The organism is Paenibacillus ferrarius (genome assembly GCF_002027705.1).
GTDB classification, from domain to species: Bacteria; Bacillota; Bacilli; order Paenibacillales; family NBRC-103111; genus Paenibacillus_E; species Paenibacillus_E ferrarius.
In genome coordinates this window covers 1-173926 of sequence record NZ_MBTG01000017.1, presented here as the reverse complement: position 1 = coordinate 173926, position 173926 = coordinate 1, and the positions used below count along the sequence as shown (strand labels likewise).

General features: G+C 45.8%; 121 protein-coding genes, 7 tRNA genes, 4 pseudogenes and 1 riboswitch. Of the genes and pseudogenes, 28 read left to right on the top strand and 104 right to left on the bottom strand.

Going from position 1 to position 173926, the window contains the following annotated elements; all coding sequences use genetic code 11:
- Positions 1-27 precede the first annotated feature (27 nt).
- From BC351_RS42310 to BC351_RS19810, 7 genes are all read left to right on the top strand, one after another.
- Complete coding sequence (locus tag BC351_RS42310) at positions 28-165, top strand: hypothetical protein (RefSeq protein WP_158081994.1); 138 nt, start codon at positions 28-30, stop codon at positions 163-165.
- A gap of 206 nt (positions 166-371) precedes the next feature.
- A complete protein-coding gene (locus tag BC351_RS19840) occupies positions 372-662 on the top strand; it encodes a SymE family type I addiction module toxin (RefSeq protein WP_079409929.1) in 291 nt (96 codons plus the stop codon).
- Complete coding sequence (locus tag BC351_RS19835) at positions 559-882, top strand: hypothetical protein (protein ID WP_079409928.1); 324 nt, start codon at positions 559-561, stop codon at positions 880-882. The genes BC351_RS19840 and BC351_RS19835 overlap by 104 nt, the downstream gene beginning before the upstream one ends.
- A gap of 469 nt (positions 883-1351) precedes the next feature.
- A complete protein-coding gene (locus tag BC351_RS19825) occupies positions 1352-2593 on the top strand; it encodes an IS110 family RNA-guided transposase (protein WP_425270904.1) in 1242 nt (413 codons plus the stop codon).
- Positions 2594-2874: 281 nt separating this feature from the next.
- Positions 2875-3552, top strand: a complete 678-nt coding sequence (locus BC351_RS43495; RefSeq protein ID WP_244209100.1) for an RHS repeat-associated core domain-containing protein — start codon at positions 2875-2877, stop codon at positions 3550-3552.
- 10 nt (positions 3553-3562) lie between these two features.
- The gene (locus BC351_RS19815; protein WP_079414465.1) at positions 3563-3925 is read left to right on the top strand and encodes a hypothetical protein; all 363 of its coding nucleotides are present in this window, start codon (positions 3563-3565) and stop codon (positions 3923-3925) included.
- Between the two features lie 287 nt (positions 3926-4212).
- Entirely contained in the window at positions 4213-4584 is a 372-nt protein-coding gene (locus tag BC351_RS19810) for a hypothetical protein (RefSeq protein WP_079414464.1), read from the top strand.
- Between the two features lie 371 nt (positions 4585-4955).
- Here the strand turns inward: BC351_RS19810 and BC351_RS19805 are convergent, their stop codons facing one another.
- From BC351_RS19805 to BC351_RS19790, 4 genes and pseudogenes are all read right to left on the bottom strand, one after another.
- Positions 4956-6806 (bottom strand): ATP-dependent nuclease, encoded by a 1851-nt coding sequence (locus tag BC351_RS19805; RefSeq protein ID WP_208629789.1) that lies wholly within the window; start codon positions 6804-6806, stop codon positions 4956-4958.
- Between the two features lie 150 nt (positions 6807-6956).
- A complete protein-coding gene (locus tag BC351_RS19800; protein ID WP_425270934.1) occupies positions 6957-8540 on the bottom strand; it encodes an ATP-binding protein in 1584 nt (527 codons plus the stop codon).
- A 159-nt stretch (positions 8541-8699) separates the two neighbouring features.
- Positions 8700-9512, bottom strand: a pseudogene (locus BC351_RS44370) (HD domain-containing protein); the annotation flags it as partial.
- Positions 9513-9540: 28 nt separating this feature from the next.
- Positions 9541-10329 (bottom strand): hypothetical protein, encoded by a 789-nt coding sequence (locus tag BC351_RS19790; protein WP_079414461.1) that lies wholly within the window; start codon positions 10327-10329, stop codon positions 9541-9543.
- A 581-nt stretch (positions 10330-10910) separates the two neighbouring features.
- Between BC351_RS19790 and BC351_RS19780 the strand changes: the two genes are divergently transcribed.
- Positions 10911-11174 (top strand): hypothetical protein, encoded by a 264-nt coding sequence (locus tag BC351_RS19780; protein ID WP_144028463.1) that lies wholly within the window; start codon positions 10911-10913, stop codon positions 11172-11174.
- Positions 11175-11484: 310 nt separating this feature from the next.
- On the opposite strand, the gene BC351_RS19775 is transcribed toward BC351_RS19780, so the two are convergent.
- The 3 genes from BC351_RS19775 to BC351_RS19765 are packed head-to-tail and all read right to left on the bottom strand — an operon-like array spanning position 11485 to position 19602.
- On the bottom strand, positions 11485-11796 hold the full coding sequence (locus BC351_RS19775) for a hypothetical protein (protein WP_079414458.1): 312 nt from the start codon (positions 11794-11796) through the stop codon (positions 11485-11487).
- 11 nt (positions 11797-11807) lie between these two features.
- On the bottom strand, positions 11808-16382 hold the full coding sequence (locus BC351_RS19770; RefSeq protein WP_079414457.1) for an RHS repeat domain-containing protein: 4575 nt from the start codon (positions 16380-16382) through the stop codon (positions 11808-11810).
- Positions 16383-16395: 13 nt separating this feature from the next.
- Positions 16396-19602: a S8 family peptidase gene (locus BC351_RS19765; RefSeq protein WP_158082156.1), complete on the bottom strand. Its 3207-nt coding sequence runs from the start codon at positions 19600-19602 to the stop codon at positions 16396-16398.
- Between the two features lie 505 nt (positions 19603-20107).
- On the opposite strand from BC351_RS19765, the gene BC351_RS19760 reads away from it, so the two are divergent.
- From BC351_RS19760 to BC351_RS19750, 3 genes are all read left to right on the top strand, one after another.
- Positions 20108-21442 carry an ABC transporter substrate-binding protein gene (locus tag BC351_RS19760; RefSeq protein WP_079414455.1) on the top strand — a complete coding sequence of 445 codons (1335 nt, stop codon included), beginning with the start codon at positions 20108-20110 and terminating at the stop codon, positions 21440-21442.
- Positions 21443-21535: 93 nt separating this feature from the next.
- On the top strand, positions 21536-22480 hold the full coding sequence (locus tag BC351_RS19755) for a carbohydrate ABC transporter permease (RefSeq protein ID WP_244209099.1): 945 nt from the start codon (positions 21536-21538) through the stop codon (positions 22478-22480).
- Positions 22481-22491: 11 nt separating this feature from the next.
- Positions 22492-23325 carry a carbohydrate ABC transporter permease gene (locus tag BC351_RS19750; protein ID WP_079414454.1) on the top strand — a complete coding sequence of 278 codons (834 nt, stop codon included), beginning with the start codon at positions 22492-22494 and terminating at the stop codon, positions 23323-23325.
- Between the two features lie 91 nt (positions 23326-23416).
- Here BC351_RS19750 and BC351_RS19745 read toward each other — a convergent pair whose 3' ends face one another.
- On the bottom strand, positions 23417-24493 hold the full coding sequence (locus tag BC351_RS19745; protein WP_279628349.1) for a LacI family DNA-binding transcriptional regulator: 1077 nt from the start codon (positions 24491-24493) through the stop codon (positions 23417-23419).
- A gap of 117 nt (positions 24494-24610) precedes the next feature.
- Entirely contained in the window at positions 24611-26581 is a 1971-nt protein-coding gene (locus BC351_RS19740) for a DUF4832 domain-containing protein (protein ID WP_079414452.1), read from the bottom strand.
- A gap of 265 nt (positions 26582-26846) precedes the next feature.
- Here BC351_RS19740 and BC351_RS19735 point away from each other — a divergent pair, with 265 nt between their 5' ends.
- Positions 26847-28385, top strand: a complete 1539-nt coding sequence (locus BC351_RS19735) for a glycoside hydrolase family 31 protein (protein ID WP_079414451.1) — start codon at positions 26847-26849, stop codon at positions 28383-28385.
- 153 nt (positions 28386-28538) lie between these two features.
- Here the strand turns inward: BC351_RS19735 and BC351_RS41660 are convergent, their stop codons facing one another.
- The 3 genes from BC351_RS41660 to BC351_RS19720 all read right to left on the bottom strand — a co-directional run bounded on the left by BC351_RS41660 (position 28539) and on the right by BC351_RS19720 (position 30154).
- Positions 28539-28991, bottom strand: a complete 453-nt coding sequence (locus tag BC351_RS41660) for a hypothetical protein (protein WP_208629787.1) — start codon at positions 28989-28991, stop codon at positions 28539-28541.
- 502 nt (positions 28992-29493) lie between these two features.
- Entirely contained in the window at positions 29494-29805 is a 312-nt protein-coding gene (locus BC351_RS19725) for a YbjQ family protein (RefSeq protein WP_079414450.1), read from the bottom strand.
- A gap of 91 nt (positions 29806-29896) precedes the next feature.
- On the bottom strand, positions 29897-30154 hold the full coding sequence (locus BC351_RS19720; RefSeq protein WP_079414449.1) for a hypothetical protein: 258 nt from the start codon (positions 30152-30154) through the stop codon (positions 29897-29899).
- Between the two features lie 310 nt (positions 30155-30464).
- On the opposite strand from BC351_RS19720, the gene BC351_RS19710 reads away from it, so the two are divergent.
- Positions 30465-31199 (top strand): response regulator transcription factor, encoded by a 735-nt coding sequence (locus BC351_RS19710; protein WP_079414447.1) that lies wholly within the window; start codon positions 30465-30467, stop codon positions 31197-31199.
- Positions 31196-32935, top strand: a complete 1740-nt coding sequence (locus tag BC351_RS19705; RefSeq protein WP_079414446.1) for a HAMP domain-containing sensor histidine kinase — start codon at positions 31196-31198, stop codon at positions 32933-32935. The genes BC351_RS19710 and BC351_RS19705 overlap by 4 nt, the downstream gene beginning before the upstream one ends.
- A gap of 90 nt (positions 32936-33025) precedes the next feature.
- On the opposite strand, the gene BC351_RS19700 is transcribed toward BC351_RS19705, so the two are convergent.
- From BC351_RS19700 to BC351_RS19670, 6 genes are all read right to left on the bottom strand, one after another.
- Positions 33026-34285 carry an alpha-L-fucosidase gene (locus BC351_RS19700; protein ID WP_158082155.1) on the bottom strand — a complete coding sequence of 420 codons (1260 nt, stop codon included), beginning with the start codon at positions 34283-34285 and terminating at the stop codon, positions 33026-33028.
- 35 nt (positions 34286-34320) lie between these two features.
- Positions 34321-36015 carry an ABC transporter substrate-binding protein gene (locus tag BC351_RS19695; protein ID WP_244209098.1) on the bottom strand — a complete coding sequence of 565 codons (1695 nt, stop codon included), beginning with the start codon at positions 36013-36015 and terminating at the stop codon, positions 34321-34323.
- 126 nt (positions 36016-36141) lie between these two features.
- Positions 36142-37041, bottom strand: a complete 900-nt coding sequence (locus BC351_RS19690) for a carbohydrate ABC transporter permease (RefSeq protein ID WP_079414443.1) — start codon at positions 37039-37041, stop codon at positions 36142-36144.
- A 12-nt stretch (positions 37042-37053) separates the two neighbouring features.
- Positions 37054-38049, bottom strand: a complete 996-nt coding sequence (locus BC351_RS19685) for an ABC transporter permease (protein WP_079414442.1) — start codon at positions 38047-38049, stop codon at positions 37054-37056.
- A gap of 305 nt (positions 38050-38354) precedes the next feature.
- Complete coding sequence (locus BC351_RS19675) at positions 38355-39317, bottom strand: metallophosphoesterase family protein (protein ID WP_079414440.1); 963 nt, start codon at positions 39315-39317, stop codon at positions 38355-38357.
- Between the two features lie 88 nt (positions 39318-39405).
- Entirely contained in the window at positions 39406-41628 is a 2223-nt protein-coding gene (locus BC351_RS19670; protein ID WP_079414439.1) for a helix-turn-helix domain-containing protein, read from the bottom strand.
- 422 nt (positions 41629-42050) lie between these two features.
- Between BC351_RS19670 and BC351_RS19665 the strand changes: the two genes are divergently transcribed.
- Positions 42051-42578 (top strand): hypothetical protein, encoded by a 528-nt coding sequence (locus BC351_RS19665; RefSeq protein WP_079414438.1) that lies wholly within the window; start codon positions 42051-42053, stop codon positions 42576-42578.
- Positions 42579-43137: 559 nt separating this feature from the next.
- On the opposite strand, the gene BC351_RS43490 is transcribed toward BC351_RS19665, so the two are convergent.
- Positions 43138-48759, bottom strand: coding sequence for an S-layer homology domain-containing protein (locus BC351_RS43490; protein WP_244209097.1), 5622 nt, complete (start codon positions 48757-48759; stop codon positions 43138-43140).
- Between the two features lie 856 nt (positions 48760-49615).
- Complete coding sequence (locus BC351_RS19650) at positions 49616-50446, bottom strand: SDR family oxidoreductase (RefSeq protein WP_079414437.1); 831 nt, start codon at positions 50444-50446, stop codon at positions 49616-49618.
- Positions 50447-50544: 98 nt separating this feature from the next.
- On the opposite strand from BC351_RS19650, the gene BC351_RS19645 reads away from it, so the two are divergent.
- Both BC351_RS19645 and BC351_RS19640 read left to right on the top strand, forming a co-directional pair.
- Positions 50545-50958, top strand: coding sequence for a MerR family transcriptional regulator (locus BC351_RS19645; RefSeq protein WP_079414436.1), 414 nt, complete (start codon positions 50545-50547; stop codon positions 50956-50958).
- Between the two features lie 171 nt (positions 50959-51129).
- On the top strand, positions 51130-51735 hold the full coding sequence (locus BC351_RS19640; protein ID WP_079414435.1) for an HhH-GDP family DNA glycosylase: 606 nt from the start codon (positions 51130-51132) through the stop codon (positions 51733-51735).
- An 84-nt stretch (positions 51736-51819) separates the two neighbouring features.
- On the opposite strand, the gene BC351_RS19635 is transcribed toward BC351_RS19640, so the two are convergent.
- Complete coding sequence (locus tag BC351_RS19635; RefSeq protein WP_079414434.1) at positions 51820-52410, bottom strand: TetR/AcrR family transcriptional regulator; 591 nt, start codon at positions 52408-52410, stop codon at positions 51820-51822.
- A 149-nt stretch (positions 52411-52559) separates the two neighbouring features.
- Between BC351_RS19635 and BC351_RS19630 the strand changes: the two genes are divergently transcribed.
- Positions 52560-53504, top strand: a complete 945-nt coding sequence (locus BC351_RS19630) for a ketopantoate reductase family protein (RefSeq protein WP_079414433.1) — start codon at positions 52560-52562, stop codon at positions 53502-53504.
- Between the two features lie 409 nt (positions 53505-53913).
- Here the strand turns inward: BC351_RS19630 and BC351_RS19625 are convergent, their stop codons facing one another.
- From BC351_RS19625 to BC351_RS19580, 10 genes are all read right to left on the bottom strand, one after another.
- Positions 53914-54402 carry a DUF2199 domain-containing protein gene (locus BC351_RS19625; protein WP_079414469.1) on the bottom strand — a complete coding sequence of 163 codons (489 nt, stop codon included), beginning with the start codon at positions 54400-54402 and terminating at the stop codon, positions 53914-53916.
- Positions 54403-55038: 636 nt separating this feature from the next.
- Positions 55039-56667: a nuclease domain-containing protein gene (locus BC351_RS19620; protein WP_158082154.1), complete on the bottom strand. Its 1629-nt coding sequence runs from the start codon at positions 56665-56667 to the stop codon at positions 55039-55041.
- A complete protein-coding gene (locus BC351_RS19615) occupies positions 56645-58042 on the bottom strand; it encodes an McrB family protein (RefSeq protein WP_079414431.1) in 1398 nt (465 codons plus the stop codon). The genes BC351_RS19620 and BC351_RS19615 overlap by 23 nt, the downstream gene beginning before the upstream one ends.
- A gap of 365 nt (positions 58043-58407) precedes the next feature.
- Entirely contained in the window at positions 58408-60273 is a 1866-nt protein-coding gene (locus BC351_RS19610) for a UvrD-helicase domain-containing protein (protein WP_079414430.1), read from the bottom strand.
- Complete coding sequence (locus tag BC351_RS19605; RefSeq protein WP_158082153.1) at positions 60273-62195, bottom strand: ATP-dependent nuclease; 1923 nt, start codon at positions 62193-62195, stop codon at positions 60273-60275. Before BC351_RS19605 ends, BC351_RS19610 begins: the two co-directional genes overlap by 1 nt.
- Positions 62196-62469: 274 nt before the next feature.
- Positions 62470-64509: a TniQ family protein gene (locus tag BC351_RS19600; RefSeq protein ID WP_079414428.1), complete on the bottom strand. Its 2040-nt coding sequence runs from the start codon at positions 64507-64509 to the stop codon at positions 62470-62472.
- A 24-nt stretch (positions 64510-64533) separates the two neighbouring features.
- A complete protein-coding gene (locus tag BC351_RS19595; protein WP_158082152.1) occupies positions 64534-66330 on the bottom strand; it encodes a TniQ family protein in 1797 nt (598 codons plus the stop codon).
- Positions 66331-66405: 75 nt separating this feature from the next.
- Positions 66406-67338: a TniB family NTP-binding protein gene (locus BC351_RS19590; RefSeq protein ID WP_079414426.1), complete on the bottom strand. Its 933-nt coding sequence runs from the start codon at positions 67336-67338 to the stop codon at positions 66406-66408.
- A gap of 5 nt (positions 67339-67343) precedes the next feature.
- On the bottom strand, positions 67344-69416 hold the full coding sequence (locus BC351_RS19585) for a Mu transposase C-terminal domain-containing protein (RefSeq protein ID WP_079414425.1): 2073 nt from the start codon (positions 69414-69416) through the stop codon (positions 67344-67346).
- Positions 69413-70180, bottom strand: a complete 768-nt coding sequence (locus tag BC351_RS19580; protein WP_079414424.1) for a hypothetical protein — start codon at positions 70178-70180, stop codon at positions 69413-69415. The genes BC351_RS19585 and BC351_RS19580 overlap by 4 nt, the downstream gene beginning before the upstream one ends.
- A 324-nt stretch (positions 70181-70504) precedes the next feature.
- On the opposite strand from BC351_RS19580, the gene BC351_RS19575 reads away from it, so the two are divergent.
- Positions 70505-70918, top strand: a complete 414-nt coding sequence (locus tag BC351_RS19575; RefSeq protein WP_079414423.1) for a helix-turn-helix domain-containing protein — start codon at positions 70505-70507, stop codon at positions 70916-70918.
- A gap of 6 nt (positions 70919-70924) precedes the next feature.
- On the opposite strand, the gene BC351_RS19570 is transcribed toward BC351_RS19575, so the two are convergent.
- From BC351_RS19570 to BC351_RS19535, 8 genes are all read right to left on the bottom strand, one after another.
- Entirely contained in the window at positions 70925-71236 is a 312-nt protein-coding gene (locus BC351_RS19570; protein ID WP_079414422.1) for a Mu transposase C-terminal domain-containing protein, read from the bottom strand.
- Between the two features lie 195 nt (positions 71237-71431).
- Positions 71432-71803 (bottom strand): RDD family protein, encoded by a 372-nt coding sequence (locus tag BC351_RS19565; RefSeq protein WP_279628350.1) that lies wholly within the window; start codon positions 71801-71803, stop codon positions 71432-71434.
- Positions 71804-72034: 231 nt separating this feature from the next.
- Entirely contained in the window at positions 72035-72349 is a 315-nt protein-coding gene (locus BC351_RS19560; RefSeq protein ID WP_079414420.1) for a hypothetical protein, read from the bottom strand.
- Between the two features lie 303 nt (positions 72350-72652).
- A complete protein-coding gene (locus BC351_RS19555) occupies positions 72653-72892 on the bottom strand; it encodes a histidine phosphatase family protein (RefSeq protein ID WP_079414419.1) in 240 nt (79 codons plus the stop codon).
- Positions 72893-73203: 311 nt separating this feature from the next.
- Positions 73204-73905: a thioesterase II family protein gene (locus BC351_RS19550; protein WP_079414418.1), complete on the bottom strand. Its 702-nt coding sequence runs from the start codon at positions 73903-73905 to the stop codon at positions 73204-73206.
- Positions 73906-73951: 46 nt separating this feature from the next.
- Positions 73952-74242, bottom strand: coding sequence for a hypothetical protein (locus BC351_RS19545; RefSeq protein WP_144028462.1), 291 nt, complete (start codon positions 74240-74242; stop codon positions 73952-73954).
- A 254-nt stretch (positions 74243-74496) separates the two neighbouring features.
- Positions 74497-75159, bottom strand: coding sequence for a transposase (locus BC351_RS19540; RefSeq protein ID WP_079414416.1), 663 nt, complete (start codon positions 75157-75159; stop codon positions 74497-74499).
- Between the two features lie 104 nt (positions 75160-75263).
- Positions 75264-75707, bottom strand: coding sequence for a hypothetical protein (locus BC351_RS19535; protein ID WP_144028461.1), 444 nt, complete (start codon positions 75705-75707; stop codon positions 75264-75266).
- A gap of 286 nt (positions 75708-75993) precedes the next feature.
- Between BC351_RS19535 and BC351_RS44365 the strand changes: the two are divergent.
- Positions 75994-76160, top strand: a pseudogene (locus BC351_RS44365) (IS256 family transposase); the annotation flags it as partial.
- 210 nt (positions 76161-76370) lie between these two features.
- On the opposite strand, the gene BC351_RS19530 reads toward BC351_RS44365, so the two are convergent.
- The 23 genes and pseudogenes from BC351_RS19530 to BC351_RS19420 form a co-directional block, all read right to left on the bottom strand.
- Entirely contained in the window at positions 76371-77372 is a 1002-nt protein-coding gene (locus BC351_RS19530) for a hypothetical protein (RefSeq protein ID WP_079414414.1), read from the bottom strand.
- A gap of 59 nt (positions 77373-77431) precedes the next feature.
- Positions 77432-77759 (bottom strand): annotated as a pseudogene (locus BC351_RS43485) (transposase); the annotation flags it as partial.
- Positions 77760-78044: 285 nt separating this feature from the next.
- The gene (locus BC351_RS19520; protein ID WP_079414412.1) at positions 78045-78767 is read right to left on the bottom strand and encodes a 4'-phosphopantetheinyl transferase family protein; all 723 of its coding nucleotides are present in this window, start codon (positions 78765-78767) and stop codon (positions 78045-78047) included.
- Between the two features lie 37 nt (positions 78768-78804).
- Positions 78805-79824 (bottom strand): serine hydrolase domain-containing protein, encoded by a 1020-nt coding sequence (locus BC351_RS19515; RefSeq protein WP_079414411.1) that lies wholly within the window; start codon positions 79822-79824, stop codon positions 78805-78807.
- The gene (gene abc-f, locus BC351_RS19510; RefSeq protein WP_244209094.1) at positions 79821-81593 is read right to left on the bottom strand and encodes a ribosomal protection-like ABC-F family protein; all 1773 of its coding nucleotides are present in this window, start codon (positions 81591-81593) and stop codon (positions 79821-79823) included. Before abc-f ends, BC351_RS19515 begins: the two co-directional genes overlap by 4 nt.
- A gap of 59 nt (positions 81594-81652) precedes the next feature.
- Complete coding sequence (locus tag BC351_RS19505) at positions 81653-82465, bottom strand: class I SAM-dependent methyltransferase (RefSeq protein WP_158082151.1); 813 nt, start codon at positions 82463-82465, stop codon at positions 81653-81655.
- 180 nt (positions 82466-82645) lie between these two features.
- Positions 82646-82900: a phosphopantetheine-binding protein gene (locus BC351_RS19500; protein WP_079414408.1), complete on the bottom strand. Its 255-nt coding sequence runs from the start codon at positions 82898-82900 to the stop codon at positions 82646-82648.
- A gap of 132 nt (positions 82901-83032) precedes the next feature.
- Entirely contained in the window at positions 83033-87508 is a 4476-nt protein-coding gene (locus BC351_RS19495; protein WP_079414407.1) for a non-ribosomal peptide synthetase, read from the bottom strand.
- Between the two features lie 27 nt (positions 87509-87535).
- A complete protein-coding gene (locus tag BC351_RS19490; protein WP_158082150.1) occupies positions 87536-89281 on the bottom strand; it encodes an ABC transporter ATP-binding protein in 1746 nt (581 codons plus the stop codon).
- The gene (locus BC351_RS19485; RefSeq protein WP_079414405.1) at positions 89274-91049 is read right to left on the bottom strand and encodes an ABC transporter ATP-binding protein; all 1776 of its coding nucleotides are present in this window, start codon (positions 91047-91049) and stop codon (positions 89274-89276) included. The genes BC351_RS19490 and BC351_RS19485 overlap by 8 nt, the downstream gene beginning before the upstream one ends.
- Entirely contained in the window at positions 91033-96999 is a 5967-nt protein-coding gene (locus BC351_RS19480) for a type I polyketide synthase (RefSeq protein WP_079414404.1), read from the bottom strand. Before BC351_RS19480 ends, BC351_RS19485 begins: the two co-directional genes overlap by 17 nt.
- Complete coding sequence (locus tag BC351_RS19475) at positions 96992-100651, bottom strand: non-ribosomal peptide synthetase (protein ID WP_079414403.1); 3660 nt, start codon at positions 100649-100651, stop codon at positions 96992-96994. The genes BC351_RS19480 and BC351_RS19475 overlap by 8 nt, the downstream gene beginning before the upstream one ends.
- A 13-nt stretch (positions 100652-100664) precedes the next feature.
- Positions 100665-106565 carry a type I polyketide synthase gene (locus BC351_RS19470; protein ID WP_158082149.1) on the bottom strand — a complete coding sequence of 1967 codons (5901 nt, stop codon included), beginning with the start codon at positions 106563-106565 and terminating at the stop codon, positions 100665-100667.
- Positions 106558-111042, bottom strand: a complete 4485-nt coding sequence (locus BC351_RS19465; protein WP_079414401.1) for a type I polyketide synthase — start codon at positions 111040-111042, stop codon at positions 106558-106560. The genes BC351_RS19470 and BC351_RS19465 overlap by 8 nt, the downstream gene beginning before the upstream one ends.
- Entirely contained in the window at positions 111039-123200 is a 12162-nt protein-coding gene (locus tag BC351_RS19460) for a non-ribosomal peptide synthetase (RefSeq protein ID WP_079414400.1), read from the bottom strand. Before BC351_RS19460 ends, BC351_RS19465 begins: the two co-directional genes overlap by 4 nt.
- A complete protein-coding gene (locus BC351_RS19455) occupies positions 123175-124374 on the bottom strand; it encodes an acyl-CoA dehydrogenase family protein (RefSeq protein ID WP_079414399.1) in 1200 nt (399 codons plus the stop codon). Before BC351_RS19455 ends, BC351_RS19460 begins: the two co-directional genes overlap by 26 nt.
- Positions 124375-124378: 4 nt before the next feature.
- Positions 124379-124624, bottom strand: a complete 246-nt coding sequence (locus BC351_RS19450; RefSeq protein WP_079414398.1) for an acyl carrier protein — start codon at positions 124622-124624, stop codon at positions 124379-124381.
- A 14-nt stretch (positions 124625-124638) separates the two neighbouring features.
- On the bottom strand, positions 124639-125694 hold the full coding sequence (locus tag BC351_RS19445; RefSeq protein ID WP_144028459.1) for an HAD-IIIC family phosphatase: 1056 nt from the start codon (positions 125692-125694) through the stop codon (positions 124639-124641).
- A gap of 5 nt (positions 125695-125699) precedes the next feature.
- Positions 125700-126560: a 3-hydroxyacyl-CoA dehydrogenase family protein gene (locus BC351_RS19440; protein WP_079414396.1), complete on the bottom strand. Its 861-nt coding sequence runs from the start codon at positions 126558-126560 to the stop codon at positions 125700-125702.
- Between the two features lie 830 nt (positions 126561-127390).
- Positions 127391-127606, bottom strand: a pseudogene (locus BC351_RS44360) (transposase domain-containing protein); the annotation flags it as partial.
- Between the two features lie 518 nt (positions 127607-128124).
- Positions 128125-128481: a helix-turn-helix domain-containing protein gene (locus BC351_RS19430; protein WP_158082148.1), complete on the bottom strand. Its 357-nt coding sequence runs from the start codon at positions 128479-128481 to the stop codon at positions 128125-128127.
- A 484-nt stretch (positions 128482-128965) separates the two neighbouring features.
- Positions 128966-129769: a TrmH family RNA methyltransferase gene (locus BC351_RS19425; RefSeq protein WP_079414394.1), complete on the bottom strand. Its 804-nt coding sequence runs from the start codon at positions 129767-129769 to the stop codon at positions 128966-128968.
- A 10-nt stretch (positions 129770-129779) separates the two neighbouring features.
- Positions 129780-130439, bottom strand: a complete 660-nt coding sequence (locus BC351_RS19420; RefSeq protein ID WP_079414393.1) for a potassium channel family protein — start codon at positions 130437-130439, stop codon at positions 129780-129782.
- 161 nt (positions 130440-130600) lie between these two features.
- Here BC351_RS19420 and sspI point away from each other — a divergent pair, with 161 nt between their 5' ends.
- Positions 130601-130804, top strand: a complete 204-nt coding sequence (gene sspI / locus BC351_RS19415) for a small acid-soluble spore protein SspI (RefSeq protein WP_079414468.1) — start codon at positions 130601-130603, stop codon at positions 130802-130804.
- A 73-nt stretch (positions 130805-130877) separates the two neighbouring features.
- Here the strand turns inward: sspI and BC351_RS19410 are convergent, their stop codons facing one another.
- The 5 genes from BC351_RS19410 to BC351_RS19390 all read right to left on the bottom strand — a co-directional run bounded on the left by BC351_RS19410 (position 130878) and on the right by BC351_RS19390 (position 135770).
- Positions 130878-131618 (bottom strand): MtnX-like HAD-IB family phosphatase, encoded by a 741-nt coding sequence (locus BC351_RS19410; protein WP_079414392.1) that lies wholly within the window; start codon positions 131616-131618, stop codon positions 130878-130880.
- A gap of 113 nt (positions 131619-131731) precedes the next feature.
- Positions 131732-132826, bottom strand: a complete 1095-nt coding sequence (locus BC351_RS19405; RefSeq protein ID WP_079414391.1) for a Gfo/Idh/MocA family protein — start codon at positions 132824-132826, stop codon at positions 131732-131734.
- Positions 132827-132847: 21 nt separating this feature from the next.
- A complete protein-coding gene (locus tag BC351_RS19400) occupies positions 132848-133477 on the bottom strand; it encodes a ThuA domain-containing protein (protein ID WP_079414390.1) in 630 nt (209 codons plus the stop codon).
- Between the two features lie 33 nt (positions 133478-133510).
- Entirely contained in the window at positions 133511-134671 is a 1161-nt protein-coding gene (locus tag BC351_RS19395; protein ID WP_079414389.1) for a Gfo/Idh/MocA family protein, read from the bottom strand.
- Between the two features lie 67 nt (positions 134672-134738).
- Positions 134739-135770, bottom strand: a complete 1032-nt coding sequence (locus BC351_RS19390) for a LacI family DNA-binding transcriptional regulator (RefSeq protein WP_079414388.1) — start codon at positions 135768-135770, stop codon at positions 134739-134741.
- A 249-nt stretch (positions 135771-136019) separates the two neighbouring features.
- On the opposite strand from BC351_RS19390, the gene BC351_RS19385 reads away from it, so the two are divergent.
- Positions 136020-137381 (top strand): putative bifunctional diguanylate cyclase/phosphodiesterase, encoded by a 1362-nt coding sequence (locus BC351_RS19385; RefSeq protein ID WP_079414387.1) that lies wholly within the window; start codon positions 136020-136022, stop codon positions 137379-137381.
- Here BC351_RS19385 and BC351_RS19380 read toward each other — a convergent pair.
- From BC351_RS19380 to zwf, 5 genes are all read right to left on the bottom strand, one after another.
- A complete protein-coding gene (locus BC351_RS19380; RefSeq protein ID WP_167388031.1) occupies positions 137368-138132 on the bottom strand; it encodes a YheC/YheD family protein in 765 nt (254 codons plus the stop codon). The genes BC351_RS19385 and BC351_RS19380 overlap by 14 nt on opposite strands.
- Positions 138056-139318 carry a glycosyltransferase family 4 protein gene (locus BC351_RS19375; protein WP_079414385.1) on the bottom strand — a complete coding sequence of 421 codons (1263 nt, stop codon included), beginning with the start codon at positions 139316-139318 and terminating at the stop codon, positions 138056-138058. The genes BC351_RS19380 and BC351_RS19375 overlap by 77 nt, the downstream gene beginning before the upstream one ends.
- A 151-nt stretch (positions 139319-139469) precedes the next feature.
- Positions 139470-141053, bottom strand: coding sequence for a peptide chain release factor 3 (locus tag BC351_RS19370; protein WP_079414384.1), 1584 nt, complete (start codon positions 141051-141053; stop codon positions 139470-139472).
- Positions 141054-141095: 42 nt separating this feature from the next.
- A complete protein-coding gene (locus tag BC351_RS19365) occupies positions 141096-142166 on the bottom strand; it encodes a metallophosphoesterase family protein (RefSeq protein WP_079414383.1) in 1071 nt (356 codons plus the stop codon).
- Between the two features lie 102 nt (positions 142167-142268).
- Positions 142269-143804: a glucose-6-phosphate dehydrogenase gene (gene zwf, locus BC351_RS19360; protein ID WP_079414382.1), complete on the bottom strand. Its 1536-nt coding sequence runs from the start codon at positions 143802-143804 to the stop codon at positions 142269-142271.
- A 182-nt stretch (positions 143805-143986) separates the two neighbouring features.
- Between zwf and BC351_RS19355 the strand changes: the two genes are divergently transcribed.
- Positions 143987-144352 (top strand): LSm family protein, encoded by a 366-nt coding sequence (locus tag BC351_RS19355; RefSeq protein ID WP_079414381.1) that lies wholly within the window; start codon positions 143987-143989, stop codon positions 144350-144352.
- 69 nt (positions 144353-144421) lie between these two features.
- Here BC351_RS19355 and BC351_RS19350 read toward each other — a convergent pair whose 3' ends face one another.
- Positions 144422-144868: a GNAT family N-acetyltransferase gene (locus tag BC351_RS19350; RefSeq protein WP_079414380.1), complete on the bottom strand. Its 447-nt coding sequence runs from the start codon at positions 144866-144868 to the stop codon at positions 144422-144424.
- Between the two features lie 166 nt (positions 144869-145034).
- Between BC351_RS19350 and BC351_RS19345 the strand changes: the two genes are divergently transcribed.
- Entirely contained in the window at positions 145035-145754 is a 720-nt protein-coding gene (locus tag BC351_RS19345) for a flagellar filament capping protein FliD (protein ID WP_079414379.1), read from the top strand.
- Positions 145755-145833: 79 nt separating this feature from the next.
- Here BC351_RS19345 and lepB read toward each other — a convergent pair whose 3' ends face one another.
- From lepB to BC351_RS19315, 6 genes are all read right to left on the bottom strand, one after another.
- Positions 145834-146382 carry a signal peptidase I gene (lepB, locus tag BC351_RS19340; protein WP_079414378.1) on the bottom strand — a complete coding sequence of 183 codons (549 nt, stop codon included), beginning with the start codon at positions 146380-146382 and terminating at the stop codon, positions 145834-145836.
- A gap of 28 nt (positions 146383-146410) precedes the next feature.
- Positions 146411-147058, bottom strand: coding sequence for a response regulator (locus BC351_RS19335; protein ID WP_079414377.1), 648 nt, complete (start codon positions 147056-147058; stop codon positions 146411-146413).
- Between the two features lie 42 nt (positions 147059-147100).
- Complete coding sequence (locus BC351_RS19330) at positions 147101-148162, bottom strand: sensor histidine kinase (protein ID WP_079414376.1); 1062 nt, start codon at positions 148160-148162, stop codon at positions 147101-147103.
- A gap of 25 nt (positions 148163-148187) precedes the next feature.
- A complete protein-coding gene (gene liaF, locus BC351_RS19325; protein ID WP_079414375.1) occupies positions 148188-148850 on the bottom strand; it encodes a cell wall-active antibiotics response protein LiaF in 663 nt (220 codons plus the stop codon).
- A gap of 186 nt (positions 148851-149036) precedes the next feature.
- Positions 149037-149678 carry a PspA/IM30 family protein gene (locus tag BC351_RS19320; RefSeq protein WP_079414374.1) on the bottom strand — a complete coding sequence of 214 codons (642 nt, stop codon included), beginning with the start codon at positions 149676-149678 and terminating at the stop codon, positions 149037-149039.
- A gap of 28 nt (positions 149679-149706) precedes the next feature.
- Positions 149707-150003, bottom strand: a complete 297-nt coding sequence (locus BC351_RS19315) for a hypothetical protein (protein WP_079414373.1) — start codon at positions 150001-150003, stop codon at positions 149707-149709.
- Between the two features lie 160 nt (positions 150004-150163).
- Positions 150164-150316: riboswitch (cyclic di-AMP (ydaO/yuaA leader) on the top strand.
- Between the two features lie 12 nt (positions 150317-150328).
- On the opposite strand from BC351_RS19315, the gene BC351_RS43480 reads away from it, so the two are divergent.
- From BC351_RS43480 to BC351_RS43940, 3 genes are all read left to right on the top strand, one after another.
- Complete coding sequence (locus tag BC351_RS43480; RefSeq protein ID WP_079414467.1) at positions 150329-151114, top strand: stalk domain-containing protein; 786 nt, start codon at positions 150329-150331, stop codon at positions 151112-151114.
- A gap of 132 nt (positions 151115-151246) precedes the next feature.
- Positions 151247-151573 carry a hypothetical protein gene (locus tag BC351_RS19305; protein WP_079414372.1) on the top strand — a complete coding sequence of 109 codons (327 nt, stop codon included), beginning with the start codon at positions 151247-151249 and terminating at the stop codon, positions 151571-151573.
- A 70-nt stretch (positions 151574-151643) separates the two neighbouring features.
- Positions 151644-151775 (top strand): hypothetical protein, encoded by a 132-nt coding sequence (locus BC351_RS43940; RefSeq protein WP_279628348.1) that lies wholly within the window; start codon positions 151644-151646, stop codon positions 151773-151775.
- Here the strand turns inward: BC351_RS43940 and BC351_RS19300 are convergent.
- The 11 genes from BC351_RS19300 to BC351_RS19245 all read right to left on the bottom strand — a co-directional run bounded on the left by BC351_RS19300 (position 151768) and on the right by BC351_RS19245 (position 162739).
- A complete protein-coding gene (locus BC351_RS19300) occupies positions 151768-151983 on the bottom strand; it encodes a hypothetical protein (protein WP_079414371.1) in 216 nt (71 codons plus the stop codon). The two genes, BC351_RS43940 and BC351_RS19300, sit on opposite strands and share 8 nt — an antisense overlap.
- 402 nt (positions 151984-152385) lie before the next feature.
- Positions 152386-153648 carry a molybdopterin molybdotransferase MoeA gene (locus BC351_RS19295; RefSeq protein ID WP_079414370.1) on the bottom strand — a complete coding sequence of 421 codons (1263 nt, stop codon included), beginning with the start codon at positions 153646-153648 and terminating at the stop codon, positions 152386-152388.
- Between the two features lie 26 nt (positions 153649-153674).
- Entirely contained in the window at positions 153675-154679 is a 1005-nt protein-coding gene (gene moaA, locus BC351_RS19290) for a GTP 3',8-cyclase MoaA (RefSeq protein ID WP_079414369.1), read from the bottom strand.
- A gap of 88 nt (positions 154680-154767) precedes the next feature.
- Positions 154768-155379 (bottom strand): molybdenum cofactor guanylyltransferase, encoded by a 612-nt coding sequence (mobA, locus tag BC351_RS19285; RefSeq protein ID WP_079414368.1) that lies wholly within the window; start codon positions 155377-155379, stop codon positions 154768-154770.
- A complete protein-coding gene (locus BC351_RS19280; RefSeq protein WP_079414367.1) occupies positions 155376-156020 on the bottom strand; it encodes an MOSC domain-containing protein in 645 nt (214 codons plus the stop codon). The genes mobA and BC351_RS19280 overlap by 4 nt, the downstream gene beginning before the upstream one ends.
- A 94-nt stretch (positions 156021-156114) precedes the next feature.
- Entirely contained in the window at positions 156115-157470 is a 1356-nt protein-coding gene (locus BC351_RS19275) for a molybdopterin-dependent oxidoreductase (RefSeq protein WP_079414366.1), read from the bottom strand.
- Positions 157471-158551: 1081 nt separating this feature from the next.
- Complete coding sequence (locus tag BC351_RS19265) at positions 158552-158968, bottom strand: copper amine oxidase N-terminal domain-containing protein (protein WP_079414364.1); 417 nt, start codon at positions 158966-158968, stop codon at positions 158552-158554.
- 146 nt (positions 158969-159114) lie between these two features.
- Positions 159115-160125, bottom strand: coding sequence for a sensor histidine kinase (locus BC351_RS19260; RefSeq protein WP_144028458.1), 1011 nt, complete (start codon positions 160123-160125; stop codon positions 159115-159117).
- Positions 160126-160157: 32 nt separating this feature from the next.
- Positions 160158-160880: a response regulator transcription factor gene (locus BC351_RS19255; protein WP_079414362.1), complete on the bottom strand. Its 723-nt coding sequence runs from the start codon at positions 160878-160880 to the stop codon at positions 160158-160160.
- 129 nt (positions 160881-161009) lie between these two features.
- Entirely contained in the window at positions 161010-162245 is a 1236-nt protein-coding gene (locus tag BC351_RS19250; RefSeq protein WP_079414361.1) for an MDR family MFS transporter, read from the bottom strand.
- A 110-nt stretch (positions 162246-162355) separates the two neighbouring features.
- Positions 162356-162739 carry a hypothetical protein gene (locus BC351_RS19245; protein ID WP_079414360.1) on the bottom strand — a complete coding sequence of 128 codons (384 nt, stop codon included), beginning with the start codon at positions 162737-162739 and terminating at the stop codon, positions 162356-162358.
- A gap of 234 nt (positions 162740-162973) precedes the next feature.
- Here BC351_RS19245 and BC351_RS19240 point away from each other — a divergent pair, with 234 nt between their 5' ends.
- Positions 162974-163768, top strand: coding sequence for an alpha/beta fold hydrolase (locus BC351_RS19240; protein ID WP_079414359.1), 795 nt, complete (start codon positions 162974-162976; stop codon positions 163766-163768).
- Here the strand turns inward: BC351_RS19240 and BC351_RS19235 are convergent.
- The 14 genes from BC351_RS19235 to BC351_RS19170 form a co-directional block, all read right to left on the bottom strand.
- The gene (locus BC351_RS19235) at positions 163758-164966 is read right to left on the bottom strand and encodes an ROK family protein (RefSeq protein WP_079414466.1); all 1209 of its coding nucleotides are present in this window, start codon (positions 164964-164966) and stop codon (positions 163758-163760) included. The genes BC351_RS19240 and BC351_RS19235 overlap by 11 nt on opposite strands.
- A 78-nt stretch (positions 164967-165044) precedes the next feature.
- A complete protein-coding gene (locus BC351_RS19230) occupies positions 165045-165815 on the bottom strand; it encodes a class I SAM-dependent methyltransferase (RefSeq protein WP_079414358.1) in 771 nt (256 codons plus the stop codon).
- 136 nt (positions 165816-165951) lie between these two features.
- A complete protein-coding gene (locus BC351_RS19225) occupies positions 165952-167520 on the bottom strand; it encodes an ABC transporter substrate-binding protein (RefSeq protein WP_079414357.1) in 1569 nt (522 codons plus the stop codon).
- Positions 167521-167591: 71 nt separating this feature from the next.
- On the bottom strand, positions 167592-168503 hold the full coding sequence (locus BC351_RS19220) for a carbohydrate ABC transporter permease (protein ID WP_079414356.1): 912 nt from the start codon (positions 168501-168503) through the stop codon (positions 167592-167594).
- 35 nt (positions 168504-168538) lie between these two features.
- On the bottom strand, positions 168539-169513 hold the full coding sequence (locus tag BC351_RS19215; protein WP_079414355.1) for an ABC transporter permease: 975 nt from the start codon (positions 169511-169513) through the stop codon (positions 168539-168541).
- 191 nt (positions 169514-169704) lie between these two features.
- Positions 169705-171321, bottom strand: coding sequence for a response regulator transcription factor (locus tag BC351_RS19210; protein ID WP_158082146.1), 1617 nt, complete (start codon positions 171319-171321; stop codon positions 169705-169707).
- Positions 171296-173089 carry a sensor histidine kinase gene (locus BC351_RS19205; RefSeq protein ID WP_079414353.1) on the bottom strand — a complete coding sequence of 598 codons (1794 nt, stop codon included), beginning with the start codon at positions 173087-173089 and terminating at the stop codon, positions 171296-171298. Before BC351_RS19205 ends, BC351_RS19210 begins: the two co-directional genes overlap by 26 nt.
- A 127-nt stretch (positions 173090-173216) precedes the next feature.
- Positions 173217-173295 (bottom strand) — tRNA-Leu (locus BC351_RS19200).
- An 18-nt stretch (positions 173296-173313) separates the two neighbouring features.
- A tRNA-Leu gene (locus tag BC351_RS19195) sits at positions 173314-173402 on the bottom strand.
- A gap of 13 nt (positions 173403-173415) precedes the next feature.
- Positions 173416-173489, bottom strand: a tRNA-Cys gene (locus tag BC351_RS19190).
- 10 nt (positions 173490-173499) lie between these two features.
- Positions 173500-173574, bottom strand: a tRNA-Gly gene (locus tag BC351_RS19185).
- 8 nt (positions 173575-173582) lie between these two features.
- Positions 173583-173654: transfer RNA gene (locus tag BC351_RS19180), tRNA-Gln, on the bottom strand.
- Between the two features lie 29 nt (positions 173655-173683).
- Positions 173684-173756: transfer RNA gene (locus tag BC351_RS19175), tRNA-His, on the bottom strand.
- A gap of 24 nt (positions 173757-173780) precedes the next feature.
- Positions 173781-173854: transfer RNA gene (locus BC351_RS19170), tRNA-Trp, on the bottom strand.
- Between the last annotated feature and the right edge of the window lie 72 nt (positions 173855-173926).

Below are 173926 nucleotides of genomic sequence, written 5' to 3'. Positions count from 1 at the left end.
AACATGTGAGCAGGAGGTGGAGGTTCGGTGTACAGACTGGAACAGATGGAAGGCAACCGCTGGATGCGGTGGCAGATTCGGCTTATCGCGATGGGCGTTGCCGTAAGTGTGGTTTACCACGGCTCGAAGTGGCTCTATCAAGCCATTTGCGGGTTGCTAGGCTGAGGAGAATGAGAAGGGTCGCCGTGACTTACAAGTGTTGACGCACTTGCAAGCTCATGCAGGTACTTAGACTACCTACACACAGCCTTCCGGCTGTCACTGCGACCTTGGAACATTATACCATATCTACCAAGGTTCATGTGTAGGCTTTACCCTGCCGTGCCTTTCGCATCTTTCCTCTCTATTTCATAGGGAGAGAGGTTTTGGTTATGCGTAAGCTTACCGTTTCGAAGGCGTTCCTTTATCGCAATGCCAACTATCAGATTGTAGAGGCTCCGTTCATGCGGTTGCAAGGCAAGTGGCTGGAAGCGCTCGGCTTCACGTCCGGCTGCAAGGTGGAAGTACTGGAGAAGCAAGGGGAAATTACCATTCGACTACTCGAAGGAGGATGCACGTATGACACGGGTCAAGTACACGACGAATCTGGACGCCGAATTGCTGAGATTGGCGAAGGAGAAAGCCGAGCAATGCGACATGGATGGCGCGAACGCGGTCATTGAAGCCGCTCTGCGCGTCTACTTCGCCAATTGTTCCACGCAAGTCTGGGAAAAGACGATGCAGGGCGGCTGGATTAAGAAGATGATCGTCCGTCCTGGGCAGGTCATCTTCGAGAGCATCCGCGTCCGCAAGGTCAAGGCGCGATACAATCCCAAGTATTTCACCGATGAAGTCCTTGCCCCTAAGGGCTGGACGAAGGTCTGGAAGATGAAGCAAGGATGACAAGAGCCTTTACTGGTTCCACTTGCACGCAGGTGGAACGGGTAAGGACTTTTGCCCAAATAGGAACAAGGAGCCGGACAGGCTGCGCTATCATTGTGGGCTTTCCCCCGAAAGCCAACGCTCGAAACGAGGATGCCGCCTGCTCGTTGTTCCTGCAAAAGTTTTTAATAGAAGCAACGAGCAGGAACAGGCTGCGCTATGTTTGTGGGCTTTCCCTGAAAGCCAACGCTCGAAATGAGGATGCCGTCCTGTTCGTTGCTTCTCCCAAAAAGCATTTACCTGTTCTACTTTCATGCGTTGGTGGAACAGGTAAGGGCTTTTGCCCTTAAATCTGTCGCACCTGACAGGCTGCGAATATGGACTGGCTTAGCTATCTTTGCGGGCTTCTTCGGAAGCTAACGCTTGAGCCGAGGATGCCGACATGTCCCTTCCTGCTGAGGTTCGACCATCCCCAAAGGAGCGTGAGTCTTTGCAAAAGCAGCAACTCCACTATGCCTATGTCGGAGTCGATTTGCACAAAAGCCAGCATACCGCCGTGATACTCAATTACTGGAACGAAAAGTTAGGCGAAATCCAGTTCGACAACACGCCAGCGGCTTTCCCGAAAGTGCTCGCCAAGGTGCAAAGTTGTTTGGAACCCGATATGAAAGCCGTATACGGATTGGAAGACACCGGAGGGTACGGCTGGGCGTTCGGACTGTACCTGATTCAGAGCAACCAATGGGTGAAATCCGTCAATCCCGCGTTCGCTAGCGAAAAGCGAAAAGGGTTCCCTACCGTTCACAAAAGCGATAGCTGGGACGCTGAATGCGTGGCGCGCGTGATGCGCGACGACCTCAATCGTCTGCCCGACTTCAAGCCGGACGAGCATTACTGGGTCATGCGTCAATTGTCTACAAGGCGCAGTGGCATCGTGAAAAGCTTGTCCGCTGTCATCCGGCAACTACACGTACAGTTAAGCTACACGTACCCGAGCTATCGCCGTTATTTCAGCGAAATTGACGGCAAAACAGCACTGGCGTTCTGGCGCACCTTCCCTTCTCCGCGTCATCTGGAGAAGGTTACAGCAGAGCGGCTTGCCGAGTTCCTTCGCAAGCATAGCAACAACGCTTGCTCCACGAAGAAAGCGGAACAGATCCTGCGCTGCATCGAAGCAGACGGGCAAGCGAGCGTTCATTACGTGGAAGAGAAAGAACTCGTTATCCGCAGCTTGGTGAAGCAAATCCGTTATTATCTGAAAGAAATCACGGAATTTGACGCGAAGCTGCGCGACATGCTGGAGCAGATCGGCTGCCAATTGCACACGATCACGGGCGTGGATGTGGTCACATCTGCCGAGCTTGTGGCTGAGATCGGCGATGTCTCGCGGTTTGCGAATGCTGATAAACTGGCGAGATATGCGGGTATTGCCCCAATCTTCGCCGGATCTGGAGGTAAAGGAAAGTACTACAAAAGTAAGCAAGGCGACCGCAGTTTGCACAGTATCTTCATGTCGCTGGCGATAAGGCAGCTTGCTGTGCATCGAGGCACGAAAACACCGAGGAATCCGTTGTTTCATGAGTACTTTCACCGCAAGCTGTCGGAGGGCAAAACGAAGAGACAAGCGTTCATCTGCGTGATGCGGCGATTGGTGAACATCGTGTATGGGATACTCAAAAGTAAAACCGCGTATCGCCTGCCGGAACCGTTGCGACGAGCAGAAAATGAGTAGAGGAATGACTGAAAATGATAGGGTTGAGCCGTCTTTAAAAAAAGGTGTGGACGAAGCTCAAGCGAAGGCGCGGGAGAAATCTTGGTTTTAATGGGTTGGGGCTTTCCTGTAACTGGCGGGTTAGATGGAAAGTTCCGCTTAAAACCAAGAATGTGCCGCTAAACAACCGAAAATGGTTCCAAAAACCGTAAATAAATGCTATTTTATGGATAGGACTTCTCTGTCTTTAGGGGCTGAGCTTTATAGCGTAAGATAGTAATGAAGGACAGATAAATAATCCTTTGTCCTTGAACCTTTATACCTACGTTGAGAACAATCCTTTAACAAGAGTTGATCCAACAGGAAATTCCTATGAAAGAATTGAAGTCCAGACGCTTATTAATATCGCTCGATACGAGAATACATCACAAAGCTACTGGGATATTCGTTCTACAATGGGAGTAGAGGCCAAGCATGACATATTAAATAGCATTACTGATAACAACCAGTTTAAATACTTGTTCGGCATTGCTACCCTTACACATTATGACCCAAGTGAAAACACTCTCGAAAATGCAAATTGGGCAGAAGAAGAACTTATTAAAATGTATAGCAACATAACCCAAAGCGAAGACGTATCAAATAGCGCAATTGGCTTCGGCGGGACTATAAAGTTAGTTGGAAGAGCAGCCAGTTTAATTAAAAACGAAATAGGCTTAGTTAAAGCGGCTGAAAAAATGGGTAAAAATCAAATGGTACAAAAGGAAGCCGATGAGTTAGTCGCAAAGTTTCTTTCTGGAAACACAAATCCAGGACTAGGAACGAAAAATCTGTTTAAGGATATATATTACTTAAGAGGAGATGAAGGGGCTAGAGTTTTTTATAAAATGGCGAACGGAGAAATGCAGATTCTTGCCAAAGCTAGTAAGGCAAATGAAGATAAAGTTATAAAAATACTAACAGATATTTATGGGAAGTAGAGGTCTTAATATGAAGATACAAAGTATTTCTTATCCTACACCATTGTCACAAATAGTAGATATAGAAAACGATAATATCGACATCTTTGTAGAACTCCAAGATGGAATGACTTATACATTAGTAGTTAGCACACCTAAAAATCAATTATGGTACATGGATAAAGAAGGGCTTGATTATATTCCCCCACATCCACCGGATATTATTGTAAGAAGTCTTACAGAAGAAAATATCTGGAAAGCCGTAGAATCCTTCGCAACAGGAAATGCTTACTGGTTAAAGCTGTACTATCTCTCTGGCTCAAGAGAAGCAGCTTTCGATATAACACGTTTGGATCAAATGATTGAAATGATAAAGATAGATAATGAAGATTAAATACACTTACAATACCTTGCGACTAACCCTCGCAAGGCTTTTTTCTTTTGCCACTATCGCAAAAGACGAACTATTTTTGCGGCGCTGCTGAACATTAAAGCGCAGCAGAATAAACAAAGGATCAAAGCCTATGCCTCCGGCAACCCTCACAGCCTCACTGCCTTATGCAGGGATAAACGGCTTGCCCCCAAGTTGATTCCTTGCAGGGATGGCTTACAGTCTTTCAAACCCTAGTCGGACAGGCTGCGCTGTCAGGTTCGGTTTGAAAGGCGCAAGCTCCCTGCTCGGTGAATCAACAGCGGCAAGCCGTTTATGCGCATAAGGCCCAGCGTGAGGCGTTTCTGTTGCCGTCGGCAGCGGCTTTGATCCTTCGGATCTTAAACCCTCGTTCGCGCCGCGGCCAAGGACAGACGGCTTTTTACAAACGCGCTTCCCGCAGCGCTTCGCTCCTTCCCCCTTTTGGGGCTGGATACGCTCATGCTCCTGCTGGCTTGCTCCTCACCTTGGCCCTTATTCACGGCTGCACAGGCTTCCCCGGTCGATTCTCCTGCTTCATGATGCAGATGTCTGTCCAAACAACGCTTGGACAGACAGGCATCATGAAAGGAAGAGGAATCGATCGGCGAGGAAGCCGTTTGCCACGAATAAGGGATCGGTGAGGACAGGCAAGCCAGCAGGGCATGAACATGTATCCAGCCCCAAAGCGGAAGAAGCGAAGTCTGGGAAGTTGGGGTTTGTAAAAATCCGTCAATTGTCCTTGGGGATACCCGAACGGGAAGGTTGATCTTGGTTGTTAGGTCACAACCAAGGATTCAGTTAACTTTTCTTCGAAGCCTAGGCAGAGAAGTTTTTCTTCAAAGCATAACCCGCAAGGTCTCCCCCCCCCCCCATTTTTGAATGTTTTTCTTCGAAGAACCGCTCAATAACGAAGCTGGCTTTTCTCTAAATTTTTCCCCCTCTTCTTTTTTGTTGCATCATTTCCAATTAAATATACATTAAAAACCACTAGCTTATCACTAGTGGCAAATTATTAAACAGACCTTTTCTCTAAACTTTCAGTAAACTTTTCTACTTTTGTATGTAATTGTTTAATATCATTCCACTGAATACACTCAGTGGGTACTGTAATTGTATGGTCTGCTAGGGAAGACAGTAGTTTCTCAACTTTAATGAATATATTTGGATAAGACTTTACATTTGTTAGTGCATTATAAGGTTTTTCATCTCTTGCATCTTTCCCAAAGAAAGCAGCTTCGAAATTGGGTACTGATGCAATAAGCCTGATTTTATTTGAATCTACATGTGAATTTACAGCGTTGAGAATATTTTGATTGTTTGTCCATGCTGGATTTTTTGTAAGACTTTTAGTTAATGGAGTATCACTATCATGAAGTACTGAGTATTTTGTTTCGAACTGATTCAATATCTTAACTAATGAAGCTATCGTGGCTTTGCCACGTGCTCTTATGATATGTATATCTTTGAACTTGTTTTGTTTTGAAGCAATTATATGTTTAAAGGCGGAATATTCCGTATCGCCTTCTACAATAATTGAATGACCTCCGAAGAAGAATTCTGCAACGTGAGGGTCACAAGCGTTTAGAAGTTTTAAATTTGCTCGATCGTCAGGATCAAGTTTTGCTCTAGCTGGACGGAACAAAGTTGTTCCTTTAATATTACCCGAAGAATCATGCTCGACCCTTATAATTGTTGTATTATTCCTTGAAAGGTCAATAAAAGCTGGTGAATGCGTTGTAACCATCACCTGCCAACTCCCGGATAAAGGGAGATCGTAAAGTACCTTACATGCCTCTCTAACTGCATTGGGGTGTAAACAAAGCTCTGGTTCATCTAATAAAAGCACGTGTGGTCTCTGTGATTGAGTGCTTTTTTTAGATAAATTTGATTCTGAAATATACTTAAGTGCAGTCCACAGAAGTGTCCTTCTAGCTCCGCTACCTTGCCTTTCTATTGCACTAAAATAACCGTTTTGTGGCCCCATTAATAATTGTGAGTTTGCTTTAAAAAATTTTATGCTTTTGTCGATATCATCTTCAGGACGAGCATCGAATTTTATTTTATAACCTGAGAATACCTTGCTTATTAAGTTTGAAATTTCTGTTTCAATTGTTTCAATTTCAATACTCGCCTCAGCAACAATTCTTTTTTGTATTAATTGAATGTTTTCAAGTAATTTCGAATACTCTGATTTTTCGCTATCATTTTGATCTAAGTTATTACTTTGAAACTGTTTTACTCTATCATTTATGATAGTTTCCAAGATGTTAACAATTTTATCAGCTTGATCTTTAGGATTAGAGAAAGCATCTACCCTGTGTGGCTGAGGACGTTTTGAATTGGCCACATTGGGAGCCCCCCAAGGTACATTCTCGGACCACTTCATTTCAATAGCATCATAACCTCTTCTTACAGGCTCACCGATATTGGACCAAGTCCATTGTTCCCTTACAATTTTTTCACCGGATATTACATTAATCCATTTAATTCCAACTGTATCATCATAAATTACCGTATGCAGTTCTATTTCTGGAAGAGCGTCTGGATTAATTCTACCTTCTGGGAAGTCTTCAATCGTAAGTTTTCCTTCATTGGATCCTTGATTCATTGCAAGTTCGTAAGCTCTTAAAATAGTACTTTTACCAGCATTATTTGGTCCTACGAGCACAACAATATCATCAAGTTCAATCTGGACTGGGAATGAACCAATACATCTGAAATTTTTAATAATTAGCTTGTTAAGTCTTGGTCTTGGAACAGAAGGATCAAGGGATTCTAAGGTTACACTTTCTGTTTCTTTTTTAGATTTATTTTCTTTTTTTGCTTTGGTCGGTCGAATCTTTTTCTTTTGCCAAGTTCTCACCTCTATAAAATAACAATTTTCAACATAGTAACCAATTCAATGATATGATAAAACCGCAAAAAAACAATTAATTTAATGACGAGAGTTTTACAGTTAAGGCTGCGACACTTCTGTGTTTTGTTCCTAATAATTAATAATATTGTATTCATTTCATATTAATTCAAGTAATTCATCAATATCATCTTTATGTTTAACTTCACTATATTTTATTTCACTGATAGCTTGATAGTTTAACAATGCGGACTTGTTGCCAAAGAAAGTTTTCAAAACGTGCCGAATTTGTTTAACTTTCATTAAATCTTCTTCGTAATATTGTAGAGCAAATAAATGACAAAATTTCATAATAGCATATTGAATATCGAACTCTACATTATTTTCGATGCTATTCCTGGAAACATTCGGTTGAATTAGTGGATTAGTTGAGTTAATAAGAATAGAGCCAATCTTACATGCAGAGTGTGATAAAAACTCCCGATCAAATAAAAGATCTTTAATAAATACATTTTTTACAAATAGCTTTCTAATTGTATTGTAATTATAACTGTGTGATAATTTTATGTTCAAATTTTCAGTATCTATTCTTAAGGTCTTATACTGAGAGTTTGTAACATAAAAGAAATCACATTTATTTTCGTATTTACTTAATTGTTGAGAAATTTTGTTAAAGTGTTGCCATCCATCAGCTCTTTCTATGAGTTGCCTATTAAAGTCATTACTATCTAATTTTCTATCTAATAATAATGTAATATATGGGAAATAATCGTCCTTTTTCTCAAATACTTCTCGTTCATTATCTAGTACTTCAAGCATTTTGTTAAAATCATAATACTTATCTGAAGAAACAAAATGGAAATTTGCTGCAAAAATTGAATTATCTTTCACGCAATTAGCAATTCCAGTGGTACTTAATTTAAGAATGTCTACACCATCATAGCAACCTAAAAAGCACTGTTGGTCTTCATTTGTATCTTTAAAGAACTCTATATCATATGGTCTAAATGAATAGTGGTCAGTTTTACTTAAATTAATCTGAATAAAGCCAGTAAGTCCGTTAAAATATGGTTTTAAATCAATAAAAGTTCCGTTTCCACTTCTTGTTTTTTCAGCAATCAACTCTAGTTTTTGTTTAGTTGTTGTATTAGCTATTTCTGTAGCATTAAGATCATTGACATGAATGAATGGGGTATCTAACAAGAAATTTGCTTCAACAAACTCTTTAATTTTTAATTTTGAAATCTGTAAAGGATTCTTTTCAAAATCATAATCCATTGATATTTCTGTTCCATGAGAAAAGGCTGCTCTTTCACCCCGCTTATATACAATGTACTTACTATTTTTTTCGATATTTAGCTCATGTACAACAGACTCATTATAATATTTTGTTTTAATATTTACTCGATCAGATAACATGAAGCATGCAAGAAATCCGATACCAAAGTTACCAATAGCTTTAAAATTATAATCTTTCAACAAGAAATCATCAGACTTGTAGTACGACTTTCCAATGTTAAGGAAATACTCATTCAAAATATAATCATTCATACCAGTACCGTTATCTTTAATAACTATTCTGCTTTCTTTTTGATCAAAAATAATTGAGATTTTGGGGATATATTTTTCTTCATACGTCTGACTATCTTTACTAAGTTCAAGCCTGAGCATGCAAGCATCTATAGAGTTTTGGATAAGTTCCCTTACACCAAAAATTGGATTACCATATATTTTCTCACCCATTAACAAATTTGTAATAGCTTCGTAATTCATTTTTAATTGTTGATTAGCCATATCGAATCCAATCGTTTGAACTCGGTTAATAAGAGGCCCCGTTACTTTAATATGATATTTCGAATGGTTGAATGATAATGAAAAGTTAGAACACTTTTGAGTTTCTTCTTCGATCCAATCAAAGTAGTTTAAAATTTTTCTGTTAATAGTTGGATTGGTGCATTTTCCATAAAAAATTGGTGATTTCCACCCCTCATAGGTTGAGCTTTTCTCCAATCGATATCCTGTCGATTCAATAATGAGATGTTGCTTCCATTCGTCCTCACTATGTGAGGTAAGGTTAACAAATTTAAATAAATGATAAGGTGTTCTCCTCGAATCAAAATCTAGAATATCACCTAAACGTAAAAGTAATGCACAGAATTGGTAGTTACATTTGTACTTTCCCTTAGGAACTTCCTTATAAAGAACGTCCTTAATCCACTGAATACTTCTATTGTGGCTTTCACATAAATCAGCGATTTCTTCCAAATAAGAAATTGCTGGTTCATTCGGAACATGAAGATTTGAAGCGAACAATTTTTATATATATATTGACGAAAGTCTAGCATGGATTCTTCTTAAATAATCTTGTAAAGCTAGGACTTCATCACCATTAAATATTTCAACAAACTTATAATACTTATCATCACACCATTCTAATGAATTGGATTTTATCTTACCGTTGATTTCATCGTCCGGAGCCATACCAATATCATGAAGTAATGCCCCATAAATGATAGTGGCAATTTCAAGAGGAGATAAGTGGTTCTCATAGTTGGAGAGCGGCTCTTCCGAAATGTATTGAGGCTCAATAATTTCGTATACATATTCTAGAATTCTGATTGAGTGCTCAATATTATGCATTGTATACGTTGGAAAAACAACAGGAATTCTTTCCAAGAAATCTTCAGCTATTTTTGCAATATTTATCACTTGCATATATAAGTCAAGATCCAATTTGATATGCTTAAATGAATGTTGCTATGGTTTCTTTTAATTCTACTATGACTTTCCTTAATTCTTTATAACTACTTATTAATCGTACTATTGCAACCAAAATTGCACCTATAAGATATGCCATATCTATTGGAGAGAAAGCAGTAAATAATTTATACATCATATATCCAGTTGTACAAATTAACACAATTAACCATAATCTAAATTCTCTAACATGCTTCTTTAATTTTTGTTCTAATGTCTTATTGGGTAAAAACAATATTCTAATCGTGAAGTATATTACAATGTGAATTGTAGCAAGTATAGAGATTACAACGGTTTGATGTAATTGCATATAACTGACTAAACTGTCTTCATCGATAAAATTTGCTATTGAAACTATTGTTATTACTGTATTGATAGCTACGTAAAAAATAAACCCCATTATTTCCAAGAAAAATCTAAAGGAAGCGACATCAACTTTAGAATAAATCAATGTCTCGTAAAAACTAACAAAAATACCTGAGTAATTAAATTTTCTGTCTAACCAGTTTGTTACTAAAGGAATTGATAGAGGGAATACAATTAATAGTGCTATTGACCAAAGGTATTGGAAGTTGCCATTATTAATACCTAAGAAATGGTCTAGTACTAAAGAAACAAATATAGATAAAAAAAACGTTAATAAATAAACTAATAGTGCCATACAAACTAATGATACTAATCTTGCTATATGAATCGAATATTTACCTGGTTTATCAAGCCATGACCGTTCTAAATCTTCAATATGTTCAAAGATTTCTAAGAAAAATGAATTCATGCTATCCTCCCTGAAATGGAAACACATAGTTGATAATGCAGGTTCTACTATCAATTTCAGAATACATTGCTTTCTATGTTTTTACTTATAGGAATATCATACCAAACAACAAACCCATTTGGTATATTTTGTCGTTTCTTAGATCAAAAAAGTGCATAAAAAAAGAAAAGGGAAAAATCCAAAAACGTCAGTTTCTTTATAGAGCAGTGCTTCGAAGAAAAACATTCAAAAATGGGGGGGGGGGGGGAGACCTTGCGGGTTATGCTTTGAAGAAAAACTTCTTGCCTAGACTTCGAAGAAAAAGCAACTGAATCCTTGGTTGTGACCCAACAACCAAGATCAACCTTCCCGTTCGCGGCTGCCACAAGGGCAAAGACGGCTTTTTACAAACCCTAGCTTCCCAGGCTTCGCTTCTTCCGCTTTGGGGCTGGATACATGTTCATGCCCTGCTGGCTGGCCTATCCTCACCGATCCCTTATTCGTGGCAAACGGCTTTCTCGCCGATCGATTCCCCTTCCTATCATGATGCCTGTCTGTCCAAGCGTTGTTTGGACAGACACCCGCATCATGAAGCAGGAGAATTGACTGAGGAAGTCTGTGCAGCCGTGAATAAGGGCCAAGGTGAGGAGCCAAGCCAGCAGGAGCATGAGCGTATCCAGCCCCAAAAGGGGGAAGGAGCGAAGCGCTGCGGGAAGCGCGTTTGTAAAAAGCCGTCTGTCCTTGGCCGCGGCGCGAACGAGAGTTTTAAAACCGATCCGAAGGATCAAAGCCGCTGCCGACGGCAACCAAAACGCCTCACACTGGGCCTTATGCGCATAAACGGCTTGCCGCTGTTGATTCACTGAGCAGGGAGCTTGCGCCTTTCAAACCGATCCTGACAGCGCAGCCTGTCCGACTAGGGTTTGAAAGACTGCAAGCCATCCCTGCAAGGAATCAACTTGGGGGCAAGCCGTTTATCCCTGCATAAGGCGCAGTGAGGCTGTGTAGGTGCCGTAGGCATAGGCTTGGATTATTCGGAGGTTTTACGGCGCTTGACGGCTGCGAAGCGCTGAAAGCTGTTGTTTGCTTCATTTTAGCGTTGCCACGGCAAAAAGAAACCTTGCGAGGGTTAGTCGCAAGGCTAAGTGATCTTGATGTATCAATTTAATATCAAAATTACACAAACATGAAATCCATTATTTCCCCTTTACCTAAAACCTTAGAGGCATTCTGTAGTGTGAAAATATTACCAATCTGCACTAAATGTCTAATATGTTCATATGCTTCTTGCTCTACTGTGGGCAGTTCAATTGTAACCTTATACCTTCTGCCCCTAATTAATTCGTCTACGTCACTATCAGCAAGTATTGTGCCCGAAAAAAGTAAATTATCCCCAAAATTTATTGAAGGTCGTAAGATATGTTTCGTGCTTAAATCTTGAGATAAATTCTCAATGCCAAAAGATATTTCCGCTTTTACAGTTAGCATATCTATTCTCCTTAGTATTTATGGGTAAGATCTTTGATGAACTTATTAAAATCTTCTAATTGGTCAAGGTGAATTGTTACAGTTCCACTCTTAAAAATAAAAGGGTCTACTGATGTGAAATCTGCTAATTGATCAAGTTTGTCTTTTGGAATTTTCACCTCAATTATTGCACCAATATCTTTATATTTTTCAGCAAATTTAAGAGTTTCTTCAAAGTCTAATCCAAATTGTTTACCATCAAATCCTTTAGGACTAATTGTAAATGTTCCTGACTCCATTAATGGATAGAACTCTTCTGGACTCACTGCTCTAAATAGACTTGTCATTTCATCAACGGATTCAGTGCCTTTAAATATATTACGGATAGCCGCTAGGGCAATCTTGCCTCCTTCAGCAACCTTTAATACACCATTCTCTACCAACATAAAATTTCGTCTTACAAATTCGTTATACGCCGCTTGTACTGTATCTGGTGTGTTTTCTAAACTTCTATCGAACATAATACTAGCTAGTTCACCGCTACTTAACTCACGTAGATCAACAATACAACCACATGTACTGGTATCTTCATTCATTTCTTTGGCTACATGCCCTGTAGGGTCAATATGAGTTAATGGGTTGTTGTTAACATAAGTATAAAGGTTCAGTGAGAGTGGGTTGTCGATTTGACCTTCGTTACTATCTTCATTAACAAACCGTCCCATACTCGGATCATACCAACGCGCTCTTAAATACTGCAAACTCGTGGCATCATCAAACATCTCACCACTATACTTAAACAGTTGTGGTACATTCTCCTGCTGACTGACTATATTCCCCCAAATATCATACTGATACGAATTAATCTTAGTCAATCCAGTGCTATCCATTAGGTTTACGACATCACCGTGGCCATTTTGAACATAGTAAGCTTTGCCAGCGGAGTCCTCACGTGCCACAAGTCCATTACCACGAATGTATCGAGCTTTTAATGTTGCAACACCATTTATAACGTTACCTTCAGCAATGACATTTGATCCGCGATTGTAATATCGTGTACTTTGACCATTCTCTGTACGCTCCCATAGAACCCCGTCACCGTTATATTTATAAATTACATTTCGGCCATTTTTCGTCGTAACATTAGTTAGACGATTACGTTTGTCGTATGTGTACGTTGAATCTGGACTATCAAACGGATGATTTGTCGTCATACTTGTTCGGTTGCCGCGATTATCGTAATCAAATGTCTCATCGAATTGCGATGATGTTTGTATACGATTCAACGGATCGTACGTAAATGAGTAACTCACCCCATTCTCCATCTTTGTTAATTGATTGCCGTTGTTGTCATACGACGAATAACTAAACGTATTCAAAGGAGAACCATCGGATTTCTTCTGAGTTAAGGTGCTCAGTTGTAATCCGTCATACGTAAAGTACGATGTAACACCATTTTTCTGGCGGGTGCTGTTCAAGAGATTATTTTTGTAATAAGAATATTGTGCTTCAATATCCTCTAAAGATGAACCTACAGAAATTAATCGATTACGGGAATCGTATCCATAGTAAGAATTAGAGCCAAATGGATCAGTAAGGCTAGTTATATTTCCCTGTGAATCGTAGCTGTAACTCAGTATACGCCCATCAGGATAAGTAACTTTACTCAGAAAGCCATTAGACGGGGTATACGAATACAAAGTAGTACCCGTAGAATCACTCATATGGATACGCCGGCCTACTAAATCATATTGATAGGAAACAGATTCATTTGCAATTACTTGACCTTGAGAATCTAATACATCGGATTGAAGGAGAAAGTTACGATAATCATACGTGTTTTTAAACGTTTCTCCATTGCGATCTTTAGACCCTATCTGATTTCCATTTGCATCGTGGTAAAACTTTTGAATTTTATTGTTAGCATCCGTTGTTTGAATAAGTCGACCTAACTCATTATACTTGTTCTGTTTCGTATTATAATCTGGAAAAGTAGTTTTCAAGATCTTCCCCAGATAATCATATTGGTAGGTTGTTTTTTCATTTTTGGCATTTGTAACCGCAGTTAAATGTCCTAGTACATCATACTCCATTCTAGTTATGTTCTGTGGAGGGACATCATGATCTTTAAAAACGGTTAAATTACCAGCATAATCATAATCAAAAATACCAGTTACGTTAGTCTTCGTTTTTGTTGATTCTGTTCTTTTATCAAGTCGCCCTAATTTATCATAATGTTCCTTTTTTACATTACCTTCCGGATCAGTCTGTATTTTGTAAAAATATATATCATCATATTGAACTGATTCGAAAGAATTATCCGGATAAATCGCCTTGTTGGGCCTACTCCATTGATCATATTCATTGTAAGTTCGATTTCCTAGCGCATCTTCTACGTAGTTTTGACGTCCGTGTTGATCATAGTTATATTTTTGTTTCGTCCGATAGACACCATTTTCAATCAGTCCGGTTTCGGTTTTCCAACCAATAGGATTCCAAGTCGTTAGAGATGCTTGGCCCATTTCGTTGATTACTCGAATTTGGTTCGTATCGTCCAAGTAGCTGATTTCTTTATTACTTAAATCTGGCTGAATTACTTTAATAAGACGACCCAAAATATCATATTGATATTTTGTAATATTCTGGTTGCCATCTACAAACTGTAACGGCTTGCCAATTTTCGGATCATAATCTAATTGTTTGGTAATTGTTGATGTCGCACCATCAATATCTTTGACATTTACAATCAATTTGGTGGGAAATGCACCATTATACAAAGCACTGTATTCGGTCTGATACAACGTCTCTTGCCCTTGATTGGTTGTTACACGTGTTTGAAGACTATTTCCGTATACATCAAAATTTTCATATCCAATCTGTTTCAGTATCTTACCTGTACTACTTCCCTCTCTTATCTTTTCTGATGTAACACTGCCTTTAGCGTTACGTGTATATTCCGTATATTGAACTTGAGTTGCACTAACTGGCTGCGAAACATTTAATAATAAATGTGAACTTGGATCATAGCCATATGTGGTTTGGATAGTTAGCGGATTTGTCGAAGACATGACATTTCTATAATCATCATAGTTAATAATTGATGTAATAGGTTCCGAACTTTCATTTGTCACAGCATTCTTATTCGTTACTGTCGTTATCGTTGGATTTGTGTATCTTTTTTCCTCGTTATACGTCATATCCGTTATTTTTCTGTAATTGCCAGATGAAGCAACAATCTTTGTGTTATACATGGCAGGAGGGGTTTCTGAGTCTATAAAATCTTTTTTATTAAAAAACTCTGTTGAGGTAAATCCATCGTTAACTGTCACTGAATACCTTAAATCTGAATTTGCTAAACTACCAATATCTCCGTTATACGTAATGTCTTTGCGATTCTTCACTTCGACAGAGCCGTTCGAAAGTGTTATATGATCTTCACGGGCAACCACACGGTAAACTTGATTTACATTATCAATATCTGGATCTTGATGCCTATACTGTCTGGAGATATCATTGTTCAAAAATCGTGTATACGGCGTATTTTCGTAATAATAAACACTTTTTGCTCCTGTCGGATAAGTAATCCCCGTAAGCAGTGCATAAGGGTTGCTGTTTAATGGTGTAGAACCATGCATGTTATATTTAGCATCTTTAATACTATAATCATAAGTTGTAATTCTACCCGCAGAGTCCTCTACCTTAGTTAACAAATCAATCCCATTCTGATTTGTTTTATAGTAAGTAATTGAATAACTTCCTTTAGTAACTGTCACATAGTTTGCCATATAAGATATGTTAATTGTATTACCTACACCATCAACAATAGCAATGAGTTTATCATTGAGAACGGAATAGTAGAATTGAATTTTATTCTCGTAATTGTCAGAAATTTGAATAATTCTTCCTTTTTCATCAAAAAACTGATTAATACCTTTAATGGAACGTAAAACGGACATTGATCTTAATCCATTTACAAAAACATGGCTATCTAACTCAAAACTTAAATCTTTCCACGGATAACCTTCAAGTGTATTCCCAACTATTTTATAAGTACCACTACCTGCAGGATGCACATACAAATCTGTGCTGCCATATTGCCCTAAGACATAAGGAATTTCCCACGACCATCCCTTGCCAATCGGCGAAATTTTCTCTTCTTGAGAAGGATCACTGTTAATCCCTTCATTATTCAATTGATAAAATTGAGATGAACTGCTGTTATATGTTCGTGTTAATGCAAAAGACAGACCGTTGGGACCAAGAACGCTTAGATCATCGCTCTTTAAAGAAAGAGATCCATTTAGAGTAGATAATGTCTCGTTATCCAGTTGAATGGAAAAAGGTGCAGTCTCTGGTTCAGTCTTAACATAATTAAAAGTGGAACCCGGATCTGAGTTATCCATTGCCTGAATCGTTTGATACTCTCTAGAACCTAAGTCACTAGTAATCACACTTTTAGCGTTCTTTGATTGATTAATAGGCTTTACATTCGATTGATCTTGCCTATCGACAGAGTTAGCACTTACTGTCCCTATTTTCGAATAAGTTGGAAATAAATTAATGAATAAGGAGAGCAATACTATGAGAATATATATTTTCTTCTTCAAACAATGTCTCCTCCTAATTTGTTATAGTTGTCGTTTTATTGGTAATATTTCCGTTTGAGTCATACTGGTAATTCGCTTTGTTAACTTGATTATATTTATTAACCAAAAAGGAATAAGCAGCCGTATTACTAAATGATCCCCCAACGCCATTAATCTTGATGTAATATGTCATACCTGCCCCAACTGTATAAAGAGTTGGAACACCTTTAGAGTTGGTCCCAATTAAATTCATTGAGGAATCATAGATGTATGCTTCATAAATTAATCCACTCGGTATATTCAGTGTAAAACGATCCACTCCTGTTACAGGCGCGATGTACTTATAGAAATCTACGTCTGTTGCAGAGCTAATTAATGAACTGTACTGCGTATTGTAATTAATTGGGAATGCTTGAGCGTTTGTATCATTTGGTTCAAACGCATTAGGCAATACTAAGCCTGTCCTCATCGAAGCATTTGACCATTCATAGCCATCATGAACCATTACTTTAATATCCCACGTTCCATTTGGTAATGGTGTTGTGGAATGTGTGTTGCCGTTTGAAGTGACTACCCCAGAATTATAGCCTACCGTTGCCCAGTTATCTCGAGACCCTAGAACTTGATACGCATACTGTGGTTGTCCATCCGCATCTTGATACGTCCAGGAAAGAGTAAGCACATTATCGTTTACTTGTTGTCCGTTCGTGTAAGAATTGATATTTGATACAGGCAAAGTGTTGATGCGGATATAATAGATTTGTGAGAATGGGGATTCTCCCCCAGAACTGTCTTTTACTTTAACTTTCCATGCATATGTTGTACCTCGATTTAGCTTTCCAGAAGGGACAGAATAGGAAGCAATAGAAGAATTGATCCAGCCACTATCACTTATTAATGTACTTCCGTCCTGAGAATAAAGCTGAACATCATATGAAGTCTGATAATCTCCCGCATCAGGGTCTGAAAAAGTCCAGTTTAGTGCTGGCGATAACGAAGTCAAAACTTGCGGATTAGCAGTTGAAGTTGTACCTGGATTCAAACTCGTTGGTGCATAAGGAAATCTATTCACTGTTATCGTTCCATTGTAGGTTGCATTGGCTGTTCCCCATAACCCATCATTAGTACTCACATTAATATTTCGATATGTCCCTGGAGGAATATTATCTGATGAAACATTCCATTGGAGAGACCAGGCTTGTGGATTTAAAGTATTTGTCAGCGTAGCTGCCTTTATAACGCCAGCTATGGAAGCCGAAATTGTCAAATTATCTCCATCTAGATCTTGGGCAGTTCCTGATAAAGTAATGATATTGGGTGCTACAGTTTGATAAACTACTTGATTATTCTGATTGGATATATTGATATTTGGTGCTTGATCTAATCTCGCAACATACCTGGTAGGAACATAATCAAAATTACCTGTAGCAGAAGAAAAACTAATATCTCTGGCATTAGTAACATCTGGCCAAGATGATGTTACATCCTCAATATTAGTTCTTGAAACCCATCTTTTCACACGATTATCTTTTGTAAGGGCAAATCTGTTGGTCCAACCTCCATATTCAGAAAACGAAATTGCTTTCAAATTTCCTGCTTCCGGCCAATTTGCCGTGTCATCAACAGTCAGCATGGGATCATTAGGTGCGGATGATTTCCAATACTTATATTTAATTGTTCCATCATGGTATAGAACATAATAATAAAGGGTTGTGTACGATCTACCTAAGTTATCTCTTGAATAAGAAATAGATTTAGCGTTTGTAAGATCTGGCCAATTACTTGTTGAATCTTGATAAGGGCCATTGTTACCTTGCGTAAACCATACTGTGTTATCATTCAATAAATAGTAGGTATAGGTAGTCTGAAAATCATATTGATACGTAACAGAAATCGACTTTGTCTTAGACAATAAATCTAGCGGCCATGTAGAAGTGGTTGGAGTTTGTAAATTATAGCTTTTTGTCACTGAAGGTCCAGTAACCCCCGCTGCATATAACATACCGTACACACTGTTATAAACACTGTCCGTAACTGAATTCTCTATTTCAGAAGCCGGAAAATTATTTTTAAAAACGGCATTTTGATCCAGCAATTGCCTTAGTTGCACGTTAGTCAATGCTGACTTTTGTTGCTTTAACAACGCCAATTCACCCGTCACGAAGGCAGAAGCCATCGAGGTTCCACTAGAAATTTTATAGCCATTATTCAAATATGTACTGTATATAGCCTCTCCTGGTGCAGAAACCTCAAGCTCACTCCCCGTTGAAGAAAATGGTGCACGCTGTCTATTCTGATCCACAGCTCCCACAGCAATAACTGAGTTATACTTCGCAGGGTATTGAATAGAATCGCCAGTCCCTTCTTTGTTTCCAGCGTTCCCCGCAGCTGCTACTACTAATAATCCATTATCATATGCTTGATCAACAGCTCTATGTAGTGCCGGAGAATCCACGCTTGTTGCCATACTTAAGTTAATAACATCAATGTTATGGTCCACAGCCCAATCAATTCCCGCAATAACATCTGATAAATAGCCTTTACTCGTCGCATCCAATACCTTAACTGCATACAAGTCTGCATCCGGTGCTACACCAACGACTCCAGTTTCATTATTTTTTGCACCAATAATTCCAGCTACATGTGTACCATGGCCGTTATCATCATCATATGAGGTTGTGTAATCTACGAAAGAAACTCCGCCTGCTACAGATAGATCTTCATGCTGTGTATCTATACCGGAATCTAAAACAGCTACCTTAATTCCCTTGCCTGTGTATCCGCTATTCCAGGCATAAGTAGCATTAATAACAGACACTCCCCAATCCATTGTTTGAGTTGCAGCCTGAAGTTGAATATCCGGTTCAACCGATTCCACTGAGGAGTCATTTTTTAATTGATCAATTTCACTTGAAGGTATTGTTACTGCCAAGGATGATGAATGCTTGTTCTCTCTCTTTACTTTCCCCTTACTCTTTTGAATTAACGATTTGTTAACTTTTTTCTTATCTTTAAATGTAACGATGACTCTTTGTTCGCTATTACTTAAAGCAGCTACCTGGATAGGACTATTTTGGATAAGATTAAGCTTTGATTTATCGCCTCCATATCCAGCTGTAATTACCTCCTCACTATTTTTTAACGAGGCGGCCTCAACCCCTCCAACTGAAGATATTGAAAACAGTAGCACGCCAGTCAACAGACTTGATACCAGAGGCTTGCTTTTTAACAAAAATTTCATAAAATAACTCCTCTCCATATATTTACTTACAATACCAATATAATAGAGGGATATTATGTAAATCTACAGATTATTTGTCGAATCGTCTCAAGTTATGATAAAGATTGTTAAAACATGTTTATCCTGATCCGGAATTTTGCGAAAAACAAAAAAGTGAACTCCAAAACCGAGTTAACTTTTATTAACTTCAGTATGTTAGTATCATTAAAACAATTAGATTAATTAATTGCGCAATACTTGCGTTACTTATTAAAATTCCCAAATATCATAACAATCTTTTAACTATTAACTTTAATTACATAACTTAACAAGCATGAACACTACTTCGAATATACAAATAAATCGTGATAATAGACACGACATCCTAAAAAGGAGCAAAAACTATTGACACAAGTTCTGTGCCTAAATTACAATGTGAGTACAGGAAAATATTTTGCGCAAATATTTACCTTGCAGTAAACGAAACATTTTGTCATCGAAAATTAATGCTCAAGGGGGAAAAAGTATGAGTAATAAGAAGATTGTTACCACTTTGTTAAGCGCTTTCTTTGTTTCTTCGGTTGTTTTATCAGGCTGTAGTTCTAGTACAACAAGCACCGCAACCTCCGCACCATCCGAAAAGGCAAAATCAGAAACGGCAACAGAAGCACCGAAAGCAAAGAAAGATTCTGTTTCACTAACTTTAGCGATTTGGGATAAAGGCCAACAGGGTGCAACTGAGGCCATAACAGCGGAATTCATGAAAGCCAACCCCAATATTACTGTAAAAGTGGAAGTTACCCCTTGGGATGATTACTGGGTCAAAAGATCGGCAGAAGCCACGTCTGGCACATTGCCAGATGTATTCTGGATGCATAGCGGTCAATTCCTCAAATACGCAACAGGGAAATTCATCACACCACTCACAGACAAAGTAAAAGCTGGAGACATCGATTTAAACAACTATGTGTCAAATCTAGGCAACGTATATACATTAGACGGTGTCCCTTACGCTGTGCCTAAAGATTTCGACACGATCGGTCTCGCCTATAACAAAGAGCTGTTCCAAAAAGCGAACATTCCATTTCCAGATGACACATGGGATTACACGAAATTAGCTGAAGTCGCGAAAAAGCTGACAGATGCAAGCAAGGGGATTTATGGATTTGCCGCCAAAGCTGACACACAAATCGGATATTGGAATGATATGTTGGCTTTTGGCGGATCGATCCTTTCTCCAGACATGAAAAAATCCGGCTACGATTCACCTGAATCTATTGCCGCTTTGAAACAAAGATATCAAATGATCGTAGACAAATCGTCACCTACCGTACAGCAAATGACGGATACAGATCCTCGCGAAATGTTTAAATCCGGAAAACTAGCGATGATGTTCGAAGGTTCGTGGCAAATCAACGATATTTATTCCAGTGATATTATGAAAGGCAAATGGGATTGGGCTAAGCTTCCAAAAGGACCAAAAACCCGCGGCAACATTATTAACGGTTTAGGTTATTCCATGTCAGCTGCAGGCAAACATCAAGATGAAGCCTGGTTACTAACGAAATTCCTCGGTTCCAAGCAAGCAGCGCAAATATTTGCGGATAAAGGCGCAGCGATTCCAGCATTTAAAGATACACAAGATGCTTGGCTGAAATCGAAACCAGATTTGAATCTAAAGGTTTTCCCAGAGCAAGCCAAAGAAGCTACTCCATATCCGGCAGGCTCGAAGTCCTATCCGGTTTGGTTTACAAAAGAAGCTCAGATTATGGCTCCAGCGTTTGGTGGCAAACAAAGCATCGAAGACGCTGCAAAAGCCGTTGCCAAAGCAATGAATGACGCGATCGCCGCAGAAAAATAATGGATTCATAGCAGCAGATCAGACCTAAAAGTAATTGGCTCTGAGTTTTCAGGGAGCCAATTACTTTTTAAACTATTGTAAGGAGTGTTGTGCTTGGATATCTCGAAGAGCTCGGCAGAATCTTGGCCAAGTCGCATGCATCAGCTTGAGCAAAAGAAAAAGAAAATATCAAGATTCAGAAACAATTACTTACCAGCTTATCTCTTGGTTGCTCCTACAGTACTTTTAGTCAGTTTTTTTTACGTGATTCCTGTTATCATTTCTATACTTCTTAGCTTTGTGAAATCTGAAAGTTTCGGCTTGACGAACAAATGGGTTGGCTTAGAAAATTATAGAAGATTGGTGGAGGACAAACAATTCTGGGGAGATTTATGGAACACGTTCCATTATGTCATCTTATTTGTTCCTTCGGTGTTGGTGGCATCGACGATTCTCGCCTTATTGTTAAATCAAAAAATTAAAGGGATTTCCATATTCCGGACGATTTATTTTCTGCCGCAAATTACACTCCCTGCCGCAACAGCTTTGGTATGGGTTGTTTTGTTTAACAAAGATTACGGGCTGATCAACCATCTGCTCGGCACGGATATCGGCTGGTTATCCGATTCAAGAACGGTCATGCTTGCCTTTGTGACTACGTCGGTCTGGGGAAGCATCGGGTTGAAAATGGTGATTATCCTCGCTGGCTTACAAGGAATTCCAACTTCGTTATACGAAGCCGGTTCTCTTGAAGGCGCCAATGCTATGCAGAAGTTTTGGCATATTACACTTCCTCTGCTCACGCCTACCTTATTTTTTGTAGCCATCATTTCCGTCATTGAAGGAACACAAGTTTTCGATGGCATTCTATTTCTAGTCGGCAAAAACAGCATCGTTCTGGACGATGTTCGCTCTCTTGTTTTCTCCTACTATATAAATACGTACACAATGGACGATCCCAATTACGGTTCAGCGATCATCGATGTTTTATTAGTCATCAACCTCATTTTGACAGCGGTACAATTCCGATTGTCGAAAAAGTGGGTATTTTACGAATAGGAGGTCATTACATGAGTTCTCATACTAAATCGTATTACAAAACAAATTACTATGCCCAAACGATTTTAATCATTGGAGCCTTGGCTATGTTGGTTCCATTTATTTGGATGATTCTAACTTCCTTTAAAACCGTAACAGAGACGACTCAAATTCCATTTAAATATTTCCCAGCCCATATCAATATGAAAAGCTTCCCCAATGCTTGGCAAGCTTTGCCTTTTACTCACCTTTATATGAACACGATTATTGCGGCATTTTTCAGAACGGTTGGGCCGCTTATCTTTAGTTCAATGGCTGCTTATGCCTTTGCCAAAATTGTGTTCCCCGGTAAGAACTTTCTGTTCTTTCTGATTCTATCGGTCATGCTGGTACCAAATCCGGTATTCTATACGCCCCAATATTTTATTCTCAACAAAATGCATTTGATTAATACAGTCCCAGCCTTATTTATTACTGGACTGGTTAGTCCATTCGCTACTTTTCTTTTGCGGCAATTTTTTCTAGGTTTGCCCAAAGAACTCGAAGAAGCGGCCATACTTGATGGATGCAATCATTATCAGACACTGCGACTCGTATTGCTTCCTTTGGTAACACCTGCTTTGGCAGCTGTGGCCATCATACATACCCTATGGACTTGGAACGAATTCACATGGCCGTTCATCGTCAACAGCAGTCCAGATAAATTGACTTTAGCTACTGGGTTACGAAGTCTAGTGGGACAATTCCAAACGGATTACCCTACTTTAATGGCAGGCGCAATCATGGCGATCATTCCTATGCTAATCGTATTTATCATCTTCCAGAAACGATTTATTGAAGGCGTTGCGTTCACCGGGTTAAAGTAATGCCTCCCTTCGTGAATGCCATATATGCACACAACAAAAATCCACAGCCTGTGAGGAGTCTCTCCCCTGACTGTGGATTATTGTACGTGAACTAAGACGTGATTTTCTTACAGGAGCTTCTTTCAATTAATTCCGTTTTTAAGCTTATATGAACTCTTTCAATATATTTGTTCCCAATCAAATCAATCAGCAATTTGACAATGAGCTGGTTAATATCATATTTAAACCGCCTGACTGTTGTTAAAGGTGGAATCATAAATTCCGATAATTTCAGATCATCAAAACCAACAATGGAAATGTCATCAGGTATTTTCAAATTGCTCTCAAAAATGGCCTTCATGGCTCCAAAAGCAATGATATCGTCAAAGCAAAAAAATGCTGTTATCTTCGAACTCCCGCTCAGCATGGCTTTCGCCGCCTCGTATCCGTGCGTCAGACTAAAAGAACCATAGCTGATCTGTTCATCTTGAATTTGTAAATTCAATTTATTAAATGCATCTATACAGCCTTGCATGCGATTCATATTTACCAAATGATCTGCTGGGCCGGCAATAATGCCAATGTTCCGATGGCCTAGACCGTATAAATATTGAATGGCGTTCGTAGCTCCACTATAATTGTTGTAATCAATATAGTTCCAGTCCTTCTCCATGTTCCGACCATTCGTAACAAAGTACGGGATATGATGATTGATTAACTCATCTACCAGCTCATCGTTTGTGAATGGCGCAAAAATGATGGCAGCATCAATCATTTTATCCTGAATCATTTTATAGGACATCGAAGAGCGATCGATTTCACCTGTATTTGTCGTTAACACAAGCTTATGACCTAAACTCTCCAACTCTTCCTTCAGGTTGTTCAAATCGACCGAGGATGAAGGATCGTCATCGATAAAATCGTTTTGATTCGGAATGAAGACCCCGATGGTGTAAGAAATATTGCTCATCTTTTGCAGCGTGGTGCCTGGTGTGTAGAGATATTCTTTCACAACGTCCAATACTCTTTGTTTGGTTTCCTCGCTGAAATTACCTTTATTGTTCAACACCCTGGAAACCGTAGTCACGGAAACATTAGCAATTTCTGCAATATCTTTTAATTTCAGCATATCTATCTTCCTTTTTCCTTCCCGCAGGAAAAGATTATTTGTTCGAAAAAAAATGCGCAATTTCTTGCTGTATTTATCAATTGTATTCCTCTTTACAACTTTGTGTCAATAAAAGATGTTAGCAACGGCCCATTTTGCGACAATATCGCGAATGGGCCGTTACAGTGTCATTTAGACTTATTGAAATCTGATCTCGTCGATTGTAATAGTTCCGCTTTTGCCCCACCAGAACGACATCATTAACTGTCCAGGAGCTGTACGATTAACGCCATTGCTCACCAAATTTATGGCAATATCTTTATAGGATGTAGTAATGGTATTCCCACTAAACGCTCCCAGCGTTTTCTCAACTCCTCCAAGCGTAAGATGGAAATCGTTTTGTTCGCCGCCAGCACTTCCTTTTACACGGATAATCATTGTGTTGTATGCCGAAATATCCTGCAAAACATCACTACCAAACCACCCGCTGTTGTTATACTGCAGCGCAAGACCTTTCCCATTGATTACTCCCGAACCACCCGCTCCATTCATAAAACCATTTGCGCCCGCCCATTTCCCCAGATCATTGCTGCTCGGCCAGATTGGCGTATTATCAAAATTATCTAGCAGCAGGCTGCCTGTTGGCGTTGGTGTCGGTGTCGGTGTCGGTGTCGGTGTTGGTGTTGGTGTCGAGCCACCGCTAGATAGGCTGTAAGATAACGTGTTGTCACTTTTCAAACTATTGAAGGTCCCCAAATTCTGATCGCTTGGATCTTGCCCGATACCGACTTTGCCTAGCGGTGTTCTTCCTCCTGTGTAATAATTCGTGTTTGCAAACCTTAAACTCGGCTTATTCCCAGCCGGATCAAGCACAGATACCGCAAGGGTATACGTTCCGACCGGCAGATTGGATGGAATCGTGAACGTACCGGCAACTGTATTTACGGCAGGAGCATTATTATATGTCCTGGAAGAACTGTTCCAACTCGTACCTGGCAACCACGATGTTATATCTGTATTGAATGTCCCCGTCCAAGCAACGGAATGATCAGCTTTTAGAAGACTTGCTTCAACTGGCCATTTGTAATACATAGGGGACGAACCTTTGTTTACAACGTTAAACGAAACACTCATTGCACCGCCCGGCGAAACGTTGCCAGAAAACGTAGCTTGATTGATTAAAAAGCGATAACCAAGCACTTTCTGCATAGCTGTAGCTCCGGCCTCAACTGCCGTGTTGCCCGCGTTGTAGTCTGATATCCATCCTAAGCTGGACGTATGTGTGTTCATGATCCAGTCGATCACATAATTCGTATTGGAGGTACTGCCCAATGTCCCATCTGGACTGCCGCCAAGATTAGATTGATTGCCCCAATCATAAGCAACTTCTCCGCTGTTAATTTGTGTTCTCCACGTATCTCTGGAAATCTCGCCATTACCGCCAGCCGCGTCATCTGGCAGAGCAAAGGAATCCCACTGTATGCCAAAGTTAAAATTCGTGAAAGTTTCAGGATAGCGAATCATCACTTTTTTATTGTGAAAAGCAGCCTTATACGCATCTCCCAAAGCCGTTTGGAAACTTAATGGAATACGGTCTGTGCCATCCGCGAACTTAAGCGGATAAATATGATTTTCTCCCCAGTTTCCATACAGCCCAAGTTCTATGGCAGCTACACGCGGATCGTTATCCCAAGCTTCTCCCAGCTTTCCGATAAAAGCAACTAATCGCGATTTCAATGTATCAGAAAGCCACTCGTTCACAGGATCGCTATGAGCTACTCCATCCGGCCAATATTCCCCGGTACCGGGATATACAATGACAACACGCGGAACCACTTTAATATTTTTATTTTCTATCCCTGCCCAGGACGCATTGCTCCAGTCTTTGATTTTCTGGACAGAATCCGCTGCATAGTACTCCAGATCAGTGTATTTAATATATTGTTTGTAAATATCAGCATACTCCCTGTCCGGAAACGAGGTGTCATTGATATATCTTGAAGGTCTAAACCCCATAATCGGGTTCTTGAAAGCTTCGTTTGATTCGGAAAGATTGAAAGTAATGTTTCCCGTTGCGGCGACTGCCTTGTTTTGGAAATCGGCCTTATTCAATTGGATGCACAAAATTAGAAAAATCAAAGAAACAGCAAATAGATTGATCTTTCTCATACGATTTACCTCCTTTATTTAATTGATTGCGCTTACAATTTAAATAAATAAAAGTTCATTTCTTTCGGAAAAATGATTGTTAAAAATTTGCGCAAGTTTTAACAAAGTAAGTGTACCGCCAATTTTGCCTGTCGTCAATCACTTTTCGCTTGATACCGCACCACTCCTATAATGTGTATCTAAATATTGACAGTCAGAACGAATCGGAATAAAATTGAGTTATAAAACTTTTGCGCAAAAATTTTACTACAAGGGGATTGTTCATATGGATACCTGTCAGACGATAAAACTAATGCCAGGCGAATATTGGTGGGGCGGGGTTATAAATGACGGTGCTCTGATGCCATTCGGCAAATCCGACTATTCGCGCAACTTGCGTCATATAGACGATAATCAAGCAACGCCATTGCTTTTATCGAACAAGGGGCGTTTTGTTTGGAGCGACGAGCCATTCGCTTTTTCTTTTCATGAAGATGAACTTTTGATTCAGCAGGCAAACAGTCCAATTATTACTGGACAAGAACATCACACTCTGGCTGAAGTTTTTAACCATGTATCGCGCACTTATTTTCCATCTTCGGGCAAGTTTCCTGATCCATTGGCATTTATATCGCCGCAATATAATACGTGGGTAGAAATGTTTTACGAACCGACACAAGATAAAATCATTCAATATGCGCAATCAATTTTAGATCATGGATTACCTCCAGGGGTATTAATCATCGACGACAATTGGATGATCGACTATGGCAACTGGAAATTCAACAAAGAACGATTTCCTAATCCCAAAGAAATGGTTCGCATCTTGCATCAATTGGGCTTCAAAATCATGCTCTGGGTATGTCCTTATGTCAGTCCCGACAGCGCTGTTTTTCGCATGCTGCAAAGAAAGGACTATCTGCTTAAATCAAAAGATGGAACACCTGCCTTGCGACAATGGTGGAACGGCTACAGCGCTATGATTGATTATTCCTTGGAAGCAGCAGCAGAGTGGTTCCTCGAACAACTGGATGATCTCGTAACGAGTTATGCAATCGACGGTTTTAAATTTGACGCAGGCGAGCCCGTTATTCCGGATGCCGATGATTTTAGCAAACCCGTTTTATGGCATAACACACTCCCACTCAACGATGATTGCCATGCCTTCGCAAAGTTAGGAACTAAATATCCGCTCAGCGAATACCGTATGTCTTGGAAGAACGGCGGACAATCACTCATTCAACGGCAGCGGGATAAAGCTCATACGTGGGAACGCGGCGGATTGGCAGACCTAATTCCAAATGGCATCGCGCAAGGATTAATGGGTTATGCCTACAATTGTCCAGATATGATTGGAGGTGGATTAGACGGAGACTTTAATTCATCTGACTTCCAATTTGACAGCGAATTATTCGTCAGGTATGCACAATGTTCGGCCCTATTCCCTGTCATGCAATTTTCGCTAGCCCCTTGGCGGGTACTTCATGATGAACAGCTCAATTATTGCTTAGACATCGTCAAGCTAAGGGAACAATTGGGGCCAGAGATACTTCAGTTGGCTCAACAATCCGCGACAACCGGAGCCCCCATCATGCGGCACTTGGATTTTGTATTTCCCAACGAAGGATATGCACTTGTGGGCGATCAATTCATGCTTGGCGATCAAATTCTCGTAGCCCCTGTTCTTTTAAAAGGACAAACATCTCGACAAATTCACTTCCCAACGGGTACTTGGATTGGTGATGATGGTTCTGTCGTTCAAGGACCGGCATTGGAAGAGATTCAAGCACCTTTATCAAGACTTCCTTGGTATCGCAAAGCATAATAAAGCTCCAAATAACGAGAAATCACACCTTTCAGAAGCTGTCTTCACAGTCGAAAATGACTGCGAGGCAGCCTTTTCTGTTTAAGAGGCTCCAGTTGGTCCGCCTAACTGCTGCGGCAGCTGCAACTGCAATAGCAACAGTGACAGCTGCTGCTACGCAACGGCAACTGCAACTGCAACTGCAACGGCAACTACAACGGCAACGACAACGACAACGGCAACGGCAACGACAACGACAACGACAACGACAACGACAACGGCAACGGCAACGGCAACGACAACGGCAACGGCAACGGCAACGGCAACGGCAACGGCAACGACAACGACAACGGCAACGGCAACGGCAACGGCAACGGCAACGGCAACGGCAACGGCAACGGCAACGGCAACGACAACTGCAACGACAACGACAACGGCAACGGCAAAGGCAACGGCAACGGCAACGACAACGGCAACGGCAACGGCAACGACAACGGCAACGGCAACGACAACGACAACGGCAACGGCAACGGCAACGGCAACGGCAACGGCAACGACAACGACAACGGCAACGACAACGACAACGACAACTGCAACGGCAGCTCCAACCCTGTCGCCAAATCCCACTGGAATAACTCCAGTGTTATCAGAGAAAACTGCAAAAGTGCAGGCTTTTTCAACAAAATCGCTTATAAAATGAAAAAACCTGCAATTGTGCAGGAATTTATAGATTATTCTTCCTAAAACTAGAAAAAATCCATCAAAAGATGCATATTAGCAGGAATTCAGGTTCTAGAGGTAGATTCTGAGAAAAAAAGATGCACATTTGCAGGAATTTGATCCTGCGCTGCTTTAAAGTCATCAAAGAATGAGCAATCGCAGGAATTCGATCCTGACACTGCTTTAAAGTCATCAAAAGATGAGCATTCGCAGGAATTTGATCCTGACACTGCTTCAAAGTCATCAAAAGATGAGCAATCGCAGGAATTCAGGTTCTGCAGCAAAGCCACATTTTCTATAAATCGGTTCGACCATCTGAACTGGATTATGTTCTTATTTCTGGGCAACCTGATGACGATGTTGAAGAAAAATGCCGCTACCTGAATCGTAACGGCGTCGATGAGGCAGCTTAAACGATCACAGCCGTCCCGCTTACGGCAACCATCAGCATGCCATCGCGAATGACTTCGTAATCAATGTCGACTCCGACAATCCCACTTGCTCCCATCCCCGAAGCTTTCTGGGTCATTTCAACAAATGCCGCATCTCTCGCTTCTTGAAGCTTGCCTTCGTAAGCGCGGGAGCGTCCCCCTACAAGATCGGTAATCGAAGCCTTAAAATCTCTGAATACGTTGGCTCCCATAATGACTTCACCGGTGGCAATGCCTAGATACTGCTTGATTGGGGAACCTTCAATAGTTGGTGTAGTGGTTATAATCATAAATTTTCCTCCTCAATTAGTGTGGCTATAGGGTGATACACTTGTTGCTGTTTTCCGCTTCGGTCCCAACCGACGTTTTTCGGGTGAGCTCCTATTGGGCGCTGCCGGCTTGGTTCAGTTTGGTTGCCATGATCGTGTCATCAATCGTTTCTTCCCGAATGGTCGTCAACCTCCTTGTATCCGAACCGTAGGTCGGGGCTAAAGCGACTCGATCTCCCGGAACACTCCTGCAGAAGAGGGCAGGGTTTTTCCGAGTGTAACCCAAACCCTCTTCGATGCTCGGGTAAACAGCTTTATACGAATCATCTACGTGTTCATCCCGTACATCTTGGAAACGCCACATTAGCATAAACCGATGACCTTCCAAACCGATTTGTCCAAAGCCAGCTTAACCTTGTTAGACTTGCTATCGACCGCTAGCTGGTTCGACGAAACCACGGCGGAGAACGAAAATAACGACTTGGGTACAACAAGATCTGCGGTGACAAGAGACGAACCATACCTCCTGAATGTTCCAATAGGATGCTCATCCCCTATCCTACCAGCCACATTGAAACGGAGCCTAAACGAATAGCTGAACATCAGCTTAATTTCGCTCCCGCTGTTTAGGTTCTGTTCATGTGAGTATGCTACTATGGAAATGGAAAAGGGTGAAAACAATGACAAGTCTATCCGATATTAAAATTGCAATCGTCGACGATGAACCTTCGATTGTTACAATGCTGCAAATGGTGCTTCGCAGAGAAGGGTTTCAGCAGCTGTACGCAGCTTCTACCTGTGCGGAAGCTCTCGATTTAGCGAAACGTGAAGTCCCCGATATCGTCCTGCTCGACATTATGCTCCCCGACGGCAGCGGGCTGGAGCTCATCTCCAAGCTCCGCGAATTCGGGAATCCGCATATTTTCTTTCTGACAGCCAAGGCTTCAGATCTCGATGTCCTGCGGGGTTTCGCCATGGGTGGGGATGATTATATTACGAAGCCCTTCAATCCCCTGGAGGTGGCCGCAAGAATTCTGGCGCGTATACGCCGTCTAGAGCCGGAAGCCCCCACAGCGAGTCCGGTTAAGGGGTCTCAACCGGGCGTTTTCCGGTTCGGCCGCTTCGCCGTCAACGAAGCGGAGGGTGAGCTGATTGTAGAGGGACAGCCTGTTCCTTGTCCGGCGCAGGTTTTCCAGCTGCTGCTGCATTTCTGCAAGTTTCCCGGAATCGTATTTTCCAAAACACAGCTCTACGACAAAGTTTGGGGGATTAACGGACAGGGTGATGATTCGACCGTGATGGTGCATATCCGACGCATCCGGGAGCGGATCGAGATCGATCCCGGCAACCCGAAGCTGCTGCTTACTGTGCGCGGACTCGGCTACAAGCTGGTGAAGGAGCCGCAGGAGCGATGAAGATCCAGCGGCGCATGGCATTCCACTTCACATATCAATTGATTTTCTATGCCCTGCTAATTGTGGCTATTACTCTGGTTGCCTGCATCCTATTTTTCCAGAACATGACGAGTAATGAGATACGCCGGAACTTTCCGGTTGGCGTCCTGCAGCAGATCGCTCAAGAAGCGCATTACAAGGATGGGACGATTGAGATCTCCCCTGAGTGGGAGAAGCTCATCGTGGAGAAAGGAATGTGGCTGCAGGTTGTCAGTGCCGAAGGCGAGGTAATCTACGCCGTCAATACAACTCCGCATCACACGCTGCCGACCTCCTACTCCATCGCTCAACTGCTCGATATTCAGGAGACACGAACGTTTGGGACGTATGCCGTACACACTCAGCTGAATTTTTCTTTCCAGGAGCCGCTTCTGTATGTGCTGGGCTACCAAAATCCTGATCTTGACCAGCTCGTGGCCTGGTTCGGCGCTTACGAACAGCATGGAATTGTGCGCAGCGATGCAGTTCCCTTCTTAGACCAGCAGCTGCACGAATCCGGCAGCTATCTTCAGGTCATCGATCCCGAGAGCCATATCGTACAAGGCATCGGCGATGAAGCTTACGTGCAGAAGGCATATCGACCGCTGGATATCCTGGCCATCCAGCAATCTCCCAGCAACTATGACACGAATATTGTCTCTCATCTGGACAAGCCGAGTGGAATGACCTGGATCCTCTATACGTCCCATGCAGTGGGAGCCCCTCTGAAGCATCCTGTAATGGAATCGGCAACGCGAGGCCTCGCTTGGTTTGCAGGCCTGATCCTGCTCTTGGCGCTGCCAGTTTCCATCTGGCATGGCTACCGCTACGGTCAGCCGCTGATTCTGTTCGCCGGCTGGTTCGAACGCATGCGCAAGGGGCAATACGACCAAGTGCTGACCGCCAAGGACATGCGCAGGGTATTCCGCCGCAACGGGACGATGCGAATCAGCTACAGGCTCTACAAGGAAGTGATCAAATCCTTCTATCAGATGACTCATCAATTGGCTCAGACGGAGAAGGAACGGGAGCGGCTGGAGAAGGCGCAAGCGGAGTGGATGTCAGGAATCTCCCATGATCTGCGCACACCCTTGGCCACGATTCAAGGCTATGGGTATATGCTGGAGAGCCTGCCTGAGCAATGGAGCCATGAGGAGATGCGGATCATGGGAGCGACGATTCGGGAGAAGGGGGATTATATGCTGGAGTTGATCTCCGACTTTTCTTTGATTCATCAGCTCAAGCAGGGGGATTCGATCATGAAGGTTCGGGAGATCGACTTGGTTGAGCTGGTGCGCTGCTCCGTACTGAAGTACGTCAACGACACCATGATGTCTGAGTATCGGTTTCACTATGTGGGGGAGGAGCGTCCCCTGCTAATCCAGGCTGATGAAACCTGGCTGGTGCGGCTGATGGACAATTTGCTGTCCAACGCCGTGAAGCATAACCCGCCTAGCGTGATCGTCACTGTCTCTGTCGGCAGGATGAACGACAAGGCATACATACGAGTAATCGATAATGGCAAAGGGATGGACGAGGAAACGCTGCATCATTTATTCAATCGCTACTACCGGGGAACGAATACCGAGGAGTCGACGGAAGGCTCCGGCCTTGGGATGAGTATCGCCAAAACCATCGTGGAAACGCACGGCGGTGAAATCCAGGTACAATCCAAAGTGTGGCAAGGCACGAAAATTGAGATCCTGTTGCCTTGCTGAGCAAACAAGCCAAATATTCCATCCATGCATACGTAAAACATCCCGATGTATTAAGGCTTTGAGCCACATCGGGATTGTTTTAGTATATTCTCATTTTCCCTCACCAGCATGATGAAAGCTTAGTCCTTGCAGTACCGCCTCTTGATCACTTTCAGTGATTTCAACGATTATGCCCCGGATTCTAATGGTCGGGACACGAATAATTGCCTTATGTCCGATATGCTGTCCCTCATAAATGGTCACAGAGCGTCTTGTCTTTTGGGTAATGACGCTAATCTTGAAGCTTCTTACATTTTCGCCAGCACTCAGATCCTCTTGGATGACGATTTGGTCGAGCAGCTGAGCACACTCAGTCTCGTAAACCCAGCAATTCCCTCTTCTTTCACATTGCGCAAGTGTGGCGAATGGGCTGCCCCAATGCCTGCGAATTTCTGAACCGAATTCCAGAAGCCGCTCCACATCCTTCTCCGGAAGCAAACCGTTGCGATCCGGTCCAATATTGAGAAGCAAGTTTGCCCCCCTGCCGACGGAATGATAATAAATGCCCATAAGTTCTTCCACACTTTTCAGGGTATGTTCATCGTTATCGCTATAAAACCAATTCCCCCGCATCTGGACGTCACACTCCGCAGGCAGCCACAGTCGATCACCCAGCTGCTCCTTCTTCTCCGTCAAAATTGAAAACTCCGTCGAATCAACCTCATTCCAGCATGGAACAGGTGCAATCCCGTCCTCGTTTCCAACCCACCGAAAATCCGGATCTCCCATATTAAAAATTAAAATATCAGGCTGCATACGGCGAATTTCACCGATAATCCGATTCCAATCATACGAGTGCCCTTCAGAGCCGCAGCCGTCAAACCAAAGGATGTCGATCTCTCCATACTGGGTGAGCAGTTCAGTTATTTGATTGACGAAATAATCGTCATAGGCCTTCGCATTCTGGGTGTAAAAGTCGGCTGAACCATCATACGGTGAATAGTACAAGCCTGGTTTTACACCATATTTTCGGCAAGCATCCACAAATTCGCGAATGACATCTCCTTTCCCATCCTTCCACGGAGAAGCCGCCACACTAAATTGACTGTAACGGGAAGGCCAATTGGAAAAACCGTCATGATGCTTCGCAGTTAATACGGCATAGTTCATTCCCGCTTCTTTGGCCGTTCGGATCCATTGTTCGCAATCCAAAAGAACAGGGTTGAAAGCAACCGGCTGCATTCGCCTTTCATCAAAATCAACATATCCTTCATAAAAGGTGCGCAGTCCAAAATGAAGGAACAATCCGAATTCCCAATCTTGAAATGCAAGCTGACGGGTTGTAGGGGTTAACTTTTCAACAAGATTCATATAATCCGACCTTTCTTGTCCCATTTGTTCACTAATTACTTTTTGGCAACCGCCTTTTGATAAATTTCAATATATTTGCCGAGCTGCAAGCCATCGAAGCCTTTTACATAGCTGTCCCAATCTTTCTCGATGTCTTTGCTTCCCGTTATAAACTGCGCCATGTTGGACTTGACGTAATCGCGAATTGACGTCTTCAGTTGAGCCGCAACTTGTGCGTCTTCCAATGCGATGAATACGCTGGACGGGTAATTCTGCTTCGATTGAAATGGTTCATATTTGGCCGATTCACGCTTCAAACGAACCTCGTATGCACCTTCGGCAAGCGGATCCTGTGAAGCTGCCCAAGAATCGCGATATTGGAACGTGCGGAGCGACGGGCCGAGCTGATCCCAACGGTCGTTATATGTCGTTTTGGTTTCAACATCAGGAATAATCGCATATTTCGCTTGCTTGCCGTTCATATCCAGCTCGCCGTCCTTCGCTTTGCGCCATCCTTTGTTCTCCAGACCGCGTTCTTCGAGCACAATCGCTTCTTCCGTGTACAAGTAGTCGGCCATGCGGATCGCAGCAATTTGCTGTTCTTTCGTCGCTTTGTTCGTAATGGCCATTTGCGAGTTGCCCACTCCTGCAAAATATCCGGCTTGCTGCACGCCGTTTGGTCCTTTGAGCGGAGGTACGGTGACATATTCTTTGTGGCGCGGGTGCTTCTCGTCCGGGGAATGCGCATAACTGATCAGTGCAGTGGTGATGCTTCCCATCACGTTTGCGTCCTGGCGGTTGCCGAGCTGCTGAATGGCATCGGAGTTTTGTGTGAAGGACGCCGGATCGATCAGACCTTCCTTATAGAGCTTGTTCAGGTACAGCAATCCCTGCTTCCATTCTGCTTTATTGGCTGCTAGCTCCACCTTGCCATCTTTTAACTGGAGGAAAGTCCCACTGTCTTTGTCCACCTGGTCGTCGATGATGAAAGCATTCATCAAGAAAGAGGCGACGTTCCCTGCCCACATATCATCGGAGCCGGTAAGCGGAATTTCGTCCTTTTTACCGTTGCCGTTCGGATCTCTTTCTTTAAAAGCTTTCAGCACTTCGTAAAACTCATCCGTCGTTGTTGGCATTTTCAGCCCAAGCTTATCCAACCAAGACTGGTTAATCCACATTTTTTGAGCATAATTGCAGTGATAGCACTCGTTTACTTGCGGAAGCGCATATATGTTGCCGTCAGGCGTCGTGATGGAACTCTTCAAGTAAGGCAGTTCAGCCATGGCCTTCTTGAAGTTAGGCATATACTTATCAATCAAATCGTTCAGCGGAATAAACACGCCCTGTTTGCCATACTTCATCTGCTCTTCTTTGGTTAAGCTCCCTTGCAAAATCACTTCGGGATAATCGCCGCTTGCCAGCATTAGCTGTTTGCGGTCGTTAAGTGCTTTATCTGGTACGAGATCCCATTTGATCTGAATATTCGTCTTGTCTTGGAGGTATTTCGTAAAGGAATTGGTCTCCATATTCTCGAGTACGGCAAGCTGCGGTGCAAACATTTTGATCGTCATAGGCTTATTGACAATCGGAAATTGCCCAACAGGTGAAAATACGTCGCTTGCTACCGGCGCTCCGCCTGAAGGTATATTGTCTGCAGGTTTACCCGAATCCGTGCTGCATGCGCTCAAAACGAGCGAGAAACAGAGGGCAGCTCCCAAAGTGCCAGTGTAAGATTTTTTCCACTTTTTCATCTTGTCGACGCCTCCCATTTTATTAAACTATGTCATTTATGCATTAGAAAGTATTCCTAGCTGATCTATGCTGCACCGCTGCTGCACCACCTCCTTTATGGTTGGGCATGGGGTACCTTCCAAGCGTTATCCTTTCAATGAACCGATCATGACGCCCTTCACAAAATACTTTTGCACGAATGGATAAATGATCAGAACGGGCGCGCTCGCAACAACGATTAGCGAATACTTGAGCAAATCTTTCAAACCTTGCTGAGCCAACATCTGATCCACCTTGGAGACCATGGTTGGATCTATTGTGTTCAGAATAAGAATGTTGCGCAGCACAATCTGGAGTGGGAACAAATCCGGCGATTTGAGGAAAATCAAAGCATCGAAATAAGCGTTCCAGTGGCCGACCGCATACATCAGCGTCAGTACAGCCAGAATCGGCTTAGAGAGAGGAATGACGATGCTCACAATGAATCGCAAATCGCTGCAGCCATCGAGTTCGGCGGCCTCAGCAATCTCATCGGGAATCGAGGTCTGGAAAAAGGTGCGAGCGATAATCACTTGAAATACCGCCATCGCTCCCGGTAAAATCATCGCCCAACGCGTGTCGAGGATGTGCAGGCTTTTCACAACGAGATAGAAGGGGATAAGCCCACCGTCGAACATCATCGTAATGACTAGAAGCACCATGATGGCATTTCGGCCGAAGAACGTTTTTCTGGCAATCGGATAGGCAAGCATAACGGTCAAAACGACGTTAACGGCTGTACCAACTACCGCATAAAAAAGCGAATTCAAGTACCCGGACACGATTTGCGGATTGCGGAACACCGCTTTATAGCCTTCGAGCGTAACGTCTACAGGAAACAACCACACCTTGCCAGATACGACGGCTTGCGGTGAGCTGAACGATGAAGAGATGATAAAAATGAGTGGAAACAGGACGATAATCAACACTAAGCTCAAAAAAAAGTAGATGCCGACTAGAAACAATCGGTCGCCTTGCGATTCGCGAATCCTTGACGCCTTCAACATAGATGAGCCTCCTTACCACAAACTCGAATTGGATAACTTCTTGGCCAAGTAGTTGACACCCACGAGAAGAATCAGGTTGATAATAGAGTTGAATAACCCAATGGAAGCAGAAAAGCTGAAGCTAGAGCTGAGCAGGCCCACCTTGTACACATAGGTCGAAATGACCTCAGACGTGCTGACATTTAGGGGATTTTGCATCAGATATACCTTTTCGAAGCCGATCTTCATGATGTTCCCCATATTCAATATGAGCAGAATGATAGACACCGGGATTAGACTCGGGATATCAATACTGACAATTTTCTGCAACCGGGACGCACCATCCACTTTGGCCGATTCATACAGTTCAGGGTTAACCCCTGCCAAAGCAGCTATGTAAATAATAGCCCCGTAACCCGTATACTGCCATACATCCGACCAGACATAGATCGATTTGAACAAGCTGGGAATTCCCATGAAATTAGTATTTTCCACGCCTAGTAATTGCATAAATTTGCTTATGATCCCAACGTTCGGCGACAAGGTTACGATAAGAATAGAAACCATGATAACGGTTGATATAAAGTAAGGCGCATAAGTAATCATTTGCACGCTGCTTTTGAAGAAACCGTTGCGTATTTCATTCAATGCCAAGGCTAACAGGATTGGAGCTGGAAATCCAACAAGCAAACCATACACACTGATGCCAAGCGTATTCTTCATATACAGCCAGAAATTCGGCGATTCGAAAAACTGTTTAAAATATTCCAAACCAACCCAGGGACTGCCCCAAATGCCTTTGATGACGTTGTAGTCTTTGAACGCAATGACGACACCTGCCATAGGTATATATTTGAAAATAACTAAATACAGCATCGGCAGTACTATGACCAGATACAACTGCCAGTGGCGCTTCATCTTTTTCCTAATTAATTGTAAGGATGATTTGCTGGCGGCCGATGCCTTCTGATAGGGCTTGTTTTGCCCAGAAGGAACGGTCGCTCCCAATTCCTTGTGCATGCTTGACATATGCTCCTTCTCCTTTCATTTGAACTGATCCCCCGTTCACAACTCCATAGTAGACTGCGCAAACCGTTTGCTGCAAGAAACAAGAATCGTGGGCTTAACCGTTTTCGCATATGCTGAAAAAGCTCTTTGCAAACCATTTTCTACCGCCGAACCAAATTCACTGGCTCTTACCGCAAGCGGCTTCTTCGCGAAATTCACTGAATCTTGTATCGAAAAGGCAAAAAGCCGCAAGGTCCAATTATGAACCTTGCGGCTTTCTCCATTTCTTCCCCCTCGTCAGCCACAGTCCCGGCATCGCGCCTGTCCTAATGAGCGTCCGGCTTGTGCACTGGCAATTCTGCAACAAGACCGTCGCGCTGGCGGATCCATGTTTCGAACTGTCGATCACCCGCTGTTAAGCGAATGACTCTTGCGCCAGTTGGAAACTTGTCCTTGCGCACACCATCTTCGTAGCTAACATAACGTGTTGACCGTCCGTAGCAAAGGCGGATGCCATGCAGCATTCCGCAATAATCGTTCGCGTGATCATGACCAACAAACGTGCCCATAACATCGCCCATTTCCACCATTGCAGCGAACATGCCGGAGTTTACTCGCGGTGAGCTGATCCAGTCGCTGCAATGACCCTCGCACACTTTCGTTCTCCACACTTCATCGTATTCCGGCAGCGGGATATGGAAAAATGCCAGAGCAGGCAAAGGCATCCCGCCATTCCGCTCGGCCAATTGCCGAGATTCGGCTGCATACCACTCGATTTGATCGCGGCGAATCCAGTCGTACCCGCCTATGGCACTAATCTGCGAGTAATCGCCGCTATCGAGGAAAAACAGCGAAGCCGCCGCATTCCCCGTCCGATCATCAACCGTCAGCACATAATTGCCCGCTCCGCTCACCCCCGGAGGATCCGCTTTGGCAATGCAATATGCATGAAGCAGCTGCTCTTCATGCATTCGATTTCGCGGCACGGTACCTTCTGAATCATGATTGCCAAACACCGCCGCCCACGGCACGCGGTTTTCTTCCGCGACGGCGACCGCGCTGCGGAATGATTGAAGCGGAGACTTGCATCTCTCGCTTGCCGTCACGTCGCCCGCAAACACAACAAGATCAGGCTGCTCAATGGCGATGATCCGTTCCATCGTCGCCTTCGTTATCGAATCGAGGAGTGGCGTCTCGGGATCCCGATCCTCAGCGTCAATAAACTCCACATCGGAAAACTGCACGATGACGAATGTTCCATCCTCACGAAATTTCAACTTCTTCTCCAACGCATACACGCTCCTTTGTGGTTTCTTCTTCTCTTGTCTTCAAAAAGCAATGGTTGCGGCGAACTTGGCCCGCGAAGACGAACCTATTTCACCCATGCTGTCTGCGCGCCGCTTCTTCGCGGAATTCGCTCGGGGAGCTGCCCACCACTTTCTTAAATACACGGCTGAATGAGATCGCGCTTGTATAGCCAACCTGCTCAGCAATCTCCTGTATAGTAGTCTGCGTTTCCGTGAGGAGGCGCTGTGCAACCTGCAGACGGATATCGAACAGGAAGTCGACGAATTTCTGCCCGGTCTCTTCTTTAAACAGTTTACTTACATATTTGCCATTGATATTGAAAGTAGAGCTCAGATAATCCAGCGACATATTCGGGTTCGCATACTCTTCTTCGATGAATTTCCGCATATCGCGGATCGTAGCGCCATGCAGACGTCTGTCCTGCGCTTCCTGCAAACCCGTGAATAGGCTATTCAGCACGGCCACAGACTCTTCCCGCATTTGCTCGAGTGAATGGGATTCATCGATGACTTTACTGAGCTTCGGCAGACCATCCGTGGTCCAGATCTCTTGAAACTCCTTCGTCATACCCGCCATTTCCCGTCCCAGATAATAAATCAAATAATTCATCAGATTCATGATTTCATCTTTCGTCAACAAACCCAGCTTCACTGTACGAAAAAGCTCGTCGTACTTCGTTTTCCATTCTTCTTCGAGAAGTCTGAACGACTGGATGATCGATCGGATTGCATTTAAATGCGAGTACACCTCAACCTGACCCTGATTGGTGATGTGTTCGCTAGTAATGAGTCGGTTTTCTCCCAGCACAATTTTGTATTTAAGCGCCCTAAGCGCTTCTTTGTACGAATTTGCTGCATGGGAAAGCTCTGCAACCTGCTCACCGATGCCAATCGTGACTGTAAACTTCAGATTATCCTGCGACCATAAACGAACGTTCTCAAAAAGCTCGCGTATCACGGAATCTTTGGCTTCCACCGCACTATCGACAAATACCATGGCGCTGAGCTGAGATGCCGAAGTCCACTCTGCCCAAAGCACCAGCTCATATTTCGGAGCTAGCTCCTGAATGACGCTGCGCAGTGCGAATTTAAGAAGATTTTGGTCTCTGCGTGAGTATTGGCAGCAAAAATCAGGGTATTTATCGATCTCTGTAACAAGCACCACTTGTCTGTCGTAAGCGTATGGAAGCTGCAAACTGCTCGTTTCTACCATCCATTCATCATGGGTTAAACCCGTGTCGCCTTCAATGAGCTGATGGAACAAGTACCTCATTCGTAAATGCCTGTCTTCTTCGTGCTTTTGCTGATACTGATTCGATTGTTCAATAATATTGGACAAGGCCGATTCGATGAACGAAAATTCATCTCCTCCCTCCTTAGACAACGGAAGACGGTAACCGCGAATACGGTCTACGATCTGCTCAACTGGCTTCGAATTGCGCCTAGTCACATAAAGCATCCATGCCAATCCAAGCACAATCATCGCGATTCCGATAATAAACCAAATGTTATACAGTGATGAGATGACATGGAACACCTTTCCCTTAACAAGTCCGCTTTGATACGACCATCCGGTATAGCTCGATACATAATTGGAGAAAATTCTTGATTGTTCTTTAGCATTCAACCCGCTAATCAACTCGCTGCCTACGGCGTCCCGAATCCCGATAAAGCTTGTTTTCGGATCGTACAGGTCGGCGATGCTGTTCTGGAAGGAATCGGTCGCCACATTGATGACGATCAATCCTTTCTCGCCTGTGATGAAAGGCGCCCCCCGTACAAGACTGACGACAGGCTTACTGCCTTTCACAGAGAACTGCTCGAAACTTCTTACTCCCGACCAGGACTTGGATGCCAGCGGGTCCATAGCCTTTTTAATAAATGGCTCATCCAAGTAGTTGCTAAGTTTATCGCTTGTTGCATTGCTGAGCACAAAACTATCTTCGAAACGTACAAAATAGATCGAATCAATCAGGGGATACGAAGAGATCATATCCTGCATTTTTTTTACCGCGCTAATGTTAATGAACATGTTATTTTTCTCTTCATTATTGAAGAAATTGATCAATTCCTTATTGTTGATTGTTTCTGTCATTACCATGTTGTCAATCGCTTTTAGAGAGGTGTCAATCAGACGCATCGCCTGTAAGGACAGTACTTTGTTGGCGTTAAGCGCCTCCTTGCGGTTTTGTTCACTTAGTATCTGAAAAAACATGAAAAATGTAAACGTGACCATAATAATAAAAATTGGCATATAGGAAAGCAGTAATCGATTAAATAACGTTTTCCTCATGTTTTGCCTCCATTTTTTTAACGGAATGACGGTGGGAAAAGCAGAGTGTTCATGCCGCAATCTTTTGCGTCCATCTACAAGTGTACACGCTCACTTCTGAAATCGTCCATACAAAACACAAGTCATATGTTTTCCGAACGTACCCTCATTAACCATAAATGCAGCTATACATTATGTAATATGTAGTACATTCCGGCACAATTTTCAACGAACAAAATTCTACTGGGCAAACCATTTTCTACTCCTAACGTAAGCGTCAAACCCTTTTAACCTTCAACGGCCTAGACATCCATGAGAAAATGAGAGTATTTTGAGTAAAATTATACAAAAACTGAATGATATCGTATATAATTAGAAATGGAAATTAAATCCATACTGGTCACATGTACTAAATACCACAATGAAGATGGGACGGTGTTTTTTTGTCGAAGCTGTTTATTAATATTTTCGGCATTATATTCATTCTGTTAGGTTTTGTTTTCTTTTTAGTCAACGGATCGTCAACTCAGGATTTTGATCTGGGCCACTATATCGGAATCATAGCTCCCACATTGGTTATGATCCCTATCGGCCTATATTTGCATCTAAGATTTTTTTCTGATGAACGAGCGCGGAAAGCAAGGAATATCGGAGTCGGCGGATTTTTGATTGTTGGAGGGATTTTTGCCCAGATTGCGATGGCTTACGACAGCTGGACATATATGTGGCCTGGTATGCTAATCGCATTATCGGTGGGATTGCTGGAAATATACATTTTTGCAGACAGGTCGATAAAGTTTATTCTTTCTTCATCTGTTCTTTTTGTACTCTCCCTTATTTTCTTTATGAATGTTTTGGGCGAAATGGTCATGGGGAATCAAAACCAAAAATATATATATTCTATCGGCTTTTTCCTGATCGGTCTTTTACTTTTATTTATTAACGGCTTCTCAAAAACGAAACAAAGGTAGCACATTTTGAATTTCATTTCAAGGAACAAATGAAGTTGGCTGTTACGAATTACATGGCTCCCTCCTTATGGAATATTAGCCACTCGGCATTCGCCGAGGCTGACGTGTCTCATCAAACAAATTTTTAATCCTCCCTTTTTTACTGGAGGACTTTTTGTTATCTCCATTTTTCGAATTGATAGTAATCGTTCGATAATAATCAAAAAACATCATGGAGCCCATAAAAAATCCGTTTATGACACAACCTGCTTTGACCCACCGCTGAAATTGAAAAGTACCAGGAAAACTTCAACGTCCGTTAGCAGTTGGAACTTGGCAAGCTTCGCTGGTACTACCCCTTTACAACAATTCGGATGGACCTGTAGGTATTCCTTTTGCCGTATCAAAATAAATTGTAATGAAAACGCAGCCCCGAGTTGATTAGGGGCTGCGTCATTTAGTAAAAATTCTTATTCCGTATGATATAGGATCATTTTAACCTTACTTGCTCTTTTCGCCTGCATGTTCAACAGAACCGTTACTCTGTGAAAATCAGTGTCGTTTCTGCTCCTTGCAGACATTAATTCAAGGAATCCAAAAGTTTCCTAACTTGTGGATTAAGGTTCAGTGCATTCAAAATGATCGTTAGAGCTTCCGCACGCGTGGATTTGCCCTTCGGATCAAATACACCATCGTTCTTGCCGCTGATGATGCCAGCTTCTGCTGCATCCTTAATTTGATTTGCTGCATAAGAGCTTGCACTTGCCAAATCCGTAAAGTTACCTTTGGAAGTATCTTTGTTTACACTACCCAAGTTTACAATTCGAGTTAGAATGATGACGATTTCTTCGCGACTGATCGTTTGGTCTGGCTTGAATGTTCCGTCGCCATACCCCCCAATTACCCCTGCGCTCATGAGTTTCTCAATAGTATCTTTTGCCCAGTGATTGCTTATATCATTCAGAGCAACGGAATGACCAGTCCCCCCGCTAATATCAAATACACGAGAAATGAGCGTTGCGAACTCCGCACGTGTGATATTTCCATTAGGTTTGAACTCTCCATTCCCATAACCATCGATAAAGTGCAGCTTCACGAATGTATCGATCGTCTTTTCAGCCCAGTGCCCCTTAGTACCAGTTAATTCAACCTTATCATTAGCTTTCTTAGCTTCCGCTACCTTGGACTCGATTGTTTTGATTAAATTTGCTACATTAACAATGCTCTTGAATGCATCAACCGTAGGTTTTGTAGGTTCAGGAGTCGGTATTGGAGCAGTTGATGTAGTCGGTGTTGGTGTTGGTGTATCGCTGCTGCGGGATGGCTCTCTCGGCGTCACCGCATTGGAGGCAGCGGAAGCCATGCTGCTGCCCGCACTATTAACAGCTTTTACTGTAAACGTATAGGTCGTGTCGTTTGACAGTCCCGTAACCCGGATCGGGCTTCCCGCCCCCGTTGCCGTCATGTTCCCCGGCGAGGCTGTGACCTCATAACCGGTTATGGCGCTTCCTCCATTAGATGCAGGGACGGTGAAGCTGATGGTGGCTTGTCCATCCTCAGCTGTTGCGCTGACTCCCGTTGGTACTGACGGAACGGTTTTCGGCGTTGCGCTCACTTCGTTGGAAACTGCGCTATCTCCTCCCGGATTCGTTGCTTTGACGACAAAATAGTACGTTGTGCCATTCGTCAATTCGGTTACATCATAGTTGTATACAGAACCGCTTACTGTGATGGGCTCCGAGTCATAGGTGCCGGAAGAAACGCTTTTGAATATTTTGTACCCCTTAGAACCGATCACCGGAGTCCAAACCAAGCTTATTTTTCCATCGTAAGCTTTGGCAGGCTGCAGTACCGGCGCTCCAGGCGCTGGGACTTGCGGCGTTGCGTTCACTTCATTGGATGCTGCGCTGATTCCTGCCGGATTCATGGCCTTGACGACAAAATAGTACGTCGTGCCATTCGTCAATCCTTTCACATCATATACTGATCCGCTTACCGTAGCCACCGCCGCTCCATAAGTGCCGGAAGCGGTTCTCTGGTACACGGCGTAGGTTACGGACCCGTATACTTCACTCCAAGTCAGAAGGACATGGCCGTCCCCACTTGTAACGGATTCCACTTTCGGCGCAGCTGCGCCAGGCCAAGGAAGTGTCACAGCCATGCTCGTAATCTGCGCCAGACCGCTGGCGTCGAAGGAAAGCTGTGCTCCCGTCACCTCGACTGCATTCGTTGCGCCGAGACCAGTGAAGGTTGCTACACCCGAACTTGCCGTTGCCGTCGTTGTTCCCGTCAGCGTCCACTCACCCGCATCCTTCTTCGATACCGTCACAACGGTAGTGTTGTCGCCCATGCTCGTGTTGCCGTAAACATCGCGAAGCACTACAACCGGCTGCTTCGCAAACGCGCTGCCGTTGCTGTCTGGAGCCGTTATGTCTGAGCTCAGCGCCATCTTTACCGCGCTTCCCGCCACTGGCACCAGGATAAGCGTATTGGCCGCAGGCGTTGCTAAGCCCGCCACGCTAAGGCGGATCGTTTGCGCCGCTGCTTTGTTCAGCTTCAGGTTCACCGTGGCTGCACCGCTTGCAAATGTGATGATGGTCGTATTCGACGTTGCCGTCAAGTCCGTCCCGTTAAAGCTGCCATAGGAGTTGTCCGGCGCTTGCGCGTAACCGGATATTGTCACATTGCGCTCTCCGCTGAACGTCGTATCCGTGTTCCCCAGTGAATCCTTCACGGTCAGCGAGATCGCATTGTCCGCGCCTACTGTGGGAGTAGACGTGGCAGCCGATGCGCTAACGGTGTGTGCCGGCGCAGGAGCTGGAAGCGTTAACGACGCGCTTGCAATTTGTGTCAGACTGTTTGCGTCAAAAGCAAGTTGCGCTCCTGTCACCTCGGCTGTATTGGTTGCGCCAAGGTCGGTAAAGGTGGCTATACCCGCGCTTGCCGTCACCGTCTTCGTGCCGATCAGCACCCAAGTACCCGTATCCTTCTGGGATACCGTCACGTCAGTGCTGCTGTCGCCCGTACTCATATTGCCGTATACGTCTTGAAGCGTCACGACGGGCTGCTGCGCAAACGCGCCGCCGTTGCTGTTTGGAGCCATAATGCCCGTGGTCAGCGCCATCTTTACCGAGCTTCCCGCCACTGGCGCCAGGCTAAGCGTATTGGTCGCAGGCGTTGCTACGCCCGCCACGCTAAGGCCGATCGTTTGCGCCGCTGCTTTGTTCAGCTTCAGGTTCACCGTGGCTGTGCCACTTGCAAATGTGACACTGGTCGTATTCGGCGTTGCCGTCAAGTCCGTCCCGTTAAAGCTGCCATAGGAGTTGTCCGGCGCTTGCGCGTAACCGGATATTGTCACATTGCGCTCTCCGCTGAACGTCGTATCCGTGTTCCCCAGTGAATCCTTCACGGTCAGCGAGATCGCATTGTCCGCGCCTACTGTGGGAGTAGACGTGGCAGCCGATGCGCTAACGGTGTGTGCCGGCGCAGGAGCTGGAAGCGTTAACGACGCGCTTGCAATTTGTGTCAGACTGTTTGCGTCAAAAGCAAGTTGCGCTCCTGTCACCTCGGCTGTATTGGTTGCGCCAAGGTCGGTAAAGGTGGCTATACCCGCGCTTGCCGTCACTGTCTTCGTGCCGATCAGCACCCACGTACCCGTATCCTTCTGGGATGCCGTCACGACAGTGCTGCTGTCGCCCGTACTCGTATTGCCGTATACGTCTTGAAGCGTCACGACTGGCTGCTGCGCAAACGTGCCGCCGTTGCTGTCTGGAGCCATAATGCCCGAGGTCAGCGCCATCTTTACCGCGCTTCCTGCCACTGGCTTCAAGCTCAGCGTATTGGCCGCAGGCGTTACCACGCCCGCCACGCTAAGGCCAATCGTTTGAGTCGCCGCTTTGTTCAGCTTCAGGTTCACCGTGGCTGCGCCGCTCGCAAACGTGACGCTGATCGTATTCGGCGCTGCTGTCAAGCCCGTCCCATTAAAGCTGCCATAGGAGTTGTCCGACGCTTGCGCGTAACCGGATATCGTCACATTGTGCGCTCCGCTGAATGTCGTATCCGTGTTCCCGTTCAAATCCTTCACCGTCAGCGTGACCGCATCGTCCGCACCGACTGTGGGAGTGAGCGTGGCAGCTGCTGCGCTGACGATCTGTGCTGGCGAAAGAACCGTAACGGCGGTTGTTTTCGTGTGCGTTGTAGCGGTATCCGTCCACGCGCTGCCGTTCCATGTCTGCTTTTTGAAGGTAGCCGTTACCGTGTAGCTGCCTTGCGCTGTCGTGGCGTACGTGGAGCTATAGCTGCCACCGCTTAAGGTGAACGTGCCTGATTTGCCGCTCTCCGTCGAAGACCAGCTTGTCGGGACGTACCTTTCATCTCCATTCATAGCTCCTGGTTCCGACTGCCGGTCTCCGCTTGCCGTCAGCGTCACGGAACCGCCCGCTGTGACGCTGCTTGGGCTGGTGCTTACACTGTTGTTCGCCGTGCTGGCCAGACTGGCTGCTGCGTTCGCTGAATAAATGGCTCCATTGTCGCCCACCACTGCATACGTGCCGCTGCCGTAGGCGATGCCTTTGATAGAACTTGAGGTTGTGCCCAGATTGACCAATGTCCAGCTCACACCGTCACTGGAAGTCAATATCGCTCCAAAAGACCCCGTCGCTACAAACGAGCCGTTGACGTAGGAAACCGAGTAAAGATGACCCGTGTTGCCTAGCGTGCGGCTCGTCCAGTTCACACCGTCACTGGAAGTCAATACCGTTCCACTGTCCCCTGCCGCTACATACGTACCGCTGCCATAGGCAGCGCTTCTAAGAGCACTCGTTGTGCCGGACGTACGGCTCGTCCAGCTCACGCCGTCACTGGAGGTCAGGATTGTTCCATCTAACCCTACCGCCACAAACGTGTTGTTGCCGTACGTGATACCAGTCAGGTAATTCGTAGTGCCCGATGTGCGACTTATCCAGCTCACGCCGTCACTGGAGGTCAGGATTGTTCCATTGCCCCCCGCCGCCACAAACTTGCTGTTGCCGTAGACGACGCCATAAAGTTCATTGGTAGTGCCCGACGTGCGGCTTGTCCAGCTTACTCCGTCACTGGAGGTCAATATTGTTCCACTAGACCCTCCCGCCACAAACTTGCTATTGCCGTAGGTGATGCCCAAAAGAGCACTCGCGGTGCCCGACGTGCGGCTTGTCCAGTTCGCTCCGTCATTGGAGGTCACTATCGTTCCGATCGCTCCCACCGCCACATACGTGCTGCCGCCGTAGGCGACACCAATAAGAGACTTTGTAGTACCGGCCGTGCGGCTTATCCAGCTCACACCGTCACCTGAGGTCAGTATCGTTCCACTATCCCCTACCGCCACATACGTGCTGCCGCTGTAGACGACGCCCCTCATAGCATCCGTGATGCCCGACGTACGGCTTGTCCAGCTCATTCCGTCACTGGAGGCCACAATCTTCCCGGCATCCCCCACCGCAACAAACTTGCTGTTGCCATAGACGACACTTTTAAGTGAATTCGTAGTGCCGGAAGTACGGCTTGTCCAACTCACTCCGTTACTGGAGGTCAATATTTGCCCGGTATACCCAACTGCCACAAACGAGTTGTTGCCGTAGGCGACGCCATAAAGATTTCCGATACCCGACGTGCGGCTTGTCCAGCTTACTCCGTCACTCGAGGTCAATACTCCACTCAACCCCACCGTCACAAACGTGCCGCTGCCGTAGGAAACAGCCTCAAGTAAGTTTGTGGTGCCCGACGTGCCTTTCGTCCAGCTCACTCCATCACTAGAGGTCAGTATCGCTCCATTACTCGTCACCACCACAAACGTGCTGTTGCCGTAGACGATGCCGGTCAGATAATCCTGAGTGTTCGATGTGCGTGTGGTCCAGCTCACTCCGTCACTGGAGGTTACGATCAATCCACTAGACCCTACCGCCACAAACATGCCGTTGCCGTAGCTGACGCTATAAAGAATCCCATTGGCAGGTGTAACGCTCGTCCAGCTCACAGCGTCACTGGAGGTCAATATTGTTCCGCTATTTCCTACCGTCACAAACTTGCTGTTGCCGTATACGACTCCATTAAGATCGTTACCTGTGGGCAGCGGACTCCGAGCCGTCCAACTGCCAGGCGTAGCCGCCTCCACAACGGGAGCTGCCGGGATGACCCCAGCTAAAAGAAAGAATACTGCTATCAAAAAGATACAACGTCTGATCACCAACTGCTTTCACTCGCCTTTCGTTACATTCTTCTTTAGATCGAACTTCATTCTATCAAACGGTTCTCACAAATTTCTCACAAGTTTCTCGCAATACCGTCATTTAATGTCGAAAAACCAAAAAAAGCAGAGAGAATCGGGTAGAAAGCTATCCATTGCTTCTCGACGTAAGCTCCGGCTTAATCCATGTCGACCCATGAGATCTCCCACGTAAGACGATTCATTTTCCTTCCATGTACCCGCATCATTTACATTGGTATATCCGTGTAGTTGATTGGACTTCGGCTTGTGTTACAGACTCATCCCATAGATATTCGTGTTCCTCGGGTCGGAATTTTGCCTCCAGCTTCCTTCAGATTTCACCTCACGATATGCTCTTGACTAGTGGTTGGTAACTACAAACCTCCACAGTGGACTTTCACCACCTAGTTAATCACCATGCGTGGCACACAACAAAAAAGCACTTGCTTTATCAAGAGCTTCTGTAATAAATAATAAGACATCGCTACGCTGAATACGTTGTTTACAGAATTAAGACATCTCATCAACAAAGTAAGAATTTCGACTGTTTTCCCTACGTTGTGTACTATGAATAGTATGGATTTCGCTAGTATAGATAACTGACATTACCCGCAAACGTACGGATAAAAATGTAAGAACCCTCCAAGTCTGGAGAGTTCTTTTTATGAGTGATATAAAGCTGTTCGTTTAACTAAAGTTTTCCGTCGTTTTTCGGATGCCAAGAACTTGATGTCATCCTCATTTCCTTCCAATTCCCTTACAAATCTCGAAGATGAGATGGTTATTTTTTGTGACCTTCTTCATTTATCTAACGCTATTTTGTGAAATAATGTCCTTGCTCCAGATCTGCGAGAAGCCCATGTTGGACAGGCTTCCAGCCGAGCAGTTCCTTCGTCCCTTCACTTGATCTTGCTAAGTCAAGCGACGCGACCATGCCTAGAAAACCGAAGATCGCTTGCGCCTCTTCACGCGGTATGCTAACTACCGGCACATCCACGTGACTACCTATGACGCCGGCAATGTCGCTGAACGGAATGCCTTCGTCGTCCACGCCATCCAGTCGTGAGCCTGCAGGCGCAGATTCTACAGCGAGGCGGAACAAAACTGCCGCATCCAAGCGATGAATCGCTGGCCAACGGTTAGTGCCGTCTCCAATGTAAGCCGAAGAGCCTCTTTCCCGGGCGATCCGGATTAATTGCGGCACGAAGCCTTTATCTCCTTCTCCATGAACGGAAGGTGCTAGCGAGACGATCGATGCTCTCACGCCTTGTTCTACAAACGCAAGCGCCGCATCCTCCGATGCTTTGCCATTAGCATGAGCTGTGATAACAAGTGGTTTACCGGAGCCCGCAAGTCCCTCTCCCATTGCTTCGATGGCGCGAAGATCAGTTGCTAGTGATGCGGCGAAATTAGAGAAATCGTGGTTAAATGCCAGATGAATAACACCGTCTGAAGTGGCTGCACTGCTGCGCAGTAAATCCAGATCCTCTAAAACACCGCGAGCTACTTCAGCTCCCAAGCTTTCTAATACTTGAGCACCACTCTCTGAACGAGTCAGACCTACTACCTGATGGCCCGCACCGATGAGTTCGCGGACAACTGCTGTACCAATATAACCTGCTGCACCTGTAACAAATATACGCATAATAGTTTTACGCCTCCTTAAGCAATTTGACGAAGATACTACTCTAGTCTAAACTATGAAGTAAACTCTAAGGCAAGCGTTTGGAGGTATGATTGTCTATGAAAATTCAAGAATTAGGAGACTTGATGGGTTTAACACCCCACACCATTCGTTTTTATGAGAAGGAAGGCTTGCTCGACAGCAGGCATATTCAGCGAGAGAAGAATAATTACCGCAACTACTCAGACGAAGCAATTGGACGGTTAAAGCTGATTAAGAAATTTCAAGGCATCGGCTGCTCGTTAGCTGAGTTGAAGACGATTTTGCAGGATCACGATACGAACGCACGCACGAACCAAGAAGTAATAGAATGGATTCTTCAGAAGATCAATGAGATCGAGCGCAAGAAGGACGAATACGATCATATGCTTGTAACGCTGAATTGGATGCTGACATACAGGAAGCTGCTGAATGAAGATCCACAGCAAGCTGAGGCTATGATGGCGGAATTACGTCTTCGAATTAACATCTAGCCGTATAAATCGTGAAAAAGCTCTTTGGACGTAAATTCCGTCACAAAGAGCTTTTCGCGGCTCACAAAAAATAACCATCGCATATTTCGAGGCATCGACTGCTCGTTTAGCTGAGCAAATTCAAGTACCCATCGAGGACTAGTGTCTTTGAATTCCAAGGAGAGTGGAACTATGAGTGACATCTTATCTAAGGCTAACCAACTAATTACCCATCTTAAATCTCTAACTGACTTTGTTATTGTGGATGAAATTGATACTTATGAACATATGGGCGCATTAATTGTCGATGCAATACTCCAATCAGGTATTAAATATGAAACTGTTGTGAAGCCAAGGGTTGAAAGAATTTTGAAAGATTATCCTGAAGTTAGAACAACCACAGAATTCCTTAAAATCTTGACAGAGAAAGCTCCTGCACCTTTATTAAACTTTGGTGGAGATAAGCCAATGAGATTATTAGAACTAACCTGTTTCTTAAGATTAGAAGGTGTTGAGACAACACATGATTTACGTAACTGGTTGGATAAATCTGAGAATAAGACAAGATTGATGAAAATAAAAGGAATCAAAGATAAGACGGTTGATTATTTGGGTATTTTGGCAGGTCAAGATACTAATGCGGTTGACCGCCACATGATTAACTTTTTGAAACAAGCTGAAATCGTTTCGGTTAGCTATGGAGAGATACAGGAAATAATTAATTGTGCTGCGGATATACTTGAGGTTCCAAGAGCACATTTCGATCATAGTATTTGGACATATATGTCTAATCTCTAGTGGTCGAATTCATGCGCCAATGATACCCGCCAATGGCAAGATGAGCCGATATTAAAGTCCCTCATTCTCTTTCTCCTCGTCCCCTTACTTTTTATTCGAATCAGGGCGCCGCGGATTGACCATGCCAAAGATATGATACGGTGTTATCCCATTTGCAAATAGGCTATCTACCAACTTGACCAATTCTTCCGACGATAGATCTTTGCCGTTGCGTATCCAAAGGCGAAACATAGATATTAATGTTGATATGTAAAACTCAATTATGTATGGTGCTAAGACATCATTTGTTGGAAAGTCCACAATCAATCTCTCAAAGGAAATTTCTCTTTTCAGGCGTTCAACAAAATGAACAGAACCATAGTCGCCCAAGAGGGCTTTAAGAACTGAAATCTCCTCTGCATTTTCCAAGCATTGAAGTGCATCTTGGAAAGTATGTGTAGAAAACTCTCTGCCTGCCATTTCCTCGTTAATGGATTTCAAAACACGCTCTTCAACGCAGTCCAACAACTCATAGATATCCGTAAAGTATTGATAAAATGTACTGCGATTATATCCTGATTGGTTAGCAATCTCTTGAATGGATATTTTTTCAATTGGTTTTTGGCTATATAAATCACAGAATACATTTATAAATGTTTGCCTTGTTTTGTCCGTAATTTCAGGTTGCTTATTCATTATTTGCCTCCATTTTTCTGTTCAATCGATTATACGACAGATATTAAAAATCTGATGGTTGATGACCGTATAGTGAATCTATACAATAACATTATACAACACGTTGTTTGATCATTAACAAGGATTAATATATATTTTTAGGAGGCAATATGAGAATTTTATTCTTCGGTAGAGGTGTAATATCGACCCAATATGCTTGGGCTTTTGAAAAGGCAGGACATACAGTTGAGTTTTACGTTAGAAAAGGGAGAAAAGAAACCTTCGGAAGCAGCATAGAGCTTGAAATGTGGGACGCACGAAGAGGGAAACAGCTAATAAAAGAAAGCTGGAACGTCAAACTGCATGAGGAGATGAGCCCAAATTATGATCTCATTATTGTGAGTGTCAACACGGAACAACTTCCAGAAGCAGCACAATTACTATCGACTGCTGCTGGAAACACCCCTGTCCTAATATTCAATAACGTTTGGCAAGATTTGAAATCATCGATCTCACCATTATCTATGAACAATGTTGTCTTTGGGTTCCCAGGAGGAGGCGGCGGCATCACGGACAATAGGCTTAGAGGTGGCTTTTTGAAAATGCTATTTCTGGAAAAACCACGGCTAGGCACTGAACAGATTAACAACAAGGTCAAAGAACTATTTGAAAGTGCCCATTTTAAAATTAGTTGGATAAAGGATATGCAAAACTGGCTATGGAATCACTTTGCCATGAATGCGGCTATAGAGACCGAGGTGTTAAAACTGGGAAGTTTTCCAGCACTCATGAATCATAGTGACTCATTCGCAAATGTTGGTAAGAATATGAGGGGAATTATCCCTGTACTTAAAGCAAGAGGTGCAAAGATTGATACGATTTCTCTACTGTTAACTAAGATTCCACCAGCACTTCTCGGTACGCTTTTTAACAAGGTTATTTTTGCAAAGGGCAGCTTACCACGACTTTTCATCGAATACAACAATACTAAAGCAGGTTTTGCGGTACTTGAAGTTGTGAGAGAAGCAAAAAAGTTAGGTATACCTTTAACACGTCTTACTGTGGCATTTGAAAACAATGAACAACACAAAGCTATTGAAAATTCCATCTCATAAACATTTGCAGGATTCTCTGTCATCATGCGGATAATTTTGAGCTTAGCTTTTGATTATCGCGGTACCATCCGTTGCTCGTTTATGAAGGGCAGTCGAGAACCTTCCTGAATGCCTCGCTTGCAGTCCTTTCACGTCAATGAAATTGACCTGTCTTGATATTGTTCGGATGAACATCAACTCTACTAATGATTATATAAAACTATTCTCCATCCGACGAACGGAAGCCTCATCAAATGCCCTGCGCTGAATTAATTACTTTGGTTATAACAAATATAGCCCGAACTTTAGAAACTTCGGGCAAAGTAGCTATTTATTAAAGCAGGTAAATGTGGCTCCAAAACACTACTCCCTAACCAACAACACACAGCACTCCACATGTGTCGAGTAGGTGAAAGGGATATCATGGTTTTCAAGTAACGTGATTTATTAAATGAGCAATTTCTTTTACTCTCTCTATTGTAATTCCTTCTCTTTGTTCAACTGCAAGTGGATGATCAGTCTGTTCTAGTTCTATTAACGGAACAGCGCCAACTTCTTGTGTATGTACCATTGTTTTCAACGACAGTGTAGTTACTGGATATATTGACAGCTCCGTCGACAACCAACCAAAATAAGGTTGCTCATTCTCCCTTCCTTGTACGTGCAATAATTCATTGGATTTCAAAAAATTCTCTGCACTAAGAGAAACCCAAACACTCCAAATAAATTTCTCATTACAATCAATTATCGGTATTTCAATATGTCCTCTTATATAGAAATATTGTTCATCAATTACACAAAAATCTCTAATCAACTCTGTTCTTTTCTCTTCTGGTACCGTGTAAAAATAGTACGGAGCTTCAATTTCGTAACATAAAGGAACTTCACTTAATTCATTGTTACATTGAGGGCATTTCATGGTTTCTACTCCTTTATCATTTTCTACTAAATGTTCTTTAATATGTTCAACAAAATCCTTTTCTTCTGCATCATTTTCTAAACTTTCAAGTCCATCTCTTAAATAATGTCTTCCCATCCCTCTAAACCTGAAAACCCATAAATTCCCCACCAATAGTTCATTGAACTTATCTTTACATATATAACTTTTTGAATGCAAGTAATTTTCTAACACTCCCACTCAAATTCAGAATTTCAAAGAAATCCCTTCAAATGGATACGGTTTATGAAAATGAAAAATCCCGATGTATCAAGGCTTTGAGCCACATCGGGACAGTAAGTGAATTACAACTCACATGTGGGTTATAAGATCATTTGAGACAAAAACAGCGCTAAAAAAGGCTAATTTATAACATCACATAAAGACAGTTTATAACAATAGGTCGGATAAACCCGTTGTTTTTATAAGATAGATTCGGACAATCATTTAACGATAAATTACTCGACAACCCACACAATTTTTTAACAAAATATCATATTATCTATTATCCGACGGAGAGCCATTCTCCACCGCCTCTGCTCTAGGTGCTTTTCCCATTAAATAACTCTCAAATTTCTAAAGAAAACACACCTTACCTTACATTTTATAACCTTCATACTAAATTGGAGAAATTCGAGGATCAATTATTCCCCTTAAAGTCTGCATAAGAGTTAGACTTAATCCAGGATATGCTTGTATCGCTGAGAGTCCAGCATTATAGTGAACTGTAGCCCCAGGGTAGAGAATTGCTGCAAAAGAGACTACAATTTTCCCGGATTCATTCCGGATTGCATCTCTATAAGCGTGCATTTTATCTATATCTACCTTTTTGGGTTTTCCCTGAGGTATCATAGTTTCTTCATTTATAAAATTCACAACGTTTATAATGGACTCGCTATCCAATTTGTATTTCGGATCGAACAAGATTATATCTGTCTTACCATCGCGGGTAATCTCGATAGCTATATCAGGTCGTTGCATAAAGCTTATACTGAATAATCCTTGTTGATTTGTACCATACTCTCTCTCTGTAATAAACCTAATTGTAGTTTTCGAACCCAAGTGGAACATTTCCAAGGTAGGTTCGTTGTCTGGCCAGCACTTCACTACTAATTCACCAAATCGTTTAGAGACAAGAACTTGTTTTTTTATGGAGTACCCATGCTCCAGCCCACTATTCAATAGTGCAGTATAAACTTGAAACGCACACCAACTCTGATACAGACTTGGAAGGTTCTCCAAGGGTGCAGAAAGGCGACTATCCTCCATGAAAATAACCGGGCTACGTTGAAACTCAAGATAACCCTCCAAAGCTGCACGATAGAAAGGGTTCTTTAAAAATATCATCGATTGCTGAACGTTCATCGTCACTGGCAATCGAACCTGTTCCATAAAAGTGGCTTTATGCAATGCTCGTTTGAGCTTTATCAATAATGCGGATCCCTCTTCATAGATCAAAAAATTCTCTATTGATTGCGCGGTTCGAAGAAAACGGATTAATCGTAATTTCACTTGATGACAATACAAATATACCAATCGATTTTCTTGAGTATCCGCTGAATGCTCCGCGACTCTATCCATTATACGAATTGGAGTGATTTCACTTAACATTTCGGAATATGATGCAATTGCACGTAAAAGGACTGTGGGACGTGGTTGTCGCACCCTCTCAATCTCCACCAATCTTTCCTTTTCAATGGGCAATTGATGAAACGCACTCGATAAATGTTCTAGTACACTAACAAGGCCTATCCGCTTATCATTACCTTCACTAACTCCATGTATTGCTCGTTGAACCAGTACCAATTCCTGCTGCAACGTCTTGGTACGAGGTAGATTAAATTTGACACCCCCAAATGCACCTACATTTTTCAAAGCAATGGTAACGTTAATTGGAAGTAAGTGATTAAGATCCTCAATAAGCGTACAATATGAGGATTCACTAATCTTGGACGGAAAAATCTTAATACGCAATTCCTGAACTTCTTCACCTTTATAGATCAAGATCCGATAATGACCAGGACCTGAACGGGGAAATTCACCCACAAGACGAGTCAGTCCTTTAATTTTTCTCAGTGAGAGTTCAATCTTTTCCTGATGCACTTTCAGAACATACGTTTCCCATGTACCAAGCTCATGTAAAACCTCAATTAAGCAAGGTTCCCATTCCATAGGCCTTTGTATTTCTTCTCCCATCATATCCAAAAATCTGAGGGGCTGGTTATTAGAAGTAAGTGGCGATTCCATAAGTCGTATATCCCTCATTTATTTTTAAAACCTTCTTGTGACTTATTGGGTATTCTTCCGGAGGAAGTACAGCCAGAAGAGCAGTTAGTACTTCACCGATTGCGATATTAGTACCTTTAATTTTGGGTAGGATTTTTTGGAGTATCTGCTCATCTAGAGCATCAGTCCATTTCCATCCGATTTCTTCAGCATCCGTTATATAAGCCATAATGTCATCTACCACCCTAAAGGCAAAAGGTGCTACTTGATGGATGACATCCCAGATTTGCATGACAATCTCTTGGTATGGTTTACCACTTAGATGTTTATAAAGATCCTCTCGATTTAGTTCAATCTCTATCAATTGTGCACGGTCGTAAACTTTATCGGCGAAAAGATGTGTCGTTTCATCTACGTTTACGGTACCAATTACAAATAAGTTTGGCGGAAGTAAAAGATTTTCTTCTGAAGATAATTCTATAATTGCCTCCCCTCCTCGAGAGCGAACCTCCATCAAAGAGAGAAATTTGGAGAAATAGTATTCAACTCTCGCCAAATTCATTTCATCTAAAATTACATGAAATTGGACAGGATTTCTTCCAGACTCCAAAGCTTGTTGATACTCTTCGGCAGCAGCTAGAACAAAACGGCTAAATTCAGTATGCTGGTACTGATTATGAATCAGGTGATAAAATCCTAATAAATCCTCGTTACTCATCCAATTTGGTGAGACAGGAACTATCAAATATCTTGCACCTATTGCTTCTGCATAGGTTTGAGCCATCCAAGTTTTCCCTGTACCACTTATACCAGAAAGAATGACAAAGGAACGGTTCCTCAATGAAAGATGGTATCTACCTAATGTTTTTTGAGATATTTTAAGACCAACACTTGAAAAATGGGATTCTATTTGGCTAAAAATATCAATCGGATTTCCTTCTAATTCATCTGGGTTTCCTTCACCATCCGATGTTGTAACATCTAATGGTTCAGGAATGTGTCCAGACCATTCAAACTTAATTGAATATGATTTACCCTCATTATCGTATACCGTATTAAAACTCCCATTTGTTATTAATAAATATAATTTGTAAATTATATATTTATCCCAATCTGTTCCGTTTAGAGTTTCATAAATCTCAGGTCTATCAGCGTAAGGAACTATTTCTTTATCAAGCCCATTCATAATTAAAATATCATCGCGTCTCAATGGGTTAGAACATTTAATCATATTAGGATTAAAGTCTTTATTAAAACTTCTTGAATTTAATCCTATTTGGTCAATTAATTCCCATATTTCACTAACATAGTTCGCTGTCTTCGAATATATATTAAAGTGATCATAATTAGTCCCATTTCCATTTATTCTATCAATTAAAATAGTTATTTCGCTCATAGAAACTAATCGCTCCTTAATTTATCTTTCATTCTAGATAGTGCATAATATAAAACGAATGATATCAATGGTGTAGAAGTCCCACTAAAACAAGTCACCAATCGGGCCCAACCTTTATACATTGAGTATTTCATTTTATTTAAACTCATTATCACAGTTAGTTGTACGTGGATCTAGATGAATAATGAGCCGCTCCATTTTCTTTCTTATTTATGGAACAACTAACCAGAAGAGCATGTCCTTAGAATCCACAGCTTCTAGGCTATTCTTATCAAAAAATTCGACCCTCTCACCGCAACCTTAATTTGCGAAAGAAGGCACAGCGTTAAAAAGAATAATCATCTCAGTCTCTACTGTATAGTTATCTATACTCTACGAATATCCCATCCTGCAGCCTCTAATTCTTCAATATGCGGTTCACAACCGCTCTGATGTGCTGCGACACACAATAGATGTGTTGGTCTAGTCATACCAACATAAGCCATTTTTAAAGCGGCGGAAACTGTTTCTAACCTTGGTGGTATGTGCTTCCCCTTCATATATTCAATTATTGATTCAATGTCGTACATTCTATAAAATGTTTCTAAATAAAGAGTGGCTGTATGTGTTTCACCTTTTACACTGTGAACGGTTGACAGTTGTATAGAGACCTTAAGGTTCTCTTTTTCGTGTACGTACAAATTTTGCTTTTGAATTCCGGCAATAGGCTGGATAAGTGAGGGGCCTTCTATAAATGCAGCTAATCCAGAGTTTAGATCCCCACCTAATTGCGTTATTAGATTTGTAATAAACTCTTTCAAATTAAGAATAATATCTTCTCCTATACTTAACTGCATACACCATCGAACAAGATTTTCATATAATTCATCATAAAGTTCCCTTTGATTAACTTTCAATGCTTGGTTTAAAGTTGTTTGGGTATACGGGACATTATTGCTTTTTTTTACTCCCGATAACCTAAGACTCTTAAGAATTCCCCTATTAATAAGCATTTGAATATTCCTTATTGAATCCCCACTCTGTATGGTTGCCATCTTTAAGTAATCGGTCAAACTTTCAAAATCTTGCTGTTTATTCACGTCGGGCATTCCGTAAGACTGAAAATAGGAAGGTAATGTACGTCGATCCTTAGGCTGACCTACCCACCCAATTGCTTTATAGATGGTCCTTTTTGTCTCGTGGAGCCGATGCTCAAAAATTAGATCCCCAAAAGTAGGCAATACATTAGATATAGTTTCGTCATTGTAAATAAGTAACTTAGGTGCAATATCTGGAACACTCGTATTACCTTTTAGTTCCTGTGGTTCTAAACAGATATTCTTCACCTTTTCCGCAATAGTGCGTGAAAAACGTTTACTATCAGAAATATTGAGACATTCTGCGGTTACGTTCCATCCTGCCTCTGATGAAGAATTGAAGATCGACTGATTACGATCACCAATCTTTTGAATAACCACGCTATTGGAGTCAAAACAGCGTTCTAAAAGATCGTTTTGTCTGCTATCGGTGTCCTGCATTTCGTCTATAAACACATAGACAAATCGCTCAGAGAGAATCTCTTTGATTCTAGGGTATTTCCTTAGATAATAGTAGGCAAGTGCGTATGCATCATCGTAACACAGTACTCCTTCCTGCAAAATATTCATTTTAAATTCTTTGAGCATAGGGTAGGATTTGCTGCTGGCTTTCATAATTATTGGTCCATCGAATTTCTTCGATATGCTAAAATCATCCTTATTAAATCGAAGGTCAAAGATAGAAATCCCTTTTTTGTCAAGCCAAAACTTCACACCTCTATTTAATGTTCGAGCTCTTCTTTCCGTATATTCCAAAAAAAATTCATCATCAATTCTCGCTGGTCTTTTTCCAAACATGTCAACATACGCTGGAATGGCCAGATATCGATTAACAAAAGATTGAATGGTGCCAAAATGATTCGGGTACTGAAATAAGATATCAGCATGTCCTTCAAGTCTCTCTCTTATTTCATCTACCGCTACATTTGTATGTGTCAACACACAAATACCCTGATTGGATTTTAGAGGCAGTTGCCGGGCTAATATTGAGAGTTTTGCTAATAACGTTGTTGTTTTCCCACTTCCTGGACAAGCTTGTATATCTTTTGATTCCAAGCATCGTATAATGTTACGCCTTTCTTCATCGAAAATATCACCTTCGGGCAAAAGTAATCTCTCGGCAAACTCAATCATATTATCATCAATATTGAACATTATAAATCACCCTGAGTACCACTAGTTGCATACTGAATGGCTTCTACAATATATTTTAATTTTTGATCACCAATTATTTTAGATTTTAGGGTAACCTTATCTGGCTGTTCGTGAAGAATCTTAGCCAAACACTGCGCAACTATAGCCTTGGATACCTTATTTCCTCTTTTAAGCATAATGCCCTGGTAGACCTCAAAAGCAATTTCATCACTTGACTTTCCTTCTTGTTGCCATTGAACAAACGAGGACTCTACCTCTTCGTCACATTCCTTTTGTTTTTCAGGCGTTAACCCATATCGTTCACTTCCCTGAATCCTCTTCGCATACAAAACAGCTCTATAGAATTCTTTTGTCAAATTTCCACCCGCAGCTAAGTCATATTCTAAGGTCCATAATGAAGATACAAAAGCTTTTACCGATTGGCCTGAATAATATTCAATTTTCCGCTTCCGGTTCGCTTCAGGGTCTATTTCAGCTTGAGTTGTTGCATCTGCATCTACTGTTTTATACAGATTTGGTTTAATGTCATTGTCGGTTACTACCGCAACTGGTATGTTCATTTTACCTTTAGACTCGTCTTGCCTTTGGAATATCTTACAGTACCGAAGAAAAGCAGTGCTACTAACATTAACTAGTGATGTTCCATACCTTGAAAGTGGTCTATCAATAATTTCAGCGATTGTCGGAAGTAATAGGTGTTCAGCATCCCCTTCAACCAGAATGACTCCTTTAGCAAAAAACAAATTTGCTTTTGTTGAATCCAAAAATCTTTCCAAGAAGGAGTAGTCTCCCTCCTCCAATAGAGTTGATTCGGAATTCATCGGAAAACACAGAGCATTATTACAAAGAATTAAATTTTTTAAGGAGACCTTTGAAGCAAGTACTGTACTATGCGTGGTTAAAATAAGTTGAATTCCTAATCTCTCTGACTCCAGTTGAAGAAACTCTATTAATCGAAGTTGAGCTTGAGGATGAATATGAGCTTCGATTTCCTCAATTAGTGCAACTTTTAATCCAGAATAATTTTCACGATTTAGCAATAACAACTCAACAGCAATAAATAGTAAATTGTGGGATCCTAAACCTGATTTATTTAAGGATAGTTCCAAACTTAATTTCTCAAGAATGGTTTTTAGTTTCATATCAGTTATAGAAAATAAGGAGTTCAAAGGTGTATTAATCGGTGTGAATTCTTTCAAATAGGTATTGATTTGCACTAATAACTGTTTACCGTTTTGATCTTCAATATCCTTTTGCCCGTCAAATCCTTCAAAGTAATGGAGAATTGCTTTATTGGCCTGTTCCATTGCTTGAATCAGATAATGCGCTTCCTTATCATCAAATGCTTGGTGATTATCTAATATATGGGAAAGTCTAGAGTTTTTTCGCGGCGCGAGTTCGCTTTCTGCATCTCTAAGTGGTTTTAAGTAAGTTGTTTTCAACATTGCCCTTGCTTCACTATTCATTTGACTGCCTTCATCGTCGGTTCCAGCCTTCACGTCATAAAAAACTCTTCTTCTTTTACGTATTCCTTTTAAGAAAACCTTCAAATAATATTTCTGTTGTGCACCATCACTTTCAATACTTAACCACTCAAGAAAGTTTTTTGCCTCATGTGGTTTAATATCACGAAACAAACACTGGATTTCCAATGTATTGGTTCGGTCTTCCTCATTCGTTTTTCCAACGGGCATATGAAAGTCATCGTATTCAAGTTTTATAAAGTCATTGCTGTGGGTTGTTAAAACTAACTTAATAGCATCTATAATAGCCGTCTTCCCTGAATCATTTTCTCCTACAATCAAATTCAGCCCAGCATTAAAGGTTAAGTTTAAACCCGGTTTTACTTTATTAGTTCCAGGATCTTGCTCTCCGCTACCGTATTTTCTGAAATTCCAGATCTTCAATTCTGCTAGAAACATATGCCAAAACATCCCCTTATTCAACTCAATACTAAAAAAGGATTCGACAATTTATTCGTCATTTCCTTTTTTAGGTAATAGTAATATATTATTTTACTTTTATTACAAAGCACTTCGCTTGTTGATATTTAAAAAACAAAAAGAGTACCTCTAAAAAAGAGATCCTCTTTCTTTATAAGCTAGGGAGAAAATATCCTCATAAACGATTTTCTTTTTTTGAGTTCTGCTATTATGTACAATTCGAAACTTCCAAAATATTGTACCAGTTCTTACCTCAGTTTGCGGTAATCAAACCATCTATCACTTCATTATAATAAATACCAAGTTCAGTTTCTCCAACAAGTTTTTCAATCTTAATTTGAGAATACTTTGCAACATTTTTTTTTGAGATTCTTATGTCTTGATCTATAAAGTATTGAATCGTTTCTTCAATTATTTTCTTTTCCCGCCTATTCGTTATTGCTTCCTGCTGTTGTTGCGAGACCTTCACTTGGTCATTGATCCATTGTGCAAGATCAGGGCAATTTTGAACTAACCATGCTCTCCCCTTTCCGATTGCTATATAAATACTGTTACAATTGAAGGGGATCTCACTTTCCAGCATTCTAGTAACATATTCCCTAGTTACTGACCAATAATGATTACGTTGATCAGATTTAATTGATTCTTTCTGAGCTTCACGTGCCGCGGCAACTTCATCGTATAGGTTGTAATAATTTAATATGTGGATTGACACACCGTAAACTTCATGAAATTCTTTTAATGAAAATACCCGTTTCTCTCGATCACATGCATCCATGTAATCTGCGAGCTTGTTACTAAGTTCTTTATGTACTCTTGGCTCTTTTTCTTGCTTTCTGCTTTTAGACAATAAATATAATTGAACTTCATTATTATAGTAATTATAATAAAAATTCAGTAAATTCCATCCGAAAATTGATTTAGCCTTTTGTGCCATTCTTTTTTTATAATTGCCTGCCTCATTCCAGAGCTTTTCGAATTTACTTACTAGTTCGGAATCGGGCTTCAAATCTCTAAGGTACCTGAATTCGGTCGGTATCAGTATCTGATTATACATGTAACCTATTAACTCATTAACCTTTATCAATGATATACCTGGAATCAATTCAACCATTCTGTTTCGTGATAATCCTGCTTCAAGCATAGGTTGAATGTATTTCAATATTAAGTTGGATACATTTCCAATCTCGCTCCATACCTCAGTATTACGCTGATAACCATAAGGAATAAAGCAAGACTTACAAATCGCTGAGGAATGATGTGTCTCATTACCTCTTGTTAAAAGCTCATATTTAAGCATATCATCATGTGTACCTCTTGATTTACACCATGGAGTCTGACATGTTCCAAGTTCTATTTTTGGATTATTATCAAGAATGGAATTAATATAGTCTTGATTTACTGATATACTCCCAAATTCATCTATTGCAATCTCACTCTTCATTAGGAACCGAATCATAATTCCTATAATGGAAAGTTTTATCTTAGTTCTTTGCCCTCGTAATAGCAGCCTTAGAAACTTAATCTCATCCTTATTCAAAAATTGTATGTGACTGTTTTTGTAACTCCGCTCTTTAGATTGACCAAAATATAGCATCCTTAGCGCTAATGACTGCTTCCGATCGAAGTGCCCGATATTCACGGTAAAATCCTTATTGGAGTACAATAACCGTTTCCAAATAGTGTATAGTTTGTTTTGATTCAAGATTAAATCATCGTAATTAACGGGAGCATCGTCCTCATCATTTCCGTAAGAAAGAGGAAATGAGCAATATCCACAAATGATTTCCTTCATTTGGTTTCTGATGTAAGACTGTCGCTTCCCGCATTTATTACAAGTTGATTGCAATGTTATTCCATGAATGTCACATACTTTAATATCTTTAATTTGCCAAAGTAGTTGAAATCCGTTGCTATGTAATAAACATTTCCTACAAAATCGTCGGTAATTTGTTTCCAATAGTAAACTTAATTGCAATGAAATGTTGTCTATCTCATCTAGAGGGTTATTATAAAACTTTACGACGGCTGGATAAAATGTATGATTAAGCAACTTTTCTTCACTCATACATAAAAGCTGGCTTAGCAAAAAAGTATTAATTTGCTTGAATGGAAAAAGATCTAAATGAGAATATCTCCTGGATTGCATTTGATAGTATGTTCGAACATTAATATGTTGAAGAATCTTTGTAAATTCAGTACCATTCGCTTCAGCTATCCGGAATAAATAACTAGTAAGTGCCTCCCTTTCTTTAATTTTTGGTCTGACCCCGTATCTCCGTTCAACATTCATAATTACACCTCCTACACTTTACTACTAAGCTGCATCATGTGCTTGCAAGTTGTGTTCTTTCCTCATCTGCTCAATTTTTTCAGCGAGCCAAAATGCATGAAGCTTAAGATACGGATATTGTACATTGATTGCTGCATAAAGCTTCTGTGAGAAGATTTTCTCTCCAACATGTTTATCAAAATATGCAATTACCTTCTGTTCAATTTCTTGTATTAACTTCTCGCGCCTATGCTCCGTTTGCTTTATCCTAAAACTAATTACAACATCAGAACAATCTTTGCTTCTAATTGTGGTTGATGAGGTGCCAGCTGCCAGTGATACGGATGGCAGATTGATATTAATATTATTCTTTAAAAATTCCTCGCATGTAGCAGTTATCAGTTTTTTAAAGCACGGATCGCTGTTCTTTCCCGACTTCTGCAAATAAGGGTTAGTAATTAAAATACTTATAACCTTGTGATGGAATCGGTATAACAGATACTGATCATAATTAATCCATTGTTGCCAAAACCGTATCTCTTGTATATCCGTACCTTGTTGAATCTTATCTACAAGTAACTGTAATAATTGATTATCAATTGCAGGTATGCAGTCAATACATTCATATGCGAACGTTCTTCGAGATTGAAAGTATGCCAATACTCTCCGAATACGGTCACGCTTAAGTCCCATCACCTTTTCCTTCTCAGGCCATGTTAGTTTTGATATATTTATTTTTTCCAGAATGGTAAACGCATGAATAAAATAGGTCCTTTCAACAAGATGTTTTTCACTATCCAAAGCATATTCACAACCACATTCTGGGCAGGCCATGTAATACGTAAGAGCCTTTCCCCTTTTCACGCTATTCATGGACCCTGTAGCTATGAGAAGTCCTTTTTTTCCGTAATTCAGACACCAAGGTGCTATACATGAATTAGTGGAAGCCCAGTGACCAATACTTTTCTCATGAAGTGAATCTATAAATTCAGTAGGAAGAGTGAGTTTCAAGAAGTCTTTTATATGAATACCTTGAGAATAGAGAGTTGATAGGAGCATGGAAATATGTACTGCCTTTTTTTTAGTTAAAGTCCCCCTAGCACATTGTAACAGTTGCTCAAGACGACCTTGGTAGCCATTCATCTTCACAAGTTCCTTACTATACTTATTTTGTTGTTCATTCAGAACATATAATATTCTTAAGGCAGTCTCAGATGACGAAAGCCTGTTTCCTGAGTAGTTCAGTAAGTATTTCCAGTTATCAATTAACCATTCTTGATAATTCAATTCATTCTCTGATATATCTTTATCCGTTTTAACATCAGACAATTTCTTACTACAGTGAGGACAATGATTGATCACTCGGATATTCTTGTATTTAATAGGTTCTAAACATTGACAACAAGTACTTAATAGCTTACACCGGTGCTCAAAACACATGTTAATACCATCAATTTTCCATAACAACGAGAGTTGCTTGGAGTTCTTTAAACAGTCTGGGCAATAAAATAAATTCTCTCTTATCATGTTATTTAAAACTCTACAGCTCTCGCCCTTTGCTGACTCATTAAATATATTAATTACATTTGTAAACGTGCTATTGTTTATTTCATAATGCTTTAAACTGGTCACGTAACAGAGTTTATCCAGATTAATAATACTTCCGGGATAGAAGTCCACTCGTTTTAAATCTCCTGAGTGCATTCTAAACTTTTCATTTAACTTGATCATCTCTAGCAGAATCAGGATATCAACACCATGAGAATCAGCAACACTTATTAAATAACTAAGCAATGATTCATCGTGAGCTATTCTCCTTTTAATTGGATATTTTTTGAACAATTCTATCACCTACCGAAAATAATGATATTCTCATTATTCCCTGATAGATAATAGATTAGACTTACTTATTTCATTTTAATAGCCTTTTGCTAACATCACTTTGAACTCGTCCTCCGTGAGATCTCCATTTATGTTTTGATAGGCTTGTGTTAATACTTCAATGGTATGCTCCGTAAACTCTAACTTAGAGAAATCGTTAAAGTTTTCATCAAATACACCTAGAATAGAATAAAATTCTTGAAGCACAGGTGTGAGGATACCTAAGAGCCCATTACTCATCCTATGAAGGATCACTGGTAGTAAAGTATTTACATCACCAAAGCCCAACTTGGTTGGTGGGTCGAGATGATCTTCAATTGTTCTCAGAAGTTCACACCATTCTTCATCACATTCATTGAAACGACTCATTAGAAGTTTTGGATACCTTCGAAAGTTCTGAAAGTTGATTTTCAGTAAGCATTCAGCCTCTGGTGTGCCTTGCAAAACAAGAGTGATATTCGCCTTGTTGGCAACCTTTTTAATAGCATTCATGGCTGCCTTATGAGGAACATTTGAAGTTAATATATAATCAAGTTCATCCAAAATCAGCACTTCAACTTTTTGTTTATCCAACAGATGGAAAGCTTGACGCTGTGCCTCACCGATGGTAATTCTTTTGGGTATCTCAGGAAATCCTAAAGCATATGAAATATTTTGATACAGCTCCTTAATAGTAAACGGATCTGGTAACTCCATATACACAACTGGTCTAATATCAATCTCTTCCATTCCATCTTCACTTACTTCAGTAAACCCTTCATTATTACTTGTATATCTTAAGGCCATTTGGCTCTTTCCTACGCCAGATGGCCCAATTACCGATATATGCCTTTGACCATATTTGGTAGCTGCCACTTTATACTTGTTTTGTGTACGAATTGAATCAAGCATCGACCATATTTGATCAATTTTAGGATGAGATACATTCAGGTTAGCAACTCTTGTTGCAAATGCTAAATATGAATTCATGTAAATTAACCCCTTTGCAAGTGAATAGATTTGGCACTAAGTAATAAATCGTCAAGAGAAACCGTTGCAGTCGATGGAATGCCTTGTGATCTACCATTGGTTATGGTAACTGTTCCACCTATCTTTTCATTCATTTTTCTTGAGGTTTTCTTTTGGGTAAATGTTTTACTAATCATCTCTTGCAGTTCAGTTCTGCCCTGTATTACTAAAGCATCCGTCATATGATTCTTACGTGTTAATAAGCCCTTTTCCCTTAAACGATCTTTGACTTTAAGCCATTCATAGCGGGTAAGCCCTTGAAGTACTTTAGGGGAAGGATATGTCGCAGGTACAGTGACAAATTCCCCTGTATCGGGAAGTTGAATGTATATGTATGAAAGATCGTCATCATCATATTTGATCTTGTATTTAACATTTCTTTTGGCTATTAAATATTTAAGAATATCCGCTTGATAATGAATATGATCTTTAGTGATTCCATCTTTTGTGTAAGGATGCAGTGCACTAGGCATCAGTTCAACAGATAAGAACTCCTCATCTTCCGGGGCAATGAATGGTGGATTTCCATGCTCTTCGCAACCGGAACTATATCGAACCAAAGGAACGCTACAATCTATAGGAAGCCCCTTATGCTCTTTGTAGTGATACACGTCGACAATCCATTTTGCGACGAATTTTTCAACTTCTTTTATTGTCAATCGAGCTTCTGCTGACGGATCTCTATCCCCTTTATCCTGAATATTTGAACCTGTATATCCTGGTAATTGACTAATGACTCCAGTGTTAATAGATCCCATTAATCTTTCTATCACACCTCCATAATGGGGTGTTTTTCTAGGACGGTACCTTACTTCAGATTCTAACGTTTCATTAATCATTCTCTTTACATGATCACTTGTAAAATCCGAGCCATTGTCTAAATAGATGACTGAAGGTACTCCAAAAATTGGCCATTCATTTGTAGTACCATATCGTTCCTTTGATCGCTTACATAAAATCCCTTGATGAATAGCTTTTCTTACTTTATTAGAGGAAGGGTCGTCTATGGAAAGATGCATGCACCAAATCATTCTGCTATATACATCAATTCCCAGAGTGATAAATGGTCTTCCTATTGGAAGCCGTGTTGTTTCTTCCGCAACAATAATATCTAGCTTGGTATGATCAATTTGAACAATATGTAGCGGATACTGTGCAGTTTTCTCGGAGTATCCTCTCTCAGTTGTGGAATAGGCCTCCATACCCTTCTTGCCATCTCGAAAAATAGCAACAGTCTTTTTACTGAGCTGCCTAATAAGAGAGCGTACTGTAATTTGAGGTAACTCTGTAATACCTTTCTTTTTACACTTGGATAACATAATTTCTGATATCTTACTAATCTTAAGTCGTTTTGTTGATAAGTAATCGTTTTGTATGGTGTCTTTAATAATTTGATGGTACTCTACTGGATATTTGGTATATATAATATCTACCACTTCATCAGGATTCTTAGGACTACAAATTTCTATCGCATATGTATCTTTTCTCTGTTTATACTCTTTGTCATTTGCCCTAACAAAACACTCGATTGCTCGACCTATGGCTACTGATCTTTGTTGTTTCCTATAGTTGTTTAAATAACGCATGAAGGTGGATCTACAAATAGATTTTTTGTTTTTTTTCAACTGCTTTAATATCCTTTTGACCAGTTCCTCTTGTGATAATTTCCTTATATCTTCATCTTTCTTAAGAAAGGTACTGATGTACTTTTCTGTGAATTCAATCAATGCCTTCATATCATTGCTCTTAATCTTTTCAAGTAGCAATACAGGATGAATAAGTTCGTACTTCCAAGTTACTTCATCCCTCTTTTCCTTCGTTAGTTTTTCAAGAACCGATTCATATTCTCCCTGTTTCTTACGATCTGCTTTTCCTCCACGGAAGCTGGAATCGGAAAGAATCTGTTCAAGACAAAATTCATATGTATCAAAATTGCCATCAGTTCGTTGAAGAACTATAGAGCCTCCTTTAAATGCAACAATCTTATAGTTACGCCCAATAAATTCAATTTCTTCGTTAAGAAGGAGATTCCGCTTCATTCCGTACCTTCTTCCTTGCCAAAAAAGCGCTTGTCTAAAAGATTGGCATTGGAATTTGCGGGGATATGTATAACACTGTCACCAGTAATTTTTTCTAGAATATTTGTATGTATTAGTCCTTTTGCTAATAGATGAAAAGTCAAAGGCCTAGCCTCGCTTTGATTAAATGCAGGATAAAAACTTTGCGCTAATTCGTTAACTAACATAGGTTGACCTAGTTTCACTTTGAAAATAGCGTCATCTATAAGATATTCATAATACTTACGATGTCGCAAATAACCGTGCAGATAAGTGATATTTTCCAAAACTACTTCAGGAATCCTCTTCGGATAAATCACATCATACTGCCAGTTTTGTTCCTTCGCCATTAGTTCACAACGTTGGTTACAACGAAGAAATTTCTCTCCAAGATCCCCTGGAGCCTCTTTGATTTGATAAAGCAATGGCTTGCTACCATTTCGAAACACTAGTACATCAGGCACATGCTGCCAAAATTTTTTATCCCCAATCTTCGATAAAATTGGTATTGGTACTTCAACAGGCTGAACATAATATCTGATCGTCTCGTGATCCAGCTCCAGATAGTAATAAAAATAACATTCATTTAAGGAATGATATTGTACGGTACGCTTCATTTTGTGACTATAGAAACTGCCAATAATATGTGGTTTTTGCCAGCTAATCTTATTATCCACTCTGCGTTTTGGATAAAATTGCTTATCTTCTTCAATCCAATTCTTATTTAAATATTGATGTTGACACATTTTAGTTACCCCCCACTTTTAATATTAGATAGAAATAAGTTCTAGCAATTTCTTTGAATTACTTAATAAACATTTAATATTTTATTCCTCAATCCCTCAAAGTCTATTTCTTATTCCAATCCAGCTAATAAATTCAATTCTTTTATACTACTTTGTAGTACATACTACATTCATTGAATAACTAAGTAAATATATTTTTTATGTGTATGTATGAATTTTACATACATTGCAGAGGATTTTTTCATGGTAAAATAGTAATATATTAATTAATATATATATATTGTTAAAATTATTTAATCTCAAGTATGCAAAAGGGGGATCAACTTGAATTATTCTTTAGGTCAATACTTAAGATCGCTGCGCGGTAAAATGTCATTACGCGAAGCAGGCAAAAGAAGCAACCTAAGCTTTACTTATATACGTGATTTAGAATTAGGTATAAATCGTTCAAATAACTCTCCTCTTCATCCATCGCCTGAGACTTTAAAAAAGCTTTCAGAAGCTTACGAATGTTCATTCGATGACATAATGAATCAAGCTGGTTTAACAATATCTAATGAAGATCCACAATTAAATACGAGCACAAAATCAGTAGATAATGATGAAAATCCCGATTTGATCAAAATTCTAAAAATGGAACCTAAAGTCTCAGTTGGCACGTACTTTCTTTCACCAACTGATAAAATAAAGTTAATGGAAATCATGGAAACCTTATTTCTCAAGTATAAAAACCTTTAACTATAATTAAGCATGCTCATTTAATTTTCTAACTACATTCCTTTGCTCTTTAAGCTTTTGAATACTATTAAAGTATCTTCTCAATTTAACACTTGAGATTTCATTGAAATATATCATATTGCAGATTAACCAATCTTGGTCATCGTAAATATGAATGCATGTTAGATCGTTCGGATCATATACTGTAACAATCTTCCATTCTCCTCTCTTCCTAGCTATTTCAAACCATTTACGTGAGATCGCTTCTGGACATGAATAGTAATTTGATTTTAATAAAATGCCCTTCTCTGTTACTTTTGCTAACTCTATGTATTTCATAATATTGCACCTCTTTCATAGATTTATATTCCCTATTATATCCGTATATCTATATTTTATAACTATTCGGATATTTTTTCTTAGTTCCCTTCAACCATTCATAAACGAAATGAAAGCCACCTGTTTGCGTCAGCAAATCAAGCAGCTTTCTGTGTTGTTAGATTATCTTTAAGATAATTCCATGTTCAAATGCAATCAAGTTAATTCAGGTTCTTTAATACTACGTACCACGTCAACAAAGCTCGGCTCTGCATTTGCTGATTTTTCAGGTGGCGTAATCTTATCAACATCCTCACGTTTTACCACGTATGTCTTTGCCAGCATATCGCAGATACGTTGACGCTTCTTAGATATTAGTTCGACGATGCCAGCTAACCCACCACCGAACATCAATGGATTCGCTTCAATGACGTTTAGTAATGTACGAATGAAAAACTTTAGCAATCCTCGTACTTTGCCTTCCGCATTCACCACTCGAATACGAAATAACCACTTACCTATTTTCATGCCTAGTAAACCTTCCATGATGAAGATATACGAGAAAGATAAGGCAATCCATAGCCATATTGTCTTTTGATAGATTGCTTCTCCTAAAGTAACGACTGGGGGTGCGGGGATGAGCTATATAATGACTCCATCCACCCACAATGCTCCCCACCACCGCGCGATCATGTTGAAGCGGTATTTTGATACATTGAGAGTTTTGCTAATAACTGGCCCCTAAACTGGCTGCCTACCATTGGTGTTATTGAACAAACGTTCACCGTTAGTGAAATCCCACTTCGTTTTGGTAGATAGTCAGTTAGTTAAATAATTATCATTCAAAGTTGAGACTATTGCTATAAATAATCTTTGTTGCAGTTCTTTAATTTGATTTGAATCCTGTATGTAACTAAACTGTTTATTTACCTCGAAGTAAAATAAAAAGAGTTTATACGAGAGGCTACGAGAAATTATATTCTGACCATTCAATAACTCTTTTACATTCTCTAAATATACAAACATTTCCATAAATTCATCAAATAAAATTTCTTTTTTCGCTCTTAGCGGAGGAAGAATCTTAATTATTGTTTTTCCTATTAAATCCTCCAACAGCTCCAATTGATCACTCAAGTACTCACCCCTGAAATCACATTTTTTTGCTATCGTATCCGTTGAATCGTGTTTGACTCCATAGAAATCTTTTAACTTTAGCCATGTCTAGAACCAAAAGGTTTTCACTTTATTGGGTTTCGATATCTCTATCTCAACATCTTTTTTAAATATATAAACTGTACCATCTCTAGTATTTAAAGTATCGCAAAATCCAAAAGCTCCCGTTTCCGATTTGTCTACACCCAGCAGCCTGCTCATTAGTTGCTGCCGGTAGTCTGTTATTTGTTGTACTATCTTCTGTGTTAGCTTAATTCACATGTGCTAAAGATGCTTGGTACAGTTGTATAATTGACATGCCCAATCGTTGTTAGTATACGTAAGAATTGTTAAAGAGGTATTATCTATATACGTTTTTTTGCACTGTTGCGGTAAAAGATGTTGCAATGACAATCCAATCAATGCCCCATGACTTACAATTAAAATCCTCTTATCGGCATGTTCTACAATCTGTTCTTCAAGAAAACTTAGTCCAAGCTTGGCGACCATTTGGAAATCTTCCATACTACCCAGCGATTTCAGCGTTTAATTTACCACCAAATGGCAGATAAAAATCGCCTGGCCGCAAGAGTTGATTACCTGTTTCGTCTATATATTGATACTTCATTTTAATCACTCCATGTGCACGGATTTTCAACCACTTTCACGTGATTCCATGCATATATATTCAACATGAAGTGCCTTAAACCCTTTTTATTACTATGTTATTACTGGGTTTTCGGTTCGTTCAGCAAGCCCTATTTAATGAGCAAATAGATCAAATAGATCGCATTTTCAAGACTGCCAAAAGCCCAAACTTACATTCTAGTAATCACTTAAGTGTTATTGCACTTAAGCGTTTGGTTAATAATCTTAGTTATATTTCCAATATTATTATTTATAAAAAAATGACTTCCTTCAAGATTATAAACTTTAAATCCTTTATCCGTATGATATTTCCAAGCTAATATTTCTTCTAAAGTTATATCATCTTCTTTTCCATTTAAAATTGAAATATCACATTGAATTTTATCTTTCTTTTCTTTGTAAAGATACTTTTCTAACATTTTAAAATCATTTCTAAGAATTGGAGTAAACATTTGAAGCAATTCTTCATTTTCTACTACATCTTGTGATGTTCCGCCTAACGCAATTACCTCTTTTATAAACTCGTCATCTGGTAATAAATATATCTGCTTTTCTCTCCTTGGTACATTCGGTGGCTTATATCCTGAAAAAAATATATGTTTTGGTAATCTAAGATTTTCTTTATTTATCCTATAGTATAACTCATAGGCTAAAAGACTTCCCATACTATGTCCATAAATAGCATACTCATAATGTAATATCTTATCTTTTATATTTTTAAATATGTCCTCAACAGCTTCCTCTAAGTTTTCATAAAAATCTTCATTGATCCTCTTTCCTCTTCCTCTAAGTTGAATCGGTTTTAGATGCACTGAAGAATATAAATAGCTTTTCCATTTATAGTATATTACTTCCGATCCGCCTGCATATGGTAAACAAAATAATATCATTTAATATCCCCCTCTACTTATTTAAGATTAAATCTAATATACTTGCTCAACTTTCGCAGCTCAAATTACCGAGTAAACCCTTGATGTACATGGGTAAATCAGCTATCCCATTTTTGGAGATGATCGTTTGTTGCGTTTGTTCTTTGCTGCAGCCATGTCCAAGAACAATATCATGAGTTGCTGTAGGGCAGTTTGGTAATTGACGGAGCTCCTCTGCTTCAGAAAGCAATGATTCCTGCATGATGTAATGATATGATGCCATCAAGCTATGATAATATTGTTTCCATCGATTAATCATCCCTTGTTCTCTTTGGCTATGAGATCTGTTGCCTTTCAAATTTGAAACTCCATCCCTTCCTAAACTATCGGCAGCCGATCATGCGGCCAATTAACTTCTCAAATTACCTGTGTAAATTGATTCTATTTGACGTCGTCATCAATTCCTAGTTTACAACATCGATATATTTGTTAAATGCATCATCAATAAATTGTTTAGATATGTTTTCTACAGCCACTTGAAATTGCTTCGTTACCAAATGAAATTTGAGTTCCTTCAACCAAACACTTTATGTAGGGCTTGCTGAACAAGATTCATTCCATTCTACGCCCAACGTAAGTCTCTGAAACAGAACAGTCTGATGAAAAGCAAAAAGAGAACCGCAGTCGCCTCTCCAGATTCATGACCAGAAACTGAAGGACAATGACGGTCAAACTGGTTTCAGCGCCACGCGCACTAATGCGACCCAGACCTAATTTGCACTTGCCTTCTCTAAATTTTCCTTCGATCGCATTACTCAGCACAGCGTCCTGGCGCTCTTGCCGACGTTCGGCGACTTCACTTTGCTCTTTCGAGGGTCTGCCGAACTTCGGGCCACTGCAATAGTTCAAGTTGTCTCGACTGCGGTAGATTTTATCGGCTAGAATGACAACAGGATAATACCCGAATCGCTGTCTGTACGCTTCCACCGATGCCTGCAGCGTGGTTGCCTCGTTGAAGCTGTCCCATTGTGCCGTTTCGATCCAAGCGTAACCGTTCACCAAACTGACGGCGATTTTGGCGCCGAACACCACGTTCGCTCCAGCTTTGCCTCGAACCATAGGACGTACATGCGGCTGTTCGATACTGACGATGCGATCGGCGACGATATGTGTTTTCTTCTCCATCATTTCGCGCTGCTGACGGTAGAGCTCCGAGATGATCAGAAGCTGGCGATAGTGTCTTTTGCTCAATTCCGCGAGAGGCGTTTGCTTCACGAGGGCTTCAATAATCCGCAGATCCCGCCCACGTAGCCAAGTTGCTTTTTGATTACTTTGCGGATCACCTTGCTCGATGCCTTACGTTGCTTGGAAACACTCAGCTACGATTTTCTAGCTTTCTCACGGTACGTGCGCGGCTTCTCCATCGCTCCGACATGGGGACGGTGTAGCACGCCAATGATGTCTTCCAGGATTTCACGGGCGTGATTCAGCAGCCCCAAGTCAGTCGGATACTTGATGTCCGCAGGCGCGCATGTCGCATCCAGCATGAGGGTGCCCTTGTTCGTGACTTCCTCTACCTTGGCGGCTGTAGGTGGCAGGACGTGTAGCTTTTTCGCCATGTTGCGGGGTTTCTTCGCCACAGCAGGGGGCTCCTCGGGAACGGAGAAAGCGTCCCCTACCTCCATAGTGAGCTGCGAGCCGCCCGCGTCGTTGTCATCGTCTTCGCGATCTCGCTTGGACGATTTCAATTTCGCCTCGGCCTCTCGCTCTGCTTGCTGTACGGCTTGGGCGATCCAGTCGTTCACTTCAGCCAAGATTTCCAAGCCGAGCCGTTCCCGAAAATGGTATGTTATCCCTGTTACAGCAGGATGCCCCCCATGCATGAACTGTCGCCCATGATGTACATTTTCCGGCTCGGAATAAGTGTTAATATTGACCCAGATGCTCCGGCAAGGAGCATTGATTCGGTTCAGCCTAAGAGTCGCAAAGTATCCTAGCTCGTTTCATAACATTATTAGACTATGCCACACCAAATGAATTCGAGCACGCCTATTACTATAACACTGTGAAGCAATAAAATTTGTGTCTACTATCTTGACAGAGATCCATTCGACGTTATTTGCTTATCCGCCCGATCTGCGTAAGTTGATCTACACACGAACATGATCGAGGGATATCCCCGGCAGCTGCGCAAATGGACAGGCCGAGTGCAGAACGGGGAACAAATTTTACTGCAGCTTACCATTTGTTATCCTGAGCGCGTCCAGGTGCGTTAAGCGGTTTGAGGTGGAGGCTGGTCGCCGGAGCGAGTCAGGCTCCTTAGAGCCACTTCGGCCACCGCGGGAGCACCGAACCCGTTAGAACCTCCATTGTTCTTTCAAAGGTTACACTTTTTCATTGACAGTCTCTCGACTTTTTCAGGTACAACTAAATAGATCATTTCCCTCGCCTGCTACTTGAACTTATAAGTTTTTTAAAATCAACATTCATCTTAACAATACCAACAATTCATTAAGTGTCTCTTTTTCGCTATTCTCCAAAGCGGTTAAAAACTGTAATGCTTGTAACAACAGCCGTTTATTGGTTGAAAATGTATATTTAATTAACAAATTTCTTATTATTAATGAATGGTTAACCAAGTAATTAATATTTTTTGAAATATCTTCTTTTAAATAATTATGTTCGTTCATATAAACAACTCGGTTTAACATAAGATATTTATGAAAATAAAGGGACTGGAAGGGCCTCATGTCTACCCATATTGAGGTACTCTCATATAAACATTCTATATAATTGTGTAGATCTTTATAAACATTTACACCAAAACTCTTAATACCAAAATTACCATTAATTGTTTGAGTCATTTCTGGATTTAAATAGTTTTCAATCTGGTTTAAGTTTTTTTGTAAATTGATTTCCGGTTGCAAGAAAATCTGAATAAGTGAGGAGACTTTGCTCATAGTAAAATTAAATTGAACACCTTTGTTATACTTTATCAAAATAATATCCTTTTCATATTGTTCGAGGTTTTTTGTGGCATTAACTATCTCATCATACCCTCCAGTAAAAAATTTATATTGACCACTAATGAAGTCTGCAAGGTGAAAGCATTTTTCATTATCATCATAGCCAAAAACGAACAATTCATGTGTATTCTGATTATTACAAGCTTGAATATAAGATTGATCTACCGTTAAAAAGTAAAAATAAATATCATTATCGAGGATTTCTATAATTTTTTGGACAATATTTTCTGAAAAATCTTTAGCATGAAGCCTTTTTATTGTCAAAAACGGAGAATTAAATAACTCATTCATTCCTACTCGTACATCATACTTAGTAGTATCTTTGGTATTGATTAGTTGTATAAAATTTGAGTGCAACCATGCAGAATGCTCGTCATAAAAATTTAATATTGAGAGGATATTTGCTTCATAAGGAAAACTTACAGGACTAGGGTATTTCATTGGTAAGATTTTTTTTTTCACAAAGAGACCTCCTAATTAAATTATTTGATTATCCAACTATATAAGTTGAACTAAAGACGCTACATTTTGATACAAAGTCGATCGATAATCATTATAGGATCGTTCAAAATGTTATCCATAAAAGTCACATTTTTACGGATTTCAGCAGTCGTATGATAGAACACATTGTTGATTAATTGATTACATCGGACTTCAACCACTTCCAGAGCCCTTCCACAATATTAAGCTCTGAATAGTAAGGAGAGAGGAAGACGGGTCAAGCCGTTTTTTATGTTCGGCGAGTAAGTTATCAAGTAGCGTGGCATGATGAATTCGTGCGTTATCCAGAATCATAACGATTTTGCCTTTCGGATAAGCATCGATAACCTGCTGAAGAAGGGATAGGAATGCTCCAACGTTTATATTGTTCATCTTCCTTCCAAATGATTTGCCTTCTCCGGCGTTGCAAGAAGTATTATTCGTAGGCACGATCGGATATCACCTGCAAATCCATATCCTTACCGGCTCTTCCCATCCCCACACCATCAGCAGGACTTCAGCTCTTTCTTGTTTAGCTTCCGTCAGTTGATTTCCGATCTCATCGGTGTCGTTCTATATAGATAGCACTGGAAAAAAACCTTGTAGCTTCAAAGGATCATCCGCTACGAGGTTTCTTCTTTTGTGCAATCGTTATCAAAAAAGACTGATGAATTCTACACGTCCAGCCAAGAGTTCTGCAAGTTGTACTTCACGCACTACATACGTTTGAGATTGTTCTGAAAGCAGCCTGGTTACGACTGTGATCATATAACCCGTCATGGGCACAAACGTATAGAAGTAAAATTCGTCGTCATGCGCCCGTTCTTCGTCGAAAGGGATTGTGAACGAGAGCGGCGGCAGGGAGAAGCCTTTCCCGACTGCCTTCATAACAGCTTCCTTACGAGTCCAAAGCTTGTAGAAAGCGTGCAACTTTGCATTCTTGTCTCGTTGAGCATTCACCCATTCGATTTCGTCCGGCACATAAACGTGCTTCATAACTTCGAAGCGGTCGTCAAGAGTCTTCTCTACGTCGATCCCCATCTCGTCATTGGCGGACAAAGCACATACGACCATCTCATCGGTATGTGAGAGGTTGAAGTATAACGGTTTTGGCGAATTTTTCAGAAATAATTTCCCGTATTCGTTTTTGCTGAAAGAGATATTACCAGGTTGCACATGTAAGAACTGCCCCAAAGCCATTTTGGCGAGACATCTCCCGACCAAAAATTCAATCTTTTTAAAGTCGACTTTGTAACGAGAATAGGTGGCACGCTCCTCTGCATCCAACAGGTCCAAGCGATCCTGAATCTCTGTCGACAACAGACCATTTGGGATTTTCACCCAGTAGATAAGCATCTTCGGTCGGACTGTAACCATCTCCCTATCAAAACCTGACGATCCACATTGAACGGCGTTACCGTTGCAGGCCGGACATGTCTTGCTGATATCGTTGGTAACGAGTCTTAGGCAGCAGGTCTAGTGTTTGCTTGGCACCGTCGGGCACATCGCCGATCATCTGTACGAGCCAATTCCAGACTACTTCTGCGATCACCGATTGTCCGTGATCGCTGTTCGTCAACACCACCAGTGCTTTTTGAAGCTTCGGCAGGAAACCGATCCATGTCCGAAACCCTCGATTGTGCCCACTATGCCAAACGAGACGTGAGCTTTTCGGCAACGTCAGGATGTGGTATCCAAGTCCGTAGGGAATTGGACGTTCTACACGGTTGTGCATCAGAGCGACCATATCTGGCTGCAAAACACCGCCGCCACCGTTCAGGTTCGCCTGAGCGAAACGGATCAGGTCGTCAAGCGTCGTGTACAATCCTGCCGCTGCCTGTTGCGCATGCCAGAGGACCGGCACTTGTTGCCCCAGATAGTCGTGCCCTCGTACAGCGTCGTCCACCAATTGATCGGCACCCAAGTTGAACGAGCTGTGTTTCATCCCGAGCGGTTCGAGGATCTCTTCATACATGTAGTCAGCAAAGCTTCTTCCCGAAACTTTCTCGATCAGTATTTGCAGGAGACTGTATCCAGCATTGGTGTACCAGAATTCGCCCACAGGATGTGCGGATCGAACATCGGTCAATAGGTCACCGCCTCCTTCATGGGGACGAATGCCGAGATCGTGGACAGTTGCCAGCCCCCCCGTGTGTGAGAGCAGATGCCGAACCGTGAGATCCTCGTACACGGTATCTTCGAGATAAAGACGACCCGTTTCCACGAGCTTCATCACCCCCCACGCTGTCACTGGCTTGGACAAGGAAGCCGCTTGAAAAAGGGTTGTGGAACGCACCGATGCATCGCCTTTTTGACGAAGTAAGCCGAAGGTGTGCCGTTCGACATCCGTTTCTGTTTCCAGGACGGCCATGGCAGCCCCTGGCGTATCAGAGTCCTCAAGGGCATTCACGCATGCGCGAGATAACATGTTCATTTTAGGAGCTCCCGTTTTTGGCGGATCAAATCTTTGAATTCATTGTCGAGTTCGTTATAGGCAGGGGAGCCAACCGTGTGCTTGTTGAGTTCGCCGAGCACGAAGGTCAAGCGAGTTTCGATGACAAGCAGTTGTTCCCCCTCTGCCCGACTTTTTTTCGAGAGCACCTTCTCATCCGATCCATTTCCTTCACTCAATTGGCGATTCATGTATTCGCTAAAGGTACCCAGTACCTTTTTGAACTTTCCGTTTTCAAACACCAACAGTTGGTCACACAACTTCTCCAACATATAGCGATCATGGGAAACGATCAACATCGTGCCGTTGTAATCGGCGAGAGTATCCTCCAATTGCTCGCGGCTTTGCAGGTCAAGGTGGTTGGTCGGCTCGTCGAGGATCAAGAAGTTGTGTTCCATTAAGATCATGCGGCCAATCTTAAAACGGGTGCGTTCCCCTAAACTCCACTTCTCGATCTTGCGAGAGAGCTTTGCCTCGTCAAATCCCATGTTGTGCATGAGGATGCGCGCCTTGGTTTGAATCTCGCCTCGGAAATGTGAGATCAGATTCAGACCCGTCGATTCTTCCGGCAAGTCACTTACATCCTGCGAGAGATAGACAACCTCAACCGTCGGGCTGATCCACAAGTCCCCTTCTGTCCAGCGTTCTTGGTCGAGCAACATCCGGATCAGGGTGGTTTTTCCACAACCATTCGGACCGATCAATCCGATGCGATTTCCGCGCTGGATGGCAAACTCCGTGTTCCGGAACAGCCAGCGGTCCCCGTAGTTTTTCCCGAGCCCCTTCGCTTCAGCGAGACGCTTGCCTCGCTTGGAAGCACTACCAAAGTCGAATGAAACTTTTTGTTCTTGCTTTGGCTTTTCTACGCCCTCCGTTTCCATGCGTTCTAGACGTTTGATCTTGTTCTTCACCTGTTTGTCAAGTTTCTTGACCTTGGCACGCTCATGTTCACGCAAACCGATTTGGCGATTCTCGGAAAGAGTGCCTTGTTTACCCGCCAGTCTGTGTCCAGCCGCCGTCCAGGTTTTAAGTTGGGCTATTTCCTCTTGGACTTTTTCACTTTGTTTCTTTTGTGTCTGATAGAGGTGCAATTGAGATTGGTACTGACGTTCCTTCTCCTCGCGATAGAACATATAGTTGCCCGCATACGACTTGAGTTTACCGTCATCGAGTTCGATAATCCGATTAACCGTTTTGTCGAGGAAGTAACGGTCGTGCGAGATCACCAAGATCGTGCCCGAGAACTTTCCCATCTCTTTCGTCAGCCACTCGACCCCTTGAAAATCAAGATGGTTGGTCGGCTCGTCTAGAATCAGGATATCTGGCTGACTAATCCATATTTTAGCCAGAGCCAGTTTGGTACGCTCTCCGCCACTCAAACCGTCAAAACGATCCTCCTGCCACTCCTTTATTTTGTTGAGACCGATAAAGCTTGTCACTTCAAGGAACTCATCTACCTTTTCAGCCTTATAGCCATCGAGCAACATCGACTGAAAACTATTTGCCGTATAGGAGCAAGATTGTAGCAGGTAGCCAATCTTGAGATCCTGTTTCATCTGCATGATGCTGCCTTCGTCTGACTGAAGATTACCGAACAGGATGTTGGCAAGTGTAGTCTTACCTGCCCCGTTAGCCCCAACTAATCCGATGCGCTCTCGTGCTCCGATCTCCAAGGATACATCCGATAGGATCGTGCGCTCTCCGAAACTTTTATTAAGGTTACGAATTCTAAGGATTGTCAATGGTACCATCCTTTCCTTAAAAGTGGCACTGGGTGTTACGGAAAAGTTCCGCACACCAATCTACCGTCTTACTTTTTAATTGCATTGATGACGCAAAACTGCTGCACGCCAGTCTTCATATCATTGTAAATTCCAGACCCCGGCAAGGAAAGCGAATCTTTCATGCCTTCCATGAAACCTTGGTCCATTTTCCCGTACGCCGAGTAGTGATTTTCGGCAACTTCATCGCAGGACGAGAGGATGTTCTCTGTAATGTCTTGGTTGCGCAAGATCTCAAAGCCCAGCGAGATCAGGTATTGCTCGTACTCTGTCCATTTATCAGTTGGCAACATGTCACCGTACAGGAAGTGACCTCCTGTCTTCAACACGCGGTACACACCATCATAAAACTTATGAATGTTCGGATAACCGTGCGAAGATTCGCAGTTGAACACCGCATCGAATGTTTCGCCTTCGAACGGAAGGTTCTCCGCATCGCCGACGAGGAAGAACATGTTGTCGCCTTTATGACGAACATGGTCGAACTGTACAGATGCTTCGGTGAGGTCGAGGCCCACGCAGGTATGCGCTTTGTAGTGCTTGTTAATACCAGCCAAGTTGCCACCGCGTCCACAACCAACGTCAAGAACTTTCTTGTCCTTAAGATCGACTTGTCCCACGATCTCGAACAGGAGCTTCAGCGGGTTTTTGTTCAGCATGGAATCGTCTACTTCAAATTGAGCGAATTGCTCATTGTCTGTCACTTTGTAACCCCAGTTCAGGAATGTAACAAAGCGGGTCATGTTGCTGACTTCAAGCGACTCAGCAACCGTTGTGAAGTGCTTTTTGATGTCTTCCTTATCGTCATGACGAACTTCGTCGAGAATGGTCACGCCATTCATGTCGATGGACTCCTCCATCAACATGATCGGTACTTCGGTACGTACGATGTATTTGAGACCGCATGGCTCACAGGTCAAGTTTTCTCCTTCAGTCGTAAGCTTTATTTGGCATTTTGGACAAGCCAACAGGTGGAAGTGATTCGTTTTCAGCAATATTCGTCCCTCGTTTCCTAGTCGCGTTTATTCAATGCGTTTTTCTACGTAATTCACAATATCTTGCAGCTTTTGGAAGACTTTATAGTTCAAGTCCTCATCTTCGAATTCGAAATCGAAATGATTTTCGATCGCGACGATCAACTTGATGAAGCTCACTGAGCTGAGACCAATGCTGGTCAGGGAATCTTCGAGCTGAAGTTGATCGATTTGCCCACCTAACTCCAGTTCGCGTTTCAAAATTTCTTTGAGTTGATCTGCGATAGCGATTGCGTTTGTCATGATGAATACCTCCTATATATAAAAAGTTACAATGTTTACGTCTAAACGACTATATCAATCTCAATTATACAATTTCTACCTTTTTAAGGTAAGGGGATTTTTGGAAAAAAGTCAAAAATAAAAAACTCTCTCTTAATCAAACAAATTATCCAGCTCATCGTCACTTAATGAAATCGTATCAAAGTCGCTCGCATCAAACGTCGCTCCCTCTTGTCCACAACAGAAGCGGATGACCTTGCGCAACTGATCGGCGAAGCGATCCATGAACGATTCGATAGTCGCTTGATGGAAGCGTTGACGGCTGTACGTAACGGTAATGGTTAGACACTTGTCCTGAACAAACGCAAGCAGGTCCAGTAACGCAGTCGTATGATTGGTCGGGCATATGTCCGATCCATGCTCTTCGCTTGCGAATGTGAACGGCAGACCACGCAGTTGGTTGTCGATCTCGCCCAGATAATTGAAGCGCACTCCTCGTTGCAAACGAACCGGCAGTCGTTTCGCCATGTAGATGAGTGCGCCGTATCCCGCTCCCTTCAGCGGAACGTTACGCAGCTCGGTTTTGACGGTTCGGATCTGTTGTTCCCAATCACTTGGGTGCACAGGAATGGCGACAGGGAACATGGTCGTGAACCAGCCTACCGTTCGAGCCACATCAAGCCCCTCGACGACTGGGTCACGGCCATGCCCTTCCAGTTCGAGTCGAACAAGGTCTCGATTACTGTGTGTGTGAATCGCTCGCACAAGCGCGGCGACCAGCAAATCCTGTGCCTGTGTTTGGAATCCTTCGTGAGCCCGAACCTGCAAAGCCTCCGTCTCCTCTGGAGTAAAGGTGCGGGTGATCGTCTCGCAATCAGCCAACGAATTCCCTCCGTCCATTTCTGGGGAGCAAACGAATTCGTCTGCTTCCGCTCCCTCCTTGGCGATCCACATCTCTTCTTCTTCGGGCGCGGCCGTTTCGCTGTATGTCATCAACGCTTCAGCCCATTGCTGCAACGAGTGTGTTTTCATTGGCAGGCGGTTGTGTCCATCTAGCAAAGTGGCGAGGTCTTCCAGCAAAATCTGCCAAGAGACGGCATCCACAACAAGATGATGCGCCGTAAGGAGCAGGCGTTGCCCTTGAGAGCCAAGGTCGAGCAAGGCGGCACGCAGGAGTGGCCCTTCCGTCAAGCGGATCGAAGCTTTACATGCCTGTGCAACTTCACGGAGTTTGTCGTAAAGCTCCAGAGACCTGAGAGCGGACAGATCGTGGGTTTCCAGAAGCAACTCCTCCGGTATTTCCCGTTCCAGATATGTTAGCGCTTGTATCTCTTCGTCATAGAACAAACGCAGCGAATCGTGATGTTGGATCAGTTGTTTGATCGACTGTCGGAGTTTTTCTGGCGTCAGATGGCGCTTTAGCTCCAACAGGACCGATTGGTTCCAGTGATGTGGGTTTAAGAATTCTTGCGAGAAGAACCAAGACATAATCGGCGTCGGAGTCAGCGTACCGCTTGCAGGCGTCTGCGGGTACAGCGCGTGTGAACTGTTTGTAGCGACAATCGCCAATTCACGGATCACCGGATACGCAAGTACATCCTTCGTTTGTATCTGGATGTTGGCTTGGCGGAGTTTATTGACGACTTGAATCGCCTTTACAGAATCTCCACCCAACTGATAAAAGTTATCGGTCGCCGTCACCGATTCAATCCCTAAGACGTCACGTATCGCTTGGACTACGACCGCTTCGACTGTCTCATCCAGCAGTGCGGACAGTTCATCGTTGATGGCCGTTTCGATTGGATCAGGCAATGCAGAGCGGTCGATCTTGCCGTTCACAGTCAGTGGCAGATGTTCGAGAAGCACGAAGTACGTCGGCACCATATAACCAGGCAGAGCCTCTGTTAGATGCTGGCGTAACTCAAATGCACTCACAACCTCCTCGCCCGTAACCAAAAAGGCGACTAGATGCTTCGTCCCGTTTGCATCGGTGTAATCCAAAACGACGGCATCAGAAACAGATCTGTGTTGCAGCAAACGGTGCTCGATCTCACCCAGTTCGATGCGGTAGCCGCTAATTTTCACTTGATGGTCCAGTCGCCCCAGATAGGTGATCTGACCAGACTTCGTACGAATCGCGAGGTCTCCCGTCTTGTAGAAACGACGCTCTGGAAAAAATGGATTTGGCAGGAAACGTTCCGCTGTCAGTTCTGGTCGGTTCAGATAACCGCGTGCCACACCGTCACCCGAAATGTACATTTCTCCCGCCGTTCCCGTCGGAACTGGTTGTCCATCGCTGTCTAGCAAATAGATCTGCGTGTTGGAGATCGGGAGGCCGATTGGCACCGAAGCCCCTGTGTCCAGAGTTGGGTCGTAGCGATGAATCATGCAACCGACAACCGTTTCTGTCGGACCGTATTCGTTAAAGACCGTTACGTTTCCGCCAGAGTTCTTGACAATCTCACGAGCCACTTCCGTTTTCAGGTCTTCCCCACCAATAATCCATCGGCGAACCGAACCTTCGAGGGAGTCCCGCCCTCTAAGCAAAGCAAGATGCGAAGGTGTGGCTTTGACCACGGTTACCCGCCGCTCTTGCAAAATACGATCAAGAATGAATTCCCCACCGTTTTCGGCATAAATCACCACTTCACGACCTGCAACAAGCGGTGGGAAGATCGACGTCACGGTCAAGTCAAACGACAGGGACGAGTACAAGGCGATCACATCATCTTCGTCTGGCAGATAAGTTGCTTGCGCCCACCAGACGTAGTTCACAAGACCTCGATGCTCGATCATTGCTCCCTTAGGGAGACCGGTTGATCCAGAGGTATAGATAACATAGGCCGTATCGGAAAGTTCGTTCACCAACTCCGGATTGGTCGTCTCCTCCGCAAGAGGTGTGCTCAGTTCAAGAAGTTTTCCCGTGTAGGAAACTCCCGATGCAAAAGAACGATCCGTAAGAACTACATGTACTCCGCTGTCATCCAAAATATGCTGGATACGGTTGGCTGGATAGCTTGGGTCGATTGGCACATAGGTCCCGCCCGCTTTGAGAATCCCGAGCAGCGCGACCAACATCTCAATAGAATGCCCGAGATGGACGCCGACCAGGCTGTTGCGAGTCACGCCTTGTCTACGCAGATGATGCGCGAGACGATTCGCCTTCGCATTGAGTTCCGCGTAGGTCAGCGAATGAACATCAAAGGAAACCGCCTTTTTGTTTGGCATTCGGGCTGCGTGCTCTTCGATGAGTTGGTGCACGGGACGTTTCGGATAATCAGCTTCCGTAGCATTGCGTTCATGTATTTCCCGAGAGTACTCCGAATCCGTGAGAAGAAAAATACTGCCAATTCGAGCGTCGCCATTCTCCGTGACCACTGCAATCAAATGACAAAGGCGATCATAGAGCACCTCGATGTCCTCATCGGCATACTCGTCCGTTTTGTAGTCAAACTGCAATTCCAATTCCCCAAGCCATTCCTTGATCACGACTTGCATCGAATAGTACTGGTTTCCGCTGTAGTACTCGTCATGCATGAGTTCCCCTTCCGAAAACTCATGATCCATAAGCGTGTTGTAGTAGTTAACCGAAAGCTGAAACAGCCCATCAGAACCCTGCTTCGACAACTCCAAGTCTTGAACAAGCAGATCATAAGGATAACGTTGGTGAAAATAGGAACGAATGAGTTCATCCCCCACTCGCTTCATCAAGACCCAAAGGCTCTCTTCTGGATCGACTTGTATTCGGATCGGCATGGTACTCGTAAACATGCCAAAGATATTCTTTTCTTTGACTCCGGATCGATTCACAACCGGCGTTCCGATGATCAGATCATCCTGTTGTGTGCTCTTGTGCAGATGGAGGAACAGCAGGGAGACAAAAAACGTATTCAGCGAAAATTTGTGCTCTTCTGTCCAGTTCCGTACCCGTTCAGCCATCTCCCGGCTCAGGTGAAATCGTTTTCGGCGCCCCATGGCAAAGGATGATTTTTTTTGCAAAGAAGCTTCCGGGAGGTCGGTAAATATCTCTCGCCAGAACAGGCGGTCTTTCTCGAAACGATTGGATTGCAAATACTGCTGTTCTTTGGCGACGTAGTCGAGATAGCTAGGCTTCTCTTCTACACCGACTGTTTCACCGGCAGAAAGTCGACTGTAGACGTTCGCGATCTGTTCGCTAAGCAAACGTATCGACCAACCGTCAGCAATCAGGTGATGAAACTTCAAATAATAAGCGTGTTCCCCAGCGCGAACGGTTACCAGCGCGAAATCGAGCAACGGATGTTCATAGAGCAGGAACGGTTTTTGAAACTCCTCCTGCACCCAAGCATCTGCCGCGATGTGCGGGTCGGATGCATCTGAAAAATCGAAGCGTTGCAACGATTTTCTTGCATAAGGTTGCACGTACTGCTGTGCTTCGTCCCCCTCCAGACGGAGATGGAGGCGCATTCCTTCGTGGTTCTCAATGAAGCGTTGAATGGCCTCCTCCAGCAAGTCCAGATTGACGTTTCCGTAGATGCGAATCAGTCCGCCGATATTGTTCAGGGAAGTGTTCGGGTACAGGTTCTCGATGTACCAAATGCGCTTCTGGGCATGAGTCAGCGGGTAATAGGTCTGTGTGGCGCATACCATAAGGGCATGTCTCTCCCTCCGTTATCGTTACGTCAAAGATTCAGCGAACTGCATGTTGTGTAAACGGTTGTAGACACCTTCTTGCTTCAGCAATTCTTGATGGGTGCCTTTTTCAACGATCTTGCCATTCTCGACGACAAAGATGACGTCGGCGTGCTCAATCGTCTTCAGGCGGTGAGCAATGGCGACGGTGGTGCGGCCCTTCATCAGGGTCTGGAGTGCTTCTTGGATGAGTTGTTCCGAAGCGCTATCAAGCGCGGAGGTCGCCTCGTCAAGCAACAAGATCGGTGCGTCGCGCAAAAAGGCACGGGCGATGGCTATACGCTGACGTTGTCCACCCGAGAGACGAATGCCGCGCTCTCCGACACGCGTTGCGTAGCCCTCAGACATGTCCGAGATAAATTCGTGAGCATTCGCAAGTTTCGCCACACGCACAACGTCGTCATGGGTGGCACCTAGACGCCCCTGGGCAATATTTTCTTCGATCGTGCCTTCAAACAGGAATGCCTCCTGCGGTACGTACGCGATCTGGTCGCGCAACTCTTCCAACTTATACGCAGAAAGTGGGCGTCCGTTGATCGACAGGTTTCCACCTGTTGGTTCATAGAACCCGAGCAACAGCTTGATCACCGTCGATTTACCGCTACCGGATGGACCGACAAGCGCGGCCATTTGATCTGGGTGGATGTCGAACGTGAGCCCTTGCAATGCTTTTTTTCGACCGTCGTACGAGAAATCGAGTCCTCGCAACGCAATCGCTTCGTCTCCGTCACCAGTGCCAGGAATGTTGTAGCGTTCTGGTTCTGATTCTGCATCGAGGATGTCGTAGATGCGCTTCGAACCAGCCAGCGAGCCTTGCAGATTGGTGAAGAAGTTACCGAAGTTCAAGAAGAGGAACGCAACGCCGTTTTGCAACGTGACGATACCCATAACCGTACCGAAGTCGATCTGTCCACTCGCAGCCATGAAAGACCCGACGACGAAGACACCGATCAAGCTGAAGATACTGAGCAGGTAGTTGATACCCTTGAGTTGACTGTCCAATCGAATCTTCTCAATGTTATGGGCTACGATTGCTTCGTTCTTTTGCCCAAAGCGCTCCAGCACAAAACCAGAGATCTTGAACACTTTCAGCAGACGGAATCCACCTACCATGTCCACCCATTGCACAGTCATGTCAGACATCGTTGCTTGCACTTTGTCGCCGATTTCACGAAGTGGTCCTGCGTATTTTGTGGTGACATACGCGGAGGCAATACCCAGTACAACCATCAGCATCGAGAGTCTCCAGTCGAGTACGAACATCGCGATTGTCGAACCCGTCCCGTAGATGAACGCTTCAACGAGCAGATACAGGTAGTAACGATAAGCCTGTTCTACGCTGTTTACGTCGTTGGTAATGGTGGAGATGAGGTCTCCGCTGTGACGCTTCTCCAAGTATGAAACTGGGAGTTCTTGAATTTTCTTAAACAGACGAAGTTTCAGATGAGTCAGAGCACGATGAACGGCCAAGTCAAACAGATACATGGCGAGCGGACTGGTAATACAAGCGAGCGCCAAGACGACACAGGTGAGTACAATGGCCGAGGTGAGCAATTCTTTGTCACCGCTAATGGCACCATTCAATAATCGTTCATTGATAAAGGCCAAGAGAATCATGTGTGCTGAGTAGATGCCCGCAATCAGGAACAGAGTGATCAAATAGTTCCAGAGTTGACGTTGCATCAGCGACATCATACGGAAGAATTCTGGGAAGTTCCAGTTTTTAAACATGCTCCAAATCCTCCTCATTCGCTAGATTCTCGTTGGATTGTCTCAGGTAGTAATGGCGGTAGAGTCCGTCTTGCTCCATCAATTCTTGGTGTGTACCACGTTCAGCGATATGCCCTTGATCAAGCATGAGAATCTCGTCTGCCATCTTAATTGTGGAGAGGCGGTGGGCGATGACCAGCGTCGCATGATCCTTCGTAAATACCTCAAGCGCTTGCTGGACTTGGGCTTCGGACTCGGTATCAAGTGCGGAAGTCGCTTCGTCGAGCAGAAGAATTGGTGCTTTTTTCAAAGCAGCCCGCGCAATGGAGATACGCTGTTTCTGACCACCCGAGAGCACCGTACCGCGCTCGCCGACTTGAGTTTGAAACCCTTCTGGGAGATCCTGAATAAAGGAGTAGGCTCCTGCGATTTTCGAAGCCTCCACAATTTGATTAAAGTCCGCATCTCGGTTACCCAAACGGATGTTGTCCTCAATCGTACCTGGGAACAAGAACGTGTCTTGTGAAACGACAGCAAACTGGTCACGCAAGGCTTTCAGATTCCAATCTTTTAAGTCGTGGCCATGAACGCGAATCGCGCCCTTTTGCGGCTCATGGAAACTGAGCAACAAGTTCAAGATGGTGGATTTACCACTGCCGGACGAACCGACGAGGGCAACTGTTTGGCCTTTGGTCAATGTGAAAGAGACGCCAGAGATGATGTTCTTGTCCTTTTCATAGCCGAACGTAACATCCTCAACCAGCACCAGACCTTTTTCTACTGGGGTAAAGGCACGACCATCCGTACGCTCAATCGGTGCTTCCAGCATGTCGGTGATCCGTCCAACAGCACCCGCGACCGAACGAGCGTTGGCTACCAGGTCAGGAATCTGAACGGTTTGAATGACAAGCATACGCAACATTTGCAAGAAGGCTACCAATACCCCGGCTCCTAACAAGCCACTAACAGCCAGATAACCGCCGTAGATCGTACAAAGTACAACTGGCAATTCATACATCATAACGACCGACGGACGCATCAGCGATTCTTGCTTGGCAATCTTGAAGCCATTGCGCATCGCTTTGTAATAGAAACCTTCCACTTTTGCATACATCGGTTTTTGCAAATTAAATGCCTTGGTGATGGTATTGCCCGCAATGGCTTCTTGCGCGACAGAGTTCGCTTCTGCAAGCGCCCCGTAGTAGTTCGAAGACTGCTCATCAATCGGCTTTGAGATCAGGTTGGCAATATACATCATGATTGGTGTTGCCGCAAAGCTCACCAAGGTCAATTTCCAGTTCAAGCTTCCCAAATAGATGAGGGCGGACACAACGATGATCGGCGAATAAATCAGGTTGGTAAAGCGTTCGGAGATAAACGATTCAATGGCGCTCGCGTCATTGGTTACACGCGAGACGAGGTCACCCGAGCGTTCGCTTTCGACATCAGACATCGGAAGTTCGCTCAATCGTGCGGCGAGGGCGTTACGCATATCCCCCACTGCTTTTGTCCCAAATCGACCGGTCGCATACGTGAGAAAATAATTGGCACCTAAACCTGCCAATACCATGACCACAACGAGAACGACGATCATGGCGATTCGTTGTGTTTCACTTGCCAAAGCATTGTCAATCATTTGCTTGATCAGGTAGACGCCAGCGAGGTCGCATATCGCAGCGATAACGGAGGCGGTCAAGGCCGTGATCACCCCCCCCTTATAAGGGCGGATGAACCGATATAAGCCACTGATTGTTTTTCGTAAGGTAGAACTCTTACTGTTTTGAATCATGAATCGGATCGACTCCTTTCAAAATAGGTGTTAGACGATCATGCTTGACTAGGAAGTGCCGCATCCGTTCAAGAAGGCTATGAATCTGTTGCTCTTCGTATCTTGCTTCGTCATACGTGAGTGCCAGAATAAAACGCTCACCTGGCTGAGCATACATTCGCAATGGGACGTTCAATTGACCAACGGACAGCAGATCAGCAAAGGTGATATCTCCGCCCGACAACTCCTGTGAAATGTCCACTGGATAGTTCAGATATACAAGCATTCGCTCATAGATCGCTTGTTGCAGCACGTTGTAAGGCACGCCTGTCCATTTGGCGATCTGGTGCGGACTGACATACTCGTATTTCGTCATCTCTACCAGTTGTTTTTGTAGGCGTTTGAACTGTTGAGTCGGGTCGCCTCCGCTTTCGAGTTGGACACGCACAGGCAAGGAATTCGTAAACAATCCGACCATCGCGTCGATTCCTTCGAGATTGGCCGTACGTCCTGAGGTAATCAGACTGACCAGCACATCGTCAGTGCCGGACTGCTCAGCTTGGCAGAGCGCCCAAGCTCCGATGGCGATCGTGCTAAGGTTCAGACCAAGTTCCTTCGCTCGAAGGTTCAGCTGACGAGTCTCCTCTTCTGTGAGCAAGAGTTCACACTTTGCCGGAACGACAGTTTGCTGCGTCTGCTGCTCTGCGGCAGCAAGTTCCTCGGGTGTCGGTATGTATCTACTGAAAGATCGTTTCCAGTAGTCGCTCGCGAATTCCGAATCTTGTTCATGAAGCCAACGGATGTACGAGGAGAAAAGTGGTGCGGGAGGTAAGTGGAGATGTCCCTCTCTACTATCAGCCTTCACCTTTGATTGATAATAATTTAGCACTTCTTTAAAGACTAATGAAATAGCCCACCCGTCAAAAAGTGAGTTTTGGAAACTCCAGACGAAGCGATAAGCACTGTTATCGACCTTTATCAGATGAATTCGCATGAGTGGGAAATCACTCACTTTAAATCCTCTCTTACATTCCAAGTCCACAAACTCCTCATAGGCCGAGGCTTGTTCTTCCGGCTTGCGATCCGTCCAATCATGTTCTGTCCACGGCAGTTCCGCGTATCCATACACCAACTGAACAGGGTACTCAACACGACGCCAACGGAACGTGGTACGCAAAATGGAATGACGGTTCATCACCCATTCCCATGCCTCACGGAACTGGTCGATGCGCAATGCTCCATCGATCCGGCAGGCGAACACGCCCGTGTCCAAACCAGTGCCTGCAGAGAACAGGTTGTGCGTCAAGATCACTTGTTGCATCGGAGTCAGCGGATAAATTCCTCGAATGTTGGTATCTCCGCTAACCAGACGTTCAATTGTGCTTTCCTCAAATGTGAGCAGCGATGTGTCGAGCGCGTTTTCCGCGCACTCAGATTCCATGGTCGTTTCAATCGCATGACCCTGTTGCTGATAGTCTCCCGCTTCCTTGATGCGCTCTGAGACACCAGCCAGAGATGGAGATTCAAAGAAGCCTGCAATCGGGAGTCGCACACCGAACTCTTTTTGAATTTTCGAGATCACAATGATCGCCTTCAGCGAATCGCCGCCAAGTTCCAGAAAATCATCCAGTCGTCCGATCCGATCCAAGCCGAAGAATTGCTGCCAAAGGTGAGACAATCGTTGCTCAACCTCATCAGCCGGAGCCACGTACTCTGTGCCCAACTCTGGGCGGACGTGCACATTTGCTGCAATCGTCACACTTTCTTGCAAGATATCGTCCGAGAGTTCTCCCTTAGGCACTTGAAGCTGTGGCGTTTCAATGGTGACAGCGATCTGAGCGACCGTGGTTTCAAGCAGCTTCGCGAACGCCTCCTGACCTTCTACGCGGGTAATGCCTCCCTCGAGTTCTTCACCCGTCAATTGGTGATGCAACTCTTCGACGTATCGTGCAATCCCGACGTTACGCCAGCGATCCCAGTTTACGGAGAGTGTCACGCTATTCTCACGAGCGGTCTTATAATGCGCAAAGGCGTCGAGGAAAGCGTTGGCACCACTGTAGGCGACTTGTCCGAATCCACCTTGGACAGAGGCCATCGAGGAGCAGAGCAGGAAAAAGTCCAGTTTCATTCCACGCAACACTTCATCCAGCAACAGGGTACCTCGGATTTTCGGAGCGAGGATGTTGTCGGTATTTTCAACGGTCCTCCGTTGGATCATCGCACCATCAGCAAGACCGGCGGCGTGAATGACACCATGCAGGGTCGTGAAGCGGCTTCGGACTTGCTCGATCGCAGTTTGGAGTTGTGCTCTGTCCGTCAGATCGGCTTGCAGAACGAGCACTTCACTCCCCTTCTCCTTCAATTGTCGCAGGGCTTCTTGTTTTTCAACGCTTGGAGCCGTACGCCCGATCAAGACGAGTTTGACAGGAGCAGCGCTCGCCAGTTCCTCTGCGAAGGCTAAGCCAATGTCACCCAATCCACCGGTGATCAGGTAGACACCATTTTCTCGCACAGGGGGCAAAGACGTTGTGCCTTTTTCCACGTGTACCTCTTCAAAAGTCTGTACCAGACGGTGTCCCCCGCGATAGGCAACGATTGGGTCCGTGCCTTCAGACCTCACTTCATCGAGAAGTTGACGAATCTGCTTCGCTTCCTGTACTTGCTTTTCAGGCACACGAAGATCGATGGATGTACAGGTTATATTCGGGTATTCAAGTGGAATTACCTTGACAGGACCCAGCAAAGCTGCTTTTTCCGGATCGCAGAGATCATCGCCTTGCACGTCTTGCATGAAGCTGCTGATCACTGACAGGGTGATCGGCGTTTCTACGCGATGCTTGCCAAGCGCTTGTGTCAAGTAGAGCAAACTGTAGAAGCCACGTGCCAGCAGACCTTCCATTCGGCTGACACTCGGTTCGACCTCAACTGATCGATCATAGTTCCAGAGGTGCACAATGCGGTTCGGGAGCAGACCGTCTGCTTGCAAGTCCGCGACCAACTGCTCATACTGGGCACTTTGCTCTGGGTTGAGAGTGAACGTATCCGATTCACGTTGGAACGTTTCTCCCACACGAATGCGCACGACTTGATGACCTTCCGCTCTCAGGGCTGTGATCAGGCGATCCCCCAACGCCAGTCCATCTTCGAACAACCACCACGTAGCCGGTGACGTATCAACTGTGCCCTGCAGGGAGCGTTTCCAAGATGGGATGTGATAGCGGACTGGCTTTTTGCCTGTCTCCACTGTCGCTGCAACCTCTCCGCTTAGGCCCATGCGTGTGGCTTGGAACACTTGCATCGGATGAGGAACGTTTGCCGGGAAGTGACGTTGCTCAAATGGGTAGGTTGGGAGTGCGATACGAATCCGTTTTTCCCCATTGTAGAACGCTGTCCAATTCACCTTGACACCGTGCGCCCAGAGTCCCGCAAGTTTGTGCAGGAAGTAGTAGTGATCCGACACATCTCGCGATGGAATCCGTACGAGATCGAAGACATGTTGCGTCGATTCTGGCTTGAGGAAGCGGCGAGTCAACACGGACAGGTCACGACCTGGACCTACCTCGATAAACAGCGCGTTCGGCTGTTTCAACAATTCCTCCACGCTATCGGCAAACCGTACTGTGTCGCGCATATGACGTACCCAATACTCGACCGAAGTCGCTTCCCCAACAGTGATCCACCCGCCGCTGATGTCTGAAATATAAGGCAATTGCGGTTTGTGGAAGGTTACGCTGCGCACGACTTTTTCGAACTCTCCCAGAATGCCGTCCATCAACAGGGAATGTCCAGCCAATGGAGAGTTGACGCGCATACACAGCATGCGGTGGTTTTTCATCTTCGTTTCAAACGCCTCAATCGCCTGAGTCGAACCGGCGACAATACAGGAATTTCCGTTGACCACCGCCAGCGACACATCTGGAGTCAACAACGGTTGTACTTCCTGCTCCGTCATTGGCACGCTCAACATCGAACCCGCTGGCACAGATTGCATCAGTTTCCCGCGCGCGACGATCAGTTTGAGCGCGTCGTCCAACGAGAAGACGTCTGCGAGGCAGGCTGCCACGTATTCCCCAAAGCTATACCCGACCATCGCCGATGGCTGCAATCCCCAGTGCATCAGCAACTTGGCGAGGCTGTATTCGAAGGCGAAAATCAACGGCTGCGCATACTGCGTCTGGCTGAGTTGACTTTTCGAAACTTCCACTTCCTCAGCCCCTGGATAGAGAATGTGGGCGAGGTTTTCACCCTTCAGCGCTTGCAACTTGTTCAAACACTCATTGAGCTGATCTCGGAAAAACGGTTCGTGTTCGTACAACTCGCGTGCCATCTGCACATACTGCGATCCTTGACCTGGGAACAAGAAGTACACGGGACGCTGATCTTGAGCAACCGCCAAATGGGCGCGGGCGCGTTGTTCGCTCGGATTAACCAGCAATTCCAACTCGCGCACAGCTTCTTCCACAGACGATACGACCAAGGCACGACGGTGTTTCATCTCCCGGCGCCCCACTTTCAGCGTGTAGGCGACATCCGCAAGCGAGACCTGCGGGTTCTGTTTGAAAAAGTTCAGCAGGTTCTCCGTTTGCTTCTCCAACACACTCGGTGTCATCGCAGACAGCATCAGGATCTGCTGTGAACGTTGAGCAGGAGCACTCTCGACTTGTGGTGCTTCTTCCAAGAGTACATGCACGTTCGTCCCGCCGATGCCAAACGAACTGACCCCAGCCCGCAACGGTGCACTCTCCTCTTTCCACTCGTTCAACTTCGCGTTTACCACAAACGTACCTTTCGCGAGGTCTGTGCCTGGATTCGGCTTTTCAAAATGCAGGCTCGGTGGCAGCTGACCATGTTGCAGCGACAGCACCGTTTTAATAAAACCTGCCACCCCAGCGGCGGCATCTAGATGTCCAAAGTTAGACTTAACCGAACCGATTTTGATATCAACACGTGCTTTCGTTCCGAACGCAGCCTTTAACGCTTCCAGTTCGATCGGATCGCCCATCACAGTTCCCGTACCGTGTGCTTCAATGTAGGAGATCGTCTCCGGTTCAACGCGAGCAATGCGATGCGAAGCGCGGATGACTTCTGCCTGCCCCTCGATACTTGGGGCGGTATACCCCACCTTGCGAACACCATCATTGTTCGAAGCCGAACCTTTGATCACCGCGTAGATCGTGTCTCCGTCAGCCAGTGCCGCCTTCAATGGCTTCAGCACAACAACGCCCGCGCCCTCACCAGGGACCGACCCTTGAGCCGATGCGTCAAACGGACGGCAATGTCCATCTGGAGACAAAATCATACCTTCCGTGTACAGATATCCATCCTTCTGTGGCGTGCTAATGGAGACTCCGCCCGCCAACGCGATACGACACTCCCCTGTAAGCAGCGCCCGAGATGCCATGTGAATGGCCGCAAGCGATGTCGAACAAGCCGTGTTCACCGAAACGCTTGGCCCCTGCAAATTGAGTTTGTAGGAGACTCGCGTATTCAGATAGTCGCGGTTGGCCAACTGTCCGACCGCAAATTGCTCAGTGTCCGACTCCATGCTGTTCAGCGAAGCCGCTACCTGCCAGAAGACGTTCGGGGAAGCGCCTGCGTAGAGACCGATCGATCCCTGCAAGTCTGGATTATATCCGGCATGCTCAATCGCTTCCCAAGCGGCTTCATGAAAAATGCGAATCTGTGGATCCAAAAGGGCGGCTTCGCGTGGCGAGTATTCGAAAAATTGATTATCGAACCAATCCGCGCGTTCGAGAACCCCCTTGGCGGGGACGTAATCGGGGTGTTTAACCAATGCCTCGTCTACGCCCGCCGCGAGCAGTTCTTCTACAGAGAAAAATGTGATCGATTCAACTCCGTCTTTCAAGTTGTTCCAAAACCCTGCCAAGTCAGAAGCGCCAGGAAAACGGCAAGCCATGCCGATAACTGCGATCTCAAGACCTGTGCGAGCGGGTTCGACCTTCTTAGTCATTGAACACCTCCCCAAACAAACTCAAGGAATCATCCAAGATTTCCAACTGTTCATCCGGCAGTTCCTGTACCTCGATACTTTCTTCCGAGGGCAGATACTCCGCAAGCGAATGGATCGTCGGGTAATTGTACATCGTGACGACTGGAATCGATTTGGAGAACATCTCATTGACTCGGATGTTTACTTGCACCATGTTGTATGAATCGCCGCCCAAATCGAAGAAGCGATCGTTAAAGCCGATTTTCTCCTCATCTATGCTCAGTACGGAGGCCCAGATCTTCCGGATTTCCAATTCCACATCGTTGGAAGGAGTGAGATACTCGACATTTGCTGTACCTGTCACGACTGGGAGCGGCAGTGCCATGGTGTCCACTTTGCCGTTGGCTGTCAGTGGCAGGCTTGGCAGTTGCACGAAGTAGGTTGGCACCATGTACGTTGGCAACTCTTCTGCCAACGCCTCGCGGAGCCAGTCTGCTTCGAGTTCATCTTTGGCGACAACGTACGCACAGAGTTTTTCCCGCCTACTGTCGTCACGGATTGGCACGACAACGACATCGTCGATCTTCGGTGCTTGGAAATACCCGATATACTTCAGTACACGCTCAACATGGTTGACGTCACCTTTGTAGGTGATTTCCTGCATGCCTTCTTCGCGGGAAATGATGCCAAATCGGATATCCCAAGACGATGGGGCTGCATAGTTGTGGTAGCCCTCATTCATCAGATGGACGTAGATGCCGATATCGTTGATTCGGCAGTTGGACGAGCAGAATCCAGTGTCCTTCGGTGGCACCCAGCCTTGTTCATACAGATACTCACGAATCTGGTGAGTCGGTGTGTTGTCATAACGAAAGAAGTCCACGAAATGCAACGATTCCACAAAACCGCCATCCAAATCCACGTCGAGCGTCTTGGAGAAGATGTTGACTCGGGTATGGAAGCCCTTGCGGAACAGCAGCAGTTTCTCTTCGATCTCCTGCTCGTCAAAGATGCCAAGTTGGAACAGTCCCCACAGACGCATGTCAAAAATTTGACCGCGCGACAAGCCAGAAATGATCACTTTGCACCCGGTTTCTTCTGCGAGTTGAGCCCCAAGTCCGTTGATCGCATTCCAACAGCCGTTACAAACGTTGCTAAACGTCTTCAACGACTTCACGAAGACCGATTTCATCTGATCCGCCGTCAGGACGCGGTGATCGACACCGAGTTGCTTTGTGATGTTTTTGATGTTGGTAAAGGCCCCTTCGGAAATAAAGCCGTTGTCGAACGTGAACGTGAGCACCTTGTATCCCATGTTCACCAACCGGTACAGGACATACGTGGAGTCCTTGCCGCCCGAGAAGAGTAACAGAACATCATAGTCGGTGCCTTTGTTTACATCGACGAGTTCTCGGAAGTCGTCCATCGTCTTGAAATACTTTTCCGTATGCGGTTGGTACGTTGCATAATCACGGCAAACGGAGCAGACACCATGCTCGTCAAACGTGATCTTTGGATAGTTAGAAGGCAACACGCAACGTGAGCAATAGGTCACCCCTTCTGGGTGTGCCTGTTGCGTAATATCGTGAAACACCGAGTCTTTAGGTGTGTACTTTTCATGCAGATGCAGAAGTTGGGTCTCAATTTCACCGAGTTCAATGCGATAGCCGTTGATTTTGACTTGGTTGTCTGCACGCCCCAGATATTCGAGTTGCCCAGACGGCAAGAACTTGGCGAGGTCGCCCGACTTGTAGACACGACCTTGAGGCAGGGTGACAAAGCGTTCCGAAGTCAATTCAGGACGGTTGAGGTAGCCACGCGCCACTCCGTCGCCACCGATGAAGATCTCGCCAACCACGCCGACTGGCACGGAGTTTCGATCCGCATCGAGCACGAAAATGTCCGTGTTGTCAGCCGGAACCCCAATCGGCACCGAATCACGAGTATCCGAAGACTCGTCAAAGCGGTGAATCATGCAACCGACGACCGTTTCGGTCGGACCGTATTCGTTGTAAATTTCCACGTTCCCGCCAAAGGCCGCGATCAATTCGCGTGCGAGTTCGGCTTTCAGGTCTTCCCCGCCCACAACCAATCTCTTGACGGAGGAGTTCGACCAATCACGGTGCTTAATCAACTTCAAGTGAGCAGGTGTAGCCTTCACAACACCGACACGATCTTCTTCCAAGACTCGCTCCAAGAGCCTTTCTTTGTGTTCCTCTTGGTAAACGATCGCGGCATTGCCGGTCAGGAGCGGCGTGAAGATCGAGGTCACAGTCAGGTCAAAGGCGATGGAAGTGAACAGTGGGAAATCAGCCTTTTCCCCTTGAACGTAGTGTTTCGCTGCAAACGTCAAGTAATTGACCGCACCCTTGTTCTCGATCAACACCCCTTTGGGTTTGCCCGTCGTACCCGAAGTATAAATGACGTACGCGAGGTTGGATGGTCCCGCGACTGGTGCAAGGTTGGTCTCGTCGTGGTCTGCGTACACATCGAGGTCATCGATCAGCAACAGACGCTCCGACTCGACTGCCTCAAACAGTTCTGCTTGTGTTGCCAGCAAATGTTGCTGTGTCAAGATGACGACCGCTTGGCTATCTTCGAGCAAGAATTTTTTGCGCTCAACTGGGTTGTCTGGATCGATCGGCACATAAGCACCGCCTGCTTTCAACACAGCCAGCATGCCAACGATGGTGTCGGCGGAGTTTTCAACGAGCAATGCGACGAGCGAGTCAGCACTGACACCGCGGCTTTGCAACACGCGGGCAAGACGGTTGGCTTTGGCATTCAATTCTTGGTAGGTCAGCGAGACATTTCCCGCCGCCACTGCAAGATTTGCAGGGTTGTTTTCCACTTGTTGCTCGAAGAGTTGAGCAACTGTCTTGTCTGCCGGATACTCGGTTGTCGTTGCGTTGTAAGCAACCACCAGAGCCTCCTCTTCCGATTGACTCAACAACGAAAGAGTGGTGAAGTCTGCGTTGATATCGCCGAGCACTTTTTCCAGCAATGTGATGAAGTGGCTGACGATACATTCGACACTTTCCTCATGATAACGGCTGTTGTTGTACTCCACCGTTGCCTCTACAACGTCGTTGCGGTGCGTAAACACGAAATTCAGCGCAGCCGGCAAACGATCGAGATGTTGCGGCGACTGGATGTTTTCCATCACCAGGGAGACCTCATACAAATGCGGGCGATTCAATTTCGTGAGCAGGACTTCCATCGGATATTCCTGATGCTCGACAGCTTCGAGCATCGTCGAGCGCACCTGCAGGAGCAGATCGCGGAACGAGTTCCCAGCTTCCATTCGTGTTCGCAGCGGCAAGACTGTGTTCAAGAACTGACCGTCCGTCTCAGGACGGTAGATCGGAGTGCCGACAACGAGGTCCCGCTCGCCGGTGTACTTCGCGAGCAACAAATTCAAGGCTGCGGTCAAAATGATATGCAACGTGTGGTCAGAACCTTTGGAAAGCACCGAGACCTTTTCGTACAGCGATCCGGTCAGCTCAAAACGCAGACCTGCTGTAGTATGATCTCCGTTCCGGAAAGCGCTATGGTCGGTTGGGAAAGCCGCAGCTGCGACTTCCCCTGACATTTTTTCGAGCCAATACGGTTCTTCACGAGTGCGTTGGTTGGCAGCCAACACGAGTTCACCGGACAAAACCTGGTCGGACATGTGGTTTTCCTCCTTAAAAATCAAACTCGATCGACGGAACGGCACTCTTTGCTTCCACAAGATCGAGGGCAAACGAGATGTCTCCGATGCGTCGATTTGGAGTTTCTGCGACTTGAGCCGCGATTTCGACGAAGCGTTGTATCATTTTTTCAACGGTCTGGCGCTTGAACAGCGCGGTTTTGAAATCAAGCCAAAGCGTGACGGTCTCTCCGCTCTCCACCGCTTGCAGGTAGAGGTCGAAGATAGAGGTCTTCATGGCGATGTCACAAGGTGTGAGACGCAGGCCTTCGAGTTCGACCTTGCCCTCTTCCATATTCTGCATGACCAACACCGTCTCGAACAGTGGGTTGCGGTTCGTCACACGCTCCAGTTGCAGACGTGCCACGAGGTCTTCGAATTGATACTCTTGGTTTTCATAAGCATCGAGTGCGTGTTTCTTCACTTCTCCGAGCAGTCCGGCAAACGTCTTGTCGGCTGTCGGACGGTTTCGCATCGCGAGCATGTTCACAAAAATCCCGGCAATCCCTTGCAGGTCGGGGCGCGTTCGTCCCTCGATTGGCGAGCCGATGATCACATCGTCCTGCATCGAGTATTTCGCGAGCAGGATGTTATAGATGCCAAGCAGTGCCATATACAGCGTCGCACCTTGACGTTGCGCCCCCTCTTTCAAGCCGAGCACAGTCGAGGCATCGAGTTCAAATTTCAAACGTTCCCCCGCATAGAATTGAACCGGTGGGCGTAGAAAATCGGTTGGCAGGTTAAGCATCGGCACGTCTCCTGCGAAACGCTTCAACCAATACTGCTCCTGTTTCTTGACCTCGTCACTTTGCAGTTGCGCCGTTTGCCATGCCGCAAAATCGCGGTATTGCAATCGCAATGGCGGCAACTCAAGACCTTGATACAATTCAGCGATCTCACGCTTGACGATTTCGATGGTCACGCCGTCTGAGCAGAGATGATGCAGGTCTATCAACAAGAAGTGTACATCTACCCCCGTCTGTACCAATTGAGCCCGAAGCTGCGGAGCCACTACCAGATCAAATGGACGGATGAAAGCTGCGATGATGTCATCGATTTCCGTCTCATCGGCTGTGGTCGTCACGATCTCAAAATCAACATCGTCATACACGCGCTGAACAGGTTGTCCCTCCAAAATCTCAAACGAGGTGCGGAGCGCTTCATGACGCTGGATCAATTTTGCAAAGGCCGCCTCCATGCGTGCACGGTCGAGATTCCCTTCTAGACGTATCGCCAGCGGTGTGTTGTAATTCGTGCTGGTGCTGTCGAATTGATTCAGGATAAACAGGCGACGCTGAGCAGAAGACAGCGGGTAGACCTCCTGTTTGGCAATCGGTTGGATCTCTTCGTAACGCTCAGCCTTGCGGTTCTGGCGTATGAAATCTACCAGTTTTTCAATCGTCGAACGTTCAAAAAATTCATGCAGTGGGATATCCGCGTTGAGCTTTTTGTGAATCGCTGAGACGACAGATACAACCTTGACAGAGTCGCCTCCCAGCTCGAGGAAATCATCTTCGATCCCGATCTGCTGGAAGCCGAGGACACTTTCCCAAATCGACGCGATCTGTTGTTCAAGTTCGTCACGCGCCGCGACATATGGATTCGAAAGCGCTGGACGAGCATGGCCTACCGATTGTTGCACGTGAGCAACATCGGCAATGCTGGATTCCACCCGAATCCATTGATCGAGTCGTTCTTGCAGATCGGCAGTCGAGATCAGAACTTGGCTGTCTTCACAACCGTTGAGAAGGGCTTCCAGAACCGTCAGGCCCTCCTCTGGTGTCATCGCAAACTCTGTTGCACTTTTGCCAAAGTATGCGCCTTGATTCGCTTCATCCTCTTCAAACATCCAGAAATCCCAGTTCACGCCGATCCAGCGTCCGTCTCCTTCTGCATTATGACGGTGGACGTAGTGATCGACGAACAGGTTGGCCGCAGAGTAAACGATGTGCCCCAGACCACCTAATACGGAAGTCAAAGAGGACATCAACATGCAAAAGTCGAGCTCTTTGCCGCGCAACACGTTTTTCAGCGTGAGAATCCCGTACAACTTCGCTTGGAATTGCTCTTCGACATGGGATGGCGTTGTTTCTTTAATCGAGATGAACGACTTTTTCCCGACGATACCGGCCGCATGGATCACGCCATTCAGAGTTCCAAAGCGTTCCTCTGCTTCCTGCACCACGATTCGCATCCGTTCTTCATCGGCAACATCCGCTTTCAGAACGAGTACGTCCCCACCGTTTTGCAACATCATTTGCAGACGGCGAATTTTTTGGGAGGTCGCTTCTTCTGCTGGATGAGTCGCCAGATAGGCATCCCACTCCTGTGCGGAAGGGAAGGAGGTACGGCCCGTGAGTACGACTTTTGCGTGCCAGCGGGTGATCAGATACTCCGCAAACAAGAGACCGATCGCACCAAGACCACCGGTGATCAAATAGACACCGTCTTCACGCAGTTGCAAGGCGTTATCTTGTGGACGATGGAGTGTTACAGGCTCCAACGACTGCACCAAACGTGCGCCTCTGCGATACGCAACCAACAGATCGCGTACAGGTGCAGTCAACTCTTTGACCAGTTGATCGAGGAGCTTTTTCTGTTGCCATGCTGTGCTCTTGACATGGTCGATGTCTACGCTGCGGCAACGAATAGCTGGATTCTCCTGCGGAATGACCGTGACGCCGCCGAGCAGTGTCGCTTTTTCCGCCTGAACGACCTCATCTCCGTTGACCACATGGATACCATCGGTGATGACGGTGATTTCATAGTCATGCTCTGTACGGACACGGTCCATCGCTTGAGCCAAATACAGCAGGCTATAAAAACCGAGGGTCTGTGCATCCTGTGCGACTTCTGGACTCAAGGTTCGAGTCTCTTCCGTCAAGATCCACGCATGGACAATTTTGTACAATCGCTTTTCAGACTGGTTCAGATGCTTCAAAAGCGCGTCGTAGTCTTGCGCATTCGCTGGGTTCAGCACGATTCTCTGATCGTCGTGCACGGCAAACTGCGTCCCAGGCTCAACCGTCACGACCCATTCTCCCCGCTGAGCGAAGCGTTCGGCAAGGGCTTGCCCCATGCTTGTATGGCTCGTGAGAATCAGCCAGCCTACTAGATCATGATTCTCTTCCTCTTGCGGGTCAGCCGTGCGCTTCCACCTCGGGATATAACCCCAATTCGTCGTGTCTTTGCGTTTCCCAATGCTTGTGACGATTTGAGATCGCAGTGCCTTGGCCGATTCGGCAGCAGAGCCGTCGATCCAATAGCGTTTGCGGTCAAACGCATACGTTGGCAGTTTGAGTCGATGTCGGACTGCGCCTTTGTAAAAGGCGTTCCAATCCACCGCCACCCCATATGCCCACAGCCAACCGAGCTTCGCCAACAGCTGTTCGCTGTCGGATACTTGACGCTGTGCATTACGGATGAGATCGACGATGTTTTGACCTTTCTTTGCGTCCACGAAACGCCCGATCAAACTGGACAAGTCCCGACCAGGTCCGACTTCCAGGAAGACGAGATTCGAGGTCTTCGCCAGCTCTTCAACCCCCGCTGCGAAGCGCACCGTCTCGCGCATATGGCGAACCCAGTACATTGGATCCGTCGCTTCCTGATCGGTGATCCAGCGTCCTGTGAGGTCGGAGATATACGGGCGTTGTGGCTTACGGAGCCCAACACTTCGCACCAACTGTTCAAAAGGTTCCAAGATTCCGTCCATGAGTAGGGAGTGACCTGCGAGTGCTGTTTTCACACGCATGCAGAGCACGCGGGCTTCCTTCATACGACTTTCCAATGCTTCAATTGCATCGACGGTGCCTGCTACAATGCAGGACGTTCCGTTGTCGACTGCGAGCGATACATTAGTGGTCAGATAAGGCAGTACTTTCGATTCGGACAGCGGGATCGAGAGCATAGCTCCCTCTGGAACACGTTGCATCAAGTTACCACGAGCAACGATCAACTTCAGCGCATCTTCCAACGTGAACACGTCTGCGAGGCAGGCTGCCACGTACTCACCGAAGCTGTACCCGATCATCGCATCCGGTTGAATGCCCAGATTCAGCAACAGTTTGGCGACTGCGTATTCGAATGCAAAAATCAGCGGTTGAGCATTCTGCATCTTGCGCATCTCTTCCTCAGCGACTGCTACATCTCCAGTTGGGTACAACACATTTCGCAGGTGTGAGCATCCCAAATGATCGAAAATCGCAAAACAGCGGTCGAGTTCATTGCGGAATACAGCCTCTTTCTCATACAGGTCCCGTCCCATGTTGACGTACTGCGACCCTTGACCAGGGAACAGGAAGACGACCGGACGATTTTTTTCGCGGGAAAAATGGGTGTGTACTTTGCGCGTGCCCGAAGTCTCTGCACGCAGAGCCTCCACCGCTTCCTGTACGTTCGTGACAACCAGATGACGACGATGGTCGAACAAATTGCGTCCCGTTTGAAGCGTATACGCAACGTCCGCTAGATTCACCTCTGCTTTCGATTCCAAGAAGTCGGCCAACTCGGCTGTCATATTTTGAAGCGACACTTCCGATTGAGCAGACAGCGTGAGGAGGTGGGCATCTCGACCTTGTCCTGATGGCTGACGTGGCGGTGCTTCTTCAAGCACGACGTGCGCATTCGTTCCACCGATCCCAAACGCACTTACTCCCGCGCGAAGTGGCGTGTTCCCCGTTCTTTCCCACCGTTTGAGCTCGGTGTTCACGTAAAACGGGCTGTTCTCGAAGTTGATTTTCGGATTCGCCTTTTTAAAATGCAGAGCGGGTACCAGTTCTTTGTGATGCATGGAGAGCACCGTCTTGATGAAGCCGGTGACGCCTGCTGCTTGGTTGAGGTGGCCCGTGTTGGTCTTGGCCGATCCCAAGGCGCAAAATCCCTTTTGGTCGGAGTTGAAAGCGAGTTTCAAGCCTTCAAACTCAATCGGGTCACCGAGCGTCGAACCCGCTCCGTGCGTCTCGACGTAGGTGATCGTTTCAGGGTCAACTTCGGCAACATGATGAGCGGAACGAACGGCAATCATCTGCCCTTTTGGCGATGGTGCTGTGTAGCCCGCCTTGAGGTTGCCGTCGTTGTTAATCGCAGTCCCTTTGATCACCGCATAGATGTGGTCGCCGTCTCTAATCGCGTCGTCGAGCATTTTCAACACGACACATCCAGCCCCGTCACCAAACACAAGTCCGTCTGCCTCTTCATCAAATGCGCGGCAAGCCCCACTCCTTGACAACAGCATCCCCTCTTCGTACAGGTAGCCATTTTTGCGTGGAACCACGACGGAAGCGCCACCTGCGAGCGCCATCTTACACTCGCCAGCGATTAGCGCTTGGCTGGCCAGGTGGATCGCCACCAGCGAGGTCGAACAAGCGGTCTGCACGGTCAACGCAGGGCCTCTCAAGTTCAACTTGTACGCCACACGTGTACTGAACGTGTTGCTGTCGTTGAGGCTGACGATCTCAAATTGATCGTTTGGAGACTGCATATGAGTAAGCAGATGCCCCATCCATAACAGATTCTGGGTATTGCCGGCGTAGAGACCGATTCTGCCTTTGTATGTCACGTTGGCATAGCCTGCGTCTTCAAGCGCTTCGTAGCTAACTTCATGGAAGAGCCTGAACTGCGGGTCCATGTAACTCGCTTCCTTTGGGGTATAGCCAAAAAAGGAAGCGTCAAAGTCTTCGATGGCATCGAGGCTGCCCTTTTTCTTCACATAGTCCGGGTGGCTTAGGAGTTCGGGGTCAACCCCAAATTCCAGCAACTCCTCATCGGTAAACTTCGAGAGAGCATCCACGCCCCCCCGCAGATTTTCCCAAAACTCCTGAATGTTCTTCGCTTTGGGAAAACGTCCAGACATACCGATGACGGCGATTTCTAAACCCGTTCTCTCATCACTCACTGAATTCCACCTCGCGTGCCTGTCTTCTTCGTTTTCGGTTCTCGCGACCTTTTTTCTGCTCGTCGAGCCAATCGTTCTCTTCTTCGGATACGATCTCTGTGCCATTTTGTGTGACCAGATGATCGACCAGCACACGGATCGTAGGATACGTGAACAGTGTCAGCACTGGGACTTCCTGCCCCAAGACGGCTGGCAGTTGCTTCGTAATCTGCACCATGTCGATCGAGGACGCCCCGAGTTCAAAGAAGTTGTCATGCACACCCACCTGCTCCAAACCAAGGAAGTTCTTCCAGATTTCACAGAGTTGTTGCTCGATCTGATTGGCTGGTGCAAGATACGATGTGGTCAATTCTGGACGCGCAAACACGACGCCCGCTTCTTGCTTCCTTTCCTTATTGCTGAAGTTAACCCAACGGTTGAGGCGCGGTTGCAACTCTTCGGTGGAGACCAGCACCTGTGTTAGTCCCTGTTGAACCAAGATGCGTCCCAGCGCGTCACCGCCCTCGTCTGGAGCGATCATCATCTGATCGTCACTCGTGAACACTTCGCGTTGCGGTTTGGTTTCGATTCGCCAGCCATCCCAAGCCACGCTGATCCAGCGGGTTGGTGTGAGTTGCGACTGTTGCTTGGCAAACGTATCGAGGAATGCATTGGCAGCGGCATATCCCGCGTACCCGAGACCTCCCAAGATTGAAGACAAGGACGATGTCAGCACTACGAAATCCAACTCACGACCTCGGAGCGCCTCTTCCAACGCGAGCGTGCCGTAGACTTTCGGAGCGAATTGGGTCTCCACCTCTGTTTCCGTGATGGAATCGATGGCGGTAATCGAAGTGCCCTTGGTGATACCTGCAGCGTGAATCACGCCGTTCAATGCCCCAAAGTGCGACTCAGTCTGACCGATCACCGCAGCGAGCTCTGCTCCGTTTGTGACATCCGCTTGCAGACAGAGCACCTCAGCCCCGTGTTCTTGCAACTGTTTGATGTGCCCCAGTTGTTCGTCACTCGGTGTTAATCTACCGAACAAAGCGATCTTCACGCCCTTGCCTGCACTCTTTGCGATGTATTCAGCCAGAGCCAGACCTACTCCGCCGAAACCGCCCGTCAGAAGGTAGACACCCTCTGCTCGCAAAGGCAAGTTCTGCTGATTGTCCAATCTCAGTGGGGTGAACGACTGCACGAGACGTTGCCCACCACGATACGCAACGACCGGATCGAAGGCTTTGGTTGTGAACTCCGTGATCAACTGGTCGAGCAGTTGACGTTCTTGCCATCCACCTGCCGTTAGTAGAGACACGTCGACAGAACGAACTTTCAGGAATGGATGCTCCTGTCCAATGACTTTGAGCAAGCCGAGCAACGTCGCTTTCCCCGCTTCTACCGCCGTTTCACCCGCTACATCGTGCAATCCAGAAGAGAGCACATAGATATCGAGCGGTGAGTCAAGCGCTTTCACGAGGCGCAGGAGACTGTAGAAGCCTTGCTCTTGCGCCTCTTGTACGTTTGGTAACGAGTCAAAGGTACACGCATGAACGATTTTTAGTGGCTTTACGGTTTGTAAATGAGTTGTGAGTTCATCGTGAGAAAACGCGGTGAACACCTCGTGTCCTCTCGACTTCAATTCATTTGCCAGTCGTGTTGCCAATCCACCGCGGTCGAGCAGGAGCAACCACGTTTTCGGTTCTTCCGATGTCTCCTCGACTAACGGATTCTGTAGCCATGCCGGCAGATAGAACCAATCCGCCAGCTTTTTACGCTTCGACGTGCTGCCAGGAAACGGAATCGCCTGACCGTTGTTTTGCATATCGATCAGTCCATGCGCGTGTTTCCAGAAATATTGGTGCTCGAACGGATACGTTGGGAGCGGGATACGACGGCGGTTTTGTTCCCCGTAGAGGTTCGCCCACTCCAGATGAAGACCCGCAGCATACAGAACTCCAATTTTCGAGAGTAAGTGTTCGCGGTCGGATGCGGCATCTTGCGGATGACGGATCATGTTCAAGATCGTGTGCTCGGAACGTTTGGCTGGATGTTTGCGTAAAAGAGTCGCGAGGATATGGCCCGCACTGACTTCGATAAACAGCGCTTTTTCCATCGTCAGCAAACGGCCGATCCCTTCACCAAAACGCACGGTTTCGCGCAGGTGGCGTACCCAGTAGCGGCTATCCTTCACGTCCGCTTCCGTAATCTCCACCCCAGTCACATTCGAGAGATACGTAATCTGTGGCGCATGGAAGGTGACTTCCCGAACTTTTTGCTCAAACTGCGCCAACATCGGTTCCATCATTGGGGAGTGGAATGCGTGCGACGTGTGCAACCGTGTGCATGAATGTCCAGACGCTTGCAAAGTACGCTCGAACGCATCCACTGCGTCGAAGGAGCCAGATACCACGCACATGCCTGGACTGTTAACGGCTGCCAGTGCGAGGTCAGCGCAAAGCAGCGGACGAATTTCCTCTTCAGGAATCTGAACGGCCATCATCGCACCCGGTGCCATGCGTTGCATGAGTTTGCCACGCCATGCCACCAGTTTCAACGTATCTTCAAGCGACATGACCCCCGAGAGGCAGGCAGCTGTGAACTCGCCGATGCTGTGACCGATCATCACTTGTGGGCGGATTCCTAAGCTCATCAGATATTGAGCAAGCGCGTATTCCACTGCGAAAATGGCAACTTGTGCTACTTCCGTTTGGTTGAGGCGCAGAGCGTCTTGCTCAGAAGGGACAGACGGATAGAAACATTCTTTTAAATCAAAGTCCACATAGGGACGTAAGAGTTTGAAACAAGAGTCCAGCGCGTCACGAAATACTGGTTCTTGTTCGTAGAGTCCGCGCGCCATGTTTACATACTGTGACCCCTGTCCAGAGAACAGGAACACCACTGGCGATTCGCCCGATTCCTTGGTGTGGAAAGTTTGCGATTTCGATGGGTCTGTCAACGCGGCTGCCATGTCCAAAGCGTTTGAAGCGACCACTGCTCGCTTGTGTGCAAACGAACGGCGACCCACTTGCAGCGTATAGGCAGCATCGGCAAGGTTCAGCGTCGGGTTCTCGCGGAGATACGCGGCGAGATCGGCGCTCATTGCTTCGAGTGCCGTCGCGGTCTTCGCACTGAGCAGGAACAGTTGAGCCTCTCCAGTTGGCGAGGAAGAAATGTCTCGTGGTGCTTCTTCCAGAACCACGTGAGCATTTGTACCGCCAATGCCAAAGGAACTGACCCCCGCCCGACGCGGTGTCGCCCCTGTCCACGGAATGAGTGCGGTGTTGACCACGAATGGCGAGTTGGCGAAATCGATTTTCGGATTTGGCGCTTTATAGTGCAGCGTTGGCGGAATCAGGCCATCACGGACGGTCAGCACCGCCTTGATGAAGCCAGCAACACCAGCCGCGGTGTTCAAATGCCCCAGGTTCGATTTGGCAGAACCGATGCGGCAAAATCCTGTCTGCTTCGTGTCGAACGCAACTTTCAATCCTTCAATTTCAATCGGGTCACCAAGCGCTGTTCCTGTGCCATGCGCTTCGATGTAGCCAATGCTTTCTGGTTCCACTTCCGCCATATAATGGGCGGCTTTGATCACTTCGGCTTGCCCTTCCACGGACGGAGCCGTGTAATCCACTTTGCGTGCACCGTCGTTGTTGGTAGCGGATCCCTTGATCACAGCATGAATCGTGTCACCATCGGCAATAGCGTCTTCGAGCCGCTTTAACACGACGATCCCAACGCCATCCCCCTCCAACGTCCCTTGGGCATCGGCATCAAACGGTCGGCAGTGACCATCTGGAGAGTTGATCATGCCTTCTGTGTAGAGATACCCTTTTTTATGTGGCAGGGAAAGCGAGATACCGCCAGTGAGCGCGATATCACAGCCGCCTGTCAGCAAGCCTTTGCAGGCGAGATCGATCAACACGAGCGATGTGGAGCAAGCCGTGTCTACGGTATAACTCGGTCCAGTCAAATTCAGATTGTACGAGACCCGTGTGGCCAGAAAGTCCTTGTCATTCAAGAGCCAAGCCGTGTGGTTGGCTTGCGCGTCATCGGAGAGTACAGGCAAGCGGTGCCAAAAATGGTTCACAGCAGCACCTGCGTAGTTCCCGATCAAACCGTTGTACGATTCACTCGCATAGCCTGCGTTTTCCAAAGCCTCATATGCGACCTCATGATAGAGGCGAATCTGCGGCTCCATCAATTCAGCCTCCCGTGGCGTGTAACCGAAAAACGAAGCGTCAAACCATTCGGTTTTTTCCAAGAACCCTTTGGCTTTGACATACCACGGGGAGCGGATCAGGTCGGGGTCTACCCCGGCCTGTTCCAGTTCCTCGTCGGTAAAGTGCGTAATGCTCTCCACACCGTTTTTCAGATTCTCCCAGTAAGTCGTTACGTTGTCTGCTCCAGGGAAGCGCGCTGCCATCCCAATGACGGCGATCTCAAATCCGGTGCGTTCCGTTTCATTGTCAGCGTGGTGTAAGGTATCCGTCAATTTGGCCTCCTGTTGAGCTTTTGCAGGGTTTGTTTCATGGTCTTTTTGCCTTTATCCATCGTCTCCGTGCGCTCTGTCTCTACTTGTGCGGCAGCGGCTTGAGCGCTTCCGTCCATCTGCTGGGCCAAGAATGCTGCCAAGGCTTGGATCGTCGGATATTGGAACATCTTAACAACTGGAATATCCAGCCCAAATTCTTCTTGTAACTTGCCGCTCACTTGGATCAGAGCAAGCGAACTGCCGCCAACTTTGAAAAAATTGTCTTTCGTGCCCACGGTGATGCCCTTCTGACTCAAGTGCAAGATGTTCTCCCAGAGTTCCAACAAGCGCTTCTCCATCTCGTTTTTCGGCGACTCGTAAGCGACGAGGGCAGGCTTCTCCACATTCTCAGGAGTTGCCACTCCAACATACACCGGCAACGAAGCCAGCTTCTGACCCGTTGCATGTTGGAGCGGCAACCAGTATGGACGGTGCAACAATCGGTCTTCGTTCAACAACGTAACACGCCATTCATGATTGCCTTGCGTTACGGGTTCACGAACAGACTCCTGCTCTCCTTGAAGCACTTCGTAGAGATGCGGACCATTTACTTCGAAGTGTTCGCGCTCTGCTGGGACCGTCGTCGGAACAAACAGTTCCAACACGCCAGAACCTGGTCTGCTCAGGCGCACCCGCTGATCTGCGGTTTGCAGATCATTCACTTGGCTGTAACCAAGCGCTTGGAAGAACACCTGTGGCGCATGCAAGTTGGCCACTGCCATTCGGGTAACCGTCTTGATCGCAGCGACTTCGGACACCACTGGTGCCTTTGTGAACTCAGCATCTTCAAGCAATTCGATCAAGCCGACATCCTTAACATAGACGAACATGACTGATTTTCCGCCGAAAATTTTGACAGGTAACAGATCGCTGACCACTTGGTACTCTAATTGCCAACTAGAGAGGAATGCCTCGGCATCCTGCACACGGCAGCAAAGGTGATAAGGCGAGTTGTCGCCGTTTTTCGCGAGGATACCAAGCGTCGGCGAGGATTCATCAATCGGCGCGACCAACTCGATGTTGTCAGAGTCTGCTTTCGTACACATCACGAGTTTCGAGCTTTGCGTCTCTTCCTCGAAGACGGGACCACATTGGTAACCCAGTGCTTGGTACTTGGTGATGGCTTCGTCCATGTCTGACACGGCGACGCCGATGTGGTCGAACGCGAGAAACATCTGATGCTTCTCTTCCTGCTTTTCCTCGGCTAGAAGCAACTTGCCATCGTAAATTTCAATCGCTGGAAGCGTTTCGCTCACATCCGACACGAGTGTCAGGTAGGTCGTGCACGCTTTGGAACGATGTGTTTCTTTCCACGGTGCTTTTTTAAGGAATTCGAGGAATGGTTGATTCTTCGCAGTTGGATAGAAATCGGCTTTCAACGACAGCAATCCTTTTTCCAAACAGAACTTGCGAAGAGCAACCAAGATCGCCTGTTCGACTTTGCGCCCCAGCACGCGGCAACTGAGCAGGAACGAGTCAATTTCCAGCGACTCATTCGCTTCCTTGGCGAGGATCACACCGACCAGCCCGTAATCGCCAAAACGATCGGCTACCTCGACGATCCATCCGTTTGCATCAGATGCTTGCAACCACTCAGTCAACTCTTCCTCCGTGCGACGAATGGTGCTCAAGTTGAACTGATTCGTACGGAACGTCAATTGTGACGCGCGCGGGATGTGGTTTACTTCGATCGGTTGGAAGCTTACTTTCAACTGCAGGCTCTCCAAATAGTGGTCGAGCGACAAGACGTTCGCTTGCAATTCCTTGCGTTTGTGCTCTGTCACGTACATGGCGCTGCGCTTACGGTCTTCCTCTGTCACTTTCGCTCGGTCGAACGCCCATAACTGTCGCAGGAATGCTGGAATGTTGTCTGCGTCCTCTGGCAGTTGCAAAGCGAGGACTACCGGCAGATTCTGCATCATCTCATGGGTTTCAACTGCGCTGTCATCGAGGAATCCAAAGCTGTCCACGCCTACGTTCAACTCGCGGGCAAGTTCACGAACGTTCTCGGACTTGGCTTGCCAATTGATCCGCCATGCTGCGATGTGTTCCTTTTTCAAGATCATCTGTGGATTTTTCTCGAAGACTTCCATCACGTCGGCTTCGTTGTTTTTCGAAACCAAAGTCAGAATCATGCCTTCGTTGTACTTCTCCAGCAGGAAGCGTTGCAGGTACTGGTATGGTGCCTCCACCTGTACACCCAATGCGCCCTCTTCTCCACAGACACCACGCCAGAGCGTGTTGTCACAATCGAGTGCGATCACTTTGAAGATCGGCTGTTTCAAAGCAATGACCTTACGTACAATCGCTGTAGCTACCGTTGCGGAAAAATCGTTTGTGAATGGCACATGGCCATCACGGTCAGTTTTTGCATCGAACACCTCTTGGATCTGGTACTCATCAGCCAGTGTTGTGCAGTCGATGAGGGTTGCGTACTCGAGTTCTTGAATGAACGCTTTCCAACGTTCGTTCAATTGATTTATCTTGGCCAAGACCTCAGTGCTGAACCCAAGGTGTGTCGACACTGGGAACAGAGCAACGAGGAATGGGGCTTGGAACGTCTTTTGCTTCAAAATCCCAGTAAGCTGCTCATAGTTTGCCTCCAGGTTGTGACAACGCGCGTCATCAGAGGTAACATCATCGCGAATCCAATCCTCAAACCGTACGAGGAGGGCATTCACATCCTTGTTCGTCGAGAGCAGACTCTGATCATTCAGCAGTTCTTGGAAGATTTGGTTGTAAGGCGCGAACTGCACGTCGAGCTCAAGCCCGAACTGCGTCCCCCACCATGCTACATGCGGACGAATCATATCTGCTGTAAACGTCGCTGCGACAGCAAGAATCGTGGAGGCAGAACAATTTGTACTCGATCCCTCTGTTGTTTCCACTTGTGTGTTCGACTGTTGTCCACGCTCGTACAGGAAATACGAACCTTGCGCCTCACGAATCGCTGTCACAAAGTCATAAACATCAGCCACCACATCCAATGGCGATGGGAGATATTGCGCACTGACGTTGGTGATCGTCTGATCCGAGAGGAACTTTTGTGGACGAATCACAGCCTGTTTCACGTGGCGGAACTCACGAGACAACGATTTTATCAAGCCCTCAATGGCCGATTTCGCAGTCGCGTACTCTACGAAACCTTCCTCTGGCATGTCGACGTATTCGGAAGAGATCGTCAACATCGTACCTGCTGTGCGTTCCAATTCCGGCAAGAATGCCTTTGCCATCTGGAAAACCATGCGCAGAGCATTGGAGACAGACACTTGGAATTCATCGAACGAAATCGTATCCCAACCGCGTTTGACGATAAAATCGAATGCGTTGTTGACAACGAGGTTCACTCGTCCGAAGCGTTGAAGCGTTTCCGTGAGCAGATATCGGCAGTCTTCATGACGGGTGATATCGCCTTGGACGATCATCACTTCTGCATCCGCCGCTACCAATTCATCTTGAATGGTTTGGGCTTCGGAGACGCTGCTGCGGTAATTGAGCACAACCTTGGCCCCTTGAGTAGCAAATAACTTCGCGAGATTCGCACCCAAACCACGGCTGGCACCCGTTACCACCACAACCTGTCCGTCAAAAGCTCGTCCAGACGGGATGCGACCATGAGCCGCGAACTCTTCCAGCCCGTATTGAAGTGGGCGAGGACGCACAAAGCTCTCCAGTCGAACATTGCCAAGCATCGTACCACTTGCAAAAATCGAGCCCGTTACTGACAGTGAACCGAGTTGTACATCGAACTGATCTGTGTTGACCATGTAGGAGATCGCCGCTGCTTGCTGTGCTTTTTCAGGCACATGTGGCAGGAAGTCGATTTCGAAGCCCGTGAACAACGCTTGGCGTCCTGGTGCCAACATCCCGATACAATAGCTTGTCCAGATGATCGAGGTCAGTTGGGATTGCAACAGAAACGTCTCGACTAAAGCGGAGACGTTCAGACTGTATTGCCCAGCAATCGAGAGCGTCGCCAATTCATCCTTTTCCAGATCGGAAACATCCGACGAAAGGGATGCCGAGGCATAGTTGAGACTATACCGTTGACGAGACACTCGTTCGTAACGCACCTCGATTTCAAACAAGGTTTCTCCGTGTTCAAAAATCGCGAGTTTCGCCTGCGAACCGTCCGTCGAACACAACTCCGACTCGTACACGTTTCCGACTTTCAACGGTCCGTTAAAGCGAACTTTCAAGGAGTGCAAGTACAACGATTCCTGCATACCCGGATTCAAGTGTTGTTGCAAAACGGTCAGCGTACCGAGCACACCGTGGACAAGGCAGCCGCCATATGGCGTTTTCCGTGCATACTCAGCGTCCACATGAAGCGGGTTGATATCGTGGGAAAGCTTCGCAAAGGCCAGTATGTCCTGCTCTGTAAACGAGACCATCTGACGTTGTTGTTTGGCTTCCAGCGATAATTCCACCAGCTTTTGTTCTGGAGCACGACTGATTTCTTCTAATAAATATAGGAATTGCTGGGTCATCTTCTCGACTGTCTCAGGCTTAAAGAGACGAGTCGCATGTTCCAGATTGAACTCGATATCCCCTTGTCGCTCCCAAGCCTCCAAGAAGAGGTCAAACTTCGCCGTCTTGGTTTGATACTCATAAGGCGTAAACGTGAACGAACCCGTTTGAACATCTGTGCTATAAGCATTTTGCAGGATGAACAACGTGTCGAACAGCGGACTGCGCGATGGGTCACGTTCCAGCTCCAAACGTTCTACGAGCAGATCAAACGGATAGTCTTGATTCTCAAACGCTTCAAAGGCATGTTTCGAAGTCTCCGCGAGGAAGTTGAGGAACGACATCTCTCTACGTGGACGGTTGAATAAAGCAAGCGTGTTGACGAATACGCCGATCTGATCTTGCAGGTCTTCGTGGTTTCGGTTGGCAACCGCGGTGCCCACGACGATCTCTTCTTGGCCCGTCAGCTTGTGCAGAAACACATTGTAAGCAGCCAGCAACACCATGAACAACGAAGCGTTCGTCTGTTTCGCCAGTCCTTGGAGTTTCGATGTCAGTTCTTCGTCTGCCTTGAAAGCGAGACGTCGACCCTCTACCGTTTTCAACTCTGGACGCGGCTCGTCTGTCGGTAAGTTCAAGACGGGAACGCCTGCCTTAAACTTTTGAAGCCAGTACTGCTCTTGGCGTTTCAGTTCGTCCGTTTCGAGCAATCGGTTCTGCCAATCGGCATAGTCTTTGTACTGCACGCGCAGATCGGACAGTGCCTGTCCTTCATACAACGCGAGGAATTCGCGAACGAGTACAGCCATCGAAGCTCCGTCCGAGATGATATGATTCATGTCGATCACGAACAAGTAGCTGTCTGTCGCTCGGCGGATCAACCCGACGCGGAACAGAGGCGCTCGGGTTAGGTCAAACGGACGCACGAACCGCTCGATCTCTGCGTTCAAGCGGACATCATCCTCTCCGAGTGCTTCGATCACTTCCACTTGCACTGGAACTTCACTCGCATGGATCACCTGTTGCACAGGTTGACCATTTACGAACAAAAAGCGGGTACGCAATGATTCGTGACGCTCCACCAACTGGCGGAATACCGATTCACAACGCAATGGATCAACAGGCCCACCATCCATCTGCATGACGATGTTAGCGTTATAGTACGTGCTCACTGAATCGAACTGATTCAAGATGTAAACACGGGTCTGTGCAGATGACAACGGATAGTAACTCGATTCAGTAACAGGCACCAGCGGCAGCAGCACCGATACGTCGTCTGCAGTCGTTCCTGGCACTTTTTCCTCAAGTAACTGAGCGAGATCCGCAATGGTTGGCGAACGGAAAAATTCCTGAAGCGATAGTTCCGTCTGGAACGCCTTGCGAATCTTCGAAACCAGTGTCGCAGCGTTGAGCGAGTTGCCTCCGACCTCGAAGTAGTTGGTTTGGACGCCAAACAATTCGTGAGTTGCAAGCACACCCTGCCAAATCGCAGCGAGCTTTTCTTCCATCTCGTTACGCGGTGCCACGACTTCCTGCGCGCTCAAAAGGAAATCATCAACCTCAGGCAACGCTTTTTTGTCCACTTTGCCGTTCGCGCTGACCGGGATACGTTCGAGTTGGACAAGGGATGCTGGGATCATGTAGGACGGGAGTGCTAGGGCGAGGAACGCACGCACTTCCTGCATATCAAGCTGTTCGGCAGCGACCAGGTAGCCGACGAGGTATTTATCCCCACGCTCACCACGTGCAATCACAACGGCTTCTGTAATCAGATCGTGCTTCACGAGGCGGCTCTCAATCTCTCCGATCTCGATTCGGAAGCCACGGATCTTCACTTGATCATCATGGCGACCAAGGAACTCCAAGTTGCCGTCCGCGAACCAGCGCGCGCTGTCACCCGTCTTATAAATGAACTCGCCTGCGGTAAACGGAGATGGCAGGAATTTCTGTACCGTCAATTCTGGATCTGTGTATCGTGCAGCCAGCACGTCTCCACCGATGTAGAGATCACCAGGCACGCCGACTGGGCATGGTTTGAGGTCTGCATCCAGCACGTAGTACATCGCGTTTTGGATTGGCTTACCATACGGAATCGAATTCCACCTAGGGCCGACTTGCTCCACTGGGAAATAGTTCGACCAGACCGTGGCTTCTGTTGCCCCGCCGAGCCCGACTACCTGTACATCAGGGAAGTGTGACTGAAGTTGGCTTGGCAATTTCAGAGGAATCCAGTCACCCGACAGGAAGACGAGGCGCAATTTCGAAGCATCCACACCGTCAAAGAATGGTACGAGTTGCATCAATGCTTGTGGCGCCGAATCCCAGAACGTAATGCCTTCCGTACGGATGATGTCGAGCAATCGCTCTGGCTCACCAATCTCTTCCTCGGTCGACAAGCGCACCGTCGCGCCCGCAGCGAGAATCCCAAAGATGTCATATACGGAAAGGTCAAAGCTCAGCGAGGTGACAAACAAAAGTTTGTCGCCCTGCCCGACTTGGAACTTGCCATTCACCCATTCGATCAAGTTGATAACCGGCTGATGTTTCACGACGACGCCCTTTGGCAGGCCCGTCGAACCAGACGTGAAAATCGTATAGGCGATATCGTCTGAGTTGTTCACAAGCGTGAGATTGTCGGACGGTATCGTACGATCCATCTCCTGTGGCACCAGCACGTGGTTCAGGTCAGGCAATTGCGCTTGCAATCCCTCCACAGAGAGATCGGTAATCAATGATTTGACCTGTAACACGCGCAAGATGTGCAGCAAACGCTCCTGTGGCAACGTCGTCTGTAACGGCACATAGGCACCGCCTGCCTTCAATACGGCGAGGACGCTTACGATCATCTCCACAGAGCGGGTCAAATAGATCCCGACGAACTGGTTCGGTTCGATGCCTTGTTCGCGTAACACGTAGGCCATCTGATTCGCCCGTGCGTTCAGCTCTCCGTAAGTCAAATTGATTCTTCCGTCATCAACAGCCAGCGCATCCGGTGTTTCGATCGCATGCTGCTCAAACAATTGGTGGATCAAGGTTTCCGATGCGTATGGAGTTTGGGTATCGTTGAAGCGGAACAGCACTTGCTCACGCTCATCTGGCAACAAAATAGAATCGCGATCCATCTTCGACTCTGGATTCTCAATCACACAGCCCAAGAAGCGAACAAAGTATGCGCAAAGCTTGTCATCTACCCCTTCACCAAACACCGTAGAGGTGTAGCGCAAGGTCAGTTTCATCAGACCCATCGTGGTGTCCACCATGAAGTCAAACAGCGTATTCGTATCTTGGTGGCCATCGACTTCTAGAGATTCATTAACAATCTCCTCGGAAAAATCGTTCAGGATGTGGAAATCCATGAAGTTGAACAGCGTATCAAAGATCGGGTTCTTATCACCGCTCTTTTCACCGATGACATTGGCGATCTCAAAGAGTGGCATGCGTTCATGACGCTTCACTTGCAACAGTGTTGCATCCACCTGTTTCACGAACTCTCTCCAACTTTTGCCACGCGGCACTTCCATTCGCACCGGCACCGTGTTCAGGAAACAGCCAAGCAAGCGGTCACCCTCCTCGTGAACAGGACGATTGTTGGTGAGATACCCCACAACCAGTTCGTTCTCGTAGGAGATCAGGTTCAGCAAATAGAGATATCCGGCAAAGCAGACGTTTTTCACACTGGTGTTGTACGTCTTTGCCACCTTTTTCAACTGTACCAGCAGATCACGTTCGAGGTGATACACTTTTGTTACCCGTTCAACCTGATCAGGCTTGTCCGGTCCTGTTTTCACTGAGAAGTCCAGTCGCTGGTAACCCGCAAGTTCTTGCTGCCAGTAGCGGATGTTCTCTTTGTTTCGAGTCTCCACCAACTCGTCGATGACACTGTCTTTGTACGTGATCCCGAGTTTCTTCGGTACGAACGTTTCATTGTTCTCAAGTGCCTTGTAGATCTCGTGCAATTCAATGACCAGTTGGTTGATGCTCCAGCCATCAAGCAGAGCGTGGTGGCAAATGAAGAGGAACGTCACATTTCCTTCATCTAATTGGAACGTGCGCAACTTCCACAACGGACAATGCTCCGACAAATCGAACAAATGACGGCGATCTTCGGCAATGTACTCACGAACATGAGCCGACTGCTGCTCGAAATTCAAATCGGAGAGATCGAAGTGTTCCAGATCGTTTTCCAGTTCCCGATAAACAACCGCCATCGGACGCTCGAAATCTTCCATGTGAAAGACGGTACGCAAGATATCATGCTTATCGACTAACAAAGTCCAGGCACGATTCAAACGATCAAGATCGAAAGACTGGTAGCGAATGCGAAACACGAACTGTTCGTAGTAAACCGATTTTTCTGTGTCCTTCAAATAATAGAAGGCCATGCCATTTTCAATCGCTGACAGTGGATAGATGTCTTCGACTTCGCTTTGTGGGCGGAAGTCTGGGAGCAATCTGCCTTTCAAATCATCCAATTCTTCTGCAACTTGTGCACGCAACACTTGACCCTCTCCGGCCTCAGGAGCCATGAGTTTGGCAGCCATTTTTTCCACCGTATCGTGCTCGTAGAGGTCTGCGAGCGATACGTTTGCGCCCAGTTTTCCGTTCAGAGCACTGACAAGACGGATCGCTCGCAAGGAATCGCCACCGCTGTTGAAAAAGTTTGCATGGATACCAATTTGTGCGACGCCCAAGATGCGGGCAAACTGTGTTGCAACGTTCGTTTCTAGTTCTGTGCGCGGTGCAATGTAGAACTCATCCTCCACGAAGGTCTCCAACATGAGCAAAGCCTTGCGATCGGTTTTGCCACTCGCAGTGAGCGGTATGCTGTCAACGCGGGTAAACGCAGATGGCAGCATATAATCAGGGAGGCGCAACGAGAGGTAAGCACGCAGTTCGGTGGTAGTCAGATCGCGGTCTGCCACGTAGTATGCGTAGATGCGGTGTGCCCCGTCTTCCTCCTGCGTCGTCAACGCCACCGCCTCGCGAATCTCACCATGCGCGGACAATGCCGCTTCGATCTCACCCAATTCAATGCGGTAACCTCGCACCTTGACTTGATGGTCGATCCGCCCCAAGAAGTCGAGATTCCCATCTGGCAACCAACGCGCCAAATCTCCCGTGCGGAACACACGCTCTCCTTCTACAAACGGATGTGCAACATATCGATCCGCTGTCAGTTCTGGACGGTTGAGATAACCACGAGCCAACTGCACACCAGCAATGTACAACTCGCCTGGCACGCCGATCGGTTGCACCTGACCGTCATCGCTCAAAACCATCAACTGTGTATTGTGTACTGGTTTACCAATAGGTGTTCGATCCGCATGCAGATCCGGTGTGCAATCGAAGTACGAAACGTCGATGGTCGCCTCCGTTGGTCCGTACAAGTTGATCAGACGAGTCGCAGTACCCTGCGCATGTTTCGGCACCATTTCGTACCAACGCTTGACTTGATGTACTCCGAGCGCCTCACCAGAAGCGTAAACTTGACGCAATTGCGATAATTTACTACCTTGTTGCGTGCTGCTGATATAGTCGAGAAAGCCTTGCAACATCGACGGCACAAAGTGCATCGTCGTCACACCATAGATCTCGATCGCTTGCAACAGCGCCGCTGGATCTTTCTCGGCGCCTGGCGCCAGCATCGCGACGCGCGCGCCTTGGAATGCCCACCAGAACAACTCCCAGACCGAGACGTCAAACGTGTAGGCTGTCTTTTGTAAAATTGTATCCCCTGGCCCGATCGCTGCATGACTCTGCATCCACTCTAGGCGGTTGATCAACGAGTGCTGTTCGATCAGCGTACCCTTTGGCAATCCGGTAGAGCCCGACGTATAGATGACATAGGCCAGATCGTTCGGTTGACTGATCACTTCCAGGTTCGAATCGTCCCCCGTGCATAGCCCATCCTCGTCGAGATTCAAAATCTCACCGTCAAAGGCAAGTCGTTCGAGCAGATGTGCTTGTGTGAGGAGCAACGAGCATTGACTGTCCTTCAACATGTAGCTAAGACGATCATCAGGGAATTTGTGATCGAGCGGCAGATAAGCACCGCCTGCCTTCACGATCGCCCAGATGCCGACGATCATTTCTAGAGAACGCTCTGCCATCAGACCTACGTTGCTGTCACGAGTCACGCCTTTGGCACGCAGAACACGAGCCACTTGGTTTGCTTTTGCATTCAACTGTGCAAATGTGAGATGCCCGGATTCGGACACGACCGCTTCCAGATCTCCGTAACGAGCCACGGTCTCCTCAAACACCTGTGGCAACGTCTTCTGCACATAATATGGTGCTTTCGTATCGTTGAAGGAAGCCAGCCTTTGTAACTCTTCTTCCCCGACCAATACCAATTCCTTGATGTTCACCTGTCCAGCCGAATCGACGATCTGGGTGAGAAGTCCTGCCAAATGCTGAAGCATCGTACCCGCAAACCCTTCCGTATACAACTCACTTGAAAATGACAACACCGCGTGGAGACGCTCATCAGCCACGAGGTTCAGGGTCAGGTCGAAATTCGTCTGCTCAAACATGGAATACGACTCGATGTTCAGGCCCTCTTGCCCTTCGGTCAACAACTTGTCGAGCGGGTAGTTCTCCAAGATAACAATCGAGTTGAACAAGCTCTCATGATGTTTAGCACCACTGTACGATTTGATTTCAGTAAGAGATGAGGACATGAATTCCCCACGCTCTTGCAGGTCCTGTGCAACTTGTCCGAGGGCCGTCCGAACCGAAGTGGCACCCGTGGATTTCAAACGCAATGGCAACGTGTTAATGAACAACCCTACCATCTCTTCAATACCGTCCACCCGTGCTTCACGCCCAGATACTATCGTGCCGAACACGACATCATGGCTGTTGGTATAGCGTTGCAACAGCAGGCCCCAAGCGGTGTAAAGCAGGGAAGCCAACGTGATGTTCTGCGCGAAACAGAATGCTTCCATCTGAGCAAATTGCTCAGCGAGCACTGTCAATTCCACCGTTTTGATACCTGCATCCGTAGTCATGCCGTTCGTAACCTTGATGATCGATGGTGCATGAAACTCTTCGAAATAGCGCAACCAGAATGCTTTTTGTCGTTCCTTACTCTGCCTTTGCAGGTATTGAATGAACGACTTATAGGACGTTTTCTCAGGCAATTGCAACGTGAGACCATTGCTCAGACGGTGATACGCGTCCAAAAACTCTCGTAACAAAATCCCAGTAGACCAACCATCGAACAAAATGTGATGGTTGCTGATCAGAAGGGCGTACTTTTCATCCGGCAGCCTGACCAGCGTCACTCGAAACGGGATCTCATTCAAATCGAACTTGCGCTCACGATCTAAACGCTTGACCGCTTCGAGGTCATCCGTTTCTACGATTGCCACTTCGAACTTCCGATCCTTCAGAATGATCTGAATCGGTTGCTCAACCTTGTCCCAACGAAACGTCGTCCTCAACATCTCATTGGCTCTGACTACCTCATTCCACGCTGCGTTCACCCATTCTTCTTTCACTCCGCCCGCGAGATGCAGGCAGAGTTGTTCGAAGTAGCGATCCGATTGAGGATCCTCAAGATGGTGGAAGAGCATACCTTCTTGCAACGGTGACAGGGCGATGATGTCTTGGACGTTTTTACTATCTAACTTTTGCGACGTCGACATTGGCACAGGTCTCCTTATCGCTTATGTATTTACGCAGAGCATATCCGGAGATGATCTCTTGCTGAATCTGCGAAGTACCTTCGATGATTTCGAGCATCTTCGCCTCGCGGAACAATCGTTCCGCTGGGTAATCCGAGATGCATCCGTTGCCACCGTGTACCTGCACGCAGTCGGTCGCCACCTTCATTGCCACTTTCGAGGCAAAGTACTTCGCCATTGTCGTCTCCATAACGGCGTCCTGCGCTTTGTTCTTGCGCATTTCGCCCGCTTTCAGGCACAGGGCACGAGCCGCGTGCGTTTCGGTGGTTGCGTCGGCGATCAGACCTTTGATCAGTTGGAATTCCGCCAAGCGCTTGCCAAACTGCTTGCGCTCTCGAGCGTATGACACCATCTGGTCGACCGCCTCTTGAGCGATCGATACACCCGCCCACGCGATACTGTAACGTCCGTGATCAAGCGCCGTCGAGACAACGTATGTGAAGCCGCCACCTTCCATGCCGACCAAATTCGCGGCTGGCACCCCCACGTTGTCGAACTCGATCATCGCGATGTGCGTTGCTCGTCCAGCGAGCATCCCCATCAACGGCGTAGTGGTTACACCAGGGAAATCGCGCTCGACGAGAAATGCAGAAACCTGCCCCTGATCATTGCCCGCAATCACCACGAACAGATCCGCCTTGTCCCCAAAGGAAATCCACTTTTTCTTGCCGTTCAAAACATAGGTGTCGCCCACTTTGCGATAGCGCGTCTCGACAGACTTCGCATCCGTCCCTACGTTCGGCTCGGACAAAGCAAATGCGGCTAGCGTTTCACCTTTTGCCATGCGTGGCAACCACAATTGCTTTTGCTCCTCCGTACCCCATCGGAGCAAGCTCTCACCACACAGGGCTGAATGAACCGTGATCAAAGTGCGGGTTGCGCAGTCCGCCTTGCCGATCGCCTGCTGGAACAAGCCGTAATGCACTGGATCCAGGCCGAGCCCACCATATTCCGTCGCGAGGTTGGCAGTCAAGTATCCGCGATTCGCCATATCTTGAATCAAATCGTCTGCCAGCGCCCCTGCTTCATCAAACTCACGAGCACGCGGACCGATCTGTACTTCTGCAAACCGTTCCGCTTCTGCGACGATCTGCGCTTGACGTTCCTCTTGCGTCAGGTCGAGAACGTGGCTCATCGGTTTATCCAACCTTTCTGTTGACCAGTGCAGCGATGTTGTTGACGGTGGAAAAGTTTTTGATATCAAGGTCCTCGTTGTCAACGGTCATGCTGAACTCCGACTCGATGTACTCCAGCAATTGCATCGCAAACAACGAGTTCACAAACCCCATTTCGAAAATGTTGTCGTCGTCTTCGAATTTTGCTTCATCTTCAAATACGACCAGTTGGGATTCAATAAACGAACGAATTTTTTGGTTGAGTTCCATCTGTATAACGCTCCTTAGCCGATGTATTTGGTTTCACGGACATTGACTTCAATATGAGGTGGGAACGGCTGAATGATGCTCAAGTCGTTCTCAAACAAAATGTTGCCTTTCCCGTCGTTTTCGATTTCTTTGAAGTTGGCGAAACGGTAGGTCACGTACATCATACGGTTGCGATCCGTCTGCTTAAAGTCAGCGAGCAGTTTTTTGCCGTTTTGTTTCGCTTCCTGCATAATGCATGACATCAAGACCGTTCCCACACCTCGCGACATCACGCGACAGGACATCAACATCAATTGGAGATGCCAGTGCGTTTCCGTCAGTTCAATCAGTGCGAGACCGATCTTCCCATAGGAACCGTAGCGGTCGGTCAACTCACAAACCAGCAGGCAGTGTCGGTCCGAATGACGGAACGCGTTCAGTTCGTCATAGTCGAACGTTCGCCCTGTCGAATTCAGCTGATTGGTGCGCTGGGTCAGTTCCTCAGCACGCTTCAGGTCTTCCTCTACGCAATCCGAGATGATGAACGACATCTGCAGGGAAGCCAGGAACGACTCCTTTGGCCCTTGGTACTCCTCTTCCTCCCGATTGCGCTGCATGTCTTCGAGATATATGAGGCGACGGCGCTTGGAATCTTCAGTGATGAACTTCGGATTCAGTCGTGGATGAGCAGGCAGTTCCGCATACTCCAGAGCGTCCACACAGAACACCTCCAAGTGCACGCTTGCCACCTCGTCGCGCTCAAAGCTTTGATCGTCCACAAAAACGAACGTGTCGATCCCGATGTTCAACTTCTCACGAATCGTCGCAATCGACTGCGACTTCGCGTTCCAATGAATCTGCGGATAGAAAAAATAGTGATCGATGCCAAATTCCTGCAACTTGCGTATCGCGTCTTCATAGTTGTTTTTGCTGGCAATGGATTGCAGAATGCCTCGGGAGTCGAGCAATTCGAGAATCTCCACAATGCCTTCCTTCAAACTCACGCTTTCCGACTCCAACAAAACGCCATCCCATATCGTATGGTCCAGGTCCCAGACCACACACTTAATCTCTTTCCCTTTCGAACTCACCGGAATTACCCCTTCCGTGTATATTCAAAGAATCCCTTACCGGACTTGCGACCCAACAAACCTGCGTCCACCATCTTGACAAGCAGTGGAGCCGGGCGAAATTTCGGATCGTTGAACTGTTCATACAGGGTGTACAGAGAATTCAGAATCGTATCCAGACCAATCAGGTCACCGGTCGCCAATGGCCCCATTTTATGCCCAAAGCCCATACGGAAAATCTTATCAACGTCTTGTGGCTTCGATACTCTATCTTGAACCGCCCAGATGCACTCATTGATCATCAGCATCAGAACACGGTTGGTCACGAAGCCTGGGAAATCATTTACAACGACTGGCGTTTTTCTACAAGATTGCAGAAATTCCTCAGCAACCGACACCGTTTCATCGGACGTGTGCATACCACGTATGACTTCAACCATCTCTTTCAAAGGCACTGGATTCATGAAATGCATTCCGATGACAAGTTCTGGCCGTGGCATCAGGGCCGCAACCTTCGTGATCGAAATGCAGGAAGTATTGACTGCATAATAAACATCATCACGGCATACCTCACGCAATTCAGAATAAACCCGCTTCTTCGTCTCCCAATGTTCTGTAACGTTTTCGATGATATAATCGACCTCTTCGAACGCTTCATAAGTGGTGGTGAAAACAATGCGAGAAAACAACTCGTCTACGGACAGAGCCTTCAGGTGCTTTTGTGTCAACTGATACACTCGAAATTCTCTACGAATCTTTTCCTTCGCTCGAAGAATTACTTCTTCATGAAGATCCTTCAAGATCACTTTGTATCCATAACCTGCGAGATCAAGTGCGATGTCTGTGCCCATGACGCCCGCTCCGATAACTCCAAATGTTTGAAGCATTTTCCGCTATCCCCCAAAAAAATATTTTGCTATCTAGAAAATCATTCATTAACTAAACCAGACGGCTAATATTTAAGAAAAATTCACCCTTAGGTGGAGCTTACTGTGGACTTTATGCTTTGATTTTTTCTTTTTTTTCTGGTATCGATTCCATAAAAATCATAAGATTATCGGTGCTTTTCAGTGTTTCGTATCTTGGTATACCTCGTGTCGGAACAGGGGAACAGATACCTATTTTTCAACATATGCACAAATCCATGTAGTTTGTTTCATTATTTTTCAACTATTACGAAACCTTTGCCTGATGACAGCCCACTTACTGTGGGCTTTATGCTTTGATTCCTTCTTTTTTTTCTGGTACCGATTTCATAAAAATCCATAAGATTATCAGTGCTTATTTCATTAATAAGAATCAAAAATAACTTTAAACCAATTTAATAACCTATGTATTAAGTACAGCAAGTGAATACGACTGGTTTTCCACATTTTTCTTCTTTACGCTAGGCTATTATATTCTGAAAAATCGAAACATTCCGAACGAACATCCACCTTTTTTTGCGGTATCGGTCAGGTATATCGTTGTGTGTTTAAAATTATTTGACACGTAAATCCAACCTCAACACTTCCTTTGATGGTAATATTTTCATATTAACTCAGGCTAATTTTATAACACGCTGTAAGATACTGTCAATCCGTTTTAATAAAAATTATTGCGCTATGCTGTTTATGATGAGAATTACAAATATATAATAAAAACAGAGGTACTCCATCATAAAAAATCAATATATTAGTTACTTAACTTTCGTAAGCTTCAAATAGCCCCCATCTTATCATGAAGATGAGGGCGCAAAGTAGCTGTAATCAAGATTTAATATACGACAAGTCGACAGTAGCGAAGGCGACCAGGGTAGCAGGTTGTCCAACTCCCTCAGGATCCTTCGGATCGGGAATTTGCGGGAGTTGCTCGAACAGGCACAGTACTTGAACGGGTTCAACTGGTTCTCTTTCGTTGTTTCAATCACGCTGTAAATAGGTGCTGCCCATTTCTTTGGATTTGCACCCTGTGAATAGCAAGGAAAGCGAGATTGCACAAATCATCCTGTTTAGCATATGTCTTGACATGTCCATGAACCCTCCGATTAGATATCTCAAGTATACTGTAAAAATGTAATTATCATCCTATATGAGCTTATTTTCCAATTAGTATTTCTTAAACATTCTAGCCGATAGGTTGTCTTTTCCCTCTATTAGCTTCTTTATAAATTGCTTAACTGATTCAAGCACCTCTTATCACCTGCTTCATACTGAATGAATCCCTAAGTAAAAAGTTCTCTTATAAAATCATTCTTCAACTCCATTTTTAGTCTTCTTTGCCCCATACAATCGAGTAATAATTCATTGAAAAACAGTCTATTAATAGAAAATTATACCATGCAGTTAATAAACTATCCAAAGTAAAGATATCGGCGAAATCAGCTACAGGCCACCACGCTTTACTGCCCGTCCCTCAATGTAAATAACCAGCTTGCTGAGCTGGCTCATTTACTTACCTAAACAATAATTTCTAAATAACACTCCTGAGTTTAAGTTTAACTATTTCTAATGCCTCCATCTGATTATTACTGTCCAATTTTCTGAAAGCACTGATTAATTCTATTTCAATCGGGCACAATTCCGAGCTTGTTAGGTTAATGTCTGATGGTTGTCCGGAAATATGAGTACTCGTCCCTTTTAACAACCATTCTAGGGAACACCCAAATTTTGTATGAATCGAAATTACAGTCTCTATTGCAGGTTTACTCTTTCCAGCCTCGATATCACTGAGACTTCCTTGTGAAACTCCAATTAATCTGGAAAATTCAATTTGATTTAGATTATGAATCTTTCTAAGTCTTCTGACGTTGTCCCCGATAATATTCACAGAGGCTCCTCCATTATGATACGAATTATGACAGAGTTTATTACAGAGAATTTGAAGGCTATCTTTTAGTAGATTTTCTTCCTCTTAGAGATCGAACGCGAAAAATAATATTATGTTGGTTAGAAAAATATCCCGATCTACCAAGGCTTTAAGCCACATCGGGACTGACTAAGTTGTGACAAATCTACGTTCCTAATCAATGACAAACTAAATTACAACTCACAACTGTTACAGCTGCTTGTTTTCCAAAGGTTTGTCCTGACAAATGTTATAATATCCTACTCATTCTAAAAGCAAATATTTTGCATTAGAATCATTTCTTTTTTATTAAACACCTTTAATCAGATGGCATCTAAACCCTTATGTATCAAGAGCTTTGCTACTATCTAGTTGACTCAAAATGATAGTATAATCTGTACCAAACGAACTTATAATCTGTCTCAATTTATGTTATAACTCACATCACACTTTTATCTTCCAAACCTCAAACCAACCGCTGCCGCGAAGCCTCAAACAGCAAAACCGTAGCCGCCATCGCCACGTTCAGCGACTCCGCCTTGCCCTGCATCGGGATGATCACCTGCACATCCGACTGCGCAGCAACCTCCGGCGACACGCCCTTGCCTTCGTTGCCGAGGATCAGCCACGTCGGCTGCCGCAGGTCCGTGTCGTAGCACGAGCGCTCCGCCTGCAGGCTCGTCGTCACGAGCCGCACCCCGCGCTCACGCGCGCGCGGCAAGAGCAAGCTCAGATCTGCCTCCAGAATGGGCAGATGATACATCGATCCCATCGTCGAGCGAATCGTCTTGGGATTGTACAGATCGACCGTGCCGCGGCCGAGCACAACCGCTTTGGCCCCGACGGCATCCGCACTGCGGATGATCGTGCCAAGGTTGCCGGGGTCCTGAACGCCGTCCAGGACAACGACAAGATCGTGCTCGCCAGCAAGCAGCTCGTCCATGCCAAGCTGCGGCCGAGCCACAATAGCCAGTACGCCTTGCGGTGTCTGCGTATCCGAGCATTTTGCGAGAACGGCTTGGCTGACGCCGACCCATTCCACTGGCGATGCGGCCTGCTCGAGCTCATCCCAGCCCGTTGGCGCACCCTTTTCCAAGCTGTAAACAATCGTTTCCACCCTAGCTCCGGCACGCAGTGCCTCTTCCACCAGATGATAACCTTCAATCAGATATTTCCCTTGCTTATCCCTGCCGCGACGCTCCAACAGCTGCGCCCAGTCTTTGACTCTGGCATTTTGAACCGACATGATTTCCGTATGTGCTTTTGTCATTTCCTTTTACCTACTCCGCGAAAGTCACTTCAAATGCTTGAAGATTCGAATTTTTACCGACAAGAACGAGAATATCGTCCGATCTGAGCATTTCCTCCGCACTTGGCGGAATGATCAGCTTATCATTTTGCTTGATGGCAATAACGTTGCAGCCATATTTGGCCCGAATATCGAGCTGTCTTAAGCTTTGGCCCACCAACTGGTTTGAAGCTTTCATCTCCACGATGCTGTAATCATTAGATAGCTCTATGTAATCAAGAATATTCGATGAAATCAGATGATGCGCCACCCGTTGCCCCATATCTCTTTCCGGATACACGACTTTGTCTGCGCCAATTTTTTTCAACACTTTGCCATGCAGATCATTGACAGCCTTCACGACAACTGTAGGTATGCCCATCTCTTTGAGAATTAATGTAGTCAGAATACTGGCCTGAATATCCTCGCCAATCGCCACAACAACAACGTCAAAGTTACGAATGCCAAGAGCTCGCAGCGCTTCTTCGTCCGTAGAATCAGCTTGTACAGCATGTGTGACGATAGTCGAAATCTCCTGCACGGTATCCTCTCGAGAATCAATAGCCATGACTTCAAACCCTAACTGCGACAATGTTCTTGCGACACTGGATCCGAATCTTCCCATCCCAATAATTGCAAATTGCTTTCTCATCGGCTGAAACGTCCTCCATATCCCCATGTTTATGTTCAAATTATAACATATTTGTGCCTGACAACTCACTTTGTCCCCAAGGGTGGTGAAGGATAGGAGGATGAACGGTCATAAACTTGCGCATATTAATAGCGATAACGACATGGAAGCGAGGTTCCAGAATGAACATTACCTTAAGACAGGCCATCGTCCAGCGAGTCCAGAATAAATCGAATGATGAACTTCAAGAAGTCATTGAGGATTCCATCGGCGGAGAGGAACGAGTATTGCCAGGACTTGGTGTGCTTTTCGAAATCATATGGCAGCATAGCGAAGCGACTATTCAAAATCAACTGGTCGAAACGCTCAAAGAGCATCTGGAATAAACCTGATAAAAAATAATTTCAAGCCAGTTAGGGACTGCTCCATGCATGCTCTGACTGGTTTTCTCCTATACCATCACGAAACAGGAAACTGACAGGCCGACGGATATCTTCCGCTTAGTCTTCCAGCCGCTGTGCCATCCTGATATAAAGGCCAATTCGCTCGTAATATGGCCAAAATATCATGGAACGTTTCAAACGGATAATAATCCGTTCCTTCTTCGCGCAAATAGTTAGCCAGACTCGCTCGCGCAAAAATCCAATCGGCAAAGGCGGACCCATAGTAGTCGCTGCTGCCATCTCCGATATACATAATGAGCCATCCGTCTTCTTTCATCTGCTTCACGACACTTGCTTTGCAGCAGCCGCACCATTGACACGCCGGATTCGTATTTTGAACACCGAATTGAAATTGGCCTGCCGCCGAATACGTGATGGGATTCCCAATGACTTTGGTAACCTGCACCTGCTGACTCCTCAGGATCTGCTCAATATAATACTGCATACCATCGCTCAGTACGGTTACCGGTACTTCCTTCTGCTCGCAGAAATCCAGAAATTCCTGTGCCCCATCACGCAAATGAACGCTCTTCAGCAGTTGATCCACCTCTAGCTGCCGGCTTGCAAGCAAGGGATATGCTGCTTCAATCCAAGCCAAGGACCCGACCTTTTTCTCTCGAAAAAGTCGCGATGCTTCCATGACCTGCGGCGCATGCACGATGCCTAGCTCTTCCATCAAGACATCCCCAACATCCTGCTCCATCAAAGTGCCGTCAAAATCCGTGACCACAGCTATTTTCGGCGTATTCTTGCTCATCCAGTAATCCCCTCTTTTCTGCTGCAGCGCTGCCCTACTGAGTTTCAAGCTGCCACAAATAAAATAGCAAAAATCCCCCTCTTACACGAAGAGGAGGATGCAATTACCACTCATTATAACACAGCATCCGGCTTCAGCGGAGCAGGTTTTTCACAGCTGCTGCGCATCACGTAATGCCTGCCTGAGTCAGACGCATCATGGAAGCCATGCATAGCCTCCAAGACATGATAAGCCAGCTCGCCATTCGCACGATGCGCATCCTGTTCACCTGTGATCAGTGCTTCTGCCATTGCAGCTACGCCTAAGCCGCGGCTGTTGTCTTTGTAGCCATGGGAAAGCGGAATCGGTTCCCAGTCGGAACCGTTCTTGCGAATCATCACAGGACCGCCAAAGTTATTCGGATCGGGCACACGAAGCGATCCTTGACTGCCATAAATTTCGATATTCGGCAGCTGTGTGCCTCCCATAATATCGAAGCTTGTAACCAACGTGGCAATCGCCCCGCTATGGAAATCCAGCACACCCGCAATGTGGGTCGGTGTTTCGACGGCTATTTTCTGTCCGCGCTTCTTCTCGCTTTGAATGGTTCGTTCCGGGAAGCTAATGTTCGTTGAGCCTGTAACACGGCGAATCGGCCCAAGCAAGGCAACTAGCGCTGTTAAGTAGTAAGGCCCCATGTCGAACATAGGTCCGCCGCCTTTGGCATAATAAAATTCAGGATCCGGATGCCAATGCTCATGCCCTTTGCCCATCATGAAAGCCGTTGCTGCTATCGGGGTGCCAATCCAACCGTCGTTAATCAGCTTCGCACACGTTTGTATGCCGCCGCCCAGAAACGTATCCGGCGCACTGCCAACCAGCAGTCCTTGGCGCTGAGCCACCTCTAGGATCTGCAGACCTTCTTCCCGTGTAACGGCAAGCGGTTTCTCCACATAGACGTGTTTGCCGGCTTCAAGGACTTGGATACATACTTCAGCATGCACGGCAGGGATCGTTAAATTGATAACAATATCAATGCTGGCATCCTGCAAAAGCTCCTGTACCGAATAAGCATGAGGAATGTTGAATTCCTCCGCTCGCGCCGCAGCTCGGCCCATATCGATATCGGCGCATGCGATCAGCTCCAAATGTTCAAATTGCGGGATGTTTTTCATATAGATGGCACTAATATTCCCGCAACCAATAATCCCTACCTTTTTCTTACTCATTAATGTCGTTCCCCCTAATGGTTATCGTGTAGCCCACAACAAGCCGCGTCGCATTAATTCCAGCGTTTCCGGCATCCGAACAATATCAGCCTGATGGCCAAGCGAATTATAATACACTTTGCCCGCTCCATAACTTTTCGTCCAAACGACCGGCATCTCCACATCCCCGAAATCAGTCACCGCATGCACCTGTATCGCAGGGTCTACATGCATATAATACTTTTCAGAAACAACAACAAAGTCTTCCATGCCTTCTGTCAAAAGATGTCCGCGGTCCTTGATCCGAACGGTATACGTTACACCATCATTGCCTGGATGCGCCACCCACTGCCCGCCTACCATGTCTTGAAATTCGACTTCATTCCGGAAGGAATCGCCCATACCGCCGTGGCATCCTGCTATGCCCGTTCCGCCTTCTTTGACCGCTGCAAGCAGCGGTTTCAACTGTTCACCCTCGATTTTCCCCATCGTCCATACAGGCACAATGAGATCAACACTTGCTAAGCGCTCCGCATCTTTGAAGCTATCCAACGTATCCGATACTTCCACGCCATACCCTTCTGCACGCAGAAGCTCAGCGAAAATTCCTGCTACTTCCTCCGGTTGATGCCCATCCCAGCCACCCCAGACAATTAAAGCCTGTTTGCTCATTTGCAGCTTGCTCCTCTCCATTGACGCTCTATCCTAAACATCACTAATACTTACCCAGCGGCGCTCGGTAATGGATTGATCCACAGCCTCCAGCACCTCTTGGCACTTCACGCCATCATAGAAATTCGGTACGGGCTGCCGGTCTTCGGCGATCGCCGTCATCAGCTCGACCACCTCGTGAACGAAGGTATGCTCATAACCAATCGTATGACCTGTCGGCCACCAAGCATCCATATAAGCATGCGGCGGGTCCGTCGCCAAAACGCGTCTGAAGCCCTGAACATCCTCGTCATCGCTAGTAAAAAAGACCTGCAATTCATTCAATCGCTCAAAATCAAACTTCACACTGCCCTTGCTGCCATTGATTTCAAAAGCGTTGGTACACCTGTGCCCTGGCGCAAACCGCGAAGCCTCAAAACTGCCCAAAGCGCCATTCGCAAAACGTGCCATGAATAACGTTGCGTCATCCACGGTGACGGCTCCCATGGGTGCATCTTTGCTGCCTTTTGCACTAAGCCCTGTCATCTCTGTCGGCATCGGACGCTCCTTGACGAACGTCTCGCTCATCCCGATCACTTCTTTCATCTCACCAACTAAGAAATGAGCCAGATCGATGAGATGCGCGCCCAAGTCCCCGTGCGCCCCAGAACCTGCGATCTCCTTCTGCAAGCGCCATACGAGCGGGAATGTCGGATCTACGATCCAGTCCTGGAGGAACCAGGCCCGGAAGTGATAGATGTCGCCGAGACGGCCGCTCTCGACCAACTTCTTCGCAAGCTGCACCGCAGGAGCAAAGCGATAGTTGAAGCCCACCATGTGCTTCACGCCTGCCTCCTCCGCCACTTGCAGCATTTCCCTTGCATCAGCAAGGGTCAGTGCCAGCGGCTTTTCGCAGAACAGGTGTTTGCCTGCCTTGGCGGCGGCAATCGCAATCTCTTTGTGCGCATCACTGGGCGCATTGATATCGACGATGTCGATCTCGGGATGCGAGACCAGATCGCGCCAATCGGTGACGTACCCGTCCCAGCCGAATTGTTCGGCTGCTGAGCTGACACCGTTCACATCTCTGCCGCAGAGAAGCTTCATCTTAGGCACCGCTGTCTGCGGGAAAAACATCCGCATATCCTTATACGCATGACTATGCGCTTTCCCCATAAACTTGTAGCCAACCATACCGACATTGAATGATTTCATATGATAATTCCTCCTTAGATTCATCAGGTCTCTCCCATTGATTACCCAATTTCACGCCCTTTGACTTCTACTTGGAAGGATTTCTCTTCGATGATTGTCTTACAACGACTTGGGTAGGCAGCTTCACCTTCGTATGATTGGCAGCTTCACCCTGCAGAACACCTGCAAGAACACCTCGAGCTGCTTCTTTGCCCATTTCATAAAAAGGAACATTAATGCTGCTTAGCGGGGGATCACTCAGCTTGGCAGCATCGGAATCATCGCAGCCAATCACAGCAAAGTCCCGGCCAGCGATCCAGCCTCGTTCGCGAAGTCCTTGCATTAAGCCGATCGCCATTCGATCGTTGGCAGCAAAAACCGCTTCAACGTGTTCACGCTGCTCCCAAATTCGCTCAGCCGCTTCATATCCGCTTTTGCGGCTATAGTTGCCCTCTAGCAGCAGCTCTGGCTTCACGTCCAAACCCGCTTCCTTCATTGCCTTGTGATAGCCCTCAAGCCGGTCGAGCGAGTTCGAATACCCTAGAGAACCATTCAAGAAAGCAATCTTCTGATAGCCCTCCTCCTGCAAATGCCGCACAGCCTGATAGCTGCCCACAATATGATCGGCATCTACCTCTCGAAAGGATAAACCCTCGAAGCGTTGATTCACTAAGCAAAACGGATGGCCCTCCGCTTGCAGTTTCATCAGTGATTGTCGCTGTTCGGGCGTATCTCTGGCGCCTAGAATGACACAAGCGTCCACTTTCTGCGACCGGTACAGAGCTGAGTAATCCAAGCTTTCATCCGGCTTCAAAAGGGAGAGCAGCATATCATACCCTTGTTCCCTCACTTGCTCGCCTATTCCGCTTAAGATTTCCGAGAAATAATAAGCAGAGAAGAGATGCACCTTGGGCATGTAGGGAAGCACAACACCTAGATTTCCACTTCGTCTTCGAGCAAAACTCTGAGCAATCGCATTCGGATGATAATTCAATTGCTTGGCGGCCTCTAACACACGCTCTTTGGTTGATGGCTTCATCGGGCCAAGCCCATTAAATACACGAGAAACGGTCGCTTCGGAGACACCTGCCAATTCAGCAACCTCTTTTCTTGTTACCATGCAGAACCCTCCGTCTATCCATTATGTACACGCGTACATTTTCTCATTTCGGACGCAATTTTGTCAATACCTATCGGTTCGTAAAAATTTCGTCAAATTACGACAATTATATTAAGTTTGAATAAAGGCGCGTCCAAAAAATTCCTATTATATGTCAAATAAACTAAATTATAATATTGTCTAGACCTCGCCTTTCGTTTTATGATAAAGGTGAAAGCTACAACTATGATGTGGGAATGAGTGATCGCAATGAAAGCAGTCTGGCGCCTTCTTCACTTGGCCACAGCAACAACCCTAGGTACTCTGCGGAGCACCCCTAAAGTCACTCGCATCCACCATCGGCTTGAGCTTCAAAACGCGATTCGCAAAACTATGCGACATCACCATAGAACCGCATCCCCCCTGCCTTTGCGTATTTTGTTGCTTCTTGACATCGATCGTTTTCGACAAGTGAATTTCTCCCTTGGCTATACATATGGAGATCTTCTGCTCCAAGAAATCGCAGGCAGACTGCAAACTCTTTCCCATTGTGATCTTATCGTTCAAACAGGCGATGATGAATTCGGACTTCTTATGCGTGCCGACGGGAAGGAACAGCTTTCCCCCATCATACAACGTGTACAGAGCCTCTTTCATTTACCATTTAACGTCATGGAGCAGCAGTGCTATATCAACGTCAGCATAGGATCAAGTTTCATTGAATCCTTATCTGCTTCCCTTGAACAAAGCTTGCATCAAGCAGATCAAGCCTTGCTAACCGCTAAACATACGGGCAAAAACAAACATGTCGCCTACAACTCGCTGAACAAGCTGACGTCCGTTAATCATATCCAGATGGAAACCGAGCTGCGCCAAGCCATTCTAGAGAATGAGCTTATTCTCTACTATCAGCCGCGACTCGAACTCTCCACAGGAAACATCATTTGTTTGGAAGCCTTGGTACGATGGAACCACCCTAGGCTTGGCCTTATTGCGCCGAACGATTTCATTCCGCTTGCCGAAGAATGCGGCTTGATATTGCCGCTGGGCGAGTGGGTGCTCCGCGAGGCCTGCCTGCAGAAGGTAAGATGGCTCGAAGCTGGCATTTTAAACTATCAGATTGCCGTCAATATCTCGCCCTGCCAGTTCCAGGATGAGCACTTCTCAGACAAGGCTATCCACATCATTGAAAAAACTGGCATTGATCCTTCTTATTTGGAATTCGAAATTACCGAAAGCTCGATCATGCAGAATATGGAGACTACCGTGGCTGTCCTGGACAAGCTTTGCAAGATCGGCATTTCCATCTCCATAGATGACTTCGGCATTGGTTATTCGTCCCTTAACTACTTGAAGCATTTCCCTATTCATTGTTTGAAAATTGACCGTTCCTTCGTCAAAAATATCCACTCTAATAAAGACGACTTGGCCATTACCAATGCGATCATTCACCTTGGACATGCACTGAATGTGCAAGTGGTTGCCGAAGGCGTTGAAGAATTGAGCCAGCTCGCCATCTTGAAAGAAACCACCTGCACGACGATTCAGGGTTATCTATTAAGTCCGCCCGTCTCTGTCTTCGACATTGAACAAAGCTTTAACCAATACAACAGACCGGTTATGATTTCTTAACCGGTCTGTTGTAGGCTCTGGCATAGCGTCTCATTTTGTAGAAAATGCTTTTGTCGCTCAAGCGCTGGAAAATGTAAGGATCCGGGCTGGTATTTACTTCTAGAATCCATGGATGCAGCTCATGATCCAGTGCGACATCCACACCGATTTCTTTAACCCCTTTGTACCGCGCATGAATCGCCTGCGCTACTTGCTGACCGAGCCCTTGGAGCTTCCTCACATATCCTTTGCGCTGACTTATCGGCAAATAACTTCGCAGCAGCGTTTCCACCGATTTCAAGGTTCCTCCATTATGGAAATTGGTTACGATTTTGCTCGGATGCGCAACGCGCCCAATGACACCGGTCGTCTCCCAAGCACGCGTCGGCGTTTGCTGAACCATGACCCGCAGATCGAATCGGTTCCCTTTGTGCTTGAGCAGATGAATCCCTTTCTGAGTCAAATAAGGCCGATTTTTCGTCAATTTAATGATAGAAGTATACATCTCATCGAAAGTTTTGAACTTCCTCACCTTCACGCCAGACTGATACCTATACAGTGGCTCAACAATATTTTCTTTCTCTTTCCCCGCCACGGCTTCAGTCTGTTCTACACGGATAACGCCGTTTCCAAACATCCCAATATCCGGTTTGATATAAATCATTTTATGCTGAGCAAGCATTTGCTTTAGGGTGTCATGCGTCATTCGTTTCGTTGTCGGCACGTATTGCCGGAGCGATGCTTTCGCTTCTACTGCCTTCGTTTTCCTCATTTTGCTCATGACGTATCTGGAATAGCGGATTCCACTCGATTTCTTTCCTATCTTTTTCATGTTTCGCCTCCAGCTTCATTCTATAGAAGTCGGCCAATGATTGTGCTGTGGCCTGCCAGCTGAATTGTTCCACGGCATCATTCCGCGCTTGCTTCGCTAAGTCTTCCGCCCATGCTTTCTGTGTGGCGACTGCAACGATGCCTCGAGCGAATGCGCGCGGGTCTCGGAACGAGTCAATCAGAACGCCATTATGCTCATGCTGAATCACCTCTTTGATCCCGCCAATGGCTGAGGCAATAACAGGAAGCCCAGAGGCCATCGCTTCTACGTTCACAAGTCCGAATGCCTCATGCTTCTGGGACGGACAGACGAAACAATCCGCAAGGCCATAGATTTGATGCATCCTTCGATGCGGGATATTGCCTAAAAATTTCGCAGGCACAGCAAGCCTTTTCGCTTTCTTTTGCAGCGCAGCCTTATAGCCTCTACCTTGCTGCCCTCCCGCTATTAACAGCTTTACCTGAGGAGCTGATTTCCTCGCCAAATGGACAGCACGTATCAACTCCGACAGCCCTTTGCGTTTAATCAATCTCCCTACGAAGAGAACCTGGAAGCCGTTGCTGACATGATATTTTTTTCTCAAGCGCCTGATGGTCATCGTAGATTTAGGACTAAATCTATCTACATCGGTGCCTAGATAAATTTTGTGAAGCTGACGGGTCTGTGTCGGATAAAGTCTTCGCAACTCTTGTTCCAGTGAGCTGCTGTTGGCTACAATCCAATCCACCTTCGCCAATTGCTTCGCGCAGCTGGCAACCCGCGCATAAGGCGGCCTTACATAAGTCAAAGAGTGCATGAAGAGTGAGACCGGTGTATGCGGAAAATGCTTCTTGATGGCAGCCGCATAGCGGGGTCTGTTATCCACTTGAATCCAATCAAACGACTTGCCTTGGATGGCCTTAATCACTTCATTCATATAACGCGTTGATTTCCCCGACGGAACTCTGATAATTGTGAGCTGGCCTTCTCTGCTCACTCTGCTGTACGAAGCATGCTGCCGTGATATAACGGTAACCAGGTGGTGCATAGCAAGCTCGCGTGCAATAGCATTTATGCATATTTCGACGGAACCACCCAGAATGGGGGGTACGGGGATTTGCTCAGGAGCAATAATTAAGAGATGCATCTCTGAGTTCACTTCCTTAAACAGTCGACTTCGTGATTACTATTACCCGTACCTATTGTATGAAGCAAACTGTCCATTGGCGACTAAAATGAAAGAAGAGGCCTTACCCCAGATGGTAATCTGGGGCTAGCCTCTTCTTGATTGCTATGTGTTATGGCGCACTCGTTAAAAACTTGGCCGTCGGGTTCTTCTCAATGGAAGATCTAAGCGCATACTCGCTTTCGAACAAGCCCACGTAGTTGCCTTTTTTGTCTTTCACCAGTTGTGAATTAATGCGGAACTTGCCTGGATCAATCTTCTCGTCCACGATCCAACGTGCGAACTGGTAGTTTTGACGCTGCAAAAGAATATCTACGCCATATTCGGAGCGCATCCGATGCTCAAGCACCTCGAATTGCAGCTGCCCTACAACGCCAAGGATCATGTCCTCGAAGCCAAATGTCGTAAATACTTGGATCATTCCCTCTTCGGTCAGCTGATCAATCCCTTTGAGGAACTGCTTTTGCTTCAACGCATTTTTGATCGAAACTTTGCTGAACAGCTCCGGCGAGAAGGTCGGCAGCTCATCGAAAACAATCTCTTCCCCTTCGCTCAGGGAATCGCCGATTCTAAAAATACCTGGATCGAACAATCCGATAATATCGCCAGGGAAGGCTGTTTCTACGATATCCCGATCCTGCGCCAAAAATTGCTGCGGCTGCGCAAGCTTAATATCTTTGCCGATGCGGACATGCTTCACGGACATCCCGCGTTCGAATTTACCGGATACGATGCGCAAGAAAGCTACACGGTCACGGTGAGCCGGATTCATGTTCGCTTGAATTTTAAATACATAACCGGAAAACTTCTCTTTGGTTGGCTCAATGACACCTGCTGTGCTGTTGCGCGGCTCTGGCTTAGGAGCAAGCTGCAAGAAGTTCTCAAGGAACGTCTGCACACCGAAATTGTTCACTGCACTTCCGAAAAATACGGGTGTCAGTTCGCCTTTCAGCACTTTCTCCATATCAAAAGGATCGCCGGCTACATCAAGCAATTCGATATCCTGACTTAATTGTTTATGCAGAAATTCACCGGCAATCTGCTTGACTAAAGGATCGTCAACACCATCTACCTTGCGAACTTGAATGTCTTTGTGGTCATCGCCTTGATACAGCTCTAATTGCGATTTGCCGCGGTCATACACACCGCAGAACTGTTTGCCCGAACCAATCGGCCAGTTCATCGGATAAGAACGAATGCCCAGCACTTCCTCGAGTTCTTCCAGAAGTTCAAAAGGATCACGTCCTTCACGGTCCAACTTGTTAATGAACGTGAAGATCGGAATGCCGCGCATCCGGCACACTTGGAACAGCTTCTTCGTCTGTGTCTCTACCCCTTTGGCCACGTCGATGAGCATGACGGCGCTATCTGCGGCAGTCAGTGTCCGGTAAGTGTCCTCACTGAAGTCTTGGTGACCTGGTGTATCCAGAATGTTCACACGATGACCTTCGTAATCGAACTGCATAACGCTGGACGTAACCGAGATTCCACGCTGCTTCTCAATCTCCATCCAGTCCGATGTGGCGTGCTTGCTCGCCTTGCGGCCTTTCACTGTACCGGCTAAGCGAATCGCGCCTCCGAATAAGAGCAGCTTCTCCGTCAGTGTCGTTTTCCCCGCATCCGGGTGAGAAATAATCGCGAACGTACGTCGCTTGGCGACTTCCGTTTCGAGAAGTTTAGTCAGTTGCGTTGTCATTTGTTAGTTTATTCCCTTCTTCTTTTACATAAATGCTTAACATTACGCTTGAGCTTTCTGCAAATTGATACTCCAATTCGCTTCTTCAAGGAACGTACGATTGCTGAACTCTCTGCCGCGTACGACGACCTTATCGGCAAACACCTGTACATACATGCCCTGTGCCTTCGTCTTGGCTTCCTGTTGATAAGCACGGTTTAATGTTCTTCCCACGGAAGAATTGTGGAAAAAATGGAATGTTTCTTGCACATAATGCGGTGTCCCGTTCTGGAAATCCTGATGGCGGTGTCCGCAGAAAACGAAAACATTCTTATAAGGCTTCAGAATCTCACGGAATTGGATGGCACGTATTAATTGATGCGTTCCCCCATCTGTGCCGCTGGGCGGAAGCGGTTGATGCGTCATGACGAACAACGGCCTTCCCGGCTTGTATAAGCTTTTCACCCGTTCCTTAAACCATGCCAGTTGTTCATCGGAATACCATGCGCCTTCACCAACTTCAGGCTTCTCCTGCACATAGGCTTCTTGCGAAAGCAGCAGAATTGAATGCCCTTTGGTCGTAAAGTCATTGTAGACTTGCGAATAGCCAAAATGCTTCTTGAACTGCTCCCTGCTCGTGGCATCACTCTTGCCGTTCGGGACAGCCTCTTGATCCCAGTTATTCGCTTTGTTGATCCAGATCGTGTAATAGTCATGATTTCCCATGTTCCCATGAACAGGCGGAAGTTTATACTCATTTACAATGGTACGCAGCTCTTTATAATCTCGTTCCGTACCTGTATCCGTCAAATCGCCGGTTAGCATAATGGCATCCACCGGTCCGTCGAAATGCGTGATATCATCCAACGCTTGCTTCAATTTCTTCCCAGTCGAGGGATCACCAACACTAACATGCAGATCGCTTAGAATAAAATAAGACATCAGCGGGCCCGTTGGCAGCGGTTCTGCCGTCGTTTGCGCTACAGCTTGAGCAGGCTCGGGCGTTATCGTAGAACCAGCAGGATGATCCTCCTGCAGAAATGCTTGCTTCACCTTTTGACTGAAAAAGGCGCTTAATCCAACCAACGCGGCCCCGATTGCGAGCAGCCATCGGATAAAAGCTCTTCGCGACATAAACGCACCCCAAGTATACTTATAAGATTTACTCCGTAATCGCTATTATACCACAAAAAATCCAACAGGCAGAGCCGCCTGTTGGATAATATGCTTGTCGTCTTAGGTTAAAACCGTCGTTTTCTGAACAGCAGCCCAATCGACTTCGCCTTCATGCTGACCGTTAATTGGCCACCACTTGAAGCCATCTTGACTTAGCAGCTCTGTTGCTTCGACAGGACCCCATGAACCAGCTGGATAGTGCTTCAAATCGCTGGATTGCTCAGCCCAAGCCGCTGCGATGCGGTCAACATAAGACCAAGCAAGCGCAACCTCATCCCAACGGGTGAAGTACGTCGAATCCCCACGCGTAGCATCATACAACAACCGCTCGTAAGCTTCCGGCGTATTGATCCCGATCTGGCAGCTTTGGCAGAAATCCATCGCCACAGGCACGATGACACCCTCAGATCCCGGCTGCTTGGCATTCATTTTCAAATAAATGCCTTCCATCGGATTCACACGGAAAACAAGCAAGTTTGGTTCCAGATCATGCTTCTTGGCTAAGTAGACGTTATTCGGGATGTTTTTGAATTCAACAACGACCTCCGTCGTTTTGACCGGCAGCCTTTTCCCTGTGCGAATGTAGAAAGGAACGCCTGCCCAGCGGAAATTATCTACGTGCACTCTCGCAGCAAAATAGGTTTCCGTCGTCGATTCCGGATTAACCGAATCCTCTTCGCGATACGCAGGAAGATCCTTCCCTCTGCTGGACCCGGTCGCATATTGCCCACGCACCACATTGGCACGCACATCATCACCGGATTCGAATAAGCGCAGGGAACGCAGAACCTTTACCTTCTCATCACGAATATCTTCCGGATGCAGGCGGCTTGGCGGCTCCATAGCCATCATCATAAGCATTTGCAGCATATGGTTCTGCCCCATATCTCGCAGAGCTCCAGAATGGTCGTAGTAGCCACCGCGCTCCTCAACACCAACGGTCTCACTGAGCGTGATTTGAATATTAGCTATGTATTTATTATTCCAAAGCGGTTCAAAGAAGGCATTCGCAAAACGAACGAATTCGATATTTTGCACCATTTCTTTGCCCAGGTAATGATCGATACGATAAATATCCTTTTCCTCAAACACTTGACGCAGTTGAGCATTCAAGCGTTCTGCCGACGGCAGATCGTAGCCGAAAGGCTTCTCAATGACCAGACGGTGCCAACCTTTGGTTTCCAGCAAGCCGCCTTCGCTTAAGTTGTATGAAACGTTGCCGAACAGCTCAGGCGCCAAGGCTAGATAGAACAAGCGGTTGCCGCCTGTTTGATACTTCTCATCGAGCTTGGTCGTGAGTACGTTCAAATCATGGAATCCCGCAACATTGTTAATATCCAAGGACATGTATTCAAAACGCTCCGCGAAACGATCCCATTCGCCATCGTCCGTGATTTTGTAACGAGCAAAATCTTCAATCGAATTTTTCACGTCATCGCGGAATTGATCATTCGTGCGTGGTCTGCGGGCCAGACCCACCACAGCAAAATTTTCACCTAATTTGCCTTCACGGTAGAGGCTGTAAAAGGCTGGAAACAGCTTTCTTTTGGCCAAATCTCCTGTTGCTCCGAAAATGTAAAATACAGCTCCACTCATCTATTCATCATTCTTTCTCTATTAGGATAAAGTCAATAAGCTTAGCATACCTAAAATAGGCAAGCTATTCAACTTTTCTGAGTATTTTATTAATAACAATTTCTTATATAAAAATAGTCATCTGTCTATACCGATCTCATCGGCACCGAATAGGCTACAGTACATAACAAAACGGAGGTGCCATGATTCACATGCAGCCCATTCATCCGATAACGGCAAAGTCCTGCCGCAGCCATTGCGGGAAGCCCGTCCTTATTTATTTGAACGATGGTTCACAAATTTTCGGTATTCTCAGCCGTCTGGACAAAAACAACTTAATCCTCAATGAAGAAGCCCGTCCAAAGCTTAACTCCGCAAAAAAAAGCGGCAAATCTGCATCCAAAACTATAAAAACAAAACAGTCCAAAACGGCCTCTTCAAACCCGGCCCTGAGTGAGCCTCCAGGCGGATTTTCGTTCTTCGGTCTCCCCCTTTTCGGCCCTGCACCTGGTCCATTAGGAGCCTTCGTAATTCCGCTTGATCGCGTTGCAGCGATTTTCAGTGAATGAAAACAGGGCTGTCTCTTCAGTAGAACTTCTACTTGAAGAAGACAGCCCGCTTTCAAGCTATTTCGCCAACTAGCGGGCGATACGCTTGCTCATCTTGTAGCAGCTTAGTTCTGGATGATACTCCTTGATCTGATACCCTTTGCTTGCATAGAAGCCAATCGCTTTGGGGTTGCTTTCATCAACAAAAAGCTCAGCCGTACGGCAGCGTTCGCTTCTGCCATAGTCCTCAGCCATCTTCATCAGATCACTCCCCCAGCCTTTCCCTTGCTCGCGAGCGTCAATAGCCAGCATATCCACGAATAGCGTGTGTGATTTGCGGATAACGGAAATGAAACCGAAAGGCTGCTTCAACCCTTTGGCCAAGACAAACGTTTTGTTATGGTTCAGCCGCTTGCGTATATCCGAAAAAGTTACGGAAGCGCTTGTGTCATATAGTCGGGAAAAGGGTACTAACTGTTCAATAACCAATCGATGGATGGACCGATCGTCAATGGAAGTCAATCGTTTGCGAATCATCTGACACCGCCTCCACAAGAAGCAATAATGCTATCTTATGTCGGTTATCGCGCAATTGACTCCGCTGGGTTCAATACTTTCCGAATTGTTCCTGCCTAACAAATTCCAATTTACCCCAGTCACTGCGAATGCTATACTATACATAAGCGAAAATGAGGTGTTTTGAATGATCAATGCCTATCTGCCGATCATGGCTGTAAACAGCTATCAAACCCATAAGGACTATTATCGGGTCAGCGCAGTCCGCGGCGTCTCCGGCGGTAATTCAACGACGATAAAGGGCTCTTTGAATATGCCCTACGAAGGATTGCCCTATAAGCAATTCGCGCAAAAAGCAGCTCAAGATGTAGCTGGATTTATTCAGTCTGCTCAGGTTGTTAAACAATCCGCGCAATCCTTGGTCAATACTCGCCTGCCTGCCCTTTCCGCTTTTACAGCGTCCTATCTGGAAGAAACAGATAGCAAGGCCGTCAAAGAGCCTATACGCCAATTTGTAGATACCTATAATGCCTTTCAACATAGTCTTAGCAACTCACCGGAATACCTGAACCGCTCTCTGCTCAATGGACTGGAACAAGCAGCTAAGCCTTATTCCTTGCAAGAACTTGGAATCACCCAGCTTGATGACGGGACCTTGGAGCTGAACGAAGAAGAGCTGGATCAGCAGATCCATCATTCAACAGGCTCCCTTCGCAAAAGTCTCGGCAGCATCACGGGCTTCGCCACATCCCTCGCGAACTCGCTTGGACAATTGCAGGAGCTTCCGGCGGAATCCCTCTTCCAACTGTCCAGCTCCCAGCTTAAGCCTTACGGCCAATATCGTGCTAAGCTTCAAGCATATTTGCCGGTTCCGATGAGCGGTCTTCTCCTTGATGCCCAGATGTAGCAGCGAAATTTCCAAACAACAAACAGCCCTCATGATGAGTTCATGCTCCTGCATGTTCATCTTGAGGGCTGTTTTGGCATCAGAAAAGTTTTTTGCCTAACACATGATCCAGCGGTACAAATCCAATTACTCGGCTGTCCATACTGTTGTTGCGATTGTCTCCCATCACGAACACGTGATCCTCTGGCACTGTCCACTGCTTGTTGCCATTGGCTCTCATAGCTTCGTTGATGTATGGCTCGTCGAGCAATTGGCCATTGCGATACATCTTATCGTCCTTGAGCTCTAATTGATCTCCTGGCTTGCCGATCACACGTTTAATCCAGACATGCTTGTCATCGCCCTTGGTAAACAGGCTGAGCAAGGGGCTGTCGAGCAAGTCGTTCTTGAACGTTCGCTTCATATCAACCCTCGAGTCGATAATGACAATATCACCATAATTGGGTTCATAACTAAATGTATGAGAGAGCTTCGATACATACACACGCTGGCTGTCATGAAGCGTTGGGTCCATCGAATGTCCCATTACCTTCGTAGACTGGAACACGAACACACCAAGAAATACGACCAAAATAAACGAAATCGCAATGGAACCAAACCAGCTCCACATTTGCTTTAATAAATTCATCCCTTATCGCTCCCTTGCAGCTTCAATGCTACTCAGCCAAGCCATGTTTGAATGCATAGATAGCCGCTTGGGTACGATCCTCCACACCAAGCTTGGCCAGTACATTCGTGACATGAAACTTAACTGTCTTCACACCGATAAATAAATCATCCGCTAATTCTTGATTCGACTTGCCCTTGGCAATCAACCGCAGCACTTCCATTTCCCGCTCGGTCAGATCCTCATGAGGCTCCGCGACAGGCTTCGGCTGACGAAACCGGTTCATGATCTTCGAGGCCACTTGCGATTCGAGAATGGACTGCCCTTTGGCTGCCGCTCTTATCGCTTGAGCAATCTCGGAAGCGCGGGACGTTTTCAGCAAATAGCTGAAAGCCCCGGCTTCAATCACTGGATACATTTTCTCATCATCCAGGAAGCTCGTCAACACAATGACTTTGCAATCAGGATACAATTGCAGCAGCTTCCTCGTCGTTTCAATCCCGTCCATGCCTTCCATGACCAAATCCATGAGGACAACGTCAGGCCGGTATTCTTGTGCAAGCCGAATGCCATCGTGTCCATTGCTTGCTTCACCGACCACTTCGATGCCATCCTCTGTTCCTAATACGGCGGCAAGGCCGATTCTTACCATTTCATGGTCATCGACAAGCAAAACTTTAATCAAAGTGTCGTCCATTTGCTTCTCCTCTCGTTCAGAAAATAAAGTTTGCACCATTCTTTACGTTTCAAGCGCTAATTCTGTAGCAAGGATAGGCACGCGAATTTCAATCCGTGTCCCACGATCGGGCGCTGTAATAATATCTACGGAACCGCCGATTTCATTAACCCGCTCCTTCATAGAGACAATGCCATAGGAGGTAAGTTTCTTCGCATCCAGTTCAAACCCGATTCCGTCATCACGAATGGCCAAACGAACACCGTCCGGACGATGCAGCAGCTTCACTTCCAACTTATTCGCCTTGGAATGACGCAAAGCATTCGAGAGCGCCTCCTGCACAATCCGGAATAAATGATCCTCAATCCCTTTATTTAAACGAATTTCTTCGTCCATATCCCACGTAATCGCCATCGGAACCTTAGCCGCGAGCTCCTTAAGCAGCTCTACAAGCCCTTCTGACAGTCGTTTCCCCTCGAGATGAATTGGGCGCAAGTGCAGCAGCAAAGCTCTCATCTCAGACTGTGCCACGGAAGCCATCTCTTCGATGAGATGAATTTGCCTCTTCGCTTTCTCGAAGTCCTTGTCCAAGGTCCGGCCAACCGCCGTTGCCGTCATCGAAATGGCGAATAACTGCTGACTTACAGCATCGTGCAGCTCGCGTGCCAAGCGTTGTCTTTCTTCAATAACGGCAGAAAGCTTCGCCTTCTCGGCAAGCTCCGCATTATCATTGGATAAACGCTGCAAGGAAGTGACCTGTTCTTCCCAACGCTTCATAATACGGCCCAGCTGCTCACCCAAACGTCCAATTTCATCTTCTCCGTTCTGGAAGCCATCGCGGGTAAATGTTCCTTTTTCCAACAAAATCATCGTTTCCATCATGGGCTCAAGCCGCCTTGTAATCCGGCTGCTGTTCCAATAGCCATATCCCGCGCCAATGCCAGCTATGACGACAATCGCCATAAAGGTAAATTTCACGCCCTCCTGCCAGCTCGTAAAAGGCACAATCAATTCACGTGATTGCAAAAAATAAATAATAGCGCCAAATACAACAAAGCTAAAGATGATCGATTCAGCCATACTGCGCCATATCATATTCGTTAACCGTCTTTTATAGCCGTCCAATAGGTGCTGAACCTCCTCGTTATCCTTACAAAACTTTGATTTTGATATCTCCTACGATGTAAAACAGAACAAGTTTCACTCGGTGGTCACAGTGCTCATAATTCGCTGACTGCCAAGCCAGTTTATTCATCACGCCAGACTCACGTTCGTTACCGACCTGTATTTGTCCAAAAGTAACAGAAGATGTAACAGAGATCCCAATATCATCGGGAACCTTAATATCCACATCACCCACTATGCCTTGAAAAATAACCGTCGTTTCCTTCTGCTCCAAAATCGCTAGGGAAAGATCAATATAGGTTTCCCCGATAATGTACCAAGTCGAGCTATTTCGCAAAATCCAAGGCTCACGACCTAGACGAACGCTGTCCATCAGCTTCTGTTTTTGAATGTACGTGTCATCCTTGTGAACCTGCTTAGACTTTATGAAAAACAAGCCTAGCGAAATCAAAACAATAGACAACACAATCGTAATATGATCGCCAAACAAGATCACGGCTCCGATCCCGATCAACACATAGCCCTTGCGCTCTTTACGTGAACGGACTCGATGAATACCAAGCAAGACGAGGATTATCGCAAGAATGGGGAAAAAGCCTATCGTATGATCAAGAAGCAAAAAAAGACCGGCTCCAATCAGCACTAATGCTGTATTCCGGCTGCGGTTATTTTTGGTTTCTTCACCCATCGCTGCACCTCCTCTGGCTGCCATTATAATAGTTGATATAGATTCCTAGCATACCATAAGAATGGACGGCCTCCAAGATGAAAATCCTTGATCGGCAAGGCTTTCCCCTGAATCTTGGAGGATGGTCATCGACTATGATCCGTGCACGCCGTAAGCTTAGCAACGGCGTTAGATAGAAACACGCGGCTACTTCTTGCCGCGCGGGTCTTGCTCATCGCTGGAGCGCTGGTGCTGCTGCCAATCCTGCTGGAGCTTGCCGCGCAGCGTGCGCAGCTCCTGCTGAAGGTTGCCGCCGGCTTCCTTCAGCGTCTCTTTCGACAGGCGGCCCGCTTCGCGGAGCCCCTGCAGCGCCTCCCGGCCGAGCTCGCGGCCGGTGACTTCCAGCTCGCGCCATGTGTCGCGAGCGTCCTTCGGAGGCAGCCCGCTCTCCGGCTGCCCGCCTGTTGCTGCGTGCCCTGCACGCAGCTCGCGCAGTTCCTCTGCGAGCGCCAGGCACAGGTCCTGGCTGCTCGCGTACTGCTCGCGGTAGTGCAAGGCAGCTGCTTCCTCGCGCAGCTTCTCTTGCAGTGCCCTGCGCGCGAGATCTTCTTCGCCGGCGCGCATCGCCAGCTCGGCTTGCTCGCCGCGCAGCTGCGCCATTTCCTCGGCGTCTACGCTCTGCCGCCGCAGCTCTATCGTTCGCTGCAGCGCATCGTGATAACGCTGCTCCAGCGCTTCAATTGCTTCATTACTTGAACCGTTGCCCCCACGTTCATGCAGATCAAGCTTGCAGGCTGTTTCCTGCCAAGCTGTTTCCGCCATTTTGCCTATCCGATTCAATATGCTCATTATGCCACACCCCCAGTGTTCCTATTGATTAAAATTCGTGGTTAGACGAAACTTGTTGTCGCTTCAGCAAGCGAATGCCATATACGAACATCCAGACAGCGAAGGCAAGTACCAGCAATCCGGATAATTTAATCGTCAGAATCAAAGCACCCAGTCCGAAGATCAACCATCCAACCTTCCTGCCATAGCCGATGCCTACATAGCCTAACCCAACCATCGAAATAGGGATTAGCCACTCCATAAAGTGACCAAATTGATGTAAACAAATGAGAAAACCTGCTGCTATCATTAGCAAAGCCAATCCTTTCGATCGATCCAACCTCATCTTGCCAACCGCCCTTCACGTGTTCTTCATGTCTCTATCTTAGCTGAAACATCTTCCCGTCAAAACGGACTCGCGACTGTTTTGTTCCTAGACCTAAGTCCAGTATAACAATCAGACCATCCATATTTTGGTCGTTGTTCCGCGTGGATGATCAATGTTAAACTATCTGAAGCCGAGTCCGGTGCACAGACAAAGTGCCGGTACGGGGGACGATTTACTTGGGGTGAATATTTGCTCTTGAAGGAGAGCAGACTAGGGAGAACCTTCTTCCCGAACCCGTCAACTAACCTCGAAGGCTCAAATGAAGGAGGCTCACCAATTGAATATGCTTACAAAAGGGTTAACTAGCCTTGCTGTGTCCTTGACAGTCTTGGCAGGAGGCTTTCTTTCCCCATTTTCCGCGCATGCGGCCGAGATGGCTGTGAAAGTGCAAGTCAATGATGACCTGATTCAATTCCCGGATGCACAGCCGTATCTGGATGACAATCATGCTACACAAGTGCCTGTTCGTTTCGTTACCGAGAAGCTTGGGTATGACGTTCAATGGCAAAAAGAAGGCGACCAAGTCAAAGTCACGCTGAATAACGACAAACACACAATCACCTTGGTTTCCGGGCAAAAAGAAGCTGAAATCGATAATAACCGTGTCACGATGGACACACATGCTGAATTCCAAGATGGCCGTGTTTATGTGCCGCTTCGTTTTCTAAGCAATGCATCTGATATTCCCGTACAATGGGACCCGAGCAGTAAATTAGCGATACTGAGCAAAGACGGCAATCATCATGCACCTGATTATGAATTATTTCAATCCACGGTCTATTCTGCAGATCCGGCAGAGAATGGCGGTTACGCTGCACTCGACTTTATGGGCAATCCCCTATCCATTGGAACTGTAGCTGTTGATCCTTCCGTAATACCACTAGGGTCTAAGCTCTATATAGAAGGTTATACGTTTAATGGTCTTCCAGCAGGCGGTATGTATGCTTACGCAACCGATACAGGAGGGTCTGTCAAAGGAAAGCATCTGGATATCTTTGTGCCAGGTTCTCAACAGACACTAAAAAAATTCGGTATCCAAACCATTAAAGTATTTAAATTAGCTGAATAAAATGAACCCAATAAAAGCTGGCATTTTGAGAACTTTTTCTCAAAATCCGGTTTTTTTTAATTCCCCACTTGAATTCCTTATAATTCCTAGTATAATACTAGGTATAAGGTTTATAAAAAGGAGCTGTTCAAGATGATTACTTACAAACACCCCCTCGCCCAAACCTGGATTAACGATCATCTTGATCTATACAATTATGCTCTAGCACTTGGAGATACGGAATGGCAGCAACAAATCCTGCAAACACTGCATCAATTCGAACATCATCTGACACGTCATTTTGAATTTCAATTGTGGCAAATGTTTGATTCCATCAACCGAAATATGCTGAAGCTGTTTCAACAATTGAAAGATCACAAGCAGAACTCCACGGAAGAAGAGCAATTAAGAGAAAAAGTATGGGAGCTCAAGCTGCAACGACTTGAAATTGTGAAATTGATTAAAGCTAACAAGGCTTAGGGTTTGTATTAGAATGCTCGGACGGGTTATAAATAGAAGTTGAGTATGGCATACAGAGGACTGTTTTGCCATGAAGGTTATTGAAGAGGTCAGCTCCACTGGCATGGTTGGCTGGTTCGTTGTGAGAGGCATGCAGATGACTGCTCTGCCGTTTGGTTTTCATAAGAATTTGGGAGATTCTTATGCCAATCGTTTTACATAGCTGTTTGTTTCATTTCACGCATCATATTCATCATCATTGTCATCATTTCATCGCACTCTTGCATGTTCATCATCATGCTGTCCATGTCCATGCTTTCCATCATGTTCATGTCTTTCATTGTGTTCATCATCATTTTCATAGACTTCATACGGCTCATCATGTCGTCCATACACATGTTCATCATCATTTGCATACACATTTTTTCCATTTTACTTCCTCCTCTAATTTTACTCTTCTAAAAAATACTATACTTCCCTCAATTAATCAATCTTTTTCTTGCATTTCGCCTAACTTTCATGATATATTATAAAATTATTCCCTAAAAACCCATTAATCTTATCGGTTTTAAAATCAAAAGACGGCCTATGGCGCTGCTGCCACAAACCGTCTTTTATTTGTTTTTATGCCGCTTGCCAAAGCTTGTGTCATAGTTATTCGGATCAAATGTGTATACAACCCGCCCGTCCCGTTGTGGGTCAAGAACGTACCTATCAAATGGAATGAGGCCGATGGGTCCATCACATTAACGAAAGCTATGAACATGGCTGCACATACTCACTAATATCAACAAAAAAGCCGTAAGCGAGTCGTACTCGTTTGCGGCTTATGTCTATTGAATCGGATAAATAAGAACAGATTCTCCTCGTACAAAACCTTTGCCTCCGGCAGGCAGATAGATCAAACAATCAGCATCTTTAATAGAGACCATAATGCTGGATTTATCGATACCGGAAGGCCTGACTCTCAAGCAGCCATCCTCGACAAGCGTTGTCCCTCTTACATAACGCGGGTACGCTGAGCCTTTGGCATAATCAACGTCCAAAAAAGCCGATATTGCCGCAGAGCAAGGCGCCTTGCAGCCAGACATAGCCTTGATCATAGGCTTGGCAAACAGCTCGAACCCGACGAAAGAGGCACCGGGGTTTCCGGATAAGGCCAGCAGCAGCCGATTGTTCCATATAGCCCCGCTCGTTGGCGTACCTGGCCGCATAGCGACTTTGTTAAACAGCAGCTTGCCTTCAAAACGGCCAAAGACATCGACAAGCACATCATAATCCCCAACGGAAACGCCGCCGGAGGTCAACACCAAATCTACTTGACCAAGTGCTTCCCGCAAGGCCGTTTCTACTTGAAGGGGATCATCGGAAAGAGCCTGCATAATAACAGCAGATCCGCCAGCTGCTTCTACTTGAGCAGCCAGCATATAGCTGTTGCTGTTGCGAATACGTCCTGGCTGCAGCGCTTCGTCGACGTTCAATAATTCTGATCCTGTTGAGAAAATAGCGACCTTCGGCTTCCGATAAACGGGGACCTCCGCATGGCCGAATGCAGCCAGTATCGCGGCTTCCCCAGGTCCTATCCGTGTCCCATCCTCCAGCAACAACTCGCCTAGAGCAACTTCACCGGCTATCGGGGTAATATTGCTGCCGGCTTGAACATTTTTTTTGATGCTGACATAACTCGCATTCCTGCCTTCATCCTGCAGGGAATCCGTCATTTCCAGCATCACGACGGCATCCGCACCATCTGGAACAGGAGCGCCTGTCATAATTCGGGCGGCTAGTCCGCTTTGGACGTTCCACCGGGGAACCGTACCACTGGGAATACGCTCAATCACGCGCAGCACGGTGGGCTGCTCCGGCGAAGCCTGCTCAATATCCTCCGCACAAACCGCATAGCCATCAACACCCGACCTGCGGAAATGCGGTACAGGATGATCCGCATTAATGTCCACAGCCAGCCTTCTCCCGAAGGCAGAAGCTAGGGAAACAGACTCTATCTCCGTATGATTAACATACTCATAAAGCAGGCTTCGAGCTTCCTCAACAGAGATCACTTTTCGCCCGAATCTAAGCTTCGTATCGCTGTTCACTAACGTCTGTTCCTCCTAGCTTATCGTTATCCACCGATCTGTGACATTCTGCGAAGCGTCGGTGTGTGCGACTGTTCCTCATTCATCAACGCTTGCGCCATCTCATGATTTTGCGGCTTGATATCCAGCGCACGGAAGAATAAATCTTCCACAGCCTCATTATTGCCAATATATTTACGCACATTGAATTCATCTGACCAATATAGACATGGCTTCACATTGCCATCAGCCGTGATCCGCAGACGGTTGCAGGTCTCACAGAAATGATCGCTAATCGGATGGATCAGCCCAAATGATCCAAGCGCCCCTTCAATACGGAAATTCTGAGCAGGACCATTGCCATAAACCGCGTCGGAAGCTATCGCAATCCAACCTTTTTCTTTACAGCGATCCAGCACCGTAGTCAAAGATAGATAGCGGGCTTTCCAGTTCTCATCCTGATGACCAATCGGCATATATTCAATAAAGCGCACCTGGATGGGGCGATCAATCGTCATTTGCAAGAAATCCTCAATCTCATCATCGTTGATGCCTTTCATCAAGACGACATTCAGCTTAATCGGCGTTATGCCCACGCGGTATGCTTCTTCAATGCTTGCCAGGACACGGCGAATATCACCGCCTCTGGTTATCAAAGAGAACCGATCCGCTTTGAGAGAATCCAAGCTAATATTTACACGGGTTAACCCTGCTGCACGCAGCTTTTCCGCTCGTGAAGCAAAGTAAATCCCATTCGTTGTCAAGGCAATATCTTCAATCCCGGGAATCTGCGCAAGCATTCCGATCAACTGCTCCAAGTTTTTGCGCACAAGAGGCTCGCCGCCGGTTAATCTCAGTTTGCGCACGCCAAGTCCTGCCAGTACACGGACAACCTCGGCAATCTCCTCAAAGGTCATCAGCTTTTCATCAGGTTCAAATTCCATTCCCTCTTCAGGCATGCAATAGACACATCGTAAATTACAGCGATCAGTTACAGAAATACGCAAGTAATCATGCATGCGTCCAAAGCGATCCATTAACTGCTTCGGCATCGGAGGTCACCTTCTCTCTCCAACCATTATGGCATATTTTCTTACAAAATCCTAGATTCCATAGTTGAAATATCTGGGAAATAGAAGATTATGATAGATTATCTAACATATCTTTATAGTCTTCCGGCGTATTCACATTCGTTGCGAAATGAGTAGATATCTCCTGCTTTTCAAAAAAGCCTTTCTCTACAGGCTGCCAGTCAATATGATCCAGCAAGCCCATTAACCGATACTCTTCTTGCTTCAGCAGCAATTCCGCTTCTGAACCAATAAGTCTTGTATAGACACCATGAAGCGGATGAATTCTTCCTTCTAAACTAGGTATAACAGCATCCCTGTTCGCTGCTTGGCACAACTCTCCCATGGCCCAAGCAGCCTTGGCTGAAATAAACGGCATATCACAGCCGACGACCCACAGCAGCGGCTCCCTCGCCTCCAGAGAAGCTGCATGAATGCCGCTCAGCGGTCCTTTTTGTACATAATGATCTCTGATGAACTGGACGTTCGAGCCGGATACACCTAAGATATGAGGATGCAAGATCTCCGGTTCATTCGATACAACCATGATTTCCTTGCAGATTTTCGACATTTCCTTCAGCTGCCTAACGAGCAAAGGCTCCCCTTGCACAGGTAAAAGCGCCTTCGGCTTTCCTCCCATACGTCGGTTGAGCCCTCCTGCAAGAATCACACCTGTTATCATGCTTGAAGCTCTACTAGCCGCTTTAAAAAAGATTTTTTCCAGCTTGCAGACAAAGCTTGTGTTTGCGCGATGCGCAGGATTGCCTCAGCATTCGTTTTATCATGGTACTTCACTTGATTGGCATAGGCAACAGTAATTCCCGCTTCATCCTTAGCGATCAATTTCAGCTTAGAATCTTTAGACAAACTGCCTTCTTGCAGCACTCTAAAATAATATCCGGTATACCCGGTTTCTTGCATTTGCAAAGCAGCATTTCCCAAATCAAGACGCTTAGCCAACTTGAAGCATGGCTGACGGGGCTGCGTGATTTGAACGATGACTTCTCCGATCGCATATGTATCACCAATACAAACTTCCGTTTCAACCAGACCACGTACCGTTAGATTTTCACCAAACGTACCCGCTTCCAGCTTTTGACCCAGCACCTGCTCCCAGAATGCGTAGTGTTCCACCGGATAGACACAAAGCGCTTTGTCCGGTCCACCATGGACTTCCAAATCCGCTTGCCCGTCCCCCTCCAATTGTTCCTTGGATACAAACAAAGATGAGCTGACCGGAGTTTTATAAATCCCCGTAACCAGCTCTTTTCCTTGATATACAATTGATTGAGGCAAGCCAACGTTCACAGATACGATTTCCATCACGATTTCCTCATTTCCAAGCAAGCTTCTTAGCTTTACTATACCAAAAACCGCTTGGAAAGTCAGTTATCCCTTGTCTCATTCCTATTCTCGCTTATGCTTTGGAAGCATCTACCCAAGCATCATTATCATAGCCTCTTACTTCCCAGTATCCCATGTGCTCCTTCTCGATAAGCTCAATGCCTTGAAGCCATTTGACAGATTTGTAGGCATACATCTGGGGAACAATCAGCCGGACAGGGCCGCCTAATTTCTGCGCAATCGGCTTCCCATCCATCAGCACTGCGACCATAATATCATCGCCGTTGGCTTGATCTAAAGATAGTGCATCTGTATAGACCTTATCTCCGGAATAAAATTTCACATACTTCGCCTTCGTTTGGACACCCGCAGCCGCCAACAACTGTTTGAGCGGGATGCCTTCCCAGGTACATTGATAGACCGACCAGCCTGTCACACAATGAAAGTCACTGACCTGCACCGTACGCTGCATGTTCAAAAACTCCTCCCAATTCCACGTATTGGGATGATCAACGAGACCGGATATCGCGAATTTCCACGTATCCGAGGAAAACGCGGGAATTTCCGTTACCGTGTAAATACGGAAATTCCCTTTGGCCCCTCCGCCCACGACCGCGGCGGAGTCTGGCAGTGGCGCCGGTGCCGGCAGCATCTTATTGCCGTCACTGGCCATATACTCGGCGGTCGTCGAGCCGCCGCTGTCCAAAGCCCCTTTTATCCAGCGATAAAAGGCCGGCCCTACCGCGATCACGAGCAGCAAGCCTGCGACTAAGCGCAGGAACGACGCGCGTGTGATCGGCGATTCTTTCAGCGCGGCGATAACCGCCTGCGCTGCAGTGCGCTTCGCGGCGACGTCCTCTGCCGCCGCGGGTACTTGCTCTGCCGCCTGCGTGCTCGCGGCGGCAGGTGCGGCTGGGACCGCCCTCGCAGCCGGCGGTCTTGCAGCAGCAGCGGCGGCTTGTTCCAGCCGCTGTTGGCGCTTCAGCCATCGGCTGCGCGAGATGGCGTGGTACACCGCATACGGCACTCCGACCCAGGTGAGCAGGTCATGCACGAAGAGTGCCGAGTTGTTGAGAGCCGGCGGCAGGTGGCGGAACTGCCATAGAATGACCCCGGACGCTGCCCAGCCGACCAGCAGCGCAAGCACGAATACCAGATTCACGCGTTGATTGCGCCGCGCGCGAATCTGATGCCAATGCTTCCGAATCATCGGCGCATAAAGCGCAATGAGCACAATCGAAGCAACACCCAAATAAATATGCAGCTGCTTAAGCGTCACGCGCAAACTCCCCAGCTCTCCCCGGATAGCTCCAATACTCAGTATGATGCCTGTTATCGTCAAAAGCAGCAAAATCCAAGCATTCCAGCTATGAATCGAATTCAATCGCTTACCAAAAGATTGCTTTAACCAGCCTCTTTTTGAATCCATATTCCCACATCCTTTAACAACACTTTGACTTCTCTTATCATAACGTACAAATCTTAAAAAAGGCTTACATTTAGGCTAATATTCAAACGAATGCCCTTTTTTATAAATTAACATTATATTCCATTTATCTAGCGAATGTTTCTTTGTTCCATCCTCTATGACCACTATCCCCTTGCCTCAGTAACAACATCCCGACTCCTGTCACATTGTAGATTATTAATCTACCTAGCCACTTATCTCCTAACGGTAATAACTTAGTCTTAATCAATATCCTTCATCCTTCGAATCTAAAAGAAATGCGCCTTTCTACTAACCTTCCCATTGAATACCTTGTTCACTTCATAAAATCATCTATTTCATACAGTCATATAAAAGACGATCCCCAATTACCTGCTCCCAGAATCAAAAGAATAACCTACATGCGTACGAATCTTCCGGCACCACCACTGAGCCAACGGGATAGTGACCATAGATCGCTTGCCCACCCACCACTGAGCCAACGGGATAGTGACCATAGTCGCTTCCCCACCACCACTGAGCCAACGGGATAGTGACCATAGATCCCTTTCCCACCACCACTGAGCCAACGGGATAGTGACCACAGGTCGCTTCCCCACCATCACTGAGCTAAAGGGATAGTGACCATAGATCGCTTTCCCACCCGCCACTGAGCCAACGGGATAGTGACCATAGGTCGCTTTCCCACCCACCACTGAGCCAACGGGATAGTGACCATAGGTCGCTTCCCCACCGACCACTGAGCCAACGGGATAGTGACCATAGGTCGCTTCCCCACCTACCACTGAGCCAACGGGATAGTGACCATAGGTCGCTTCCCCACCTACCACTGAGCCAACGGGATAGTGACCATAGGTCGCTTCCCCACCACCACTGAGCCAACGGGATAGTGTCCATACATCCCTTTCCCACCAACCACTGAGCCAACGGGATAGTGACCATAGATCGCCTTCTCACCAACCACTGAGCCCAGCTCCACATCGAAAAACCAGCGATAACTTCATATGGAAGTTAACCACTGGTTCAGATTCATTTTACTAAATGCCAGCTAGCCTGCAGCATGTTACTTCATCATCATTTCCTTCAATAGATATGTATCTACAAATTCTTTGGGTACATAGGTCATGTCATTAACGATCATCGGAGCTGTCATGAGCATGTTATCCATATCGCCAGCTTTAATGGTTGTGCTGTCGATGCGGATCATGAAGCCTGTGCCCATATCCTTGCTTTTGTCCTCCATCATCATGGTTGACTTCATCAAGGTTACAGATCGACTCTCTCCGTTCCAAGTTACTTTAAAGCCTAAGGACTCGGCGATTTGTCGAAGCGGAACAAGCTGTGTTCCATCTTTGGTAATTGATTGAACTCCGCTGTAATCGAACTTTGACATCATCTTTTCTTCAGCGCTTGCCAAGGTGGGTAGAGCAAGGGTGCAAGCTGCTACTGTTACTGTGATGATCTTTTTCCATGTTTTCATCTTCTTATTCCTCCTAAGTTTTCATAACGTCTTCCTAGTAACTAAGATAACGAAGCGAACTTAAGAAACACTAACGAAATGATTACAGATTCCTTACAAGAGGCTAACAATAAAAAAACCACAAGAAGGAATTCTCCTCTTGCAGCTTATTGATCAATTGGCAATGTAAACCAAAATCTGCTTCCACGATTATCTATCGCTGTTTGGCTTTCTACGCCAATCGTTCCACCATGCAGTTCAACGATCGATTTGGCAATCGCAAGTCCTAGGCCTGCACCGCCGCTCGTCCTTGTTCGGGAAGGGTCCGCGCGATAGAAGCGATCGAAAATTTTCTTGCTGTCTGCTTCTTCCATACCTTGACCTTCATCTTGTATATTGAGCTGCACATATGGTGCTGAGAGTTGCTTTGCTTGAATAGAAATAGTACCGCCCACTGGCGAATGTCTTATGGCATTGTCCAAAATATTAGAAAGAACCCGCTTCATTTCTTGAGGCATGATGGCTACGGGGGGCAGTCGTTCCGGCAGATCGATGTCAATTTGCAGCTGCTTTTCCTCCAGTTGGAAGGCTAGGCTCTGCAAGCTATCAAGCAGCAAGTGATCAACATTGTAGCGCTCGGGAACGAATTCGGTACCGCCTGCATCTAACTGTGAAAGCTTAAATAGTTCTTGGATCAAGCCATCTAAGCGCCCTGTTTCCAGGCGAATCGTTTGGAGATATCTTGCAAAGGTAGCCTTATCCTGAATAACGTCATCTTGCAAAGCTTCAACAAAGGCTTGAATGGACGCCATAGGTGTTCTCAGATCATGTGAAACGTTGGCGACAAGCTCTCTACGAGAAACTTCTGCGGAACGCAATTTTTGAAAGCTTTCGTTCAGCTTCCCTGTCATATGGTTGAATTGCCCAGCTAATCTTTGAAATTCAATAGGCCCAATCTGAGGTACTTGGCCTTCAAAATGTCCTTCTGAGATCTGGGTTGTTTCCTGTGTGATCGCATGTATCGCCTTCTCTAAGGGACGCGTCATATAATAGTGGATCAACATGGAAACGCCCGCCGCGCCTACGGTCACTGCGCTAAGGAGGATCACGTCTTTCCATTTCAGCAGCATATAAATGTAGCAAATAAATAGTGTGAGTAATATAATCCCGGTACTCACACCGCTTGCAATGAGCAAATAAACGCGAAGTTTCAGGACGGCTCCCTCCCTTCAAATTTATACCCAATGCCCCATACGGTTTTAATGTAACGAGGCTGTGAAGGATTAAGCTCAATTTTCTCTCTTAGTCTGCGGATATGGACGGTTACTGTTGTGGTATCCCCATAGTAATCAATATCCCAGACTTTGCTCAGCAATTGATTCCGTGAAAATACTTGCTCCGGATGACCCGCGAACAAATGCAAAAGTTCAAATTCCTTCACGGTCAGCTCTATTTCCTTCTCGTTCACCCGAACACTGCGGTGCAGTACGTTGAGCTCGATGCCCGGAAACTTCAGGATATGCGCGGGTAACTGAGCTGCCGCCCCAGGCACGGTCTCCGCCTTGCTGCGCTGCAGCCTGCGCAAAATAGCTTTCGCTCGCAGCACCAGCTCGCGCGGCGAAAAAGGCTTCGTCAGGTAGTCGTCTGCGCCCATTGTTAACCCCATGAGCCGATCCATTTCGTCGCCTCGAGCTGTTAGCATGATGATGGGCACGTCCTGCTCGTTGCGAATTTCTTCGCAAACTTGCCAGCCATTTTTGCCCGGCATCATGAGGTCAAGCACGATCAGCTGCGGACTGTGCAGCCGCCATAAACGGATGGCTTCCTCGCCATTCACCGCCGATATAACCTCGTATCCCTCTCGCTTCAGATACACGGTACACACATCAATTATATTCGTTTCATCATCTACTACGAGAATGAGCGAGCTCATACGTATTCCCTCCTCGAATCTGGTTTTATTATACCGCAGATATTCGAAATGAAGCTTACGTATGTCTTACAAAAGTATTAAAAAGCTTAAAAGCTCCCTGGCGAACCGGGAGCTTTCAACTATTCATCCTTAGGCTTGTAGGACAGCTTTTGCTCTAGACTCCTCCTGGTTGCGATTCAGTCCCCTGATGTATCTGCTCTGCGCGATGCCGGCAATAACCAGAATGACACCCAATATCCCAAACATTACTTTCCCGCCATAGTGACTAAACAGCAAGCCGCCAAGCACAGGCCCCAGAGCACGGGAAACCTGCCAATTCATGCCGAAGATGGAGAAATACCATCCTCTTTGATCCTCAGGCGCAATAACGGATATCACTTTCTGAATATGCGGCCCGTTCAACATTTCACCAATGGTAAATAAAAACTCAACGACAAGCAGCCATGCAAAGATTGGCACAAATCCGTATCCAATTGACACGACAGCAAATAATAAATAAGAAACGGCGATAATGATGTAAGGCGTGATATGCTCGGTTCGCTTGGCAATCCATAATTGCAGTGCGATCACTACGCAGCCGTTAAAGGTGATGATTGTGGCAAAAACCGTTTTGTAATTCTCAAAATGCTGCTGCAAGTGCAGTGGAAATGTCGTTTCAACTTGCGCATACAACACTGAAACCGGCATCATCAGCAGTGTGATCCACAGCAAAGGCTTGTGATCCCGCCATCTGATCTTTGGTTTACTCTTCGCTGCCGCCTTTTGCTCTGTGCTTTGCACAGGCAATGTTTCGGGAACTTTCCAAATGACAAGCCAAGCGTAGGCAAGTAAAGCGACTGTACAAGAAAGGAAAATAATCGTTGGATTCCAAGTGAAGAGCAGCAATCCAAGCAGTGGTCCGAACGCTGAGCCCATATTTAATGCGGTGTGCAAAAGCGCAAAAACTTCCGCCCGCTTCTCCTCTGGAACCACGTCGGAGATTTGTGCATTTGCCGCAGGTTGAAACATCGCATGTCCAATCCCGTTAACAATCGAAATCAACGCGAATTCCCATACATGGCTGGCGAACATATATCCGCCAACAGCGAGCGCTTGGATAATCAGCGCTGCCAAAATCATTGGCTTTCGCCCATACCGATCGCTTAAACTGCCTGCATATAAATTCACGAAAATTCCGCATAACGGCTGCAGCCCGACGATCAACATAGATAATAAAATGGAACCGTCCAGCTTATCATATAAATAGTAGACCAAGTAAGGTCTCATCATAAATCCGGCTAATGATGTTAAAATCGTCCCAATAACACGAACCCATATGGCCGTGTCATATTTGTTTATTAATGAGAAGAGCGGAATTCTGTGCATATAACCTCCTGATTGTCTGTGGTTCTCTCATTTTAGAAGGAAATAGACAAAAGAAAAAGGTAAAATCTCGTTATAACGGATTTCACCTTTTATGAGGTACTTTCATTTTATTACCCGCCAATACGAATCTTGCGATATGTATCGATGAAGGAAAGGACATCCACTCTCTTCCCCCTCTTTTTCGCTACTCTGGCCATTTTCACTAAGGTTGTCCAGAACTCATCAAGAACAGGGGATTCAAATTCGTTTTCCTTTGGCGCTTGTGTCAGTTTATGTTTATTGTTATACGAAGTTCCTTCATCTGAAATGAGATATTGAATTTGACTTTTTTTCCATTGCTCCCCTGTTACATAACTTACACCGATTTCACGCATTTTTTTGCGTACGGATGTGACCGGACGAGACAATTCTCTGGCAATAACGACAGGCGGACATTCAGAGGATAAGCGGATTAGCTTGTCCAATTCTTGTGTAGACCACGGCTTTTTAGTCATATTAATAACCTCACTTTTTAAAATGAATGTTTCGTTTTAGCTTTATATGGTTACTAACAAAAGGTATAATTTGAGAATACCAACCAAATGTTAAAGAAGTATGAGTTAACCATAATGAAAGTATGAAGACATAACTTTTTCGCTAATTTTCACTATATTATGTCTAATGCACTATTAAAATGTCGCAATTTAGGACTTTATGAGTGTGGACAACAACTATTGGAGGGTGAAAACATGAAACATCATATTATCGGAGCTGAACTGTTTGTAGAGGAAGAAGGACAAGGAGCACCTATCATTTTATTGCATGGTTTTCCGCTTGATCATCGCATGTGGGCATCGCAAGTTCAGGCTTTGGCCCCTTATTACCGGGTCATCACACCTGATTTGCGCGGCATGGGACAATCTGATGTTCCGGCAACGAACATTTCGATCGACACATATGCGGACGACATTTTGACATTGATGGATAAAATGGGCATACAAAAAGCCGCACTAGGCGGCTTCTCTATGGGAGGATATGTGGCCTTCGCACTTCTGCGCAAAGCCCCTTCACGTTTCACTTCCCTTATCCTCGCGAATACGCGTCCTGAAGCTGATGGACAAGAGGCTCGGAGAAATCGGATGAATATGGCCGTTTCGTTATATGACAAAGGCGCTGCCGCGGCAAAAGATGCGATGCTGCCGAAGCTGCTCACCGAACAAACAAGGCAAGATCAGCCTGGGCTTGTCGATTCTCTAAGCCTTGTGATGGAATCGATGGCCGCTGAAGGACTTGTCCATGCAAGTCTGGCTATGGCGTTCCGTGAAGACTCGGTCGACCTGCTCAGTACGATCTCGGTTCCTACTCTCGTCATAGCAGGTGAACACGATGCCGTTGCTCCTCCGGATGTGATGAACAAGATGGCTGATCAAATTAGCGACGCCAGCTTTCATGTAATTCCGGGTGCTGCGCATTTAACTCCGATGGAAAATCCAGCAGCGTTCAACACGCTGCTCCTTGAGTTCTTGAAGAACGCTACAGCCTAACCAGCTGGTTCATGACCATCACGGCTGCCCCGATGGCAAGGGCTTCTTCACCAAGCTGCCCTCTGCTGAAGACCACTTGATACGCGGGGTAGTAATATGTTTTCCGAATCGCTACTTGAGTAGCGGTTTGGAAAAACAATTCCCCGCCAGCAATTAACGGCCCCCCTAAAATCACTTTCTCGGGGTGCAAAATATTCAACAAATTGGCTAGTCCAATGCCAAAATAGGTAGCAGCTTCCGTAATGATCTCCACAACCAGGGGATCATTTTTTCGGAGTGCATCGAGAACATGCTGATAGGTCAGCTTGTCCGGGTCATCCACGGAATGGGACAATATCGTCGATCGTCCCTTTTTCAGCGATGATCTTGCCGCCTTCTCGATCGCATATAAGGACGCATAGGACTCCAGGGCTCCGTAGTTGCCGGAAGCGTTGCGATGAGCTACACCGTCGGTTTGAATAATCATTTGACCAACGGAACCTTCCATATCAACGGCCCCGTAGATTAGCTTTCCCTCGGAAACCATGGAGGACCGTAAGCCTACACCGGCATGTATGTACAGTAGATGCTTGAAGCTCTGCGTACGTTGGTGCCAGGACTCGCCCAATATAGCCGTATTAGCTCCATTGTCGAGCAGCGCCGGTATGCCTAACGCTTCTGTCAGGAGCCTGCAAATCTCAACATGTTTCCAGCCCTTTGCCTGGAAATACGCTGGCTCCAGAATCACCCCAGATTGTCGATCCACGGGTCCGACAGCCCCAATGCCGATACCAAGCAGCGAAGCCTTCGGGATATGATGCTGTTCCAGCATCCGATTGGCTTCTTCGGCAATCAGACGAATCAGCGCGTCCGGAGTCATCTCTCCCGTCATCGCCCAACTGTGCGAATCTAATTTCTTCATACCTAGGTCGACAAGAACGAGCTTTGAGAATGTTCTTGATATTTCCAAACCAAATATATAAGCATAGGCCGTATTCTTCTCATACAGAATCGGCCTACGCCCACCAGTAGATGCTCCAAACCCCGATTCAAGAATGAGGCCTTGGCTCGTTAATTCTTCCAACAGCCGTGTCAGCGTAGATACGGTCATCCCGCTTTGCTCTAATAGGTCTGTTTTGGATACGGTCGCTTGACGACAAATGCGGTCATAGATTTCTTTGGCCTTCCGATTCGGAATTCGTTCCGTTATGACATCCATATTCAAAGAAACAGCCCCCAATGATAATCTTTCTCATCTATTTCGCCATCGGGAGCCAAAATCCTTCCTCGCCTTCCCTTATTCCTTCGAACCTATCATAAGTGTGTAACCCATATAAGGGTGATACTTACTGACAAGCTCATCGTATCTCGCCGTAAGCTGCCATATCCTTGGGTCCATAAAAGATTGCTTATCTGACAAGTGAACAGGGTCGGGGTGCTGTACCTGATCTTCGAACATCGTCAACGGGAAGGGATGGATTCCTGAAAATTCCACTGGGCTGAACTTCCCCTTTTCCAACAACTCCCGCCACTCTTCCATGCTGTAGATTTTACTTACGCCATAGAAGCTGCAAAGCGCACGGTGCACGCCCGCTGACATATTCTTGACCCGAATAACCTCGCGATCGTAAAGTTTGCCTCCCGATTTCAACACCCTGTAGTACTCGCATACAGCTTTCTGCGCTTCCGCGAAGTTCGTTACCGACTCCACCATAACCACATCGAATGAATGGTCTTCAAAAGGCAAGTCGCAGACGTCACCTACTTGAAACCGAACCTGTATCCCTTGTTTTTCAGCTCTGATATTCGCTTTCGCAATCATTTCCGGGCGAATATCAATGGCTGTTACCTCACAGCCCTGCTCAGCAAGATAACATGCCGTCCTTCCAGTCCCACAGCCAACTTCCAGCACACGTTTCCCTTTTTCTATCGGGTACTTCTTCAATTGTTCAATCGTCTCTCCGAACCCCCCGGGATGTGCATTTCCCACCCCAAGCTTAGCTAACATATCCAGGTATTCGATAGCACTTGCACCTCCATAATGGCATCTCATTCTCTTTTCTACCATATGGAAGGCTGCTGCCTCTTGTTCAGATTCCAGAGTTAATTTCGAAAAAAAGGCTGCTGCCTAAACAATTCGCAGGCCTTATGCCCAAAAAATCAGGAGCCGAGGTTCATTTGAACCTGGCTCCTGATTCATAAAGTTACTTTTTCGATGCTGCGAGAAAAGCGTCCAGCTGCTTTTGTTTTTCCGCGATAATTTTGTCCACACCTGCGGCTTTCAATTTCTCGAGGAATTTGGGAATGACTTCATCCGGATCGACGGTGCCTGCTGACAATGCCGGACCATATTGGTTGGCGATGTTAGCGCAAGCTGCGATTTCATTTTTGACCGGTTCACTGTTGAAAGCAAAGCCAAGTGCAGGAGATTTTACCCCTTTTGCGTTAAAATCCTTAAATTTTTGCCATTTATTCGGATCTTCATTGGTCCATAGATAGTTCAAGAACTGGTTGCCAAGCTCCCATTGAGCGCCTGGGTTATAGCCTGTATCTTGCGCCGTTTTGCCGGCAGGCAGATCAATAATCGTATCTGATTTTTTCACATAATGTTTACCCTCAATACCGAAATTAATCAAGTTATTGAACGTTTTATCCGAGTGCAGAAGGTTAATCACTTTCATAGCCAGATCAGGATGCTTGGATGTCTTGGAAATCGCCAGCATGGCCCCGGATGCATCCCCTGTTGAAATGGTAGGAACAGTCAAATCGAGCTGGGTTAACTTAAAGCCTACATAACCTTCTGTTTCTGCATCTTTGCCTGGCTTCAGTCCATCTGTCCACATGAACACTTTGCCAGCCTTCGCCTGGTCTTTGGGGAACACCGTTGTTGTGGCGGCATCTTTGTTGATATAGCCTGCTTTATAATAGGACCGGATCAGCTTGGCCGCTTCTTTGTATTCCGGCGTTTCAAGCGCATTAAGTACCTTGGTATCTTTGCCCGTTTTGGAAATGACACCTGGCACGGAAGCATCGCCGAGATAATCCCAATCCAGGTTATCCAGTATGCCGCTGCTGCCGCCGTTTCCTTGATTAGCAATAAACCATGGTGTAATGCCCGGCTCTTTGTCTTTCACCGTTTTCAAAAGCGGCTCAAGGTCCTTCCACGTTTTAACGTTCGTCAGATCCATTTTGTATTTATCAACAAGATCTTTGCGCAAAAGCACGCCACGTGTAGCTGCAAGTTCTTTGTTTGTTGGTATTCCGTAGTTTTTGCCGTTAACTTTGGAGCCTTCGAGGAAAGCTGGGTCGAGGTTTTTCACGATATCCTGACCGTTCTTTGCCAACAGATCATTCAGGGGCAGGAATGCGCCTTTGGCCACGTTCACGGTATAGTTTTGCCATGCTGCTGTGAAAATAATATCCGCTTCTTCCCCGGAAGCAATCATCAAGTTCAATTTATCGTTCCATTGGCCGAAATCAATCGCATTGATTTTGATCGTTGCATTGAGTTTATCTTTCAAATATTTATTCGCTTCTTCTTCGACGGATTTGACGTCTTTCTGTTCAGCGCCAGGATAATACAAAGTGACCAGCTCTGTTTTGGCGCTTGGCTTAGCTTCAGGTGTGGCTGCAGCCGCAGCCGTTGCTGCTGCTGTTGCCGCAGGCGCTGCTGTCGTTTCTGTAGTATTCGATTTGGCGCATCCGGCTAGAACCATGCTAATGGCCATCATGCCTGAAAGCGTCGTTAGCATTGTTTTGTTCATTGTCTTCATTTAGTAACCCTCCTAAGATATGTTTTTATAAATGAATACTAACCTTTATCGTAACCGGGGGGCGCCCGGGGCTAGCCTTTTACAGCGCCAATCGTTAGTCCTCTTACGAAGTATCGTTGGAAGAAGGGATAAGCAATAACAACGGGTCCAATACCAACAACGGCCATAGCCATTTGAAGCGTTCGGGAAGGCAAATCAATTTGGCCGCCTCCGCTTGAGATCCCATTTAGAACAGCAGAGTTTGAAGTAATGTACTGGATGTTCAGCAGCGTTTTGTACATTAAATATTGCAAGCTGATGTTATGGCTGTCACTGATAAACACCAAGCTGAGAAACCAATCATTCCAGTAATTCACCGTATTGAATAAGGCGATCGTTCCCAGAACCGGCAAGGACAGCGGAAGAACGATTCTAATAAATGTCTTCAACTCGCTCGCACCATCAATTTTGGCGGATTCGAGCAAAGCGGTGGGGATCGTCGTTGCAAAAAAGGTGCGCATCACAATGACGAAAAATGGTGTCATTAGAAGCGGTAAAATCAACGACCACACGGTATTCTTAAGATGGAGGATATTCACGTAAACGAGATACCACGGTACCAATCCGCCATTGAACAACATCGTGAAGAAGATGAAGAAAGCAAAAGCATTCCGATATTTCAAATCCTCCCTGGATAACGGATAGGCGTAAAGCGCAATTAAGAGCAAGCTGAGGATAGATCCAACAATCGTTACGAATAACGAAATGCCATAGGAGCGCAGAATCTGCTCAAAATCCTTAAATAGGATTTCATAAGCTTTTAGACTGAATACTTCGGGGTAGAACTTGAATCCATTGGCAATAATGGACGTTTCATCTGAGAACGAGACCGATATCACCAAGATAAGCGGCGCGATGCACAGAATGGAGATGACAATAAAGAGAATGTGGACGAATATCTCGAGTCCGCTAGTTTTTTTATGTTGCGCAGATGCTTGTGACATCTTGTTAACCTCCTAGAACTAACCTCATATGTGGTTTAAAATAAGGCATTTTCTTTGCTGACTCTTCGGACGAGCATATTGCTGGCAAGGATGAGTACAAAACCAACGATCGCTTGATACAATCCAGCTGCCGACGACATTCCGATGTCACCGTTAATGAGGAACGTCCGATAGACGTAAGTGTCGATAACGTTTGTTGTTGGGAATAGCGTACCTGAGTTCAAGGGTACCTGATAGAAAAGTCCAAAGTCCGAGTAGAAGATCCGGCCTATAGCCAGCAGCGTAGTAATGATGATTAAGGGATACAAAAGCGGGATCGTGATGTACCGGAATTGCTGCATTTTACTGGCGCCATCAAGCGTAGCCGCTTCATATAGCTCTTGGTCAAAACCGACGATTGCCGCCAAGTAGATCACCGACGAGTACCCGACATATTTCCACGTGTTCACGATAGGAAGAATGAGCGTCCAGTAACTCGATTCGGAGTACCAGTCAATCCCCTCGAAGCCAAGCGGCTCCAGAATGGATTTATTAATAAATCCTGTTTCCATACTGAGGAATCCCAGCACTACATAACCAACAACGACCATGGATAAGAAGTAAGGGAGAAAGACAACCGATTGATAGAATTTAGACAACAGCTTTTGCTTCACTTCGTTTAATAAAATGGCAATGGCAACACCGAAAACAAGATTGAGTATGATGAACACGCCGTTGTACAACAAGGTATTTCGTGTAATCGTCCAAGCATCCGCGGTGGCGAACAAATATTTGAAATTCTCCAGTCCTGCCCAAGGACTTCCCAAAATACCATCGGTATAGTTGATTTTCTTAAAAGCGATGATAATGCCAAACATCGGCAAGTAATTGTTCAGTAATAAATAAAACACACCTGGTAAAAGCATGAAATACAGGGCCTTCTTTTGCGAAAAGTAGCTAATTTTCTTCAGTTTGACTTCATGTGGATCACTGATCTTGGCAGCTGATTGCCCTGCTACTGCTTTGCTCATTGATCTTCCCCCTATCTGCTCTGAGTTCGTATGTGTGTGTTCTCTCTCTTATGTCTTCATTATAGAAGCGAATGTAGTTCCACTCTATACCCGATTGTGACCTCATTTCTGCTACTTTTGTTACTTTTCTCTTCCTGCATCTTCCTTTTGTGCAAAATAAAGAGCCATCTCAATTAGAAATGGCTCACCGTTCATATGGAGGCTGTTTGTTCTTTGCGATACTCTCTTGGCGTGCGCCCAGTTGACTTTTTAAACATTTTCGTGAAATAAGGGATGTTCTCATACCCGACAATTTCTGCAATATCCCCTATTTTGAGCTGGGAGGAAGCAAGCAAATCTTTGGACTTCTCCATGCGTTTGGCCAAAATATAATCGGTCAGGGAGCTCCCCGTCTCTTTTTTAAATAAGCGTGATAAATAGGCCGGGTTAAAATGAACATACTCCGCGATTTGTTCCCTTGTTATATCCTCTCGCAAATGCTCATCAATATAAGAGGAAATCTTGTGGATGACGGACGCCTCGCCTTTTTCATTATGCAGGATAAAGTCCATTCCATTCAAAATAATGCGGTAACACCATGCCTTGAACTGGAGCAGGGAGCGTGTTGCCGAGGAACTGTCGGACAGATCGCGTGGCGCAAATACATCCTGCAAGGTGAAACCACGTTTATGAAACACTTGAAACACCATATGCAGCAAAGCATGATACGAAGATTCCAGCGTCTCAATCATTAAACTTGGCTCTGCCTCCAGCATGGCAAAAATGTCATCCAGCTTACGCTTCACATCTTCCCTGCTGCCCAAATCGAATAAGACCGATATACCTGACACCCAAGGTATCAAAAGCGCCTGTCCGGACGACTCCCGATGCTCGTCTAAGGGGATAACACGATTGGACTGGGTAACGTTGCTTCGTTCTGCTTCAAGCAGCTGCACATACATCTCCAAGAAGCTGCCAAATTCAGTCGCTTCCCCCATGTAGCAGCTCAAATCGCAAAAGAAATATTCGTTGCAGGAACGAATATAATGCTCGCAGCGCTGCGCGAGACTGCTCATATTGTAAGATGGCTCCGGTGGCAGGTAGAACAGCACCAAGTTATTCCCACTGCGGTCTTGCAGAACTGCACCGTCCTCGCTGGCCAAGATCAGTTCCTCTGCGGCATTGCGAAGCGCATATTCCATAATATCTTCGTCGCGTGCGCTTAACTCCTTTTTCCACAGCTCCACCGAGATCAGCACAGGCAGTACACAGCTCTCCGGCGAAAAGCCCAGCTCATACAAAGCAATGAGCGACTCTAACGATGAGCGGGATGGCGGTATCCGCCTCGCCAAAAGATCCTGCCAAAACTTTTCCTCCAGCAGCGGTTTATGTGTTTGGAACAGGGAGTAATATCTCTGCTGAACCTCATGGAAGCTTTGCGCCTCCCTTGATTCCTGAATCTTCTTCAGCGCCTGCCCTACAACAACCAGCAGCTCATCATAATCAAAGGGTTTCAGCATGTAGTCAAAAGACCCCGATTGCAGCGCCGTTCGCGTATACGAGAAATCAGCATGCCCCGTCAGGAAAATCGTCTCCGTCCACGGTGAATGCTCCTTTGCCCATTTAAGCAGCTCAAGCCCATTCATATTCGGCATCTCAATATCACAAATCATGACATCAATATGAGACTGTAGGAGCCTTTCCTTCGCTTCTTCAGCATCGTAGGCCTCATACACCTGCTCAATCCCTAGATTCGCCCATTCAATCCCTTGCGTCACGCCTTGAACCGCATAAAACTCATCATCAACGACCATAATCTGATATGTCATCGTTTTCCTCAGCCTCATCTTCCAAGTAGATTGCGGGAATGCCGATTTGTACAACAGCACCTTTGTCAGTCTGATTACAGAATAACAATTGCGCGCGATCGCCATAACGCATCTGCAGCCTTAATAACACATTATGAAGACCAAGATGTCCATTTTCACCTGAATGTTCGTGCCAGCGATTCATTTGCAGCTTCTCAAGGATCTCCTGCTTAAAACCAACGCCATTATCAGCCACTTGCACCCAAACCGTCTTTTCTTCAATCCCTTCTTTAACTGCTCGGCTTTCTCTCACTTCAATCTTGATCGTAAAAAGCTCACGCCGATTCATAAAGCCATGAATAATCGAATTCTCTACCAGCGTTTGGATCGTAAGCGGCAGCATCGAGCAATGCGCGAGCTCCTCTGGAAGGCTGATTTCATAGCTCAACTTGCCTGGGAAGCGCAGCTTCTGAATCTCCAAGTAATTCTGAATATGCTTAAGCTCTGCTTCTATGGTCACTGTTCGTCTTGATGTTGAGATATTAAATCGGAAATATTCAGCCAAATACCGGGCCATTTTCTGGATGATTTCGTATTGTTTTGTTGCCGCGAGGCTTGTAATAATGTTCAAAGAATTCAAATAGAAATGCGGTTTAATCTGCACCTGCAAATGTTTAAATTCGGCTTCCTTCGTAAGCAGCTGCTGCTCATAGACGTCGATTTTCAAATTGGAAATTTCTCCGACCATGTTATTGAATGTACGTATCACGAAAGCGAACTCCGTCGTATTGTCCTGTTCGAGTTGAACATCCCAATCCCCTCTCGTAATCCGCTGCATCCCGCGGATGAGCTTCTTCATCGGTGTGAGCAATACTTTTCTAACGAAGATGAAGTAAAAGGATAAAATCAGCAGCCCGCCAAGTGGAATAATATATATCGCCAGCCGAAAAAAGGGCAAATTCTTCAGCATACTGGCTTCCGGAATCAGAACAACATACTTGATAGGAACCATCGTTGCAGGAATAGCAACAAGCAAATACGAAAGCTCCTTCGTGTAATCGGTTACAGATTGATACGGCTTATCTTGCTGCTCCGGCACGTTGGCTGCCAACGCAATTTGCTGCTCCGTCAATTTGGTTTCTGATGCCACTTCGCCTTCCATACTCACCAGCGCAGCCCCGCCGCCGCCGTTCTCTGCGTCCAGGAACTTCAAAGGCTCGGCCACCGTGTTCGCCTTAATCCAACAGCCAACCACTAAATTATTGTTTCTAATTAGTTTGAGGAAAGCGGTCTCATCGCCCACCTTAATGAGCTGCCAAGACCCAATCTTCTGCATCTCGTCATCTTTGGGATGTTGATCTATGTAATCCGCGATCACTTTCTCATTTAAGTAGTAGTCGGATCGTGTATTCAGAACAATATCTTTATCCTTGATATTATATAGAAAAATGGTGTCGATCACCTGGAAGTATCCCAAATCCACCTGAAACCGCGTAAAAATCTTTTGCTTCGTCAGCATATAATCGTCCGTACCATATTCCATGAAATTCAAGAGATTCACGTCGGGTTCGCGATCATTGACCAAATTCAAGTAATTGTTGATTTCTTTCATCTGCTTATCCACTTGCTTCACATAATCCGCCAACAGGTTTCGGTTAGCTCCTGAGACTTGTTCCCTCACGACACTAATCGCGTATAGGTTATTATAGTACAAGAAAAGAATAAGTGGAGAAATAATGATCACAAATCCGGCGACAAATTTAAAAGTCAGAGATTTTCTCCAGTTCAACCGCTATCGCATCCTTTACGTGACATCTTCCCCGAATACCAATTCTAGGGTAACCTTCGTGATGGACAGCCGTCAAGACAAATAAAAAAGCTTATGAAATCAATTGATTTCATAAGCTTTTTTGCTATACCGGCAAGAGGACTCGAACCTCCACCCTTTCGGACTCGATTTTGAGTCGAGCGCGTCTGCCATTCCGCCATGCCGGCATATACGTTGTAAAACAATGGTGCCGAAGACCAGACTTGAACTGGTACGGTAGTCACCTACCGCAGGATTTTAAGTCCTGTGCGTCTGCCGATTCCGCCACTCCGGCTTATAAAGTAATGTGGAGGCGCCACCCAGATTCGAACTGGGGGTAAAGCTTTTGCAGAGCTCTGCCTTACCACTTGGCTATGGCGCCTTAGTAATAATGGAGCGGAAGACGGGGATCGAACCCGCGACCCTCGCCTTGGCAAGGCGATGCTCTACCGCTGAGCCACTTCCGCATATAAAACTGGGGATCAAGGATTTGAACCTTGGCATGACGGAGTCAAAGTCCGTTGCCTTACCGCTTGGCTAATCCCCATTATCTTGATACTTGATTAGGTAATAATGGGCGGACGACGGGACTTGAACCCGCGAATGCTGGATCCACAAACCAGTGCGTTAACCCCTTCGCCACGACCGCCACAATATTAAGTTTTTACTTTTTTGGCAGGGGCAGCAGGAATTGAACCCACACCAAAGGTTTTGGAGACCTTTGTTCTACCCTTAAACTATGCCCCTAGAAAAAGTAAATGGAGGCTGATGGATTCGAACCACCGAACTCGGAGAGAGCAGATTTACAGTCTGCCGTGT

Bases quoted from the DNA above. Each gene is read 5' to 3' on its own strand.
- BC351_RS19840 (WP_079409929.1), top strand. From the start codon at position 372: ATGCGTAAGCTTACCGTTTCGAAGGCGTTCCTTTATCGCAATGCCAAC.
- BC351_RS19835 (WP_079409928.1), top strand. From the start codon at position 559: ATGACACGGGTCAAGTACACGACGAATCTGGACGCCGAATTGCTGAGA.
- BC351_RS19815 (WP_079414465.1), top strand. From the start codon at position 3,563: ATGAAGATACAAAGTATTTCTTATCCTACACCATTGTCACAAATAGTA.
- BC351_RS19800 (WP_425270934.1), bottom strand. From the start codon at position 8,540: ATGGGTGAGAAAATATATGGTAATCCAATTTTTGGTGTAAGGGAACTT.
- BC351_RS19790 (WP_079414461.1), bottom strand. From the start codon at position 10,329: ATGAATTCATTTTTCTTAGAAATCTTTGAACATATTGAAGATTTAGAA.
- BC351_RS19775 (WP_079414458.1), bottom strand. From the start codon at position 11,796: ATGCTAACTGTAAAAGCGGAAATATCTTTTGGCATTGAGAATTTATCT.
- BC351_RS19765 (WP_158082156.1), bottom strand. From the start codon at position 19,602: ATGAAATTTTTGTTAAAAAGCAAGCCTCTGGTATCAAGTCTGTTGACT.
- BC351_RS19760 (WP_079414455.1), top strand. From the start codon at position 20,108: ATGAGTAATAAGAAGATTGTTACCACTTTGTTAAGCGCTTTCTTTGTT.
- BC351_RS19750 (WP_079414454.1), top strand. From the start codon at position 22,492: ATGAGTTCTCATACTAAATCGTATTACAAAACAAATTACTATGCCCAA.
- BC351_RS19740 (WP_079414452.1), bottom strand. From the start codon at position 26,581: ATGAGAAAGATCAATCTATTTGCTGTTTCTTTGATTTTTCTAATTTTG.
- BC351_RS19735 (WP_079414451.1), top strand. From the start codon at position 26,847: ATGGATACCTGTCAGACGATAAAACTAATGCCAGGCGAATATTGGTGG.
- BC351_RS19725 (WP_079414450.1), bottom strand. From the start codon at position 29,805: ATGATTATAACCACTACACCAACTATTGAAGGTTCCCCAATCAAGCAG.
- BC351_RS19720 (WP_079414449.1), bottom strand. From the start codon at position 30,154: ATGCTAATGTGGCGTTTCCAAGATGTACGGGATGAACACGTAGATGAT.
- BC351_RS19710 (WP_079414447.1), top strand. From the start codon at position 30,465: ATGACAAGTCTATCCGATATTAAAATTGCAATCGTCGACGATGAACCT.
- BC351_RS19705 (WP_079414446.1), top strand. From the start codon at position 31,196: ATGAAGATCCAGCGGCGCATGGCATTCCACTTCACATATCAATTGATT.
- BC351_RS19700 (WP_158082155.1), bottom strand. From the start codon at position 34,285: ATGAATCTTGTTGAAAAGTTAACCCCTACAACCCGTCAGCTTGCATTT.
- BC351_RS19695 (WP_244209098.1), bottom strand. From the start codon at position 36,015: ATGAAAAAGTGGAAAAAATCTTACACTGGCACTTTGGGAGCTGCCCTC.
- BC351_RS19690 (WP_079414443.1), bottom strand. From the start codon at position 37,041: ATGTTGAAGGCGTCAAGGATTCGCGAATCGCAAGGCGACCGATTGTTT.
- BC351_RS19685 (WP_079414442.1), bottom strand. From the start codon at position 38,049: ATGTCAAGCATGCACAAGGAATTGGGAGCGACCGTTCCTTCTGGGCAA.
- BC351_RS19670 (WP_079414439.1), bottom strand. From the start codon at position 41,628: ATGAGGAAAACGTTATTTAATCGATTACTGCTTTCCTATATGCCAATT.
- BC351_RS19650 (WP_079414437.1), bottom strand. From the start codon at position 50,446: ATGCGTATATTTGTTACAGGTGCAGCAGGTTATATTGGTACAGCAGTT.
- BC351_RS19645 (WP_079414436.1), top strand. From the start codon at position 50,545: ATGAAAATTCAAGAATTAGGAGACTTGATGGGTTTAACACCCCACACC.
- BC351_RS19640 (WP_079414435.1), top strand. From the start codon at position 51,130: ATGAGTGACATCTTATCTAAGGCTAACCAACTAATTACCCATCTTAAA.
- BC351_RS19635 (WP_079414434.1), bottom strand. From the start codon at position 52,410: ATGAATAAGCAACCTGAAATTACGGACAAAACAAGGCAAACATTTATA.
- BC351_RS19630 (WP_079414433.1), top strand. From the start codon at position 52,560: ATGAGAATTTTATTCTTCGGTAGAGGTGTAATATCGACCCAATATGCT.
- BC351_RS19625 (WP_079414469.1), bottom strand. From the start codon at position 54,402: ATGAAATGCCCTCAATGTAACAATGAATTAAGTGAAGTTCCTTTATGT.
- BC351_RS19620 (WP_158082154.1), bottom strand. From the start codon at position 56,667: ATGGAATCGCCACTTACTTCTAATAACCAGCCCCTCAGATTTTTGGAT.
- BC351_RS19615 (WP_079414431.1), bottom strand. From the start codon at position 58,042: ATGAGCGAAATAACTATTTTAATTGATAGAATAAATGGAAATGGGACT.
- BC351_RS19610 (WP_079414430.1), bottom strand. From the start codon at position 60,273: ATGTTCAATATTGATGATAATATGATTGAGTTTGCCGAGAGATTACTT.
- BC351_RS19605 (WP_158082153.1), bottom strand. From the start codon at position 62,195: ATGTTTCTAGCAGAATTGAAGATCTGGAATTTCAGAAAATACGGTAGC.
- BC351_RS19600 (WP_079414428.1), bottom strand. From the start codon at position 64,509: ATGAATGTTGAACGGAGATACGGGGTCAGACCAAAAATTAAAGAAAGG.
- BC351_RS19590 (WP_079414426.1), bottom strand. From the start codon at position 67,338: ATGAATTCATATTTAGCATTTGCAACAAGAGTTGCTAACCTGAATGTA.
- BC351_RS19585 (WP_079414425.1), bottom strand. From the start codon at position 69,416: ATGAAGCGGAATCTCCTTCTTAACGAAGAAATTGAATTTATTGGGCGT.
- BC351_RS19580 (WP_079414424.1), bottom strand. From the start codon at position 70,180: ATGTGTCAACATCAATATTTAAATAAGAATTGGATTGAAGAAGATAAG.
- BC351_RS19570 (WP_079414422.1), bottom strand. From the start codon at position 71,236: ATGAAATACATAGAGTTAGCAAAAGTAACAGAGAAGGGCATTTTATTA.
- BC351_RS19555 (WP_079414419.1), bottom strand. From the start codon at position 72,892: ATGGAAGATTTCCAAATGGTCGCCAAGCTTGGACTAAGTTTTCTTGAA.
- BC351_RS19550 (WP_079414418.1), bottom strand. From the start codon at position 73,905: ATGATATTATTTTGTTTACCATATGCAGGCGGATCGGAAGTAATATAC.
- BC351_RS19520 (WP_079414412.1), bottom strand. From the start codon at position 78,767: ATGGTTACAGTCCGACCGAAGATGCTTATCTACTGGGTGAAAATCCCA.
- BC351_RS19515 (WP_079414411.1), bottom strand. From the start codon at position 79,824: ATGAACATGTTATCTCGCGCATGCGTGAATGCCCTTGAGGACTCTGAT.
- abc-f (WP_244209094.1), bottom strand. From the start codon at position 81,593: ATGGTACCATTGACAATCCTTAGAATTCGTAACCTTAATAAAAGTTTC.
- BC351_RS19505 (WP_158082151.1), bottom strand. From the start codon at position 82,465: ATGAATGGCGTGACCATTCTCGACGAAGTTCGTCATGACGATAAGGAA.
- BC351_RS19500 (WP_079414408.1), bottom strand. From the start codon at position 82,900: ATGACAAACGCAATCGCTATCGCAGATCAACTCAAAGAAATTTTGAAA.
- BC351_RS19495 (WP_079414407.1), bottom strand. From the start codon at position 87,508: ATGGTATGCGCCACACAGACCTATTACCCGCTGACTCATGCCCAGAAG.
- BC351_RS19490 (WP_158082150.1), bottom strand. From the start codon at position 89,281: ATGTTTAAAAACTGGAACTTCCCAGAATTCTTCCGTATGATGTCGCTG.
- BC351_RS19485 (WP_079414405.1), bottom strand. From the start codon at position 91,049: ATGATTCAAAACAGTAAGAGTTCTACCTTACGAAAAACAATCAGTGGC.
- BC351_RS19480 (WP_079414404.1), bottom strand. From the start codon at position 96,999: ATGACTAAGAAGGTCGAACCCGCTCGCACAGGTCTTGAGATCGCAGTT.
- BC351_RS19475 (WP_079414403.1), bottom strand. From the start codon at position 100,651: ATGTCCGACCAGGTTTTGTCCGGTGAACTCGTGTTGGCTGCCAACCAA.
- BC351_RS19460 (WP_079414400.1), bottom strand. From the start codon at position 123,200: ATGTCGACGTCGCAAAAGTTAGATAGTAAAAACGTCCAAGACATCATC.
- BC351_RS19455 (WP_079414399.1), bottom strand. From the start codon at position 124,374: ATGAGCCACGTTCTCGACCTGACGCAAGAGGAACGTCAAGCGCAGATC.
- BC351_RS19450 (WP_079414398.1), bottom strand. From the start codon at position 124,624: ATGGAACTCAACCAAAAAATTCGTTCGTTTATTGAATCCCAACTGGTC.
- BC351_RS19440 (WP_079414396.1), bottom strand. From the start codon at position 126,560: ATGCTTCAAACATTTGGAGTTATCGGAGCGGGCGTCATGGGCACAGAC.
- BC351_RS19425 (WP_079414394.1), bottom strand. From the start codon at position 129,769: ATGACAAAAGCACATACGGAAATCATGTCGGTTCAAAATGCCAGAGTC.
- BC351_RS19420 (WP_079414393.1), bottom strand. From the start codon at position 130,439: ATGAGAAAGCAATTTGCAATTATTGGGATGGGAAGATTCGGATCCAGT.
- sspI (WP_079414468.1), top strand. From the start codon at position 130,601: ATGAACATTACCTTAAGACAGGCCATCGTCCAGCGAGTCCAGAATAAA.
- BC351_RS19410 (WP_079414392.1), bottom strand. From the start codon at position 131,618: ATGAGCAAGAATACGCCGAAAATAGCTGTGGTCACGGATTTTGACGGC.
- BC351_RS19405 (WP_079414391.1), bottom strand. From the start codon at position 132,826: ATGAGTAAGAAAAAGGTAGGGATTATTGGTTGCGGGAATATTAGTGCC.
- BC351_RS19400 (WP_079414390.1), bottom strand. From the start codon at position 133,477: ATGAGCAAACAGGCTTTAATTGTCTGGGGTGGCTGGGATGGGCATCAA.
- BC351_RS19395 (WP_079414389.1), bottom strand. From the start codon at position 134,671: ATGAAATCATTCAATGTCGGTATGGTTGGCTACAAGTTTATGGGGAAA.
- BC351_RS19390 (WP_079414388.1), bottom strand. From the start codon at position 135,770: ATGGTAACAAGAAAAGAGGTTGCTGAATTGGCAGGTGTCTCCGAAGCG.
- BC351_RS19385 (WP_079414387.1), top strand. From the start codon at position 136,020: ATGAAAGCAGTCTGGCGCCTTCTTCACTTGGCCACAGCAACAACCCTA.
- BC351_RS19380 (WP_167388031.1), bottom strand. From the start codon at position 138,132: ATGAGGAAAACGAAGGCAGTAGAAGCGAAAGCATCGCTCCGGCAATAC.
- BC351_RS19375 (WP_079414385.1), bottom strand. From the start codon at position 139,318: ATGCATCTCTTAATTATTGCTCCTGAGCAAATCCCCGTACCCCCCATT.
- BC351_RS19370 (WP_079414384.1), bottom strand. From the start codon at position 141,053: ATGACAACGCAACTGACTAAACTTCTCGAAACGGAAGTCGCCAAGCGA.
- BC351_RS19365 (WP_079414383.1), bottom strand. From the start codon at position 142,166: ATGTCGCGAAGAGCTTTTATCCGATGGCTGCTCGCAATCGGGGCCGCG.
- zwf (WP_079414382.1), bottom strand. From the start codon at position 143,804: ATGAGTGGAGCTGTATTTTACATTTTCGGAGCAACAGGAGATTTGGCC.
- BC351_RS19355 (WP_079414381.1), top strand. From the start codon at position 143,987: ATGATTCACATGCAGCCCATTCATCCGATAACGGCAAAGTCCTGCCGC.
- BC351_RS19350 (WP_079414380.1), bottom strand. From the start codon at position 144,868: ATGATTCGCAAACGATTGACTTCCATTGACGATCGGTCCATCCATCGA.
- BC351_RS19345 (WP_079414379.1), top strand. From the start codon at position 145,035: ATGATCAATGCCTATCTGCCGATCATGGCTGTAAACAGCTATCAAACC.
- lepB (WP_079414378.1), bottom strand. From the start codon at position 146,382: ATGAATTTATTAAAGCAAATGTGGAGCTGGTTTGGTTCCATTGCGATT.
- BC351_RS19335 (WP_079414377.1), bottom strand. From the start codon at position 147,058: ATGGACGACACTTTGATTAAAGTTTTGCTTGTCGATGACCATGAAATG.
- liaF (WP_079414375.1), bottom strand. From the start codon at position 148,850: ATGGGTGAAGAAACCAAAAATAACCGCAGCCGGAATACAGCATTAGTG.
- BC351_RS19320 (WP_079414374.1), bottom strand. From the start codon at position 149,678: ATGAGCATATTGAATCGGATAGGCAAAATGGCGGAAACAGCTTGGCAG.
- BC351_RS19315 (WP_079414373.1), bottom strand. From the start codon at position 150,003: ATGAGGTTGGATCGATCGAAAGGATTGGCTTTGCTAATGATAGCAGCA.
- BC351_RS43480 (WP_079414467.1), top strand. From the start codon at position 150,329: ATGCTTACAAAAGGGTTAACTAGCCTTGCTGTGTCCTTGACAGTCTTG.
- BC351_RS19305 (WP_079414372.1), top strand. From the start codon at position 151,247: ATGATTACTTACAAACACCCCCTCGCCCAAACCTGGATTAACGATCAT.
- BC351_RS43940 (WP_279628348.1), top strand. From the start codon at position 151,644: ATGAAGGTTATTGAAGAGGTCAGCTCCACTGGCATGGTTGGCTGGTTC.
- BC351_RS19300 (WP_079414371.1), bottom strand. From the start codon at position 151,983: ATGGAAAAAATGTGTATGCAAATGATGATGAACATGTGTATGGACGAC.
- moaA (WP_079414369.1), bottom strand. From the start codon at position 154,679: ATGCCGAAGCAGTTAATGGATCGCTTTGGACGCATGCATGATTACTTG.
- mobA (WP_079414368.1), bottom strand. From the start codon at position 155,379: ATGATAACAGGTGTGATTCTTGCAGGAGGGCTCAACCGACGTATGGGA.
- BC351_RS19280 (WP_079414367.1), bottom strand. From the start codon at position 156,020: ATGGAAATCGTATCTGTGAACGTTGGCTTGCCTCAATCAATTGTATAT.
- BC351_RS19275 (WP_079414366.1), bottom strand. From the start codon at position 157,470: ATGGATTCAAAAAGAGGCTGGTTAAAGCAATCTTTTGGTAAGCGATTG.
- BC351_RS19265 (WP_079414364.1), bottom strand. From the start codon at position 158,968: ATGAAAACATGGAAAAAGATCATCACAGTAACAGTAGCAGCTTGCACC.
- BC351_RS19255 (WP_079414362.1), bottom strand. From the start codon at position 160,880: ATGAGCTCGCTCATTCTCGTAGTAGATGATGAAACGAATATAATTGAT.
- BC351_RS19250 (WP_079414361.1), bottom strand. From the start codon at position 162,245: ATGCACAGAATTCCGCTCTTCTCATTAATAAACAAATATGACACGGCC.
- BC351_RS19245 (WP_079414360.1), bottom strand. From the start codon at position 162,739: ATGACTAAAAAGCCGTGGTCTACACAAGAATTGGACAAGCTAATCCGC.
- BC351_RS19240 (WP_079414359.1), top strand. From the start codon at position 162,974: ATGAAACATCATATTATCGGAGCTGAACTGTTTGTAGAGGAAGAAGGA.
- BC351_RS19235 (WP_079414466.1), bottom strand. From the start codon at position 164,966: ATGGATGTCATAACGGAACGAATTCCGAATCGGAAGGCCAAAGAAATC.
- BC351_RS19230 (WP_079414358.1), bottom strand. From the start codon at position 165,815: ATGGTAGAAAAGAGAATGAGATGCCATTATGGAGGTGCAAGTGCTATC.
- BC351_RS19225 (WP_079414357.1), bottom strand. From the start codon at position 167,520: ATGAAGACAATGAACAAAACAATGCTAACGACGCTTTCAGGCATGATG.
- BC351_RS19220 (WP_079414356.1), bottom strand. From the start codon at position 168,503: ATGTCACAAGCATCTGCGCAACATAAAAAAACTAGCGGACTCGAGATA.
- BC351_RS19215 (WP_079414355.1), bottom strand. From the start codon at position 169,513: ATGAGCAAAGCAGTAGCAGGGCAATCAGCTGCCAAGATCAGTGATCCA.
- BC351_RS19210 (WP_158082146.1), bottom strand. From the start codon at position 171,321: ATGACATATCAGATTATGGTCGTTGATGATGAGTTTTATGCGGTTCAA.